This is a genomic window from Inquilinus sp. 2KB_23 (genome assembly GCF_052115705.1).
Lineage (GTDB): Bacteria > Pseudomonadota > Alphaproteobacteria > DSM-16000 > Inquilinaceae > Inquilinus > Inquilinus ginsengisoli_A.
Genome location: NZ_JBFRHF010000015.1, coordinates 1 through 188,674 on the forward strand (window position 1 = coordinate 1; position 188,674 = coordinate 188,674).

Consider the following 188,674-nt stretch of genomic DNA (forward strand, 5'->3'; position numbering starts at 1 on the left):
TCCCCGCAACCAGATACCAACAGGCCCGATGCCAACGCATCGGGCCTGTTCTCGTTCCGGGCACTGCACCGTTCCACGCTGACAGCGTCAGGCGCGGGCCAGGGACGCCTTCACCTCGCGCAGGATCTCGTCAGACAGGGCGGGGTCGTTGACCATCCGGGACATCGTCAGCGCCCCGACCATCGTGCACAGCGCGACCAAAGCGCGGCCCCTGGCAGCGTCCGGCCCAGTCTTGCCGCACTCCGCAGCGATGACGTCGACCAGCTTGCGAAAGCCGTCCGTGGCCGCGTCGCGGACGGGGTCGCTGCTGCGCGCGATCTCGCCGCCGAGCGCCGCGAACGGGCAGATCCCCGACGGGTCGTCCCGCCGGTCGGATGAGAGGTAGTCCCCCAGGATGGTTTCCAGGCCGCGCTGGTCCGGCTCCGCCCGGGCCGTGGCGATCGATGCGATCAGCCCTTCCGCCGCGGAGGCGCAGGTCTCGGCGACAAGCTCGTCCTTCGAGCCGAAATGCCGGTAAAAGCCGCCATGGGTGAGCCCGGCCGCGGCCATCAGCTCCGACAGCCCGGTCGCGCCGATGCCGTTGCGGCGGAACTCGACCGACGCGGCGTCGACGATCCGCGCCCGGGTCTCAGCGGCTTCCTTCCTGGATTTCCTCATCCCGCGTTCATGTCCTCGACGATGTCGGGCCGGCGATGCTCGCCGACGTTTAGATTGTACTTGGCATCTTAGTTGATGTCGAACGACATCCAAATCAACCGGTGTCCGGCCTCACCGCCATGGGACCGACCGCGGCCGGGGTCTCCTTCCATGACTCTTCGCCTGGCCACTTGACGCCTTGGATGGCGATCATCATCTAAGCCCGACATAGATGTCGAATGACATCTTAATACAAGACCGGCCCGGGTTTTTGAACAATGCGGGCCGAACGGACTTCCGATCGATGAACAGGCCACCGATCGCCCTTCCCGAATGGAAGGGCGGGTCTTTGGGGATCAGCGGGACCAGCACATGAACGAATTCAGCAGATTGCCGGAGGCCGAGGAGCTGGAGCAGTCCGTCGCGACGCGTCGCAAGGCTTGGCCCTGGCTGGCGGGCGTGGCCGTGATCGCGCTGGCCGGCGTGGCATGGTTCGAGCTGTCGGGCCGCGCCACCGGTCCGGTGGCCCAGGCCGCGGTCCCGCCGGCGCCGGTGACCATCAGCCGGCCGCTGGTGCGCGATGTCGACACCCGGATCGGCTTCCTCGGCCAGTTCTCGGCGGTCGATCGCGTCGAATTGCGGGCGCAGGTCGGCGGCACGCTCGCCGAGATCCATTTCCAGGACGGGCAGATCGTCCACCAGGGGGACCTGCTCTTCGTGATCGACCCGACCCCCTACGAGATCAAGCTCGCCCAGGCGACGGCCCAGCTCGAGGCGGCGCAGTCGAGCTTCGCGCTCGCCAGCAGCCAGCTGGTCCGGGCCCAGACGCTCAAGCGCAGCGATTTCGGGACCGCCGAGGCCGTCGACCAGCGCACCTCCGAGGTCGGCGCCGCCCAGGCCGCGATCGACGACGCCAAGGCGCAGATCCGCGACGCCCAGTTCGACATCGACCACAGCCGCATCGTCGCCCCGTTCAGCGGCCGCATCGGCGCGCACCAGGTCTCGGTCGGCAACCTGATCGCCGGCAGCCGTTTCGCGAGCAGCCCGACGACGGTGCTGGCGACCCTGGTCTCGCTCGACCCCATCCATCTCGACTTCGACATGAGCGAATCCGACTTCCTAACCTTCTCGCGCCAGCGCGCGGGCAACCCGGGCGGGCTGGCGGACAAGGTCGACATCAGCCTCAGCGACGAGACCCGCTTCACGAGGCAGGGCACGCTCGAATTCGTCGACAACGCGCTCGACCGCTCCAGCGGCACCATCCATGCCCGGGCGCTGGTCTCCAACCCCGACCTGTTCCTGACGCCCGGCCAGTTCGCCCGGCTGCGCCTGGCGGTCGCGCCGGCCGCGCCGACGGTGCTGGTGCCCGACGCCTCGGTCCTGCTCGACCAGTCGCAGCACATCGTGCTGACGGTCGACGCCGACGGCACCGTGGTGCCCAAGCCGGTCGAGACCGGCGACCTGCGCGGCGGGCTGCGGGTCATCCGGTCCGGGCTGGCGGCGGATGACCGGGTGATCATCGACGGCATCGTGCGGGCCGCCCCCGGCGGCAAGGTCACGCCGCAGGATGGCGCCATCGACTACAGCGCCGCCTCCGACGGCCAGAGCTAGGAGGGGAGGCCACCATGCGCCTGACCCATTTCTTCATCGACCGGCCGATCTTCGCGACCGTTCTCAGCACCTTCCTGACCCTGGTCGGGCTCGGCGCCCTCTTCATCCTGCCGATCGCGCAGTATCCGGAGATCGTGCCGCCGACCGTGCAGGTGACGACGACCTATCCGGGTGCGTCGGCCGAAACCGTGTCGCGCACTGTGGCGACGCCGCTGGAACAGCAGATCAACGGCGTCGAGAACATGCTGTATCTCAGCAGCCAGTCGACCGGCGACGGCAAGCTGACGGTCACGGTGACGTTCCAGATCGGCACCGACCTGAACGTGGCGCAGATGCTGACGCAGAACCGCGTCCAGGATGCGCTGCCGAGGCTGCCCGACGACGTCCAGCGTCTGGGCGTGCAGGTCCGCAAGGCGACGCCGAACATCCTGCTGGCCGTCCACCTCTACTCGCCGGACAGCTCGCGCGACACGCTCTACATGTCGAATTACGCGACGCTGCATGTGAAGGATGCGCTGGCCCGGCTGCCGGGCGTCGGCGACGTGCAGTTCCAGGGCGCGCGCGAATACGCCATGCGGATCTGGCTGGACCCGGACAAGGTGGCGGCCCGGAACCTCGACGCCAGCGAGGTGCTGGCCGCCTTGCGGGCGCAGAATCTCCAGGTCTCCGCCGGCATCCTGAACCAGCCCCCGGTGCCGTCGAAAGAGGCGTACCAGATCAACGTCCAGACCCTCGGCCGGCTGTCTACGCCCGACCAGTTCGCCGACATCGTGGTGAAGTCCGACGATGAGGGCCGGGTCACCCGGGTCCGCGACATCGGCCGGGTCGAAATCGGCGCCGCGGATTACGGGTCGACCAGCTACATGGACCGGGGGCCGGGCTTGCCGCTGCTGATCTTCGCGCAGCCGGGCGCGAATTCCCTGGCGGTGGAAAGCGAAGTCCTGGGCACCATGCAGACCCTGGCCAAGGACTTCCCGCCGGGCCTGGACTACAAGGTGATCTACGACCCGACCATCTTCATCGGCAAATCCGTCGACCAGGTGATCGAGACGATCTTCGAGGCGATCCTGCTCGTCGTCGTCGTCGTCTTCGTGTTCCTGCAGAGCTGGCGGGCCTCGATCATCCCGGTCATCGCCATCCCGGTGTCGCTGGTCGGGACGTTCTCGGTGCTCTACGCCCTGGGCATCTCGCTGAACAACCTGTCGCTGTTCGGTCTGGTGCTGGCCGTCGGTATCGTGGTCGATGACGCGATCGTCGTGGTCGAGAATGTCGAGCGCAACCTGCATCGCGGCATGACGCCGGCGGCGGCCGCGCACAAGACGATGGACGAGGTCGGCGGCGCGCTGATCGCCATCGCCCTGACCCTGTGCGCGGTGTTCGTGCCGTCGGCCTTCCTGTCCGGCATCACCGGCGAGTTCTTCCGCCAGTTCGCGGTCACCATCGCGGCCTCGACCGTTATCTCCTGCTTCGTGTCGCTGACCCTCAGCCCGGCCCTGTGCGCGGTGCTGTTCAAGGCGCATGACCCGCACCAGGTGGCGCGGGCCAGCCTGGGCCGCCGCCTGCTGCAGGCCGGCTTCGGCCGCTTCAACCGCGGCTTCGACCGGCTGTCCAACGGCTATGGCGGCTTGGCGCGCCGGCTGATCCGGGCGACGGCGGTGGTCCTCATCCTCTATGTCGGCCTGGTGGCTCTCACCGGCGTCCAGTTCGCCCGCACCCCGACCGGCTTCATTCCGGAGCAGGACCAGGGCTACCTCATCACCGTGGTCCAGCTGCCCCCCGGCGCTACGCTGGACCGCACCGAGGCGGTGGTGAAGGAGGCGATCGAGATCATCATGACGACGCCGGGCATCGAACATGTGGCGCCCTTCGCCGGCCTCGACGCCACCACCTTCACCGTGGCGTCCAATGCGGGGACGATCTTCTCGGGCCTGCCGTCGCTCTACAACCACCACATCGACGGCGTCACCGCGAACACGGTGCTGGCCGATCTGCGCAAGCGCCTCTCCGTGATCCAGGACGCCTATGTCCTGACCATCCCGCCACCGCCGGTGCAGGGCATCGGCAGCGCCGGCGGCTTCAAGATGATGCTGCAGGACCAGGCCGGCCTCGGCTCCGACGCGCTGGCCAAGGCGGCGCAGGCCCTGGTCGCCGCCGCCAACAAGGACCCGGCAATCGGCGGCGCCTTCACCCTGTTCAGCACCCGGTCGCCGTCGATCTACACCGACATCGACCGGGTGAAGGCCCAGAAGGTCGGGCTGACGCCGACCGACGTGTTCACGACGCTGCAGGTCTATCTCGGCTCGCAGTATGTGAACGACTTCAACTATCTCGGCCGCACCTTCCAGGTCATCGCCCAGGCCGATGGCAGCTTCCGCCAGAACGCCGGGGACATCTCGCGCCTCAAGGCCCGCAACGCCTCGGGCGAGATGGTGCCGATCGGCTCGGTGGCCCGGCTGACGGCCGAGACCGCGCCGTACCGCGTGCCGCGCTACAACCTGTTCCCGGCCGCCGAGGTCCAGGGCGTCGCCGCCCCCGGCGTCGCCACCGGCACCGCGCTGAAGCGGATGGAGGAGCTGGCGCATGAGGTCCTGCCGCACGGCATCGGCTTCGAATGGACCGAGCTGGCCTTCCAGCAGCAGCAGCAGGGCACGCCGACCCTGCTGGTGTTCGGTGCCGCCGCCCTGTTTGTGTTCCTGGTGCTGGCCGCCCAGTATGAAAGCTGGAAGCTGCCGCTGGCCGTGGTGCTGATCGTGCCGATGTGCCTGCTGGCCTCGGTCACCGGGCTGGGGCTGCGCGGCATGCCGATCGACGTGCTGGCCCAGATCGGCTTCGTGGTCCTGGTCGGGCTCGCGGCCAAGAACGCGATCCTGATCGTCGAGTTCGCCCGCCAGGCCGAGGACGAGGGCGCCACGGCGGCCGAGGCGGCGGTGCAAGCGGCGCGCACCCGGCTGCGCCCGATCCTGATGACGTCCTTCGCCTTCATCCTCGGCGTCGCACCGCTGGTGGTCGCGACCGGGGCGGGGTCGGAGATGCGCCAGTCACTGGGGACGGCGGTGTTTTCGGGCATGCTGGGGGTGACCGTGTTCGGCCTGCTGTTCACGCCGGTCTTCTACACGGTGATCCGCAAGCTCGGCAGCCGGCGGCGGGCGCCCGTCGCGGCTGTCGGGACCACCGGGGTGTCCTGACCCCGCTGGGAAAGCCCTGGAGCCGGAACGATAGAGGCCCTCGTCCCAGGACGGGGGCTTCTGTCGTTCTGGGGTGGCGAGGATTGTTGCTTGGATCGTCGCAATGCACGATCCTTCCGCTCCAGTGTTCCCATGAGCGGAAGACCGAATTGGATCGCATCGAAGCGATGAAGGTGTTCGTCGCGGCCCTGGACGAGGGCAGCTTGGCTGGTGCCGGGCGCCGGCTGGGGCGGTCGCCGGCTGCCGTGAGCCGGGCCATCGCCTTCCTGGAGCGCCATGTCGGCGCCGAGCTGCTCCACCGCACCACCCGCTCGATCCGGCTCAGCGAGGCGGGCGAGCGCTACGCTTCCGCCTGCCGGCGCGTGCTGGTCGATCTCGAAGAAGCCGACCTGTCCGTGGCGGATGAGCGGGCCGCGCCGCGCGGGACACTCACCCTGACCGCGCCGCCGATCAGCGGCGAGGAAATCCTGCGGCCGATCGTCGGCGCCTATCTCGAAGCCTATCCGGCCGTCTCGGTGAATCTCGTGCTGCTCGACCGCCACGCCAATCTGGTGGAGGAGGGGATCGACATCGCCCTGCGTGTCGCCGAACTCCCTGATTCCTCGATGGTCGCCGTGCGGGTCGGGGGCGGCGTCAAGCGGGTCGTGGTCGCGTCACCGCGGTACCTTGCATCGCACCCCCGCATCGTCGAGCCGGCGGACCTCACCCGGCACCGCATCGTCACCACCACCCATTTCGGGCAGGACACCTGGGTCTTCCCGCCGCCGGAAGGCAGCGCGATCGCCCGGGCCGTCCACTTCAAGGCCCGGCTGCTGGTCAACAGCGTTCGGGCTGCGCTCGCTTCGGCGGTGGACGGGCATGGCGTGACGCGCCTCTACACCTATCATGTGGCCGAACGCGTGCAGGACGGGTCGCTGAAGGTCGTGCTGCGCGATGCCGAACCCCAGGCCCTGCCGGTCCACCTGGTCATGCCGCATGGCCGGGTGTCGGTGCCCAAGGTGCGGGCGTTCGTTGATTTCGCGGCCCCGCGCCTGCGAGCGGAATTCGCCAGGCTCTCCGCTGAGGCCGAGGCCCTTCGCGATTAAAGCAACGGAGGCCGCCGGACCGATGGCGGCCTCCGTGCCGGGTCAGCTGCCGCCTGCGGCCAGCCGCCTGCGCTTTTCGGGCACCGGCAAGCCGCCCCAGCCCCAGTTCTCCAGCTCGACCTCCTCGATGACGACGAAGGTCGCGTCGAGCGGCTTGTTGAGCACGTCGAGCAGCAGCTGGCTGACGCCGGCGATCAGCTTCGCCTTCTCCTCGGCCGTGACGGAATCGCGGCCGGGGCCGGACCCTTCGCGCGTGACCTGTATGGTGACGATCGGCATGAAGCCCTCCTTGGGTGGCCGGCGTCCCGATCCATCGGGCGCCGGCGTTGCACGACTGCGAGAGTATCGCGGATATCGGGATGCCGATGCCGGCGATTGCCCGAGGGCTCCGGCGTGATGACGTTTGCACGCCGGACGCGGCCTCGATCAGTGGCCGGCGGCCTGGCCGCCATCGACATGGAGGATCGCGCCCGTCGCGTAGCCGGCAGATTCGAGGTAGAGCACCGCGTCGACCACGTCGCGGATCTCACCCACCCGCTTGACCGGGTTGAGGTCGGCGACGAACGCCAGGGACTCCGCGGTGTGCAGCGGGGTCTTGATGAAGCCCGGCGAGACGGCGTTCACCCGGATGCCCTTCGAGGCGTACTCGATGGCGAGCGACTTGGTGGCGGAGACGATGCCGCCCTTGGTCAGGTTGGCCAGCCCCGCGGGCACGGCGGAGAGGGGGTGGTCGACGAAGCTCGTGGTGATGCTGACGATGTGGCCGGAGCCCTGCTTCAGCATCTCCGCCGCCGCACGCTGGGTGATGTGGAAGAAGCCGGCGAGGTTGGTCGCGATCACCGCGGCGAAGTCCTCGGCCGTGTAGTCCGTGAAGGGCTTGGCGATGAAGATGCCGGCGTTGTTGACCAGCGTGTCGACCCGGCCAAAGTGTGAAATCGCTTCCTTCACGACGCGGTCGGCCGTCGCGGGGTCGCCGATGTCGCCGGCGATAGCGAGAACATCGCGGTCGCTGCCCTGCTTGATCGAGCGGGACGTCGCCACCACCCGGAAGTCGCGATCCCGGTAGGCCTTGACCAGGCCGGCGCCGATACCCTGCGACCCGCCGGTGATGATGGCCACTTTCTGCTGGTTGCTCATGATCTGCCTCGATGATGTCGTCCGGCTGGCAGGGGTGCCGCCGGCGGCCCGGATCGGGCCGGCCCCCATCATTTACGATCGTTCATTGATCGGCAGAATGACTGGCATGCGGCAGAGACTCTTCCTTTAGACGGAAGAATGGGCCCTCGCCGCGGAAAGGGCAGGCCGCGCTTCAGATGCCGCAGCGCCGATATGGAGATCGTCTCCGGTCGCGCAGGACCCAAGGTCCTATATCCACCCTTTCGAGTCGGCTGACGTATCGTGGGGGATTGGGGCGAGCCGGAACGGCAGCGCCGGACCATTGGGGTATTCGACCATGACGCGCAGGACAGTGATGATCGCCGGCGGGGCAGGGGGCATGGGCCTGGCGACCGCCCTGCGCTTCGCCGCCGACGATGCCCGCCTGGTCCTGGCCGACCTGCCCGGGCCCAGGCTGCAGGAGGCGGAGGCCCGGGTCGCCGGGACGGGCGCCGACGTCCTCGCCCTCGGACTCGACATCCGGTCCGCGTCCGCCTGCCGTGAGGCCGTGGCCGGCGCGGCGGCCTGGGGCGGAAGACTCGATGTCCTGGTCAACGCGGCCGGGGTCTGGCTCGAGGGGCCGGCCGGGACCGTCGCCGAAGACGATTGGGACCGCGTGCTCGACATCAACCTCAAGGGCGCGTTCTTCCTGATCTCGGCGGCGATCCCCCATCTCGCCGCTGCGCGCGGCGCGGTGGTCAACATCGCCTCCGACGCCGGGCTGGTGGGCAACAGCGGCGCCGCGGTCTACTGCGCCTCGAAGGGCGGGCTGGTGCTGCTCAGCAAGGCGCTCGCACTGGAACTCGCGCCGCAGGGCATCCGGGTCAACGCCGTCTGCCCCGGCGACGTGGCCACGCCGATGATCGAGCACCAGGCCAACGCCTATGGCGGCGGCGACCCGACGCCTACAAGCGCCGGCTGCTCGGGCATTACCCGCAAGGGGAATCGGCGCGCTTCATCCAGGCGGAGGAGGTCGCCGGCTTCATCCACTACCTGTGCCAGCCGGGCGCGGCGCCGATCACGGGCGCGGCATTGCCCATCGATTTCGGCGTCACCGCCGGGTACTGATCCGGCGAAGCCGGCGTCCGGGCTCAGGCCGGCGGCAGCTGCACCGTCGCGGTGCTGATGCGGGCGCGCAGGGCGGCCGGCTTGATCCGCTCGGCGCCGAGCGGGACATAGCTCGGGTTCAGGGTGCGGAAGATCGGCAGCACGGCGGCGCCGCGGGCGGCGGCGTCGCGGCCCAGCGTCCCCCGCATCAGCCGCGGCCAGCGCCGGTGCTGGGTGGTGCCGAGCGAGCGGTACAGCGGATGCACCCGCTGCACCAGCCGGTCCAGCAGCCAGTCCGGCGCGTCGCCGCCCAGCAGGATCGCCTCCGGGTCGAACATGTTCTCGACGGCGTTGAGGCCGATGCGGAACGGCTCGATCGCGGCGTCCAGCCAGGCGTCGAGGCGGGGATCATCAGGCGCGATCTCGCGCTCGAACGCCTCGATCGACTGCAGCGCCAGCCCTTGCGCCGCCAGGTGCTGGAACGCGGCGTTCAGCGACAGATAGGCCTCCAGGCAGCCGCGGTTGCCGCAGTCGCAGCGCAGCCCGCCCGGCTGCACCATCAGGTGGCCGAACTCACCGGCATTGCCGGCGGCACCGGAAAAGGCGCGGCCCTCGATCATCAGCCCGGCGCCCAGGCCGATGCCGATGAAGACGTAGACGAAGGTGGAGAGCGACCGCGCCGCGCCGTACAGCCACTCGGCGCTGGCGGCGGCGGTGGCGTCGTTCTCCAGCTGCACCGGCAGCCCGATCGCGGCCTCCAGGTCGGCGGCGATCTTCAGCCCGTCCCAGCCGGGCAGGCTGGTGGGGCCCAGCCCCTCGACCTGGAACGGCCCCGGCATCACCAGCCCGACGCCGAGCAGCTGGTCGCGGGCGATGCCGGCCTCGGCGATGATCGCGTCGACCTGCTGCTTCAGCCGCGGCACCGTCTGCTCGGGGCTCGGCATCTCCACCGGCTGCACCGCCCGCTCGCGGACCTGGCCGGAGAGGTCGGCGACCACCGTGACCAGCCGTCCGCGGTCGAGCTGCAGCCCGATGGTGAAGCCGCCCTCCGGGTTGATCGCCAGCTGGATCGACGGCTTGCCGACGCCGGCGATCTTGCGGCCTTCCGGCCGCAGCAGCCCGGCCTCGTACAGCTCGTCGGCAAGGTTGGAGACGGTCTGTTTCGACAGCCCGGTCAGCCGGGCGATGTCGGCGCGCGACAGCGGGCCGTGCAGGCGGACGGCATCGAACACGACCCAAAGATTGATCAGCTTGGCCTGCTCGATATTGGTCGCCTTCAGCATGGCCGCCCCTCTTGTTGTGGCCCGAGCCTAGCCACGGAAAATTTATAAGTCAAATTGATCGCCTAATTGACGAGGCCGATTTCGTCACGCATTGTTGGGTCCACCCGATCGGACTGGATTGCCCCTCGCCGGGGCATCGCCGAGGTCAAGAGCGGGACAAAAACGGGGAGAGCATGATGAGACGGACCCTGGCATTGGCCCTGTTGCTGGCCGCCTTCGCACCCGCCGCCGCCGGCCTGGCGGAAGAGCCGTTCTACAAGGACAAGCTGGCGCTCGACCTGTCGGCGCCGCTGCCCGGCCCGGACGGCAGCGCCCCGTCGCCGGCCAAGGATCTGAACCTGAGCGACGCCGAGATCGGCACGCTGAAGTCCGGCGGCCACAAGGCGGCGCTGCTGTGGCATGGCGGCGGCGACTGGGTGAATGCGGTGACGGCGGGCGCCAAGGCCCGCTTCGCCGAACTCGGGATCGAGGTCGTCGCCACCTCCGACGCACAATACGACCCGGCGAAGCAGGCCAACGACATCGAGACCGCGATGGCGCTGCAGCCGGACGTGATCCTGACCCTGATCCTCGACCCGGTGCAGGGGGCGGCGGCGCTGAAGCCGGCAGTGGCCAAGGGCGTCACCACCGTGCTGCTGAGCAACCCGGTGCAGGGCTTTGCCGCCGGCCGCGACTATGTCGGCATCGTCACCGACGACATCGCCGGGATGGGCGTGGCCGCGGCCGCGCTGATGAACGACGCGCTGGGCGGCAAGGGCGCCGTCGGCTTCATCTATCACGACGCCAAGTACTTCATCACCAACGGCCGCGACAACGGCTTCCGGGCGACGCTGGAGCAGAAGTATCCCGGTCTGGTGATCGTCGATGCCAAGGGCTTCACGGCCGAGCCGCAGACCTTCGACCTGGCCTCGGCGATGATCCAGCAGCATCCCGAGATCAAGGGCATCTACGTCGCCTGGGACGTGGCGGCGGAAGGCGTGGTCGAGGCGCTGCGGGCGGCAGGGCGGACCGACGTCAAGGTGGTGACCTACGACCTCGGCGCCACCAACGCGCTCGACATGGCCAAGGGCGGGTCGATGTACGGCACCGTCGCCGACCAGCCCTACGACATCGGCACGGCCATGGCGACGCTGGCCGGGTATGGCCTGCTGAAGAAGCCGGCGCCGGCCTTCAACACCGTCGGCCTCGTTCCCGTGACCAAGGCCAACCTGGCACAGGGCTGGGAAGGCTCGCTGAAGCGGCCGCTGCCGGACTCGGTCGCCAGCGCGCTCAAGTGATCGGAGGGGAGTGCATCATGCTGCGGACCCTCGTGACGAGCACCGTCCTTGCCGCCGCGCTCGCGGCGGGACCGGCCACGGCCCAGACACCGTTCTATTCCACGCCCAGCAGCTTCGACCTGGGCAAGCCCGAGACCAGCCCGAACGGCGAGCCGGCGACCCCGGCGGGCCGGATCGCGCTGACTCCGGAGGAGGTCGCCAAGATCCAGGCCGGCCACTACAGCGCGGCCCTGCTGTGGGCCGGGTCCGGCGAATGGTACACCGCCCTGTCGGCCGGGGCGGAGGACCGGCTGAAGGAACTCGGCATCTCGGTGGTGGCGCGGGCCGACGCCCAGTTCGATCCGGCCAAGCAGGCCAATGACGTCGAGACCGCGCTGGCGCTGAAGCCGAGCGCGATCCTGACCCTGATCGTCGACCCGGTGGCGGGGGCCGAGGCCTTCCGCCGGGCCAACAATGCCGGGGTCAAGCTGGTGCTGGCCGACAACGGCGCCCAGGGCTTCGTCGCCGGCAAGGATTATGTCGGCATCGTCACCGGCGACCATATCGGCATGGGCCGGGCGGCGGCCCAGCTGATGAACGATGCGCTGGGCGGCAAGGGCGCCGTCGGCTTCATCTATCACGACGCCGAATTCTTCGTGACCAACAACCGCGACGGCGCCTTCCGGGCGACGCTGGAGAAGGACTATCCCGGCCTCGTCATCGTCGACGCCAAGGGCTTCACGGCCGAGCCGCAGACCTTCGACATTGCCTCGGCGATGATCCAGCAGCACCCCGACATCAAGGGCATCTATGTCGCCTGGGACGTCGCGGCGGAAGGCGTGGTCGAGGCGCTGCGGGCGGCCGGCCGCACCGACGTCAAGGTCGTGACCCACGATCTCGGCGCCAACAACGCGCTCGACATGGCCAAATCAGGGTCGATGGCCGGCACCGTCGCCGACATGCCCTACGAGGTCGGGCAGGCGATGGCGACCCTGGCGGCCTACGGCCTGCTGGGCAAGGCGGCGCCGCCCTTCTCCACCGTCGGGCTGGTCACGGCGACCAAGGCCAACCTCGCCGCGGCGTGGGAGCAGTCGCTGCACAAGCCGCTGCCCGACAGCGTCAAGGCGGCGCTGCAGTAAACCGTTCCGCGCGCATCAGGAGCACAGGAGTTTCCATGTCCACCGCCGTCGCCAGGCTGTTCCGGGGCGGGCAGCTCAGCGCCTTCGTCGTCTATATCGGCTTTGTCGCGATCATCGGCTTCTTCGCGATCGCGCTGTCCGACCGCGGCTTCATGACGCCCGAGAACATGATGACGATCATCCGGCAGACCACGCCGGTGACGATCATGGCGGTGGGCATGACCTTCGCCCTGTGCGCTGGGCAGATCGACCTGTCGGTCGGCGCCACCGTGGCGCTGGCCGCGCTGGTCACCGCCGTGGTGATGCGCGAGGCCGGGCTGGCGCTGGCGATCCCGGCCGGCCTCCTGACCGGCGCCCTGGTCGGGCTGGTCAACGGCCTGCTGACCGTGGCGCTGCGCATCCCGGCGCTGCTGGTCACCCTCGGAACCATGGGCATCATCACCGGTCTGGCCCGGGTGCTGACCAACCTGGAATCGGTGCCGATCACCAGCGACCCCTACACCTTTGTCTTCGGCTCCGGCGACATCGGCCCGGTCTCGGTGCTGTTCGTCTGGACGGTGGCGGCGCTGGCCATCGGCCATCTCGCCCTCAACAACACCGCCTATGGCCGCCGCGTGCTGGCGACCGGCGGCGAGGTCCAGGCGGCGCGCGCAGCCGGCATCAGCACCATGCGGGTGACCATCGGCGTCTTCGTCGTCACCGGCATGGCCGCGGCCCTGGCCGGGATGCTGTATGCCGGCCGGCTGCACGGCGCCCGCTACACCCTGGGCGAGACCGACGTGCTGACCGTGATTGCCGCGGTGGTGATCGGTGGCACCAGCCTGTTCGGCGGCAAGGGCTCGGTGATCGGCGCCGTGGTCGGATCCTGGCTGCTGGGCGTGCTCAACAACGGGCTGATCCTGATGGGGTTCAGCGTGTCCGACCAGATGATCGCGCGCGGCGTGATCCTGATCCTGGCCGTCGCCATCAGCCTGCGGGAGACCCGGCAATGACCGACCCGGCAATCAACGACGATGTCCCGGTGCTCGAGGTCCAAGGCCTGTCCAAGCATTTCGGCCCGGTCGAGGCGCTGTCCGGCGTCGACCTGTCGGTCCGGCGCGGCGAGGTGCTGGCGCTGCTGGGCGACAACGGCGCCGGCAAGACCACGCTGACCCGCTGCATCAGCGGCCTGTACCGCGCCACCTCGGGCACCATCCGGGTCGATGGCAAGGAGGTGCAGATCGCCACGCCGCAGGACGCCCGCGACTGCGGCATCGAGACGGTGCACCAGGGCCTGGCCCTGGTCGGCAAGATGGATGTCGCCGCCAACCTGTTCCTGCACCGCGAGATCTTCCACCGCAACCCGCTGCTGCGGGCGCTGGGCTGGCTCGACAAGCGGGCGATGGCGGCGGAGTCGACGCGGATCCTGGAGAAGCTGAAGGTCCGCGTGCCCTCGGCCGGGGTGCCGATCGAGCGGCTGTCCGGCGGCCAGCGCCAGGCCGTCGCCATCGGCCGTGCGGTCGGCTGGGGCAAGCACATCGTGATCCTGGACGAGCCGACCGCGGCGCTGGGGGTCGAGCAGTCCAAGCATGTCAACGAGCTGATCCTGACGCTGAAATCGCAGGGCGTCGCCGTGCTGCTGATCAGCCACAACATGCAGCATGTGATCGAGACCTGCGACCGCGCCGTGGTGCTGCGCCACGGCCGCAAGGCCGGGGATGTCCGCATCCCCGACGTCACCGCCCGCGACCTCGTCGACCTCATCACCGGCGCCGTTCGCGCCGCCGCCTGACCGGGACCCCGCCGATGTTTCTCAACGCCCTGATCGCCAAGAACCGCGCCTTCGTCGAGGCCGCGGTGACGCTGCACCAGTCCGGCGCGGTGCCGGCCAATACCTACCTGCTGGACCTCGACACCATGCGCGCCAATGCGGCGGCGCTGGCGTCGACCGCCAGGGGGCTGGGCCTGACCGTCTATGCCATGACCAAGCAGTTCGGCCGCAACCCGCCGGCGCTGGACGCGATCAAGGCGGGCGGCATCGACCGCTTCGTCGCCGTCGACATGGCCTGCGCCAGGCCGATCCACCGCGCCGGCCACAAGCTCGGCCATCTCGGCCACCTGTCGCAGGTGCCGCGCGGTGAGGCGCGCGAGGGCGCTCGGATGCGGCCGGAGATCTGGACCGTGTTCAACGCCGGGAAGGCGGCGGAGGCGGCCGACGCCGCCGCGGCGATCGGGCATGTGCAGGGCCTGGTCGCCCGCATCTTCGCCCAGGGCGACCGCTTCTATGACGGCCATGAGGGCGGCTTCGCGGCCGAGGAGATCGAGCGCGTGGCCGACCTGCTGGACGAGCGGCCGGGCGGCCGCTTCGCCGGCATCACCAGCTTCCCGGCGCTGCTGTTCGACGAGGCCACCGGCGCGGTGACCCCGACCCCGAACCTGCGCACGCTGGAGGCGGTGGCGAAGCGGCTGGCGGCGACCGGCCGCAAGGACCTCGTCGTCAACACCCCCGGCACCAACTCCGCCGCGGTGATGCGGGTGCTGGCCGAGGCCGGCGCCACCCAGGTCGAACCCGGCCACGCCTTGACCGGCACCACCCCGCTGCACGCCATCCGCGACCTGCCGGAGAACCCGGCGATGCTGTATCTCAGCGAGATCTCGCACATCCACCAGGGCACGCCCTTCTGCTTCGGCGGCGGCCTCTATGTCGACCCGGTGTTCAAGGACTATCCGGTGAAGGCGCTGGTCGGCGGCGATGCCGATGCCGCGCTACGCCAGGCGGTGCCGGCGACGATCCCGGCGCCGGCGATGATCGACTACTACGGCAAGCTGCACCCGGAGACGGGCCAGAATGTGCGGGTGGGCGACACCGTGATCTACGGCTTCCGCGCCCAGGCCTTCGTCCGCCGCGCCTACATCGTGCCGGTCGAGGGCGTGCACAGCGGCAACCCTGAGGTTCGCGGCATCTGGACCCCGGACGGGCGCGAGGCGGTGTTCACGTGATGACCGACGATCTCCACGCCCGCATCCGCGCCGCGATCGACCGCGACGCTTCGGTCGGCCTGCTGCAGCGCGCCATCCGCACCCCCAGCGTCACCGGCATCGAAGCAGCCTTCGGTGCCCTGGTGGCCGATGAGCTGCGGCGCCTGGGCTGCGAGGGCGTCACGATCGAGGACTGCCTGCCCGGCCGCCCGGTGGTCTGGGGCGTGCGCAAGGGCCGGGGCACCGGCCCGCGGCTGATGGTGCTGGGCCATCTCGACACCGTGCATGTCCGCGGCTGGGAAGAGCACTGGGCAGGAGACGTCCGCCATGACCCGTTCTCCGCCGCCATCGTCGAGGACCAGATCTGGGGCCGTGGCTCGGGCGACCTCAAGGCGGGGATCTGCACCGGCCTGTCGGCGCTGGCCACGCTGGACCGCGCCGGCTGCGCCCTGGACGGCGACATCGTCTTCGTCTTCATCGCCGATGAGGAAAGCGGCGAACCCGGCACCGGCGTCTCGGCCGGGATCAAGGCGGTGGTGCCGAAGATCCAGCGCGGCGAGATCCCGAACGCCGATTTCGCGATCTATGTCGAGCCGACCAGGCTGGCCGTGTTCCCGGCCCAGATCGGCTTCTTCATCGCCGAGATCACCGTCACCGGCCGGTCCGCCTATTTCGGCATGCCGGAGAAGGGGGTGGATGCGCTGAAGGCCGGGCACGCCATCCTGTCCGCCCTGTGGCGCCATTCGGCCGAGCTGGAAACCCGCGGAACCCACGAGCTGATCGGCTGCGGCTTCCTGCTGGTCACCGGGGTCGAGGCCGGGGGCTACATCGCGGTGCCGGAACGCTGCACGATCAGCCTGATCCGCAAGCTGCGCCCGGGCGAAGACCTCGGCCAGGCCAGGGACGAGCTGGACGCCGTGATCCGCGGCGCCGTGACCGACCCTGAGGTGACGGTCGAGATCGCGTATCCCGCCGGCCGCGACCACCCGGTCGGCGGCATGCCCTTCGAGACCGATGCCACCATGGCGCCGGTCGCGCTGCTGCAGGATTCGGTGCGGGCGGCGATGCCGGGGCGTGGCGAGATCGAGGGCGCGCCGTTCTGGTCGGAAGGCTCCTTCACCGCCAACCAGCTCGGCATTCCCACGGTCTATTGCGCGCCCGGTGACATCTCGAACTGCCACACCTTCCAGGAGCGGGTGCCGGTGGCCGAATACCTCGCCGGGGTCGAGGCCTTCGCCCTGTTCATGGCCCGCTTCTGCGGCACGGCGGGATAGGCGGGCGGCGCCTCCGGGGCCGCCTGCCGCATCCTCGCGCCGGGATCAGGCGCCCCGCACCCAGACCAGCATCTCCCCGGGGTCGCGGTTGTCCCAGGCGTAGTAAGGCACGGCCCTGATCCGGACCGGCCGTTCGGCCGGCGGCGCCGTGCGATAGAGGTCGCCATCCCAATCGGCGGTGGTCTCCGCCAGGGCGTCGCCCTCCAGGGTCACCACGCCGCCCAGCAGGCCGGGCTCGTCCTGCGCCGCCAGCTCGGTGCCCTCCGGCAGCCGGATGCGGTTCAGCGGCACGGCGTTGTCGACGCCCTCCAGGCAGTAGACCAGCGGGCCGCGGCGCAGGGCGACACGGCCGGCATCCTGGCGCACCTCGGGATGGGCGTGCAGCCGTTCGACCGTCAGCTCCAGGTCCAGCCGCACCACATCGCCCGGCGACCAGCGGCGGGAGATGTGCGCATAGCCGTTGCGGGTGATGGCCGCGAGGTCCTGCGCCGTGCCGTTGACCGACAGGCTCGCCTTGCGGCACCAGCCGGGGATGCGCAGGTCCAGGGCGAAGGCGGCCGGCGCATCGGGTTCGACGGTGAGGGCGATGGCGCCGTCCCAGGGATAGCGCGTCTTCTGCACCAGCCGCACCTTGCGCTCACCGACATCGAGATCCGCGGTGCTGTCGCCGTAGAGATGGACGGCGATGCCGTCGTCCGACTGGCCGTACATGTAGCTGCCGATCGACGCGGTCAGCCGGGCGATGTTGGGCGGGCAGCAGGGGCAGCGGTGCCAGGTCCAGCGATGATGGCCGCCGCGGCTTTCCAGCGGGTTCTCGTAGAAGAAGGTCGCGCCGTCCAGCGACAGGCCGGCGGCGGCGCCGTTGTAGAGCGCCAGCTCCATCGCATCGCCATAGCGCGCGTCAGGCCCCAGGCCCAGCATCCGGCCAGCCCAAAACACCAGGCCGACCGCGGCGCAGGTCTCGGCATAGGCGCTCTCGTTCGGCAGGTCGTAATCGGCAGTAAAGCCTTCGTTGTCGGCCGAGGGGCCGAGGCCGCCGGTGACGTAGAGGCGCTTGGAGGTCAGGTCCCGCCACAGCCGCTCCAGCGCCCGCGTGAGGCTGTCGTCGCCATACTCCATCGCGACGTCGGCCATGCCGCTGTACAGGTACATCGCCCGAACCGCGTGGCCGACCACCTTGTCCTGCTCGCGCACCGGCAGGTGCGACTGGTTGTATTCGTAGGTGCCGAACACATAGTCCTTGGGGTCGCGGCCCTGTTCCCGCGCCTCGGCATCGTAGAAATGCGGCTGCCGGCCACGCTCGTCGATGAAGTACTTCGCCAAATCCATGTATTTCTGCTGGCCGGTGACGCGGGCCAGCTTGACCAGCGCCAGCTCGATCTCCTCATGGCCGCAATAGCCGCGCCTCTGGCCGGGGCCCGGGCCGAACACCGTCGCCACGTGGTCCATGTAGCGGCACATGATGTCGAGCAGCTTGCGCTTGCCGGTGGCCTGGAAATAGGCGACGGCGCCCTCGATCAGGTGCCCGGCGCAGTACAACTCGTGGCAGTCGCGCAGGTTGGTCCAGCGCTTCCCCGGCTGCATCCGCTGGTACCAGCTGCTCAGATAGCCGTCGGGCTGCTGCAGCCGGCCGAGGATGTCGATGACATCGTCGACCTTGCGCTCCAGATTCGGGTTCGGGGCGCGCTGCAGGCAGTAGCCGGCGGTCTCGATCACCTTGCCGAAATCGGAATCCCAGAACATCTGGGTGGTGACCAGCCCGCCATGGAACGGGATGCGGATTTCTGGCACCGGGCGGTCGGGGTCGATCTGCTCCAGCATCCCGGCCTCCTCGCAGCGCCGGTACAGCGTGTCCGCCGTCTTGGCGCAGACGGCGTCGATGCGGCTGCCCCAGAAGCCACGGACCTCGACCTGCGGCACGGCGGGCGGGCGGAAGCGTGCGCGGGGGGCGGCTGCGGGAAGGTCGGCGGTCATCGGGAACTCCATTGATCGATCGGTCGGTCAGGGAATACTCGCGCCTACTTCACCGCGCCGGCGGTCAGGCCGCGGATGTAGAAGCGCTGCAGGGCGAGGAACAGGAGCAGGCAGGGCACCATCATCACGGTGACGCCGGCCTGCACGGCGCCCCAGTTCACGGCGCCGAAGCGCCCGGAGCGGACCGCGGTCATCAGGATCGGCAGGGTAAACTTGTCCTGGTCGGACAGCAGGATCAGCGCCGCCAGGAACTCGTTCCAGGCGGCCAGGAAGGCGAACAGCGCCACGGTGACCACGCCGGGGAAAACCAGCGGCAGCATCACCCGGGCCAGCAGCTGCAGGCTGCCGGCACCGTCGATCCGCGCCGCCTCCTCGATCTCGCGCGGCACCGCGTCGAAGGCGTTGCGCATCATGAAGATCGAGAAGGGCAGCTGCAGCGTGACGTAGATCAGGACCAGGCCGGTCAGCGTGTTCTGCAGCCCCAGCTTGGTCAGCAGCAGGAACAGGGGCGTCAGGATCGACTGGAATGGGATCATGATGGTGGCGATGACCAGGACGAACAGCGCGTTGCGACCCGGGAAGCGGAAGCGCGAGAAGCCATAGCCGCCGAGCAGGCTGACCACGGCGGTCACGGAAGCGGTGGCGATCGCCACGGTCAGGCTGTTGCCGGCGTAGTGGCCGACACCGGCCCCGAAGGCGTCGAGGGCGGTGTAGCTGTCGGCGCTGACTCCGGTGGTCGGCCAGGGCGGCAGCGGCGGAAGGTTCGCCTCCGCCGCCGGCTTGACGCTGGACAGCGCGGTCCAGGCGATCGGCGCCAGGAACAGCAGGGCGGTCAGCAGCGCCGCGGTCTGCAGGGCGATGCCGGGCAGGAACCGGCGCTTCAAGGCCGTCGCCATCATGACTCGCCCTCCGGGTGGCGCAGCAGGCGCAGCTGGATCACGCTCAGCACCATCAGGATGGCGAGCAGCACCATCGACAGCGCCGCGCCATAGCCCAGGCGGAACGACACGAAGGACTGGTTGAAGATCCAGTAGACGGCGGTGACGGTCTGGTTGCGCGGCCCGCCGGCCAGGATGATGTAGAACTGGTCGAAGGCCAGCATCGACCCGGTGACCGACAGGATCAGGGCCAGGGCGATGGTCCGGCGCATCAGCGGCAGGGTGATCCGCCGGAACCGGGCCCAGGGGCCGGCGCCGTCGATCTTCGCCGCTTCCAGATAGTCGGCCGGGATGYCCTGCAGCCCGGTCATCAGGATCACCATGGTGAAGCCGGCCACCTTCCACACCACCATGGCGATGATCGACCAGAAGGCCGGGTCGAAGGCCGCCAGCAGGTTGACCCGCCCGGCGGTCAGCCCCAGCGCCTCGGCGGCAGGGCTGAACAGCCCGGCATCGACGTTCAGCAGCCAGGACCACAGCAGGCTGGCCGAGGCGAAGCCGACCACGACCGGCAGGAAATAGGCGGTGCGGTAGAAGCCGGCGAAAGGGCGGGGCTTCTCGACGAACAGCGCCAGCGGGAAGGCGACGGCGAAGATGGCGACGGTGACGACCACGGTGTAGAGGGCGGTGAAGCGCAGCGCGGTCCAGAACCGGGCGTCCTTGGCGATCGCCAGGTAGTTGTCGAAGCCGATGAAACGCGACACGCCCATCAGCGGCCAGTTGTGCAGCGACATCCAGGCGGTCATCGCCAGCGGCACGACGAAGAACACCGCCACCAGCGCGACCGCGGGCAGGACGAAGACCAGCCCGGCCCATTGCCGCTTCCGGGCAGGGCGGCGGCGGGCCCTGGTTCTCCGGATCACGCCGGCGGCCTGGGTGGTGGACATCACGCCGCTCCTCCGCCCGAGCCCGTCTTTTCCTTGTCTCCCCTCCCCTTGCGGGAGGGGGGTAGGGGGAGGGGTCTGCGCGCGTCCGCGCGCGAAGGGGCTGCGGATCCGTCGTGTCGGCCAGGTTGCTTCGCCACGGTCCAGGTCGGGTCGGGCCGAGACAACCCCCWCCCCCTAGCCCCCTCCCGCAAGGGGAGGGGGGACTCGTTTGGTTTGGCCGCCTCGGCAGTTCGGAAGGGGGCCATCACGCCCTCAATTTCCCGGGGCAGTGTCGATGACGCCCTGCATCGTCTCCTGGGCGTTGGCGAGCGAGCCGTCGACATCGTCGCCGAAGAACACCTCGTTCACCATCTGCACCCAGGGGCTGTTCTGGCCGTTGATGATGTCGTTGAAGACCACGGAATACGGCGTGCGGCCCTTGGCCATGGCCTCGGCGGCGATCTTGTAGCGCGGGTCGAGGTCCTTCAGCGCCGCGTCCGAGACATCGCCCCGCACCGGCAGGCTGCCGTATTTGGCCAGCAGGGTCTGGCCTTCCAGCGAATAGGAGAAGTCGAGGAAGGCCTTGATCGCGGCCAGCTTCGTGGTGCCCTTGGTCACCACGAAATTGTCGCCGCCGGCGAAGGACGACCAGCCGCCGGTCTTGCCGGGCAGGAAGGTGACGCCGTAGTCGATGTCCGGATACTGCGTGTTCAGCGCGCCGATGGCGAAGGCGCCGGACGGCGAGATGCCGATGTTGCCGCGGGCGAAGGCGGCGAAGAAGTTCGATCCCGTGTCGGTCCGCGCCCCCTCCGGCACCAGCCCCTTCTTGACCATGTCGCGGTAGAAGGCGATGGCGTCGCGCATCTGCGGCGTGTCCAGCGTCGCCTTGGCGCCGTCCTCGGTCAGGATGTCGCCGCCGCTGGCCCATACCAGGGGCGTGAAGGTGAAGATGTTGCAGCCGCCGCAATTGCCGGAGAAGTAGAAGCCCTTGGTGTCGCCGCCCAGCGCGTTGACCTTCTCCGCCGCGGCCTCGATCTCGGCCCAGGTCGTGGGGCCCTTGTCGGGATCCAGGCCCGCCGCCTTGAACAGCTTCTTGTTCCAGATCAGGACCGAGGCGTCGGCGGAATAGGGCAGGCCGTAGATCCGGCCCTTGTAGCTGCCGGTCTTCACATGCGCCGGCGACAGCTGGTCGAAATAGGGCAGGGACTTGGCGAGGTCGGTGATGTCCTCCAGCTGCCCCGCCGCGGCGAAGGAGGGGGTGTAGATCAGGTCCAGCGAGAGCGCGTCCGGCGCCGCGCCCCCGGCCGCCGCGGTGGCGTATTTCTGCACCATTTCGGCGGTCGGCACGATCTGCAGCTCGACCTTGTCCGGGTGGCTCTGGTTGAAGGCCTCGACGATGCGCGGCATGAAGTTGGAGCCGTCGGAGCGCACCCACAGGGTGAAGCTGTCCGCCGAGGCGGCGGAGGTGGTCAGGACCAGGATCGCGGCGCCTGCGGCCAGGCGCGATACCAGACGCTTCATCACGTGTCCTCCCTCTGTTGTCGGCCGGTGCGGTTCGCACTCGGCCCTCTCGTTAACTCGACCGTGTCGTTCGGTGCCGCCTCAGCCGGCGGGCGGGGCGCCGCAGGATTGCCGCACCACCAGCCGGCAGGGCAGCTTGCGGACCCCGGGTTCGATCGGCTGGCGGTCGACCAGCTGCAGCAGGGTCAGCCCGGCCTCGCGGCCCAGCGCCTTCAGGTTCATGTCGACCGTGGTCAGCGGCGGGCGGGTGGCGGCGGCGACGATCTCCCAATTGTCGAAGCCGATCACGGCGACGTCGTCCGGCACCCGCCGGCCCCGTTCGCGCAGCGCGTCGACCACGCCGCGGGCGATCTGGTCGCTGCCGCAGAACACCGCGTCCGGCGGGCTGCCGATGCCGTCGAACAGATAGCCGGTCGCCTCATGCCCCCAGGCCTCGGACCAGTGGCCGACCAGGACGCCCTGCTCCGGCTCGGCCAGCCCGGCGGCGTGCAGCGCGTCGCGGTACGCTGCGGCGCGCTGGTGCACCACGCGGAAGCTGGACGGCCCGGTGATGTGGGCGATGCGGCGCCGGCCCAGCCGGATCAGGTGCTCGACCGCCTGCCGCGCGCCGCCTTCGTCGTCGGAGACGAAGCCGATCGAGTCCGGGTCGGGCTCGCTGAAGGCGTAGATGACGGGGATGCCCAGGCCGGACAGGTCGACCGGCAGCCGGCGGTCGATCCGCTTGCCGGAGGCGATGATGCCGTCGACCCGCTTCTCCAGCATGGCGTCGACGTGGGTCTGGGCCAGCGCCGGGTCGTCCTCGATGTTGCACAGGAAGACCGAGACGCCGTTGTCGACCAGCGCGTCGGAGATGCCGGACATCACCGGCAGGGTGAAGCGGCCATAGGTGTCGTTGGTCAGCAGGCCGACGGTGAAGCTGCGCCGCCGCGACAGGCTCTGCGCCAGCCCGTTCGGCCGGAACCCCAGCGCCTTTGCGGTCTGCTGCACCCGAGCCCGGGTTTCGTCCGCCATCCGGCCCTGGTCGTTCAGCGCCTTCGACGCCGTGGCGACGCTGACGCCGGCCGCCGCCGCCACATCACGCAAGGTGACGGCTCGAGGGGGCTGGCCGGGGATGGGACGAGAGGTCTTGGAGTCCATGCCGGGTGGTTCGTTTCGGTCAGTTGAGAAATTGTTTTCTCAAGCCATTATTGCAGATTTGGCGGAAGGTATCGTGCGTAGCTGAGAAACCGTTTTCTCAGTCACGATAATCCGGCTTTTGGGCGAGCGCAAGCGTCACCGCCGGCACAGCGAGCGGCACCCCGGATTCCATCGAAGCGCTCCGCCGCGATGCGCCAAGCCGCCTCAGTCCCTGCCGGAACTAGCTGTTGACTCGGCAAATGCCATATGCGGTATATCAGGGATGACAGCGCTAACATCGCCTTTGATGACAGCGCTGTCATCGTCCAGTCCCGACAACGGGGCAGGACGCCATCAACGATGATCGCATCGCCGATGCGGTGGCAGGGAGGCAACGGGTGTGAGCAGCAGCCAAGTCGAACACGGCCGGAACGGACGTCCGGGCCCGCTGTCGGTGCTGGCCGGCCTGCGCAACGCCCGGGAGCTCAACGTCCTGCTGGCGCTGATCATCGTCGGCGCGCTGATCAGCTTCGCCACGCCGTATTTCCTGACCACCAACAACCTGATGGGCGTGTCGCGCGCCTTCTCGCTGACCGCGATCATGAGCATCGGCATGGTGATGGTGATCATCACCGGCGGCATCGACCTGTCGGTCGGCTCGGTGATGGGGCTGTCGTCCCTGGTCACCGCCCTGTGCTTCTCCGCCGGGCTGCCGATGGCGGTGGCGATCGGGGCCGGGCTGCTGGTCGGGGTCGGCTTCGGTGCAGTCAACGGCCTCTTGGTGACCGCCATCGGACTGCCGCCCTTCATCGCCACGCTGGGCACGCTCAGCATCGGCCGCGGGCTGATGTACGTGGTCACCCGCGGCGTTCCGGTGACGCCGGATGTGCCGGACGCCTTCACCCTGCTCGGGCAGGGCTATGTCGGACCGGTGCCCGTCCCGGTGGTGATCATGATCGTCATGACCGTGATCTTCACCGTGCTGATGCGCAGGACGCGCTTCGGGCGCCATGTCTACGCCACCGGCGGCAACGAGCACGCGGCGCGGCTGAGCGGGGTCAAGACCGCCCGGGTGAAGATGATCGTCTACACCCTGTCCGGCACCATCGCGGCCTTCGCCGGGGTGGTCAGCTTCTCGCGCTACCTCTCGGCGGAACCGGCCTCGGGCTTCGGCGCCGAGTTGGACGTGATCGCCGCGGCGGCGATCGGCGGCGCGTCGCTGTCCGGCGGCATCGGCAGCGTGCTGGGCGCCGTGATCGGCGCCGCGCTGACCGGCTTCATCGCCAATGGCGTGGTGCTGATGAACATAGACACCTACGCCCAGCAGGCGATCACCGGCGCGGTGATCCTGATCGCCGTCAGCATCGATGTGCTTCGCGCCCGCGGCAAGCGCGGCTGAGGCCAAGAAGAAGAGCGGAACGCTCCGTCACCCATTCACCCACGGGAGGATATCCATGAAACCCATCATCCGCATGCTCACCGCGGCGCTTCTCGCCGCACCGCTGCTCTCCGCCGGCAACGCGTCCGCCCAGGACCACAAGCTCACCATCGCGGTCATTCCGAAGGTCGCGGTGCCGTTCTTCGACGACTGCAACACCGGTGCGGCCGAAGCCGCCAAGGCGCTGGGCGTGGACTACCAGTGGGTGGTGCCGCAGAACACCCAGGGGTCGACCCAGGTCCGCATCATGGAGGACCTGATCGCCCGCCACGTCGACGGCATCGCGATTTCGGTCAACGAGCCGAAATCGGTCGAAGGCGTGATCAAGGAGGCGATGGCCGCCGGCATCAAGGTGGTGACCTTCGACAGCGACAGCGCGAAGAGCGGCCGCAGCATGTATATCGGCACGGTCAACGAGGCGGCCGGCTTCACCATGGGCCAGTCGATGGCCACCGCACTGGGCGGCAAGGGCGAGGTTGCCATCGTCACCGGCCAGCTCGGCGCCTCGAACCTGAACGAGCGCATCGCCGGGGTCGAGCGGGCGCTGGCCGCGCACCCTGATATCAAGGTCGTGGCCAAGGAAGGCACCGATGACGACCTGGCGCGGGCGGTCTCGGTCACCGAGGCGCTGTTCCGCGGGCACCCGGATCTGAAGGGCATCGTCGGGGTCAGCCAGGTCGGTGGGCCGGCCGTCGCCAAGGTGATGGACAGCCGGGAATTCGCCGACCGCAAGGGCGCGGTCAAGGTCTTCGCCTTCGACGACCTGCCGGACACGGTCAAGGGCGTGAAGGACGGGTTCATCGAGGGCATCATGGTCCAGCGCCCGGTGACCATGGGCAAGCTGGCGGTCGAGAACCTGGTCAGCCAGATCAAGGGCGGCGGGCCGGCACCGGCCGACATCGACACCGGCGTCACCGTCGTCAGCGCCGCCAACCTCGGCAGCTACACCAAGTAAGCTCATGGGCGGCGGCTTATCCGCCGCCCGCTTTCCCCCGACAGTGGCGAGGCCCCATGCCGCCGTTCCTCGAGATGCGCGGGATCACCAAATCCTTCCCCGGCGTGAAGGCGCTGGACGGCGTCGACCTCGCGCTGGCCCTGGGCGAGGTGCATGCGCTGGCGGGGGAGAACGGGGCCGGCAAGTCGACCCTGATGAAGGTCATGACCGGCGCCTACCGGGCCAATGCCGGCACGATCGCGATCGAGGGCGCGCCCGTCACCATTCGCGACCCGGAGCATGCGCGCGAGCTGGGCGTCAGCATCATCTACCAGGAACTGTCCATGGTGGAGAACCTGACGGTCGCCGAGAACATCTTCCTGGCGCGAGAACCGCGCACCCGGCTGGGCCTGATCGACACCCGGCGGATGGTCGAGGAGTCGCGGCACGTGCTGGCGCGGCTGCAGCTCGACATCGACCCGCGGGTGGTCGTCGGCAAGCTCAGCATCGGCCAGAAGCAGATGATCGAGATCGCCAAGGCGATCTCGCAGAACTCGAAGATCCTGGTGATGGACGAGCCGACGGCCTCGCTGAGCCATCGCGAGGCCGAGACCCTGATCGCGGTGATCAAGCAGCTGCGGGCCGAGAATCTCGGCATCGTCTACATCTCCCACCGGCTGGAGGAGATCTTCGAGATCGCCGACCGGGTCACGGTGCTGCGCGACGGCCGGTCGATCGCCACCCGGCCGATCGGCGAGGTGACGCGCGAATTCCTGGTCCGCACCATGGTCGACCGCGAGCTGAGCCAGCTCTACGGCGAGCACGTGTCCCATGCCGGACCGGAGGTCATCCTGTCGGTGTCGGGCCTGGGGCTGAAGCGGCCGAGCCCGCATGCGGCCAGGGTCGCCGACATCAGCTTCGACCTGCACAACGGCGAGGTGCTGGGCTTCTTCGGCCTGATCGGCGCCGGCCGCACCGAGATCATGGAGATGATCTTCGGCGAGCGCGGCCATCACGGCACCATCCGGGTCGACGGCAGGCCGGTGTCGATCCATGGCCCCAGCGACGCCATCGCCGCCGGCATCGGCTTCGTCACCGAGGACCGGAAAGGGCAGGGGCTGGTGCTGGACATGACCGTCCGCGAGAATTTCAGCCTGACCCATCTGGCCGACTATTGCAGCCTCGACTTCGTCAACCGGCGGCGCGAGGCGTCGGCCTGTTCGGATGCGGTCCGCACCTTCGGGGTGAAAACCCCATCGATCGAGCAGAAGATCGTCCATCTCAGCGGCGGCAACCAGCAGAAGGTGGTGATCGCGAAATGGGTGGCGCGCCGGCCCCGTGTCCTGATCGTCGACGAACCGACCCGCGGCATCGACATCGCCGCCAAGGCGGAGGTGCACCGCCAGCTCCAGGGCCTCGCGGCGCAGGGGCTCGGGGTCATCGCGGTGTCGTCCGACCTGGCCGAGATCCTGGCCATCAGCGACCGGGTCATCGTGGTCCGCGAGGGCCGCATCTCCGGGGAGTTGCCGCGCCGGGACGCCACCCGCGAAGCCGTCATGAACCTGGCCACCGGATAACCCCTTCCTGTCCCTTCATCACACGGAGTCATCCCGTCCCATGAGCAAGCGCATCATGTTCACTGGCGGCAGCGGCAAGGCCGGCCGTCACGTCGTCAAATACCTGGTCGACCAGGGCCACCAGGTCCTGAACCTCGACACCAAGCCGCTGGACAACCCGCAGGTCCGGACGCTGATCACCGACATCACCGACAGCGGGCAGGTGTTCAACGCCCTGTCCAGCTACATGGGCCTGCACGAATTCGACCCGTCGCTGCGGGCGCAGCCGGTCGACGCCGTGGTGCATTTCGCGGCGATCCCGCGGATCATGATCGTGCCCGACAACGAGGTGTTCCGCATCAACACCATGGGCACCTACAACGTCATCGAAGCCGCGGTGAAGCTGGGCATCCCCAAGATCGTCGTGGCGTCCAGCGAGACCACCTACGGCCTGGTCTTCGCCAACGAGCCGCGCGCGCCGCAGTATTTCCCGCTCGACGAGGACTACCCGGTCGGGCCGATGGACAGCTACGCCCTGTCGAAGATCTGCAACGAGGAGACGGCGCGCGCCTTCGCCCAGCGCAACGGCACCGACATCTACGCGCTGCGCATCGGCAACGTGATCGAGCCGCATGAATACGCGCTGTTCCCGAAATGGTTCGCCGACCCCGGCTTCCGCAAGCGCATCGCCTGGAGCTACATCGACGCCCGCGACCTCGGCCAGATCACCGACCTCGCAGTCAAGACCGACGGTCTCGGCTACCAGGTGTTCAACGCGGTGAACGACGAGACCTCGTCGGACCTGCCGACGAAGGAGCTGCTGAAGCGCTTCTATCCCGACGTGCCGGTTAAGGGCGAGCTCGGCGAGTTCGAGACGCTGCTGTCGAACAAGAAGACGCGGGAGGTGCTCGGCTTCCGCCAGGCCCATTCCTGGCGGAAATACGTGTCCAAGTGACCGGAGGCCGCCGGTTCCTCAGGAGCCGGCGGCCGCCTTGAACCAGCCGAGCCCGGCGACCGTCTCGCCGGCCGGGCGATATTCGCAGCCGACGAAGCCCTGGTAGCCCAGGCTGTCGAGCAGCGCGAACAGGCGGGCATCGTTCAGCTCGCCGGTCCCCGGTTCCTGGCGCAGCGGGACCGAGGCGACCTGGACATGGGCGGTGATCGGCATCAGCGCCTCCAGCGCCTTGGTCACATCGCCATGCAGGATCTGGCGGTGGTAGATATCGAATTGCAGCCGCAGGTTGGGCCGGTCCAGCCGGCCGATCACGCCCGCCGCCCAGTCGAAATCATTCAGGAAATAGCCCGGCATGTCGCGGCCGTTGATCGGCTCGATCACGACGCCGATGCCGAGGCCTGCGGCGAAGTCCGCCGCCTGGGCCAGCGCCGTCTCGTAGGCCGCGACCGCACGCGCATCCGCCCGCGAGGCCATGCCCGCCATCATGTGCACCTGGGGCACGCCGGTCGCCTCGATGAAGGGCCGCGCGGTTTCGAGCGAGGCGCGAAACTCGGCCGCCCGCTCCGGCAGCGAAGCGGTGCCGCGGTCGCCCCCCGCCCAGTCGCCCGGCGGCAGGTTGAACAGCGCCTGGGTCAGCCCGTGGCGGCTCAGGCGGTCGGCCAGCGCCTGCGGTGCGTGCTCATAAGGAAAGAGGTACTCGACCGCGGTGAAACCGGCATCGGCCGCCGCCGCGAAGCGGTCCAGGAACGGATGTTCGGTGAACATCATGCTGAGATTGGCGGCAAAACGCGGCATGTCAGCGCTCCGTGCTTGCGGGTTTCGGCAGCTCGACGCCGGCAATGTCCGCCAGCATCCGCGCCACCGACGAATCGTCGTCACGTCCCATCCCGGCCGCGGCGGTCATCAGATACATCTGCAGCGCGGTGGCGGCGAGCTGGGTCGGGAACTTCTCCGACCGGCCCATGTCCATGACGATGCCGAGATCCTTGGTGAAGATGTCGATGGCGCTGCGCGGGGTGTAGTCGGCGTCGAGGATATGGGGCACGCGGTTCTCGAACATCCAGGAATTGCCGGCGGCGGCGGTGATCACCTCATAGACCTTGCGCAGGTCCAGGCCCAGCCGGGCGGCGAAGGTCATGGCCTCGCAGGCGGCGGCGATATGCACCCCGGCCAGCAGCTGGTTCACCATCTTGAACGAGGCGCCGATGCCCGCCTCGTCCCCCAGCTCGTAGACGGTCGATCCCATCGCATCCAGGGCCGGGCGCGCGCCGGCGAAGGCCTCGCGCGTGCCGGAGGCCATGAAGGTCAGCTCGCCGGTCGCCGCCTTGGCCGTGCCGCCGCTGACCGGCGCATCGAGATAGTGCAGGCCCAACGCCACGGCCTGTCCGGCGAAGCGGCGTGCATTCTCCGGTGCCATGGTGGCGCAGCACAGGATGGTCCCGCCCGGCCGCATCGCTGCGGCCGCGCCGCCCTCGCCGAACAGCACCGCCTCGGATTGCGCGGCGTTGACCACGACGACGACGACGATGTCGGCGGCGTCGGCCGCGTCCTGCGCGCTGGTGGCCATCCGGCCGCCGCCTGCGCCGAAAGCCTCGACCGCCGCGCGGCTGGTGTCGAAGCCGCCGACCTGCAGCCCCGCCGCCACCATCGATTGCGCCATGCCCAGGCCCATCGAGCCGAGGCCGACGATGCCGATCCTCAGGCTGGTGTTCGTGCCCATCGCCTTCACCCCACTCTCAAACCGGCTCTTGCCCGCCGATGTTAGCGCTGTCATAGTCGAACAATCGAGACATTGACTCGGCCTGTCAATATCGTGCGGACGTCGCCTTCGAGATCATTCGGCGGCAGCAGCCGGCAGCGTAACCCCCATAGCGGGGCGCGCGGCAAGCGACCGGACAGGGGCGGGGAGCGCGAATGGGAGGAGAGGATCGTGGACGGGTGCGGAAGACGGCGCCGACGCTCGCCAACGTCGCCGCGCTGGCTGGCGTCAGCCAGATCACGGTCTCGCGGATCCTGCGCAACAAGGGCCCGATCGCCCCGGACACGCGCGCCCGCGTGATGTCGGCGGTGCAGGCCATCGGCTACGTCCCCAACCGGGTGGCGGGCAGCCTGGCTTCGGCCGGGTCCAACCTGATGGGCGTCGTCATCCCGTCGCTGTCGAACATCGTCTTCCCCGAGGTCCTGCGCGGCATCCATGAGGCGCTGGACGAGTCGGGCTTCCAGCCCGTCGTGGCCGTCACCGACTACGACATGGCGCGGGAGGAGACGCTGCTGCGCTCGCTGCTGGCGTGGAAGCCGGCGGCGATGATCATCGCCGGCTTCGACCACACCGACGAGAGCCGGCGCATGCTGGAGAACAGCGGCATCCGGGTGGCCGAGCTGATGGACATCGACGCCGAGCCGATCGACATCGCCGTCGGCCTGTCGCACCGCCGCGCCGGCCACGCCACCGGGCGGCATCTGATCGAATGCGGCTACCGCCGCTTCGGCTATGTCGGCCATGACTGGGCGGCCGACCGGCGCGCCCGGCTGCGCTATGACGGCCTGTGCCAGGCGCTGGCCGAGGCCGGCCTGTCCCTGGCGGGGGAAAGCGTCGGCGACGGCAGCAGCTCGGTCTTCGCCGGCCGCGACGGGCTTGCCCGGCTGCGGCAGTCGTCGCCCGCGGTCGATGTCGCGGTGTTCTCGAACGACGACATGGCGGTCGGCGGCGTCTTCCACTGCATGGCGGAAGGGATCGAGCCGAAGGCTGATCTCGGCCTGTTCGGCTTCAACGGGCTGGAGATCGGGCAGGCCCTGCCGGTGCCGCTGTCGACCATCCGCTCCGACCGCTACCGCATCGGGCGGCTGGCGGTGGAGCACATCCTCAATCCCGCCCGGGGCGACGCCCCCCGCATCATCGATGTCGGCTTCGAGATCGTGGCCGGCGGCACCGCATGATCCGCCCTTCCGCGACCGGCCGGATCCCACAGGAGACCGTTGAGATGTTGCTGGGCGCCGTTGCCGACGACCTGACCGGGGCCACCGATCTTGCGCTGATGATCGCGCGCCAGGGCATGAAGACGGTCCAGGTGATCGGCGTGCCGGAGCCCGGCGCCGATTTCGGGGACGCCCAGGCCGTTGTGGTCGCGCTCAAGTCGCGCACCATCCCGGCGGCGGAAGCGGTGGCGATGTCGCTGCGCTCGGCCGAGCGGCTGAAGGCGGCCGGGGCCGAACAGATCTTCTTCAAATACTGCTCCACCTTCGATTCCACCGATGCCGGCAATATCGGGCCGGTGGCTGACGCGTTGCTGGCCTTCACCGGCTCGGACCTCGCCATCGTCTGCCCGGCCTTCCCGGCGACCGGCCGCACCATCTATCGCGGCCATCTCTTCGTCGGCGACCTGCTGCTGTCCGACAGCTCGATGAAGGACCACCCGCTGACGCCGATGCGCGACGCAAGCCTGGTGCGGGTGCTGCAGCGCCAGACGCCGTCGCCGGTCGGCCTGGTCCCGTTGGAGGTGGTTGAGGCGGGGCCGGAGGCGCTGCGCGAGGCGTTCGACCGGGCGCGCCGCGCCGGCACCCGCTTCGTGGTGGTCGATGCGGTGCGCGACGCGCATCTCCGCACCATCGGCGCCGCCGCGGCCGGCATGGTGCTGGTCACCGGCGGGTCTGGGCTGGCCATGGGCCTGCCGGGGAACTTCGTCAAAACCGGCCGCCTGGTGCCGCGGACGCCGGCGGACAGGATGCGCGCGCCGCGGGGCCGCGCCGTGGTGCTGGCCGGGTCCTGCTCGGCCGCGACGCGCGGCCAGGTCCAGACCGTCATCGACCAAGGGATCCCCGCCTTCCAGCTGGACGCGCTCGCCATCGCCGAGAACCGCATCACGGCGCAGCAGGTGGCGGACTGGGCCGAAGGCCAGCCGGTCGATCGCGCGCCCCTGGTCTATTCCAGCGCCGACCCGTCGGTCGTGCGCGCTGTCCAGGACAAGCTCGGCGTCGAACGCTCCGGGGCGCTGGTCGAGGATCTGCTGGCCGATGTCGCCCGGCGCCTCGCCTCGCGTGGCTTCACCCGCTTCCTCGTGGCCGGGGGCGAGACCTCCGGCGCGGTGGTCGCGGCCCTCGGCGTCCAGGCGCTGGAGATCGGGCCCGAGATCGACCCGGGCGTACCCTGGACCCGCTCGATCGGGTCGCCCGACCTGGCGCTGGCCCTCAAATCCGGCAATTTCGGCACCCCCGATTTCTTCCTCAAGGCGTGGCGCGTGCTCGACTAGCACCCGGCCACCGAACCCGACCTCAGGAACAGAAGGCAATCCGCATGTCCGACTCTTCTCCGCAGCAGGAGCGCATCGGCTTCATCGGCCTCGGCAACATGGGCCATGGCATGGCCAAGAACATCGTCGAGAAGGGCTATCCCCTCACCGTGCTGGCGCGGCGCAAGCGCGACGTGGTCGAGGACCTCAAGGGGCGCGGGGCCGCCGAGGCCGCCACGCCGGCCGAGGTGGCGTCGCGCTCGACCATCGTCTTCCTCTGCGTCACCGGGTCGAAGGAGATCGAGGAGATCGTGCGCGGGCCGAACGGCCTGAAGGACGGGCTGGCCCGCGGCTCGGTGGTGGTGGACTGCTCCACCGCCGACCCGGTCTCCACCGTCGCGCTGGCCGCCCTGCTGGCCGAGGGCGGCATCGACTATGTCGACGCGCCGCTGGGCCGGACCCCTAAGGAGGCGTGGGAGGGCACGCTCGACACCATGGTCGGGGCCAGCGACGCCGTCTTCGCCCGGATCAAGCCGGTGCTGGAGACCTGGGCCGGCCGCGTCGTCCATATCGGCGCCACCGGCGACGGCCATCGCATGAAGCTGCTGAACAACTTCCTGTCGCTCGGCTATGCCGCGCTGTACAGCGAAGCCCTGGCGCTGTCGCGCAAGGTCGGCATCTCGCCGGAACGCTTCGACGGCGTGATCCGCGGCGGGCGGATGGATTGCGGCTTCTACCAGACCTTCATGCGCTGGACGCTGGAGGGCGACCGCAACGCCCACAAATTCTCGATTTCCAACGCCTTGAAGGACCTGAAATACCTCGAGGCCATGGCCGACGACGCCGGCATCGCCAACCCGATGGGCAATGCCGCGAAGAACCAGTTCGCGACCGCCCATGCCACCGGCAGCCCGGAGGATTATGTCCCGATGCTGGCCGACCATGTGGCCAAGGCCAACGGCGTGGAGGTCTGAGGCGGGGCAGTGACGCCCGGCCGGGTCAGTCGGTGTTGACGACGTTGAAGTCGCGCAGCTCCTGCCGGCTCAGGGCGCGGGGCGCCGAGTTCGGGATGTCGGCGAATTCGGTCAGGAAGCGCAGCGACAGGCTCATCTCGGTCAGGTAGCGGGCGATCTCCGCCGCGGTCTGCGCCGATCCCTGCTGGATCGCCTTGGTATCCTCGTCCAGCGCCTGGTCCAGCAGCAGCGCCGACAGCGTCTTCGGGTTGTCGGGATGGTCGGCATTGTACTTGGCGATGTAGGTCTCGACCCCGTCGGGGTCGAGCTGGCCCTGCGGGAACTGCATGTTGTACTCGGTCACCGTCTCCGGCGGCTTGACCAAGTGGGACCGGATCCGGTCGGCCGCGTCGCTGGAGAACATGTGGACGCCGAACTCCGCCCCGACCTCGACATAGCGGACCGTGCCGCCCATGAAGGCGAAGTTGCAGGCGCTGATGCAGTGCAGGCCGCGCGGCACCCGCGTGGTGACCTTGCGGGCGCGCAGGATACGGCCCATCTCCAGCCCCTCCTCGAGGGACCCGCCCGGCGAGTCCAGCCAGACCTCGGCGATCGGCCGCGCCTGGTCCAGCGCCATGCGGAACCGCTCGGAATCGCCGCCGGCGATCTGGCCCCAGGCCACCAGCACGTGCCGGTTGCCGGCCGCCACCAGGCTGAACTGCATGGCGTCGGGCTTCATCACCTCGTCCCAATCCATGCCCTTGGGCAGCGGCACGAACAGGTCGTCGGCGCCGGCCGGCGCCGCGGCCAGCAGCAGGACCGCGGCGAGGATGCTCCGGGCGCTCATGCCTGCGCCGCCCATTCGCCGCCGGAGCCGCGGCAGTATTTCGACTGCTGCTCGACCTCCTGGCCCTTGATGTAGGCGACCTCGCGCACCGTGCGGCATTCGCCGCCGCCGCTGCCGTTCGGCTCCACCGCCACCACGGTGGAGGACCCGCGGACGCCGGTGCTGCGGTTCTGCCAGTTGCGCGTCGTGCCGCGCCTGGCGGACGAGGTCAGCACCCGGCGGGTGGTCTGCGCCGCGCGCTGCTGGTCGGCCTGGTCGAGCTGGCGGCCGATGGCGCTGCCGACGAAATAGCCGCCGATCGCGCCCAGGCCGGCCCCGATCAGGGTGCTGGTCTGGTCATGGCCGACGGCGTTGCCCAGCAGGCCGCCGAACAGCGCCCCGCCGCCCGCCCCGAAAAGCCCCCCGGTTTGTTCGTTGGTCTGGCAGCCGGCCAGCGTAAGCGCCGTGGCCACGACCATGACCGATGCGTGGCGACCGATGCGTGACATCGTCCTTCTCCCCGTTCCTGGTCACGGCATGGCTGTCGCCGCCCGGCCCGCCGATCCGGCCGCGGCGCACCGCCCGGCGATCGGCCGCACGAATACTGGGCAGGATCTGCCGTGATGATTGCGGTGTTGCAGTAAATCCGAGGTTATCACCGTGGCGACGGCAAGTAAGATGGGCTGATGCCTTAGGCCTGGTCTTAGGACCCCAGCTAAGACTTGTGATGAGCTCGGCGATGGGGCGTAATAGCGGCATCTGGCGAATGGCCATTGGCGGCCGTGCAAACGCCAGCAGCCGGCGGGGAGGCGATGAAGCTCCTGATCGTCGATGATCATCCGGTGGTGCGCGAAGGGCTCGTCGCGCTGCTGCGCCAGGGCGACCCGGACGCGGTGGTGGTCGAGGCCCGCGACAGCACCGAAGGGCTGGCGATGGCGGAGCAGCATCGCGATCTCGACGTGGTGCTGCTCGACCTCGCCATGCCGGGCCTGGGCGGGATGCCGGCGATTGCCGAATTCGGGCGGCGGCGGCCGGAGCTGCCGGTCATCATCCTGTCCTCGTCGGAGGATCCGCAGGACGTGCGCAAGGCCCTGGCCGCCGGCGCCCTCGGCTACGTCCCCAAATCGGCCAGCCGGCAGACGCTGTTCCTCGCGGTGCAGCTGGTGCTGTCCGGCGACATCTATGTGCCGCCGCTGACCATGCTGCCGCTGGGGCCCTCGGCCGCCGGTCCCGGCGGGGACGCCGTCGCGGGGGCCCGGCTGACCCAGCGCCAGCTCGAGGTGCTGCAGCTGCTGGCGCGCGGCCTGTCGAACAAGGAGATCGGCAACGCGCTGGACCTGGCGGAGAAGACGGTCAAGGTCCACGTCACCGCCATCTTCCGCACCCTCAACGTGGTCAACCGCACCCAGGCGGCCACCGCCGCGCGGGATGCGCAGCTGATCTGACGGCGTCTACTCCTCGGCCTCGGCTGCGACGCGTGCCAGCAGGTTGGTGATCGCGGCCCGCAGCCGGCTGTTGTGGATCGGCTTGTGCAGCAGCAGGAAGCCGCTCTCCTCCGCCTCGCGCAGCCGGTCGGGCGCGGTGTCGCCGGTGATCAGCATCGCCGGAATGTCGTCGTTGTATTCCGATTGCAGGCGGCGGATCACCGCGATGCCGTTCTCGTCGCCGCGCAGCCGGTAGTCCGAGATGATCAGGTTCGGCCGGTCGGGCCAGGTCGCGATCCGCGCCAGCATCTCGTCGCCCGACCCCGCGACCAGCACGGTGTAGCCCCAGCCGGTCAGCAGGCTGCGCATCGCCTCCTGGATCGCCGCCTCGTCGTCGATCAGCAGCACCAGCCCATGGGCCGCGGTCTCGGGCAGGGCGACGGCCATCGCCTCCGGCCCGGCAGCCTCGGCGATCGGCACCGAGACGGCGAAGACCGAGCCCTTGCCCACGGTGGAGCGCAGGCTGAGCGGGGAGTCGAGCAGCGCGGTCAGCCGCTGCACGATGGCCAGGCCGAGGCCGAGGCCCTTCGACCGGTCGCGCTCGGGGTTGCCCAGCTGGTAGAATTCCTGGAACACGCGGCCGCGCTCCTCCGCCGGGATGCCCGGCCCGGTGTCCCAGACCTCGATGCTCAGCCGTGTCCCACGGCGGCAGCCGACCACGACGCGGCCGCGCTCGGTGTAGCGCACCGCATTGGAGACCAGGTTGCGCAGCACCCGCTCCAGCAGGATCGGGTCGCTGTGCACCGCCAGGCGGCACGGGTGCAGCACCAGCCGGATGCCCTTGCGCCGGGCCTCGCCCTCATGGTCGCGGCAGACGCGCTCCAGCAGCGGCTGGATGGCGAAGCCCTGGGGTGAGTACAGCACCACGCCGGCATCCAGCCGCGAGATGTCGAGCAGCGAGGTGAACAGGCTGTCCAGCGCGCTGACCGAACCGTCGATCTGGATCGCCAGGCGGCGCACCTCCTCGTCCATCGGCCGGGCCAGCAGCGCGCCGACGAACATGCTCAGCGCATGGACCGGCTGGCGCAGATCGTGGCTGGCGGAGGCGAGGAAGCGCGACTTGTCGAGGCTGGCCTGCTCCGCCCGGTCCTTCTCCAACCGCAGGTTCTCCGCCAGGTCGAGGTTCGCGAAGCGCAGCTGCAGCGCCTCCTCCAGGCTGCGGTACGAGCGCCAGCCGAGCACGGCCATGGCGACGACGTAGAGCAGGTCGAGGAAGCCCAGGGCGTGGCTGTAGAAGCCGGTGTGGAACGCGCTCCACAGGACATAGGGGACCATCGCCGGGAACAGCAGCGCGTAGAAGGCCGGGAGATAGGCGCCGAAGGCGGTGGCGGCGCCGGAGGCCACGGCCGAGGTCGCGATCATGACCCAGAGCTGCTGGTCGATGCGCTCCGGCGTGATCAGGGTGATCGAGCCGACGCCCCAGACCAGCCCTTCGACGGCGCTGGCCAGGGTGAAGGCGGCGGCCCAGAACCGCCAGCCCGGCGCGGACGGCCCGCGGCGGCGATAGACGGCGCAGAGCAGCAGATGGGCCAGGGCCGAGAGCAGCAGGACCCCCGCCCAGCCGGCCGCGATCGGCAGCGGCACCAGCTCGCCATAGACCAGCACGCCGACCAGCGCGATGCCGCCCAGCAGGGCGCCGACCACGCCGACCGGTGCCGCCTTGTACAGGGCGGCGATCTGCTCGGCGCGGAAGCGGTCGATCGACCCGCCCCGCCCCATGGTCGGCGCGTCGGCCATCACGCGCCGCGACCGTGTTCCTGAAATCCCGCGACCACCGTCAATGCCCCCCGATATCGGTGAAGGGCGAGGTCAGCTTATGTGGTAATTCCCCGCGCGGATCCAGCCTTCCGGACCAGCAGCCCTGCCTCGCCCTGTATCCCGCTTTGCTCCGGCCGGATTTGATCGACCCCGGCCGGTTCTGCGTCGAATGGGGCGCATCGTATCATACTCAGGCTTGCGGCGGCGGCAGTGACACCAGCGCGGCGGCCGGCACGATCGGCAGCACGATCCTCGAAGGATGATCGCGGTCGAGATGGATGCGGTTGGTCGCCACCCGCTTCAGTCGGCCGGTGCCTTCCGGCTCGCCGCTGTTCGGGTTGACGTCGTATTTCGGGAAGTTGCTGGACGAGATGTCGAGCCGGATGCGGTGCCCGGCCTTGAACAGATTGGCGGTGGCGAAGGGCTCGATGGTGATCGAATAGACCCGGCCCGGCTCCAGCGGCGACGGGGTCTCCCAGCTGTCGCGGTAGCGGCAGCGCAGGATGCCGTCGGTCAGGTTCAGGGCGAAGCCGCGCGGGTCGTCCGGCGTCGGCGGATGCACGTCGATCAGCTTGGCGGTGAAGTCGGTGTCCGGCGCGTCGGAGGAGACGAACAGCCGGATTTCGATCGGCCCGACCACCGCCACGTCCTCGGCCAGCGGCGCGGTCTGGAACACCACCACGTCGGGGCGGGCGGCCAGCGGCAGGCCGGGCCGCCGGCTGCCGAAGAAGCGCTCGCCCTCGGTCTGGTCGAAGCCGCCGCCCTCGAACACCGGTTGGCCCGAGGTCAGGGCGCCGCCGATGGTGGGCACCGGATTGGCCGGGTCGAACGGATAGGCGATCGACGCGTCCGCCGCCTCCGGCACCGCCGGATCCAGCCGGCCGTCTTCATGCAGGTGATAGTCGGTGAAGACGGTGCCGGGCAGCGGCCAGTCCGGCGCCGCGATCCAGCGGCCGCCATGGTCCAGCCGGCCCTCTGCGGTGCGCCGGCCGCTGCCGCCACCCATCAGGAACAGCCGCGCCGTCGGCTCCGTGTCGGCGCCGTTCTCGACACCCATCAGCCAGCGGTCGAACCAGCGCCGGCGGAACTGCAGCCAGCCCTCGGTGACGTTGGCGTCGACCGTCGCCGCCGGCCCGAATTCGGTGTCGCCCGAAAAGGTGGTGTTGCGGTTGCCGTGCAGCCACGGCCCCATGATCAGCTTCACCGGCGCGGACCGGCCGCTGAGCGCCGCATAGTTCTCCATCGTGGTGCGGACATAGGCGTCGTACCAGCTGGACATCAGCACCATTGGCACGTCGGGGAAGCGGTCGTAATGCCCTTCGGCGTAGATGCCGAGCTGCTTCCAGTAGTCGCCGAACGAGCCATGGGTCCATTGCTCGAACAGGAAGGCTTCGTATTCCGGCACGGCGCGCACCGGCGAATGGCCGGGCCGCCACGGCATGGCGGCGAACCAGGCGCGCAAATCCTCCGCCTCCAGCGCCGCCAGCACCTTGGGGTCGGCCAGCGCCGCCGGGCTCTCCTTGGCCTGGTTGAAGGCCCAGGTCGCCTGCTTCAGCTCGAAGGCGCCGCCCTGGCGGATGCCGCAGTGGTAGGAATTCGAGAAGCCGCCGGAATCCACCACCATGCAGGCTAGGCCGGGCGGGTTCAGGCAGGCCAGGGCGAACTGGGTGTGCGCGGCGTAGGACAGGCCCATGGTGCCGACCTTGCCGTTCGACCAGGGCTGCGCGGTGATCCATTCGACCGTGTCGAAACCATCGGGCCCTTCGGAGGTGTACTTTGTGAACACCCCCTCGGAGGCATGCCGGCCGCGGCAATCCTGATAGACCACGGCATAGCCGGCGGCGACGAAATGCGCGGCCACCTGCGGCCGGGTCATCGGCCCGTCCATCCCGACCCCGATCTCGGAGCGCGACAGCTCGGTCTTGCCGTAGGGCGTGCGCTCCAGGATCACCGGCAGCGGGGCGTCGATGCCGATGCGGTGGCCGGCCGGCAGGTAGACGTCGGTGGCCAGCCGCACGCCGTCGCGCAGCGTCACCATCTGGTCGCGCAGCACCACGACCGCATCATCGATGCGGTCCGGGATCTCACCCGAGCTCACTTGGCGATCCCCGCGTAGGTGGCCAGCGTCCATTCGTTCTTGTTGGCGCGGTAGCTGATGCCGTCGCGCGCCGCCCAGTGCACGGTCGGGAAATACAGCGGCACGATGCCGACATCACCGAAGCCGATCCGCGCCGCCTGCTCCAGCAGCTGGTTGCGCTTGGCCTCGTCGAACTCCGCCAACGCCTGCTTCAGCGTCGCGTCGAACTCCGGGTTCGAGTAGCGGGCGCGGTTGAAGGCGCCCATGCCGGCGTCCTTGTCATAGGTCGCCAGCACATTGGTCAGGGCGTTGGCCGAATTGCTGTTGCTGTTGCCGAAGCTGAAGATGAAGGCGCTGTACTCCTGCTTCGAGGCGGCGCCGGCATAGACGTTGTAGGGCTGGGTGACCACGCCGTTGATCTTCAGCCCGCCGCGCGCCAGCATCTGGCCGATCGCCTGGGCGATGTCGGCATCGCCGGCGAAGCGGTCGTTCGAGGAATGCACCGTCAGCCCGAAGCCGTCGCCATAGCCGGCCTCGGCCAGCAGCGCCTTGGCCCCGGCCGCGTCGAAGGCCTCCGGCTTCACATCCGTGGCATAGCCGCCCAGGCCTTCCGGCACCAGCTGGCCGGCGGCCTCGCCCGACCCGTTCAGCAGGCGCTGGATGATCAGGTCGCGGTTGATCAGCTTGGACACGGCCAGGCGCACCCGCTTGTCCTTCAGCGGGTTGGCCGCCAGGGGCTGGCCGTCCTTGTCGGTCACGAACGGGCTCTGGTCCCGCGCCGAATCCAGCGCCAGGTAGATCAGCCGGCCGGAGGTGGTGGAATAGACCTTGGCCTTGCCGCTGTCGTTAACTGTGGCGACGTCCTGCGGCGGCACCCCGTCGATCAAATCGACCGACCCGGACAGCAGCGCCGCGATCCGCGCTGCGTTGTTGGAGATGAACTTGATGGTGACGTTGTCGAAGGCCGGCTTGTCGCCCCAGTAATGCGGGTTCGGCGCCAGCACCAGCCGGTCGCCCGGCACCCATTGCTTGAACACGTAGGGGCCGGTGCCGATCGCAGCCGTGCCGGAGTTGAAGTCGTTGGTCGTCTTCCCTTCGGACGCTTTCTTCGAGACGATATAGACGAGGCCGACCTGCTCGATGAACTGCGGCGTCGGCGCCTTGGTGGTGAAGCGGATGGTCAGCGGGTCGACCGCGGTCATCCCGGCGATGCTGCCGACCGCGCCGGAGAACGGTGCCGGGCTGTTCGGCACCGACTTGGCCCGCCCCATCGAGAAGATCACATCGTCCGCCGTCAGGTCCGACCCGTCGCTGAACTTGACGCCGGGGCGCAGTTTGACCTCCCAGGTCGTCGGGTCGACCGAGGTCCAGGACAGGGCCAGCGCCGGCTGCACCTGCAGGTTCTCGTCGGTCTGCACCAGCCGGTCGAACATGTGCTGCGAGATCGACTGGTTGTTGCCGGTGCGCGAGAATTGCGGGTCGATGGCGGACGGCTCGGTCGCCGTGCCGATGGTCAGGTCGGCGGCCCAGGCGGTGCCGACGCTCATGGCGCTCAGCGCCAGGGCCAGGGCGACGCCGCCCAGGGTCTTCCGCATCATCGACATCGTGCTCTCCTCTGTTTTGTCGGTCGGGCGCATTCAGCGCCTCAGATCAGGTGGCAGGCGGCCTGGTGGCCGGGCGCGACCGGGCGCAGCGCCGGTCGCTCGCTGCGGCAGCGGTCGGTCGCCATCGGGCAGCGCGGGTGGAAATGGCAGCCGCTCGGCGGGTGCAGCGGCGACGGGATCTCGCCCTTGACCGTCTCGAACTTGCGCTTGCGGTTGCTCAACCGCGGCACTTCGTTCAGGAGCGCGACGGTGTAGGGATGCAACGGCCGGTCGAACAGCTCGGCGGTCGACGCGGTCTCGACCACCCGGCCGAGATACATGATCACCACCCGGTCGCTGATGTGCTCGACCACGCCGAGGTCGTGGCTGATGAACAGGTAGGTCAGGCCGAGATCCTGCTGCAGCTCCAGGAACAGGTTCAGGATCTGGGCCTGGATGGAGACGTCGAGCGCGGCGATGGATTCGTCGCAGACCAGGAAGTCCGGCTTCACCGCCAGGGCCCGGGCGATGCCGATACGCTGGCGCTGGCCGCCGGAGAACTGGTGCGGGAAGCGGTCGCGATAGGCCGGGTCCAGCCCGACCCGGCGCATCACCGCCTGGACATAGGCGTCGGTCTCGCGCCGCTGCACCAGCCCGTGCACCCGCGGCGCCTCGCCGATGATGTCGCGCACCCGCTTGCGCGGGTTCAGCGAGGCGAAGGGATCCTGGAAGATCATCTGCGCCTTCAGCTTGGCGTCGCGCGCGGCCTCGCCGGTCAGCCCGGCAACGTCGCGGCCGCGCCAGCGCAGGGCGCCGTCGCTCTGCGGCAGGATGCCGGCCATCATCCGGCCCAGCGTGGACTTGCCGCAGCCGGATTCGCCGACCAGCCCCAGCACCTCGCCCGGGGCGATGGCGAGGTCGACCGCGTCGACGGCATGCACCGTCCGCTCCTCGATCCGGGCGCCCAGGAAGCGCGCGGCCTTCTCGGCATAGTCCAGCCGCTTGGTGAAGCGCTTGCCCAGGCCGGCGGCCTCAATCAACGGCCCCGTGGTCGTGGAAACCGCGGTCATGCCTGCGCTCCCAGTTGCGGGTGGAAGCAGCGGAATTCGCGATCGGCCAGCCGCGTCGCCTCGGGCACCGCCAGGCAGGCCTCGCTGGCATGGCCGCAGCGCGGTCGGAAGGCGCAGCCATCGGGCAGGGACAGCGGGGAGGGCGCCATGCCGGGGATCTGGAACAGCGCCTGGCCGCGCGGCCGGTCGCCGGGCACCGACCCGATCAGGCCGATGGTGTAGGGATGCGCCGGCCGGTCGATCACCTCGTCGACCGTGCCGGTCTCGACCACCTTTCCCGCATACATGACGCAGATCCGGTCGGCCAAGGCGGCGACCACGGCCAGGTCGTGGCTGACCCAGATCAGCGCCGTGCCGGTCTCGCGGCACAGGGTCTGCACCTGGGCCAGGATCTGGGCCTGGATGGTGACATCCAGCGCCGTGGTCGGCTCGTCGGCGATGATCAGGTCGGGCTTGTGCAGCAGGGCGATGGCGATGGCCACGCGCTGGCGCATGCCGCCGGAGAACTGGTGCGGATAGGCCTTCAGCCGTTCCTCCGGCGACGGGATGCCGACCCGGCCCAGCGCGTCGCGGCAGCGCGCCACCGCCTCGGCCCGCGACACCCGCTCATGCGCCTGGATGGTCTCGACCATCTGGGTCTCGACCCGCAGCACCGGGTTCAGGGTCATCATCGGGTCCTGGAAGATCATGGCGATGCGGTTGCCGCGCAGCTGCCGCAGCCGCTCCGCCGGCAGCGTCGCCAGGTCCTCGCCCTTGAACAGGATGCGGCCGCCGACCACCCGGCCCGGCGGGTCGACCAGGCCGAGGATGGAAAAGCCGGTGATCGACTTGCCGGAGCCGGATTCGCCGACCAGCCCCAGGATCTCGCCGCGGTCGACCGTGAAGCTGACGCCGTCGACCGCGCGCACCGTGCCGGCCTTGGTGAAGAAATGCGTCTGCAGGTTCTCGACGCTCAGCGTGGGCGCGGTCATTTCTGCAGCCTTGGGTTCAGGGCCTCGCGCAGGCGGTCGCCGACGATGTTGATCGAGAAGATCAGCGCCAGCAGCAGCAGGCCGGGGAACACGCTGATCCAGTAGAGGCCGGCCAAGAGCACCTGGTAGCCGTTGGCGATCAGCAGGCCGAGCGACGGCTCGGTGATCGGCAGGCCGATGCCGAGGAAGCTCAGCGTCGCCTCGGCCGCGATCGCATGGGCGACCTGGATGGTGGCGATCACGATCACCGGCGGCAGGCAGTTCGGCAGCAGGTGGCTGAACAGGATGCGGCTGCGGCTCAGCCCCAGGCACTGCGCCGCCTCGACATACTCCTTGCCGCGCTCGACCAGCGCCGCGGCGCGCACGGCCCGGGCGAAATAGGCCCATTGCACGAAAACCAGGGCCAGGATGACCTTGCCGACGCCCTGGCCCAGCACCGCCAGCATCATCAGCGCCACCAGGATGGTCGGGAAGCCCAGCATCAAATCGACCAGCCGCATGATCAGCGTGTCGATCCTGCCGCCGAAATAGGCGGCCACCAGCCCCAGCGTGGTGCCGACGGCCAGGGCGAACAGGCCGGCCAGCACGCCGACGCTCAGGCTGGTGCGCAGCCCGTACAGCATCGCCGACAGCATGTCGCGGCCCTGGGCGTCGGTGCCCAGCCAGTAGGTCCAGCCATCCATGCTCTCGCTGCCTGGCGGCAGCCTGCCGTCCATGATGCTGAGCGAGGCGAGGTCATAGGGATCCTGCGGCGCGATCCAGGGGGCGAACAGGGCGACCAGGACCAGCGCCAGGCAGGCGATGGCGGCGAGCGTCGCGGCCTTGCTGTCCAGAATGCCGCGCGCGGCCTGGGCCAGGATGCCGTCGCCGAGCAGCGGCTTGCGGGGGATCACGGCGTCGGTCATGAGTCGGACAGCCGGACGCGGGGGTCGAGCACGGAATAGAGGATGTCGACCACCAGGTTGATGACGATGAACATCATGACCACGATCAGCAGGTAGGCGACGATCACCGGCCGATCGAGCCGCATGATGCTGTCGATGATCAGCTTGCCGACGCCGGGCCAGGCGAAGATGGTCTCGGTCACCGTGGCGAAGGCGATCAGCGACCCGAACTCCATGCCGACCACGGTGACGATCGGGATCAGGATGGTCTTCAGCACATGGACGAAGATCACCCGCCGCTCGGTCAGGCCCTTGGCCCGGGCGAATTTGACGAAGTCCAGCGGCAGGGTTTCGCGCATGCCGCTGCGGGTCAGGCGGATGATCAGCGAGACGTTGAACAGCGACAGGTTGATCGCCGGCAGGATCAGATGGGTGAAGCCGTCCCAGGTGGCGAGGCTGGTGTGCAGGCCCAGGATCTCGCCGGTGGCGCCGCGGCCGGTGGAGGGCAGCCAGCCGAGCATGACCGAGAACACCATGATCAGCATCATGCCCTGCCAGAAGCTGGGCAGGCTGAAGCCGAGGATCGATCCGGTCATCACGGTGCGGTCGAAGCCGCTGCCGGCCTTGAGGCCGGAGAGGACGCCGAGCGGGATGCCGACCACCAGCGACAGCAGCAGGGCGACGAAGGCCAGCTCCAGCGTCGCCGGCAGCCGCTCGAAGATCAGGCTGATCGAGGGCTGGTTGAAGACGAAGGACCGGCCGAGGTCGCCATGCAAGGCATTGCCCAGGAAGGTCAGGTATTGCTGCCACAGCGGCCGGTCGAGGCCCAGCGACTGCACCGCCTGGGCGATCTCGGCCTGCGACGCGTCGGCCGGCACCAGGATCTCGATCGGGTTGCCGATGGCGTAGATGCCGACGAAGACGAGCAGCGAGGTGACCAGGAGGACGAAGCTGCTCTGCACCAGGCGGCGGATGATGAAGACGGTCATGCCGGGCGTCCGGCCCCGGCGTGCGATTCCCGCATCTGCGTCCCTGTTTGCTCGCTTATGATGGGCCTAGCCGGGCGGGCCGGCGGGGCAGGGGGACACTAGGCATGCCGGGCAGGGGCTCGCAACATCATGCGGAATCCGCATTCGGCTATGCGCAATTCGCGCGGGCCGGGGACGCGTTGCGGCGCTTTGTGTCCGGGATATCGGCGCGGCCGGCATGAACGTCAAGCAGCTCGAAGCCTTCAAGGCGATCATGCGCAGCGGGTCGACCACCGCCGCGGCGTCGCGGCTGGACCTGTCGCAATCGGCGGTCAGCCGCCTGCTGACCCAGCTGGAGGCCGAGCTGGGGCTGGAGCTGTTCGCCCGCGAGAAGGGGCGCCTGATCCCGACGCCGGAGGCGATCGGCCTGCTGGATTCGGTCGAGGATGCGGTCGATCGCGTGCAGCGGGTGCAGCATGTGGCGGAGGAGCTGCGGGCCGGGAATTCCGAGCAGATCCTGCTGCGCATCGGCGTGCCGCACAGCATGTCGCAGACCATCCTGCCCCTGATCGTCGAGGAGTTCCTGCGCGACCACGGCAATGTCGCGCTGGAGATCCTGTCCGGCGCCTATCACGAGACCGAGCGCGCGGTGCTGACCCGCCAGGCCGATCTCGGCTTCGTGCGGCTGCCGACCGGCGAGGCCGGGATGGACACCGTCGCCATCGCCCGCACCACCAGCGTGTGCGTCATGCCGGCGGGACACCGGCTGGCGGAGCAGGCGGTGGTGTCGGTCGAGGATCTGGAGGGCGAGCCGCTGGTGCTGCTGGGCCGGCAGCGCCCGGCGCGGGCGGAGATGGACCAGATGTTCCGGCGCGTCCGTTTCCGGCCGCGGGTGCGGGTGGAGACGCATTCGGTCGGCTCGGCCTGTGCTTTCGCCGCGCAGGGGCTGGGGGTGACCATCGTCAACGCGCTGATGGCCAGCCATTTCCGCGAGCTGCCGATCGCCATCCGCCCGTTCCGGCCGCTTCTGTGGAACGAATTCGGCCTGGCCTTCGCCGCCGGCCAGCCCCGCTCGCGCGCCGCCGACCGCTTCGCCGAACATTTCCGCCGCCGCCTGATCGAGATGCTGCGCGGGCTGGAGAGCGAGCTGGGACCGGCCGCCGACTAGCGCCGGCCCCGTCTGCCGGTCATAGCCCGTGGGTGGCCTTCAGCAGCTCGGCCGCCCGTTCACCGATGACGACGCAAGGGGCCATGGTGTTGCCGGTGGTCACCCGCGGCATCACCGACCCGTCGGCGATGCGCAGGTTGTCGATGCCGTGGACCCGCAGCCGGCCGTCCACCACCGACATCTCGTCCAGCCCCATCCTGGCGGTGCAGGCCTGGTGGAAATAGGTGACGATGGCGTCGCGCACGAAATGCTCCAGCGCGGCGCCGCGCAGCCCGCCCGGCATGACCTCGCGCTTGACGAAGGGGCGCAGCGCTGCCGAGTTGCCGATCTCGCGGCAGAGCTCGATGCAGGTGAGCAGCGCCTTGAGGTCGGCAGGGGCGCCCAGCGTGTTGGCGTCGATCTCGAGCGGATCCATCGGGTCCGGCCCGGTCAGCCGGATCCGGCCGTGGCTGCGGGGCCGGACCAGGCCGGGACCGATCGACCAGCAGCCCGCCGGCGGGTTCAGCCTGGCGGTCTCGGCGTTGACGTAGGGAGCCTCGATCTGGAAGGGCTGCAGGTCGGGGGTGTCGAGGCTCGCGTCGCTCTTCCAGAAGAAGGTGGCCTCGACCAGGCTGTTGCGGGGCGGCAGCGGCGTCTCGTATTCCCACAGGCAGCCCGCGACCATGATGTGGTCCTGGAAGTTCCGGCCCACCCCCGGCGCGTGCTGCACCATTTCGATGCCCAGGGGGCCGAGGTCCGCCTGGTCGCCGATGCCGGACTGCATCAGCACCTTGGGCGTGTGCATCGCGCCCAGGGAAAGTACGACCTCACACGCGGCGCCGATGCGATGCACCCGGCCGTCGAAGACGAACTCCACCCCGGTCGCCCGCTTGCCGGCGAAGGTGATGCGGGTGACCAGCGCCTGGGTCAGCACCGTCAGGTTCGGCCGGTCCATCAGCGGGTGAACATAGGTGCGGAAGATCGACTGCCGCTTGCCGTCGCGGATCCGCAGATTGGCGATGGCACAGCCGCCATCGCCCTCCATCATCTCGCCGTTCTGGTCGTCGAAGGTCGGGATGCCGACCGACCGCGCGCCTTCCAGCATGGCCGGCGCGATCGGGTTGGGATCCTGCGCCGGCTCGACATGGACCAGCCCGCCGGTGCCCCGGCGCCGCGGGTCCGGCGTGCCCTGCCAGTCCTCGATCCGCCGGTAGATCGCCAGGACTGACTCGTAGCCCCAGGCGGCATCGCCGGTCTGCTGCGCGAAGTAATCCCAGTCGTTCCTATGGCCGCGCGACCAGGCCATCGCGTTGATGCTGGACCCGCCGCCCAGCACCTTGCCCATCGACAGCGGCAGGGCGCGGCCGTTCAGCCGGGGATTGGGCACGCCATGGAAGCCCCAGTCGCGCTCGGTGCCCAGATTGGTCGGCCACAGGGCCGGATTCATCACGGCCGGGACGTCGTCGGACCCGCCGGCCTCGAGCAGCAGCACGCTGACGCCGGGGGTCTCGGCCAGCCGCCGCGCCACCACCGACCCCGAGGAGCCCGAGCCGCAGACGATGAAGTCGTAGTGGGATTTGAGGTCGGCCTGCAGTTTGAGCTGGTTGGCGCGGGCGCGGTCTTCGAAAGCATCCATGGGATCGTGAGGCTCGTGTGGTTAGAGAGTGTGGGTCCAGACGCTGCTGCGGCTGGCCGCGTCGCGGTCCGCCCGGTCCGGTAGCGGCCATTGCCGCCGCAGGCCGATCGCGCACAGCCACAGGCCGGTCCGGAACAAGCCGGTGCGGGGCCGCCGCTGCGTGGTGGGCGAGGTGTTGGGGCTCATCTCCGAAATCTCCTGTGCGGATCTGTCGGGAGGGCAACCGGTGAATTCCGGCGGCCGCGGTGTTCGATGCTTCCGTTCTGGGCCGGCCGGGTTACAGCATGATGTCTGGCCCAGGGAACCGGGTTACGGCCGTAGTAGCGCAGTAGTAGCGCTGCGGCTGCTCCGGGGAGGATGTCCCAGTGGACAAATGTTGTCCGACAAGTTTATAAACTTTCCGGAAGTGACGCTGCCGGAGGTGATTCGGCAGGTTTCAATCGGTGAGACCAGGGCTCGACACCAGTCGCCCGACGGAACCGTGAGACGACGACACTGGGCGAGGGCGTGCGAAGGTCCTGAGCGCGGCCGGGCAACCGGCCGAAAGATCGTGGCAGCGAATGACTGCGCGACATCGGGGAGGGACGCATGAGCAACATCACCAGGCGTGATCTGTTGAAGATCGGCTCGACCGCCGCCGCGGCCGGCCTGCTGCCGGCCCGCGCCATCGCGGCCGCCCCGGCCTGGTCCGGCGGCGCGATCGAGCCGGGCGCCCAGATCAGGGTGCTGCGCTGGAAGCAGTTCCTGCAGTCCGAATTCGACAGCTTCGTCGCCAACACCAACAAGTTCGTCGAACAGACCGGGGTCAAGGTCCGGGTCGACGCCGAAAGCTGGGAGGACCTGCGGCCCAAGGCGGCGGTGGCGGCCAATGTCGGGGCCGGCCCCGACATCATCATGGGCACGCTCGACGACCCGTTCAAATTCGCGGACAAGCTGATCGACGTGACCGACGTTGCCGACTATCTCGGCGCGAAATACGGCGGCTGGTATCCGATCGCCCAGCGCTACGGCAAGAAGGGCGACCGCTGGATCGCGCTGCCGCAGGGCGCCACCGGCGGCGCCCTGAACTACCGCATCAGCGCGGTGCGCGCCGCCGGCTTCGAGACGTTCCCGAAGGACACCGCCGGCTTCCTGAAGCTGTGCCAGGGGCTGAAGGCGGCCGGCAAGCCGCCGGGCTTCGCCCTCGGCCACGGCACCGGCGACGCCAATGGCTGGACGCAATGGTGCCTGTGGGCCCATGGCGGCAAGGTGGTCGACGAGAACAGCAACGTCGTCCTGGATTCACCGGAGACGGTGGCGGCGCTGGAATACGCGAAGCAGCTGGCCGAGACCTTCATCGAGGGCGTGCTGTCCTGGCAGGACCCGAGCAACAACAAGGCGTTCCTGGCCGACCAGATCAGCCTGACCCTCAACGGCATCTCGATCTACACCGTGGCCAAGACCTCGAAGGACCCGGCGCTGCAGGCGATCGCCGCCGACATGGACCACGCCAACATGCCGATCGGCCCGGTCGGGCACCCGACCGAACAGCAGAACATCCTCAACACCTACGCCTACGCCTATTCGAAATATCCGAATGCGGTGAAGGAGTACCTGCGCTTCATGTGGGAGAAGGAGCAGGTCGACGCCTGGGAGACCGCATCGAACGGCTACATCGCGCCGCCCCTGCCGGCCTGGAACGACAACCCAGTGTGGACCGCCGACCCCAAGGTCACGCCGTTCCGCGACGTGCTGAAGTTCGCCCAGGACAACGGCTATGCCGGCGCGCTGGGCGCCGCCTCGGCGGCGGTGATGGGCGATTTCGTGGTGGTCGACATGTTCGCCTCGGCCTGCACCGGGGACCAGACCCCGCAGGCGGCGGCGGCGCAGGCCGCCGAGCGCGCCAAGCGCTACTACCAGGGCTGAGGGGGACGACGGCGTGGCGCCGCCGCCGGGTCCGATATCCACCGCCGCCGACACCGCCCGCGCGGCCCGCCGCCGGCCGGCGCGCGGTGGGGCGCGGCTGTTGGACAACCGCAATGTCCTCGGCCTGCTGTTCATGCTGCCGGCGGCGGCGCTGCTGGTGTTCTTCCTGGCCTATCCCCTGGGCCTGGGCCTGTGGCTCGGCCTCACCGACCAGACGATCGGCGGCACCGGACGCTTCGTCGGTCTCGCCAACTTCGTCTCGCTGGCCCATGATTCCGTGTTCCTGCTGTCGATCTTCAACACCGTGCTCTACACGGTGGTCGCCAGCGTGGTGAAGTTCGCCATCGGCCTGTACCTGGCGATCCTCTTGAACCAGCGTCTGCCGTTCAAATCGATCCTGCGGGCGGTGGTGCTGCTGCCCTTCGTGGTGCCGACCGTGCTGTCGGCCATCGCCTTCTGGTGGATCTACGATTCCCAGTTCTCGATCATCTCCTGGACCCTGATCAAGCTGGGGCTGATCGACCATTACATCGACTTCCTGGGCCAGCCCTGGAACGCCCGCTGGTCGGTGATCGCCGCCAACATCTGGCGCGGCATCCCCTTCGTGGCGATCACGCTGCTGGCGGGGCTGCAGACCATCCCGCCGTCGCTGCACGAGGCGGCGGCGCTGGACGGCGCCAGTTCCTGGCAGCGCTTTCGCTGGATCACCCTGCCGATGCTGTCGCCGATCATCGCGGTGGTGATGACCTTCTCGGTGCTGCTGACCTTCACTGACTTCCAGCTGATCTACGTCATCACCCGCGGCGGTCCGATCAACGCCACCCAACTGATGGCGACCCTGTCGTTCCAGCGCGCCATCACCGGCGGCCATCTCGGCGAGGGGGCGGCCATCGCCAACGCGATGATCCCGTTCCTGATCGCCGCCATCCTGTTCAGCTATTTCGGGCTGCAGCGCCGGCGCTGGCAGCAGGGGGGCAAGGACTGATGGCGGCGAACACCGAAGACCAGGAGGGCATGGCCTATCTCCAGACCCTGCCGCGGCGGCTGGTGACGGTCTACCTGCCGCTCTGCATCATCCTGTTCGTGCTGCTGTTTCCGTTCTACTGGATGGCGACCACCACCTTCAAACCGGATGCCGAGCTGTACGACTACCAGAAGTACAACCCGTTCTGGGTGGCCCACCCGACGCTGGAGCACATCAAGAAGCTGCTGTTCGAGACCAGCTATCCCGACTGGATGGTCAACACCATCATCGTCTCGGTCAGCTCGACCTTCCTGTCGCTGTTCTGCGCCGTGCTGGCCGCCTATGCCATCGAGCGGCTGCGCTTCACCGGGGCGGCCTATGTCGGGCTGGCGATCTTCCTGGCCTATCTGGTGCCGCCCTCGATCCTGTTCATCCCGCTGGCGGCGATGGTGTTCAACCTCGGCCTGTTCGACACGGAATGGGCGCTGATCCTGACCTACCCGACCTTCCTGATCCCGTTCTGCACCTGGATGCTGATGGGCTATTTCCGGTCGATCCCCTACGAGATCGAGGAATGCGCCCTGATCGACGGCGCCTCGCGGCTGCAGATCCTGCGGCGGATCACCCTGCCGCTGGCGGTGCCGGGGCTGATCTCGGCCGGGATCTTCGCCTTCACCCTGTCCTGGAACGAGTTCCTCTACGCCCTGACCTTCATCTCCTCATCCGAGAACAAGACCGTGCCGGTCGGGGCGATCACCGAGCTGGTGGAAGGCGACGTCTACCATTGGGGGTCGCTGATGGCGGCGGCGCTGTTCGGGTCGATCCCCGTGGTCGTGCTCTATTCCTTCTTCGTCGAATACTACGTCTCCAGCCTGACCGGCGCCGTCCGGGAATGACGCCCGCTGCACCCGGCCGCCAGCGCGCGGCCGGGCTCAGCGGAGCGCGGCTACAGCGTGCCGGGGAAGGCGCCGCCGTCGATCAGCAGGTTCTGGCCGGTGATGTAGCCGGCATGGACGCTGCACAGGAAGGCGCAGGCCGCGCCGAACTCGTCGGGCTGGCCGAAGCGGCGGGCCGGGATCCCGGCGCGGCGCCGGTCCGCCACCGCCTCGGCATCCTCGCCCGACCGCCCGGCCGCGGCGTTGATGCCGCCGCGCAGCCGGTCGGTGTCGAACGACCCGGGCAGCAGGCCGTTGATGGTGACGCCCTTGCCGGCCACCTGGCGGGCCAGGCCGGCGATGAAGCCGGTCAGGCCGGCGCGGGCGCCGTTCGACAGGCCCAGCTCCGGGATCGGCGCCTTCACCGCGCTGGAGGTGATGTTGACGATGCGGCCGAAGCCGCGCGACGCCATGCCGTCGACCACGGACCGGGTCAGGAATATCGGGGTCAGCATGTTGCCGTCCAGCGCCTTGATCCAGGCCTCGCGGTCCCACTCGCGGAAGTCGCCGGGCGGCGGGCCGCCGGCGTTGTTGACCAGGATGTCGGGATCCGGGCAGGCCGCCAGCGCCGCCTCGCGCCCCGCCTCGGTGGTGATGTCGCCGGCGACGACGGTCACCTGCACGCCGGTGGCGCGGCGGATCTCCTCGGCCGCCGCCTCCAGCGCCTCGGCGCCGCGGGCGGTGATGGTCACCGCCACGCCTTCGCGCGCCAGCGCCAGGGCGCAGCCCTTGCCCAGGCCCTTGCTCGCCGCGCACACCAGGGCCCTGCGGCCGGTCAGTCCCAGATCCATGGCCAGTCTCCTCTCGCCCGACGGGCGGCCTCGCGATGATGTCCTACGAATGCCGCAAGGTGCGACGCTGGGCGGCGGATGTCACGCCGCGCGTGCCGTCAGAGGTTGAGAAGCCCGAGCGTGAGGGCGGTGGCCACGGCCTCGGTGCGGCTGGATGCGTCCAGCTTGCGCATCGCCGAGGCGATGTATTCGTTGACGGTATGGGCCGACAGCGCGAGCTGGCGGGCGATGCCCTTACTCGATTCGCCATGGGCGATCCAGGTCAGGCAGTCCTGCTCGCGCCGGGTGAGGTCGGGCCCGGTGTAGGACGGCCCGACGGTTTCGCGCCGGGCCGCGGCGGTCGCCAGACGCCCCTCGATCTGGACCGCCCGATCGAGATGCGGAGCGATCGCCCGAAGCAGGCGCAACTCGTCATCCGAATAGCGGGGGGACCGGCGGGGGCGATAGATCGCCATGCCGACGCCCTGCGCCATGGGGTCCATGGTGTACCAGGACAGGCAGAAATGGAGATCGTTCGGGGCGTAGATGCCGTTGTAGACCTCGGTCCGCTCCAGCGCCCCCTCGGGCACCAAGGTGCCTTCGTCGACCACGGATCCGGGCGGCAGGTCACGCACCTTCGACTTGATCGGGTCGGTGCTGCGGTAGTCGGCGTCGTAGCTCCGATGAACCGCCGGATCCATGTCGGAGAGGATCGCCGTCTCCGCCGGCCTGCGGTTCCACCGCATGATGGCCGCCGTGCCGCCGACGGCCCGCTTCAGCCGTTCGAGCAGAACCGCCCAGTCCTCGTCGCCGATGGCGGCGTCGTAGGTCTGGCCGATCAGGTTGCTGAGGTCGCGGTCGTCCGGCATGTCGATGCAGGCTTGCTGTGGCCGACCCCAGAGGGGCCGCAGGGGTCAGTCTGCCATCGGAGAGATGGCAGCAGGAAGCCCCACCGATGCCGGGCGGCTCCGCGGGATGGTCAGAGGTTGAGAAGCCCGAGCGCCTGGGCGGTGGCCACGGCCTCGATACAGCTGGACGCGTCCAGCTTGCGCATCGCCGAGGCGACGTATTCGTTGACGGTGTAGACCGACAGCGCCAACTGGCGGGTGATGCCCTTGCTCGACTCGCCGTGGGCGAGCCACCGCAGCACCGCCGCCGTGCCGCGCAGATTACCAGCGGAAAGATGGCAGCAGGATGTCCGGGGCGCAGCCGACGGTGGCGAACTCCTTCGCCATCTCCGCGTCGCCGGCCCCGGCATGGATGCCGGTGCGGACCAGGGCGGCGGCGGCGCCGAAGCCGCGGGCGCCGGCGACGTCGTGCTCGACGCTGTCGCCGGCGCACAGCACGTCGGCGGGGCGGTCCACCCCGGCCGTGGCGGCGGCGTGCCGGTACATCAGCGGATGCGGCTTGCCCACCCAGGTGACGGTGCCGCCGAGGGATTCGTACATCTCGGCGATGCGGCCGGCGCCGAAGGCGGGGCCCAGCGCCGTCAGCATGATCTTGTCCGGGTTGGTGCACAGCGCCGGCACGCCGCGGGCGGCGGCTGGGGCCAGCAGCGCGCGATAGCGCTCCAATGGGACAAGATGCCCCTGGCTGCCGGCGATCACCACCAGGTCGGCGGCGTCGCCGGTCTCGGCCTCGGCGAAGCCCAGCGTCTCGGCGAAGCCGCGATCCTCGCCGCTGGAGATCACCAGGCAGCGGGCCCCGGTGTCCGGGGAGACCGGCAGCCCGCCGCCGCGCAGCAGGGCCAGGGCCACGTCGCCGGAGGTGACGAAATGGTCGTAGCTGTCGCGGGCGAAGCCCAGGGTCTCCATCCGCCGCGCGTTGTAGGCCGCGGACCGGCCGGAATTGGACAAGAGCACGACGTGCCGTCCGGCATCCTTCAGCCGCCGCAGCGCCTCGATCGCCCCGGGATAGGGGTGGCGGCCGTCATGCAGCACGCCGTACTGGTCGACGAAGAAGGTGGTGAAGCGGTCGATCAGCCCGCCGATCCCGTCCGCCCGCTCGATGGCGTCGAGGCCGGCCATCACTGTGCTCCGCCGGCCAGGGCCAGCCGGGCGGTGCCTTCGGCCGCGTCCTCCGACAGCGCCGGCAGGAACGGCACGCCCAGCTGCCGGCGGCGGATCTCGGTCCAGCCGGCATTGGCGGCGCCGCCGCCGACGCTGCGCAGCGAGGCCATGGCGGGGGCGCCCAGCTCCGCCAGCAGGCGGTAGGCGCGGGCCTCGATCGCGGCGATGCCCTCCAGCACGCCCTGGAAGAACACGGCATCGTCGGCCGGCCGCGGCTCCAGCACCGGCGGCAGGTCGGGGTCGGCCACCGGGAAGCGTTCGCCCGGCTTCGGCAGCGGGTAATAGGACAGGCCGGTCGGCCGGTCCGGCCGCAGCGCCGCGGTCAGCTCCGGCAGCCGGTCGCGCCCGAACAGCTGAGCGATCACCGCCCCGCCGCTGTTGGACGCGCCGCCGACCAGCCAGCGGTCGCCCATGCGGTGGCTGTAGACGCCATGATCCGGAGAATTGACCGATCGATCGGACAATAATTTGATCACCAGCGTCGACCCCAGCGCCGTGACCGCGTCGCCGACCGCATCCGCGCCGGTGGCGAGGAACGAGGCGCAGCCATCGGTGGTCCCGGCGCAGACCAGTGCCTCCGCAGGCAGGCCCAGGCCGATGGCGGCGTCGCCGACCCGGCCGGTCGGGGTGCCGGGCGCCACCGCCCTTGGCAGCGCGCCGGGGGCGACACCGAGGCCGAAGATCCAGTCCGGCCAGCGCCGCGCCACCGGGTCGTAACCGGTCTTCAGCGCATTGTTCTCGTCGGTGGCGTCGAAGCGGCCGGACAGCCTTCCGGCGATCCAGTCGGCCTGGTGCAGCACCCGCATTGCGCCGGGCCGGCGCAGCAGCACCAGCGCGCGGGCGAGGGCGGAGCTGCGGCCGCGGGCGGCGCTGCCGGCGGGGGCCACGGCGTCGATCGCGGCCAGCACCGCCTCGTCCGGGCAGGAATCATTGTACATCAGCGCCGGCCCGACCGGCCGTCCCGCCGCGTCGGTGACCAGCACGGTGCCGGAGGTGCCGTCGACCGCCACGGCCGCGACCGCGGACAGGTCGGCCTCGGCCGCCAGCCGGCGCAGCGCCGCCACCGTGGCCAGCCACCACAGCTCCGGGTCGCGCGGGTCCAGGCCGGGGCTGTCGGTCGACATGCTGCCGCGGCCGACGGGGCGCCCCGCGGCATCCACCGCCACCGCCCGCACGCCGGAGGTGCCGACATCGATGCCGATCGCGCGTGCCGTCTCCGCCATGGTCACGTCTCCCGCCGGCTCAACGACTGTCGATACTTCTCCGCATCCCAGTTGGTCAACTCATCGACCTGGGCGGGGGAGAAGGGAAGGGTGGGGGCATTCGCCGGCACCCGTCCGGCGACATCGGCCAGGCAGCGCGCCATCTCATCCGCCCCGCGCAGCACGCCCTGGTGCAGCAGCACGCCGCGGCCGGGCACCGCCACGATCGCCGGGGGGCGGTCGCGCCGGTCCAGCGCCGCCAGCGCGGCCGGCGTCTCGGCGACCGCGATGGCGGCGCCGAGGAAGATGACATGGTCGGGATAGAAGGCGCCGGCCGTCGCCAGGGCCAGGCTGTCCCGGTCGGTCGCGGCATCGTGCGCGACCGGGTCCTGCGGCAGGCGGTAGGCGGTGCCCTGGATGAAGCTGCTCAGCGCCGCCAGCTGCGGCGGAGGCGCGGAGCGGCGGGGCAGGGCGAGGGCGGCGCAGACCCGGTCCAGCAGCGCGCCGGCGGCGGCCACGTCGTCCGCCGCCACCACCAGCCCGTGATTGCCCAGCACCACGACATTGGTGCCGGGCCGCAGCCGCGCCGCGATGGCGTGCGACAGGGTCAGGCCCGGCTTGCAGTAGGGCACGAAGGCCCAGTCGATGCCGTCCAGTCGTTCGGCCAGCCGCAGTTCGGCGTCGGCGCGCAGGGCCAGGGCGATGGCCGACACGCAATGGACATGCAGCACCACGGCGAAGGGCAGCACGGCGTGGACGGTGGTCTCGATCGACGGTCGCAGCCCGCGCGGGTTGTGTTCCGCCAGCACGAAATCCCGCGCCGTCTCGGCGCCGGGGTCGCCGTCGCGCATCGCCTGCAGCAGCGGGTCCAGCCGCACCGGCACCAGGATGTCCTCATCCTCGGCCGCGGCCAGCCAGGTGCCGGAGGCCTTGATCCACATCACCCCGTCGCGCTTCAGCGAGGTGTTGCCGCCCGCCGCCTGCACCCGGTCCGGATCGCGGCCGAGTTTGGCGGAGAGGGTCCGCAGCGCGCGGAATTCGGGGTCGAGGGTCATGGGCGGGGGCCTGCTGGATGGGGGGAATGGCTGATCACTGCCCCACCGCCCGGGCGGCCGGGGCTGCCTCCAGCCACTCGGTGAACGCCGCGGTCTCGTCCGGCGACAGATGCAGCCCGTGTTTGGTGCGCCGCCACAGGATGTCCTCCGCCCCCTCAGCCCATTCCTGAGCCCGCAGCCAAACGGCCTCGCGCTCATACAGCGTGCCGCCGAAATGCCGGCCGAGATCAGCGACCGCGCCGGCCCCGTCCAGCAATGCATCGGCCCGGGTGCCGTACAGCCGGCCGTAATGCAGCGCCAGATCCTCCGGCAGCCACGGATGGCGCTGGCGGAACCCGGCCAGCCAACGGTCGAAATCCGGCATGTCGCCGCCGGGCAGGGCGGCCGTCGCGGTCCAGGCCGGGCCCATCGCCGGGAAGAATGGGCGCAGCCGGTCCAGCGCGTGCTCGGCCAGCTTGCGGAAGGTGGTGATCTTGCCGCCGAACACCGACAGGATCGGCGCCTGGCCGCCCTCCGCATCGACATCGAAGACATAGTCGCGGGTGACGGCCGACGGGTTGGCGGCATCGTCGTCGAACAGCGGCCGCACGCCGGCGAAGGCATGCACCACGTCGGCGGGGCCGATCTGGCGCTGGAACGCGCGGTTCACCACGCCGCAGAGATAGGCGATCTCCTGCGGGTCCACCGCCACCCGGTCGGGGTCGCCGGATTGCGGGATGTCGGTGGTGCCGATCAGCAGGTGCCCGCCTTCATAGGGGTTGATGAAGATCACCCGCTTGTCGGTGTTCTGCACGAGATAGGCCTGCGGCCCGTCATAGAATTTCGGCACCACGATGTGGCTGCCGCGCACCAGCCGGATCTTCTTGCTGGAGGTCAGCCCGGCCGTGCCGGTCAGCACCCGGTCGACCCAGGGACCGGCGGCGTTGGCCACGGCGCGGGCGGTGACCCGCCGTTCGGCGCCGTCCGCCCCGCGCAGCACGGCGTGCCACAGCCCGTCCTGCCGGCGCAGCGACACGCATTCGGTGCGGGTCAGGATCCGGGCGCCGCGCTCGGCCGCGCCCAGCGCGTTCAGCACCACCAGCCGGGCATCGTCGACCCAGCAGTCGGAATATTCGAAGCCCCTGGAGAAGCGGTCCTGCAGCGGCCGCCCCTCCGGGTCGCGGCGCAAGTTCAGGCCGCGGCTGGGCGGCAGCCGCTTGCGGCCGCCGAGATGGTCGTACAGGAACAGCCCCAGCCGCAGCAGCCAGGCGGGACGCAGGCCGCGGTCATGCGGCAGCACGAAGCGCATCGGCCAGATGATATGCGGCGCGGCGGCCAGCAGCACCTCGCGCTCGATCAGCGCCTCGCGCACCAGGCGGAACTCGTAATATTCGAGATAGCGCAAGCCGCCATGCACCAGCTTGCCGCTGCGGCTCGACGTGCCTTCGGCCAGGTCGCCCTTCTCGCACAGCAGCACCGACAGGCCGCGCCCCACCGCATCGCGGGCGATGCCGGCACCGTTGACGCCGCCGCCGACCACCAGCAGGTCGACGACGGCCCCGTTCTCCTGCTCCGCCCCAGACGCCATCGCCGCTCAGGCCGCCTGCTTCGGGCGCGGGCCGTAATCCCTAAACTTCTCGATCACCCGGTCGATTTCCTCATCCGGCAGGCACACCGGGCCACCCAGCATCAGGGCATAGACATACTGCTTGGCCAGGGTCTCGACCTCGACCGCCAGCCACATCGCCTTGCCCAGGGCCGAGCCGGTGGCGATCATGCCGTGATTGGCCAGCAGGCAGGCGGTGCGGTCCTTCAACGCGGCGATCGCATGCTCCGACAGCTCCGGCGTGCCGTAGGTGGCATAGGGTGCGCAGGGGATGGAAGGGCCGCCGGCGGCCGCGATCATGTAGTGCAGCGCCGGGATCCCGACATTGCGGATCGCCAGGATGGTCGAATACATCGGGTGGCAGTGGACGATGGCATTCACCTCCGGCTTGCTGCGGTGGATGTCGAGGTGGAAACGCCATTCCGAGGACGGGCGGTGGTCGCCATGCTTCCAGCTGCCGTCCAGCTTCATGGCGATGATGTCGTCCGGCGTCATCTCGTCATAGGGCACGCCGGTCGGGGTCACCAGGATGCCGTCGCCCCAGCGGGCGCTGATGTTGCCGGAGGTGCCCTGGTTCAGCCCGTTGGCGTTCATCTGCCGGCAGGCTTCGACAATCTGGGTGCGCAGCTTGAGTTCTTTGGACATGGATGCGGTTCCTGGAAAAAGGTCAGCAGAGGCGGAGCAGGGGTTCGCCGGCGAGATAGCGCCTGACATCCTCGGCGATCTGCCCGGCGGCATGGGTGACGGTCTTCACCGAGGCGCCGGCGATGTGCGGGGTCAGGGTGACGTTGGGCAGCTTCAAGAGCGGCCAGTCCTTCGGCGGCGGCTCGACCGCGAAGGTCTCCAGCATGGCGCCGCGCAGCTTGCCGGAGACCAGGGCGTCGTACAGGGCGTCGTAATCGACCAGCGGGCCGCGGGCGGTGTTGACGAAGATGGCGCCGTCCTTCATTGCCGCGAAGGCCTCGGCGCCGATCATGCCGGTGGTCTCGGCGGTGACACGGGGGTGCAGCGTGACCACGTCGCTTTCGGCCAGCAGGGTCTCCAGCGCCACCTGCTGCACGCCGTCGGCGCTGTCGGCGGGGTCGAGCTGGACATAGGGGTCGGTGACCAGGATGCGGCAGCCGAAGGCCTTCAAGAGGCGCACCACCTTGGTGCCGACATGGCCGTAGCCGATCACGCCGACCGTCATCTCCGACAGCTCGCGGCCGGTGATGTCGGCCCGGTACAGGTCGCCGCGCCAGTTGCCCTGCGACAGGGCGGTGTGGCCGCGGGTGATCATCCGGGTCTCGGCCAGGATGGCGCCGATGGTGAATTCGGCCACCGCACTGGCGTTGCGGCCGGGGGCGTTCACCACCTTCACGCCGCGCGCCCTGGCCGCCTTCATGTCGATGTTGACCGGCCCGCCGCGGCTGACGCCGACCAGCTTCAAGTCCGTCAACTGGTCCAGCATGCCGGCCGAGATCGGCGCCAGATGGGTGACCAGAATCTCGGCATCGCCGATGAAACCGACGATCTCGTCCGGGTCGCCCATGAACTCCTTCAGCCCATCCAGGCCGGTGCCGGCATAGCCGTGCACCATGGGCTCGTCCGGCCAGGGCTGCTCCAGCGTCCGGATGTCGAGCTCGGCCGGGATGGCCTCCAGCGCCTCCACGAACAGGCGGGGCAGCATGAAGCGGTCGCCGATCACGGCAACGCGGCGTCGGGTCATCCTTCGGTCCTCAGGTCTTCCAGGGCATGCCACACCGGGCGCAGGCTGCGATAGCTGGCGCGGTACTGGGGGAACAGGCGGTCATAGCGCGCGACCAGCGCCGGGTCGGGCGGCTCGGCCTCGGCCAGCAGCGGCGACACCCAGCGGGCGCAGGCGGCGTCGATGTCGGGCAGGATGCCCAGGGACAGCGCCGCCACCATGGCAGCCCCTGCGGCTCCGACCTCCTCGCGCTTCACCAGGCGGATCGGCGCATCGGCGGCAGCGGCGACGATGCCGCGGCAGGTGGCGCTGCGGGCGGCGCCGCCGGCCATGCGGATCTCGGCCGGGGTGCCGCCGATCGCCTCGTAGCAGTCGCGGGTGGCGAAGCCCAGGCTCTCATAGATCGCCCGCATCAGGTCGCCGACCCCGGCGGTGCCGGACAGGCCGATGATCGCGGCGCGGGCGGCGCTGTCGACGAAGGGCCCGCGCTCCCCCGCCTCGGCGATGAAGGGGTGGTACAGCAGGCGCCCCGGCGCTGCCGCCGCGGCCTTGCCGTCCAGCAGGCCGATCAGGGCCGAACGCGACGGCAGCGTTGCCCCGGCGGCCTCGGCCACCTCCTCGATCACGCCGCACAGCCAGTCGATGTTCAGCGTCGCCGCCATGTTCGAGACCATGGAGACATAGCTGCCGGGGACGATGAACGGCATGGTGTAGCCGACCTCCTCGCCCAGCGTCACCCGGTCGGCCCCGAACACCAGCCGCATATGCGCGCCGGTCGACCCCAGCACGGTGAAGCCGGCGCGGCCCTCGGGGTCGTACAGCCCGGCGCCCAGCGCGGCGCACAGCAGGTCGACCGGGCACAACACCACGGGCGTACCGGCGGGCAGGCCGGTGGCCGCCGCGGCCGCAGGGGTCAGGGCTGAATGCTCCTTCACGCCATCCACCATCGGCGGCAGCAGCCGGGCCTCGTCCTGCAGGCCGAACAGCTCCAGCACGTCGGGGTCGTAGCGCCGGGTGCGGTAGTCGCCGAAGGTGAAGGTGCCCTCGGCGATGTCGGTCGCCCGCTCGCCGGTCAGGCGGAAATACAGCCAGTCCTTGCAATGGAACGCGGTGGCAGCGCGCGCCAGCGCCTCCGGCCGGTGCCGCTTCAGCCACAGCAGCTGGCCGGTCTGGTGCGACATGTTCAGCATGGTGCCGGTGATGCGCTGCACCGCCTTGGCCGTGCCGTTGCGGTGCAGCTCCGCCACGATCGGGCCGGACCGTCCGTCATGCCACAGCATGCCGCGGCCGATCGGCTCGCCGTCGCGGTCGATCAGCCAGGTGCCGTCGCCCTGGCCGGTGACGGCGACGCCGGCGACGCGCAGGCCGCGCGCGCCCAGCTTCGCCGCCATCTCGCGCAGCACCGCTGCGGCGTCGTCCCAGGTGCGGCCGAATTCCTGCTCGCGGCCGCTGCCGTCGACCGGGATGGTCGCGTTCGGCCGCATCACATGCTCGATCTGGGTGCCATCGAGGTCGAAGGCCACCGCCTTGACCACCGAGGTCCCGGAATCGAGGCCGATCAGGACGTCCTTGGTCATCGCACCGCTCATGCCGCTGCCGCCACCGCCGGCCGGCCGCCATGGGCGATGGCCAGGCCGCTGTCGCCGTCGAACAGGTGCAGGGCGGTCTCCGGCAGGGCCAAGGCCAGTCTTGTGTCCACAGGGGCGGCCAGCGCCCGGTCGGTGACGATGGTCAGCCGCACCCCGGCCACCGCCAGGGCGATGTGGCTCTGGTCGCCCAGCCACTGGTTGGCCACGACCACGCCGTCCAGCGCGGTCTCGCCCGGCCGTGGCGCACCGAGCCGGATCTCATGGGCACGGATGCCGAGATGGACGGTGCGGCCCTCGGCCAGGTCGCGCCCGGCATGCGGCCAGGGCAGGCGGAAGCCCGGCGTGCCGTCCTCGCCCAGGACCTCGACGGCCAGGCCGCCATTCTCCCGCACCATTTTTGCCGGGAACAGGTTCATCGGCGGCTCGCCGATGAAGGAGGCGACGAAGAAGTTGGCCGGGCGCCGCTTCAGGTCGGTGGGCGAGGCGAATTGCTGCAGCCGCCCGCCCTCCATCACCGCGATCCGGTCGGCCAGCGCCAGCGCCTCGGTCTGGTCATGGGTCACGAAGACGGTCGTCATCCTGTGCTCGATCAGATAGTCCTTGATCCGCGCCCGTAGCACGGCGCGCAGCTGCGGTTCCAGCTGGGACATCGGCTCGTCCAGCAGGGACAGCTGGGCCCGCCGCACCAGGGCGCGGGCCAGGCTGACGCGCTGCTGCTGGCCGCCGGAGATCGCCTGGGGATAGCGGTCCAGGATGTCGCCGATCTCCAGCAGCGCCGCGACATGGGCCACCCGCTGCTGAACCTCGGCCTTCGGGATGCGGTCGCGCAGCAGGCTGAAGGCGATGTTGTCGCGCACCGTCAGCGGCGGGTACAGGGCATAACCCTCGAACGCCATGGCGACGTTGCGTTCGGCCGGGCGCAGCGTGTTGATGATGCGGTCGCCGATCCGGATGGTGCCCTCCGACACGCTCTCGAAGCCCGCGATCATGCGCAGGGTCGAGGTCTTGCCGCAGCCGGAGGAGCCGAGCAGCCCGACCAGCTCGCCGTCGCGCAGCGCCAGCGACACGGTGTCGACCGCACGGACCGGGTGGGACAGGCGGGGGCCGTAGATCTTGGAGACGGCGTCGAGCGTCAGGGTGGCCATCTCTGCTCCTCAGGCCGTCGCGGCCGGCAGGCGGGCGCCGGTGTCGCGGTCGAAATACAGGGCGCGGCCCAGATCCAGCCGGGCCCAGGCGCGGCGCCGGCCGCGGCCCGGGTCGTCGCCCTGGTCCTCCGGCCGGCTGGCCAGGATCTCGGTGCCGTCGGCGGCGCGCAGCAGCATCACGGTGCGGACGTTCAGGGGCGTCACCGCCTCCAGGTCGACCGGCACCGCATCCTCCGCCGGTTCGAATCGGACCTCGACATCCTCCGGCCGCAGCCCGACCAGATAGGGCTTTCCGGCGGGTGCCGCGGCCGGGGCCGGGAAGGCGGTGCCGGCGATGGTGATGCGGCCATCCCGTGCCGCCGTCTCGATCAGGTTGATCGGCGGGTCGCCGAACAGCCGGGCGATGCGGGTGTCGTCGGGCGCGCCATAGATGCCGGCGGGGGTGTCGATCTGGCGGAAGCGGCCGTCCAGCAGCACGCCGACCCGGTCGCCCAGCGCCATCGCCTCCTTGTAGTCCTGGGTGACGTAGAGGACGGTGGCGCCGACCGCGCGCAGCAGGCGCGGCAACTCCTGCCGCATCTCGTAGCGGATCTTGGCGTCGACATTGCGCAGCGGGTCGTCGAGCAGGATGACCGAGGGCGAACACACCAGGCTGCGGGCCAAGGCGGTGCGCTGCTTCTGCCCGTTCGACAGCTGCTTGGGCAGATGGTCCAGCACATGGTCGATGCGCAGCAGCTCGGCAACCTCGTGGACGCGGCGCCGGATCTCCGGCTCCGTCGTCCGCCGCGCCCGCAGCGGGCTGGCGATGTTCTCGAAGGCCGGCATGTGCGGGTACAGCGCGAAGTTCTGGAACGCCATGCCGACATCCCGCGCCTCCGGCCCCTGGCTCAGGATCGAGGTGCCGCCGATGCGGATGTCGCCCGCCTCCGGCTGCAGGATGCCGGCAATCAGCCGCAGCAGCACGGTCTTGCCGGCGCCGGACGGGCCGAACACGACGGTGAATTCGCCCTTCCCGACCGAGAGGTCGAGGCCGTCGAGGATACGGCTCTTGCCGAAGCTCTTGGCGATGCCGGCGATGTCCAGGAACGCCATATCCGTCACCCCTTCACGGCGCCGAGGCTGAGGCCCTCGACCAGATAGCGCTGGGCGTAGAGCGCCAGGGCCAGGGTCGGCAGGATCGACAGCACCAGCGCCGCGGCGATCTGGCCGTAATTGATGCCCGACGCGGTGATGAAGGCCAGCGCCCCGACCGTGACCGGCTGGATCGAGCTCGACCCCAGGATCAGCGCGAAGATGAAGTTGTTCCAGGCGAAGATGAAGGCCAGCAGGCCGGCGGCGGCGATGCCGGGCCGGGCCAGCGGCACCGCGATCTTCAGGAAGGTGCGCAGCCAGGAATGGCCGTCCAGCCGGTAGGCGTTCTCGATATCCTCGCTGATGTCCTCGAAATAGCCGCGCACGATCCACAGGATCAGCGGCAGGGTGATCAGCTGGTACACCCAGATCAGCCCGATATAGGTGTCGCTGAGGCCGAGGTCCTGGAAATACAGCTGCAGCGGCAGCAGCACCAGCAGCGGCGGTGCGAAGCGGAAGGACAGCATGGTGAAGGCCATGTTCTCGCCCAGCCGGAACTTGAACCGGGCGAAGGCATAGGCCGCCGGCACGCCGAGCAGCAGCGACAGCACGACCGAGCCGGCGCTGAGGATCAGGCTGTTCAGCAGGTTCTGCATGTAGTCGATCTTCAGCGCCCCGACATTGGTCGACAGCTCGCCGGCGACCAGCGCCGCGTAGTTCTCCAGCGTCGGGCTGAAGATGATGCTGGGCGGGCTGCGCAGGATGTCGGCATTGGTCATGAACGACATCAGCCCGACCCAGACCAGCGGGAACAGGAAGAACAGCCCCACCAGGGTCAGGAGGATGCCGCGGAGGATCCGGCCGAAACTCATCGCATCCTCCCGTCAGGCCCGGCCATGCGCGCGGGCGCGCAGCCGGAGCCATTGCTTGATGAAGACGTTGCTGAGCGCGAAGGTGATCGCCCACAGCACCATCAGGATCGCGGCCGACCGGCCGATATTGGTGAAGGTGAAGGCCTCGAGATAGGCGCGGATCTGGAACAGCATCAGCCGGTCGCCCGGGCCGCCCTGGGTCATGGCGTAGACGATGTCGAACTGCTGGATGCTGTCCAGCATGCGGAACAGGCTGGCGGTCAGGATGTAGGGCAGCAGCATCGGCAGGGTGATGCGGAAGAACACGAAGCTGCGCGGCACGCCGTCCAGCTCCGCCGCCTCGAAGGGCTGGCGCGGCAGGGCGCGCAGGCCGGCCAGCAGCAGGATGGCGATGAAGGGCGTGTAGACCCAGGTGTCGACCAGCACCACGGTGAACATCGCGCTGGCCGGGTCTGACGCCCAACGGAAATCGGTGAAGCCGAGGCTGTTCACGAAATAGCTGAGGATCCCGAAATTCGGGTTGGTCATCAGCTTCCACATCAGGCTGGCGATCGCCGGCGCCACCATCAGCGGCAGGATCAGCAGCACGCTCATCAGGTTGTTGATCAGGCTGCGCCGCACCAGCAGCAGCGCGATGCCGAGGCCCAGCAGCAGCTGCACGCCCACGGTCAGCACGGTGTAGGTCAGCGACGCCTGGATGGTGCCCCAGAACCGTCCGTCGCCGAACAGGGCGATGAAGTTGTCGAGCCAGATCATCTTGCGCCCGGCCGGGAAGGCCAGGTTGTAGCGCTGCAGCGAATAGTACACCGCAGTACCGAACGGGATCAGGATCCCGATCGTCACCAGCAGCGCCGGCAGGCTCAGCAGATAGGGCAGCAGGCCGGGGCCGGCGCGTCGGCGGGGTCGGGTCGCAGTGTCGGCGGCGATCGTGGCCACGATCGGGATCCTTTCTCGGAGCCTTCGCGGAAACCCCGCCCCCGTCCGGGGAATGCGGTCGGACGGGGGCGGGGTCTCCAGCGCGGATCCGCTGGGGGCCGGATCCGCGGGGAGGGAGGGGCGTCAGTCGGCCAGGCCGGCATCCTTCAGCTGCTGGTCGATGAACTCGGCCAGCTGGTCCAGCCCCTCATCGACCGGAATCTCCTTGGCGTACATCTTCTGCAGGCTGGCCGCCCATTCCGTGGTCAGGTTGAAGAACAGCGGCTGCGGCGTGAAGTAGATCTTCGACCCGGCGGCCGAGGCCTTGTACTGGTCGAGATAGCCGGAATAGCCCTCCAGCCGCTTGTGGAAGTCGGCATTGTCCCAGACCGACTGGCGGACGGGGTTGACCAGGTCGGCCTTGGTGGCGCCGAAGGTCGTGTGCTCGGTGCCGCTGGCCCATTGCACGAAGTACCAGCCCGCGTCGGGCGCTTGGGAGAACGCGCTCATCGCCAGCGACCAGATCCAGACATTCGGCGTCGGGGCCGCGGCGCCGGGCTTGGCGGTGAAGGGGTGGTAGGCGATGTTGCCGGCCTCCTTCGTCCCCTTGTTCTGGAAATAGCCCAGGATGTCGGCGTCGAAGATCATGGCCGAGGCGCCGGCGCCGAGGTCGTTGCCGACCTCGTACCAGGTGTAGGTGGTCCAGTTCTTCGGCCCGCCCTTCTGGATCATCTCGATCCACAGCTTGGTGAACTCCTTGGCCTCGGCGCTGTTCATCGCCGCCTTCAGCTTGCCGCCGGTGGTGTCGAAATCCTTGCCGCCATAGTTGGTCAGGCCGGAGAGGTAGCCGGGGTGGATCGTCGCCCAGCTGCGGCTGCCGCGGACGCCGACGCCATAGAAGCCCTGGTTCAGCCCGCTCAGCTTGCCGGCCTGGTCGACCATCTCCGGCAGATCCTTCGGCGGCTTCATGCCGGCGGCGTCGAAGATCCGCTTGTTGTAGGCGACGCTGTTCAGCTCGAAGCCCCAGGGCACCGCCCATTGCTTGGCGCCGTCGCCGCCCAGCGGCTGGCCCGGCACGCCCGACCAGGCGGTGGAGGCGCGCAGGCCGGGAAGCACGTCGTCCCAATTGTAGGCGGGGGCTGTCAGCTCCGGATTCTTGATGTACTGGTTCATGTCGGCCAGCCAGCCGGCCGGGCCGTACTGCCAAGTCTGGTAGGCGCCGGTCATGAACACGTCGTATTGCGGCGACTTGCTCGACAGGGTGGCGGTGACCTTGTCGAAATAGACGTCCTCCGGGAACACGTCGTAGCTGACGTCCAGCCCGGTCAGGGCCTTGAAGTTGTCGAGGTTGGCGATCATCGCATCCGTGTAGGGATGCTTGTTCAGCAGCAGGCTGATCTTCTTGCCCGAGAACTTCTTGAAGTCGGGCCCATCGGCGGCCAAGGCCCGGGTGCCGGCCTGGTTCAGCATGAAGCCGGCCGCGGTGGCGCCAAGGCCCAGCCTGGCGGCACCGGTCATCAACTCGCGCCGCGACAGGCGGCCGGCGACATGGGCGTCAAAGAGATCGGTCGTGCGTTTCATCACTGGTTCCTCCCTCGATGTTTCTGGTTGTCAGCTGGTCTCGCGTTGACCCTGCCGTTGCGGTGGCCGGGCCCCGCGGCGCGCGGCCATCGCCACCGCCGCGGATTCGTCGATGATCAGGTCGGTCACCACCCCGCTCATCAGCGCGGCGGTGATGGCGTCGGCCTTGACCGCGCCGCCGGCGATGGCGACGACTTTCCGCCCACGCAGATCGTCCAGCCCGACGCTCAAGGCGCGGTCGTTGACCTCGGAGGCGACGCGGCGGCCGTCCCCGTCCAGGAACTGCCCGGCCAGGTCGCCGACCGCGCCGGCGGCGCGGAGGTCGTCATAGTCGGCGCGGGTCAGCACCCCGGTCTGCAGCATATGGGCCTGGGACCCCAGCTCGCCGACGCCGACCAGGCACAGGGTGGATTGGTGGGCCAGGGCCAGCACCGCCTGAACGCTTTTCTGCGACAGCATCACCGCCTTGTCGCCCAGGCTGTCGGCGGCCATCGGCACCGGCATGAAATAGCCCTCGCCGCCGGTCTTGTCGGCCAGGCGCTGCACCACGTCGAACGGGTTGGCGGAGGATTTGCGGGTCAGGCTGCCCAGCAGCGAGACGAACTTCGCGTCGGGCGCCGCGATCCGGGGCAGGCGGTTGACCAGGGCGGCCAGGGTGCGGCCGTGGCTGACGCCGATGACCTTGGCGCCGGAGGTCTCGAGATAGCGGGAGAGGTAGGCGGCGCCCTCGGCCCCCAGGGCCTCGAAGGGCTGGTCGTCCACGTCGATCGCCGGGACCACGCGGCAGAAGCCCAGGCCGAAGCGGTCGATCAGCCCGTCCTCCAGCTTCAGGCATTCGGCCGGGCGGCCGGCGATGTGGACGCTGACCAGCCCCAGCTCCTCGGCCAGCGAGATCAGGCGATGGACCTTGACCCGCGACACGCCCAGCCGGTCCGCGATCTCGCCCTGCGTCAGGCGGCGGACATAGGACAGCCACGCGGCGCGCGTGGCGAGGCTGACTTGGTCGTCCATCCCGTGTCGACAGTCCTGTAATTTTTTTCAGTGACTGAACAGATTTTCAGGATGGCCCGCGCGGATGCCGTGGTCAAGGGCCTCGTGCTACGACGGCCTCCGGACCAATCATGGGGCGCGGTTCGCCACAAGCGGCCGCGAACATTCGATAGTCGAAAGATGCCGCCCGGCCCCACCGGGGCCGGGCGGTCCACTAGTGCCGGATCAGAGCACGAAATCAGCCACCGCCAGGCTGGCGACCCCTGGTACGCCGACTTCGAAATCGGCCTTTCCATCGCCATCGACGTCGCCGCTCAGCACCCCGCCGGCGAAGCGCAGCTGACCGGCGACCCCGGTGAACGCGCTGCCGCCGATGAACGAGAATGCCTGGTCACCCGCCGCCTTGGTGTCCGCATCGATGAAGTGCAGGTCGATGTGGTCCTGGCCGTGGGTGAAGTCGGTGATGACGTCCCGGCCGTTCCCGACCACGCTTTGCCTTGCCGCCTGGAAGTAGAAGATGTCGTTGCCGGCGCCGCCGGTCAGGGTGTCGGTGCCGTCGCCTCCATCCATCTGGTCGTTGCCGGCCTTGCCGTCGAGCACATCGTTCCCGGCCATGCCGACGAGGATGTTGGCGACCTCGTTGCCGGTCAGATGGTTGGCCAAGGCATTGCCGTTGACGTTGCTGCCCGACCCCTGGACGAGGGTCAGGTCCTCGACGTTGTCGCCCAGCGCGTAGCTGCGCGACGACACGACGGAGTCGGTGCCTTCGCCCGCCAGTTCCTGGATCTTATCCGCCGAATTGTCGACGTGGTAGGTGTCGTTGCCTGCCCCGCCGATCAGCGTGTCGACACCGACGCTGCCATCGAGCGTGTCGTTGCCGGCGCCGCCGATCAGGGTATTGGCCCCGCCATTGCCGGTCAGGGTGTCGTCCAGCCCCGACCCCTGGAGGTTCTCGATCGACACCAGGATGTCGCCCTGGGCGTCGCCGCCGGTGGCGCTGCCGGTGATCAGGCTGACCGTGACCGCGCCGCCGCTTCCGGCATACGAGGCCGTGTCCGCGCCGGCACCGCCGTCCAGGTGGTCCGCCCCGGCACCGCCGAGGAGGATGTCGTCGCCGGCGCGGCCCAGCAGGGTGTCGATGCCGGCGCCGCCGTCGAGCGTGTCGTTCCCGGCCACGCCGATGTTCGGCGCTGTCGGAGTGGGCGGCGTCACCGAAACGTTCAGCTCATAGGTCGCGCCGTTGGGAACGGTGTCGACCACATCGCCCAGGTCGTTGTCGTAATGCCCGACCACGATGTAGTAGGTCCCGGTCTCCGTGACCTTGGTGGTGACCAGCGAGTCCGTCCGGCGGGCGGAGCCGGGGTCGTTGCCGCCGTCGTCGTTGAGGGCGACGGTGGTGCCATCGGGCCGGATGATCCGGATGAAGCTGTCGTCCAGCAGGTCCGAGGTGTGGTCGATGTCGGCGGTGAGGACCGTTCCCGCGTTCAGGTTCACCCTGTAGAAGCCGCCCTGGCCGTTGCCGGTGGCGTTGACCGTCGAATGCGCCAGGGTGGTCGCATCCCCGATGTCGGGATCGGCCAGGAACGAGAATTTGCTGCTCAGGTCGACGGCGGTGGCTGTGGAGTTGTTCGTCGTCCCGGCCGGCAGCGTGGTGTAGCTGTTGCCCAGGCCGACGCCGGTGACCGGGAAGGGCGTGAAATCGCCATCCAGCGTATCGTTTCCGGCCCCGCCCTTCAGGGTGTCGTCGCCGCCCTGGCCGACAAGGCTGTTGTCGCCGGTATCGCCGGTCAGGGTATCGCCGAACGCGGACCCGGCAAGGCCCTCGATCGACACATAGGTCTCCGGATGCGAGCCCGGCACGGCGAGATCGACGACGACGCCGACCGCGCTGCCGTAATAGGCCGCCACGTCGATGCCGTCGCCGCCATCGAGCGTGTCCGCCCCGCCGCCCCCGGATAGCGTGTCATTGCCCGCGGCGCCCGTCAGGACGTTGACGCCGGCATTGCCGATCAGGGTGTCGGCGTATTTCGAGCCGATCACGTTCTCGATGTTCACCAGCTGGTCGAACTGGTGGGTGGTCGTGGTGTCGCCCTCGCCATCGCCGCCGCTGGCGGTGCCGAGCGCGAGGTTGACGGTCACGCCCTCCGTGCTCGGGGTCCGGGGCGGGCCGAACATCGGCTGATGCTCGTCGACCGTGTAGTCGGCCGTGTCGATGCCGTCGCCGCCGTCCAGGTAATCCGCCCCGGCGCCGCCGATCAGGCGGTCATTGCCGGCATCACCGCGCAGGACGTCGCCGTCACGGGCGCCGTCGAGGACGTCGTCGCCGTTGCCGCCGTTGAAGACGTCGCCGCCGCCCAGGCCGTCGAAATGATTGTCCGCGTCATTGCCGATGAAGCGGTCGATGCGGTCGTCCGACCCGATCAGGTTCTCGACGCTGAAGAAGGTGTCGCCGGACGCCGTTCCGCCCTGGGCGACATTGGTGACCAGGTTGACCAGCAGCTGGAACGGGCTTTCCAGGCTGAAGTCGACCGTGTCGCTGCCATCGCCGCCGCGGAAGATGTCGACGCCGGCCATGCCGCGCATGAGGTCGTCGCCGGCACCACCGTCGATCACGTCGTCGCCGGCGCCGCCATTGATGGTATCGTTGCCGTCCTCGCCGAACAGCTGGTCATTGCCGTCGTTGGTGTCGGGACCGGTGATGACCGGCAGGGTGTTGTTGCGGTCGCGGCTGTCATTGGTGTCGGCGCCGCCGATGATCAGATCGTCGCCGGCGCCGCCATGGATCTCGTCCGCGCCGTTGCCGCCGTCGATCGTGTCGTTGCCCAGGAAGCCGGCCACCTTGTCGTTGCCGTCGCCGGCGATCAGCTGGTTGGCGCCGTCATTGCCCAGGATGATGTCGTCGAAGGCGCTGCCGATGCCCTTTTCGATGTAGTACTGGGTCGCGTCCTGGTTGTGGCCGTCGAAGATGGCGACGTTGTTGCTGTGGCCGTTGACGCTGGAGAAGCGGCCTTCGCGCAGATCCAGGATCGTGCTGGTGGTCGACCCCGAGAAGTCGACCGTGTCGACGCCGCCGGTGTCATGGATCACGAAGCCGATGTCGTGGCCCGGCCCGGTCGCCGTCAGCGCATAGCCCAGCTTGGTGCTGCCGAAGCCGTAGACGTCGTTGCCGGTGTTGAGCTGGATGTCCTGGTAGGTCCGCACATTGCCCGTGACGGTCGAGAAATAGTGGCGGATGACCGCCTCGATATCCGCGACCCCGGGCGTGGTGTTCGTCCAGGCATCGGCGCCGCCGGCATCGATGCTGTCGAAATACGACATCACCGAGTATTGCTGCTGATCGTAGACCCACTTCGCATCGTTGAGGTAGGTGATCTGCGGGCCGCCGGGGCCGCCGTAATTGTAGAAGCCCGGGTGGTTCAGGCCGAATTCGTGGCCGAATTCATGAATGAAGGTGTTGAAGATATAGCCGCCGGGCTCGGTCTTGTTCGGCTCGGTGTCGTGGAACCGCTGGCCGACATTGACGAAGCGGCCCGAGGAGAAGGCGCTGCCGTCATTCGCTTCCCCGACCTCCGGGCTGACGACCTGGAGATAGTCAGTGTTCCGGTTGTAGGGCCGGTCGGACACGATGGTGAATTCGAGCGGCGTCACCGTCGACCACATCTGCAGCGCCCCGATGGCGGCCGCCATGTAGTCCGGATGATTGGCGAGCTCCGAGACGTTCACCACGATCGGGCCCTGCGCCTGTGTGGGCGTCAGCGGTCGGGTCAGGGCCCCGAGATAGGTGAGGAAGGTCTCGTAATCGGTGTCTTTGTTGTACGGATTGTCCGGCGTCTGGTCGATGTTCTGCCAGTCATTGACCGCTTGATTGAAGGTCAGTGCGAACGAATGCCCGTTGTTCGCGGCACTATCAGCCGAATGGTCCTGCTTTTGCCCCATTTGACAGAGTAGACACATTTATTTGCTCCCCCGATTTGATAGCTTCATTGGTGAGGTTCTTGCTTTCGCAAGACTGCATCCATGAGCGCGGTATTTTTTCTTATTGTCGTTGTGACGGATCGGCTGTTCGGCCAGCAGGGGCGATATGGCCCCGCAACGCCTCGTCAGCCGCAAGCGCCGACCTCCACCCATGGTTCACGTTCTGGCATGGTCCTCGGCGAATCAGCGCCGCGCCGGACGGGTCAAGCGACCCGAGGCGGTTTCGGCTGTCGGATATCCAAGGGCAGACTCTGAAGATTCTCCGTGCAACGAGAACGCCCCCTAGTCGATTCTAGCCAGTCAGCTACTGCTTTAGATCACACACAAACCGCCACGAAAAGGAAGAAGGATTCATCCTACTTTTGAGACGATCTCATGTCGCGATTTTGGGCTAATTGCTATGGATATGCCGGTGCCGGCTCGCCTGGAGTGTCGGGAGTCGGCGGCAAAGTGGTCGAAAACACTGCGCAGCCGCGGAGTCTTTGGTTTGGTCTCGGTTCGCCGCGCGACCGGTCGGCGGCGGATCGGGAAGGGCCGGATCGTCTCCCCTTGCGGCTGGACGACGTTTGCGGGCATGGAGGGGATGGGCCGGCCGGTCGCGACGATCATGCGCGGCGCGGCGGCGATGCGCGACGACGAGGGGCCGGGCGGACCGTCCGGCGCCCCGCGGCGCTCGACTGAGGACTGGTGCCGACGATGACCCTCGCCTATTGGAACGGATCCCTGCTGCCGCTGGACCAGGTCAGCGTCTCGCCGCTCGACCGCGGCTTCCTGTTCGCCGACGGCGTCTACGAGGTGGTGGCGGTCTATGACGGCCGGATCTTCGAGCTCGACGCCCATCTCGACCGGTTGGCGCGCAGCCTGGATGCGATCCGCATCGACCCCGGCCTGGACCGTGCCGCCCTGGCCGCGGTGTTCGAACGGCTGGCCGCGGAGGCGCCGCGCCCGGCTGCGACGGTCTACATCCAGGTCACCCGCGGCGCCCCGGCCCAGCGCAGCCATGCCTTTCCGGCCTCGGCGCAGGCCAGCATCCTGGCCTTCGCCAGCCCGCTGAAACGCCTCGGCCGCGACCAGCAGCAGGCCGGCTTCGCCCTGGTCTCCGCGCCGGATATCCGCTGGCTGCGCTGCGACATCAAGTCGATCGCCCTGCTGCCTTCGGTGCTGGCGGCGCAGCACGCGGCCGAGGCCGGGGCGCTGGAGACGGTGATGCTGCGCGACGGGCTGGTCACCGAATGCGCCGCCAGCAACGTCTTCGTGGTCAAGGGCGGCCGGGTGGCGACGCCCACCGCCGATCATCGCATCCTCGACGGCATCAACCGCCGCATCGCGATCCGCCTGGCCGCCGAAGCCGGGATCGCGGTCGAGCAGCGTGACGTGGCGGAGGCGGAGCTGCGCGCCGCGGACGAGATCTGGATCACCAGCACGACCAAGGAGCTGGCGCCGATCGTGCGGCTCGACGGCGCCGCGGTCGGCGACGGCCGGCCGGGGCCGGTGTGGCGCCGGCTCCGCGACGCTTTCGACCATCTGGTGGGTGGTCCGGCGGAGCTATAACCTCCAGGGATTCCCTGGCATCCCGCCCGCAACGGAAGACCCCGACATGAGCAAGATCGTCCTCTACGGCTTCGACGGCAGCACCTATGTCCGCACCGTGCGGATGCTCCTGGCCGAGAAGGCCGCGTCCTACGAGCTGGTGCCGGTGAATGTGCTCAAGGGCGAGCCGCGCGAGCCGGCGCATCTGGCCCGCCACCCCTTCGGCAAGGTGCCGGTGCTCGACCATGACGGCTTCCGCGTGCTCGAGACCAGCGCGATCGCGCCGTATCTCGACGAGGTTCTGCCCGGCCCGTCCTTCACGCCGGACAATCCGAAGGACCGCGCGCGCATGCGCATGGCGATGAGCTTCATCGACTCCTACGGGTATGGCGCGCTGATCGGGGTGGCCGGCTTCCACCTGTTTCCCGACTTCATCGGCGGCCAGAACGAGGAGGCTCGGCGACAGGCCATCGCCACCAGCCGGCGTGTCCTGGCCGAGCTGATGAAGCTGCGCGGCGGCGACGCCCACATCGCCGACGCGCGCCCCTCGTTGGCGGACCTGTATCTCGCGCCGATCTGCTTCTATGTCGGACTCACCTCCGACGCCGAGGAAGTCTTTGCGGTGGACGGCTTCGCGCCGTGGTGGGAGCGGATGCAGGCGATGCCGAGCTACCAGGCGACCGCGCCACAGCTGGGCTGACAGAGCGGCCCGCAGGGGCCGGCGTGCTTTCAACGATCTCTAAGACCAAAGGCCAATGCCGATCCTTCCCGCTTGACCCCTGGAGTCCTGGGGCGTTCAATCTCTTACCTCAAGTCGAGGCAAGGATGTCGCCAATGCGCACGGTCCTGGTCGCTGACGATCACCCGATGTTCCGGGAAGCCCTGGCGGGCACGCTCAAGTCGCTCGACGGCCAGGTCGACGTGCTCGAAAGCGGCACGTTCGGCGAGGCGGTCGAGCGCATCGCCTCGGTCATGGACATCGACCTGATCCTGCTCGACCTCAGGATGCCCGGGATGAACGGGGTCAAGGGCGTGCGCTCGCTGCGCACCCGCCGGCCGGACGTGCCGGTGGCGGTGATCTCGGCGCTGGCCGACAGCTTCGTGATGCGCGAATGCTTCGACGCCGGCGCGGTCGGCTACATCCCCAAGTCGCTGTCGCGCGACGCCATCGTCTCGGCCATCTCCACCATCCTCGACGGCGGCAGCTACACCCCCTCCGAAGGGCTGGACCTGATCGGGCCGGGCGAGCTGGAGGAGGACGAGCCGCTGGACGACGCGGTGCGCTGCCGGTTCGAGCTGCTGACCAACCAGCAGCGCAAGGTGCTGGAGCTGATGGCCGAAGGCCTGCTGAACAAGCAGATCGCCTACGCCATCGACGTGCAGATCACCACGGTCAAGGCGCATGTCTCCAGCCTGCTGCAGAAGCTCGGCGTGTCCAGCCGCACCCAGGCGGTGATCCTGTTCCAGAAGTACCGCCGCAGCCTCTGAGGCGAAGCCCTGCATCGTAGGTTGGGTTCGCGCTGGCGAACCCAACACCGGTTTCGGCTGCGGGATGTTGGGTTCACTGGCGCGAACCCAACCTACGGCCTGTTCAGTTGGTGTAGCCTCGGGCTTCCCTCAACGGCCTGAAGGCAGCGGATCGAATGGCGCCGGACTTCCTCTTCGACGGGCCGGCCGAGGCCCGCACCACCATCCTGCTGGCGCATGGCGCCGGGGCGCCGATGGACTCGGCGTCGATGGGCGCTGCCGCCGAGGCCCTGGCCGGCGCCGGGTTCCGCGTCGCGCGGTTCGAATTCGGCTACATGGCCGCGCGGCGCAGCGGCCGGCGCAAGCCGCCGCCGCGGGCCGAGACCCTGATCCCGGAATACCGCGCCGCGGTCGACGCGCTCGGCGCCGCCGGGCCGCTGGTCATCGGCGGCAAGTCGATGGGCGGGCGCGTGGCGTCGATGGCGGCGGACGAGCTGCACGTGGCCGGCCGCATCGCCGGGCTGCTGTGCCTGGGCTATCCCTTCCATCCGCCGGGAAAGCCGGCGCAGCTGCGCACGGCGCATCTCGCCGGGCTGGCGACGCCGGCCCTGATCTGCCAGGGCACCCGCGACGAGTTCGGGACGCGGGAGGAGGTGCCCGGCTACGCCCTGTCCGACCGGATCGAGATCCTCTGGCTGGAGGATGGCGACCACGACCTGAAGCCGCGCAAGCGCGTCTCTGGCCTCACCGCCGCCGACCATCTCCGCACCCTCGCCGCCGGGGTCGCCGCCTGGGTGGAGCGTATCACCGGTTGATGTGCGCCTACAGGTGCCGCACCTCGGCCGGCATCGATCCCCAGTCGTTGTTGAGGCCGTCGTAATAGGTGACCGGCGCCGCCATCAGCTCGTCGATGTCGACACCGTCGAGGCAGGCGATGTTGACGTTGAAGTACCGGCTGCCGGTCATGTTGGGCATGTCCACCCATTCGAACGGCCGCACCCCGCAATGCCGGCAGAACAGGTGGTGCGCCACATCCGAGCGGCCGCGGTAGTCGGTCATCTCGGCCTCGCCGGCCAGCAGGCGGAAGGCGTCGGGCCGGACGTTGACCGACCACAGCCGCATCTTGGTGCAGATCGTGCAGTTGCATTTGCCGGTGCCGGTGGCGATGTCCAGATCCGCCTCGAACCGCACCGCGCCGCAATGGCAGCCGCCGCTGTAGGTCTTGCGCATCGCCGTGCCTTCGCCTCGCTTCCTGCGGCCCGTCAGGAACCGTAGTCCAGCTGCGGATACCAGTCCTTGCCGCGGCCGGCCGGCGTGTAGTCCAGCACCGTCCACAGCACCGCCGGGTCGGGGGCGCCGCGCTGGTCCTGGCCGGGATCGGCGGTCGATCCGCCCATCTCGTCGGACCAGAAGTGGCGGACGATGCCGCCATGGCGGGTGAAGACGTTGATGGCCCCGGTTTCCGACCCATCGGGCATGATGCCGAAATAGTCGCGGGAATAGGCGCCGTCGAGGTCGGTGTAGAGCCGCAGGTGCTTCCAGCCGCGCTCGCGCTTCCACGCCGCCAGGCGTTCGATCGGCGAGCGGGCGACGACGGCCAGGGAGAGGTGCTGGCCGATGTCGAGGGCGTTGCCCTCCCAGGCGCTCAGCACATTGGTGCACATCGGGCAGGCGCGCTCGCGCTGCGGCCCGAACATGTAGCTGTAGATCACGAGGGTCTGCCGATCGCGGAACAACCCGGCGAGGTCGGTCGGCCCGTCCTCGCCCTGGAAGCGGTAGCCGCCGGTCACCGCGCCGCCCGGGGGCAGGGCGCGGCGCTGGGCGGCGACCCGCTCGATGTGGCGGCGCAGCTCGATCTCCTCGGCCAGCAGGGCGGTGCGGGCGGCGCGGTATTCCGCGCTTTCGTTGGGGATCCGCACCGGGCTGCCGCGGGCCAGATCGGCGGCGGGGGGCAGGGGGGTGTTCTTGGCGTCCATCGGATGGTCCTCCGTCCTGGGAAGATGCATGCGGGGATAGTCGATGCTACCCCCGCCCATTCGACAGGTCCGCCTGGAATTTTTTGTCGGAATTTTGTCGGGCCTGGCCCTCAGCGCCTCGCCGAGGCGATCAGGGCGCGCAGCCGGGCCGGCTTGATCGGCTTGGTCAGCAGGCTCACCGCCGACAGCGCGTTCACCATCGTCTGCAACTCCGGGCTGCGGTCGGCCGTGATCACGGCGGCCGGAATGTCCTCGTTCAGCGCATGGCGCAGGGCGACGATCAGCTCGGTGCCGCGCTGGCCGTGGTCGAGATGGTAGTCGGCCAGCACGATGTCCGGGCGGAAGCCGTCCACCGCGATCCGCGCCTCGGCACCCGCCCGGTCGTCCGCGGCGGCGACCTGGCAGCCCCAGCCGCGCAGCAGCCGGGTCATGCCGTCGAGGATGGCGGGGTCGTTGTCGATCACCAGCACCCGCACCCGGTCGACCGCACTGGGCACGATGGTGGTCGCCGCCGGCCGCGGTGCCATGCAGTCCAGCGCCGGGTCGGCCATCGGCACCAGGACCGAGAAGCTGGAGCCGCGCCCCACCGCCGACCGCACCCGGACCTCATAGCCGAGCAGCCGGCTGATGCGCCGGACGATCGACAGGCCCAGGCCGTAGCCCTTCTGGCCGCCATCGCCCTTCGGCCCGGACTCCAGGGTGTCGAGGCGGCGGAACTCCTCGAAGATCTCGTCCAACCGCTCCTGCGGGATGCCGACGCCGGTGTCGACCACCTGCAGCTCGACCTTGTCGCCGCGCCGCCGGGCGCCGAACAGGATCCGCCCGGCATGGGTGTAGCGCACCGCGTTGGTCAGGAAGTTCTGCAGCAGCCGACGCAGCAGCTGGGGGTCGGAGCAGACGGTGACCGAGCAGGGCAGCAGGGTGAAGGTCACACCCTTGCGCTCGGCCAGCGGCGCGATCTCGTCGTACAGCGCCTCCATCAGCGGCGGCAGCGGCACGTTCTGCAGGTTGGCGCCGACCCGCCCGGCATCGAGCTTGGAGATATCCAGCAGGATGTTGAGCAGGTCCTCGACATTCTCCAGGGCGTGGTCGATCTTGCCCAGCAGCGCCTCGCTGCCCGGCGGCAGGGTGGCGTCCTCCAGCGTCGCCACGAACAGCCGGGCGGCGTTCAGCGGCTGCAGCAGGTCGTGGCTGGCGTCGGCCAGGAACTTGGTCTTGCTGATGTTGGCCCGCTCCGCCTCGATCTTGGCGATGCGCAGCTCGCGCGCGATGCGGCGGCGCTTCTCGACCTCCAGCGACAGGGTCTCGTTCAGCCGGGACAGGGTGGCGGTACGCTCATGCACCCGCCGCTCCAGCTCCTCGTTGGCCGCTTCCAGGATGCGTTCGGCCCGGCGGCGCTCGGTGATGTCCTGGATCAGGGTGAAGAAGCCGACCACCTCGTCGCGGTGGTTGCGGTGCGGCACATAGGTGGCGAAGCCGAAGCGCGGCTCGGTCTCCGAGCCGCGCAGCGGCAGGTCGAAGGTCACGGTGCTGCCAGCCAGCGCTCGCTCGAGGAACGGGCGGCGCAGCGCGTACTCCGCCTCGCCCAGCACCGAATGCAGGGTCTGCCCCAGAATGGGGGTGCCGTTGGGGGCGTAGCCGGCGCGGTAGGCGCGGTTGACGAAGCGGTAGCGCTGGTCGCGGTCGACATAGGAGATCATGGTCGGCACCGCGTTGGCGAACAGCCGGATCCGCTGTTCGCTGTCCAGCAGCGCCTCCTCCGCCAGCTTGCGCTCGGTGATCTCGACATAGGAGGTGACGAAGCCGCCATCCGGCATCGGGTCGCCCTTGACCTCGAACCAGCGGCCGTTCAGCGCCACCTCCGCCGGTGGTCCCGATCCACGGGCCGAGCCCGGGCCGATCGGCGACGCGGTGCCCAGTGCCGGCGCGCCGCGGCTATCGTTGAACTCCTGGAACCGGCGGTACGAGCTGCCGGCCCGGCGCAGCTCCGCCGGCAGTTCCAGCAGCTCGCCATAGCGCCGGTTGGCGGTGACCAGGTGCTGGTCGCGGTCGAACACGGCGACGCCGATCGACATGCTCTCCAGCGTCGCCTGCAGATGCGCCGACCGCTCCGCCAGCGCCTTCTCGCGCTCCTGCCGCTCGGCGTCCTTGAGGTCGGTGATGTCGGTGTAGATCGAGGCGATGCCGCCTTCGGTCGACCGCCGGTCGTTGACCTGGACCCAGCGCCCGTCGGCCAGGGCGTAGACCCAGCGCTGGGCGCCGCCGCCGCGGGTCGAGGCGCGCTGCAGCCGGCGCTCCGCGATCCACCGCTCCGGCTTCAGGCCATCCGACTGGATGACCCCGGCGTCGAGGCCGAGGCGGATCAGCGCGTCCAGCGCCACGCCCGGGCGGATGGCGTCGGTCAGATGCGGCCAGAAGTCGAGGAACCGGCGGTTGAACAGGATCAGCCGGTCGTCCGGGTCGAAGATGGCGAAGCCTTCGGAGATGCTGTCGATCGCGTCCTGCAGCCGGTTCTGCGCCGTCCGGCTGGTGACGATGGCCTCGCTCAGCTCGAGGTTCGACTGCTCCACCGCCTGCAGCGCGTGCTCCAGCTCCTTGGTCCGGTCGCGGACCTTCTGGTCCAGCAGGATCGCGGTCTGGAACAGCTGGTAGGCGTTGCCCTGCATGTCCAGGCTGTGCTCTACCCGCTGCATCAGGGCGCGGTTGATCTCGGACAGCTTGGCGACGTTGCGCCTCAGGGCGGCTTCCTGGTCCCCGCTCGGTCGATCCTGCTGCGCCACATCCCGTCCCATGCTCAGCCCGGCCCGAAGGCGATCCCCGTGAAGGTCTGGCTGACATGCATCATGCCGAACTGCTCGCCATAGGTGTTGAAGCCGACGACGTTGTTCTGGGCCATGATGCGCGAGACCTCGGTCAGCATCTGGCGCTGTTCCATCTCGACGTAGCGCAGCACGCAGTCGAAGCCGATCACCGCTTCGATGCTGCCCAATTGCGCACGCAGATCGTCGAACAGGGACACCAGATTCGCGACCAGATCGCCGCTCTTTGCGACACTCAGGATGATTCCCTCGTCGATGGCGCAGAAGAAGTGCAGGCAGCCGTCGGCGTCGACCCGCTGGATGGCGCGGACATAGTGGCGGCCGCCGGCCTTGACCACCAGCGGGTGCGAGGCGAAGACCAGGGGCGTCAGGTCGGCCGGGTCCAGCCCGATCAGCCGGGCGTACTCCTCGGCTGCGGGCTCGGCGTTGATCTCCATCACCACGCGCTTCGCCGGGTCGGCCCGGGTCACCACCATCTTCTGGTCCAGCGGGTGGAAGTGCTGGCGCTCGAACACGCGGAATTCGAGGTCGGTCGACACCAGGATCAGCAGCGACGCGTTGTCCAGCACCCGGCCGTCGACGAAGATCGCGGTCTCGCGAAAGGCCAGGTTGTCGCCGGCGGAGCCGCCGACCAGCGGGATCTCGCCCAGCGCGTCGCCCAGCGCGCTGACGATGATCTCCTCATGCATCGACAGCCCGTCATTGATCAGCAGGGCGAAGGTGCGCGACGGCTCGAACCGGTGGTCGAGGGCCTGGTGCTCGGCCATCAGCGCCTTGGCCAGGGCCGCCCCATCGGCCATGTCGAAGTGCGACATCGGCTCGATCAGCCGGACCGAGGCGGCGAAGTGGTCCGCGCACAGGCTCATCCCGGTGATGGTGCCCTGGCGGTAGCCGACCGGGGTGATCTCGCCGGCGGTGGTGCAGCCCAGCACGCGGACATCCGGCACCCGGCGGGCGATCGCGGCGAGGACCGAGGGGACGTCGTAGGTCGGCGAGCAGAACAGCAGAATCATCTCCATGCGGTCCTGTGCGATGGCCGCCAGCAGCTCGTCGACGGCATCCTCCGTCGACGCCTTCATGCTCATGCCGCGCCGTAGCCCGCAGGGGCCGGCCCGGACCGGTTTATCCTTCGCTTGGTAGGCTTGGGGCATTCGCTTCCTCCCGAGAAGCTTAGCGTGGCCCTCTGGCCGGGACCACTGATCCAAGGGCCAATGATTGGGCCGGATCGCGCTTGATCCAAAGTCCTATTCCGGCGGGACTTTCTTTGTCGCTACCGTTTTCCCTCAGGTTCGGGCACCGTCCCGGCCGGGCGGCGGCACCGTGGGGTGATCCGCCCTGTTCGTGCCGGGGGACGGCAGTCGGGAGAAAAGCGATGAAGACGCGTGCCGCCGTAGCCGTCGCCGCAGGGAAGCCGCTGGAGATCATGGAGGTCGATCTCGAGGGTCCGAAGTTCGGCGAGGTGCTGGTCGAGATCAAGGCGACCGGGATCTGCCACACCGACGAGTTCACGCTGTCGGGGGCGGATCCGGAAGGGCTGTTCCCGTCGATCCTGGGGCATGAGGGTGCGGGCGTCGTGGTCGATGTCGGGATGGGCGTGACCAGCCTGCAGAAGGGCGACCATGTCATCCCGCTGTACACGCCGGAATGCCGGCAGTGCCCGTCCTGCCTGTCGCGCAAGACCAATCTGTGCACGGCGATCCGGTCGACCCAGGGCCAGGGGCTGATGCCGGACGGCACCAGCCGGTTCTCGATCGGCAAGGAGAAGATCTTCCACTACATGGGGTGTTCGACCTTCTCGAACTTCACCGTGCTGCCGGAGATCGCGCTGGCCAAGGTCAACCCGGACGCGCCCTTCGACAAGATCTGCTACATCGGCTGCGGCGTGACCACCGGCATCGGCGCGGTGATCAACACSGCSAAGGTCGARGAGGGCGCGACCGCGATCGTGTTCGGGCTCGGCGGCATCGGGCTGAACGTGATCCAGGGCCTGCGGCTGGCCGGGGCCGACATGATCATCGGCGTCGACCTSAACAACTCGAAGAAGGAATGGGGCGAGCGCTTCGGCATGACCCATTTCGTGAACCCGAGCGAGGTCGAGGGCGACCTGGTGCCGTATCTGGTGAACCTGACCAAGCGTGGGGCGGACCAGATCGGCGGCGCGGACTACACCTTCGACTGCACCGGCAACACCAAGGTGATGCGGGCGGCACTGGAAGCGTCCCACCGCGGCTGGGGCCAGAGCATCGTGATCGGCGTGGCCGGAGCGGGGCAGGAGATCTCGACGCGGCCGTTCCAGCTGGTGACCGGGCGGGTGTGGAAGGGGTCGGCCTTCGGCGGCGCCCGGGGCCGCACCGACGTGCCGAAGATCGTCGACTGGTACATGTCGGGCAAGATCGAGATCGACGCGATGATCACCCACAAGCTGCCGCTCGAACGCATCAACGAAGGCTTCGACCTGATGCATGAGGGCAAGTCGATCCGCACCGTGGTCGAGTTCTGATGACCCTGCCGAGGTGCGCTCGGTAGAAGGATCACCATGACGCCCGTGATCGGTCGCCGCGGCCTCATGATCGGGGGCGCCGCCCTGGCCGCTTCCGCGGCCGGGCTGGCCCATGCCCAGGACCTGCCACGGGTCCGGGTCGGCACGCTGCAGTTCGGCACGGTGAACTGGGAGATCGCGGTGATCCGCGACGGGCTGGACCGCGGGCACGGCTTCGTGCTCGACCCGCTGGTGCTGGCCGACCAGGACGCCACGGCGATCGCGTTCCAGGCTGGCGAGGTCGACGCCATCGTCACCGACTGGATCTGGGTGGCGCGGCAGCGCGACGCCGGGCGCGACTACACCTTCGTGCCCTGGTCGCTGACGGTCGGCGCGCTGATGGCCGACCCCAAGACCGGCATCCGCACCATCCATCATCTGCCGGGCAAGCGGCTCGGGGTCGCCGGCGGCGCCGACGACAAGAGCTGGGTGCTGATCCAGGCCTATGCCCGCAAGGCCGCCGGTATCGACCTGCCCCGCGCCGCCACCGTCAATTTCGCCGCCCCGCCGCTACTGAACCAGCTGGCGTTGCGCGGCGACCTCGATGCCGTGCTCAACTTCTGGCAGTTCAACGCCCGGCTGGCGGCGAAGGGCTTCCAGCCCGTGGTCGAGATTGCCCGCATCCTGCCGGAACTTGGCCTCGACCGCCCGCCGCCGCTGCTCGGCTGGGTGTTCCGCGACAGCTGGGCGGCGCAGAATCCCGACCTGGCGCGCGGCTTCCTCGACGCCTCCTTCGCCGCCAAGGCGGTGATGAAGACGGATGATGCGGTGTGGCAGCGGCTGCGGCCGGAGATGAAGGCCGAGGACGAGGCGGTGTTCGCCGCCCTGCGCGACGGCTACCGCGCCGGCATCCCGTCCGGCGCCGGCCCGGCGGACGAGGCCGCGGCCGGGGCCGCGCTGCGCCTGATGGCCGGGATCACCCCGGCGGCGGTCGGCGGACTGGCGGCACTGCCGGCCGGCACCTTCTGGCCGGGCTATGGTCGCTGACGCGGTGCCGGCCGCCCTGGCGACCCCCGCCGGGCGGCGCTGGCGCTGGCTGCTGTCGCTGGCGATCCTGGCCGCTCTGTGGCAGGTCGCGGCGATGCTGGCTGGCAGCCCGGCACTGCCGCCGCCCGCGGCGGTCGCCGCCGCGGCCTGGCAGCACCTGGTCGACGGCGACCTGCTGCGCGACGTCGCCATCACCCTGGCGCGAGTCGCGGTCGCCTTCGCCGCCGCCATGCTGATCGGCAGCGTCGTCGGTTTCGTCCTCGGCCGCAGCCGGGTGCTGGACGAGCTGTTCGACGGCTGGCTGGTGATCGCGCTGAACATGCCGGCGCTGGTGACCATCGTGCTCTGCTACATCTGGTTCGGGCTGAACGAGGCGGCGGCGGTGGTCGCGGTCGCGGTCAACAAGGCGCCGCTGGTGGTGGCGATCACGCGCGAAGGCGCGCGGACGCTGGACCGGTCGCTGCTGGAGATGGCGCAGCTCTTCGCCATCCCGCGCGGCCGGGTGCTGCGGCGGATCGTGCTGCCGCAGCTGGCGCCCAGCCTGATGGCGGCCGCCCGCTCCGGCCTCGCCTTGACCTGGAAGATCGTGCTTGTGGTCGAGCTGCTGGGCCGGCCGAACGGCGTCGGATTCCAGATCCGCAGCTTCTTCAACTTCTTCGACATTGCCGGGATCCTGGCCTACACGCTGGTGTTTATCGCCGTGATCCTGGCGATCGAGGCCTGCATCCTGAAGCCGCTGGACCGCGCCGCCGGCCGCTGGCGGGCGCCGTGATCGGCGTCGCGCTGCACGGCATCCGCCGGCACTTCACCACCCCGGCCCGGCGCGACGTGCTGGATGGCGTCGACCTGGCGATCGCAGGCGGGGAGTTCGTCGCCCTGGTCGGGCCTTCGGGCCGTGGCAAGACCACGCTGCTGCGCATCCTGGCCGGGCTCGACACCGGACATCAGGGCCGGATCGACTGGCCGGACGGGCCGCCGCTGCGCCGCGCCGCGGTGTTCCAGGAACCGCGGCTGGTGCCCTGGCTCAGCCTGCTCGACAACCTGCTGCTGGTCGCCGACCGCGCGGCGGAACCGCGGGCCCGGCAGCTGCTGGCGGCGGTCGAGCTGGCGGGCAGCGAGGCCGTCTATCCCGGCCAGCTCTCCGGCGGCATGCAGCGCCGCGCCGCCCTGGCCCGGGCGCTGCTGGTCGACCCCGACCTGCTGCTGCTGGACGAGCCGCTGGTGTCGCTCGACCACGCCCTGGCCGGGCGGATGCGGGCGCTGCTGGCCGACCATTGGCGCCGGCACCGGCCGACCGTGCTGCTGGTGACCCACGACCTGCGCGAGGCGGTGGTGTTGGCCGACCGGGTGGTGGTGCTGGCCGCAGGCGCCGGCCGGGTGTCGCTGCAGCGCCGGATCGAGCTGCCGCATCCGCGCGACCCGGACGATCCGCGGATCGACGCCGTCGTGACGGCCCTGCTGCACTTCGACCCTGGGCTGGCGGTGGAGGAAGACGAGGCGGCGGATCGCGCCTGACTGCACCCTGGCCGGATCTGTGATAGTGTTCCATCCTATTGAATAGGATGGAGGCTGTCGTTGCGCACCACCCAGCAGTTCAGCGTTACCTTGCCGAACGAGATGGCGGACATGGTCCGGGCCAAGGTGTCGTCGGGCGAATATGCCAGCGAGAGCGAGGTGATCCGCGACGGGCTTCGTGCGCTTCAGGCCCGTGATCAGGCCCTCGAGAAATGGCTGCGTACCGAGGTCGCGGCCGCCTATGACGAAGCCAAGGCGAATCCGTCGAGCCTTATCGACGGCGAGCAGGTTCGCGAGCGGTTGGCCCAGTTGCGTGACCGGTCGACGAAGCGCCCGTGAAACGATTCCGCGTCCTCTATTCGGCACAGGCCGTCGACCAGCTGGAGGCGCTGTATCTATACATCGCGGAAGATACAGGACCGGATCGGGCGGCCGGCTATGTCGACGCGATCGCTGACTATTGCGACGGCCTTGAGACCTTTCCCCATCGGGGACAGCGTCGCGACGGCATCCGGCCGGGTCTGCGTCTCATCGGATTCCGGCGCCGGGTGACCATCGCCTTCACGGTCGAGGACGTCAGTGTGACCATCCTCGGTGTCTTCTATGGCGGACAGGATGTCGAGGCCGCGCTGCAAGCTGAAGACCCCTGACGGTCACTTCACCGGCAGCGGGACGTTCGGCAGGGTCGGGCGGTTGCCGGCGGTCCAGTCCTGCATGCCGCCGGGGAACCAGTGGACGGCGGTGTAGCCCTCGGCCACCGCGCGCCGGGCGGCGTTCCAGGACATCCAGCAATTCGCCTCGCAATAGAACACCAGCGGCCGGGCGTGGTCGCCCAGGGTCAGCGCTGCCAGGCTGTCGCGGAAATAGGCCTCCATCTCCGCCGACAGGGCGCCGAAGCCGGTGTTGGCCAGCCACACGCTGCCGGGGATGTCACGGCGCACCGGCGGGTGCCACAGCGTCTCGGGCGGCAGCTTGTCCGGCCGTGGCGGCTGCGGCAGCACGTCGATCAGCAGCACCGGGCCGGTGCGGATCAACTGTTCCAACGCAGCGGCGTCGACCACTGTCGCGCCGTGCAGTGTCGCCGGCACCGGGGCGCGGTAGTCCTCCATGCGGTAGCCGTCCGGCTCCGCCGTCTGGCCCAGCGCCGGGCCGGCGGCCAGCGCCAGGGCGAGAACGGCGAAGCGAAGGAGGCGGGCAGGGGGGGCGGTCATGCGGGTCTCAGGGCACCGGCTGGCCGCGAGCGTCCAGCAGCGGCACGCCGTAATCCCTCAGGATCGCGTCGATTGCGGCCTTGTTCTCGCGCAGCAGCTGGTTGATCTGGTTCTTCCAGTCGTTCTCGCCCGGGCGCACGCCCATGGTGATGTAGAAGTCCAGCTTGGTGTCCTTGGGCTCGTTCACCAGCGGCGTCACCACCATGTCGTCGCCATGCTGCTTGGCGAAGTAGCCGGCAATCGGCCCCCACAGCACCGCGACGTCGATCTGCTTCGCGGCCAGGTCCTCGATCATCTGCTTGCCCGGCGCGTCGTAGCGGCTGTCGACGAACAGCGGATAGGGCCGGGCCTGCACCATCAGCCCGTTGCGCGCCGCCAGGTTGGCCGGCGGCGTGCCGGCGGTGATGCCGAGATGCAGGGTCTGCAGCCGCGGGTCGGCCAGGCCGGTCAGGTCGGCCAGACCGTCGGCCCGCCGCGTCACCAGGACATAGCCGGAGCGGTAATAGGGGTTGGTGTTCTGCACCATCTCGGCGCCGACGACGATGCCCGTCACCAGGTCGCAGCGCCGGGCCCGCAGCGTCATGCGCAGGAAGCCGGTCGAGTTCGGAAACCAGGTGTAGCGCACCGGCACGCCCAGCTTGGCGGCCAGGAGCTCGGCGATCTTGTTCTCGAAGCCTTCGCCCTTGTCGTTGGAGAAGGGCGGGTTGGCGGGGTCGGAACAGACCCGCAGCGCCGACCGGTCGATCGCCTCCGGCCGCGGCGGTTCGGCGCGCGACGGGGTGGTGGGCGCGCACAACAGCGCGGCGCCGGCCAGCAGGCCGAGCGCCGCGATGCGCCGGAGGAGGGGTGTCATGCCGGGCGCCCTAGCCGGGCGTCCCCATGCAGGCATTTTCGGCCGCGGCATAATCTGCGGACTTCTTCTCGAACTTGGCCGGCCGGCCGCGCCCGACGGCGCCGTCGGACCGGGCCTTGAGATAGGCGTAGATGTCGTTGATGTAGCACATCACGTTGGGGTCGGCCCCCAGCGACGGCATCTTCTTGTCGTTCGCCGTGTTCACCGTCTCCTTGCCGTTGACCACGGTGTCGAGGAACTGGTCGAAGCTGAGCGTCTTGAGGGAGTCGATCAGGGCCGGGGCGAAGCTGCTGCCCTCGCCGTCCGGCCCGTGGCAGACGTAGCAGATGCCATTGTAGCGGCGGAATCCGTTGTAGACCGCCCAGTCGACCGTGCCGTCCGCGGCGATCTTGTAGGGCTTCTCCTCCTCCGCTGCCGGTGCGGTCGCCGCCGGGGCGGGGGCCGCCGCCGGGGCCGCAGGCTGTGCCGCCGGCGTGGCGCTGCTGTCCTGGGCGAAGGCCGCGGCGGTGAGGCCGCCGATCGCGATCAGGCTGCCGGCCATGACGGCGGCGCAAAGCAGGAAGGGACGGAAGGGCATCCTCGATCCTCTCGGATGGTCTGGTCGGGTCGCGAAGAAAAAGAAGGCGGGCCGAAGCCCGCCTTCAGGCACAGGGAGGCTTCAGTCGGGAAGGGCGAAGACGTTCAGGGTTCCGCCCAGCTGGGTGTATTGCGACAGGGACTGGTAGGCACCGACGGCGCCCAGACCTTCCTGCGGGTTGGTCAACCCTGCCGCCATGCCGATGCCGGCCCAGCCGCCGACGCCGGAGAGCACCGCGACGTACTGCTTGCCCTTGCTGGTGAAGGTGTTGATGTTGCCGATGATCCCCGAGGGGGTCTTGAACCGGTACAGCTCCTTGCCGGTCTTGGCGTCAACCGCCTTCAGATAGCCTTCCAGCGTGCCGTAGAAGACGACGCCGCCGGCCGTGGCCAGGGCCCCGCTCCACACCGAGAACGGCTCCGGGATCGACCACTCGATCTTGCCCTTCTCGGCGTCCCAGGCGATGAAGTTGCCGAGATGGTCGCCGCCCGGGGCCGGATACATGCTCAGGGTCGCGCCGACATAGGGCTGGCCGGCGGTGTAGGCCACCTTGTACGGCTCGTAATCCATGCAGACATGGTTGGTCGGCACGTAGAACAGGCCGGTCTCCGGCGAATAGGCCGCCGGCTGCTGGTCCTTCGACCCCAGTGCCGCCGGGCAGATGCCCTGCGAGTTGGTGTCCTCGCCATTGGCCTCGGTCGAGAACTTCTTGTCGCGCACCGGCAGGCCGGTCTTGAGGTCGACCTTGCTGGCCCAGTTGACCGCCGGATCGTACTTCTCGGCCACCAGCAGCTCGCCGGTGACGCGGTCCAGCGTGTAGCCGAAGCCGTTGCGGTCGAAATGGACCAGAACCTTGCGGTCCTTCCCGTCGAACTTCTTGTCGACCAGGATCATCTCGTTGACGCCGTCATAGTCCCACTCGTCATGGGGCGTCATCTGGTAGACCCATTTCGCCATGCCGGTGTCGGCGTCGCGGGCGAAGATGGTCATCGACCATTTGTTGTCGCCGGGGCGCTGCACCGGGTTCCAGGTGCTGGGGTTGCCGGAGCCGTAGTAGATCAGGTTGGTTTCCGGATCGTAGGAGGTCCACCCCCAGGTGGTGCCGCCGCCGATCTTCCACTGGTCGCCCTGCCAGGTCGAGGTGCCGGAATCCTTGCCCACCGGCTTGCCGAGCTCGGTCGTCTTGACCGGGTCCATCAGCGTGTCGGCGTCGGGGCCCATCGACGAGGCGCGCCAGACCTGCTTGCCGGTCTTGATGTCGTAGGCCGTCAGATGGCCGCGGACGCCGAACTCGCCGCCGGAATTGCCGATCAGCACCTTGTCCTTGACCACCAGCGGCGCCGAGGTGCCGGTCTCGCCCTTAGTGGCGTCGCCGTCCTTGACGCTCCACACCACCTTGCCGGTCTTGGCGTCCAGCGCCACCACCGTGGTGTCGGCCTGATGCAGGAAGATCATGCCGTCACCATAGGCGACGCCGCGGTTGACCGTGTCGCAGCACATCACCGGGATGACGTTCGGGTCCTGCTTCGGCTCGTATTTCCAGATGATCTTGCCGTGGTTGGCGAGATCCAGGGCATAGACCGTGTTGGGGAACGGCGCGTGGATGTACATGGTGTCGCCGATCACCAGCGGCCCGCCCTCATGGCCGCGCAGCACGCCGGTGGAGAAGCTCCAGGCGACCTGCAGGTTCTTCACATTCGCGGCGGTGATCTGCTTCAGCTCGCTGTAGCGGGTGTTGGCGTAGTTGCCCGCCGGCTGGGTCCACTGGTTCGGATCCTTCTGCAGCGTCAGCAGTTCGTCATTGGCCGACGCAACCGTCGGCAGGGCTGCCAGCGCGAACACAAGCGCCAAGGCGGACCCGGAAGTGCGCAGCAATCTGGGCATTCATTATCCTCCCATTGATCGCGATGCGGGATCCGCGGCAATGCCAGCGGCATGCCTGGGATCCGCCTCGACGGTCGTTCACGTCATCGGGCCCGGTCGTCATGGCCTCGTCTCCGGGCCTGCCGATGCTTCATTTGGAATACGACCACCATCAGTTTGCGGAAATTCGTAAATTTCAGTCAATCGCCAAACGCATAAAAGGGCATTGTTCTTTGGTATGAAGCCAATATTTCGCGACTGCGAAAATGTATCTGCTCTTATACCAAAGTCGAACAATCGAGTATTGTTGGGAACTGGAGAGAAATTCCCCGGGCGGGAATCGTCGGGATAGCGCGCCGCCGCAATGGAACGGCCGTCTTGGCGGGATTGTGCGCTGCAAAATCGACCAACAGTCCTGCTCGCCGGAGGTCTTGTTGAATACTGCGACGGCAACGGACCCGCCGCCGCAATCATCCCCGCGGGGCCGCCGCCGGCGCGGCCGCGGCCCGCAGGCGCCGATAGACGAAATCGGGCGGCGCCGGGCGGTGCGCGGCAGACTCGGCGAGATCAAGCATGGCGTCGTGGAAGGGCGACAGGGCGCAGGCCGGGTCGGTCGCATCGGCCCGGCCGGTCAGCGCCATGGCCTGGCAGCGGCAGCCGCCCCAGTCGATCTCGGCCTGCGGGCAGCCGCGGCACGGCTCGGGCATCCAGGCGGTGCCGCGGAAGCGCTGGAAGGCGTCGGATGCGGCCCAGATCTCGGCCAGCGGGCGGTCGCGCACCGATTCGAAGCCGAGGCCGGGGATGGTCTCGGCGGCGTGGCAGGGCAGCACCCTGCCGGTCGGGGTGATGTTCAGGAACTGCCGGCCCCAGCCGCCCATGCAGGCCTTGGGCCGCTGCGCATAGTAGTCCGGCACGACGTAGTCGATCACCAGCCGGCCGTGCAGCCGGTCCCGCGCCGCCGCCACCACGGCGCTGGCGCGGTCCAGCTGCTCCCGGCTCGGCATCAGCGCGTCGCGGTTCTTCAGGGCCCAGCCATAGTACTGGACATGGGCGACCTCCAGCCGGGCGGCGCCGATCTCGACCGCCAGGTCGATCATGGCGTCCAGCCGGTCGAGGTTCTGCCGGTGGACCACGGCGTTCAGGGTCAGCGGCAGGCCCGCCTCCGCCACCCAGCCGGCGAAGGCCAGCTTCTTCGGCTGGGCCCCGGGATAGTGGCCGATGCGCTCGGCCGAGGCCGGGTCGGTGTCCTGGATGCTCAGCTGGGCATGGTCCAGCCCGGCCTCGACCAGGCCCATGAAGCGGTCGCGGTCGATCGCGACGCCCGAGGTGATCAGGTTGGTGTAGAGGCCGGCGTCGCGGGCGCCGCGCACCAACTCCGCCAGGTCGCGGCGGATGGTCGGCTCGCCGCCGGAGAAGTGGATCTGCAGGATGCCCAGGGCCGCCGCCTCGCGCATCACCCGCAGCCACTCCGCGGTCGACAGCTCGTCGCGCGCCTGCTCCATCTCCAGCGGGTTCGAGCAGTAGGGGCATTGCAGCGGGCAGCGATGGGTCAGCTCGAGCAGGGCCGCCAGCGGCGGTTCCGGCCGAGGGGGGATGCCGGTGGGGGCGATATGGGTCATGGCGCCATGATCCGCTTGGCCAGGAGGTCGGCGATCAGCCGGTCGACATCGGCCGCGACCTCGCCCGGCTCAGCCTCGAAGGTCTTGGCCAGGTCGGCCGTGATCTCGGCGATGGTGCTGGCGCCGTCGCAGCGCCGCACGATCTCATGGGCGATCTCGTCCAGCAGGATCACCCGCTCCGGCGCCAGCACAATCCAGCTCTGCCGCGCCTCGTCCCAGCGCATCCGGCAGCCGCGGGCCAGCCGCGGCCGGATGGCGGGGGCGGCGGGCTCGGCCGCGGCGCTCATCCCCGCCCCTCGGGCACGAAGGCGCCGGGCGGGATGTGGCCGGGCGCGACATAGGCGTGGTGCAGCGCGTCCAGCTGGGCCCACAGCACGTCGCATTTGAAGGTCAGGGCGGCCATCACGTCCTGCTGCTGGTCCGGCCGCCGCGCCTCGCGCCTGACATAGTCGAGGGCGAAATCCGAATCGCGCGGCGCCTGGGTCAGCCGCTTGTCGAAATAGGACAGGGCCTCGGGCGACACGAAGTCGTAATGGGCCAGCATGCCGGCGACGCGGTTGCCGATGATGGCCGGGGCGAACAGTTCGGTCAGCGACGAGGCGATCGCCTCCAGCAGCGTCTTTTCGCGCACGAAGCGGACATAGGCGTCCACGGCGAAGCGGGTCGCCGGCAGGATGCCGCGACCGTCGCTGACCGCGGCGCGGTCGAGGCCCAGCGCGTCGGTCAGATGCAGCCAGCGGGCGATGCCGCCGTCGCCCTCATGGTCGCCGTCATGGTCCTCGATCCGCCGGCGCCATTCCCGGCGCAGCGCCGGGTCCTCGGTGCGCGAGATCAGGGCGGCGTCCTTCAGCGGGATCCGGCTCTGGTAGTAGAACCGGTTCAGGGCCCAGGCCTGGACCTGGCCGCGGTCCAGCTTGCCGCCGTGCAGCAGGCCGTGGAACGGGTGGCGGTCGTGGTAGCGCTCGCGCCCGATCGCGCGCAGCGCCGCCTCCAGCTGGTCGGGGCTCATCGGTTCCGTCATCGCGGGCTCGGTCATCACGGAGTCCATTATCGCAGGGTCTTCATAGCGCGATCTCCATGCCATCCTCCGCCACCTCCCAGCCGGACGCGGCCAGGGCGGCGCGTTCGGGCGAGTCTTCGTCCAGCACCGGATTCGTGGTGTTGACATGGACCAGGACCTTGCGCCGCACGCCGAGATCGGCGAAAGCGGCCACGGTGCCGTCCGGCCCGTCGATGCTCATATGGCCCATGCGCTGCCCGGTCTTGGTGCCGACGCCGGTGGTGATCAGCTCGTCGTCCCGCCACAGCGTGCCGTCGAAGAACACCAGGGGCGACTGGCGCAGCCGGGCGCGCAGGGCCGGGGTCATCGCGGCGCAGCCGGGGATGTAGTGGAAGCGGGCGGGGCCGCAGGCGATCTCCAGCCCCATGGTCTCGTCCGCCGCGCCGGCCAGGTTGCTGCCGGCCTGGCCCTCCAGGTACAGCGGCACCTTGCCGGGCACCGGGAAGGCGGTGACGGTCAGGCCCAGCGCGCCGCCGGGGCCGGCGATCGGGAAGGGGTCGGCGGAGGTGACGCCGTGGCGTTCGACATGGCGCGGGTTCAGGGCGTCGAAGATCGGGTTGGCGGCCAGGGCGGCCAGCACCGGCGGGGCGGCCCACAGGGCGAAGGGCTGGGATTCGCGCATCGACAGCAGCCCGGCGACATGGTCGATCTCGCCGCTGGTCAGGATCACCGCCTCGATCGGGGAATGCCGCAGCCCGCCCCGCGGCCACAGCGCCGGGGTGTCGCCGACCTGCTGGCGGAAATCGGGCGAGGCGTTGACCAACAGCCAACGCTCGCCGTCGGCGCTGACGGCGAGGGACGCCTGGGTGCGCTTCTTGGCGCGCAGGCTGCCGGTGCGCACCCCGTGGCTGGTGGGCGCGTTGCAGTTCCATTGGGGGAAACCTCCGCCGGCGGCGGAACCGAGGACGACGATGCGCATGGTCTCAACCCCGCTTTCGGCAGCCTCGCCGGATCCGACGCACGGCGGAGGGTGGGATTAGACCTTCGCGCAGGCGTAGGCGTTGATCTCGCAGCCCACGGCGATTTCGCGGAGCTTGGGTGTCTTCCAACGCTTCATGGGGATCCTCCGTTGGTATCGTCTGCCTGGGGACAACGCCCCGACCGGGATGTTGGGTCCGGGGCGCGGCGCATCAAGGGCATCATGCGCCTTCCGCGGTTCAGGGGAATACTACTTTGGAGCCATGTCCGAGGTCTCCAGCCGCGGCGGCTCGCCCGGCCGGCAGGGCGGGATCAGCGGATGGGAGCCGAGACGGGCCAGGCGGATCGAGAGCTCCCGGATCGTCGGCGCGGTGTCGCGCAGCCAGCGGTACTGCACGTCATAGGCCTCGCGCTCGCGCTCCAGCCAGGCGGCGCAATCCGCTGCCGGCGCGCCGTGCGCCGCGGCGCGCTGCAGGAAATGGGTCAGCTCATGCACCAGGATGCTGGTGTCGGCAGCATCGCCGCCGATGCGCAGGCTGTCGTCCAGCGCGAGGGTGCCGTCGGCCTCGGCGAAGCCCAGCACGGCGCAGGGATGGGTGCAGGCCATCGCCTCCAGCGCCGCATGCGGCACCAGCGTCACCACCGGCGGGTCGGCCGGCACCTCATAGCCGGTGTAGCCGTGCACGGCGGCGAGCAGCCCGATGACCAGCGCCGCCGGGACCGCGCCGGTCATCGCGGCTTGTACTTTGGGAGCGATTGACCGGTCCGCGCCCCTTTGGTCTGCTGGCCACCCGACGCGACTTCGGAGCCTTCGCCATGAAGGGCTGCGCGGCCTTTTCGCTTCTCGCCCCGGCTGTCCTGTTCCTTGCCGTGCCCGATCCGGCGCGGGCCAATGACTACCCGACGCCGGTGGTGGCCGACTATGTGATCGGCTGCATGGCCAGCAACGGCGAGACCCAGGACATGCTGCAGCGCTGCTCCTGCAGCATCGACGCGGTATCCTCGATCCTGCCGTACCGCGACTACGAGAAGGCCGAGACCGTGCTGCGCATGCAGTTCGCGACCGGCGACCAGGCCGGCATCTTCCGCGAGATGACGTCGCTGAAGGCCATGGTCGACACCCTGCGGCTGGCGCAGATCGAAGCCGACTTCAGGTGTTTCTGAGCAACCCATCCCGGCTCACATCGTCGCAGGCACCGACCAGGCGCCGCTGAACACCAGCCCGTCCGAATCCTTGGCGGTCGCGGTCAGCCGCCCCGCCGCCGGCGGGGTGAAGCTGAACTCGATCATCGGGTTCTCGCTCAGCGAGATGTTGCCCTCGACCTGCAGCAGCTCGGTGTCGCCGTAGCGCACATCGATGGTCTCGATGAACTTCGCCGGCACATAGGTGCGCTTGATCTGGTCCATCTGCATGCCCGAGTAGTTCGGGTGGCGGATCAGCAGCTCGACCCGGCTCGGCGCGCCGATCTGCGCCGCGTCCAGGTTCTTCGTCCGCATCTCGCCGAGATGGGCCTCGGCCTCGTCGGGCGACTTGGTGGCGGGGGCGGAACAGCCGCCGGCCGCCTTGACGAAGGCGGCGGCGATGAACAGCCCGCCATCGGCGGTTTCGGCCACGGCGTGGATGTTGGTGTATTCGTTCACCCGCACCCGGGTGCCGATGGTCGGGTCGGCCAGCCCGTCCTTGAGGTGGAACACGGCGGCGACCGGGGCCGGGTTCTTGTCGACCACCAGGGTGATCGCGGTGACCTTCCCGGCCGGCATGTGCGCGGGGTCGAAGCGGATGGTCACCGGCACGATCGCGGCGTCATAGGCGCGGGAAGGGGCCTCGACCGCCATGAAGGCCGAGCCGTCGGCGATCGCCTTGTCGCCGAAGATCGCGGTCTTCAGGTCGGGCCAGGGGTCGTCCCCATCGGATTGAACGGGGGCCGCCCGGGCGGCCCCCGTGCCCAGCGTGCCCAGCGTGGCCAGCGCGATCAGGGCCAGGGCCGCGGCGTGCTTCAGCATGGTCTCCTCCCCTATTCCCATTCCAGTTCGGTGTAGGCGGTGGCGACGTTGCGGTCGTTGTAGTCGTCGAACAGCAGCCAGCGGCGGCGTTCGGAGCGGCCGACCGTCGCGACCGCCTGGTCGAGGCTGCGCCCGGCGGCCAGCGCCGCCCGGGTCTCGCTCAGGATCACGCCAAGATAGCGCTCCTCGTCGTCCAGCGCACCCGGCCAATCGGCGGCCACCGGGCCGTGGCCGGGCACCACCTGCCGGATCCCGGCCTCGCGGCGCAGCCCGGCGATGGCGTCCAGCCAGCCGTGCAGCGATCCGTCGATCGCCGGGACCCGCTGCAGGAACACCAGGTCGCCGGCGAACAGCGTGCCGGTGGTGGTGTCCAGGACGGTCAGGTCGGCATCGGTGTGCGCCGGCGGCCAGGCCCTCAGCGCCAGGGGGCGGCCGCCGAGGTCGAGCGTCAGCCGGTCGCGCACCAGCAGCGTCGGCGGCACGATGGCGGTGCCGGCGGCGGCGTTGCCCAGGGCGTCCTCCAGGCCCTGCATGTAGCTGTCGGCCCGGGCGCCCAGGCCACGCGGCAGGTTGGCATGGCCGATAATGGTGGTGCCCGGCCCGGCGAAGGCGGCGTTGCCCAGCACATGGTCGGGGTGGAAATGGGTGTCGATGACGTGGCGGACCGGCAGGTCGGTCTGGCGCCGCACCGCCGCCAGCAGGCGCCGGCCCTCGGCCAGGCTGCCGCCGGTGTCGATCACCGCCACCGCCTCGGCCCCGACGACGAAGCCGAGATTGGCGATGCCGCCGAGGTTGCCGGCCGTCGCCTCCTCATGCGCGCCATGGAACACGAAGATGCCGGGCGCGACCTCGGCGACCGGCAGCGGCGGATCCTCCGCCGGCCCCGCCGCGGCGGCCAGCAGGCCCAGCGCCAGGGCACGGCCGATGGCCTGCCGGCGGCTCAACGCCTCCGGCCAATCCGGTTCTGGCCCACGCCGAGACAACGGCAACCGAATTCTCCCGCAAATCCCGGATCATCAGGCCGCGCTTTTATCCCGGCGCTGAATTGGACTTTGGTCTCAGTTCCATCTTCTCGCCTTGTCGGCGTCGGGGGTGGTTCATACAGTCTGGGCCAATCCCGCCGCCGAGCGGGCAGGTGCGGCAAGGGCCTTCGGCCCCGCCGATGCCGAAGCGGAACGCCGGCGCGGCCGGCCCAGGAGGAAGGATGTCCGAGATGCGAGGATTCGCGCTCGTGGTCGCGGCCGCTGCCGCATTCGCCCTGCCGGCCCATGCCCAGGACGCAGGGGATGCGGCCAAGGGCAAGCAGATCTTCACCCGCTGCCAGGCCTGCCATTCGCTCGACGCCGGCACCAACAAGCTCGGCCCGTCGCTGCACGGGCTGGTCGGCCGCCCCTCCGGCTCGATCGAGGGCTTCAACTATTCCGACGCGATGAAGAACGCGCACCTGACCTGGGACCAGGCGACGCTGGACAAGTACCTGTCCGGCCCCAAAGCGCTGGTCCCCGGCACCAAGATGGTGTTCCCCGGCCTGCCGAAGGAAGAGGACCGGCTCAACGTCATCGCCTATCTGAAGGAGGCTGGCGGCACGCCATGATCCGCGGCCTGCTCCCGGCGCTCGGCCTCGCCGCGGCGCTGCTGGCCCAGCCGGCGGCGGCGCAGCAGCAGGCGGCGCCGAAGCTGTCGGTGACCATCGGCTATCTCGGCGAGGCCATCCCGGAGCCCGAGCCGCTGTCGCTGGTCGAGCCGGTGGCGAAGGACAAGGGCGTGGCCGGCGCCCGCCTGGCCATCGTCGACGACCAGACCACCGGCCGCTTCCTCGGCCATGACTACGCGCTGGACGAGACCATCATCCCGGCCGGCGGCGACCTCGCCGGCGCCGCGTCGGCCATGGCCGGCAAGGGCGTCCGGCTTGTGATCGCCGACCTGCCGGCCGACCGGCTGCTGCAGCTGGCCGACCAGCCCGAGCTGAAGGACGCGGTGATCTTCAACGCCCGGGCCGAGGACGACCGGCTGCGCATCGCCGATTGCCGCGCCAACCTGTTCCACACCATGCCCAGCCGGGCGATGAAGGCCGACGCGCTGGCCCAGTACCTGGCGTTCAAGCGCTGGACCCGCTGGGTGCTGGTCTCAGGCACCCAGGACGGCGACAAGGCCTTCGCCGACGCCATCCGCCGCTCGGCCAAGCGCTACGGCGCCCAGATCGTCGAGGAGCGCAGCTACGAGTTCCAGGCGGGGTCGCGCCGCTCCGACACCGGCGAGCAGCAGGTGCAGCGGCAGATGACCCAGCTGACCCAGCGCCTGCCCGACTACGACGTGCTGGTCGTGGCGGACGAGAGCGAGGTGTTCGGCGAATACCTGCCGTACCGCACCTGGGATGCGCGGCCGGTCGTCGGCACCCAGGGTCTGGTGCCGACCGCCTGGCACCGCAGCCAGGAGCAATGGGGCGGCACCCAGCTGCAGCGCCGCTTCCAGAAGGCCGCCGGCCGCTGGATGCTGGAGCGCGACTACGCCGCCTGGGTGGCGGTGCGCACGGTGGGCGAGGCGGTGACCCGCACCGGCACCGCCGACCCGGCCGCGATCCGCGCCTATCTCGTCTCCGACGACTTCCAGCTCGGCGCCTTCAAGGGCGTCCCCCTGACCTTCCGCCGCTGGGACCAGCAGCTGCGCCAGCCGATTGTGCTGGCGTCGCCGCTGATGCTGGTCTCGGTCTCGCCGCAGGACGGGTTCCTGCACCAGCGCACGCCGCTCGACACGCTCGGCTACGACGAGCCGGAATCGGCGTGCCGGCTGAACCCCGATCCCTAGGAGGCTGCATGAACAGGCTCGCGCTCTTGGCAGTGGCCGTGGTGCCGGTGCTGGCCTTCGGGCCAGCCCAGGCCTTCACCGCCTATGTCTCGAACGAGAAGGGCAACACCGTCAGCGTGGTCGATCTCGACCAGATGAAGGTGACGGGGACGATCCCGGTCGGCGAACGGCCGCGCGGCATCACCATCAGCAAGGACGGCACCCGCCTCTACGTCTGCACCAGCGACAGCGACCATGTCGAAGTGATCGACACCGCGACCCAGAAGGTGATCGACACGCTGCCCAGCGGCGCGGATCCAGAGCTGTTCGTGCTGTCGCCGGACGACAAGCGGCTCTACGTCGCCAATGAAGACGACAGCATGGTCACCGTGCTCGACCTCGCCAACAAGGTGGTCGAGTCCGAGGTGCCGGTGGGGGTGGAGCCGGAAGGCATGGGCGTCAGCCCGGACGGCAAGATTCTGGTCAGCACCTCCGAGACCACCAACATGGCGCATTTCATCGACACCACGACGCTGCAGCTGACCGACAACGTGCTGGTCGACAGCCGGCCGCGCTTCGCCGAGTTCACCCCCGACGGCAAGCAGGTCTGGGTGTCGTCCGAGATCGGCGGCACGGTCAGCGTGATCGACACCGCCACCCGCAAGGTGGTGAAGAAGATCGGCTTCGCGGTGCAGGGCGTGCGCAAGGAAACGGTGCAGGCAGTCGGCGTCGCCATCACCCGGGACGGCAAGACCGCCTTCGTCGCCCTCGGCCCGGCCAACCGGGTGGCGGTGGTGGACACCGCGACCTACGAGGTGACGGACTACCTGCTGGTCGGCCAGCGGGTCTGGCACCTCGACTTCACGCCGGACGGGAAATACGTGGTGTCGGTCAACGGCGCCTCGAACGACATCTCGGTGATCGACGTGGCCGACCGCAAGGTGGTGAAGTCGATCACGGTCGGCGAACTGCCCTGGGGCGTGGCGATTCATTGATGAACGGCTCGATGCCTTCCGCCCATCCTTCGATCCTCCCCCTCCCCCTGCGGGAGGGGGTAGGGGGAGGGGGTGTTGCCGCAGGAGCCGGCGTCGGGTTCTGGATGCTGAATCGTTCGATCGCTTTTGCTTCGGCAGCAAGGCATTCTTCGATCGACAACCCCCTCCCCCTACCCCCTCCCGCAAGGGGAGGGGGAGGTCTGTTTTTTCAGGGCCGGATCCTCGATCATGCCCACAGCTGAAACCGACGCCCTCACCGTCGCCGGGCTGTCGCATCGGATCGGTGGGCGCGAGATCCTGTCCGAGATCGAGATCGCCGTGCCGGCGGGGCGGTTCACCGTGCTGCTGGGCCAGAACGGCGCCGGCAAGACCACGCTGTTCTCGCTGGTCACCCGGCTGTACGGCGCCCAGTCCGGCGCCATCCGGGTGTTCGGCCGCGACCTCGGCGCCGAACCCGGCCGGGCGCTGGCGCTGATGGGCGTGGTGTTCCAGCAGCGGGCGCTCGACCCCGACCTGTCCGCCCGGCAGAACCTGCGCTACCACGCGGCGCTGCACGGCATGCCGGGCCGCGTCGCTCGGCAGCGCATCGCGGCCGAGTTGGATCGCGTCGGGCTGGCCAAGGAGGCCGACCGCAAGATCCGCAGCTTTTCCGGCGGCGAGATGCGGCGGATCGAGATCGCCCGCGCTTTGCTGCACGAGCCGCGGCTGCTGCTGTGCGACGAGGCCACGGTCGGGCTCGACATCCGCAGCCGCGCCGCGATCCTGGCCGATGTCCGCGGCCTGGTGCGCGACCGCGGCCTGACCGTGCTGTGGGCCACCCATCTGATCGACGAGGTCGAGGCCGGCGACCCCACCATCATCCTGCATCGCGGCCGCATCCTGCGGCAGGGCCCGGCCGCCGCCATCATCTCCGACCTCGGCGCCGACGGCCTGCAGGGCGCCTTCCGCCAGCTGACGGAGGCGGCATGAGCGCGGCCCCGGACTCCCTCGGCACCGTCAGCCTGGGCGGCGCCTGGCGCTGCCTGCTGGGCATCCTGTGGCGCGAGGCGCTGCGCTTCGTGCACCAGCGCACCCGCTTCATCTCGGCGCTGGTGCGACCGCTGGTCTGGCTGTTCATCTTCGCCGCCGGCTTCCGCTCGGTGCTCGGCGTGTCGATCATCCCGCCCTACGAGACCTACATCCTCTATGACGAGTACATCGTCCCTGGGCTGATCGCGATGATCCAGCTGTTCAACGGGATGCAGAGCTCGCTGTCCATGGTCTACGACCGCGAGATGGGCAGCATGCGGGTGCTGCTGACCAGCCCGATGCCGCGCTGGTACCTGCTGACCGCGCGGCTGCTGGCCGGCACGCTGCTGTCGCTGCCGCAGGTCTATGTCTTCCTGCTGATCGCCCGGTTCTGGGGCATCGAGCCGCCGCCGCTCGGCTACGTCACCGTGCTGCCCGCCCTGGTGCTGTCCGGGCTGATGCTGGGCGCGCTCGGCCTGCTGCTGTCCTCGGCCATCCGCCAGCTCGAGAACTTCGCCGGGGTGATGAACTTCGTGATCTTCCCGATGTTCTTCGCCTCCTCGGCCCTCTACCCCTTGTGGAAGGTGGAGGAGGCGAGCCCGCTGCTGCGCGACGTCTGCGGCTTCAACCCCTTCACCTATGCCGTGGAGCTGGTCCGCTTCATGCTCTACGGCCAGCTCGACACCCAGTCGCTGCTGCTCGTGCTCGGCTTCGCCGTGGTCTTCCTCGGCGGGGCGATCCTGGCCTATGACCCGGCGCGCGGCCTGATCGCCCGCGTCCGCGGCCCGGGCGGCGGCGGATAAGGAGGCCCATGATGACCGGTCGGCTTCTCCCCCTGTTCCTGCTGCTGGTGCCCTTGGCGGCCTTGCCCGCTTGGGCCCAGGATGCGGCTGCGACCCCGCCGAAGGACGCCCCGCCGAAGGATGACTGGCCCTGCGTCCAGGTGCTGCAGCCCGAGCTGTCGATCGGCGCGATGTGGCCGGGCGACGATCCCACCGCCAGCGGCCCGGCCTGGCGCGACGACGCGGTGATCGCCGCGCTGGTCGACCGGGTGGCGCCGCGCCGGGTCGCAGTCGACGAGGCCACGGCCGAGATCCACCGCTTCGCCGCCGGCTTCGAGGGCGACCGCAAGGCGGCGCTGACCGAGCTGTTCGCCGGGGTGTTCGAGACCATCAACACCGAGCGCGGCACCATCATCCGCGGCATCCGCCGCTTCAACAGCCGGCAGGAGGCGCTGGCCCAGCGGATCGAGGCCAGCACCCAGGCGCTGGACGGCGTCGACCCGGCCTCGACCGACATGGCGGTGGCGAAGCAGCGGCAGGAGCTGGAGTTCCAGCTGTCGTGGGACCAGCGGGTGTTCGACGATCGCGAGCGGCTGCTGCCGGCGATCTGCGACCAGCCCTTCGTGCTGGAGCGCCGCCTGTTCGCCCTGTCGCGCACGATCCAGGAAGAGATCGGGAAGTAGGGCGGCTCTGTCGGGTTCGCGAGAGCGAGCCCGGCCTTCCTCATGCCCCCGTCGACCATCGTCCCAGAGCTTCGACCGTCACCACGCTCTCGCCGGCGCCCGCGCCGCCGAGATGAAGATAGGGCGTGCCCGGCTCGCCCAGGTCGGACAGCACCGCCAGGGCGTGGCGCAGATCGTCGTCGCGGGTGTAGAGGCTCGGCGTGGCCAGCACCGGCAGCCCGGCCCGGCGCGCCGACAGGACGCCGGCACGGGAATCCTCGATCGCAATGCAGCCGGATGAGGGCAGGCCGAGCGCTTCCAGCACCGCGCGATAGACATCCGGGGCCGGCTTCTTGCGCGGCACGGCGTCGCCGGCCACCATCACCTCGAACAGCGACATTCCGTCCGGACCCAGCGTTGTCGCCAGCAGCGCCATCACATTCGCCGGCGTGGTCGTGGTGGCGATGGCCAGGCGCACACCCTGCCGGCGTGCCTCGGACAGCAGGCGGATGACGCCGGGGCGCAGCCTGACGCCGCCGGTGGACACCAACGCCGTATAACACTCGGTCTTGGCGCGGTGCAGAGCCGCGACATCGCAGGGCGGCGGGGCCGCCAGGCGGGAGAGGTAGTGGCCGATCCGCTCCTTGCCGCCGGTGACGACCAGCAGCTCGCGATAGAGATCGCGATCCCAGTGCCAGTCCAGGCCGGCGCCCTGGAAGGCGGTGTTGAACGCCCCCCGGTGGGCATCTTCGGTCTCGGCCAGCGTGCCGTCGACATCGAACAGGATCGCCTGCAGCCGCATCGCTATCCGGCCTCGGCCAGGCCGAGCATTCCCGGCAGCGCGGTATAGTCGGCGAGGATTCCGTCGGGCTCCAGCATGGCGACGTCGCCGTATCCGAACGGCACCGCCAGCACCCGCACACCGGCGGCCCGCGCGGTGGCGATGTCGACATGGTGGTCGCCGAGATAGACCGTGTCCTCGGGCGTGGCGCCCAGATCCGCGATGCAGGCCAGCAGCGGCGCCGGGTCCGGCTTCATGCCGTGGCCGCTGTCGCCGCCGACCACGGCCCCGACATGCGGCGCGAAGCCCAGCGGCCGCAGCACCGCCCGCGCGGTCCAGGCCGCCTTGTTGGTGCAGATGCCGACCGGGATCCCGGCGGCGGCCAGCGCCGCCACCGCCTCGACCGCGCCGGGATAGGCCGTGCTGCGCACCGCCGGCGCCGCGGCGTAGCGGTCGAGGAAGCGCCGCGTCATCCACGCCGCCTCGGTCGAATCGCAGCGCCGCAGCCGCAGCGCCCCGCGCAGCAGCCCGGGCGCGCCATGGCCCATCAGGCCGCGCACCTCGGCCTCGGACAGCGGGTGGATGCCTGCCTCGCGCAGCACCGTGGCCAGGGCGGCGGCGACATCCGCGACGCTGTCGACCAGGGTGCCGTCCAGGTCGAACACGACGGCGCGAGCCCCGGCGTTCATGCCGCCGCGGGCCGGCTGGCCCCTCCCGCGGCGCCGCGGCGGATGGCGGCGATATTGGCCTCATAGGCACCGCCGCGGAACACGGCGGATCCCGCGACCAGCGTGTCGGCGCCGGCGCGGGCCGCGGCCACCGCCGTCTCCGGCGTGATGCCGCCATCGACCTCCAGCCGGATCGGCCGGTCGCCGATCAGGGCGCGGACCCGGCGGATCTTCTCGGCCATGGCGGGGATGAAGGCCTGGCCGCCGAAGCCAGGATTGACCGTCATCACCAGGATCAGGTCGACCCGGTCCAGCACATGGGCCAGCGCGTCCTCATGGGTCGCCGGGCACAGCGCCACGCCGGCCTGCTTGCCGAGCGCCCGGATGTGCTGCAGCGACCGGTCGAGATGCGGCCCGGCCTCGGCATGCACGGTGATGACGTCGGCGCCGGCGGCGGCGAAGGCGTCGAGATAGGGGTCGGCCGGCGCGATCATCAGATGCACGTCGAAGACGCGGTCGCTGTGCCGCCGCAGCGCCTTCACCACATCGGGGCCGATGGTCAGGTTGGGCACGAAATGCCCGTCCATCACGTCGATGTGGATCCAGTCGGCGCCGGCCTCGACGATGGCGCGGACCTCCTCGCCCAGCCGGGCGAAATCGGCGGACAGGATCGACGGGGCGATCACCAGGGGGGCAGTCACAGCTTGGCCTCCACGCCGAGTGGCTCGGCGGCGAACACCCGGCTGGCGCGGATGTCGGCCTCGGCCAGGGTGACGAAATCCTCGACCGTCAGTGCCGCGTTCCGGTCGCGCACCAGCCGGTTGGCCTGGCGCAGCCGGGCGCGGTCCAGCGCGTTGCGGATCGACCGTCCGTTGGCGAAATGGGGCAGGCGGATGCGGCGGGCGACATAGTCGCGGAAGGCGGCCTGGGCGTCGGCGCTGAAGCGGTAGTTCTGGCGTTCCAGCATGGCCTCGCCGATCACGATCAGCTCGGCCTCGCTGAAGTCGGGGAATTCGACGTGATGGGCGATGCGCGAGCGGAAGCCGGGGTTGCTGGTGAAGAATGTCTCCATCCGGTCGCCATAGCCGGCGACGATCACCACCAGATCCTCGCGCTGGTTCTCCATCACCTGCAGCAGGATCTCGATCGCCTCCTGGCCGTAGTCGCGCTCGTTCTCCGGCCGGTAGAGGTAGTAGGCCTCGTCGATGAACAGCACCCCGCCCATCGCCCGCTTCAGGATCTCCTTGGTCTTCGGCGCGGTGTGGCCGATGTACTGGCCGACCAGGTCGTCGCGGGTGACCGAGACCAGGTGGCCGCGGCGGACATAGCCGAGGCGGTGCAGGATGTCGGCCATCCGGAGCGCCACGGTGGTCTTGCCGGTGCCGGGGTTGCCGGTGAAGCTCATATGCAGGGTCGGCGCCTCGGCGGCGAGGCCCAGGCGGCGGCGGACCTTCTCCACCAGCAGCAGCGCCGCGATCTCGCGGATCCGGGTCTTCACCGGCACCAGCCCGACCAGCTCGCGGTCCAGCCGCTCCAGCACCTCGTCGATCTGGGTCTCGGCGAACTCCCGGGCGAGGTCGATGCGGGTCTCGGGCGGCGGGGCGGCGAGGACGGCGTCGGTCATGGCGGGGGTCTCTCTCTTCCCATATTCCCCCTCCCCCTGCGGGAGGGGGTAGGGGGAGGGGGCTCGTGCCGTTTGAGCGGAATGAGAATTGACCGATCGATCGGTCAGGGATTGGCGGGGGAGGGCGCGTGTGATCGACAGCCCCCTCCCCCTAACCCCCTCCCGCGAGGGGAGGGGGGACAAGGAAAGCTAAGGCTGAGCCGGCACCAGCCGGGTCGTGTACCGCACCGTCCTTCCCTCCACCTCCTGGCGCTCCAGGGCGAAGCTGGGCTCCACCTCCGGGCGGTTGACCAGGAAGGAAATCCGCACCGATTCCCAGCCGGGGCTGGCGTCGAAGCCGGAGATGCGGATGTAGCGGCCGCCATGCGCCTTCCGGCACGAGGCCAGCTCATGCATCACCGCGGCGGCGTCGCGGATGTCGAACATCGGCAGGTCCCACATCTCCCAATAGGTGTTGCGGGGATGGGGGTCGTCGGTGAACTCGATGTTCACCGCCCAGCCGCGGTCGATGCAGTACTGCACCTGGGCGGAAATCTGCCGGTCGGTCAGGTCGGGCAGGAAGGAGAAGCACCCTTGGGTGTTGCGCATGGCGGTGTCCTCAGCTGGCGGTGACGGCGGGCACGAAGTCCGGCGTGTCGGTCGAGGCGTAGTCGAAGGTGACGTCCTTCCACACGTCCAGCGCCTGGCGCAGCGGCTGGCAGTGGCGGGCGGCGTCGACCAGGATCTGCGGCCCCTCGACCCTTGTGTCGCGGCCCTCGTTGCGGGCCAGGATCATGGCTTCCAGCGCGACGCGGTTGGCGATGGCGCCGGCCTGGATGCCCATGGGGTGGCCGATGGTGCCGCCGCCGAACTGCAGCACCGTGTCCTCGCCGAGATAGTCCAAGAGCTGGTGCATCTGGCCGGCATGGATGCCGCCGGACGCCACCGGCATCACCTTGCGCAAGCTGGCCCAGTCCTGGTCGAAGAACACGCCGTTCTCCAGCCGCGCCGGCACGTGGTCCTCGCGCAGGATGTCGTAATAGCCGCGGGTGGTGGCCGGGTCGCCCTCCAGCTTGCCGACCACGGTGCCGGCATGGATGTGGTCGACCCCGGCCAGCCGCATCCATTTGGCGATGACGCGGAACGACACGCCATGCGTCTTCTGCCGGGTGTAGGTGCCGTGGCCGGCGCGGTGCAGGTGCAGGATCATGTCGTTGCGCCGCGCCCATTTCGACATCGACTGGATCGCGGTGTAGCCGATCACCAGGTCGATCATGACGATGACGCTGCCGACCGACTTGGCGAACTCCGCCCGCTCGTACATGTCCTCCATGGTCCCGGCGGTGACGTTGAGATAGGTGCCCTTGACCTCGCCGGTCACCGCCTGGGCCCGGTTCACCGCCTCCATGCAGTACAGGAACCGGTCGCGCCAGTGCATGAAGGGCTGCGAGTTGATGTTCTCGTCGTCCTTGGTGAAGTCGAGCCCGCCCTTCAGCGCCTCGTACACCACCCGGCCGTAGTTGCGCCCCGAAAGGCCCAGCTTCGGCTTCACCGTGGCGCCGAGCAGGGGGCGGCCGAACTTGTCCAGCCGCTCGCGCTCGACCACGATGCCGGTCGGCGGCCCGTCGAAGGTCTTCACATAGGCGACCGGCAGCCGCATGTCCTCCAGCCGCAGCGCCTTCAGCGGCTTGAAGCCGAAGACGTTGCCGATGATCGAGGCGGTCAGGTTGGCGATCGACCCCGGCTCGAACAGATCGAGGTCATAGGCGATGTAGGCGAAGAACTGGCCCGGCTGGTTCGGCACCGGGTCGACCCGGTAGGCCTTGGCCCGGTACTTCTCGCAGGCGGTCAGCCGGTCGGTCCACACCACGGTCCAGGTCGCGGTCGAGCTTTCGCCCGCCACCGCCGCCGCGGCCTCGATCGGGTCGACCCCGTCCTGCGGCGTGATCCGGAACAGGGCCAGGATGTCGGTGTCCTTGGGCACGTAGTCGGGTTCCCAATAGCCCATCTTGCGGTATTGCAGCACCCCGGCCTTGTAGCGCTCCTTGCCGGTGACGGTGCCGGCCTTGGTGTCGAGGGCCTGGGGCTCGAGAAGGGTGAGATCGGTGCTCATGGTGGTCTCCTTTCAGGCCGCCGCGCCGACGGCGATGCGTGGGTCCAGGGCGCCGGACCGGTAGCGCTTCGCCATCTCCGCCAGGGGCAGGGGGGTGATCTTCGCGGCCTGTCCGGCCGTGCCGAACTGCTCGAACCGCTCGCGGCACAGCGCCTCCAGCGCCGCCATCGAGGGCTGCAGGAACTTGCGCGGGTCGAACTCCGCCGGCTTCTCCACCGCGACGCGGCGGATCTCGGCCGCCATCGCCAGCCGGCAGTCGGTGTCGATGTTGACCTTGCGCACGCCGTGCTTGATGCCGCGCTGGATCTCCTCCACCGGCACGCCCCAGGTGCGGGGCATCTCGCCGCCGAAGCGGTTGAACTGCTCCTGCAGCGCCTCGGGGACGGAGGAGGAGCCGTGCATCACCAGGTGGATCTCCGGCAGCCGCTGGTGGATCGCCTGGACCACATGCATCGCCAGGATCTCGCCATCCGGCCGGCGCGAGAACTTGTAGGCGCCGTGCGAGGTGCCCATGGCGATCGCCAGCGCGTCGACCCGGGTCTCGCGGACGAAGGCCACCGCCTGGTCCGGGTCGGTCAGCAGCTGGTCGTGGCCCAGCGCGCCCTCGGCGCCGTGCCCGTCCTCGGCTTCGCCCTGGCCGGTCTCCAGGCTGCCGAGCACCCCGAGCTCGCCCTCCACCGACACGCCGACGGCATGGGCGGTGGCGGCGACCCGGCGGGTGATCTCGACATTGTAGTCGTAGCTGGCGGGAGTCTTGGCGTCGGCCTCCAGCGACCCGTCCATCATCACGCTGGTGAAGCCGTGCTGGATGGCGGACAGGCAGGTGCCGTCGTCGTTGCCGTGGTCCTGGTGCAGGCAGATCGGGATGGCGGGATGGGTCGCCTCCGCCGCCTCCACCATCTTCGCCAGCATCAGGTCGCCGGCATAGGACCGGGCGCCGCGGCTGGCCTGCAGGATCACCGGCGCGTCGACCGCCCGGGCCGCCGCCATGATCGCCAGGATCTGCTCCATGTTGTTGATGTTGAAGGCGGGCACGCCGTAGCCGTGCTCCGCGGCGTGGTCGAGCAGCTGGCGCAGGGTGATGCGGGACATCGGGGGCTCCTTCTGTCGGTGAGCAGAACTCAGTCCCCCCTCCCCCCGCGGGAGGGGGTAGGGGGAGGGGGTTGTCGATCGAAGGGCGCGGAGCATGACTGGGACCCGTTCCGGTCCTTGCTGCCCGAACCCCCTCCCCCTGGCCCCCTCCCGCAAGGGGAGGGGGGACTAGAAAAGGGCCTCACACCGCGTGCACCCCTTGCGCCGCCTTGACCATGTGGAAGGCGACCAGGAGCTGGGTGAGGGCGAGGGGGTGGCTGATGGCGCGGCCGGCGGCGCCGTCGTAGCGGCCGATGGCCTCGCGCAGGTGGCCGGCCTCGGGGATGTGGTCCCACAGGTACTCCTCCACCCGGTCGGCCCGGCGGTCGGAGATCGAGCCGCGGATCTCCAAGACGTCGACCGGCTTGCCCTCGTCGCGGGTCAGCTCGAAGCCGACGCTGCCGTCGCCCACCGCCTCGATCAGCCGCGAGAAGTTCGGGTGCGGCAGGGTGGGGCGCAGGATGTGGGCGACGTCCAGCCGGTGGTCGGTGTCGGGGTGGCCGGCGGCATTGGCCCCGGGCGGGCGCTGGAAGCGGATGACGATGTCGGCGAACAGCCGCTGCGGCCGGATGAAGGTGGGGCTGTCGAACTCCCGCTTCTTCAGCGATTCCAGCACCTGCTCGGCGGTGTAGCCGCGCTTGGTGGTGTCGCGGTGCACCTTCCAGCGCACCCGCAGCTCCTCCTCCGGGTCGAGGTAGATCTTGACGTCGTAGCAGTCGCGCATCGCCCGGGTGGCGTAGCCGAGCAGCCCCTCGGCCACCACGAACTCCTTCGGCTCGATGTAGTCCGGCCGGTCCAGCGTGCCCTGGTCGTGGTTGTAGACCGGCTTCAGGATCGGCTGGCCCGAGCGCAGCAGCTGCAAATGCTGCTCCAGGATGTCGACATAGTTGCCGGCGGGGTCGAGCGCCGAGACGCCGTTGGCCGCCCGTTCGCGCCGGTCGTAGCGGTGATAGTCGTCGGTGCAGATCAGGGTGCAGCGCTGCGGCCCCAGGATCTCGGCGATGCCGCGCGACAGCGTGGTCTTGCCGGCGGCGCTGTCCCCGACGATGCCGAGGATGATCGGCCGATCGAAGGCTGGTTTCGACATGGGTGTCTCCCTTCCCGGGGGTCTCAGGTGGTCGAGCCTCGGGCGCGGCTCAGGAGGGCGTGGCGGCTGCGGTGGTGACGGATGGCGGGGCCGGAGAGGCCTGTTTCGTCGGCACTCCCCCTCCCCTTGCGGGWGGGGGTAGGGGGWGGGGGGCAGCCCGCACCGCCGTCTCCGGTGATCGTGGCGATCGGCTGTGCCGCGCGGGGACCCGCGCAGACCCCTCCCCCAGCCCCCTCCCGCAAGGGGAGGGGGAGGACGAATTTTCGCGCCCCCATCACCGCACCCCCGCCGTCTCGACCCAGCTGGTCAGCACCTGGCGGCGGCGGTCGGGCGCCGACAGCAGCAGCGACTGGGTGCGGGTGTGGCCGCCGTCGCGCGACACGCCGTCGAACAGCAGGCCGGTGGTGATGCCGGTGGCGCTGAACCAGACGCGGTCGGACCGCACCAGCTCCTCCACCCCCCACCAGCGCGCGGTGTCCATGCCGGCGCGGGCCACGGCCTGGCGCTCATGCTCCAGCTGCGGGTCGATGCGGCCCAGGAACTCGCCGCCCAGGGCGCGGATGGCGCAGGCCGCCAGGATGCCCTCGGGGGTGCCGCCGGTGCCCATCAGGGCGTCGACCGCCCCGCCCGGCATGGCGGCGACGATGGCCCCGGCGACGTCGCCGGCGGGGTACAGGGCGACGCGGGCGCCGGCGGCGTGGATCTCCTCCACCAGCCGGCGGTGGCGCGGCTTCTCCAGCACATAGATCGACAGCTCGGCGACCGGCTTGCCCAGCGCCTCGGCCAGCACCCGCAGCTTGTCGCGGGTGGGGGCCAGCGGGTCGATGCGGCCGCGCACCGCCGGGGGGCCGGCGAACTTCTCCATGTAGAAGGCGGGGCCGGGGTCGAACATGGCGCCCTGCGGCGTCATCGCCACCGCGGCCAGGGCGTTGGTCTGGCCGTTGGCCAGGTGGCTGGTGCCGTCCACGGGATCGACGGCGATGTCGACGGCCAGGGGCGCGGCGGCGCCCTTGATCGGGGCCCGGCCCAGGCGCTCGCCCTTGTACAGCTGCGGCGCCTCGTCCTTCTCGCCCTCGCCGATGACGATGCGGCCGTCGATGTGGAGATGGTTCAGCACGGTGCGCATGGCGTCGACCGCGGCGGCGTCGCCCTCGTCCTTGCGGCCGCGGCCGATCCAGTCGAAGGCGGCGCGGGCGGCCGCTTCGGTGACGCGGCGCAGGGCGTAGAGGAATCCGTCCTCGGCGATGGCGGCACTGGTCATGCGCATCTCCACCCGTTCCCCGGGGTCCGGCCGCCAGGCCGGCCCGTGGGATCTTTCAGGGGAGTCTCGCGCTCCCCGTCAGCTCACGATCGCGGACGGGGAGGGTGGACGGAACGCCCGCCCGGGTGGGCCGGCGCGATCTTTGGGGTGGGGTGGGGGCTACCCGGATGGGTGGGGTGGCTCGCCAACACGTCTCATAAAATTCTTAAGGGAATATTCGTTTGCCAATGCGGACAGGTTCGTTGGCGAGGTTGATGTGTGTTGCGGGATTAACGCTTGCCGGACCTTTCTTGCTATGATGGTGAAAGAGTTTTGTCGATATGGGTCGCGCCAATGGTTTCGAACAGGCGGCATCCCGCCTCAATTCCTGAGAATGCCGAGGATCGCTTTGTGGCGATGTGTTCTCAAGTGGGAGCGGTCGCCAGCCGGCCTCATCGAGACAGACATGGCTGGGATTATCTTGTCGAGTTTGATACATCGCGCAAAGATTTCCCGGCTGATCTTGAGCCGCCTAGCCAAAAATGCTTTGTTCAGATAAAATCTAGTACAAGATACAATAAAGATGTTATAATTAAGCTGTCGAACGGTATAAAATTTGCCAATAGTTCTCTTCCATGTTTTATTGTTCTCATAATGTTTGGATCGCGAAGGCGGAATCCAAAAATTTTCGTGCGGCATTTTTGGGAAGATGAAATAAATAAATGTCTGCTTTCCGCAAGGCGCGCACATGTGGATGGTAAAAAGGTAAATCGGTGTAGATTCTTCGTCAAATTTGAGGAAGAAGATCGTGTAGATGAAAATCTGCTGGAGTATATGAAATCGATATGTACTAAATTTAGTGAAGGATATGAACAGAGAAAAAGAGATATTGTAAAGTTATCTGGTTATGAAGATATTTATGCTACGGCCAGTTTGATTTTCTCTAGAGAGGTTAAGGCGGAGCAATTCATCGATCTCCAATTAGGGCTGGTTGATCGTCTTCCAGTGGAGAACTTGGATTTCAAGGATCATAGGTTTGGGCTTCCTGTATCTCTACCTCATCCGAGTGGTAAAGGATTTCTAGAAGTTTTTCCGAAGCCAACGAAAGAATGCATTGTAAAAATAATTCGCGGCAACAGTCTCGATGAAGTCAATATTTCTGGTGGAATGTTTTTCCCTGGTATTCCAAACCTCGACCCTGATCTAAGAAAATTCAGAGTGAAATCTGGGTTCTTGGATTTGGTTGTTAATCCGAAAGGAAATATTAGTGCTTCATGGGAAACTTCATCGGACGAATATCGAAATTTGACGGATCTGCTAAATATATCGTCGTTTCAAAGTTGGATTAGGGAATCAGGCGTAAGTATCCAAATAATGATCGATGGAGTTCCGATTTTTAAAGAACCGCCTGACTTGAAGATCGATGAAGACAATTTTTTATGGGGTAATATTTATAGATTTATTTCAGAATGTGTCTCGAATTTTCGAAATAGATCGGATGCATTGGAATTGAAATTCAGAATCGACGACATTATCGAAATTATAGATGATATTTTTATATTCAATGAATATATATCTAGAAATCCTCTTCCAATGAAGGGAAATGCGAAAAATAAACTTGAGGAAATCCAACCATCTTGTTTGATAGAGCCCTGTTGGATCGAAATTTGTGGCACGTTATTTGTTTATTTTGTCAAAAGATCCGTAGAAAATATATCATTCGTCGATGATGAATTTGAAATTTTTCTCAAAAATCCTGAAACAATGAGAGCAGAATGCGTGAAAGGAAAAGTCGACGACAATATCGAATACATCAATGATATTACAAAAGAGCTAAGGAATCTATATATCAGCGATCCTGGGGTGCTATTTAGGCTTCTCTGATAGATAAGAAAATTACAGTGCTGGAAATTTTATAAATCCGCTCTTGAAGTTTGGCTTTGCTGCTGCTTTACACATGCTGCCCGAGGGTAGGCGCCATATTTTATCCACGAGCCTTTCACTACCTTTCATAAGACGGCACATCGACCTCCCCGAGGTCGATCGCGCGAAAACCCTGGCGAGCGCTCCAGTCGGAATAGCCGCCCAGGCGCTCGACCAGGGCGGGTTCGGCGTGCTGCATGGGCCGTATACTGCCCCGGCTGAGGCGGACAAGGACGGGGCCATGATCGACAGGCCAAATTCTCATGCGTTGCGTATTTGGGCAAGCCACCATCTCGGATACTTATGGTCGAGAGAAATTGGGTAATTGGTGGTGTCTAGAGAAGTGAGGCCATATCAGTTTCGACGCCTTGCTGAGCGTCCTCCAATTTGGGCGAGGAATACTCCAGGGCGGCTGCCGAACTTCCGCTTTGAAACGAGGTGGCGAGCAAGCCTATGGATGAAATATCGGATGGAATTTGGGTATTTTGAGCGCGATCCCACATATACATGTAGATTCGTTCGTGCTGTTCCAAGCCTGAGATCCAGTCCCGCGGTTCATTCCAAATTGACCCCTCAAATAACATATCTGTTTTCTTTCCCTGGCCGTAGCGCTGGCTTAATTGTGTAGCCACACGATCTATCAGCTCCTTAGTTGCATTCCCGAAAACATCATTCTCTATGTCCGCCGATATACCCTTTAGCCAAACCACGCCATGTGCTTCCGATGCCTGAACTATGTATTGCGAGAATAAAGGGTGCGGTGTTGGCGGTATGATTAAATATTTTCCAAACCCCAACTCGCTTGTGATCTTCAGGCTATTAATCGGGGAATATATCGGTATGCCAAATGGAGCGGTCATTGATCATATCCTCTAAATTAATGAAAATGCGATCGCATTGATGATAGCCGAGATCATGCCAGGGCGAAACGAGTCTCACCAGTGTGAATAACGCCACCGCCGCCCCCTCACTCCCCCCTCTCATACGCCGGCACATCGACCTCCCCGAGGTCGATCGGGCGAAAGCCCTGGCGGGCGGTCCAGGCGGAGTGGCCGCCCAGGCGCTCGACCAAAGCGGCGGGTTCGGCGCGCTGCAGGTTCACCAGGCCGATCGCCTGCGCCGTCGCCTTGAGGTACAGCACCGGCGTCGGGCCGATATGGCCCGAGCCGGGGTCCAGCAGGTCGGCCTGCATCACCACCTCGGCCTCGTCGACCGGCAGGGCCTGCAGCAGCTCCAGCGCCACCCGCACCGCGGCCGAGCAGATGGCGTCGCGGTGCAGCTCCAGCAGCCGGGCGTTCGACAGCGGCTTGACCGAGGCCTTGCCCGATTGCAGCAGCGTCACCGACCGGTCCGGCATGTCCTCGAGGTCGAGGCCGTCGATCATGGCGACGATCCGGCCGCCCGCGACGAACACCACATCCATGCCCTCCACCGCGAAGGGCAGGTCGCCCAGCCGGCTGAAGCGGCCCAGCGCGTCCACCACCGTCTCCGGGTCGCGGTCGACCAGGCGCTGGGCGTGGTCGATCTCGGCGGTGCGGGACTCGGCGGCCGCGACCTGCGCCTGGAACGCCGCCTCGTCGCGAACCCGCGCCGCCGCCACCGCCGCGTCCAGCGCCGCCCGCCGCCGGGTGGCGCCGCCGAAGGTCCGGGCGAACCAGCCGGGACGGTAGCCCTCCAGCTCGCGCCGCGCCGCCTCCTCCTGCGCCGTGCCCCGCACCGGCGCGGCCGGCCGGGGGCTGGCGGCGAGCGACGCCCAGTCGCGGCGCTGCCATTCGATGCGGTGGGCGCCGGTCAGGGAGTCGATCAGCCGGTCGTATTCGCCGGCGGCCTCGGCCGCGGCCTCCAGCGCCGCCTGCTTCTGCGCCGCCTTGTCATAGGCCAGGCGCCGGCGCTCCGCGCGCTGGTTCTCGCGCCGCACCGCCCGCACGCTGCGGACCACGCCGCGGCCCACCTGCCGAAAGCTCACCATTCCCCCATCCCCACCGCCGCACGGCCGGATCCCGATGGGACCCGGTCCGGTGCCGGGCGATGATAGCCGCGGCGGTGCCGGGCTGAACAGCACCCGCCGGGTGTGAGGGCGGGTGTGGGGGGGCGGGCGCCGGGCGCTCAGCCCTTCAGCGCGGTCACCAGCCCGTCGATGCGGCGGTCGTAGGCGGATTTCGGGCAGGCCTACGCCAGCAGCAGCACGTCATGCGGCGTCCACCACGCCTTGTGGGTCAGCAGCGGGCTCAGCACGTGCTGCTTCGTCGCCATGCCGGCGCGGATGATGCGGGCGGCGATGGTGGCGCAGTTCTTGCGCATCAGCCGGTAATGCGCGTCCGGCTTGTCGCGGATGGCGTTCCACGCCGCCTGCATCTTGAGGATGTCCAGCCCGCCCATCGGCACCATGTGGTCCGGCAGGCGGAACACGCCCTCCTTGCCCGATTCCGCGGCGCAATCCTCGACGAAGCAGGTGAATTCGGCGGTCAGCATGCGGCCGGGGGCCAGGTGCTCGATGCGCGCGCCCTGCTGCCCGGTGCGGGTGTCCTCGCCCGGGAACAGGCTGGCGTAGCTGCGGGTGTCGGTCTCGGGGAAATCGCCCTGCGGCTCCTGGATGAACACCGAGGCGTGGCCGTAGCCGCGGCCGGCGGCGGGCAGCCAGATGCAGGCCACGGGGTAGGCCAGGCCCTCGGTCGCCCGCATTACCCCGGCCTGGTCGGTCTCCTGCCCGACATGGCCCTTGCCGCCGAACTTCGCCTGCAAGGTCCCATAGGCCGGGATCGCCCGGCTCCACTGCACCATTCCCTCAACCCCCTTCGTGGCCGGCGCCCTTGCTGTGGCAGGGCAGGCCGGATGGGAACATCCAGAGTCGACGGTCTAGGGGGATGCCGCTACCGGACGGTTTCGGTCTCGCTGGAATTCGTTGCAAATGTAGCGGACTGGCCCGGCCTCTCAGTCCACCCGGCGCTGCAGCAGCAGGGCGACGGCCTGGGCCCGGTTGGCGGCGCCCAGCTTCTCGTACAGGTTGCGCAGGTGGAACTTCACCGTGTTCGGCGACAGGCCGAAGCGGCGGGCCAGGCCCTCGTTGCTCAGGCCCTCGGCCAGCCCCTCCAGCAGCTCGCGCTCGCGCGCCGTGAGGCCGGCCCGCGGGTCGGCGGCGGCCGGGCGCGGGTCGAGGAACGGGAACATCATCCGGCCGCGCGCCACCTCGGCCACCAGGTCCAGCAGGCGCTCCGGCGGCTCCGACTTCGACAGGAAGCCGGCGGCGCCGAGCCGCATGGCGGTGCGCGCCGCCTCCAGATCCGCGCCGGTGTAGACCACGATGCGGGGCAGGGGGCGGGGGGCGGCCTCGCGTGATCGCAACGCCTCCAGCACGGCGCGGCCGTCGCCATTGGCCATCACCCAGCCGATGATGCCGACATCGAAGTCGAAGCGGGAGACGGCGTCGAGGAAGCGCTCGCCGTCGCTGGCCGAGACCGTCAGCTCGAACCGCCGGTCCTCGCCGAACAGCGACTGCAGGCCGCGCAGCACCAGCGGGTTCTTGTCCGCCAGGCCCAGCCGGATGGGGACGGCGGTGGTGGTCAGGTCGGGCAGGGGCTCCGTGGTCATGCGTTCCGTGGGGCGGCCGGCTGGGGCTCAATCCGCGATGCTAGCGCGTCCCGGCCCCCGCTGTCCGTCGTCCTTCCGACCAAGACGGACGACAAAGCGGCGCAGGGGCGGAGGCGGGCGCAGGCTGCCGGACACGGGGTAAGGGGCCTGCCTTTACCACCCCCCACCCGTCATTGCGAGGAGGCGAAGCCGACGAAGCAATCCATCGCACCGTACGGGCTGACCGATGGATTGCTTCGCTGCGCTCGCAATGACGGGGAAGGGAGGCGGCGGGGCGCCCCGCCCTACTTCACCACGAACGTCCCGCTCATGCCGGGGGAGTCGGTCTCGGGGGCGTGGAAGGTGAAGGTGCCGGCGCGGATCGGCACGAAGGAGATCACCGCCTTGCCGGCGTCGTCGAACTCGATCGAATCCAGCCCCAGCGGCCGGACCTCGACCTTGTTGATCACCACCTCGTTGATCCAGATGTTGCGGAAGAACTCAGGTGCTGCGATGCCCAGCTCGGCGGTGCCGTCGGCCTCGATGGTCCAGCGGTAGTATTTGCCGGCCTCCAGCTCGTAGGGCTTGGTCGGGAAGGCCAGGCCGGAGGACAGCTTCAGCGGCTCGAGGTTGGTGCCGCGCGTGGTCAGCCCGGCCTGGGCCATCGCCGGGCCGGCCAGCAGGGCAGGGGCGGCGAACAGGGCCAAGGCGGCGAGCGCGCCGCAGGTCTTCGATGCACGCATTCCGGACTCCTCCTGGCGCCGGCCGGGGCGGCGGCGCCGTGGCGCCAGGGGGCCGCCCGAGCCGGTCTGTTGTGGTTTTCGGTCCGGATTATGACGGCCGGCACAGCGGCGGTCGACGCCGGAAGCCCCGCCCGCCGTCGTCCTTTGGTCCAAGGAAAGGCCGCGATCCCTCGGCTTCGCTAGGCGACCACGACCTCGACCCCGGCGGCGGCCAGGGCGGCGGCCAGGGCCGCGTCCGGCGCGACATCGACCACGATGCGGTCGATCTCGGCCATCCCGCACACCTGGAACAGGGCGGTGCGGTTCAGCTTCGACCCGTCGGCGATGACCGTGACGTGCTGGGCCTGCGCCACCATCGCCCGCGCGATCTCGGCCTCCTCGATCTGGAAGTCGTAGGCGCCGGCGGCGACCAGCCCGCCCACGGTCAGCACCGCATGGCTGGCGTTGAACGCGGCGATCTGGGCCACCGCCAGCGCGCCGACCGTCTCGCCGACCTCCGCGCGATAGGCGCCGCCGATCACGAAGACGCGGTTGTCGCCCGGCCCCTGGCCGATGGCCTGCGCCACCCCCAGGCTGTTGGTGATCACGGTCAGGCCGCTGCGCCGGGCTAGCGCCTCCGCGAACGCCAGCGTGGTGGTGCCGGCATCGACCAGCAGCGAATCCCCGGGGTTGAACAGCGCCGCCGCGGCCCGGCCGACCGCCCGCTTCTCCGCCGGCGCCTGGGTCAGGCGGGTGGCGAAGGGGCCTTCGCCGCCCGGCTCATGCAGCAGGGCGCCGCCATGGAACTTGCGGATCTCGCCGCGGCCGGCGAGGTCGTTGAGGTCGCGGCGGATGGTCTCGCGCGAGGCGGCGAACAGCTCGGCCAGCGCCTCGACGGTGATGCGCTCGCGGTCGCGCAGGACCTCGACGATCTTGTCTTGCCGCTGCTTCGGTTTCATCGCGTCGCAATCCGCCCTCGGGATAGCCGAACAGTCACCCGATCAACCATCCGGTCAGAAATCCCCTTATAGACGGGATCGCGGGCGGCGCCAATTTGGCGGGGCCGGGGGTCAGGGGGCGCTCCGCCATCCCAGGCAGCGCTCCTGCGCCCGGGCGAAGCTGGCGCGCCAGGCCTCGGCGCGGGCGTCGCGCGGGGTGTGCAGCACGCCCGCATCGGCCGGCCCCGGCAACTCGGCCCCCAGCGCGCGGGCGGCCAGCGCCGCGGCCCCGAAGGCGGTGCGCTCGGCGAAGCCGCGGACCCGGATCGCCATGCCGGAGCAATCGGCCAGGAACTGGGCGAAATAGGGGCTGCGCGACACCCCGCCATCGATCGAGATCTCGGCCGCCAGCGGGGCGTGGGCGGTGATCGCCGCCAGGATGTCGGCGGTCAGGAAGGCGATGCCCTCCAGCAGGGCCTGGCGGATGTCGGTGCGGGTCATGTCGGGCTGCAGCCCCAGGATCAGCGGGCTGGCGCTGCGGTCCCAATGCGGGCAGCCGAGGCCGGAGAAGGCGGGCACGAACACCAGGCCGCGCTCGACCGCCGGCGGCGACGCGAAGTGCGTGAAGTCGGCCATGTCGTCGGCCATCCCCGCCCGCACCGCCCATTCGATCGCCGAGCCGGCATCCTGGACGCCGCCGTCGATGGCGTAGACCGGCCCGTCGCCGAGGTCCCAGGCCACGGTCGGCACCAGCCCGGCGGCCAGCGCCGCGAGCGGCGGCGTCGCGCCGGTCACCGCCAGGGCGAAGGCCCCGGTGCCGAAGGTGATCTTGGCCTCGCCGGGGTGGCGGCAGCCATGGCCGTACAGCGCGGCCTGCTGGTCGACGATCGCAGCGGCGACCGGGGTGCCGCCGATCTGCCCGAAGCCGGCGGTGTTCGCCAGGATCTCGGGCAGGCACTCGATCGGCACGCCGAACATCCGGCACAGCTCTGGGTCCCATTCGCCGGTCGCGATGTTCATCAGCCCGGTGCGCGAGGCGGTGGCCCGGTCGGTGGCGAAGGCGCCGGCCAGCCGGTCGAGGAAATAGGCGTCGGTGGTGCCCAGCCGCAGCCGCCCGGCCTTGAGCGCCGCGGCGGCGGCGGGCACCGACCGGATGATCCAGGCCAGCTTGGCGGCGGAGAAATAGGGGTCGAGCGGCAGGCCGGAGCGGGCGGCGACCGCGTCGGCCACGCCGTCCCGCGCCATGTCGGCCAGGGCCGGGCCGGTGCGGGTGTCCTGCCACACGATGACCGGCGACAGCGCCTCGCCGCTGGCGGCGTCCCAGGCCAGGCAGCTCTCGCCCTGGTTGGCCAGCCCGATGGCGTCGACCGGGCCGGCGGCGGCCAGGGCCAGGCGGATGTTGGCCAGCAGCTCGCCGGCCTCCTGCTCGACCCGGCCGGGCTGGGGGTAGGTGACGGCGTGGCGCAGGTTGTGGACCACCTCGGCCCGCCCCGCGGTGTCGGCGACGAGGACGCGGGTGGAGGTGGTGCCCTGGTCGATGGCGGCGATGCGCATGGTCTGGCGCTCAGGCTTGGTGAACGAGGATACGGAGGCGCTTCGCCGGCGCGGGCAGGGCCTTCAGCGGCACCAGGATGCGCCGTTCCGGCCCGCTGGACAGCCGCCGCGACCACACAGGCCGCCCGTCGGCTTCGACCCGCAGCTCGCCCCGCACCGGGCGGTCGAGCCGCAGCTGGATCGCCTCGAAGGCGCGGCCGGCGGCGGCGATGCGCTGGGGCATCAGCAGGCGGATGCCGTCCCCGGCCTCGATCCGGATCCCCGCCGCGGCCGAGGCGGCATCGCCGGCGAGGTCGGCGGCGACCGAGCGCGCCACCGCCCGGCCCTCGGTCCAGCACCAGCCGGCGGTCTCGACCCCGCGCAGCAGGTTCCCCGCGGCATACACCCCGGCCAGGCTGGTCCGCCCCGCGGTGTCGACCGCCGGCCCGCCGGTGGCGGGGTCGATCTCCAGGCCGGATGTCCGGGCGATCCCGGCCTCCGGCGTGAACCGTCCGGTGAACAGCACCCCGTCGCAAGGGATGTCGCGGGTCTCGCCATCCTGCAGCCGCAGGGTCACGGCCTCGACGATGCGGCCGCCGCGGATGTCGGCGATCTCCGCCCCGTGATGCACCGGCACGCGCAGGGCGTAGGGCAGCCAGCGGAACGGCGCCCGCGCCACCGACCGGGGGCCGGACTCCACGATCGCCGCGGGCCGGGCGCCGGCGCCCAGGCAGGTCAGCACCGCCGACATCGACACCAGCTCGGTGCCGATAATGACCGGCCGGCGGAAGGGCACGGACCGGCGCAGGAACACCTGGTCCTGCAGCGCGCCGGTGTTGAGGATGCCGAGCGGCCGGTCGCCGGACACCAGCCGCGCGGCCCGCGTCGCCTCCCGGATCCCGGTCGCCAGGATCACGCGCCGGGGCGCCAGGGTCGCCGGGCCGTCCGGCGTCGCCACGGTCACCACCGGCCCGGCTGCGATCGCGACCACCGAATGGCGCAGCCGCAGCTCGACCCCGGCGGCCAGCGCCGTCTCGGCCAACCGGTCGGCATAGCGGCGGCCGGACAGGATGCGGCCGAATTCGCGCATGCCGAACGGGGAGTGCCCGCAATGCCGCGGGATGCCGCCGGCGACGCCCTGGCGCTCGACCACCACCACCCGGGCGATCCCGGCCTGGCGCAGGGCGATGGCCGCCGCCAGGCCGGCCGGGCCGGCGCCGACGACCAGGACGTCGATGCCGGTCACAGCGGATGCCCCGGCAGCGGGTGAGGCAGGCGCCCGGCGGTGATCTCGACCAGCCGCCCGAGGCAGTTGAAGCCCTGGCAGCGGCCCATGCCGCAGCGGGTGCGGCGCTTGAGCCCGCCGAAGTCGCCCGGCGGCATCGGCCCGCCCAGCGCCGCCTCGATCTCCCGCCTCGTCACCATCTCGCAATGGCAGACGATCTCGTCATAGCCCGGGCGCTGCCAGTCGCGCGGCAAATGGTCGGCGAGGTTGGGCATCCACGGCACGGCGGGTGCGGTCGTCGCGGCAGGCCCGTCGGCGACCAGCGCCTCGACATGCTGGGCGATGCCGAGCGCCGCGGTCATGCCGGTGGAGCGGATGCCGCCGACCGTGATCCAACGCCGCGCCGTGTCCTGGTGGATGCGGTAGTGCTTCTCCTCGGTCGCCGGCCGCAGCCCGGCATAGGCGGCGGTGACCGGCATGCCGGCCAGCGCCGGCACGATCTCGGCGGCGCGGGCAACCAGGGCGTGCAGCTCGGGCTCGGTGACCGTGGCGCGGGTGCGGTCCGCCTGCTCCTCGGCGGTCGGGCCGACCAGGACGTTGCCGAAGATGGTGCGGCACAGCACGACGCCCTTCGAGCGCTCGGTCGGCACCGGCAGGATGATCGCGGTCAGCAGCGCCGACGCCGCCTTGTCGAACACCGCGAACTGCCCCTTGCGCGGCCGGATCTCGAAGCTGGCACGGCCCAGCAGGCGCTGGTCGACCACATCGCCGAACAGCCCGGCGCAGTTGACCACGGCGGCCGCCTGGAACCGCCCTTGGGCGGTGTCGAGCGTCCAGCCCTCGCCGTCGAAGGCGCCGGCGGTGACCTCGGCGTCGAACACCATCCGGCCGCCCTGGGCCACGACCTGGGTCGCATAGGCCAGGAACGGCGACCATGGGTCGATGACATGCTCGCGCGGCACATGCAGGCCGGCCCGGGCGCGGGTCGAAAGCTGGGGTTCGAGGCGCCGGATCTCCGCGGCCGGCAGAATGCGGACGTCGTCGACGCCATTGGCACGGGCCTGCCGCTCCAGCGCCCCCAGCCGCGCCTCCTCCTCCTCGGACCAGGCCGCCACGATGGCGCCGGTCTCGAGCAGCGGCAGGTTCATCTCCGCGCGCAGGGCGAGGTATTCAGCATGGCCGCGCTGGATGCATTCGAGCTCCAGGCTGCCCTCCGGCGCGTCGAAGCCGGTGTGGAGGATGGCGCTGTTCGCCTTGCTGGCGCCCGACAGGATGTCGGCGCCCTTCTCCAGGACCAGGACGCGCGCGCCCCGCAGCGCGAAGCGCCGTGCCACCGCGCATCCCACCACCCCGGCGCCGATGACGGCGACATCATACCGATCCATGGGCCCGCCTCGTGGACGCCGGGCCGCCTGGCCGGCGAGTCCGCTTACCGCAGGTGCAGGCTGCCCGTGTCAGACCATGCAGTCAATCACGATGACCGTATGGTCAATTCACCCCGCCCGCACGAAGCAGGCGGCCTCGGTGCCGCCTTCGGCCGGCCGCAGCACCGGGCGGGCGTCGGCGCAGCCTTCGACCCGGATCGGGCAGCGGCTGACGAAGGGGCAGCCGGCCGGCGTCGCCAGCGGGCTGGGCAGGTCGCCGGACAGGATGATCTTGCGGCGCAGCCGCTGCGCCTTGGGGTCGGGCAGCGGGATCGCCGACAGCAGGGCCTCCGTGTAGGGGTGGCGCGGCGCCGCGAACACGGCGTCGGTGTCGCCCTGCTCGACGATGGTGCCGAGATACATCACCGCCACCCGGTCGGCGATGTGACGCACCACCGACAGGTCGTGACTGATGAAGAGGTAGGCGAGGCCCAACTGGTCCTGCAGCCGCACCAGCAGGTTCAGGATCTGCGATCGGATCGAGACGTCCAGCGCCGACACGGGCTCGTCGCAGATCAGCAGCTTCGGCGACAGCGCCAGGGCCCGGGCGATCACCACCCGCTGGCGCTGCCCGCCCGAGAGCTCGTTGGGATAGCGCCCGGCATGGGAGGCGGGCAGGCCGACGAGGTCGAGCAGCTCGGCCACCCGCCGGCGCTGTTCGGCGCCTGATGTGCCGCGGATCGCCAGCGGCTCGGCGATGCTGGGGCCGATCTTCATCTTCGGGTTCAGCGCGGCGCTGGGATCCTGGAACACGATCTGGGCGGCGCCGGCGACCGCCCGGCGCTCGGCCGGCCCGGCGCGGCTGATGTCCCGCCCCTCGAAGGTCACGGTCCCCCGCGTCGCACGCTCCAGCCCCAGGATGGCGTAGGCGGTGGTCGACTTGCCGCAGCCGCTTTCGCCGACCAGGGCGAGGGTCTCGCCGGCGGCGAGGTCGAGCGCGACGCCGTCCACCGCCTTGACCACGGTGCCCTTGGCCACACCGCGGCCGCGCACCGGGAAATGCACCGCGAGGTCGCGGACGGAGAGCAGCGGCGCGACGGTCATGCCAGCCCTCCGACGCGGTCGCTGTGCCAGCAGGCGGTGCGATGGCCGGCATCGCCCACCACCGACCGCAGCGGCGGGGCCTCGGCGCAGCGGTCGTCGGCCAGCGGGCAGCGGGTGCGGAAGCGGCAGCCTTCCGGCAAACTCGCCGCGTCCGGCACCGCGCCGGCGATGGTCTTCAGCTCGGCCCGGCGCGGCCCGTCCAGCCGCGGCACGGTGGCCAGCAGCAACCGGGTGTAGGGGTGGGCGGGGGCGTCGAAGATCGCGTCGACCGGGCCGCTCTCGACCACGGTGCCGCCATACATCACCGCCACCCGGTCGGCCATCTCGGCCACCACGCCCATGTCGTGGGTGATCAGCAAGACGGCGCTGCCGGCCTCGGCCCGCAGGGTCTTCAGCAGGTCCAGGATCTGGGCCTGGATGGTGACGTCCAGGGCGGTGGTCGGCTCGTCGGCGATCAGGATCTCCGGCCGGCAGATCAGGGCGGAGGCGATCATCGCCCGCTGGCACATGCCGCCCGACAGCTCGAACGGGAACTGCCCGGCCCGGCGCTCCGGATCGGCGATTCCGACCCGGGCGAGCATGGCGACGGCCTCGGCCCGGGCTGAGGCGGCGGTCGCGCCGCGATGCAGCCGCAGGCTTTCCGCCACCTGGTCGCCGATCCGGACCAGGGGGTTGAGCGACGCCACCGGCTCCTGGAAGATCACCGAGACGCGGTTGCCGCGCAGGTCGCGCAGCGACGCCTCGTCCAGCGCCAGAAGATCGGTGCCGTCGAATGCGATGCTGCCGGACGCGACGTGCGCCGCGGCGGGCAGCAGGCGCAGGATCGACAGCGCCGTCAGGCTCTTGCCGCAGCCGCTTTCGCCGACCAGCGCCAGCACCTCGCCGCGCCGGATCGACAGCGTGACGCCATCGACCACCGACCGGCCGCCGATGGCGACCCGGAGGTTATCGATGGCCAGCAGCGGCGGGGCTTCGGCGTCAGCCGGCATAAGCGGGGTCCCCGACCGCGACGGCCGACCACGGGCTGGTCGGATGCGCCATGCCGATATGCTCGCCGCTTGCGGGGTCGCGCCGCACCGCCGACGGGATCGCGAAATTCACGGGGTACAGCGTGTCCTCGACGATGGTGACCGGGAAGTCGCGGGCGACCGCGGCGGCGACGTCGGGTGCTGCCGCCGCATTCACCTTGATCGTCGGGGTGCTGGCGTCCAGCCGCGGCGCGTGGAAGGCCTGCTCCAGGGTCATGCCGCAATCGACGAGGTAGGAGACCAGCTGCAGCAGCGCCGGGAAGATCGACCGGCCGCCGGCGGCGCCGATCGCCAGCAGCGGCCGGCCGTCGCGGCCCAGGATCAGCGGGCACATATTCGCCAACGGCCGGGCCGCCGGCGCCATCGAGTTCGGCTGGCCGGGCCGCGGATCGAACCACATCATGCCGTTGTTCATCAGGAAGCCGGCGCGCGGCAGCACCACCTTGGACCCGAAGCGGGACAGGATGGTGTTGGTCAGCGACACCATCGTGCCCGCGGCATCGACCACGCTGACATGGCTGGTGCAGCCGGGATCGGCACCGAGGCCGGTATGGCCCTCTCGGGCCAACCCGGCATGGCCCATCCCAGTCAGCCGCCGGCGGTAGGCCTCGCGGGCGGCGCGGGCGTAGGCCAGCGCGCCCCGCGCATCCGGCCCGTCGCCCCAGGCGGTCCGCGGCGACAGCAGCTCCAGCGCCTCCAGCAGGCTGGGGCCGCCGCTCAGCCCCGGCATCGCCGCCACCTCCCAGTCGCGATAGCGGCCGCGCAGCGGTTCGCACCAGCGCGGCTGGTAGCCGGCCAGGTCCGCCGCGGTGATGCGGGATCCCGCCTCGGCCAGGTCGGCGGCGATCAGCCGGGCGGTCTCGCCCTCGTAGAAGTCGCGCGCCCCGGCCTCGGCCAGCCGCCGCAGCAGCCGGGCCTTGGCCGGCATCGGCCGGTGCCCGCCCTCCGCCGCCTTCGGCGCCTGGCCGCGGTCGAGCAGCAGGGCGCTGCTCGCCTCGAACCGGGCCAGGGTGTGGGCCTCGATCGAGATGCAGAAGGCGGCGTACCAGTCGACCTCCAGCCCCCGCTCGGCATGGGCGATGGCGGGCGCCAGCGCCTCGGCCCAGCCGATGCTGCCGAATCGCTCCAGCGCCGCCGCCAGGCCGGCGACCGCGCCGGGCACGCAGATCGACGACGGGCCGATCAGGTTGCGGTCCTCGACCACCGACGGCCAGTCGAACCAGTTGCCGGTGTCGGCGCCGGCCAGGGGATAGTCGGCCGGGTCCAGCGCCGCCGGCGCCCGGACGTTGAAGTCCAGCGCCGACACCGCGCCGGTCGCGCCGTCGGCATGCAGCAGGAAGCCGCCGCCGCCGATGCCGGACAGCCAGGGCTCGACCACGCTCAGCACCAGCGCCGTCACCGCCGCCGCGTCCATGGCGTTGCCGCCGCGGGCCAGCATGGCAGCGCCGGCCTCGGCGGCGTAGCGGTGCTGGGCCGCGACCAGGCCGTGCCGGCTGCGGATCTCGGTCTTGCCGGACCCCACGGTCACTTGGGCCGTCCGAACCGGCGCGGCTCCACCGGCCCGGGAATGTCAGACGCGGCCTGGAACCGCCCGGCATTGGTCGAGCGGACATGGTGCGCCGCGACCTGCCCGACCGTCGCGACCCACACGGTCGGTTCGGCGGTGATCCGCTCCAGCAGCCGCTCCAGCAGCCGCAGCCGCTGGGCACGGCCGGAGATCCAGTCATGGACGGTCAGCATGAACAGCCCGCCCAGCCGGTGCAGCCCGTCCCATTCGTCCAGCCAGCCCTCCAGGATTGGCCCCGGCGCGGCGGGGGGCCACTGGTCGGTGCCGCCGCCGGTGAACTTGAAGAACACCGCGTCGTCGATCGCCCATTGCACCGGCACCTCGACCACGCCGTCGATCTCATAGGGATGGTCGGCACCCATCAGCGAGCTGTCGTAGAAGCCGTGGCGGCGGATCTCCGCCAGCATGTGCGGCGTCATCTCCCAGGCCGGTGAGCGGAAGCCCTTGGGCACCGCCCCGGTCTGGCGCCGGAACACCTCGATCGAGGCCTCAAGCGCGCCGGTGAATTCGGCGTCGCTGCTCTGGGCCACGATCTCGTGGAAATAGCCGTGCAGGCCGATCTCGTGGCCCTGCTCCAGGAAGGCGGGCAGCAGCTCGGGGTTGGCCTCGGCCACCGCGCCGGGCACGAAGAAGCTGCCCTTGACCCCGAAGCGGTCGAGCAGGTCGAGCAGCCGCCAGATCCCCAGCCGCGGCCCGAAGCGGCGCTGCTCCAGCTGGCCGAGCGACCGCGTCGCCTCCGGCGCCCGCTGCGACCACAGATACGGGGAATCGGCGTCGACATCGACGGTGAAGCAGAAGGCGCTGTCGCGGCCTTCCGGCCAGTGGTAGCGCGGCCAGGGCTGGACCATGGGGCGTCTCCTAGAGCGGGGTCTTCTTGGCTTGGTAGACGGCGGACGACCCGATCGAATTGCCGCCATCCACCGTCAGGGTCGACCCGGTCATGTAGGCGGCGGCCTCGCTGGCCAGGAACAGCACGGCGTTGCCGACATCCGCCGCTGAGGACGGCCGGCCCAGCGGGATCGACCCGGTGGTCGCCGCCACATGTTCCTCGGTCAGCAGGCTGACCCGGCTGCCGGCGATGAAGCCGGGCTCGATCGCGTTGACCCGGATGCCGAACTCCGCCAGTTCCAGCGCGAAGCCCTTGGTCAGCCGGTCCAGCGCGGTCTTCGACACGCAGTAGGGCACCACGGTCTTGCGCATCTTGCGCGACGCGCCAGAGGAGATGTTGATGACGCTGCCCGGGACCTTGGCGGCGATCATCTGCTTGGCCAGCACGCGGGTCAGCAGGAAGGGCGCGCGGACATTGACGTCGAAGATCCGGTCCCATTCCTCGACACCGATGTCGAGCAGGAAGCCGCTGGGATAGACCCCGGCATTGTTGACCAGGATGTCGGCGCTGCCCCAGCGCAGGGCGATCTCCGCGGCCAGCCCGTCGATCGCGGTCTCGTCGCGGAGGTCCGCGGCGTAGGAGAAGCGGTCGCCGGTCAGGTTCATGGCCAGGCGGTCGAGATCGGCCTCCGAGGTGTCGGTCAGGCACAGGCTGGCGCCGGCCTCGGCGAAGGCCGCGGCGATCCAGCTGCCGACCACGCCGCAGGCGCCGGTCACCACCACGCGCTTGCCGTTCAGATCGTTCGGGATGTTCATGTCCACCTCTCGGCTTGGGGGCTTCATCGGCTTTGGGGATCCAGCCGGTCGCGCAGCGCGTCGCCGATCAAATTGGCGGCGAGGACCAGCAGGAACAGGCACAGCCCGGGGAAGGTCGCGATCCACCAGGCGGTGGCGACGTAGTTGCGGCCGGTCGAGAGCATAGCACCCCAGCTCGGCGTCGGCGGCTGCACCCCGAGGCCGAGGAAGGACAGCCCGGCCTCGAACAGCACCATCAGGCCGAACTCCAGGGTCGCGACCACCAGCACGGCGCCCAGGATGTTGGGCAGGATGTGGCGGAACAAGACGCGCAGCGGCCCGGCGCCCATGAAGGCCGACAGCCGGACATAGGGGCGGCCGGCCACCGTCAGGGTCTGGGCATAGGCGACACGGGCATAGCGCGGCCAGCGCGTCAGGGCTAGCACCAGGATGACGTTCAGCAGGCCGGGCCCGACCACCGCGACGGTGATGATCGCCAAGAGGATCGCGGGCACCGACAGGAACACGTCGACCACACGCATCACCGCGATCTCGGTGACCCCACGGAGATAGCCGGCCAGCATGCCCAGCACGGTGCCGACGATGCCGGACAGCACGACGGAGATCACCGCGACCAGCAGCGAGATCCGGGCGCCCCACACCAGCCGGCTCAGCAGGTCGCGGCCGAGCTCGTCGCTGCCCAGGAGGTAGTGCACGTTGCGGGCGACGGTGCCGGGCGGCTTCAGCCGGCCCAGCAGGTTCTGGGCGTTGGGGTCGTAGGGCGCCACCAGCGGCGCCAGCACCGCAGCCAGGGCGAACAGCGCCAGGATGGCGATGAACGGGGCGGCACGGCGCAGCGGGCTGCGGGCCGCGACGGGAGCGGGGGTGGCTGCCACGCTCATCGTGCCGCGCCCCCCAGCCGGATGCGGGGATCGACCGCGCTGTACAGCAGGTCGGTCAGCAGGTTCAGCGCGATGGTGACGAAGGACCCCAGCAGCACCACCCCCTGCACGATCGGGAAGTCGCGGGCCAGGATCGACTGGACGGTCAGCTGGCCCAGGCCCGGCCAGGCGAACACCGTCTCGACGATCACGGCGCCGGCCAGCAGGTTCGAGATCTCCAGCCCCGCCACCGTGATCACCGGGATCGAGGCGTTGCGGGCGAGGTGGCGCAGCAGCAGGCGCCCGGTGCCGGCGCCGCGGGCGCGGGCGGTGCGGACATAGTCCTTCGACAGCTCCTCCAGCAGCGCCGTGCGGGTCACCCGGGCGAAGGTCGCCATGCTGAGCAGCCCGAGCGCCACCGACGGCATCACCAGATGGTCGATCCCGCCGGTGGATGAGGGCGGCAGCCAGCCCAGCGTGACCGCGAAGACCAGGATCATCAGGATCCCGCTCCAGAAGGTCGGCATGCTCTGCGCCGCCAGCACCAGCCCGGCCAGCAGGCGGGCGGCCCAGCGGTCGCGCCACAGCGCCAGCGCCACCCCGATGGGGACGCCGATGCCGCAGGCGACCAGCAGCGCGCCCGCCGCCAGCGCCAGCGTGTAGGGCAGGCGCGAGGCGATGATGACGGTCACCGGCACGTTCTGCACCACCGACCGGCCCAGGTCGAATTGCGCGATCTCAGCCAGGAAGGACAGGTACTGCACCCCGAGCGGGCGGTCGAAGCCCAGGGCATGGCGCAGCGCCTCGATATCCGCCTGGGTCGCGGTATCCGGCACCAGCAGGAAGGTCGGGTCCCCGGTCAGCCGCTGCAGGAAGAAGATCAGCGTGGCGACGCCGAAGATCGTCAGCAGCGCCTGGCCCAGGCGGCGGAGCAGGAAGGCGGTCATGCCACTCCCTAGTCTGTCCAGGCCATGCGGTTCAGGAACAGGCTCTCATTCGGCGTCGGGGTCCATTGCAGCGGCTTGGCCGCGCCGTAGATCGCGACGGTCTGGAACAGCGGCACCACCGGCAGCTCGGTGGCGATGAAGGTGCTGATCTTGCGGTAGTCGATCAGCCGGCGGTCGGTGTCCAGGGTCGACCGGGCGTCGTCCAGCCAGGTGTCCAGGTCCTTGTTCTCGACGATGGTCCAGGGGTTGCCGGAATGGAACAGCTGGTACAGCGCGCCGTCCGCGTCCTGGCAGGCGCAGGAGGAGCGGCTGACGGCCAGGGCCGGCCCGCCTGCCGCGCCCTGCTGGATCAGCTTGAGGAAGGTCGGGGTGTCGACCAGCTTGATGCTGGCGTCGAAGCCCACATCGGCCAGCTCCTGCTGGATGGCCTGGACCACGCGCTGGTCGAAGAAGGTGCCGGTGGCGATCTCGACCTTCGGCGACCCGCCGGCCTCCGCCACCAGCGCCTTGGCCCTGTCAGGGTCGTAGGGCAGGCCGGGAATGTTGCCGAACCAGCCGAAATGGGCCGGCGTCACCATCTGCCCGATCGGCTTGTCCAGGCCGCCCAGGATGCCCTGGGTGATGCCCTCCTTGTCGATGGCATAGGCCACGGCCTGGCGCAGCCGCGCATCGTCGAAGGGCGGCCTGGTCGGGTTCAGCCGCAGATACGCCAACCGTTCGGTCAGGGAATACAGCCGCTTGCCCCGGCCCGAGGCCTCGAGCTGGCCGGCCAGGTCGGAATCCAGCGACACCACCAGGTCGGCGGTCCCGGCCTGGACGTCGGCCAGCCGGGTGGCGGCGTCGGGCACGGCGCGGAACACCGCGGTTGCGAACGGCCCCTTCTGGCCCCAATAGGCGTCGTTGCGCGCCAGGGTCACGGCCACGCCGCGCTGCCACTCCACGAACTTGTAGGGCCCGCTGCCGACCGGATGCAGGTTGAAGGCGTCGTTGCCCACCGCCTTGACCGCGTGCTCCGGCACGATCGACAGCTTGACCAGCTGGGCCAGCAAAGCGGGGTAGGGGCCGGCCAGAGTCAGCACCACGCTGTGCGGCCCGGTCGCCTCGGCCTTGACGATCTTGTCGAACTGGCCGCGCTGCGGGCTGGCGAAGGCCGGATCGATGATCCGGCCGACGCTGAAGGCGACATCCCCGGGCGTCAGCTTGCTGCCGTCATGGAAGGTGACGTCGTCGCGGATCTGGAATTCGACCTGGGTGTCGGACAGGGTTTTCCAGGCGGTGGCGATCTGCGGCACGATCGCCCCCTGGTCGTCGCGGGTGACCAGGTTGTCGAAGATGTTGCGATAGACGTAGTAGCTGTCCGGGTTCCACTGAAGCTGCGGATCCAGGGTCGAGGGTTCGTTGACCAGGTCGACCACGAAGCGGTCCTTGGCCGCCATCGCCCCGGCCGGCGCCAACGCGGCGGCGGCCAGGGCGAAGGCGGCGCCCAGCAGGCGGGCCTTGAACGAGCGCGTCATCGTCATTCCGCCCAGGACATGCGGTTCAGGAACAGGCTCTCATTCGGCGTCGGCTGCCAGTTCAGCGGCTTGGCCGCGCCGTAGATGATGGCGGATTGGTACAGCGGCAGCACCGGCACCTCGGTCGCGACGATCTTGTTGACCTGGCCGTAGCGGTCGAGGCGGGTGGCGTCGTCCAGGGTCGAGCGCGCCTCGACCAGCAGCTTGTCGACCTCGGCGTTGCGGAAGCTCGACCAGCCGCTGCTGCTGTGCAGCAGCGGGAACAGCACGCCGTCGGCGTCCTGGCAGGCGCAGGACCAGCGGCCGAAGCTCAGGTTCGGGCCTTCCTCCGAATTGCCCTGCGACCGCTTGAGATAGGTCGCCATGTCGCTCATCGAGATCTTCACGTCGAAGCCGGCATCGGCCAGCTGCTGCTGCAGCGCCTGGACGATGCGCTGGTCGAACACCGGCGCCGTCGCCAGCTCGACCTCGGCCTTCGCCGCCGGTCCGGCCTCGGTGACCAGGGCCTTGGCCTTCTCCGGATCGTAGGCGTAGCCGTCGACGCCGTTGGTCCAGCCGAAATGCGCCGGGGTCAGCAGCTCGGCCACCGGCTTGTCGTAGCCGCCGAGGATGCCCTCGGTCAGCCCCTGCTTGTCGATGGCATAGGCCACCGCCTGGCGCAGCTTCGGGTTGTCGAAGGGCGGCTTCAGCGTGTTCAGCCGGAAATAGGCGACGCGCTCGGTCAGGACGACCAGCGGCTTGGCCTTGTCCGACCCGGTCAGCTGCGCCGCGAGGTCGCTGTCCAGGGTGACGGCCAGGTCGGCGGTGCCGGCCTGCAGGTCGGCCAGGCGGGTGGCGGCGTCGGGCACGGCGCGGAACACCGCGGTCGGGAACGGGCCCTTCTTGCCCCAATAGGCGTCGTTGCGCGCCAGGGTCACGGCCACGCCGCGCTGCCAGCCCTCGACCTTGTAGGGGCCGCTGCCGACCGGGGCCAGGTTGAACGCCTCGTTGCCGACCGCCTCGACCACATGCTTCGGCACGATCGACAGCTTCACCAGCTGGGCCAGCAAGGCGGGGTAGGGGCCGTCGGTCTTCAGCCGGACCGTGGTCGGGCCGGTGGCCTCGGCGCCGGTGATCTTGTTGAACTGGCCCAGCTGCGGGCTGGCCAGCTTCGGGTCGGTGATGCGGCGGACGCTGTAGGCGACGTCCTCGGCGGTCAGCTTCTGCCCGTCATGGAAGGTGATGTCGTCGCGGATCTGGAATTCGATCTCGGTGTCCGAGACGTATTTCCACGACGTCGCCACCTCGGGCGCGATCTTGCCCGCGTCGTCGCGGGTGACCAGGTTGTCGAAGACGTTGCGGTAGACGTAGTAGCTGTCCGGGTTCCATTGCAGCTGCGGGTCCAGCGACGACGGCTCGTTGACCAGGTCGACGACGAAGCGGTCCTTGTCCGCCCAGGCCGGCGCCGCCGCCAGCATCATGGCGCCGAGCGCGATCCCGACGGTTGCGCCGAGCCATCCGTTTGCCATCCGTGTCATGCCCTGTCCCCCTGTTGTGGTGGCCGCTGCGGATGGGCCTGCGGCGCCATCGCATCCGGTCCGGTTTGTCGTGTCCGGCCGTCCGCCCTGGTCCCGGCCCAGTCGAGGGCCGAGGGCAGGGTCAGCAGGCCATCGGTCGCGAAGTCCTGGAAGGCGGTGATGGCGGCGTCGATCGCCCGCCGCGCCGCCTCGGTGTCGCCCGCGGTGAGGGCGGCGATCAGCGTCTCCCGCCCGATCGGCCGGTGGTGGCGCCCGGCGAGGTCGAAGAAGGCGACGATCCGGTCCGCCTGGTTCCAGGCCTCCACCAGCCAGCGGCCGACCAGCCCGCCGGCGCGGGCGGCGAGATGGTCCAGGATCTGCCGGTCGGTGCTGCGGGCCGTGACCGCGGCCTGGCGATCGTCGCGGCCCTGCAGGGCGGAGGTCATTCGCGTCAGCGCGGTCAGCCGCGCGGCTTCCTCCGGCGACAGCCGAAGGACGGCAAGGCCGGGCTCGATCGCCCGGCGGGCCTGGATGACGTTGCCGATCAGGGCGCCGGTCACCGGCGCCACCCGCCAGCCGCGGCGCGGTTCGGCGGTGACCAGCCCTTCGCCGGCCAGGGTGGTCAGGGCGGCGCGGATGGCGGCGCGGCCCAGGCCGAACCGGCCGGCGATCTCGGGTTCCGAACACTGGTCGCCCGGCTGCAGCTCGCAGTCGATCAAGGCGCGGCGCAGCCGCTTCACGGCGAAGGCAGCCTTCGGCTCCGCTCCCGGCGGGGTCAGGGCGAAGGGCGAGGAATAGTCGTACATAAATTGGATCGTGTCATTGTACGTGACATCTCACAAGCGGAAATCTGATATTTCACTAAATGAAAATGGATTAAAAGTGGGCCGGCCTCAGTGGATCCAACCGTCAGCGGCCAAGTTCCCTCTTCCGTCATTGCCGGGCTTGACCCGGCAATCCAGAGGATGTCGACAGTCTCTGGATGCCCGGATCAAGTCCGGGCATGACAGGGTGGGAATGCGCAGGACCCGTGGCTCACCCCCGGGGAACGCGGCCTGTCGACGTTGCGATCAAATCATCCGTCAGGAGTCCGAAGCCGATGCTGCAGCCGCCGCCCGCCGAGCCGGGCATGCGCGAGGATGAGGTCGACACGCCGGCCCTGATCCTCGACCTCGATGCCTTCGAGGCCAATCTCGACCACATGGCCGGGCTGGCGGCGGCGGCGGGCGTGCGGCTGAGGCCGCATGCCAAGACGCACAAATCGCCGGTCATCGCCCATCTGCAGCTGGCCCGCGGCGCGGTCGGCCAATGCGTCCAGAAGGTCGCCGAGGCCGAGATCCTGGCCTGGGGCGGCGTGCCCGACATCCTGGTCAGCAACGAGGTGGTCAGCCCGCGCAAGCTGGCGCGCCTGGCCGCGCTGTCACGGCTGGCGCAGGTCGCGGTCTGCGCCGACCATCCCGACGGGGTGGCGGCGATCGAGGCGGCGGCGGAGGCCGCGGGGATCAGGCTGACCGTGCTGGTCGAGATCGATGTCGGCACCGGCCGCTGCGGTGTGGCGCCGGGGCCGGAGGCGGTGGCGCTGGCCGAGCGCATCGCCGCCAGCCGGCACCTGATCTTCGGCGGGCTGCAAGCCTATCACGGCCGGGCCCAGCACCAGCGTTCGGCCGGGGAGCGGGCCGCCAGCATCGCCGCCGCCACCGAGGCGGCGGGGCGGGTGGTGCAGGCGCTGCGCGGGCGCGGGCTGGACTGCCCGATCGTCAGCGGCGCCGGCACCGGCACCTTCGCGCTCGAAGCGGCGAGCGGCGTGTTCAACGAGCTGCAGGCCGGCTCCTACATCTTCATGGATGCGGATTACGGCCGGAACGATCCACCGCCGGCGTTTCGGCAATCCTTGTTCGTGCTGGCGACGGTGATGAGCGCGCGCGCCGGCGCCGCCGTGGTCGATGCCGGGCACAAGGCCGTCGCGGTCGACAGCGGCATGCCCCTGGTCTGGGGCCGGGACGGCATCCGTTATGAGGGCGCCTCCGACGAACACGGCCGCCTGGCGGTCGCACCGGAAGCCGGGGCGCTCAAGCTCGACGAGCGGATCCGGCTGGTGCCGGGCCATTGCGACCCGACCGTCGACCGCTACGACTGGTATGTCGGCGTCAGGGCCGGCCGGGTCGAATGCCTGTGGCCGGTCGCGGCGCGGGGCGCCATGGCCTGATCGCGGTTACCGGGAGCTCCCGGCTCAGGGCACGCGGCCGGCGACGATCACGCCGATGAGCATGGCGTAGAAGCCGCCCGCCTCCGAGTGGGCCTGCGCCTGCTCCCACCAGGTCCGTGCCCCGTCCGCGGAGACCCAGCCTTCCGCGACAGCACCCTGCAGGCTCGCCGAAAGGCCCAGGATGCTGTCCGCCAGCGCGAGGTCGCGGACACCCTGGGCGACCGGCTCGACCGAGATGTCCCGGCAGCCCGCGGTTACGAACAGGTGCGGCAGCTCCCGGCCGATGCCGCCATGGGCGGTGCGGACATCGACCCGGTGGCGACGCAACGCGCGCTGGATCTCATTGTCGCCGCCCGTCGCCAGCACCATGGTTTCCCAGTCCGGCTCGAACGCGCAGACGCGGCCACCCGGCCGCACCACGCGGACGAGTTCGCGCACGACCAGCGCGGGATCGGGCACGTGCTGCAGCATCCGCTCGACCCGCGCGGCGTCGAATTCGCCGTCGCGGTACGGCAGGGCCTGCGCGTCGGCGACCTCGAAGCGGATCGGCAGACCCAGCGACTGGGTCCGGGCCTGGGCCTGCAGGATCATCTCGCCGCTCAGGTCGGTGGCGACCACGCGGCCGGTCGGTCCCACCAGCGCCGCCAGGCGTTCGGCCTCGAGGCCATTGCCGCAGCCCACCTCCAGCACCGATGCCCCTGGCACCAGGCCCAGCCGGCTGGTGGCCCGTGCCCGGACCTCGTCGATCACATTCGCGACCAGGTCCAGATAGCGCCCGGCGGTTGCCGGATCGCTGTCCACATTGCGCCAGTCCAGGCGGCTTTCGTCCGGCTCGTACCCGTCCATATCGGCTCCTGCGTCGGGCTTCTCAAGAGATCCCGAAGCCTAGGGCGCAGGGGGAAACGTGCCAATTCCTGGAGGGTTACGGCCGCAACGCAGGCCGGGGAAACGCCGCGGCCTAGCGCCGCGGATCCAGCAGGTCGCGCAGCCCGTCGCCGAACAGGTTGAAGCCCAGCACCGAGAAGGTGATGGCCAGGCCGGGGAACAGCGACAGCCAGATGTTCACGCCCAGGAAGTTGCGCCCGTCGCTCATCATCGCGCCCCATTCCGGGGTCGGCGGCTGGGCGCCGAGGCCGAGGAAGGACAGGCTGGCGGCGGTCAGCACCACGCTGCCGGCGGTCAGCGTCGCCTGGACGATGATCGGCCCCAGCGCGTTGCGCAGGATGTGCTGGAACAGGATGCGCCACAGCCCGGCACCCAGGGCCCGCGCCGCCTCGGTGTACTCCACCTGCTTCAGCGACAGCGCCAGGTTGCGCGCCAGCCGGCCATAGACCGGGATCGAGAAGATGGCGATGCCGATCATCAGGTTGACCAGGCTGGTGCCCAGGATGCTGACGATCAGGATCGACAGCACGATGCCGGGGAAGGCGAACAGGATGTCCATGAACCAGATGATGATCTGGTCCACTTTCCCGCCGGAATAGCCGGCGAGCAGGCCGAGCGGGATGCCGACCACCAGGGCGATGCCGACCCCCAGCACGATCTCCAGCAGCGACAGCCGGGCGCCGTAGATGATGCGCGAGAACAGGTCGCGGCCGTATTGGTCGGTGCCGAACAGGTGCTCGGCGGATGGCGGCCGCAGCGCGGTGGCCAGCGACTGCTGCACCGGGTCGTGGGTGGCCAGCAGCGGCGCCAGGATGCCGGCCAGCACCAGCAGCAGCACCATGGCGCCGCCGATGGTCAGGTTCTTGTGCCGGCGCAGGATGCGGCCCAGGCGCTTGGCCCGGGACGGGCCGGCCGGAAGGTCGTCGCTGTCGGCGATCGTGATCAAAGGCCTGCCCTAGTCGAAACGGATGCGGGGGTTGATGGCGGCGATCACCAGATCGGCCAGGAAGTTGACCAGCACCACCGACACCACGGTCAGCAGGGTCACGCCCTGGATGATGGGGTAGTCGCGGTAGCGCACGGCGTCGACCAGCAGCCGGCCGATCCCCGGCCAGTTGAACACCGATTCCGTGACCACGGCGCCGCCCAAGAGGCCGCCGAAGTTCAGCCCGATGATGGTGACGATCGGGATCAGCGCGTTGCGCAGCGCGTGCTTGCGGTAGATCACCGAACTGCCCAGCCCCTTGGCCCGGGCGGTGCGGATGTAGTCCTGGCCGATGACCTCCAGCATGCTCGACCGCGTCATCCGCGCGATCAGCGCGGCCGGCAGCAGGCCGAGGGCGAGGGCGGGCATGACGTAGTTCGGCCAGCCGCCGGCGCCCAGCAGCGGCAGCCATTTCAGCTGCACCGCGAACAGGTTCATCATCATCAGCGCCAGCCAGAAATTGGCCACCGAGGCGCCGCCGATCGCGGCGATCATCACCATGTGGTCGGGCCAGGCGCTGCGGTAGATCGCGGCGAACATGCCGGCGGCGACGCCGATCAGGATGGCGAAGCTGTAGCTGACCACCGCCAGCGAGACGGTGTAGGGGAAGCGTTCGCCGATCTCGTCGATGACCGGTTTCTTCGACTTGATCGACTCGCCGAAATCGCCCCGTGCGGCGTTGCTCAGGAACAGGCCGTACTGGATGAGGAAGGGCTGGTCGAGGCCGAGGCGGGTGCGCATGCCGTCGACCGCGTCCTGGGTCGCCTGCGGCCCGGCCATGATCCGCGCCGGGTCGCCCGGCAGCATCCGCACCGCGCCGAAGATCAGGAACGACACGCCGAGCAGGATCAGCGGCAGCGCGACCAGCTTGCGGGTCAGGTAGGCCTTCATGCCGGGATGGTTCCGAGTGTTGTACGCAACCTCTCCCGCTTGGCGGGATCTTCCGGGAACTCCACCGCTCGCTCGGGCCTGAATTTTCCATCCTCCCCCTCCCCCCGCGGGAGGGGGCAGGGGGAGGGGGTGTCGATCGAAGAGAGCCGGCCCGCAGCCATCCAGGATTGCCGCCGGTTGCGGCGGTTCTTCGGCGTAGGAGCCAACGGCAGCAGACCCCTCCCCCTACCCCCTCCCGCAAGGGGAGGGGGAGGATAAGAGGGGGACCCCGCTACGCTGATGTCGGTCGCTGCGAGCATCAAGCCTTGGTCGCGCGTTCCGGGATGATCTCGCCGCCGGGCTGCAGCCAGGCGCCCTTGACGTCGGCCCGCGCCGCGGCGAGGTCGTTCGGGTAGTACAGCAGCACATGCGCCGCATCCTGGACGATGATGCGCTGGGCCTTGGCGTAGAGCGTCTTGCGCTCGGCGCTGTCGGTCGACGACCCGGCCTTGTCCAGGATCCCGTCCAGCTCGGCATTGCTGTAGAAGCCGAGATTGGCGCTCTTCGGCGACCAGCTGTCGGTGTAGTACAGCGGCTTCAGCTGCAGATCGGCGTCGAAGGTGCCGGTGGACCAGGAGGCGATGACGCTGTGCACGCCCTGGGCCGCCTTCTCCTCCGGCGTGCCGAAGGCGGCGGCGGTCCACACCCCGCTCTCCATGCGCTGGATGTTCAGGGTGATGCCGGCCGCAGCCCACATGCCCTGCAGGATCTCGGCGATCGGCGCCTCCGGCTCCTGCACCGCGACATTGATGGTGATGCCGTCGGCATGGCCGGCCTCGGCCAGCAGCGCCTTGGCCTTGGTGACGTCCAGCCCGTAGCCCTCGACCGTGGGGTCGTAGCCGAACACCGCGGGCGACAGCGGCGAGGTCGCCGGCAGGCCGAAGCCGTAGAGCAGGTTGCTGACCAGCCCGGCCCGGTCGGTGGCGAGGTTCAGCGCCTGGCGGACGCGGACATCGTCCAGCGGCGCCAGCTTGCAGTTCAGTGCCACCCAGAACACCGCGGTCGGGTTGCCCTCGATCAGCGTCAGCTCCGGGTTCGCCTTGATCGGCGCGGCGAAGACCGGCGGCAGCGGCACCACCACATCGGCGTCGCCGGTCTGCACCGCCATGTTCATGACGGCCGCTTCCTGGGTCCAGATCCACTTCAGGGTCTTGGTCGGGGCCTTGTCGCCCCAGTAGTCGGCATTCGCCTCCGACAGCACGTATTCGCCCGACTTGTACTCGGCCAGCTTGTACGGGCCGGTGCCGACGGCGGCGCGGCCCAGCGTGCCGGCCTTGTCGGCCTTCGGGCTGACGATCGAGGCCGAGGCGACGGCCATCAGCTTGAGGAAGGCGGGGTAGGGGCGCTTCAGGGTGAATCGGATGGTGTTCGCATCCGCCGCCTTGACCTCGGCCAGGATGGCGCGGAACCGCCCGCTGGCGGCCAGGCCGCGCTTCTCGTCCATGTGCCTGGCGAAGCTGGCGATCACGGCGTCGGCGCTGCAGGGCTCGCCGTCATGGAACTTGACGCCCGGACGCAGGGTGAAGGTCCAGACCGTGCCGGTGGCGTCCGTCTCCCATTTGGTGGCCAGGACGGGCACGATCTCCATCTTCTCGTTGTAGCCGGTCAGGCCCTCATACATCGGCTCGAGGATCGCCGAGGTGTAGGTGGCGGTCTGGTCCGCCGGGTCCATGCTGCGCGGCGCCTCGCTCTGCATGATCACGATCTGCGAGGCATCGGCCGCGAAGGCACCACGGCCCTTCAGCAGCGCCGCCAGCCCCACCGCCCCGCCCAGGGCCAGCGCGCCGCGCCGGTCGATCAGAATGGTCATGTCATCCCCCATTTGTTCGAATCGATCCGGCAACCTATTCGTTCAAGATGCCCGGCGATTTTGTTTGGAACGTGAAGCCTGTGGCTTGATTAAATTCAATTCGTGAACTAACTGTCAAGCAGGACGTCGGGGCCGGCCGGGGATTTCGGCGGCGCCGGCGGCCCTTCATCGGTCCTGAGGCGCATGGCCAACCCGTCGAAACGCTCCCTGCTCGAAGCCGTCACCGACCACGGGCCGCTGAGCCGGTCCGAGCTGTCGGCGCTGACCGGGCTGAGCAAGGCGGCGATCACCGGGCTGAGCCGCGAGCTGATCCAGGATGGGGCGCTGGCGGAAAGCGATGTCGCCGCCGCACCCGCCCGCCAGGGCCGGCCGTCGATCCTGCTGACCCTGAACCCGAGCTACGGCTACTTCATCGGCGCCTCGATCGTGGAGGAGCCGGTGACGCTGGTGCTGACCGACCTGCAGGGCGCGGTGCTGGGCCAGCGCAGCGCGCCATGGTCGAACGACCCGCGAGAGATCGCCGAGACCATCCGCCAGGCCGTGCCGCACCTGCTGGGCGGGGCCGGCATCCCGGCCGACCGGCTGCGCGGCATCGGCGTCGCCCTGTCCGGCCTGGTCAACAACGACCAGGACCGCTGCCTGCATTCGGCCAATCTCGGCTGGCTCGACCTGCCGGTCGCGGCGGTGATCGCCGGGGCCACCGGCGTGCCGGTGTTCCTGGAGAACGACGCCAACGCCGTCGCCACCGGCGAGCGGCTGTACGGGCTGGCGCGCGACTTCCGCACCTTCACCACCGTGACCTTCGGCGACAGCATCGGCTGCGCCCATTATGTCGACGGGGCGCTGTATCGCGGCCATGGCGGCGGCGCCGGCGAGATCGCCCATTGCACGATCGAGCCGGGCGGGCTGCCCTGCCGCTGCGGCAAGCGCGGCTGCCTCGACACCATCGCCCCGCGCCAGGCGATCCTGGCCCAGGCGCGCGAACGGGGATTGGCGGCGACGACCACGGCGGGGATCGAGGCGCTGGCGGCGCAGGGCAACACCGACGCGATCCAGATCCTGCACCGCGCCGGCGGGGCGCTGGGGCTGGCCATCGCCCATGTCATCCAGATCAACAACCCGGAATTCGTGCTGGTGGTCGATGTCGACGGCGCGCTGGGCCCGCTGTTCCGCACCGTCACCCAGCAGGCGATCGAGGCCAATGTCCTGCCGCGACTCGCCGCCTCGACCCAGATCCGTTTCCACCAGGCGACCCGCGACCTGTGGGCCCGCGGCGCCGCCAGCATCGCCGCCCACAAATTCCTGACCCGCGTCGAAGAAGGCTGAGGAATGGCTTCCCCCCGCATTGCCGTCGGCGGCATCCACACCGAATGCAGCACCTACAGCCCGGTCCTGGCGACCACGGCGGATTTCCGGGTGCTGCGCGGCGACGCGCTGACCGCCGACCCGTCCTTCGCCCTGCTGCGCGACTACGACGCCACCTTCCTGCCGACCCTGCACGCCCGCGCCATCCCCGGCGGCCCGGTCGCCCGCGCCACCTATGACGCGTTCAAGGCCGAGTTCCTGGACCGGCTGACGGCGCTGGGCCCGATCGACGGCCTCTACCTCGCCATGCACGGCGCCATGAATGTCGAGGGCATGGACGATGCCGAGGGCGACTGGATCACCGCCGCCCGCGCCCTGGTGGGGCCGGACTGCCCGATCTCGGCCAGCTACGACCTGCACGGCAATGTCAGCCAGCGCATCATCGACGCGCTCGACATGTTCTCGACCTACCGCACCGCGCCGCATATCGATGTCGAGGAGACCAAGCGCCGGGCCTGCACCATGCTGCTGCAGCGCCTGACCGGGGGCGTGAAGCCGCTGCTGCTGTGGGTGCCGGTGCCGGTGCTGTGGCCGGGCGAACGCACCAGCACGGTGGACGAGCCGGCGAAGTCGCTCTACGCGCAGCTGCCGGCGGTCGACGCGGTCGACGGCATCCTCGATGCCTCGATGATGGTCGGCTATGTCTGGGCCGACGAGCCGCGGTCGACCGCCGCCATCATCCTTACCGGCACCGATCCGGCGGCGATGGAGCGCGAGGCGGTGCGGCTGGCCCAGGCCTATTGGGATGCGCGCGACGATTTCGTCTTCGGCAGCCGCACCGGCACCGTCGATGAGTGCGTCGGCTGGGCCGTCGCCTCCGGGACCCATCCGGTGATCCTGGCCGATTCCGGCGACAACCCGACCGGCGGCGGCGTCGGCGACCGGGCCGACCTGCTGCGGGCGCTGCTGGCCCGCGACGCGCCGGACGTGCTGATCGCCGGCATCGCCGACGCGCCGGGGACCGAGGCCTGCTACCGCGCCGGGGTTGGCGCCCGGCTGCGGCTCAGCATCGGCGCGACGCTCGACACCCAGGGCAGCGCCCCGGTCGAGGCCGAGGTGGAGGTGGTGCATCTGCACGCCACCGGCGATGCGACCGACCGCCAGGCCGTGATCCGCATCGGCGGCATCCGGGTGGTGCTGACCGCGCGGCGCCGGCCGTTCCACACCATCGCCGACTTCACCAGTCTGGGGCTGCACCCGGCCGAGGTCGCGATCCTGGTGGTCAAGTCCGGCTATCTCTCGCCGGAGCTGGCGCCGCTGGCGGCCCCCAACCTGATGGCGCTGTCATCAGGCGTGGTCGACCAGGATGTCGAGCACCTGGCCCGCCACCGCACCCGCCGCCCGACCTTCCCCTTCGACCGCGGCTTCGACTGGCGGCCCCAGCCCGTCTGGTCGGCGCGGTCGCTGAAAGCGCTCGGCCGATGATGGCTTTGCCGATGGCACGGCTGATGCCGGCCCGCTCCGATTGCCTCTCCCGCCTGGCGGGAGAGGCCGGAAATCCCTTGGGATTTCCGGGTGAGGGCGGGCACCGGCCTCGACAAAATCCCCTCACCCGGAGCCGCTTCGCGTCTCCGACCTCTCCCGCAAGCGGGAGAGGCAACGCAAACACAAGCCTCCTCCCGCAGCGAAAGACCCGGCCATGACCACCCCCGTGATCGAGATCTGCGTCGAAGGCCTGGACGGGTTCCTGGCGGCCCAGGAGGGCGGCGCCGACCGCGTCGAGCTTTGCGCCAGCCTGATCGAGGGCGGCCTGACGCCCAGCATCGGCACCATCCTGGAGGTGCAGGCCCGGGCCCGCATCCCGTTCCACGTCATCATCCGGCCGCGCGGCGGCGACTTCCTGTACAGCGAGACCGAATTCGCCAGCATGCTGGCCGATGTGAAAGCGCTGCGGGAGCTCGGCGTGCCCGGCATCGTCATCGGCTGCCTGACCCCCGACGGCCGGATCGACGAGGACCGCACGGCGCAGCTGGTGCGCGAGGCGCGGCCGATGAGCGTCACCGTCCACCGCGCCTTCGACATGACCAACGACCCCGAGGAGGCGCTGGAGGCGCTGATCCGCTGCGGCGTCGACCGGGTGCTGACCAGCGGCCAGCGCCCGACCGCGACGGCCGGGGTGGAGATCCTGAAGCGCGCCGTCGACCAGGCCCGGGGCCGCATCGTGATCATGGGCTGCGGCGACCTGGACGAGACGACCATCGCCGATGTCCGCCGCCGCACCGGGCTGAAGGAGCTGCATTTCGCGGCGTTGCGGACCGAGCCGAGCGGCATGGTCTACCGCAACCCGGAGATCGGCATGGGCGGCACCGAGCTGGAGCGGGAATACACCAACACGGTGACCGATCCGGACCGGGTGCGCGCCACCATCCGCGCGGCGCGCGGCGCCTGATGGCCGAGGCCGCTGAGCCGCGGGCCCGGCGGGCCTTCGCCGACACCCTGCTGGCGGTGACGGACCTCAAGACCTATTTCGACACCGATGACGGCACCATCCGCTCGGTCGACGGCGTCACCTTCCACATCGGCCGCGGCGAGACCCTGGCGCTGGTCGGCGAATCCGGGTCGGGCAAGAGCGTCACCAGCCTGTCGCTGATGCGGCTGATCGCCAGCCCGCCCGGCCGCATCGCCGGCGGCGAGATGCTGTTCACCGGCCGCGATGGCCGGCAGCGCGACCTGGCCCGGCTGTCGGAGGCCGAGATGCGCGGCATCCGCGGCAACGACATCGCCATGGTGTTCCAGGAGCCGATGACGTCGCTGAACCCGGTCTATCCCGTCGGCGACCAGATCGCCGAGGCGGTGCGGCTGCACCAGGGGCTGGGCCGGCGCGCGGCGATGGATGCGGCGGCGCAGATGCTGGAGCTGGTCGGCATTCCGGCGGCGCGGCGACGGCTGAAGGACTATCCGCACCAGATGTCGGGCGGCATGCGCCAGCGGGTGATGATCGCCATGGCGCTGTCCTGCAACCCGGCGCTGCTGATCGCCGACGAGCCGACCACGGCGCTGGACGTCACCATCCAGGCCCAGATCCTCGACCTGATGCGCCGGCTGCAGGCCGAGATCGGCATGAGCATCCTGTTCATCACCCACAATCTCGGCGTGGTGGCCGAGATGGCCGACCGGGTCGCGGTGATGTATGGCGGACGGGTGGTGGAGGAGGGCGACGTGGTCGAGATCTTCAAGTCGCCGCGCCACCCCTACACCATCGGCCTCTTGAACAGCGTGCCGCGCACCGACTATGCCGCGGCCGACCGCGGCGAGGCCCGGCGGCTGGAGGCGATTCCCGGCAACGTGCCCAGCCCGCGGCGGCTGCCGCCCGGCTGTGCCTTCGCGCCGCGCTGCCGCCATGCGGTCGACGCCTGCGCCGCCGCCGTGCCTGATCTGGCCGACACCGGCGGCGGGCACATGTCCCGCTGCATCCGCTGGAGCGAATTCGCATGACCGCCGCGGCCATGGACCGGACTGGTCCCGTCGACCGGGTCAGCACCATCGGCCTGCCGGCGCCGGGGGAGGCGCTGCTGGAGGTCGAGGGGCTGCGCACCTGGTTCCCGGTCGGCGGCGGCCTGTTCGGGAAGAAGGGCCAGCATGTCCGCGCGGTCGAGGATGTCAGCCTGACCCTGCGCCGCGGCGAGGTGGTCGGGCTGGTCGGCGAATCCGGCTCGGGCAAGACCACGGTCGGCCGGTCGATCCTGCGCCTGACCGAACCGACGGCCGGCGCGGTGCGCTTCGCCGGCACCGACATCCTGGGGCTGTCGAAACCGGCCTTCCAGGCCTATCGGCGCGAGATGCAGATCGTCTTCCAGGATCCCTATGCCAGCCTGAATCCGCGGATGACCGTGGCGGAGATCGTGGGCGAGGCGCTGACCATCCATGGCCTGTCGCGCGGCCGGCAGCGGCCGGACCGGATCGCCGCCCTGCTGCGCCGGGTGGGGCTGACGCCGGAGGCGATGACCCGCTACCCCCATGAATTCTCGGGCGGCCAGCGCCAGCGCATCGGCATCGCCCGGGCCCTGGCGGTCGAACCCAGCTTCATCGTGGCGGACGAGCCGGTCTCGGCCCTCGACGTCTCGATCCAGGCCCAGGTGGTCAACCTGATCCAGGACTTGCAGCGCGACCTCGGCCTGACCGTGCTGTTCATCGCCCATGACCTGTCGGTGGTGGAATATCTCTGCGACCGGGTCATCGTGATGTATCTCGGCCGGATCATGGAGACGGCGCCCAGCCGCACGCTCTACACCGCGCCGCGCCACCCCTACACCCGGGCGCTGCTCTCGGCCGCGCCGGTGCCGGACCCGACCATCCGGCGCGAGCGGATCCTGCTGCAGGGCGACATCCCCAGCCCGATCAACCCGCCCTCCGGCTGCGTCTTCCGCACCCGCTGCCCGCATGCGCTGCCGGACTGCGCCACCGCGGTGCCGGCGCTGCGCGAGGTCGCCCCGGGGCACGCCAAGGCGTGCATCCGGGACGACCTCTGATCGCGGCGCGGTCTGCCGTCCGGCCGCGCGCACGGGGAGGAAGGCCGCAATCCCCCTCCCCAAAACTTCGGATCTGACCTCAGACCCGGGCGCCGAACAGGACGTCGGCGCGCACGCCCGACTGGTCGATCTCCAGCGGCGGCACCGGCAGGTCCCGCTCCGGGTTCAGCGCCACATCCTCGGGATAGCCGTCGGCCCGCAGGCGGATCTGCACCCCACCCGTCGCCGGCGCGGCGTCGATGGTGAAGATCACCGGCTGGGGCCCGTCCGCCGGGGTCAGCGCGATGGCGTGCAGCGCACCGGTGATCTCGCCGGCGAACAGCATCAGGCTGGCGCCGTCGTCGCTGCGGTAGTCGAGATTGACCATGGCGCTGCCGGCGATCCGCACCTGCCGGGCCGCGATCACCAGCGTCGCGCCCCGCAGCTTCCAGTTGAAGCGCTCGGGGATGTCGAGGATGTCGGCCTGGACGACCACCATCGGGGGATCGAGCTCGGCATCCGCCAGCTTGCGCTGGACGTCGCCGAGGTCGAGCTGCTCCGCCTGGAACGTCGCCCGCAGCGCGGTGATCCGGTCGCCGGTGGCGGTGGGGACGCTGCTCTGCCGGTCGAACGACGCGAACAGGGCCGAGCCGTCGATGATCTCTGCCGAAGCGCCCACGGTGCTGCCCATGAAACCTCCTTTGCCGGCTTGCCGCCGGATCTGTGCCGCCGGCGTCCGACGCCGCTGGCGTCGAAGGTCGACCGGGGTGTGCGGATCGGATGGGCGGCGGGGGCCGCCCCTTGGTCTCGTGGCCGGGCGGCCACGACAAGCATTCAGGCATCTGTCCGCCCGGCGGCGGTGGTCGAACGGGCGGTCTGGGGATATCGGATCCGAAGACCACCGCCGCCGATCGTGACATCACCGAAGCGAATGTTTATTTCCGGGAAGACCCGCTTCGATTGTCTTGCGGATGTTTATAGAACCAAGAATGCGCAGGCTTATGACTGGCCTGTGAACGCCGGTTCGCAAGTCGATGATTTCCTGATGTCGCGGCGTTACGCGTGGCGGCGGCGTAGCAGCACGGCCGAGGTCTGCTGCTGCACGCCGATGGTCAGCAGCACCAGGTTGTCCTGGTCGATCTCGCCATAGCGCGCGGCCAGCGTGACCGGGACCGAGGCCAGGGTCATGTTGGCGTAGTCGGCCAGCGTCGTCAGGTACTGGGCGGGCCGGATCGCCGCCGCCCACGCATCGCTCAGCACGGTGGTGGCCTGGTGCGAGATCAGCGTGATCCGGTCGGGCGACACCCGGTTGCGGCGCAGCAGCCGGTCGACGGTGCGCGGCGGCACGGTCATGCCGAATTCGTGGAAGGACTTCGCCGCCGCGGCGCCGAAATGCATCAGCGGCGCGGTGTACAGCCGCGGCGAATGCGGCGGTGTTGGATCGACCTCGCCGGCCTCGCCGGCCTCGCCGGCGTCGCGGGGCGCCACGTGGATGGCGCCGTAGAAGCTGGTGTCGGTGTCGGTGACGACATCGACCAGGGCGAAGCGGTCCTGGTCGTCGGTCACGGCGATCACCGCGGCGCCGGCGCCGTCGGCGGAGCCGATGCAGGGTGCCTCGCGATAGCTGACATGGCGGCTCCAGTTGCAGCCGCAGACCACCAGGGCGTTGCGCAGGCCGCGGCCGGTGCGGATCAGCGCCTCCGACAGCACCAGCCCGTCATTGAAGGTGGTGAATTCGGTGCCGATCGGCAGGGCCTGGCAGCGCGCCGGCAGGCCCAGGTCGCGGTGCAGCTGCACCAAGGTGTTGGGGGTGACGTAGTCGGAGACCGAGCCGCCGCCGATCAGCAGGTCGACGTCGCGGGCCTCCAGCCCGGCATCCGCCAGGGCGCGCTGCGCCGCGGCGGTCATCAGGCCGGCCAGGGTCTCGTCAGGCGCCAGCACGCGCCGCCGCTCGATGCCCTGGAACAGATCGGAATGGCTGGTGCTGTGGGTCCGGATCCAGTCGAAGACCGGGTCGTCATTGGTCCGGATCTGGTCCGGCACCGCGAAGCCGACGCCGGTGATGCGGGCCGCCTTGTCAGCCATTCAGGGTTCCTTGCAGGGGGTCATTGAGAGTGGAGGTCAGCCGGCCTGCGGCGGCGTCACGTAGTAGGGCGGGACTTCCGACCGGTCGATGTCCAGCACGATCACCTGCGGCCGCCGGCGCGTCTCGGCCTGTTCGATGGCATCCAGCAGTGCTGTGCGCAGCCCGGCCGGGTCGTTCACCCGTCGGGTGTCGGCGCCCAGCCCGGTGGCGAAGTCCACCAGGTCGGGGTTGCCCAGCTTGTAGTAGTCGGTCCAGGACGGCACCGGCGGGGCCGGGAAGAAATGCTCGTTGCCCTGGCTGACCATGGCCAGGTCGTTGTTCTCCAGCACGATCCAGATGGCGCCGATGTTGTACTGGGCGGCGGTCGAGACCTCGGCGCCATGCATCAGGAAGGCGCCGTCGCCGGTGATCGACAGGCAGGTCCGGTCCGGGGCGCCGAACTTGCCGCCGATCACGGAGCAGACGCCGAAGCCCAGCGGCCCGGTGTCGAGCGACAGGTGGATCTGGGTCGGCGGGTCGATCGCCAGGTCGTTCAGCGACCAGCCGACGCAGTTGGCGCAGTCGATGAAGATGTGGCTGCCGGGCGGCACCACCTCGTTGATCACCCGCATCGCCGATTGCGGCAGGATCGGCACGGCGTCGGAGATGCGCTTCTCCGGATCGTACCAGGGGGCGTGGGTGTCGCGGATCCAGCGGACATAGGCGCGGCGGTCGGCCACCGCAGAGGCGTCCGGCTCGACCAGCGCGCCCATGGCGCAGAGGTCGTCGATGAACTGGCCGAGTTCGCAGACGACGCCCAGCTGGATCGGATAGGTCCGGCCGATCACCGACTGGTCGGCATCGACCTGGATCAGCGGACCCTGCGGCAGCAGGGCCGGGCTCCAGTTGCTGGTCGCCAGGTTGCCCAGCATCGATCCCATCACCATCAGCGCGTCATAGGCCGGGCCGCCGCCGGCGGCGCCGACATACAGGCTGGGCCAGATGCAGCCGGCCAGGCCGAAATTGCGCAGGGCCAGGTCGTGTGTCTCCGGGAACAGCCCCTTGCCGTCGGGCGAGGTCATCACCGGGATGCCGAAGCGTTCGACGAAGGCGATGAAGCGGTTGAGACGATCGCCCTGCAGGGCGAAGCGGTTGCCATTGCCGACCATGATCAGCGGCCGCTTCGCCGCCAGCAGCAGCTCGAGCGCCTGCCGGGTGCGCTGCGGGTCGCTGGCCGTCGGCACCGTGCGGTAGTTCTCCCAGCTGGTCGGGAACGCGACGGGCACGGTCGGGGCCAGGTCCGAGACGTCGACCGGCACGCTGACATGGGTGGCGCGGAACGGGATCGACAGCGCGTCGCGCAGCGCCTGGGTGAACAGCGTGCCGAAGGCGTTCGCGTTCGGGATCATGGTGCTGTATTCGACGGCGTTCTGGTACACGCCGTTGACGTCCAGCGTGCCGTCGACGCCCTGCTGCAGATAGCCCTTGCCGAAATAGCTTTCGGCGACCTCGCCGGTGATGGTGAGGACCGCCGAATGGTCCGCCTGCGCGTTCATGGCGCCGGTCAGGGCGTTCAGGGCGCCGGGGCCGGTGGTGACCAGGACGACGCCCAGCCCCCCGGTCACCCGGTGCAGCCCGTCGGCCATATAGGCGGCGCCGGTCTCGTGCTTGCAGATGACGTAGGTGAACTCGTCCTCGCGCAGCCGCAGCTCGTTCAGCAGGTACATGATGCCGCCGCCCGGGATGCCGAAGATGTGCTTGACGTCCTCGAGCTTGAGATAATCGAGCAGCAGCTGCGACACGGTCCGGCCGGTCACGGAGCGGTAGTAGCTGGTGATGGGCAGCGACATGGGACGGTCTTTCCGGAAGGGGCGGCGGGGCGGGTCCGATCAGGCCGCAGAGGCCAGGCCGATGTCCAGTGCGGCCAAGCCGAAATGCCCGGTCAGCATCATTTCGGCGGTCTGCAGCGCGCCTTCGACCCAGCCCTGGTAGGTCGAGTAGGATTCGCCGCAGACATAAACCTCGTCCTGCGCCACCGGCTTGACGATCCTGGGCATCACCGCCTTGGTGTCGACGCCGATGTTCCAGGAATGCCAGCCGCCGCCATAGGGGTCGTCGCCCCAGTCGCGGAAGGCCGCGGCATAGGGCGGCGGCGCGTCCGGCAGCCCGTGCACCTCGCCCAGCTGACGGTGCGCCTCGGCCACCATCMGCGCGCTGATCCGGTAGGGGTCGCCCAGGCGGGGGGTGTCCGCCGCGACGAAGGGGTTGGGCTGGGTCTCGAAGGGCGGGCCGCTGCTGCGCACCCCCTCCCAATAGTCGACCGACACGCCGTCGGTGTAGGCCGCGACCAGCAGCGAGTTGGTGTTGTTCGGGTCGCCGCCCGGCTGCTCGCCCTCGGTCTCGAAGTAGTAGACCTGGCGCAGCGGCAGGTCGGTGACCGAATCGCCCGAGGTCAGGCCCAGCATGTGCCACCAGGGCTGCGGGTAGGCCAGGGCGAACTTGTACAGGGCGTGGCCGGTGACGGTGGACAGCAGCTCCGATACGCCCGGCTTGGTGAAGAACTCGGTCGGGCCGGCCCGGTTCAGTGGATGCTCGGCGATGCGGTTCAGCGACCGCTGCGGCATCGCCAGGATCAGGCGGCGGGCCAGCACCACATGGTCATGCGCGATGCCGTGGTCGTGGAAGGTCAGGGCGTACAGGCCGTCGCGCCGCCGGGTGAAGGCGATCAGCTCCTGCCGCAGATGGACCTCGCCGCCGGCCGCGACGAAATCGTCGCGCAGCCGCCAGGGCAGCGCCTCATAGCCCTCGGGCAGGCTGTAGTACTGGGTGGCGTCCGGGTCGGTCGACCAGTCCTCCATGTACCAGGGAATGGCCTCGGCCGCGTTCCAGTTGGTCAGCACGGTGTTGAAGCCGCCGCCGTCCAAAGCGAGGTTGTAGGCCTCGACGCTCAGCAGGTTCAGCAGCACCTGCCAGAAGCCGTGCTGGCGCAGCGGGAAGCCGTTCAGCGTGGCGACGGCGCAGGCGGCGCGCAGCTGCTCGTTGGTCATCGCGGTGGCGCCGGGGATGATGGTCTCGATCGCCTGCACCACCAGCTGCGACGGCGACTTGCCGCGCTCCTGCTCGGTCAGCCAGTACGGCACCAGGCTGGGGTCGGAATACTGGCCGACCTGGAAGCGGTGGGCACGGAGGTAGGCCAGGTTGTGGCTGCCGCCCATCGGGAACGGGATCGGCGCGAAGCCCAGCTGGTGGATCAGGGCCCAGATGATCGACTGGGACTTCATGATCCGCATGCCGCCCAGCTCGACCGGCACATGCGGCATGCCGGGCAGGCGGATGGTGTCGAGCCGGCCGCCGATGCGGTCGCTCATCTCGAACAGGTGGATGCCGCTGGCGGGGATCTTGGAATCCGGCGCCGTGGCCAGCCGCCAGCCGCTGTACACGCCGCCCATGCCGCCGCCGATGATGGCGCAGTCGATCACGCCGTCAGGTCCCGTGCCCATGATCCTCACCCCTTCTGGACGTATGGTCTGCCCGGACGCCGCGAACGGCATGTCACAGGCTCACGATCTGGTCGACCGCCTCGAGCGAGGCGATCAGCGCGCCCTGGATCCACGCCTGGTCGAGCGAGCAGTGCTCGCCGGCGAAGAACATCCGGCCCTCGGGCCTCTTGCCGTCGAGGAAGATGGCGCCGAGCTGGTTCGGCTGCAGGAAGGCGAAGGCGCCCGCCGACCATTTGTGCGACTGCCAGCAGATCGACGCGGAGTCGACGACGATGTTGTCGTCCATGATCTCCGGGTGGTAGCGGGCGATGCCGCGGCGGACCGCTGCCACCTGGGCGTCCGGCTCCATCAGCCCCAGCCGCAGCGCGTCGTCGCCCCAGCAATAGGCGCCCAGCAGCGCGCCGGGCAGGCTGGCATCGGCGTTGGGGGCGGGCCCCGTCCGTTCGGAATGCGCCGGGCCGGTGTGCGGGTTGGACCAGCCGTTCGCCGGCACCGGGCCGCGCTCGACCTGCAGATGGTCCATCGGATAGTAGGTCTGGCGCTGGATCCCGTCGGAGATCGAGGCGCCGCCATAGATGCCGTAGCGCGACTGCCAGAACCGCTCGCGGCAGTCGAGGATGACCTTGGTCGAGGCGGCGTAGGACATCTCGCTGATCGACTGCAGCTTGCGGTAGCTGAAGCCTTCGAGGTCCAGGCGCCGCATGATGCCGAAGGGCAGGGTGCACATCACATAGTCGGCGGTCAGCATCTGCGGCCCCTCGGGGCCGACATAGCCGATCTCGACGCTGGTCTCGGACGCCAGGCGCAGCCGGGTCACCTCATGCTGCAGCCGGACGGTGCCGGGACGTAGCATCCCAGCCAGCGTCTCCGGCATCTGGCTCATGCCGCCATGCAGCGTGGTCAGGTTGTTGCCGGTGCCGACGATGGTGTCGCGGATGAACATGGTCACCGCCTTGTCCAGCCACACGATCAGGCTGGTGTAGGCCCCGACCAGCTGCTTGACCTGCTGCGGCAGCACGGTGTCGAGGAAGGCGCCCAGCGACAGGCTGTCGAGGTAGCGCAGCCGGTCGGTGGTCAGCTCGCCCTTGAACAGGCTGTCCTGCTCGAATGGGGTCAGGGGCGCGATGGCGTTGGCCAGCACCCAGCCGAAGATCGCGCCGCCCGGGTCCTGCGGATAGGCGTCGGCCGGCGTCGGCGGCGTTTCCGGCAGGCCGTAGCGGGGATAGACCCGGCTGCGGCTGTCGCTCAGCCGGCAGACCACCTGGTGGATGTCGAGGAAGTTCTGGTCGACGCTGTTGACGAACGGGATCAGCCGGCCCGCCAGGCCGGCCTGGTCGATGTAGTAGTGGGTGTAGTCATGCGCGCCGGGGACCCGCATCGCCCCCAGCTCGTTGTAGCTGCCGTCCTTGAAGTGGTGGGTCAGGATGCGGCCGCCGACCCGCTCGCTGCCCTCCAGGACGGTGACGCTGTGGCCGAGCTGCTGCAGCTCGTAGGCCGCGACCAGGCCGGTGATCCCGGCGCCCAGGATCACGACATGCTTCTGGCCGTGCCCGGCATTGTTTCGCCGGATCCGTTGCAGCATCTCCCCGATCGGGACATGCGGGTAGGTCGGGGCATTCTGCTGCTCGGACATACTTGCCTCCTTGCCTGACTCGGGTCTGACAAGATCCGTTCGGGGATTTATGCTCAATTTTCGCTAAATACTTATGAATCCTAACCCGCCCGATGGTGCGATTCCTGTCGATCCGTCACCAGCGGCTGTCGAATTCTGTCGACTCGTGTAGCATGGTGGTCTTCGCGTGATGTGAACAAGACTTGAATGGCCGTTCGCATGGTGGCCGCGGGATGCGGCGCCGGGTAAGGATGGCCGATGGACGGGCAGGGCTGATGACCAACACGGTGGCGGGTCCGGTTTCGGGGCCCGGGACGCGGCGCGACCGTCTGGTCGTGGTGGAGGACGATCCGGTCACCCGCTCGATGATCGCCCGCTATTTCGCCGAGCAGGGGTTCGAGGTCGAGGAGGCGGCGACGGGGGCGGAGTGCCGGCGGGCGCTGAAGCAACGGCCAGCCGACCTGATCTTCATCGACATCCAGCTGCCGGATGGCGACGGCTTCGACCTGGCCCGCGAGATCCGCGCGGCCAGCGCGGTCGGCATCATCTTCGTCACCCAGAAGGACAGCGAGGTCGACCGCATCCTGGGGCTGGAGCTGGCGGGCGACGACTACGTCACCAAGCCGGTGAAGCTGCGCGAGCTGCTGGCCCGCGCCCGGTCGCTGCTGCGCCGGCGCGAGCTGGAGCGCGACTCGGCGCGCGGCCGCACCGTGATCACCTTCGATTCCTGGCTGCTCGACCAGACCCGGCGCGAGCTGACCACGCGGGACGGCGTGCCGGTGCGGGTGACGCGCGGCGAATTCGACCTGCTGGCGGCGCTGGTCCAGGCCAATGGCCGGCCGCTCAGCCGCGACTACCTGATCGAGGTGGTCAGCAACCGCGACACCGAGGTCGGCGACCGCACCGTGGACGCGCTGGTGGCGCGGCTCCGGCGCAAGCTGCAGCCGCCGGAGGGCGGGCCGCCGGTCATCGTCACCGTGACCGGGGTCGGCTACAAGCTGGGGGTCCGCACCGACGCGAGAGGTTGAGCCGCCCGCATCTGCGCAAACAGCGCCTGCAGCGAGGCGCGGCGCAGCGGCAGCAGGCCTGCCGCCATCTCCACCAGCGCGTCGACCGGCGCGTCCTCCCCGGCGCGGGCCTCGATCGTCGAGGCGCCGCGGGCCAGCTGCACCAGCCCGATGGCGCCGGCCGAGCTGCTCATCCGATGGGCCAGCCGGGCCAGCGCCGGGCGGTCGCCGGAGGCCGCCGCGGCCTCGATCGCCTGGATCATCGGCCGCGAGATGCGGTGGAACATCAGCGCCAGCCGGGCCAGCTCGGCCACGCCGAGGATCTCGTAGCGCTCTGCAAAGAAGTCGTCATCGACCAACGTTGTCGCATCCGTCGGCGCCGCCGGCGGGTCGGCCGGTCGGTCGGCGTCGGACACGGCGGCCAGCATCCGGCGCAGGGCGTCGAGCTGCAGCGGCTTGCCCAGGATGCGCTCGATCCCGGCCAGGGCGCAGCGCTGCCGGCTGCCGTCGGTCAGGTCGGCGGTCAGGGCCAGGATCTGGACATGCGACCGCTCGCCCGGCAGGGCCCGGATGCGCCGCGTCGCCTCCAGCCCGTCCATGCCGGGCATGTGCAAATCCATCATCACCACGTCGAAGCCGACCGTCGCCGCCGCCTCGATGCCGGCCTGGCCGCTGTCGGCCAGGGTCACACGATGGCCCAGCCGGCCCAGCAGCCCGGCGGCCACGGCGCGGTTGATCGGATCGTCGTCGACCACCAGCACCGACAGGGCGGGGCCGGCAGCGACCGGGGCAGGGGCCTCCGGCACCGCGGTGCCCGGCGCCACCGGCACGGTCAGGCGGAAGGTGCTGCCGGCGCCGGTGTCGCTCTCCAGCGTCAGGGTGCCGCCCAAGAGGCCGGCGATCCGCCGGCAGATCGCCAGGCCCAGGCCGGTGCCGCCATAGTGCCGGGCGATCGAGGTGTCGGCCTGGATGAAGTCGCCGAACACCCGCTCATGCATCTCCAGGGCGATGCCGATGCCGGTGTCCTGCACCGCCAGGCGCAGGATCTGCCCCGGCTTCGCGGCCGCCGGTTCGAGCGCGACGGAAACGGCGATGCGGCCCTGCGAGGTGAACTTGACGGCGTTGCCGAGCAGGTTGAGCAGCACCCGGCCGAGGCGACGCGGGTCGCTGTAGAGGATAGTGTCCGGCGGCGCGTCGATCGCCAGCGCCAGCACCAGCCCCTTGGCCGCGGCCTGGGGGCGGATCAGCTCGACCGTGTCGCCGACCAGGCGGTGCAGGTCGAAGTCGCGCAGGTCCAGCGCCTCCTGGTCGTTCTCCAGCCGGGCGTAGTCGAGGATGCCGTCGATCAGCTCCAGCAGCGACCGGCCGGATTCCTCGGCGATCTCGAGATAGCGCCGCTGCTCTCCCTCCAGCCGGTCGCGGTCGAGGATCTGCAGCATGCCCAGGACGCCGTTCATCGGGGTCCGGATCTCGTGGCTGACCACGGCCAGGAAGCGGGATTTGGCCTGGTTGGCGGTCTCGGCCGCGCGCTTGGCCCGCCGCGCCTCGCGCTCCTTGGCCACGGCGCGGTTGCGGGCCTCGGCCAGCTCCGTGGTGCGTTCGGCCACCTTCTGCTCGAGTCCTTCATTGGCGCGCAGCAGGTCGGTCCGGGCGGTGTCCAGCGCGGCGAACAGCCGGGCATTGGCCAGCGCGATCGCCGCCTGGGCCGCCAGGACGTGCACGATCTCCAGCCGGCGCGGGCTGAACACCCCGGCGGCCAGGTTGTTCTCGAGATAGACCAGCCCGTCGACCTGGCCGCGTTCGTCGAGCGGGGCGCACAGGACTGAGACGACGCGCTGGCTGCGGATGTAAGGATCCGTGGAGAATTCAGGCGAATGCTGGGCGTTGTCCAGCACCAGGGCCTCGCGAGTCCGCAGCACATAGGACAGGATCGACTGCGGCACCGCCCGGCTGTGCTCCAGCCGCGACGAGTCCTGGCCGAAGCTGGTGGCGATGTCGCCATGGCGGCCGATCGCCTCGACATGCAGCCCGTCCTCGCGCCGCAGCACCAGCACGCCATAGGCGGCGCCGGCGCTCTCCTGGATCGCCGCCAGCACCATGTGCAGCAGGCGCTGCAGGTCGATCTCGCGTGAGATCGAACGGGCGGCCCGCAGCGCCGCGCGGAAGTCCAGGCTCTCCTCGGTCGACACGCTGGTGGAATCGATCTGGGACGAGCGGCCGCGCAGGGCGCGCACGGCCAGGCGCGGGAACTCCGCCTCGATCGCCGTGCGCTTCGCCGCGGCGCCCCAATAGCCGTACAGGGTCGCGGCCTCGCGCAGATGGGCGGTGGCGGCGACCTCGTTGCCGAGGCCCAGGCAGAAGCGGCCGGCGCATTCATTGGCCAGCGCGGTGTAGTGCACGAACTTGCCGGCCTCGGCGCCGCGGATGGCGTCGCCATACAGGTGCAGCGCGTCGGCGGCCCGGCCCTCGACCCGCGCCAGCTCGGCCTCGACCAGGCTGTGCATGTGGCCGAAATTGTGGGGGTTCAGCACGCTCCAGCCCTGCAGCCGGGCCCGGGCGGCGGCGAAGTCCGACCCCTGCGTTGCCCCGACGGCCAGGGTGGCGAGCAGCAGGAAGGTGGTGCCTTCGGCCTCGATGAAGTTGTTGGCGACGGCGGGCAGGGCCTGCGGCAGGGCCTCGGCATAGGTCCGGGCCGGGCCGAGGTCGCGGAACAGCACCGCCAGCTGCAGCTTGCGCACCAGATAGTAGGCCCGCTCGGGGACATCCAGCGTCGCCACATGGGCCAGCTCCTCCGCCACCGACAGCGCCCGCTCATGCGACAGCGAGGTCGGCGCGGCGGTTTGGCCCATCAGGGCCTCGGCGAATTCGACCTGGATGCGGCAGTGGTTGGCGGCCGTCCGGTTGTGCCGGCCGATCAGGCGCAGATGGTCGGTGCCGATGCGGGCCACCTCGGCCAGGGCCCCGCCGTCGCACAGCAGATGGATGGCATAGGTGGCGGCGTGGTAGGAGCCGAACTGCATGTCGCCCATCTCGAAGCCGGCGCGGATGCCGTCGAGATTGAGCTGCAGCGCGTTGCCCAGCGGGTGCAGCCAGTGCTGCAGGAAGTAGGTGTAGACGAAGGTCACGCTGGCGGTCAGCGGGTGGCCCAGCCGCTCGTCCAGGGTGATGGCGACCTGGGCGAAGCTGTCGGCCAGGGCGGTGTCGCCGGTCAGCCCGCGCAGGGTCAGCGCCAGGGTGATGACGATGCCGGGGGCCAGGCTGTCATGGCCGTGCCGCAGCATCAGGTTGGCGTTGCGCAGCGCCATCAGCGCGAACAGCTCAGGCTGCAGCGAGTCATGGGCGTCCGGCGCCAGGCGGAACAGCAGCTGCATCGCCCCGGCCAGCCGGCCGTCGGTCAGTCGCGGCAGGTCCAGCAGGGCCTCGGCGGGCCGCCCGGCCATCAGCGCCTGGAAGGCCTCGAACTCCGCGCCCACCGCCGCCCGCTGCGCCTCCTGGGTCGCGGGCAGGTCGATGTCGGCCAGGCGCAGCGCGGTCAGCCCGGCACTGATCGCCTGGGCGTACAGCGCCCGCGCATCCAGGGAGAGCACCTTCAGCAGGTGCAGGCGCAGGCGCCGCTCGTCGTCCCGCAGCCGGCCGAGCAGGTCGTCGAACGCCGCCTCGAAGCCGGCATGGTCCTGGGTCAGCACCCGGCATTCGGCCAGCAGCAGCGCGGCCTCGGCGATTTCGTCGGGACCGGTGTCCCACAGCGCCGGATCGATCAGGCGCATGCCGGTCTCGGCATAGTCGCGCGCCGGGCCCAGCGCGGCGGCGGCCCGGGCCCGGCGGGCGGCGAGCAGGTTGATCGCGGCGCAGCGGGCGCGGAATTCCGGGTCGTCGCCCGGGTCGCCGGCGCCGTTGAGGTGCAGGGCGATGGTGAAGGCCGCCGCCGGCAGGTCTTCCGGCCGAGTGGTGTCCAGCAGGTGCAGGCCGATGCGGCGGTGGATGGCGCAGCGATCGGTGGCCAGCTGGTGGGCGGCCTCGCGGATCCGGTCATGGGCGAAGCCGTACTCGCCGTCGCGGACCACCAGCATGCCGTCCGAGACTGCCGCGTCCAGGGCGCGGCGCAGCGCGGAATCCTCCAGCTCCAGGACCCGGCCCAGCACCGCGGTGTCGATCTGCATGCCCAGGCAGGCGGCGGCCGTGATCGGCCGCTGCACCGCGGGCGGCAAGTGGCCGATCCGCCCGGCCAGGAAGCCGACCACGTTGTCCGTTGCCTCGACCTGGGCGATGCGGTCGAGGTTCCAGCCGCCGGCGGCGCCGATCGCGCCGGTGTCCCACAGATGCTTCAGCAGCTGGCGCACGAACAGCGGGTTGCCCAGCGTCTTGGCGTGGATCAGCGCGGCAGCGGCCGCCGCCTGGCCCGGCGTGGCGCCGGCGACGCCGGCGAGCATGGCCCCGATGTCGCCCGGCTCCAGCGCCGCCAGCGCGATGTCGCGCCGGTCGGCGATGTGCTCGGCCAGGATCGCCAGGATGTCCGGCAGGGCGGCGCCGTCGTCGGCCGCCTCGTCGCGGCAGGTGGCGATCAGCAGCAGCCCGCCCGAAGCGGCGGCGCTGCAGATCGGGGCCAGCAGCTCGCCGCTGGCCTGGTCGGCCCATTGCAGGTCGTCCAGCACCAGCACCAGCGGATGCTCCGGCGCGGCGAAGACGGCGACGAAGTCATGCACCAGCTGGCCGAGCCGGTGCCGGGCCTCGACCGGGGCCAGCGACGGCAGCGCGGGCTGCGGCCCGATCAGCTGCCCCAGCACCGGAACCAGCGCGACCAGGGCGCCGGCATTGCGGCCCAGGGCGGCCGCCAGGGCCTCCCGCCACGCCGCCACCCGCTCATCCGGCTCGGTCAGCACGCCGCGGATCAGGGCGTCGAAGCCGCGCGCCAGGCCGAGATAGGGCATGTCGCGCTGCTGCTGCTCGAACTTGCCGACGGCGAAGCGGCCGCCGGCCTCCGCGACCGCATCGCGGATGCCGTGGGCCAGGGCGGATTTGCCGATGCCGGCGGCGCCGCCGATGCGCACGAACACCGTGTGCCCGGCCGCCGCCGTCCCCACCGCGTCGCGCAGCGCCGCCAGGGGGGCGGCGCGGCCATGCAGCGTCGGGTCGGACTCGAAGGGCACGGCGCCGCCGCCGGCCTTGAGCGCGAAGGGCGCGATCCGGCCGGTCGCCGCCAGCGCGGCGCGGCAGCGCTCCAGGTCCGCGGCCAGGTCGGCGGCGCTGCGGTAACGCTCCTCCGCCTGCTTCATCAGCAGGGTCTGCACGATCTCGGACAGGATGGCGGGGACCTCGGGCGCAATCGCCTGCAGCGGCGCGGGCCGCTTCGCCAGATGGGCGTGAAGCAGCTCGATCTCCTCGGCCCCTTCGAAGGGCGGCCGGCCGGTGAACAGCTGGTACAGCACGGCGCCGAGGGAATAGAGGTCGGCGCGGTGGTCGACCGGGCGGTTCATCCGGCCGGTGCGCTCGGGCGCGACGGCGCTGAGGTCGACCACCGCCGGCATGGCGTCCGCCGCGATGGTGGCGCCGGGGGGCAGCGCGACGGCGCCGCCGAAATCGATGATATTGACCCGCCGGTCGGCCGGGTTGACCACGATGTTGTCGGCCGAGATGTCGCCGTGCAGGGCGCCGGCCGCATGGACATGGGCCAGGCCGCGCGCCGCGGCCGTGGCCGCCTCCAGCCGGTCGGCCAGGGCCGGCCGGTGCTCCTGGACCCACTCGGCCAGGGTGATGCCGCCGATGTCCTGGAGCATCAGGGCGGGCCCGTCCGGCGAGGTCGGCAGCAGCGCGACGGCCTTGACCACGTCGTCGCTGGCGAAGCGCGAGATCAGGCCGTGCTCGTGGCGCAGCCGGTCGATCAGGCTGACGGTCGCCTCGGCGCCGCCGGCCTTCAGGATGACGCGCCGGCCGGTGCGGTCGAGGGTGGCGGCGAACACCGTGGTGCCGGCGGTGCGGCGGATGTCCTCGCCCCTGGTGTAGCGGTGCTCTTCGTCCGACACGTCCGGCCCTCCCGCGCAGGCCCCCGCCCGCCGTCCAGGATCAGTCTATATCGGTTTTCAATGCGATGTTCGCGCCCAGGTTGCGCAGGCCGCGCCCCGCTTCCCGTCGCGGCGGGGAAGCCGGGCGCGATTCTTCTGCATCAGCCCTCGCCCTGGCTCCAGGGGCCGTGGTGCTGGCCCTCGGCGTCGATCCGGCCGAAGCCGTGGGCGCCGAAGAAGTCGCGCTGGCCCTGGGTCAGGTCGGCGGTCGAGCGCGGCTGGCGCAGCGCCAGCCAGCGCGAGGTCGCGGCCGACAGGGCCGGCACCGCATGGCCGTGGCGGAAGGCCTCGGCCACCACCTCCGGCAGCGCCCCGGCGGCGGCCTCGAACAGCGGCGTCAGGCCCGGCGCCAGCACCAGCGACTCGATGTCCGGCGTCTGGTCGTACGCCGAGGCGATGCGGTCCAGCAGGGTCGAGCGGATGATGCAGCCGGCGCGCCAGATCCGGGCGACCTCGGCCAGCGGCAGCTTCCAGCCGTATTCGCGCGAGGCCGCCGACATGATGGCGAAGCCCTCGGTGTAGGCCAGGATCTTGCCGGCCAGCAGCGCCTGCTCCAGCAGCTCGATCGCCGCCTCGCGGTTGCCGGCCAGCGTCAGCGGCTGGGCCGCGCCCGGGAAGCGCTCGGACAGGGTCTTGCGCAGGGCGCGCTCGGCCGAGACGCCGCGCGCCTCCACCGCCGCGGTGATCGAGGAGGCGGGGGCGCCCAGCGCCAGCGCCTCGATCGCCGACCAGCGGCCGGTGCCCTTCTGGCCGGCGCTGTCGACGATGACGTCGACCAGCGGCTTGCCGGTCTTGGGGTCCACCGTCTTCAGCACCGTGGCGGTGATGTCGACGAGGTAGGAGGACAGCGGGCCCTTGGACCAGCGCTCGAACACGTCGCCGATCTCGGCCGGGGTCAGCCCCAGGCCGCGGCGCAGCAGGCCGTAGATCTCGCCGATCATCTGCATGTCGGCATATTCGATGCCGTTGTGGATGGTCTTGACGAAGTGGCCGGCGCCGTCGGTGCCCAGTAGGGCGCAGCACGGCGTGTCCTGGAACTTGGCCGCGATCGCCTCGAAGATCGGCTTGACCCGGGCGTACACCTCGGGCTTGCCGCCGACCATGATCGACGGGCCGTGGCGCGCCCCTTCCTCGCCGCCGGACACGCCGACGCCGAGATAGGCCAGCCCGACTTCGGCCAGGGCATGCTCGCGCCGCACCGTGTCGTGGAAATTGGCGTTGCCGGCGTCGATCAGGGCGTCGCCCTTGTCCATCAGCGGCTGCAGCCGGGCGGCGGTCTCGTCGACGGCGTCGCCGGCCTGCACCATCAGCAACAGGGCGCGCGGCTTCTTCACCGCGGCCACCAGATCCTCTGGCGTGTGGCAGGCCACCAGGTTCTTGGCCAGCGGGCCGGCCAGCGCGATGGCCTCGTCGATGCGCTCGACGCTGCGGTTGTACAGCGCGACCCGGAAGCCCTTCTCCGCCATGTTGAAGGCGAGGTTCCGGCCCATCACGCCCAAGCCGACGACTGCGATATCCGCGTCGCTCATATCCATGCCTCTTTCTGTCCGCTGATGATCAGACGGCCCAACGATCGGAGGCTATCGATAGTAAACCGTTGGTTACTTGTCCATGGCGGTGGTGGGGCCGTAAGGGTCAGAGCAGGTGTCGCGTCAGGGCTTCGACCACCACAGCGCGAGCCTCGCGCGCCCGGCCCAGCAGCCGGGTCTGGGCGATGAAGCCGTGCGGCACGTCGGGATAGACCTTGAGGTCGTGCGGCACGCCGGCCCGGGTCAGCCGGTCGTCGAGGTTGCGGGTGTCGTCGAGCAGCGGGTCGAGGCCGGCGGCAAGCAGCAGCAGCGGCGGCAGGCCTTCGAGATCCGCCGTCAGCGGCGCGGCCACGGCGCTGGTGCGCAGCGCCGGGTCGGGCAGGTACTGGTCCCAGAACCAGTCCAGCTTCGCGGTCGACAGGCCATAGCTGCCGTCGCCGAAGGCATGGTGCGACGGGCTGTCATGGTCGGCGGACAGCATGCCGTAGACGATCGCGCCGAAGCGCAGGGGCGGATCGCCGGCATCGCGCAGCTGCAGCAGCGTGGTCAGGGCCAGGTTGCCGCCGGCGGAATCGCCGCCGATGCCGATCCGGCCGGCATCGATGCCCAGCGCCGCCGCGTTGTCCCGCAGCCAGCCGATGGCGCCGACCGCTTGGTCGCGCGCCGTCGGGAACTTGTGTTCGGGCGCCAGGGCATACTCCAGCCCCACCACCACGACCCCGGCGTCGCGCGCGACCTCGCGCTTCCAACGGTCCAGCGAGTCGATGTCGCCGATCGCGAAGCCGCCGCCATGGGCGTGCAGATAGGCGGGCAGCGGGCCGGTGGCGCCGTCGGGGTAGTACAGCCGGACCCGCAGCGGCGGCGACAGATGCGCCAGCACATGCTCCTCGATCCGGGCCAAGGGTGGCGGGTCCTGGTTGAGAAAGGCCTGGTAGGTGCGGGCGTGGCCGCGCGCCACCAGGGTCGGGGTCGCCAGCACGTCGGCCTGGACGATGCCGCTGTCGCGCAGCAGCGCCTGGACGGCGAGGAATTCGGGGTTCAGCTCGGGGCGGACGAGGGAATCCGGCATGGCGCGTCCTTGACGGTCAACGGGCGTCGCGGGTGGTGCCGCGTGCGGCAGCCCAGAAGCGGTCCAGCAGGAGCAGCGGCAGCGGCTCGGCGAAGGGCAATGGCCGGACCCGGCCGGGCGGCCGGGGTTCGCCATCGGTGTCATCGACCGGCTGCGCGCTTTCCAGCGCGTGGATCAGCCATCCGATCGTATCCATCCCGTGACTCCCGATGCAAGGTGCCGGGGGGTCGCCCCTCAGAACGTCTCCAGCCAGGGCCGCAGCTCGACCTCCCAGGTCCAGGCGCTGCGCGGCTGCTGCAGCACGGCGAGGTAGCTCTGCGCGATCGCGTCGGGGTCCAGCGTGCTGTCGGGCCGGTCCGGCGATCCCTGATGCGCGGCGTCGCGGATCTGGCCATCGATCACGAAATGGGCGACATGGATGCCCTGCGGTGCCAGCTCGCGCGCCATGCTCTGGGCCAGGCCGCGCAGGGCGAACTTGCCCATGGCGAAGGGGCCGGAGCGGGCATAGCCCTTGACGCTGGCCGAGGCGCCGGTGAACAGGATGGCGCCGCGGCCGTGCGGCAGCATCCGCCGCGCCGCCTGCTGCCCGACCAGGAAGCCGCCGAACGCCGTCACCGCCAGCACTCGCTCGACCCCGGCGGGGTCGAGGTCGACCAGCGGGCCGCGCAGCCGGCCGCTGGCGTTGTAGATCACCACGTCGGGGTCGCCGAACCGGGCCTGCACCGCGTCGAACAGCCCGGCCACCGCACCGGCATCGGCGGTGTCGGCGGCGAAGGCGACGGCGCCGGTCTCCTCGACCAGCGGCTGCAGCTTGGCGGTGTCGCGGGCGGCCAGGGCGACCTGCAGCCCCTGCTTCGCCAGCAGCCGGGCCAGCGACGCGCTCAGGCCGCTGCCGGCACCGACGATCAGGGCGGTCTTGTGGGTCTCGAGGGTCATGGCTGTCTGTCCGAAATATCGAAGGCAGGGCGCGAAGGTAGCATCCGGCAGGTCAGCCGGCCGGTTGAATCGCACCATAGGCGCCGCGCCAGTACAGCAGGGCGTCATCGGCCGGCACCCCGTGCAGGGCGCGCACCCGGCCGATCAGGATGGCGTGGGAGTGGCGGTCGATCCGCTCCTCCAGCTCGCAGTCGAAGGCGACCAGGGCGTCGGCCAGGATCGGCGCGCCGGTGGCGAGGTCCAGCCACTCGGCCCCGGCGAAGCGCTCGGCCCCCTTCTCGCCGTTGCGGCCGGAGAAGCGGTCGGCGATCGCCTGCTGCGAGGCCGCCAGCACGTTGACGCCGAAATGCCCGTGCCGGACCAGCAGCGGCCAGGCCGAGGCGGAGCGGTTGACGCACAGCAGCAGGGTCGGCGGGTCGACCGACAGCGACACCATCGAGGTGGCGGTCAGGCCGTTGCGCTCCGCCCCCCGCCCGACGGTGACGATGCTGACCGCCCCGGCCAGGTGGCGCATGGCGCCGCGGAAGGCGTCGGAGGCGACCGGCGGCGGCTCGAGGCTGGTGCTGGCCAGGGCCATCAGGGTGTCGAGGCTCATTTCGCGGCCGTGGCGTTGGTGCCGAAGCTGCGGTCGAACGCGGCGGAGACGTCGAGCGCAGCGGGCAGCACGTGGTGGCGGGTGAACAGATCGGCCTCGCCCTGGGTCTCGGCGACGACCGCGTCGTCGATCGCGATCGGCGTCTCCTGCTTGGTGCGCAGCGAGCGCAGGGCGATGTCTTCGGGAATGCGGGTCAGGGCGGAGATCTGGGCCGCGATCGGCTCGGGGTGCTGCAGCGCCCACAGCTTCGCCCGCTCGACCCGGCGGTGGAAGTCCAGCACCGCGTCGCGCTTGCCGGCGATGGCGTCGTCATGCGCCAGCTCGAAGGTCTTGCTGGGGTAGACCCCGGCGGCGTCGGCGACCACCCGGGCCCCGTCGCCGACCACGGCCATCGAGACATAGGGCTCCCAGATCACCCAGGCATCGACCGAGCCGGCGGCGAAGGCCGATTTGGCGTCGGTCGGGCCGAGGAACACCAGGGTGACATCGTCCGGCGTCAGTCCGGCATGCTCCAGCAGGCCCAGCGCCTCGAAATGGCCGTTGCCGCCGCGGTTGACGGCGATGCGCTTGCCCCTCAGGTCGGCAAAGCTCTGCGCCGGCGAATCCTTCGGCACCAGCACGGCGTTGGCGCCCGGCTGCGACCGGGTGGCGCCGATCACCTTGACCGGGGCGCCGGCGGCATAGACGAAGAGATAGGGGATGTCGCCGGTGAAGCCGACATCCAGCGCCCCGGCGTTCAGCGCCTCCAAGAGCGGCGCGGCGGCCGGGAACTGCGACCATTCGATGGTGTAGGGCACGTCGTCCAGGGCGTGCGCAGCCTCCAGCAGCGAGCGCACGCCGGCCACCTGGTCGCCGACGCGCAGCACGGTCTCGGCGCGGGCCGCGGGCAAAGCGGCGACGGCCAAAGCGAGGCCGAGGAAGAGGCGCCGGACCATTCGGGGACCGATCATTTCTTGCCGAGCTCCGCCAGCACCGGATCGTTGAACGACCGGTCAAGGATTGCGCCGGCATCCAGCTTGGTCTGGATCAGCCCGGCGCGGAGATAGAGGTCGATGGTGCGCTGCTCGTCGCTCACCACCGCGTCGTCGATCGCCGCGGGACGGATGTCGCGGCGGGCGAAGTATTGCAGCGCCACATTCTCCGGCAGGCCGACCAGCTTGCTCCAGCTCGCGGCATAGGCGGGGTAGTTGCTGGTGCCCCAGTTGCGGGCCTTGGCCAGCCGGCCGACGAAATCCTGCAGCGCCTCGCGCTTGCCGTCGATCGCATCGTCGCGGGCGACGAAGAAGCTCAGGCCCGGGGTGATGCCGTTGCCGTTGACCACCCGGCGGGCGCCCTCCAGCAGCTCCAGCTGCGAGGTGTAGGGCTCCCAGGTCGACCAGGCGTCGATGGCGCCGCTGGACAGGGCGGCCTTGGCCTCGGCCGGCAGCAGGAACACGATGTTGACCGCGTCGGGCTTCAGCCCGGCATTCTCCAGCGCCGCCAGGATCAGCTGGTGGCCGATCGAGCCGCGGCCGGTGCCGATGTTCTTGCCGACCAGGTCCTGCAGGCTCTTCACCGGCGAATCCCCCGGCACCACGATGGCGAGGCCGTCCTGCTTCGACCGGATCGCGGCGATCGCCTTGACCGGAACCCCGGCCGCGGCGGCGAAGGTGAAGGGGGCGTCGCCGACGCTGCCGGCGTCGATGGCATCGGCGTTCAGCGCCTCCAGCAGGGGCGCCGCGGCCGGAAACTCGCTCCATTCGATGCGGTAGGGCAGGTCGGCCAGGGCGCCCGCCGCCTCCAGCACCGCCCGGGCATCGCCCTTCTGGTCGCCGATCCGCAGCACGGTCTCGGCCTGGGCCGCACCGGTCATCGCCAAGGCGACCGCGAGGCCGGCCAGGATGCGCTTCATCGTAAGTTCTCCAAACGGGCCGGGCTTGCCCTTTTTGATGTCATTGCCCGGCTTGACCGGGCAATCCAGGGGCCATCGAGAGCCGCTCTGGCCGCCCCTGGATGCCACGGTCGAGCCGTGGCATGACAATGAGGAACGGTTGCGTTTACTCCGCCGCGTTGGCGCTGGCCTGCACCCGGTCGGCGACCAGCTTGCGGGTCAGCGGGATCAGCTCGCGGCCATAGTCGATGGCGTCCTCCAGCGGGTCGAAGCCGCGGATCAGGAAGGTGGTGACGCCGAGGTCGTAATAGTCCAGCAGCGCGTCGGCCACCTGCTCCGGCGTGCCGACCAGGGCGGTCGAATTGCCCTTGGCGCCGGTCAGCGCGGCGATGCCGGTCCACAGCCGCTTGTCCAGCCGGGGGCCCTGGGCGGCGGCGGCCAGCAGGCGCTGCGACCCGGAATTGGCCGGCTCGACGGTGCGCTTGTAGCCGGTCTTGTCCTGCACCGCGCGCGCCTGCTCCAGGATCGCGTCGGCGCGGGCCCAGGCCTTTTCCTCGGTGTCGGCCAGGATCGGCCGCAGCGACAGGCTGAAGCGCAGCTGGCGGCCGTGCTTCGCCGCGGAGGCCCGCACCCGGCCGGTCAGCTCGCGCACCTGGGCGTGGGTCTCGCCCCACAGCGCATAGATGTCGGCGTGCTTGCCGGCGACCGCGATCGCCGCGTCCGAGGCGCCGCCGAAATAGATCGGGATGTGCGGGCCGCGCACCGATTTGACGGCGGAAAAGCCGCGCTCGAACCGGTAGTTCGCGCCCTGGTGGTCGAACGGCGCGTCGCTGGTCCAGATCTTGCGCAGGATGTCGAGATACTCGTCGGTGCGGGCGTAGCGCTCATCCTTGGTCAGGAAGTCGCCATCCTGGCGCAGCTCGGCGTCGTCGCCGCCGGTGATGATGTGCACGGCGACGCGGCCGCCGGTCAGCTGGTCCAGCGTCGCGAATTGTCGCGCCGCCAGGGTCGGGGCGGTGAAACCCGGCCGGTGGGCGATCATCAGCCCCAGCCGTTCGGTCACCGAGGCGGCATGGCCGGCGATCAGGATGCTTTCCGGCGAGGTCGAGTGGAAGGCGACCAGGGCGCGGTCGAAGCCGGCGGCGTCATGCGCCCGCGCCACGGTCTCGATGTAGTTGACGTCGACCACCGGGCCGGTCGCCGGCCGGGTCTCGGAGAAGTCGCGGGTGCCGATGAAACCGATGAATTCGACGCTCATGGCGGGATCCTCGAAAGCTGTCAGAGACCCAGGGCGAGGCGGCCGGCGGCAAGCCGAACCGAATCGTCCTGGGGCGTGTGGATGCGGGCGCACAGCACGTCGCGGTAATGGCGCTCCAGCGGGTTGGCGCGGGACAGGCCGGGGTTGCCGGTCAGCTTCACCGCGATCTCGACCGCGGCGATGGCGTTGCCGGTGACGGTCAGCTTGATCAGCCCGCTCTCGCTCGGCGAGGGCGGCCTTCCGTCATCGACGTCGCGGGCGGCGCTGGCGATCAGCCGGGCGTTCACCGCCAGCAGCGCCTCGATCTCGCCGACCGCATCCTGCATCCGGGGCAGGGTGGCCAGGGCGGCGCCGAGATTGGCCGGCACCCGGCTCTTGAGGAAGCCGATGAACCAGTCGCGCGCCGACCGGGCGACGCCGTCGTAGAGGGCGCCGATCAGCAGCGCGCTCCAGGCCGACTTGCCCGGCTCCGGCACGCGCCAGGCCTGGGGCGGGCGCAGGTCGACGGCGTGGTCCAGCGGCACCAGCACGTCGTCCAGGATCACGTCATGGCTGTTGGTGGCGCGCATGCCGAGCTGGTCCCAGCTCTCGACCACCTTGATGCCCGGCGCATCGGCCGGAACCAGGATGGTGCCGACCCGCGGCTCGGCCTCGTCGGTGGTGGCCCACACCGCCAGCCAGGACAGGATCGGGATGCCGGTGGAGAAGATCTTGTGGCCGGAAACGCGCCAGCCCTCCGGCGTGCGCCGGGCGATGGTCGCCGGCAGCCCGCCGCGGGCGGGGGATCCCAGCTCCGGCTCGACCCGCAGGGCGTTGATCACCGAGACGCCGGCGGCGGCCTCGCGGCCCAGCTTTTCCGCCAGATGCGCCGGCCAGCCGCGCTCCTCGATCGAGGCGTGCTGCAGGTACTGCATCGACAGCACCAGCGCCGTCGACGGTTCGCCCCGGGCGATGCCGCCGACCGCCAGCGTGGCGTCCTGCAGCCCGCCGCCCTGGCCGCCGAAGCGGCGCGGCGTGATCAGGGACAACAGGCCGGCCTCGGCCAGCCGATCGAAATTGGCGAAGGGGAACGCGCCGCTGCGGTCATGCTCCGCCGCGGTCACGGCGAACTCCGCGGCCAGGGTGGCGACGGTCTCGGCGAGGCTCGGCGGCGCGTCGATGCTGCGCAGCGGCGGGTCCGGTCGGGCCATCGCCTAGGCGCCGGCCGGCGAGGGAACGGCGACGCCGGCCGAGGCCGCACGGCCGGCGGGCGGGCGGGCCGGGGCCTGGGCGGTGAAGTCGCCCTCGAACTCGTCGACCCCGAGATCGGCCAGCAGCTTGGCCCGCAGCCGGATGAAGCCAGGGTCGCCATGGCGCCGCGGCCGATCCAGCGTGATCGGAATGTCGGTGGCGATGCGGCCATCGGCCAGCACCAGCACCCGGTCGGCCAGCAGCAGCGCCTCGTCGACGTCGTGGGTGACCAGCAGCACGGCAGGACGGTGGGTCTGCCACAGCGACCCGACCAGCCCCTGCATCTTCAGCCGGGTCAGGGCGTCGAGCGAGGCGAAGGGTTCGTCCAGCAGCAGCAGGCGCGGCTCGCGCACCAGCGCCCGGGCCAAGGCGGTGCGCTGGGCCTCGCCGCCCGACAGGGTCAGCGGCCAGGCGTCGACGCGGTGCGACAGCCCGACCTCCTGCAGCGCGGCGACGGCGCGGTCATGCGCGTCCCTGCCGCCGAGGCCCAGCGCGACGTTGCGCCAGACGCTCTTCCACGGCAGCAGCCGCGGCTCCTGGAACACCACGGTGCGCTCGGACGGCACGGTGACGGTGCCGGCCGGGGCCGGGTCGAGGCCGGCCAGGGTGCGCAGCAGCGTCGACTTGCCGGAGCCGCTGCGGCCCAAAAGGGCGACGAAGGCGCCGTCGGCAATGTCGAGGTCCAGCCCGTCGAGGATGTTGGGGCCGCCGAAGGACCGGGTCAGGCCGCGGATGCGGACGACATCAGGCCGCGTGGCCTCGATCGGTTCGGCGGTGGGGCGATGAAGGGCGGCGGAGAGGGGCACAGGGCTCACTCCTTCACGAAGCTGGGGCGCCAGCGCAGGACGCTGCGCTCGATGATGCGGACCAGCTGGTCGGCGCCGAGGCCGAGCAGCGCGTAGACGATCAGCCCGACGAAGATGATGTCGGTGCGCAGGAAGTCGCGCGCGGTCATCACGAGGTAGCCGATGCCGCTGGAGGCGTTGATCTGCTCGCCGATCACCAGGCTCAGCCAGGCGGTGCCGAGCGAATAGCGGAAGCCGACCAGGGCCGAGGGCAGGGCGCCCGGCAGGATCACCTGGCGCACCAGCTCGCGCTGCGACAGGCCGAACACGCTGGCCGCCTCGACCAGCTTGGCGTCGACGCTGCGGATGCCGGCGAACAGGGTCAGGTAGATCGGGAAGGCCGAACCCAGCGCCACCAGGGCGATCTTGGGGGTCTCGCCGATGCCGAACCACAGGATGAACAGCGGCACCAGCGCCAGGAAGGGCAGGGTGCGCAGCATCTGCATGGTGGCGTCGACCAGGTCCTCGCCGCGGCGCGACAGCCCGGCGATCAGGGCCAGCACGGTGCCGGTCGAGACGCCGATCACCAGCCCGGCGGTGACCCGGCCGAGCGAGACCAGCAGGTGCTGCAGCAATTCGCCGGAGGCGAGCAGCGACCAGAAGGTGACGATGATGGTGGCCGGCGAGGCGATCGAGCGCGCCGGGATGAAGCCGACGGAGGAGCCGGCCTGCCACAGCAGGATGATCACCAGCGGCGGGATGAAGCGGCGGAAGCGGTCGATCCGGCCCGTGACCGCACCGGAAGCCTGGGACAGGGAGAGGGTGGCCAAGGCGGTGTCCTGTTGCCACGACATGGGGGAATGACGGGCGACCCGTCGCTGCGTCTGTCCATATTGTCGGATGGCGTGTTGAAGTCAATGTGATTTTGGTTACAATAACATATTATTTATGTATTATATAAGCTGTTGATATCGCGAATGGCAGGCCGCGATAGTGGGGCGTGTCGCGAGCCGGAAGCGCCTGCTGCATGGCAGTGGTGCGACCTATTCAACACAAAATTGTGGTCTTGAGTGTAGTTTTCCCGTGCGGGAAACGGCCTTTCGGCCAGCCTCCCCGTGCCCTATCCCTATCCGATCCCTGGGCCGATTCCCGGGAGCGACCCGCCGGAGCCGACATGACCAGTCCGAATGGCCGCGTGGCCGAGCATGAGATCGACGCGCTGTTCCTGCGGCGCTGGTCGCCGCGGGCCTTCACGCCCGAGGCGATCCCGGAGGCGGAGCTGCTGCGCTTCTTCGAGGCGGCGCGCTGGGCGCCCTCGGCCTTCAACTCGCAGCCCTGGCACTTCATCTACGCCCGCCGCGACACCGAGCGCTGGCCGGTCTTCCTCGACATCCTCAGCGAATGGAACCGCAGCTGGGCCCACCAGGCCGCGGCGCTGATCGTGGTGACCTCGAAGGCCAGCTTCGACCAGCCGGGCAAGGGCGAGACCCAGCTGCCGACCCATTCCTTCGACGCCGGCGCGGCTTGGTCGAACTTCGCGCTGCAGGCATTGCTGTCCGGCTGGCACACCCATGGCATGGCGGGTTTCGACGGCGCCAAGGCCCGCGACCTGCTGGGCGTTCCGGCGAATTACGGGGTCGATGCGGTGATCGCGATCGGCCGGATCGGCGACAAGGCGACCCTGCCGGAGAAGCTGCAGGCGCGCGAGGTGCCCAGCGGCCGCAACCCCCTGGCCAGCATCGTCTCCGAAGGCGCTTTCCGCGGCGATTGACCGAACGACCGGTCAGCGTTTGGCCGTGGCGGAACTCACTCTTTTTGTCATTGCCCGGCTTGACCGGGCAATCCAGGGGCCATCGAGAGTGGCTCTTGCCGCCCTGGATGCCACGGTCAAGCCGCGGCATGACAAATTGGAGGAAAGTACATTTAACCTACTAATAGTGTTATTAATTTCTATTTGACTGTTTATGACTGATATATTCTCCTGTCCACATCGCCCTGCTTGCGGCCACCGGCCCGGCAGGCCTCCACCTCTCTCCTCGAAGGCTCGCCATGCCGCCCTTCGCCCCCGCTGTCCCCGTATCCCGCCGCTCACTCCTGGCCGGCGGGGCCGGCCTGCTCGCGCTGGCCGCGATCCCCGGCCTGTCCCGGGCCGCCGCGCCGGTCGATTTCGCCGGGGTCACGGTGCGGGCGGCGAAGTACAAGGGGCGTGAGGACAACCTGCTGCGCGCCGCCGGTCAGCTCGACACGCCCTATGCCGTGACCTTCGGCGAATTCGCCTCGGGCAATGTCATCGTCGAGGCAATGAACGCCGGCGCGGTCGATGTCGGGTCGATGAGCGAGATCCCGCCGGTCTTCGCCGCGGTCGCCGGCGCCCGGATCAAGGCGGTCGCGATCATCGCCGACGACGTCAACAACCAGGTCGTGCTGGTGCCGAAGGACAGCCCGATCCGCACCCCGGCCGACCTCGCCGGCAAGCGCGTCGGCTATGTCCGCGCCACCACCACCCAGTACTATCTGGCGCGGATCCTGAAGGCGGCCGGCCTGTCCTTCGGCGACATCACCGGCGTGCCGCTGACCCCGGCCGACGGCCGCGCCGCCTTCGACCAGGGCGCGATCGACGCCTGGGCGATCTACGGCTATTCCGTGCCGATCACCATCGCCGCCTCGGGCGCGCGGGTGCTGGTCACCGCCAACGGCTATCTCTCCGGCAACTACATCTACGCGGCGCGGGAAGAGGCGCTGGCCGACCCGGCGCTGTCGGCCGCGATCGGCGACTACCTCCTGCGGATGAAGCGGGCCTGGGCCTGGCAGCAGGCGCATCTCGAGGATTGGGCGACGATCTTCAGCGGCGCCATCGGCGTGCCGCGCGACATCGTGCTGAGCCAGCTGCGCAACGCCAGCCAGCCCAACGACCTGCGGCCGGTGACCGACGACGCCGTCGCCTCGGTCCAGGCGGTCGCCGACACCTTCATCGAGCTCGGGCTGATCCCCGGCCCGGTCGATGTCGCGCCGCTGTTCGACCGCCGCTTCAACGCGCTCCTGGCGAAAAGCGCATGATCGCCCGGGTGCCGCGCATCGTTTCGCACCTGCCGGATGCGGTGACCGGTCGGGTCGCCAGCCATGCCTCGCGGCCGCAGCTGCTGCGGTCGGCCTCCGACGCGCCGCCCTGGGACGTGCCCGACGGGGCCGAGGTGCTGCTGACCCGGCCCTCCGCCGGCTGGTTCAAGGCGCCCGCCGCGCCGCCGCGCGGCTGGCCCTTCGGGCTGCGCTGGATCGAGGTCACCTCGACCGGAGTCGACTGGTTCCCGTCCTGGCTGTTCGACGGCCCGTCGGTCACCTGCGGCCGCGGCATCAACGCCGTGCCGATTGCCGAATACGTCCTGGCCGCCGTGCTGCTGCACGAGAAGCGGCTGGACGAGCTGCGGGTCTATGGCCCCGCGGATTGGCGCCAGGCGCCGCTCGGCGGGCTGGAGGGCAAGACGCTCGGGCTGGTCGGCTTCGGCTCGATCGGCCGGGCGGTGGCGCGCCGCGCCCAGGCCTTCGGCCTGCGGGTCACGGCGCTGCGCCGCGGCGGGGCCGACACCGGCGATCCCTCGGTGGTCTCGGCCTGGAGCCTGCAGGACCTCGTCGCCGAAGCCGACCATCTGGTGCTGGCGGTGCCGCTGACGCCGGAGACGGCGAAGCTGATCGACCGGGACATCCTGTCCCGGGTCAAGCCGGGGCAGCATCTCGTCAACATCGCCCGCGGCGGGCTGATCGACCAGGAGGCGCTGGTCGCGGCCCTGGATGACGGCCGGCTGGCGGCCGCCACGCTCGACGTCACCGACCCGGAGCCGCTGCCGGACGGCCATCCCCTCTACACCCATCCGCGGGTGCGACTGACCCCGCATGTGTCCTGGAGCGCACCGGACGGCGATGAGCGGCTGGCGCGCAAGGTGCTCGACAATCTCGACCGCTATGTCGCCGGGGCGCCGCTCGCCGACCTGGTCGACCCCGCCCGCGGCTATTGAAGGATTTCCCCCATGAGCTCAGCCACCGTCGCCGCCCGTGCCCGCGACTTCTTCGTCCTGCCGCGCCATGACTCGGTGGCGGCGGAGCGGCTGCACCGCAAGCAGCGCCTCGCCGCCGCCTTCCGCATCTTCTCGCGGCGCGGCTTCGACCAGGGCCTGGCCGGCCACATCACCGCCCGCGACCCGGAATGGACCGACCATTTCTGGGTCAACCCGCTGGGCAAGCATTTCGGCCAGATCCGCGTCTCCGACCTGCAGTTGGTCAACGAGCATGGCGAGATCGTCGAGGGCGACCAGCCGATCAACGAGGCCGCCTTCGTCATCCACGCCGCCATCCACAAGGCGCGGCCGGATGTGATCGCCGCCGCCCACACCCATTCGACCTACGGCAAGGCGTGGTCGACCCTGGGCCGGACGCTGGACCCGATCACCCAGGATTCCTGCAGCTTCTACGGCGACCACGGCCTCTACGGCGAATTCCACGGCGTGGTGCTGGAGGCGGAGGAGGGCGAGCGCATCGTCCGGGCGCTGGGGGCCAGGAAGGCGCTGATCCTGCAGAATCACGGCTTCCTCACCGCCGGCCCGTCGGTCGAGGCGGCGGCGTGGTGGTACCTGGCGATGGACAACGCCGCCCAGACCCAGCTGCTGGCCGAGGCCGCGGGCAAGCCGATCGTGCTCGACCACGAGACCGCGAAGTTCACCTATGACCGGGTTGGCGGCCCGACCGGCGGCGCCCTCAGCTTCAAGCCGCTGTGGGACTGGATCGTCGCGGCCGAGCCCGACCTGCTGGACTGACCGGCCGGCCTCTTTCGCGTTGCGTTCAATTTAAACTGTCATGCCCGGACTTGATCCGGGCATCCAGAGACTGTCGACATCTTCTGGATTGCCGGGTCAAGCCCGGCAATGACAGTAAAAAATCGAGTTCAATATTCCAGGTCTCCAGCTCCCGTCGGGGGGACGGGGGAGGGGGAAGGCCCGGCCGGGACCGACGTCGCGGCTGGGCCTTCCGATTTGCGGCCGGTCAGGCGTGCTGGTCGATGCCGGCGGCCTCGGCGGCCAGGCCGGCGGACAGCAGCCGGGCCTCGGCCCCGGCCGGGGCGCTGAGCAGCAGGCTGGTCGGCAGGCCGCGCCCGTCCCGGCCGGTCGGCAGCGCCAGGCCGCACAGGTCGAGGGTGTTGCCGATCATGGTGTTGCGCAGGGTGCGGACGTTGGTGCGATGGAACAGGTCGACGTCGGCCTCCAGCGCCGCGATCTCCGGCGCGGCATGGGGCACCGTCGGCATCGCCAGCAGCGCGCCGTCCAGCTCGGCCACCATCGCCGGCTTCAGTCGCTGCCGCATCTCCTGGATCGCCAGCAGGTCATAGGCCGACATCCGCTTGCCGCCCAGGATGCGCGAGACCACGCGGTTGTCGACCCGCTCGGCGTCCGGCCCCTCGATCAGGTCGCGGTGCAGGACGTAGGCCTCCGCTGCGGTCAGGGCGCCCCGGGCGGCGCCGACCGCCATGACCTCGTCCAGGATGGCGATCCGCCGCCGCTCGATCCGCGCGCCGCCTGCGGCCAGGGTCGCCAGCGCCCGCTCGAAATTGGCGATGACGCCGTCCTCGGCCTGGTCGAACACCACATTCTCCGGTACCACGATGCGCAGCCCAGCCAGGTCGCCGCGGCGGATGTCGGTGGCGACGGCGCGGCGCAGCGCTGCGTCCAGCAGGATGCAGTCCTCCACCGTCCGCGCCAGCGGCCCGACTGTGTCCAGGGTGCGGGACAGCGGGAACACACCGGTCTTGTCGATCCGGCCTTCCGAGGTCTTCAGCCCGACCAAGCCGTTGAAGGCGGCGGGGATGCGGACCGACCCGCCGGTGTCGGTGCCGATGGCGCAGGGCGCCAGGCCGCGCGCCACCGCGACGGCGGAGCCGGAGGACGACCCGCCGGGCGCCCGCGGCGTCACCGCGTCGAACGGGTTGGCCGGGGTGCCGTAATGCGGGTTCAGCCCCAGGCCGGAATAGGCGAATTCGCTCAGATTGGTCTTGCCCAGGCTGACCATGCCGGCCTGGGCCAGGCTGTGGGCGATCGGTGCGTCGGCCTTGGCCGGGGGCGCGTTGCGCAGCACCTCGGCGCCGGCGGTGGTGGTGGTGCCGGCCAGGTCGACCAGGTCCTTCCAGGCGATCGGCACGCCGTCCAGCGGCCCCAGCGGCCGGCCGGCGCGATAGCGCCGGGCGCTCGCCGCAGCCTCTGCCCGGGCGCGGTCCGCGGTCAGGGAGATGAAGACCGCCTGGTCGGGGCAGCTGCGGATGCGGTCGAGGAAGAATTCGGTGACGGCGACGGGGTCGGTCTCGCCGGCCAGGTACAGCCGGCCGATGGCGGCGGCGGAGAGGGCGGAGAGGCGGTCGGTGTCCATGCGCGTCGACTTTCCCAGGCGGCCGGATGCAAAGCGTGCACTCGACCAGCCGCCGGCCGGTTTGTCGATATAGGTTTTGCGCAAGCCGGACGTTTCCGTGGATAGGCCTCTAACCCATCTGTCATTGCCTGGCTTGACCGGGCAATCCAGGGGCCATCAAGCACCGCTCTGGCCGCCCCTGGATGCCACGGTCAAGCCGTGGCATGACAGGTGACGGAGGCGGCATCGCTCTGGAATTCTCCAGCCGGTTGCCGCTCTCTTGAGTGCAGCCGTGCCCGTCTAAGGCCGCTGTTCCAGCCCGCACCATTCGGCGACGAACAGGGCCAGCACCTCGGCCACCTGCATCATGCTGTCGATCGACACCCATTCGTCGATGCCGTGATAGCCGCCGCCGACGGCGCCGTAGCAGGTCGCCGGGATGCCGCCATAGATCTCGAAGAAGCGGGCGTCGGTGGTGGCGGTCGACGCCATGGTCGCGATCGGCGCGCCGGCGATCCGCTGATGCGCCGCCGACAGGGTGGTCATCAGCGGCGTGTCGGTCGCCATCACGCAGCCCTCGGCCTGGAAGCCGCGGTACTCGACCGCCACGGTGGCGCCCTTCAGCTCGCGACGCTCACGCACGGCCTGGTCGATCCGGCCCTCCAGCGCCGCCTTGACCGCCGACAGGGTCATGCCGGGATAGAAGCCGACGCGGATGTCGACCGCGGCGGTGCAGGGCACGCTGGAGGCCCAGTCGCCGCCCTCGATCCGGCCGAGGTTGAAGTTCACGGGGTGGACATGGTCGCGGTACAGCGCGTGGCGATGCGCCGGCTCGTTCCACTCCGCCTCCAGCCCGCGCAGCGCGTCGAACAGGGCGTAGGCCGCCTCGATCGCGTTGATGCCGGCGGAGGTGTCCAGCACATGCGCCGGCTTGCCGGTGATCCGCACTGTCAGCCACATCACGCCGAGCTGCCCGACCAGCAGGCTCTGGTCGAACGGCTCCGGGATCACCGCGGCATCGGCCTTGTAGCCGCGGGCCAGGCAGGAAAGGGCGCCGTTGCCGGTGCACTCCTCCTCGATCACCGATTGCAGGAACACCGGCGCCGCCGGCTGCAGCCCCAGCGCCCGCAGCGCATGGATCGCGGCGCAGTAGGCGGCGATGCCGGACTTCATGTCGCCGGCGCCGCGGCCATAGACCCGGCCGTCGCGGATCGTCGGCTGGAAGGGCGGGGTGGTCCACAGGCTCTCCGGCCCGGTCGGCACCACGTCGATATGGCCGTTCAGGATCAGCGACCGGCCCTTGATCTCGCGCGGCGTGTGGAGGCCGACGACATTCTCGCGCCCGGCATAGGAGTCGAGCATGGTGGGCGAGAAGCCGGGCAGGGTGCGGATCTCCTCCAGGTCCGGCTCGAACCGGTCGATCGCCAGGTCCAGCGACCGGAACTCCGCCTCGATCCGGTCCTGGGCGCCCTTCTCCTGCCCCAGCAGGCTGGGCTCGGCGACGATGTCGCTGAGGAAGGCGATGGTCTCCTCGCGCCGGTCGGCCACCGCGGCGCGGATCTCGCCCAGCAGCGTCTCATCGATGGTCATTGCGCGTCCTCCGCCGCCGTCGCCAAAGCCCCGAACGCCTGGCCGTCGACCAGGAACATCCGCTCCGTGTCCTGCCACCGCAACCCCTGTGCGGCGTAGAATCGCTGGGCGCCGTCATTGTCGGCCTCGACCGACAGCCGCAGATGGGTGGCGCCCCGCACCCGGCCTGCCGCCGCCGCCGCGGCCAGCAGCCGCCGGCCCAGGCCGGTGCCGCGCTCCGACGGCGCGACGTAGAGGTCCTGGACATAGACCCCGGGCTCGCCGCGGAAGGTCGAGAAATGGGCGAACCACAGGCAGGTGCCGACCGGCGCCCCGTCGCGCTCGGCCATCAGGGCATGGAAGGCCGGGGCGGGGCCGAAGCCGTGGCGGCGCAGGCTGTCCGGGGTGCTGCGGATCTTGTCGGCGAAGCCCAGGCCGCGGGCGAGGTCCAGCAGCATGGCGTGGATCGCCTCGGCGTCATCAGGGACGGCGGGGCGGATGACAGCGGAAGCCGTCATGCCGCGACCGGCAGGTTCAGCTCGGCCGCCAGGGCGTCGAGCGTGTCGGTCAGGATGGCCATGATCTCGTCGATCTGCGCCGGGGTGACGATCATCGGCGGGCAGACCAGGACATGATCGCCCTCGGTGCCGCCGCGGGTGCGCCGGGAATAGATGATCAGGCCGCGCTCATAGGCCAGCTCGACCACCCGGTCATAGGCGTTCAGTCCCTTCGGCAGCACCTGCATGCTGTCGCGGTCGGCCACCAGCTCCGCCGCCAGCAGCAGACCCTTGCCGCGGACGTCGCCGATGAAGGGATAGCGGTCCATCAGCCCGGTCAGCCGCGCCTTCAGCAGGTCGCCCATCCGCGCCGCGTTGCCGACCAGGTCCAGCCGCTCGATCTCGCCCAGCACGGCCAGGCCGGCGGCGCAGGCCAGCGGGTTGCCGGCATAGGTGTAGCCGTGCTGGAAGCCGCCGGCCTCAAGCACCGGCTGCACCATGCGGTCCGGCGCGACCATGGCGCCGAGCGGGACATAGCCGGAGCCGAAGCCCTTGGACAGGGCGATCAGGTCCGGCCGGGCCGGCCAGTGCTCGGCGGCCAGGAACTTGCCGGTGCGGCCGGCGCCGCTCATCACCTCGTCATAGATCAGGATCACGCCGTGGCGGTCGCAGATCTCGCGCACCCGGCCGTAATAGCTGTCCGGCGCCACCAGCGCCCCGGTCGAGGCGCCGCCCACCGGCTCCATGATGAAGGCCAGCACGCTGTCCGGCCCCTGGCGCTGGATCTCGGCCTCCAGCATGTCGGCATAGCGCAGGCCGCGCTGCTCCATGGTCAGGTCGTCGCGGTCGAGATAGGCGGTCGGCGCCGGGATCTTCGGCATCTCCTGCATCATCGCCGTGAACGGGGCCGACAGGGCGGTGTAGCCGGTCACGGCCAGCGCCCCCAGCGTGCTGCCGTGATAGGCGGGGAAGCGCGAGATCACCTTGGTGCGGCTGGCCTGGCCGGTGGCGACGGCGTATTGCCGGGCCATCTTCAGGCAGGATTCCACCGCCTCCGACCCGCCCGACACGAAGAACACCTTGTCCATGCCCGGCCAAGTGTATTCGACCGTCTTAGCCGCCAGCGCCTCCGACGCCTCGTTCTCGAAATGCAGGCGGTAGGCGAAGGTGGCCTTCTCCATCTGCCGGCGCATCGCCTCCAGCACCACCGGGTTGCCGTGGCCGATGTTCACGACCATGGCGCCGCTGGACCCGTCGATGAAGCGGCGGCCGTCCTGCGCCCAGATGTAGATGCCCTCGGCCCGGTCGACCAGCGGCCGGCGCTGGCGGGTCTGGTAGAACAGGTGGGACGGGGCGCCGTTCGACCCCAGCCCCCGGTGCTCGCTGGTCATGACTTCGACTCTCATCCCCTGTGCCGGCCGAGGGTGTCAGGGATTCGGATGCGGGTCGAGCCGCCGCCTGACCGCCCTGCGCCGAAGCCGCTTTACAGCCGGCCGGCCGGATGGGACAGAAGCAGGATCCGACGCCGCCGATGGATGCGACGATGACCCGCCCGGCCCGTGACTTCGGCCTCGTCTGCGGCACGCTGCCGACCGGGGAATTGAACGCCATCACCGACGTGCCCGGGCTGCGGGTCGGCCACCTCACCCTGCACACCGGCGCGGTGCTGACCGGGGTCACCGCCATCCTGCCGCATACGGGTAACCTGTACCGAGCCAAGCCCCGCGCGGCGGTCGAGATCATCAACGGCTTCGGCAAGAGCACCGGCCTGATGCAGGTGGCGGAGCTGGGGACGGTCGAGACCCCGATCCTCTTGACCAACACCTTCGCCGTCGGCACCTGCGCCAATGCGCTGGTCCGCGCCGCGATCGCGGCCAATCCCGACATCGGGCGCGAGACCGCGACCGTGAATCCAGTCGTGCTGGAATGCAATGACGGCTTCCTGTCCGACATCCAGGCGATGGCGGTGACCGAGACCGATGCGCTGGAGGCGATCGACGCCGCCAGCGACGGCCGGGTGGGCCAGGGGTCGGTCGGCGCCGGCACCGGGATGAGCAGCTTCGGCTTCAAGGGCGGCATCGGCACCTCGTCGCGCCGGATCAAGCTGGACCGCACCCATTTCCATCTCGGCGTGCTGGTGTTGGCCAATTTCGGCCGGGCCGGCGATTTGGTCCTGCCCGATGGCCGCCGGCCGACGCCGCCGACCGAGCCGACCGCGGAAAAGGGCTCGGTCATCGTGATCCTCGCGACCGACGTGCCGCTGGAACACCGGCAGCTGCAGCGCGTCACCCGGCGCTGCGGCGCCGGCCTGGCCCGGCTGGGCGCCTATTGGGGCCATGGCAGCGGCGACATCGCGCTGGGGATCTCCACCGCCGACCCGGTGGATCACGACCAGAAGCAGGACCTCGTCGGCATCCGGGTGCTGAACGAGGCCCGGATCGACCGGCTGTTCCAGGCCGCGGCCGAGGCGACGCAGGAGGCGGTGCTGAACGCGCTGTGCGCCGCCGGCGCCACCATCGGCCGAAGCGGACACTCCCGGCCCTCGCTGGCGGATTGGCTGATACAGGAAGGCGCATAATGAAGATCTACATCTCGTCCGACATCGAAGGCGTGGCCGGCGTGGTCTCGCCGCTGCAGGGCCAGCCCGGCAATGCCGAATACGAACGCGCCCGCCGGCTGATGACCGAGGAGGTCAACGCCGCGATCGAAGGCGCGCTGGAGGGCGGGGCGACCGAGATCCTGGTCAACGACGCCCATGGCCCGATGACCAACCTGCTGCCGGACCTGCTGCACCCGGCGGCGGAGCTGATCCAGGGCAAGCCCAAGCCGCTGAACATGTTCTGCGGGCTCGATGCCGGCCACGCCGCGGTGTTCTGCCTGGGATACCACGCCCGGGCGTCGGAGGAGGGGGTGCTGGCCCACACCACCAACGGCTTCGCCTTCCGCGCGGTGCGGCTGAACGGCCGGCCGCTGGGCGAGGCCGGGATCTACGGCGCCCATGCCGGCAGCCTGGGTGTGCCGGTGGCGCTGGTCTCCGGCGACGACCGCTGCGTGGCCGAGCTGCGGGATCATTTCCCCCAGGCGGAGTTCGTCCAGGTCAAGCAGGCCCTGGGCAACCGCGCCGCCCGGTCGCTGCCGGTCGCCGCCGCCCGTGCCGCCCTGCGGGAGGGCGCGGCCCGCGCCGTGCGCCGCGCCGGCGCCATTTCGCCCTTCCGCATCGACGGCCCCTACACGCTGGAGCTGGAGATGGGCGGCCCGGCCCTGGCCGATCTCGCCGCCACCCTGCCGCCGGCCGACCGCCGCGACGGGGTCACGGTGGCGTTCCCCGCCGCCAGCGTCGCCGACGCCATCCGCTGGATGAATGCGGTCTCCGCGATGACTGCTTTCTTGCGCTGAACCCGAGGCTTTCATGAGCAACCCAACCCGCGCCGTGCTGGCGATCCATGGCGGCGCCGGCACCATCCTGAAGGCGTCGATGACGCCGGAGCGGCAGGATGCCTACCACCAGGGGCTGCGCACCGCCCTCGCAGCCGGCCATGACGTGCTGGCCGCCGGCGGTTCGGCGCTGGACGCCGTCACCGCCGCGGTGATGGCGCTGGAGGACGACCCGCTGTTCAACGCCGGGCGCGGCGCCGTGTTCACCAGCGCCGGCGAGAACGAGATGGATGCGGCGGTGATGGACGGGCGCGACCGCCGGGCCGGCGCGGTCGCCGGCATCTGCGGCCCGCGCCACCCGATCCTGGCCGCCCGCGCGGTGATGGAGCGGACCGAGCATGTGCTGATGGCCGGGGAGGGGGCGCGCCGCTTCTGCCGCGACGCCGGGCTGGAGCACAAGGACCCGTCCTGGTTCCGCACCGACGCCCGGTGGGACGCCCTGCAAAAGGAGCTGGAGCGCCGCCGGCTGGCGCTGCCGGACGATGGCGACCAGGCCCGCAAGCACGGCACGGTCGGCGCCGTGGCCTGCGACGCCGCCGGCAACCTGGCCGCCGCCACCTCGACCGGCGGCATGACCGGCAAGACCCCCGGCCGCATCGGCGACAGCCCGGGGATCGGCGCCGGCACCTGGGCCGACAACGCCACCTGCGCCGTCTCCGGCACCGGCCATGGCGAGTTCTTCATCCGCTACGCCGCCGGGCACGAGATCGATGCCCGCATGCGCTGGGCCGGTCAGGACCTGGCACAGGCGGCGGACGGGGTGGTGCTCGACCTGCTCGGCCCGATCGGCGGCTCCGGCGGGCTGATCGCGGTCGATGCCCAGGGCAACGTCGCGCTGCCGTTCAACTGCGAAGGCATGTATCGCGGCGTGGTCGGCGCCGACGGCCGGCTGAGGACGGCGATCCATCGGGAAGAGTTCCGGGTGGGGTAGGGCGGGTATCGCGGTGCCACCAATTGGGTCCCCCCTCCCCTCGCGGGAGGGGGGCAGGGGGAGGGGGTTTTCGAGGCAACGCGCCGATGATCGATCAACACGTCCAGTTCTTGCGACGCAACCAGACCGATGCTGAGCAACTGCTGTGGCACCAGTTGCGGGACAAGCGCGTCGGCGGCGTTCGCTTCCGACGCCAATACCGGCTCGGCCGTTACATCGTCGATTTTATCTGACTTTCGGCACGGTTGGTGATTGAGGTCGACGGGCCGTCACACGAGCTGACCGTCGATGCCGATGCGCGGAGAACGTGTTGGCTGTAAGGTCAGGGTTTCCGCGTCATGCGCTTCTCCAACGACCAGGTCATGCGTGAGCTGACAGGCGTCGTGCAGGCGATCGCGGAGGTGTTGGGAGGACGAGGTGTTGAACCATAGGGCGTTCGGCTCTGGCATCGACAACCCCCTCCCCCTACCCCCCTCCCGCAAGGGGAGGGGGGACAAGAAGTGATGAGTTCCGAACGGCCCCCGGCCGCATCACCTGCCCGGTCATCGTCCCCTCCACCGCCGCGACATAGGCCTGCGCCACCGTGGCCGCCGGTGTGCCGTCGGCGCCGTCCAGGCCCATCGCCAGCAGCGTCTCGCGCACCCAGCCGGGGCTCACGCAATTGACCCGCAGGCCGCGCGGCAGGTCGACCGCGGCGGCCCGGACGAAGGCTTCGATCCCGGCATTCACCAGCGCCCCGAAGGCGGCGTCCGGGGTCGGGCGGGCGAAGGCGCCGCTGGTCAGGGTCACCGAGCCGCCGTCGCGCAGATGGTGCAGCGCCCGGCGCAGCAGCGCCACCTGGCCCAGCAGCTTGCCCTGCAGCCCCTGGGTGAACGCGGCATCCGAAGCCGAGACCAGCGAGGCCATCGGGGCGCTGGCGGCGCAGCACGCCACCGCGTCGATCTCGCCGACGGATTGCAGCAGCGCAGTGATCGAGTCCGGATCCTCGATGTCCACCGCCGGGGTTCCGCGGTGCGATGCCCGCACCATCTCGTGCCGGGTCTCCAGGGCGGCGGCGACCGCCGAGCCGATGGTGCCGGTGGCGCCGATGACGATGACCCTCATGCGGCAACTCCGGTCTTCAGGGTGAAGGTCTCGGGGTCGTAATCGTCGATGCTGGGAAATTGCAGCGGCGTGGTCGTCGCCAGGGCCAGCAGGCGCTGCCGGTACTGCTCGAGATAGGCCTGCCGGGCCTCGTCGCCGACCCGCGCCGGCTGCCAGGCGATCACCGGCGGCAGCACGTCGAAGCCGGTGAAGCGCAGCATGCCGTGCTGGATCGGGTACAGCAGCCGGTCGATGTCGCCGTTCAGCCCGTCCGGCCCGTACATCGTCGCCGGGCCGCCGACGGTCAGGGACAGCATCGCCCGCCGCCCGGCGAAGCGGCCGCGGTCGTACCAGGCCCCGCCGCCATAGACCGCGCCCATGGCGAAGACCCGGTCGACCCAGCCCTTCAGCATCGCCGGCAGCGAGAACCACCACAGCGGGAACTGGAAGATCAGCGCGTCGCACCACAGCAGCTTGTCCAACTCGGCCCGCACATCGGCGGCGAAGCCGTCCTGCGCGCTGGCATGGGCCTCCTCCTGCTGCTGCCGGAAGACCCCGGGGTCCAGCACGGTGGTGAAGTTCGCCCGGTCGGAGCGCGGATTCCAGCCCAGGGCATAGAGGTCGGAGACCACCAGCTCGTGCCCCGCCTCGGCCAGGCAGCGCCGGGCGGTGTCCGTCAACGCACCGTTGAAGCTGCGCGGCTCGGGATGGGCATGGACGATGAAGATCTTCATGGGCGCCTCCGGTCCGGGCACGCATCGCCCGCAGGACCAATCTGGCGCCGGCTTGCCATGAGGAGAATGGTGTATAATCTTCAATGGTCTTGAAGCTGGTGATAGAGAATGCGCGGCAGCGACTATGCGGAACTGAAGGCCTTCGCCGCGGTGGCGGAGGCGGGAAGCTTCTCCCGCGCCGCCGGGCATCTCGGCGTGTCGCCCTCCGCCCTCAGCCAGACCCTGCGCGGGCTGGAGGAGCGGCTGGGCGTCCGGCTGCTCAACCGCACCACCCGCAGCGTCACCGCGACCGAGGCGGGCGAGCGGCTGTTCGCCCGGATCAAGCCGCTGTTCGGCGAATTCGACGCGGCGGTGGAGGAGGTCAACCGGTTCCGCGACACCCCGGCCGGCCGGCTGCGGATCAACGTGCCGCGCGTCGCCGCCGCCCAGTTCATCGCGCCGATGCTGGGCGCCTTCCACCGCCTCCACCCCGGCATCACGCTGGAGGTGGTGGTCGACGACACCATCGCCGACATCGTCGCCGGCCGCTTCGATGCCGGCATCCGGCTGGGCGAGACGCTGGAGCGCGACATGGTGGCGGTGCCGCTGACCGGCGCGCTGGAGCTGATGGCGGTGGCGACGCCGGGCTACCTGGCCGAGCATGGCGAGCCGGAGACGCCGGCGGACCTGCACCGGCACCGCTGCATCCGCTTCCGCTGGCCGGGCGGCGGCGACCTCTATCGCTGGGAGTTCGAGCGTGAGGGCCGAGAGTTCGCGGTGGCGGTGGACGGGCCGCTGGTGGTCAACGACACCGAGCTGATGCTGCAGGCGGCGCTGGATGGCGTCGGCATCGCCTATCTGCTCGACCGCCAGGCCGGGCCCGATGTCGCGGCCGGGCGCTTGCTGCGGGTGCTGCACGACTGGTCGCCGCGCTTCCCGGGCTTCTACCTCTACCACCCCGGCCGGCGGCAGATGCCCCCGGCGCTGCGCGCCTTCATCGACGCGCTGCGCGGCCCGGGATAGGACCGCCAGCCTGCACGCCACAATTGCGAAGAACTATCGGATAATCGCCAAATTCAATCTAGGCGGCGATCTTGCGAATCCCGTATCAAGGCGGGGTTTTGGACCGGGTTCGAGTCCCACGCATTTTTGGGAGCATTGCATGGCGGACGTGGACGGCACCGACGGGAAGGACTTCTTTCACGCCGCGGGAGATGGGATGACCGCCCCGTCTGGGTACAACGACTTCACCTATGGTCCGGGCGACAATGTCTTCGCCTTCGCCGGAAACGACATCGTCATCGGCACCGGCAACAACAATATCTATGTCGGCTATGACGGCTACGACCTCCTGGATTATTCCGGCTTCGGCCAGGGCCTGATCTTCTTGAACGACAACGTGGGCGGCTACAGCAGCATCCTGCGGCAGTCCGACGGTGTTCGCATCGCTTTCTATTGGACCCAGCCCGCCTCCAGCTTCGAAGAGATTCACGGAACGGCCTTCGACGACACCATCCATTCGATGGGCGATGCCGTGTCGCTGCAGGGCGGCGGCGGCAACGACACCATCATCGCCGGCGCCAATGCCGAGACGCTGGACGGCGGCGCCGGTACCGACACGGTGAGCTATGTCGATTCCCTGGTGGGGGTGACCGTCGACCTGCGCCTGGGCGGGGCGCAGATCTCGGCCGGCGACGCCAATGGCGACACCCTGACCGGGATCGAGAACCTGACCGGGTCGGCCCTGGCCGACTCGCTCCATGGCAACAGCGGCGACAATGTCCTGACCGGGCTGGCCGGGGCCGACGCGCTGGTCGGCGATGCCGGCATCGACACCGCGGATTACTCCGGGTCCTTGGCCGGGGTGACGGTCGATTTGGTGCTCGGCACCGGCCATGGCGGCGACGCCGAGGGCGACACGCTGGCGACGATCGAAAACCTCACCGGTTCGGCCTTCGCCGACCACCTCTACGGTGACGCCGACGCCAATGTGCTGGCCGGCGGTGCCGGGGACGACACTCTCCATGGCGGTGCGGGTGCCGATGTCCTCGATGGCGGCGATGGCTCGGACTTCGCCAACTACCAGGGCTCGGCCGCGGCGGTCACGCTCGACCTGCTGGCCGGCACGGTCTCGGGCGGCGACGCCCAGGGCGACGTGCTGACCAGCATCGAGAACCTCTACGGCTCCAGCTTCGACGACCAGCTGAGCGGCGACAACGGCCGCAACGTCATCGGCGGCGAGAACGGCAACGACACGATCATCGGCCATGGCGGCGACGATGCCCTGAACGGCGAGAACGGCAACGACAGCCTCGACGGCGGCGACGGCAATGACCGTCTGGTCGGGGGCGCCGGCATCGACACCATCCATGGCGGCACCGGCGCGGACTCGATCGATGCCGGCGCCGACAACGACATCGTCTTCGGCGATGCCGGCAATGACGGCCTCTATGGCGGGGCCGGCGACGACCAGATCGACGGCGGCGACGGCAACGACGTGCTCGAAGGCGCGGCCGGGGCGGATGCCCTGACCGGCGGCGCGGGGATCGACACAGCCAGCTACGCCAGCTCGGCGGCCGGGGTGACGGTCAGCCTGGCGACCGGCACCGGCCTGGGCGGCGACGCCCAGGGCGACACCCTGGCCGGGATCGAGAACCTGGCCGGCTCGGCCCAGGCCGATCACCTGACCGGCGACGACATTGCCAACACCCTGACGGGCGGGGCCGGCGACGACGTGCTCGCCGGGGGCGGCGGGGCCGACACGCTGAAGGGCGGCGCCGGCAACGACAGCTTCGTCTACACCGCGCTGTCCGACAGCACGGTGGCGTCGGCGGGCAAGGATGTGATCCTCGACTTCTCGACGGGCGACCATATCGACCTGTCGGGGATCGACGCGGACGGCAACGGCGGCAACGGCGACACCGCCTTCGCCTTCGGCACCGGGGCCTTCACCGGCCAGGCCGGGGAGCTGCGGATCGTGACGGCCGGGGCGGTCCAGGTGGTCTATGCCGACACCAATGGCGACCGCATCGCCGATTTCGCCATCAATGTCCTCTCCGACCACCCCCTCGCGGCGGCGGATTTCCTGCTGTAGCGCCGCGACGGCACCGGCCCGGACGCCGCGGGGCGCCCGGGCCGTTTTCATGACGGCAACCCGCCACCGCCATCTGGACCCATCGATAGGGGGCATCTGGCACCATCCGGAGGCCATCTGGCACCATCGATTCACCCCATCTGGACCTAACGGGCTATGTGGGATTCCTGCTAAATACCCGCCATTCCGATTCAGCCCGGCCGGCCGACCCCAAGATCGACCGCCATCGCCTGGTAAGGCGCTCAGCAGGAGGCTCAGATGACCCAGACCCTCAACGGCACCGCCGGCAACGACGTCCTCACCGGGACCGATCCGGGCAATCCGGCCAATCCCGACGGTATCGACTTCATCAATGGCGGTGACGGCAACGACACCCTAACCGGCCTGGGCGGCAACGACACGATCTCGGGCGGCCTGGGCCAGGACATCCTGGATGGCGGCGCGGGCTTCGACACGCTCACCTTCGCCAACGCCACCGCCGGGGTGTGGGTGAACATCAACGGCGCCGCCTTCGGCGGCGAAGCCGTGGGCGACACCATGACCGGCTTCGAGGCCATCATCGGGTCCGCCTTCAACGACATCCTGGGGGGCGACGGCGGGAACAACACCCTCAGCGGCGGCGCCGGCACCGACATCATCTCGATCAGCGGCGGCACCGATTTTCTGGACGGCGGCGCCGGCGGGGACTTCCTCGACTGCCGCACCTCCGGCTCGGGCGTGATCATCAACGTGGCCACCGGCATCGGCGGCGGCGGGGCCGCGGGCACCACCTTCGCCAATTTCGAAAGCATCATCGCCACCAATTTCAACGACACCCTGACCGCCGCCGTGGGCGGCTCCACCCTGGGCGGGTTGGGCGGCGACGACACGATCAACGGCGGCGATGGGAACGACGTCCTGCTCGGTGACGACTTCCTCAACGTCATCGGCACCAGCGGCAACGACACGATCCACGCCGGCGCCGGCAACGACTTCCTCCAGGGCGGGGCGCTGGGCGACCTCCTGGACGGGGGCACCGGCAGCGACACCGCGTCCTACGAGAACTCCAACGCCGCGGTCATCGTAAATCTGGACAACGGCGTCGCGTCCGGCGGCCATGCTGACGGCGACACGCTGATCAGCATCGAGAACGTGCTCGGCTCGACCTTCGACGATTTCTTCGGCGCCAGCGCCGCGGTCAACTTCTTCGACGGCCGCGCCGGCATCGACGCGGTGACCTATGGCGGGTCCACCGCCGCGGTCACGGTCAACCTGAACGGCGGCGTCGGCGTCGGGGGCTGGGCCGACGGCGACACCTTCGCCAACATGGAGAACGTGATCGGCTCGAACTTCGACGACACCCTGTACGGCAACGGCGTCAACAACATCCTCGACGGCGGCAACGGCAACGACGTGCTCGAAGGCCTGGTCGGCGCCGACACCCTGCAGGGCGGCAACGGCAGCGACACGGCGGCCTATGTCTTCTCCGCCGCCGGGGTCAACGTCAACCTGACCACCGGCGTCGGCCTGGGCGGCGATGCCGGGGGCGATACCTATAGCAGCATCGAGAATGTCACCGGCTCGGCCTTCGCCGACGCCATCAACGGCGACGCCGGGGCCAACACCCTCAACGGCGGCGCCGGCGACGACGTGCTGCAGGGTCGCGGCGGCGCGGACGCGCTGCAGGGCGGCGGCGGTATCGACACGGCGACCTATGGCAATTCGGCGGCCGGGGTGGCGGTCAACCTGGCGCTCGGCACCGGGCTGGGTGGCGATGCCCAGGGCGACACGCTGACCGGCATCGAGAACGTCATCGGCACGGCCTTCAACGACACCCTGGACGGTGACGCCGGCGCCAATACGCTCACAGGGGGCGACGGCGACGACATCATCCGCTCCTATGCGGGGAACGACGTCGTCAGCGGCGGCAACGGCAACGACCTGATCAACGCCGGCGCCGGCGCCGACGCCATCGACGGCGGGGCGGGCGTCGACACGCTCTTCTACGACAGCTCGACCGTCGGGGTGGCCGCCAACCTGGCCAGCGGCACCGGCGGGGGCGGCGACGCCCAGGGCGACACGCTGACCGGGATCGAGAACCTCGTCGGCTCGGGCTTCAACGACACCCTGACCGGCGACGGCGGCGCCAATACACTGGCCGGCGGCAATGGTGACGACGCGCTCCATGGCGGGGCCGGCGCCGATGCCCTCGCCGGCGGCAACGGGGTGGATGGCGTCGACTACACCGGCTCGGCGGCGGTCACGGTCAATTTGGCGACCGGCACCGGCACGGGCGGCGACGCCCAGGGCGACACGCTGTCCGGCATCGAGAATGTCTTCGGCACAACCTTCGCCGACACCCTCACCGGCGATGCCGGGGCCAACACCCTCGGCGCCGGGGACGGCGACGACCTGCTGATCGGTGGCGGCGGTGCCGACCAGCTGCGGGGCGGCAACGGCATCGACACGGCGAGCTATTTGGGTTCCGCGGCGGCCGTCCAGGTCGATCTCTCGGCCGGGACCGGCACGGGCGGCGACGCCCAGGGCGACACCCTGACGGCGATCGAGAACCTGATCGGCTCGACCTTCAACGACACCCTGATCGGCAATGCCGGGGCCAACGACCTGCGCGGCGATGTCGGCGACGACACGATCCGCGGCGGGGCCGGGGCGGACCGGGTCGGCGGCGGCGCCGGGATCGATACGGCGGATTACAGCACCTCGTCGGCCGGGGTGGTGATCGACCTCGGGCTCGGCACCGGCACGGGCGGCGACGCCCAGGGCGACACGCTGTTCTCGATCGAGAACGTCACCGGCTCGGCCTCGGCCGACAAGCTGTTCGGCGATGGCTTCGCCAATGCGCTGGCCGGCGGCGGCGGCGACGACACTCTTCGTGGCGGGGCCGGCGCCGATGTCCTCGACGGCGGTGCCGGGTCGGACTTCGCCAACTACCAGGGCTCGGCTTCGGCCGTGACCGTCGACCTGCTCGCCCACACCGCCTCCGGCGGCGACGCGCAGGGCGACGTGCTGACCAACATCGAGAACCTCTATGGCTCCAGCAACGACGATCACCTCAGCGGCGACAACGGCCGCAACGTGATCGGCGGCGAGAACGGTAACGACACCCTCGTCGGCAATGGCGGCGACGACGCCATGAATGGCGAGAACGGCAACGACAATCTCGATGGCGGCGACGGCAATGACCGCCTCGTCGGCGGCGCCGGGATCGACACCATCCATGGCGGCACCGGCGCGGACTCGGTCGATGGCGGCAGCGAGAACGACATCATCTTCGGCGATGCCGGCAATGACGGGCTCTATGGCGGCACCGGCAATGACCAGATCGATGGCGGCGACGGCAACGATGTGCTCGAAGGCGCGGCCGGCGCGGATGCCCTGACCGGCGGCGCGGGGATCGACACCGCCAGCTACGCCAGCTCGGCGGCCGGGGTGACGATCAGCCTGGCCGGCGGCGCCGGCGTGGGCGGCGACGCCCAGGGCGACACCCTGGCCGGGATCGAGAGCCTCGCCGGGTCGGCCCATAACGACGTGCTGACCGGCGACGAGACTGCCAACACCCTGTCGGGCGGGGCCGGCGACGATGTSCTGACGGGGGGCATCGGCGCCGACCTGCTGCAGGGCGGGGCCGGCAATGACAGCTTCGTCTACACCGCCATCGCCGACAGCACCGTGGCGTCGGCGGGCAAGGACACCATCTACGACTTCACCACCGGCGACCATATCGACCTCTCGGCGATCGACGCCGACGGCAATTCGGCCAATGGCGACACCGCCTTCAGC

Annotated in this window: 168 protein-coding genes and 1 pseudogene; 59 read left to right on the forward strand and 110 right to left on the reverse strand. The window is 69.9% G+C overall.

Features of this window, described 5'->3' with window-relative positions:
- Positions 1 to 87: 87 nt before the first annotated feature.
- Positions 88 to 657 carry a TetR/AcrR family transcriptional regulator gene (locus AB4112_RS19445; RefSeq protein ID WP_441722255.1) on the reverse strand — a complete coding sequence of 190 codons (570 nt, stop codon included), beginning with the start codon at positions 655 to 657 and terminating at the stop codon, positions 88 to 90.
- A 351-nt stretch (positions 658 to 1,008) separates the two neighbouring features.
- On the opposite strand from AB4112_RS19445, the gene AB4112_RS19450 reads away from it, so the two are divergent.
- The 3 genes from AB4112_RS19450 to AB4112_RS19460 all read left to right on the forward strand — a co-directional run bounded on the left by AB4112_RS19450 (position 1,009) and on the right by AB4112_RS19460 (position 6,517).
- The gene (locus AB4112_RS19450; RefSeq protein ID WP_309801962.1) at positions 1,009 to 2,247 is read left to right on the forward strand and encodes an efflux RND transporter periplasmic adaptor subunit; all 1,239 of its coding nucleotides are present in this window, start codon (positions 1,009 to 1,011) and stop codon (positions 2,245 to 2,247) included.
- A 14-nt stretch (positions 2,248 to 2,261) separates the two neighbouring features.
- Positions 2,262 to 5,432 carry an efflux RND transporter permease subunit gene (locus tag AB4112_RS19455; protein ID WP_441722258.1) on the forward strand — a complete coding sequence of 1,057 codons (3,171 nt, stop codon included), beginning with the start codon at positions 2,262 to 2,264 and terminating at the stop codon, positions 5,430 to 5,432.
- Positions 5,433 to 5,581: 149 nt separating this feature from the next.
- Complete coding sequence (locus tag AB4112_RS19460; protein WP_441722261.1) at positions 5,582 to 6,517, forward strand: LysR family transcriptional regulator; 936 nt, start codon at positions 5,582 to 5,584, stop codon at positions 6,515 to 6,517.
- Positions 6,518 to 6,559: 42 nt separating this feature from the next.
- On the opposite strand, the gene AB4112_RS19465 is transcribed toward AB4112_RS19460, so the two are convergent.
- Together AB4112_RS19465 and AB4112_RS19470 are read right to left on the reverse strand one after the other, a co-directional pair.
- On the reverse strand, positions 6,560 to 6,796 hold the full coding sequence (locus AB4112_RS19465) for a tautomerase family protein (RefSeq protein WP_441722263.1): 237 nt from the start codon (positions 6,794 to 6,796) through the stop codon (positions 6,560 to 6,562).
- Between the two features lie 147 nt (positions 6,797 to 6,943).
- Positions 6,944 to 7,654, reverse strand: coding sequence for an SDR family NAD(P)-dependent oxidoreductase (locus AB4112_RS19470; protein ID WP_441722266.1), 711 nt, complete (start codon positions 7,652 to 7,654; stop codon positions 6,944 to 6,946).
- A 316-nt stretch (positions 7,655 to 7,970) separates the two neighbouring features.
- On the opposite strand from AB4112_RS19470, the gene AB4112_RS19475 reads away from it, so the two are divergent.
- On the forward strand, positions 7,971 to 8,798 hold the full coding sequence (locus tag AB4112_RS19475) for an SDR family NAD(P)-dependent oxidoreductase (protein WP_441722269.1): 828 nt from the start codon (positions 7,971 to 7,973) through the stop codon (positions 8,796 to 8,798).
- Here the strand turns inward: AB4112_RS19475 and AB4112_RS19480 are convergent.
- On the reverse strand, positions 8,764 to 10,002 hold the full coding sequence (locus tag AB4112_RS19480) for an ROK family transcriptional regulator (protein ID WP_441722272.1): 1,239 nt from the start codon (positions 10,000 to 10,002) through the stop codon (positions 8,764 to 8,766). The two genes, AB4112_RS19475 and AB4112_RS19480, sit on opposite strands and share 35 nt — an antisense overlap.
- Before the next feature lie 176 nt (positions 10,003 to 10,178).
- Here AB4112_RS19480 and AB4112_RS19485 point away from each other — a divergent pair, with 176 nt between their 5' ends.
- From AB4112_RS19485 to AB4112_RS19510, 6 genes are read left to right on the forward strand one after another with little or no spacing between them, the layout of a single operon-like run.
- Complete coding sequence (locus AB4112_RS19485) at positions 10,179 to 11,279, forward strand: substrate-binding domain-containing protein (RefSeq protein WP_441722275.1); 1,101 nt, start codon at positions 10,179 to 10,181, stop codon at positions 11,277 to 11,279.
- A 17-nt stretch (positions 11,280 to 11,296) separates the two neighbouring features.
- Positions 11,297 to 12,397, forward strand: coding sequence for a substrate-binding domain-containing protein (locus AB4112_RS19490; RefSeq protein WP_441722277.1), 1,101 nt, complete (start codon positions 11,297 to 11,299; stop codon positions 12,395 to 12,397).
- Between the two features lie 35 nt (positions 12,398 to 12,432).
- Positions 12,433 to 13,389, forward strand: a complete 957-nt coding sequence (locus AB4112_RS19495) for an ABC transporter permease (protein ID WP_441722279.1) — start codon at positions 12,433 to 12,435, stop codon at positions 13,387 to 13,389.
- Positions 13,386 to 14,168 carry an ATP-binding cassette domain-containing protein gene (locus AB4112_RS19500; RefSeq protein ID WP_441722281.1) on the forward strand — a complete coding sequence of 261 codons (783 nt, stop codon included), beginning with the start codon at positions 13,386 to 13,388 and terminating at the stop codon, positions 14,166 to 14,168. The genes AB4112_RS19495 and AB4112_RS19500 overlap by 4 nt, the downstream gene beginning before the upstream one ends.
- A 14-nt stretch (positions 14,169 to 14,182) precedes the next feature.
- Positions 14,183 to 15,376 (forward strand): alanine racemase, encoded by a 1,194-nt coding sequence (locus AB4112_RS19505; RefSeq protein ID WP_309801945.1) that lies wholly within the window; start codon positions 14,183 to 14,185, stop codon positions 15,374 to 15,376.
- Positions 15,376 to 16,629, forward strand: a complete 1,254-nt coding sequence (locus tag AB4112_RS19510) for a M20 family metallopeptidase (RefSeq protein WP_309801944.1) — start codon at positions 15,376 to 15,378, stop codon at positions 16,627 to 16,629. The genes AB4112_RS19505 and AB4112_RS19510 overlap by 1 nt, the downstream gene beginning before the upstream one ends.
- 45 nt (positions 16,630 to 16,674) lie before the next feature.
- On the opposite strand, the gene AB4112_RS19515 is transcribed toward AB4112_RS19510, so the two are convergent.
- From AB4112_RS19515 to AB4112_RS19535, 5 genes are all read right to left on the reverse strand, one after another.
- Entirely contained in the window at positions 16,675 to 18,603 is a 1,929-nt protein-coding gene (locus tag AB4112_RS19515) for a glycoside hydrolase family 127 protein (RefSeq protein ID WP_309801943.1), read from the reverse strand.
- A gap of 44 nt (positions 18,604 to 18,647) precedes the next feature.
- Complete coding sequence (locus tag AB4112_RS19520) at positions 18,648 to 19,502, reverse strand: carbohydrate ABC transporter permease (RefSeq protein WP_309801942.1); 855 nt, start codon at positions 19,500 to 19,502, stop codon at positions 18,648 to 18,650.
- The gene (locus AB4112_RS19525; protein ID WP_441722284.1) at positions 19,499 to 20,428 is read right to left on the reverse strand and encodes a carbohydrate ABC transporter permease; all 930 of its coding nucleotides are present in this window, start codon (positions 20,426 to 20,428) and stop codon (positions 19,499 to 19,501) included. Before AB4112_RS19525 ends, AB4112_RS19520 begins: the two co-directional genes overlap by 4 nt.
- Positions 20,429 to 20,680: 252 nt before the next feature.
- A complete protein-coding gene (locus AB4112_RS19530; RefSeq protein WP_441722286.1) occupies positions 20,681 to 21,928 on the reverse strand; it encodes an ABC transporter substrate-binding protein in 1,248 nt (415 codons plus the stop codon).
- Positions 21,929 to 22,009: 81 nt separating this feature from the next.
- Positions 22,010 to 23,002 carry a LacI family DNA-binding transcriptional regulator gene (locus tag AB4112_RS19535; RefSeq protein WP_441722608.1) on the reverse strand — a complete coding sequence of 331 codons (993 nt, stop codon included), beginning with the start codon at positions 23,000 to 23,002 and terminating at the stop codon, positions 22,010 to 22,012.
- Between the two features lie 442 nt (positions 23,003 to 23,444).
- Here AB4112_RS19535 and AB4112_RS19540 point away from each other — a divergent pair, with 442 nt between their 5' ends.
- Genes AB4112_RS19540 through AB4112_RS19555 form a run of 4 tightly spaced genes read left to right on the forward strand, consistent with a single transcriptional unit; the run spans position 23,445 to position 27,927 of the window.
- Positions 23,445 to 24,443 carry an ABC transporter permease gene (locus AB4112_RS19540; protein ID WP_309801935.1) on the forward strand — a complete coding sequence of 333 codons (999 nt, stop codon included), beginning with the start codon at positions 23,445 to 23,447 and terminating at the stop codon, positions 24,441 to 24,443.
- A gap of 55 nt (positions 24,444 to 24,498) precedes the next feature.
- Positions 24,499 to 25,437 (forward strand): sugar-binding protein, encoded by a 939-nt coding sequence (locus tag AB4112_RS19545; RefSeq protein ID WP_441722288.1) that lies wholly within the window; start codon positions 24,499 to 24,501, stop codon positions 25,435 to 25,437.
- 56 nt (positions 25,438 to 25,493) lie between these two features.
- Positions 25,494 to 26,993, forward strand: a complete 1,500-nt coding sequence (locus AB4112_RS19550; protein WP_441722291.1) for a sugar ABC transporter ATP-binding protein — start codon at positions 25,494 to 25,496, stop codon at positions 26,991 to 26,993.
- A gap of 40 nt (positions 26,994 to 27,033) precedes the next feature.
- The gene (locus AB4112_RS19555; RefSeq protein WP_441722293.1) at positions 27,034 to 27,927 is read left to right on the forward strand and encodes an NAD-dependent epimerase/dehydratase family protein; all 894 of its coding nucleotides are present in this window, start codon (positions 27,034 to 27,036) and stop codon (positions 27,925 to 27,927) included.
- Between the two features lie 18 nt (positions 27,928 to 27,945).
- Here AB4112_RS19555 and otnI read toward each other — a convergent pair whose 3' ends face one another.
- The gene (gene otnI / locus AB4112_RS19560; protein WP_441722295.1) at positions 27,946 to 28,722 is read right to left on the reverse strand and encodes a 2-oxo-tetronate isomerase; all 777 of its coding nucleotides are present in this window, start codon (positions 28,720 to 28,722) and stop codon (positions 27,946 to 27,948) included.
- A 1-nt stretch (position 28,723) separates the two neighbouring features.
- Positions 28,724 to 29,647: an L-threonate dehydrogenase gene (gene ltnD, locus AB4112_RS19565; RefSeq protein ID WP_441722297.1), complete on the reverse strand. Its 924-nt coding sequence runs from the start codon at positions 29,645 to 29,647 to the stop codon at positions 28,724 to 28,726.
- Positions 29,648 to 29,865: 218 nt separating this feature from the next.
- On the opposite strand from ltnD, the gene AB4112_RS19570 reads away from it, so the two are divergent.
- The 3 genes from AB4112_RS19570 to AB4112_RS19580 are packed head-to-tail and all read left to right on the forward strand — an operon-like array spanning position 29,866 to position 33,127.
- Entirely contained in the window at positions 29,866 to 30,864 is a 999-nt protein-coding gene (locus AB4112_RS19570; protein ID WP_441722300.1) for a LacI family DNA-binding transcriptional regulator, read from the forward strand.
- Positions 30,865 to 30,908: 44 nt separating this feature from the next.
- The gene (gene otnK / locus AB4112_RS19575) at positions 30,909 to 32,174 is read left to right on the forward strand and encodes a 3-oxo-tetronate kinase (RefSeq protein ID WP_441722303.1); all 1,266 of its coding nucleotides are present in this window, start codon (positions 30,909 to 30,911) and stop codon (positions 32,172 to 32,174) included.
- Positions 32,175 to 32,218: 44 nt separating this feature from the next.
- Positions 32,219 to 33,127 carry an NAD(P)-dependent oxidoreductase gene (locus tag AB4112_RS19580; protein WP_441722306.1) on the forward strand — a complete coding sequence of 303 codons (909 nt, stop codon included), beginning with the start codon at positions 32,219 to 32,221 and terminating at the stop codon, positions 33,125 to 33,127.
- A 25-nt stretch (positions 33,128 to 33,152) separates the two neighbouring features.
- Here AB4112_RS19580 and AB4112_RS19585 read toward each other — a convergent pair whose 3' ends face one another.
- Positions 33,153 to 33,953, reverse strand: coding sequence for a hypothetical protein (locus tag AB4112_RS19585; RefSeq protein ID WP_441722308.1), 801 nt, complete (start codon positions 33,951 to 33,953; stop codon positions 33,153 to 33,155).
- A complete protein-coding gene (locus AB4112_RS19590) occupies positions 33,950 to 34,441 on the reverse strand; it encodes a glycine zipper domain-containing protein (RefSeq protein ID WP_441722311.1) in 492 nt (163 codons plus the stop codon). Before AB4112_RS19590 ends, AB4112_RS19585 begins: the two co-directional genes overlap by 4 nt.
- 303 nt (positions 34,442 to 34,744) lie before the next feature.
- On the opposite strand from AB4112_RS19590, the gene AB4112_RS19595 reads away from it, so the two are divergent.
- Positions 34,745 to 35,377 (forward strand): response regulator transcription factor, encoded by a 633-nt coding sequence (locus tag AB4112_RS19595; protein ID WP_309801908.1) that lies wholly within the window; start codon positions 34,745 to 34,747, stop codon positions 35,375 to 35,377.
- A 6-nt stretch (positions 35,378 to 35,383) separates the two neighbouring features.
- Here AB4112_RS19595 and AB4112_RS19600 read toward each other — a convergent pair whose 3' ends face one another.
- The 7 genes from AB4112_RS19600 to AB4112_RS19630 form a co-directional block, all read right to left on the reverse strand.
- On the reverse strand, positions 35,384 to 37,153 hold the full coding sequence (locus tag AB4112_RS19600) for an ATP-binding response regulator (protein WP_441722315.1): 1,770 nt from the start codon (positions 37,151 to 37,153) through the stop codon (positions 35,384 to 35,386).
- A 211-nt stretch (positions 37,154 to 37,364) separates the two neighbouring features.
- Complete coding sequence (locus tag AB4112_RS19605) at positions 37,365 to 39,272, reverse strand: CocE/NonD family hydrolase (protein ID WP_441722318.1); 1,908 nt, start codon at positions 39,270 to 39,272, stop codon at positions 37,365 to 37,367.
- Complete coding sequence (locus tag AB4112_RS19610; RefSeq protein WP_309801904.1) at positions 39,269 to 40,855, reverse strand: ABC transporter substrate-binding protein; 1,587 nt, start codon at positions 40,853 to 40,855, stop codon at positions 39,269 to 39,271. Before AB4112_RS19610 ends, AB4112_RS19605 begins: the two co-directional genes overlap by 4 nt.
- A gap of 41 nt (positions 40,856 to 40,896) precedes the next feature.
- Complete coding sequence (locus AB4112_RS19615) at positions 40,897 to 41,904, reverse strand: ABC transporter ATP-binding protein (protein ID WP_309801902.1); 1,008 nt, start codon at positions 41,902 to 41,904, stop codon at positions 40,897 to 40,899.
- A complete protein-coding gene (locus tag AB4112_RS19620) occupies positions 41,901 to 42,875 on the reverse strand; it encodes an ABC transporter ATP-binding protein (protein ID WP_309801901.1) in 975 nt (324 codons plus the stop codon). Before AB4112_RS19620 ends, AB4112_RS19615 begins: the two co-directional genes overlap by 4 nt.
- A complete protein-coding gene (locus AB4112_RS19625; RefSeq protein WP_309801899.1) occupies positions 42,872 to 43,780 on the reverse strand; it encodes an ABC transporter permease in 909 nt (302 codons plus the stop codon). The genes AB4112_RS19620 and AB4112_RS19625 overlap by 4 nt, the downstream gene beginning before the upstream one ends.
- Positions 43,777 to 44,748: an ABC transporter permease gene (locus AB4112_RS19630; RefSeq protein ID WP_309801897.1), complete on the reverse strand. Its 972-nt coding sequence runs from the start codon at positions 44,746 to 44,748 to the stop codon at positions 43,777 to 43,779. Before AB4112_RS19630 ends, AB4112_RS19625 begins: the two co-directional genes overlap by 4 nt.
- A 217-nt stretch (positions 44,749 to 44,965) precedes the next feature.
- Here AB4112_RS19630 and AB4112_RS19635 point away from each other — a divergent pair, with 217 nt between their 5' ends.
- Entirely contained in the window at positions 44,966 to 45,895 is a 930-nt protein-coding gene (locus AB4112_RS19635) for a LysR family transcriptional regulator (RefSeq protein WP_309801894.1), read from the forward strand.
- Positions 45,896 to 45,914: 19 nt separating this feature from the next.
- Here the strand turns inward: AB4112_RS19635 and AB4112_RS19640 are convergent, their stop codons facing one another.
- Both AB4112_RS19640 and AB4112_RS19645 read right to left on the reverse strand, forming a co-directional pair.
- Entirely contained in the window at positions 45,915 to 47,510 is a 1,596-nt protein-coding gene (locus AB4112_RS19640; protein ID WP_441722324.1) for a GMC family oxidoreductase, read from the reverse strand.
- Positions 47,511 to 47,531: 21 nt separating this feature from the next.
- Positions 47,532 to 47,696 carry a hypothetical protein gene (locus AB4112_RS19645; protein WP_441722326.1) on the reverse strand — a complete coding sequence of 55 codons (165 nt, stop codon included), beginning with the start codon at positions 47,694 to 47,696 and terminating at the stop codon, positions 47,532 to 47,534.
- Between the two features lie 402 nt (positions 47,697 to 48,098).
- Here AB4112_RS19645 and AB4112_RS19650 point away from each other — a divergent pair, with 402 nt between their 5' ends.
- Genes AB4112_RS19650 through AB4112_RS19660 form a run of 3 tightly spaced genes read left to right on the forward strand, consistent with a single transcriptional unit; the run spans position 48,099 to position 51,275 of the window.
- On the forward strand, positions 48,099 to 49,415 hold the full coding sequence (locus AB4112_RS19650; RefSeq protein WP_309801889.1) for an ABC transporter substrate-binding protein: 1,317 nt from the start codon (positions 48,099 to 48,101) through the stop codon (positions 49,413 to 49,415).
- A gap of 13 nt (positions 49,416 to 49,428) precedes the next feature.
- Positions 49,429 to 50,400 (forward strand): carbohydrate ABC transporter permease, encoded by a 972-nt coding sequence (locus tag AB4112_RS19655; protein WP_309801887.1) that lies wholly within the window; start codon positions 49,429 to 49,431, stop codon positions 50,398 to 50,400.
- On the forward strand, positions 50,400 to 51,275 hold the full coding sequence (locus AB4112_RS19660; protein ID WP_309801885.1) for a carbohydrate ABC transporter permease: 876 nt from the start codon (positions 50,400 to 50,402) through the stop codon (positions 51,273 to 51,275). Before AB4112_RS19655 ends, AB4112_RS19660 begins: the two co-directional genes overlap by 1 nt.
- Positions 51,276 to 51,325: 50 nt before the next feature.
- Here AB4112_RS19660 and AB4112_RS19665 read toward each other — a convergent pair whose 3' ends face one another.
- The 17 genes from AB4112_RS19665 to AB4112_RS19745 all read right to left on the reverse strand — a co-directional run bounded on the left by AB4112_RS19665 (position 51,326) and on the right by AB4112_RS19745 (position 71,781).
- Positions 51,326 to 52,105: an SDR family oxidoreductase gene (locus AB4112_RS19665; protein ID WP_309801883.1), complete on the reverse strand. Its 780-nt coding sequence runs from the start codon at positions 52,103 to 52,105 to the stop codon at positions 51,326 to 51,328.
- A 98-nt stretch (positions 52,106 to 52,203) separates the two neighbouring features.
- Complete coding sequence (locus AB4112_RS19670) at positions 52,204 to 52,953, reverse strand: response regulator transcription factor (RefSeq protein ID WP_441722329.1); 750 nt, start codon at positions 52,951 to 52,953, stop codon at positions 52,204 to 52,206.
- 110 nt (positions 52,954 to 53,063) lie between these two features.
- Positions 53,064 to 53,234 (reverse strand): LuxR C-terminal-related transcriptional regulator, encoded by a 171-nt coding sequence (locus AB4112_RS19675; protein ID WP_441722331.1) that lies wholly within the window; start codon positions 53,232 to 53,234, stop codon positions 53,064 to 53,066.
- A gap of 19 nt (positions 53,235 to 53,253) precedes the next feature.
- Positions 53,254 to 54,111 carry a TIGR01459 family HAD-type hydrolase gene (locus AB4112_RS19680; protein WP_441722333.1) on the reverse strand — a complete coding sequence of 286 codons (858 nt, stop codon included), beginning with the start codon at positions 54,109 to 54,111 and terminating at the stop codon, positions 53,254 to 53,256.
- On the reverse strand, positions 54,111 to 55,376 hold the full coding sequence (locus AB4112_RS19685; protein ID WP_441722335.1) for an FGGY-family carbohydrate kinase: 1,266 nt from the start codon (positions 55,374 to 55,376) through the stop codon (positions 54,111 to 54,113). Before AB4112_RS19685 ends, AB4112_RS19680 begins: the two co-directional genes overlap by 1 nt.
- Before the next feature lie 2 nt (positions 55,377 to 55,378).
- Positions 55,379 to 56,410 (reverse strand): class II aldolase/adducin family protein, encoded by a 1,032-nt coding sequence (locus tag AB4112_RS19690; protein ID WP_441722337.1) that lies wholly within the window; start codon positions 56,408 to 56,410, stop codon positions 55,379 to 55,381.
- A 34-nt stretch (positions 56,411 to 56,444) separates the two neighbouring features.
- Entirely contained in the window at positions 56,445 to 57,977 is a 1,533-nt protein-coding gene (locus tag AB4112_RS19695) for a glycerol-3-phosphate dehydrogenase (RefSeq protein WP_441722339.1), read from the reverse strand.
- A 6-nt stretch (positions 57,978 to 57,983) separates the two neighbouring features.
- The gene (locus tag AB4112_RS19700) at positions 57,984 to 58,640 is read right to left on the reverse strand and encodes a class II aldolase/adducin family protein (RefSeq protein ID WP_309801873.1); all 657 of its coding nucleotides are present in this window, start codon (positions 58,638 to 58,640) and stop codon (positions 57,984 to 57,986) included.
- 22 nt (positions 58,641 to 58,662) lie between these two features.
- A complete protein-coding gene (locus tag AB4112_RS19705; protein WP_309801869.1) occupies positions 58,663 to 59,703 on the reverse strand; it encodes a 2-hydroxyacid dehydrogenase in 1,041 nt (346 codons plus the stop codon).
- A complete protein-coding gene (locus AB4112_RS19710) occupies positions 59,700 to 61,259 on the reverse strand; it encodes an FGGY-family carbohydrate kinase (RefSeq protein ID WP_309801868.1) in 1,560 nt (519 codons plus the stop codon). The genes AB4112_RS19705 and AB4112_RS19710 overlap by 4 nt, the downstream gene beginning before the upstream one ends.
- A gap of 8 nt (positions 61,260 to 61,267) precedes the next feature.
- Positions 61,268 to 62,416 (reverse strand): ABC transporter ATP-binding protein, encoded by a 1,149-nt coding sequence (locus tag AB4112_RS19715; protein WP_309801866.1) that lies wholly within the window; start codon positions 62,414 to 62,416, stop codon positions 61,268 to 61,270.
- A 9-nt stretch (positions 62,417 to 62,425) separates the two neighbouring features.
- Entirely contained in the window at positions 62,426 to 63,508 is a 1,083-nt protein-coding gene (locus tag AB4112_RS19720) for an ABC transporter ATP-binding protein (RefSeq protein ID WP_309801865.1), read from the reverse strand.
- Between the two features lie 5 nt (positions 63,509 to 63,513).
- Complete coding sequence (locus AB4112_RS19725) at positions 63,514 to 64,359, reverse strand: carbohydrate ABC transporter permease (RefSeq protein ID WP_309801864.1); 846 nt, start codon at positions 64,357 to 64,359, stop codon at positions 63,514 to 63,516.
- Between the two features lie 12 nt (positions 64,360 to 64,371).
- Positions 64,372 to 65,295: a carbohydrate ABC transporter permease gene (locus AB4112_RS19730; protein WP_309801862.1), complete on the reverse strand. Its 924-nt coding sequence runs from the start codon at positions 65,293 to 65,295 to the stop codon at positions 64,372 to 64,374.
- A 123-nt stretch (positions 65,296 to 65,418) separates the two neighbouring features.
- On the reverse strand, positions 65,419 to 66,855 hold the full coding sequence (locus tag AB4112_RS19735) for an extracellular solute-binding protein (RefSeq protein ID WP_441722345.1): 1,437 nt from the start codon (positions 66,853 to 66,855) through the stop codon (positions 65,419 to 65,421).
- A gap of 30 nt (positions 66,856 to 66,885) precedes the next feature.
- Positions 66,886 to 67,866: a sugar-binding transcriptional regulator gene (locus AB4112_RS19740; protein ID WP_309801859.1), complete on the reverse strand. Its 981-nt coding sequence runs from the start codon at positions 67,864 to 67,866 to the stop codon at positions 66,886 to 66,888.
- 204 nt (positions 67,867 to 68,070) lie between these two features.
- Positions 68,071 to 71,781: a M10 family metallopeptidase C-terminal domain-containing protein gene (locus AB4112_RS19745; RefSeq protein ID WP_441722348.1), complete on the reverse strand. Its 3,711-nt coding sequence runs from the start codon at positions 71,779 to 71,781 to the stop codon at positions 68,071 to 68,073.
- 439 nt (positions 71,782 to 72,220) lie between these two features.
- Here AB4112_RS19745 and AB4112_RS19750 point away from each other — a divergent pair, with 439 nt between their 5' ends.
- The 5 genes from AB4112_RS19750 (at position 72,221) to AB4112_RS19770 (ending at position 75,632) form a co-directional block, all read left to right on the forward strand.
- Positions 72,221 to 72,520 (forward strand): hypothetical protein, encoded by a 300-nt coding sequence (locus tag AB4112_RS19750; protein WP_441722351.1) that lies wholly within the window; start codon positions 72,221 to 72,223, stop codon positions 72,518 to 72,520.
- The gene (locus AB4112_RS19755) at positions 72,517 to 73,371 is read left to right on the forward strand and encodes a D-amino acid aminotransferase (RefSeq protein WP_441722354.1); all 855 of its coding nucleotides are present in this window, start codon (positions 72,517 to 72,519) and stop codon (positions 73,369 to 73,371) included. The genes AB4112_RS19750 and AB4112_RS19755 overlap by 4 nt, the downstream gene beginning before the upstream one ends.
- Before the next feature lie 46 nt (positions 73,372 to 73,417).
- A complete protein-coding gene (locus AB4112_RS19760) occupies positions 73,418 to 74,050 on the forward strand; it encodes a glutathione S-transferase family protein (protein ID WP_441722356.1) in 633 nt (210 codons plus the stop codon).
- A gap of 134 nt (positions 74,051 to 74,184) precedes the next feature.
- Positions 74,185 to 74,838, forward strand: a complete 654-nt coding sequence (locus AB4112_RS19765; protein WP_441722359.1) for a response regulator transcription factor — start codon at positions 74,185 to 74,187, stop codon at positions 74,836 to 74,838.
- A gap of 155 nt (positions 74,839 to 74,993) precedes the next feature.
- Positions 74,994 to 75,632, forward strand: coding sequence for an alpha/beta hydrolase family protein (locus AB4112_RS19770; RefSeq protein ID WP_441722362.1), 639 nt, complete (start codon positions 74,994 to 74,996; stop codon positions 75,630 to 75,632).
- A gap of 7 nt (positions 75,633 to 75,639) precedes the next feature.
- Here the strand turns inward: AB4112_RS19770 and AB4112_RS19775 are convergent, their stop codons facing one another.
- The 4 genes from AB4112_RS19775 to nosP all read right to left on the reverse strand — a co-directional run bounded on the left by AB4112_RS19775 (position 75,640) and on the right by nosP (position 80,691).
- The gene (locus tag AB4112_RS19775; protein ID WP_441722365.1) at positions 75,640 to 76,047 is read right to left on the reverse strand and encodes a GFA family protein; all 408 of its coding nucleotides are present in this window, start codon (positions 76,045 to 76,047) and stop codon (positions 75,640 to 75,642) included.
- A 32-nt stretch (positions 76,048 to 76,079) separates the two neighbouring features.
- On the reverse strand, positions 76,080 to 76,793 hold the full coding sequence (locus tag AB4112_RS19780; RefSeq protein WP_441722368.1) for a DUF899 family protein: 714 nt from the start codon (positions 76,791 to 76,793) through the stop codon (positions 76,080 to 76,082).
- 110 nt (positions 76,794 to 76,903) lie between these two features.
- A complete protein-coding gene (locus AB4112_RS19785; RefSeq protein ID WP_441722370.1) occupies positions 76,904 to 79,585 on the reverse strand; it encodes a NahK/ErcS family hybrid sensor histidine kinase/response regulator in 2,682 nt (893 codons plus the stop codon).
- A gap of 2 nt (positions 79,586 to 79,587) precedes the next feature.
- A complete protein-coding gene (nosP, locus tag AB4112_RS19790; RefSeq protein WP_441722373.1) occupies positions 79,588 to 80,691 on the reverse strand; it encodes a nitric oxide-sensing protein NosP in 1,104 nt (367 codons plus the stop codon).
- Positions 80,692 to 80,984: 293 nt separating this feature from the next.
- On the opposite strand from nosP, the gene AB4112_RS19795 reads away from it, so the two are divergent.
- Genes AB4112_RS19795 through AB4112_RS19820 form a run of 6 tightly spaced genes read left to right on the forward strand, consistent with a single transcriptional unit; the run spans position 80,985 to position 85,303 of the window.
- Positions 80,985 to 82,112, forward strand: coding sequence for an S-(hydroxymethyl)glutathione dehydrogenase/class III alcohol dehydrogenase (locus tag AB4112_RS19795; protein ID WP_441722376.1), 1,128 nt, complete (start codon positions 80,985 to 80,987; stop codon positions 82,110 to 82,112).
- 36 nt (positions 82,113 to 82,148) lie between these two features.
- Entirely contained in the window at positions 82,149 to 83,138 is a 990-nt protein-coding gene (locus AB4112_RS19800; protein ID WP_441722379.1) for an ABC transporter substrate-binding protein, read from the forward strand.
- Positions 83,128 to 83,910 carry an ABC transporter permease gene (locus tag AB4112_RS19805; RefSeq protein WP_441722382.1) on the forward strand — a complete coding sequence of 261 codons (783 nt, stop codon included), beginning with the start codon at positions 83,128 to 83,130 and terminating at the stop codon, positions 83,908 to 83,910. Before AB4112_RS19800 ends, AB4112_RS19805 begins: the two co-directional genes overlap by 11 nt.
- Complete coding sequence (locus AB4112_RS19810) at positions 83,907 to 84,653, forward strand: ATP-binding cassette domain-containing protein (protein WP_441722385.1); 747 nt, start codon at positions 83,907 to 83,909, stop codon at positions 84,651 to 84,653. The genes AB4112_RS19805 and AB4112_RS19810 overlap by 4 nt, the downstream gene beginning before the upstream one ends.
- A gap of 60 nt (positions 84,654 to 84,713) precedes the next feature.
- Positions 84,714 to 84,992: a type II toxin-antitoxin system ParD family antitoxin gene (locus tag AB4112_RS19815; protein ID WP_309793169.1), complete on the forward strand. Its 279-nt coding sequence runs from the start codon at positions 84,714 to 84,716 to the stop codon at positions 84,990 to 84,992.
- Entirely contained in the window at positions 84,989 to 85,303 is a 315-nt protein-coding gene (locus tag AB4112_RS19820; RefSeq protein WP_309793170.1) for a type II toxin-antitoxin system RelE/ParE family toxin, read from the forward strand. The genes AB4112_RS19815 and AB4112_RS19820 overlap by 4 nt, the downstream gene beginning before the upstream one ends.
- A 3-nt stretch (positions 85,304 to 85,306) precedes the next feature.
- Here AB4112_RS19820 and AB4112_RS19825 read toward each other — a convergent pair whose 3' ends face one another.
- The 10 genes from AB4112_RS19825 to AB4112_RS19870 form a co-directional block, all read right to left on the reverse strand.
- Complete coding sequence (locus AB4112_RS19825) at positions 85,307 to 85,864, reverse strand: PQQ-dependent catabolism-associated CXXCW motif protein (protein WP_441722389.1); 558 nt, start codon at positions 85,862 to 85,864, stop codon at positions 85,307 to 85,309.
- 7 nt (positions 85,865 to 85,871) lie between these two features.
- Positions 85,872 to 86,717 (reverse strand): substrate-binding domain-containing protein, encoded by an 846-nt coding sequence (locus tag AB4112_RS19830; RefSeq protein ID WP_441722392.1) that lies wholly within the window; start codon positions 86,715 to 86,717, stop codon positions 85,872 to 85,874.
- A gap of 10 nt (positions 86,718 to 86,727) precedes the next feature.
- Positions 86,728 to 87,294: a c-type cytochrome, methanol metabolism-related gene (locus AB4112_RS19835; protein ID WP_441722395.1), complete on the reverse strand. Its 567-nt coding sequence runs from the start codon at positions 87,292 to 87,294 to the stop codon at positions 86,728 to 86,730.
- Between the two features lie 81 nt (positions 87,295 to 87,375).
- Positions 87,376 to 89,178, reverse strand: a complete 1,803-nt coding sequence (locus tag AB4112_RS19840) for a methanol/ethanol family PQQ-dependent dehydrogenase (protein WP_441722398.1) — start codon at positions 89,176 to 89,178, stop codon at positions 87,376 to 87,378.
- Positions 89,179 to 89,627: 449 nt separating this feature from the next.
- Complete coding sequence (gene pqqE / locus AB4112_RS19845) at positions 89,628 to 90,776, reverse strand: pyrroloquinoline quinone biosynthesis protein PqqE (protein WP_309793176.1); 1,149 nt, start codon at positions 90,774 to 90,776, stop codon at positions 89,628 to 89,630.
- Positions 90,773 to 91,063, reverse strand: coding sequence for a pyrroloquinoline quinone biosynthesis peptide chaperone PqqD (gene pqqD / locus AB4112_RS19850; RefSeq protein WP_309793178.1), 291 nt, complete (start codon positions 91,061 to 91,063; stop codon positions 90,773 to 90,775). Before pqqD ends, pqqE begins: the two co-directional genes overlap by 4 nt.
- Positions 91,060 to 91,812: a pyrroloquinoline-quinone synthase PqqC gene (gene pqqC / locus AB4112_RS19855; protein ID WP_441722401.1), complete on the reverse strand. Its 753-nt coding sequence runs from the start codon at positions 91,810 to 91,812 to the stop codon at positions 91,060 to 91,062. Before pqqC ends, pqqD begins: the two co-directional genes overlap by 4 nt.
- A gap of 25 nt (positions 91,813 to 91,837) precedes the next feature.
- Positions 91,838 to 92,755, reverse strand: a complete 918-nt coding sequence (gene pqqB, locus AB4112_RS19860; RefSeq protein ID WP_441722404.1) for a pyrroloquinoline quinone biosynthesis protein PqqB — start codon at positions 92,753 to 92,755, stop codon at positions 91,838 to 91,840.
- A 57-nt stretch (positions 92,756 to 92,812) separates the two neighbouring features.
- Positions 92,813 to 92,893 carry a pyrroloquinoline quinone precursor peptide PqqA gene (pqqA, locus tag AB4112_RS19865; RefSeq protein WP_374710610.1) on the reverse strand — a complete coding sequence of 27 codons (81 nt, stop codon included), beginning with the start codon at positions 92,891 to 92,893 and terminating at the stop codon, positions 92,813 to 92,815.
- Positions 92,894 to 93,004: 111 nt separating this feature from the next.
- On the reverse strand, positions 93,005 to 93,487 hold the full coding sequence (locus AB4112_RS19870; protein ID WP_309793180.1) for a hypothetical protein: 483 nt from the start codon (positions 93,485 to 93,487) through the stop codon (positions 93,005 to 93,007).
- 83 nt (positions 93,488 to 93,570) lie between these two features.
- On the opposite strand from AB4112_RS19870, the gene AB4112_RS19875 reads away from it, so the two are divergent.
- The gene (locus tag AB4112_RS19875; RefSeq protein WP_309793181.1) at positions 93,571 to 93,918 is read left to right on the forward strand and encodes a hypothetical protein; all 348 of its coding nucleotides are present in this window, start codon (positions 93,571 to 93,573) and stop codon (positions 93,916 to 93,918) included.
- 15 nt (positions 93,919 to 93,933) lie between these two features.
- Here the strand turns inward: AB4112_RS19875 and AB4112_RS19880 are convergent, their stop codons facing one another.
- Together AB4112_RS19880 and AB4112_RS19885 are read right to left on the reverse strand one after the other, a co-directional pair.
- A complete protein-coding gene (locus AB4112_RS19880) occupies positions 93,934 to 94,758 on the reverse strand; it encodes a quinoprotein dehydrogenase-associated SoxYZ-like carrier (protein ID WP_441722409.1) in 825 nt (274 codons plus the stop codon).
- Positions 94,759 to 94,769: 11 nt separating this feature from the next.
- Positions 94,770 to 95,702: a quinoprotein relay system zinc metallohydrolase 2 gene (locus AB4112_RS19885; RefSeq protein ID WP_441722412.1), complete on the reverse strand. Its 933-nt coding sequence runs from the start codon at positions 95,700 to 95,702 to the stop codon at positions 94,770 to 94,772.
- A gap of 269 nt (positions 95,703 to 95,971) precedes the next feature.
- Here AB4112_RS19885 and AB4112_RS19890 point away from each other — a divergent pair, with 269 nt between their 5' ends.
- The 6 genes from AB4112_RS19890 (at position 95,972) to AB4112_RS19915 (ending at position 101,010) form a co-directional block, all read left to right on the forward strand.
- Positions 95,972 to 96,352 (forward strand): c-type cytochrome, encoded by a 381-nt coding sequence (locus AB4112_RS19890; RefSeq protein WP_441722415.1) that lies wholly within the window; start codon positions 95,972 to 95,974, stop codon positions 96,350 to 96,352.
- Positions 96,349 to 97,563 carry an ABC transporter substrate-binding protein gene (locus tag AB4112_RS19895; RefSeq protein ID WP_441722418.1) on the forward strand — a complete coding sequence of 405 codons (1,215 nt, stop codon included), beginning with the start codon at positions 96,349 to 96,351 and terminating at the stop codon, positions 97,561 to 97,563. The genes AB4112_RS19890 and AB4112_RS19895 overlap by 4 nt, the downstream gene beginning before the upstream one ends.
- A gap of 8 nt (positions 97,564 to 97,571) precedes the next feature.
- Positions 97,572 to 98,537 carry a PQQ-dependent catabolism-associated beta-propeller protein gene (locus AB4112_RS19900; protein ID WP_309793190.1) on the forward strand — a complete coding sequence of 322 codons (966 nt, stop codon included), beginning with the start codon at positions 97,572 to 97,574 and terminating at the stop codon, positions 98,535 to 98,537.
- 228 nt (positions 98,538 to 98,765) lie between these two features.
- Positions 98,766 to 99,506, forward strand: coding sequence for an ABC transporter ATP-binding protein (locus tag AB4112_RS19905; RefSeq protein WP_309793191.1), 741 nt, complete (start codon positions 98,766 to 98,768; stop codon positions 99,504 to 99,506).
- Positions 99,503 to 100,348 (forward strand): ABC transporter permease, encoded by an 846-nt coding sequence (locus tag AB4112_RS19910; RefSeq protein ID WP_441722423.1) that lies wholly within the window; start codon positions 99,503 to 99,505, stop codon positions 100,346 to 100,348. The genes AB4112_RS19905 and AB4112_RS19910 overlap by 4 nt, the downstream gene beginning before the upstream one ends.
- Positions 100,349 to 100,359: 11 nt before the next feature.
- Positions 100,360 to 101,010 carry a hypothetical protein gene (locus tag AB4112_RS19915; protein ID WP_441722426.1) on the forward strand — a complete coding sequence of 217 codons (651 nt, stop codon included), beginning with the start codon at positions 100,360 to 100,362 and terminating at the stop codon, positions 101,008 to 101,010.
- Between the two features lie 40 nt (positions 101,011 to 101,050).
- Here the strand turns inward: AB4112_RS19915 and AB4112_RS19920 are convergent, their stop codons facing one another.
- From AB4112_RS19920 to glpX, 9 genes are all read right to left on the reverse strand, one after another.
- Positions 101,051 to 101,791: an HAD family hydrolase gene (locus AB4112_RS19920; RefSeq protein WP_441722428.1), complete on the reverse strand. Its 741-nt coding sequence runs from the start codon at positions 101,789 to 101,791 to the stop codon at positions 101,051 to 101,053.
- A gap of 2 nt (positions 101,792 to 101,793) precedes the next feature.
- On the reverse strand, positions 101,794 to 102,459 hold the full coding sequence (locus AB4112_RS19925) for an HAD-IA family hydrolase (protein WP_441722431.1): 666 nt from the start codon (positions 102,457 to 102,459) through the stop codon (positions 101,794 to 101,796).
- Positions 102,456 to 103,139 (reverse strand): ribulose-phosphate 3-epimerase, encoded by a 684-nt coding sequence (rpe, locus tag AB4112_RS19930; protein WP_441722434.1) that lies wholly within the window; start codon positions 103,137 to 103,139, stop codon positions 102,456 to 102,458. The genes AB4112_RS19925 and rpe overlap by 4 nt, the downstream gene beginning before the upstream one ends.
- Entirely contained in the window at positions 103,136 to 104,062 is a 927-nt protein-coding gene (gene cbbX, locus AB4112_RS19935; RefSeq protein ID WP_441722437.1) for a CbbX protein, read from the reverse strand. Before cbbX ends, rpe begins: the two co-directional genes overlap by 4 nt.
- A gap of 189 nt (positions 104,063 to 104,251) precedes the next feature.
- Positions 104,252 to 104,650 (reverse strand): ribulose bisphosphate carboxylase small subunit, encoded by a 399-nt coding sequence (locus tag AB4112_RS19940; protein WP_441722440.1) that lies wholly within the window; start codon positions 104,648 to 104,650, stop codon positions 104,252 to 104,254.
- Between the two features lie 10 nt (positions 104,651 to 104,660).
- The gene (locus AB4112_RS19945) at positions 104,661 to 106,154 is read right to left on the reverse strand and encodes a form I ribulose bisphosphate carboxylase large subunit (RefSeq protein WP_309793201.1); all 1,494 of its coding nucleotides are present in this window, start codon (positions 106,152 to 106,154) and stop codon (positions 104,661 to 104,663) included.
- A 12-nt stretch (positions 106,155 to 106,166) separates the two neighbouring features.
- The gene (gene fba, locus AB4112_RS19950; protein WP_441722444.1) at positions 106,167 to 107,246 is read right to left on the reverse strand and encodes a class II fructose-bisphosphate aldolase; all 1,080 of its coding nucleotides are present in this window, start codon (positions 107,244 to 107,246) and stop codon (positions 106,167 to 106,169) included.
- Between the two features lie 181 nt (positions 107,247 to 107,427).
- Positions 107,428 to 108,372: a phosphoribulokinase gene (locus tag AB4112_RS19955; protein ID WP_441722447.1), complete on the reverse strand. Its 945-nt coding sequence runs from the start codon at positions 108,370 to 108,372 to the stop codon at positions 107,428 to 107,430.
- Positions 108,373 to 108,646: 274 nt separating this feature from the next.
- On the reverse strand, positions 108,647 to 109,633 hold the full coding sequence (gene glpX / locus AB4112_RS19960; protein ID WP_441722450.1) for a class II fructose-bisphosphatase: 987 nt from the start codon (positions 109,631 to 109,633) through the stop codon (positions 108,647 to 108,649).
- A 276-nt stretch (positions 109,634 to 109,909) separates the two neighbouring features.
- Here glpX and AB4112_RS19965 point away from each other — a divergent pair, with 276 nt between their 5' ends.
- Complete coding sequence (locus tag AB4112_RS19965) at positions 109,910 to 111,496, forward strand: hypothetical protein (RefSeq protein ID WP_441722453.1); 1,587 nt, start codon at positions 109,910 to 109,912, stop codon at positions 111,494 to 111,496.
- Positions 111,497 to 111,870: 374 nt separating this feature from the next.
- On the opposite strand, the gene AB4112_RS19970 is transcribed toward AB4112_RS19965, so the two are convergent.
- The 19 genes from AB4112_RS19970 to AB4112_RS20060 form a co-directional block, all read right to left on the reverse strand.
- On the reverse strand, positions 111,871 to 112,395 hold the full coding sequence (locus tag AB4112_RS19970) for a hypothetical protein (RefSeq protein WP_441722456.1): 525 nt from the start codon (positions 112,393 to 112,395) through the stop codon (positions 111,871 to 111,873).
- 107 nt (positions 112,396 to 112,502) lie between these two features.
- On the reverse strand, positions 112,503 to 113,504 hold the full coding sequence (locus AB4112_RS19975; RefSeq protein ID WP_441722459.1) for a hypothetical protein: 1,002 nt from the start codon (positions 113,502 to 113,504) through the stop codon (positions 112,503 to 112,505).
- A 200-nt stretch (positions 113,505 to 113,704) separates the two neighbouring features.
- Positions 113,705 to 114,316 carry a hypothetical protein gene (locus AB4112_RS19980; protein ID WP_441722462.1) on the reverse strand — a complete coding sequence of 204 codons (612 nt, stop codon included), beginning with the start codon at positions 114,314 to 114,316 and terminating at the stop codon, positions 113,705 to 113,707.
- Between the two features lie 150 nt (positions 114,317 to 114,466).
- Positions 114,467 to 115,123, reverse strand: a complete 657-nt coding sequence (locus tag AB4112_RS19985; RefSeq protein WP_441722465.1) for a LuxR C-terminal-related transcriptional regulator — start codon at positions 115,121 to 115,123, stop codon at positions 114,467 to 114,469.
- A 284-nt stretch (positions 115,124 to 115,407) separates the two neighbouring features.
- Complete coding sequence (locus tag AB4112_RS19990) at positions 115,408 to 115,845, reverse strand: hypothetical protein (RefSeq protein WP_309793211.1); 438 nt, start codon at positions 115,843 to 115,845, stop codon at positions 115,408 to 115,410.
- Positions 115,846 to 116,024: 179 nt separating this feature from the next.
- Positions 116,025 to 116,783, reverse strand: a complete 759-nt coding sequence (locus AB4112_RS19995; protein ID WP_441722467.1) for a DeoR/GlpR family DNA-binding transcription regulator — start codon at positions 116,781 to 116,783, stop codon at positions 116,025 to 116,027.
- A 111-nt stretch (positions 116,784 to 116,894) separates the two neighbouring features.
- Positions 116,895 to 118,316, reverse strand: a complete 1,422-nt coding sequence (locus AB4112_RS20000) for an FGGY family carbohydrate kinase (RefSeq protein ID WP_441722470.1) — start codon at positions 118,314 to 118,316, stop codon at positions 116,895 to 116,897.
- A gap of 10 nt (positions 118,317 to 118,326) precedes the next feature.
- On the reverse strand, positions 118,327 to 119,541 hold the full coding sequence (locus AB4112_RS20005; RefSeq protein WP_441722473.1) for an NAD(P)/FAD-dependent oxidoreductase: 1,215 nt from the start codon (positions 119,539 to 119,541) through the stop codon (positions 118,327 to 118,329).
- A complete protein-coding gene (locus AB4112_RS20010) occupies positions 119,538 to 120,905 on the reverse strand; it encodes an NAD(P)/FAD-dependent oxidoreductase (RefSeq protein ID WP_441722476.1) in 1,368 nt (455 codons plus the stop codon). Before AB4112_RS20010 ends, AB4112_RS20005 begins: the two co-directional genes overlap by 4 nt.
- A 108-nt stretch (positions 120,906 to 121,013) precedes the next feature.
- The gene (locus tag AB4112_RS20015) at positions 121,014 to 121,988 is read right to left on the reverse strand and encodes an ABC transporter ATP-binding protein (protein WP_441722478.1); all 975 of its coding nucleotides are present in this window, start codon (positions 121,986 to 121,988) and stop codon (positions 121,014 to 121,016) included.
- Positions 121,985 to 122,977: an ABC transporter ATP-binding protein gene (locus tag AB4112_RS20020; protein WP_441722481.1), complete on the reverse strand. Its 993-nt coding sequence runs from the start codon at positions 122,975 to 122,977 to the stop codon at positions 121,985 to 121,987. Before AB4112_RS20020 ends, AB4112_RS20015 begins: the two co-directional genes overlap by 4 nt.
- Positions 122,967 to 124,544 (reverse strand): gamma-glutamyltransferase, encoded by a 1,578-nt coding sequence (locus AB4112_RS20025; protein WP_441722484.1) that lies wholly within the window; start codon positions 124,542 to 124,544, stop codon positions 122,967 to 122,969. Before AB4112_RS20025 ends, AB4112_RS20020 begins: the two co-directional genes overlap by 11 nt.
- Positions 124,541 to 125,431 carry a polysaccharide deacetylase family protein gene (locus tag AB4112_RS20030; RefSeq protein WP_441722487.1) on the reverse strand — a complete coding sequence of 297 codons (891 nt, stop codon included), beginning with the start codon at positions 125,429 to 125,431 and terminating at the stop codon, positions 124,541 to 124,543. Before AB4112_RS20030 ends, AB4112_RS20025 begins: the two co-directional genes overlap by 4 nt.
- Positions 125,432 to 125,441: 10 nt before the next feature.
- Complete coding sequence (locus AB4112_RS20035; protein ID WP_441722490.1) at positions 125,442 to 126,227, reverse strand: SDR family NAD(P)-dependent oxidoreductase; 786 nt, start codon at positions 126,225 to 126,227, stop codon at positions 125,442 to 125,444.
- Positions 126,228 to 126,250: 23 nt separating this feature from the next.
- A complete protein-coding gene (locus AB4112_RS20040) occupies positions 126,251 to 127,108 on the reverse strand; it encodes an ABC transporter permease (protein ID WP_441722493.1) in 858 nt (285 codons plus the stop codon).
- Positions 127,105 to 128,034: an ABC transporter permease gene (locus AB4112_RS20045; protein WP_441722496.1), complete on the reverse strand. Its 930-nt coding sequence runs from the start codon at positions 128,032 to 128,034 to the stop codon at positions 127,105 to 127,107. Before AB4112_RS20045 ends, AB4112_RS20040 begins: the two co-directional genes overlap by 4 nt.
- Positions 128,035 to 128,042: 8 nt before the next feature.
- A complete protein-coding gene (locus AB4112_RS20050) occupies positions 128,043 to 129,548 on the reverse strand; it encodes an ABC transporter substrate-binding protein (RefSeq protein ID WP_441722499.1) in 1,506 nt (501 codons plus the stop codon).
- A gap of 2 nt (positions 129,549 to 129,550) precedes the next feature.
- Positions 129,551 to 131,065: an ABC transporter substrate-binding protein gene (locus tag AB4112_RS20055; RefSeq protein ID WP_441722502.1), complete on the reverse strand. Its 1,515-nt coding sequence runs from the start codon at positions 131,063 to 131,065 to the stop codon at positions 129,551 to 129,553.
- Positions 131,062 to 131,850: a GntR family transcriptional regulator gene (locus AB4112_RS20060; RefSeq protein WP_441722505.1), complete on the reverse strand. Its 789-nt coding sequence runs from the start codon at positions 131,848 to 131,850 to the stop codon at positions 131,062 to 131,064. The genes AB4112_RS20055 and AB4112_RS20060 overlap by 4 nt, the downstream gene beginning before the upstream one ends.
- A gap of 293 nt (positions 131,851 to 132,143) precedes the next feature.
- On the opposite strand from AB4112_RS20060, the gene AB4112_RS20065 reads away from it, so the two are divergent.
- Complete coding sequence (locus AB4112_RS20065) at positions 132,144 to 133,250, forward strand: DSD1 family PLP-dependent enzyme (RefSeq protein WP_441722508.1); 1,107 nt, start codon at positions 132,144 to 132,146, stop codon at positions 133,248 to 133,250.
- A gap of 24 nt (positions 133,251 to 133,274) precedes the next feature.
- Here AB4112_RS20065 and AB4112_RS20070 read toward each other — a convergent pair whose 3' ends face one another.
- The 4 genes from AB4112_RS20070 to AB4112_RS20085 all read right to left on the reverse strand — a co-directional run bounded on the left by AB4112_RS20070 (position 133,275) and on the right by AB4112_RS20085 (position 137,860).
- Positions 133,275 to 134,096: a methyltransferase domain-containing protein gene (locus AB4112_RS20070; protein ID WP_441722511.1), complete on the reverse strand. Its 822-nt coding sequence runs from the start codon at positions 134,094 to 134,096 to the stop codon at positions 133,275 to 133,277.
- 112 nt (positions 134,097 to 134,208) lie between these two features.
- A complete protein-coding gene (locus AB4112_RS20075; RefSeq protein WP_441722514.1) occupies positions 134,209 to 135,081 on the reverse strand; it encodes an ABC transporter permease in 873 nt (290 codons plus the stop codon).
- Between the two features lie 9 nt (positions 135,082 to 135,090).
- Positions 135,091 to 136,011, reverse strand: coding sequence for an ABC transporter permease (locus AB4112_RS20080; RefSeq protein ID WP_309793233.1), 921 nt, complete (start codon positions 136,009 to 136,011; stop codon positions 135,091 to 135,093).
- 298 nt (positions 136,012 to 136,309) lie between these two features.
- Positions 136,310 to 137,860, reverse strand: coding sequence for an ABC transporter substrate-binding protein (locus tag AB4112_RS20085; RefSeq protein WP_441722517.1), 1,551 nt, complete (start codon positions 137,858 to 137,860; stop codon positions 136,310 to 136,312).
- Between the two features lie 183 nt (positions 137,861 to 138,043).
- Here AB4112_RS20085 and AB4112_RS20090 point away from each other — a divergent pair, with 183 nt between their 5' ends.
- From AB4112_RS20090 to AB4112_RS20110, 5 genes are all read left to right on the forward strand, one after another.
- Positions 138,044 to 139,186 carry an ROK family protein gene (locus tag AB4112_RS20090; protein ID WP_441722520.1) on the forward strand — a complete coding sequence of 381 codons (1,143 nt, stop codon included), beginning with the start codon at positions 138,044 to 138,046 and terminating at the stop codon, positions 139,184 to 139,186.
- 3 nt (positions 139,187 to 139,189) lie between these two features.
- A complete protein-coding gene (locus tag AB4112_RS20095) occupies positions 139,190 to 140,650 on the forward strand; it encodes a M81 family metallopeptidase (protein WP_441722522.1) in 1,461 nt (486 codons plus the stop codon).
- Between the two features lie 214 nt (positions 140,651 to 140,864).
- Positions 140,865 to 141,614, forward strand: a complete 750-nt coding sequence (locus tag AB4112_RS20100; protein WP_309793239.1) for a copper homeostasis protein CutC — start codon at positions 140,865 to 140,867, stop codon at positions 141,612 to 141,614.
- Positions 141,614 to 142,660 carry an ABC transporter ATP-binding protein gene (locus AB4112_RS20105; protein ID WP_309793241.1) on the forward strand — a complete coding sequence of 349 codons (1,047 nt, stop codon included), beginning with the start codon at positions 141,614 to 141,616 and terminating at the stop codon, positions 142,658 to 142,660. Before AB4112_RS20100 ends, AB4112_RS20105 begins: the two co-directional genes overlap by 1 nt.
- Positions 142,657 to 143,694: an ABC transporter ATP-binding protein gene (locus AB4112_RS20110; RefSeq protein ID WP_309793242.1), complete on the forward strand. Its 1,038-nt coding sequence runs from the start codon at positions 142,657 to 142,659 to the stop codon at positions 143,692 to 143,694. Before AB4112_RS20105 ends, AB4112_RS20110 begins: the two co-directional genes overlap by 4 nt.
- Positions 143,695 to 143,773: 79 nt before the next feature.
- On the opposite strand, the gene AB4112_RS20115 is transcribed toward AB4112_RS20110, so the two are convergent.
- The 5 genes from AB4112_RS20115 to AB4112_RS20135 form a co-directional block, all read right to left on the reverse strand.
- Entirely contained in the window at positions 143,774 to 144,364 is a 591-nt protein-coding gene (locus tag AB4112_RS20115; RefSeq protein ID WP_309793243.1) for a hypothetical protein, read from the reverse strand.
- Between the two features lie 365 nt (positions 144,365 to 144,729).
- Positions 144,730 to 145,758 (reverse strand): 3-oxoacyl-ACP synthase III family protein, encoded by a 1,029-nt coding sequence (locus AB4112_RS20120; RefSeq protein WP_309793244.1) that lies wholly within the window; start codon positions 145,756 to 145,758, stop codon positions 144,730 to 144,732.
- Positions 145,759 to 145,794: 36 nt separating this feature from the next.
- Positions 145,795 to 147,588 carry a thiamine pyrophosphate-binding protein gene (locus AB4112_RS20125; RefSeq protein ID WP_309793245.1) on the reverse strand — a complete coding sequence of 598 codons (1,794 nt, stop codon included), beginning with the start codon at positions 147,586 to 147,588 and terminating at the stop codon, positions 145,795 to 145,797.
- Between the two features lie 39 nt (positions 147,589 to 147,627).
- Entirely contained in the window at positions 147,628 to 149,238 is a 1,611-nt protein-coding gene (locus AB4112_RS20130; RefSeq protein ID WP_441722529.1) for a flavin monoamine oxidase family protein, read from the reverse strand.
- Positions 149,239 to 149,290: 52 nt separating this feature from the next.
- A complete protein-coding gene (locus tag AB4112_RS20135; RefSeq protein WP_441722532.1) occupies positions 149,291 to 150,871 on the reverse strand; it encodes a flavin monoamine oxidase family protein in 1,581 nt (526 codons plus the stop codon).
- Between the two features lie 254 nt (positions 150,872 to 151,125).
- Between AB4112_RS20135 and AB4112_RS20140 the strand changes: the two genes are divergently transcribed.
- Positions 151,126 to 151,878 carry a response regulator gene (locus AB4112_RS20140; protein WP_441722535.1) on the forward strand — a complete coding sequence of 251 codons (753 nt, stop codon included), beginning with the start codon at positions 151,126 to 151,128 and terminating at the stop codon, positions 151,876 to 151,878.
- On the opposite strand, the gene AB4112_RS20145 is transcribed toward AB4112_RS20140, so the two are convergent.
- From AB4112_RS20145 to AB4112_RS20200, 12 genes are all read right to left on the reverse strand, one after another.
- On the reverse strand, positions 151,842 to 157,877 hold the full coding sequence (locus AB4112_RS20145; protein WP_441722538.1) for an AAA family ATPase: 6,036 nt from the start codon (positions 157,875 to 157,877) through the stop codon (positions 151,842 to 151,844). The two genes, AB4112_RS20140 and AB4112_RS20145, sit on opposite strands and share 37 nt — an antisense overlap.
- Before the next feature lie 140 nt (positions 157,878 to 158,017).
- A complete protein-coding gene (gene gndA, locus AB4112_RS20150) occupies positions 158,018 to 159,445 on the reverse strand; it encodes an NADP-dependent phosphogluconate dehydrogenase (RefSeq protein ID WP_441722541.1) in 1,428 nt (475 codons plus the stop codon).
- A 106-nt stretch (positions 159,446 to 159,551) separates the two neighbouring features.
- Positions 159,552 to 160,514, reverse strand: coding sequence for an alpha/beta hydrolase (locus AB4112_RS20155; protein ID WP_441722544.1), 963 nt, complete (start codon positions 160,512 to 160,514; stop codon positions 159,552 to 159,554).
- A gap of 16 nt (positions 160,515 to 160,530) precedes the next feature.
- Positions 160,531 to 160,710 carry a hypothetical protein gene (locus AB4112_RS20160; protein ID WP_309793254.1) on the reverse strand — a complete coding sequence of 60 codons (180 nt, stop codon included), beginning with the start codon at positions 160,708 to 160,710 and terminating at the stop codon, positions 160,531 to 160,533.
- A gap of 38 nt (positions 160,711 to 160,748) precedes the next feature.
- Positions 160,749 to 161,450, reverse strand: coding sequence for an SDR family NAD(P)-dependent oxidoreductase (locus AB4112_RS20165; RefSeq protein WP_441722547.1), 702 nt, complete (start codon positions 161,448 to 161,450; stop codon positions 160,749 to 160,751).
- Positions 161,451 to 161,502: 52 nt separating this feature from the next.
- Positions 161,503 to 162,045 (reverse strand): flavin reductase family protein, encoded by a 543-nt coding sequence (locus AB4112_RS20170; protein ID WP_441722550.1) that lies wholly within the window; start codon positions 162,043 to 162,045, stop codon positions 161,503 to 161,505.
- Positions 162,042 to 162,980 (reverse strand): ABC transporter substrate-binding protein, encoded by a 939-nt coding sequence (locus AB4112_RS20175; RefSeq protein ID WP_441722553.1) that lies wholly within the window; start codon positions 162,978 to 162,980, stop codon positions 162,042 to 162,044. The genes AB4112_RS20170 and AB4112_RS20175 overlap by 4 nt, the downstream gene beginning before the upstream one ends.
- Positions 162,981 to 162,991: 11 nt before the next feature.
- A complete protein-coding gene (locus tag AB4112_RS20180) occupies positions 162,992 to 163,936 on the reverse strand; it encodes an ABC transporter substrate-binding protein (protein WP_441722556.1) in 945 nt (314 codons plus the stop codon).
- Between the two features lie 145 nt (positions 163,937 to 164,081).
- Positions 164,082 to 165,173 (reverse strand): LLM class flavin-dependent oxidoreductase, encoded by a 1,092-nt coding sequence (locus tag AB4112_RS20185; RefSeq protein ID WP_441722558.1) that lies wholly within the window; start codon positions 165,171 to 165,173, stop codon positions 164,082 to 164,084.
- A gap of 20 nt (positions 165,174 to 165,193) precedes the next feature.
- Positions 165,194 to 166,363, reverse strand: coding sequence for an acyl-CoA dehydrogenase family protein (locus AB4112_RS20190; protein ID WP_441722561.1), 1,170 nt, complete (start codon positions 166,361 to 166,363; stop codon positions 165,194 to 165,196).
- Between the two features lie 3 nt (positions 166,364 to 166,366).
- Positions 166,367 to 167,209: an ABC transporter ATP-binding protein gene (locus tag AB4112_RS20195; RefSeq protein ID WP_441722564.1), complete on the reverse strand. Its 843-nt coding sequence runs from the start codon at positions 167,207 to 167,209 to the stop codon at positions 166,367 to 166,369.
- 5 nt (positions 167,210 to 167,214) lie between these two features.
- Positions 167,215 to 168,018, reverse strand: a complete 804-nt coding sequence (locus AB4112_RS20200) for an ABC transporter permease subunit (RefSeq protein ID WP_441722567.1) — start codon at positions 168,016 to 168,018, stop codon at positions 167,215 to 167,217.
- A 344-nt stretch (positions 168,019 to 168,362) separates the two neighbouring features.
- Between AB4112_RS20200 and AB4112_RS20205 the strand changes: the two genes are divergently transcribed.
- The 4 genes from AB4112_RS20205 to AB4112_RS20220 all read left to right on the forward strand — a co-directional run bounded on the left by AB4112_RS20205 (position 168,363) and on the right by AB4112_RS20220 (position 171,993).
- Positions 168,363 to 168,959: a nitroreductase family protein gene (locus AB4112_RS20205; RefSeq protein WP_309793266.1), complete on the forward strand. Its 597-nt coding sequence runs from the start codon at positions 168,363 to 168,365 to the stop codon at positions 168,957 to 168,959.
- A 278-nt stretch (positions 168,960 to 169,237) separates the two neighbouring features.
- Positions 169,238 to 170,245, forward strand: coding sequence for an ABC transporter substrate-binding protein (locus AB4112_RS20210; protein ID WP_309793268.1), 1,008 nt, complete (start codon positions 169,238 to 169,240; stop codon positions 170,243 to 170,245).
- Positions 170,242 to 171,198, forward strand: a complete 957-nt coding sequence (locus AB4112_RS20215) for a D-isomer specific 2-hydroxyacid dehydrogenase family protein (protein ID WP_309793270.1) — start codon at positions 170,242 to 170,244, stop codon at positions 171,196 to 171,198. The genes AB4112_RS20210 and AB4112_RS20215 overlap by 4 nt, the downstream gene beginning before the upstream one ends.
- 12 nt (positions 171,199 to 171,210) lie before the next feature.
- Positions 171,211 to 171,993, forward strand: coding sequence for a class II aldolase/adducin family protein (locus tag AB4112_RS20220; RefSeq protein ID WP_309793271.1), 783 nt, complete (start codon positions 171,211 to 171,213; stop codon positions 171,991 to 171,993).
- A 226-nt stretch (positions 171,994 to 172,219) separates the two neighbouring features.
- On the opposite strand, the gene AB4112_RS20225 is transcribed toward AB4112_RS20220, so the two are convergent.
- From AB4112_RS20225 to AB4112_RS20240, 4 genes are all read right to left on the reverse strand, one after another.
- The gene (locus AB4112_RS20225; protein WP_441722572.1) at positions 172,220 to 173,593 is read right to left on the reverse strand and encodes an amidase; all 1,374 of its coding nucleotides are present in this window, start codon (positions 173,591 to 173,593) and stop codon (positions 172,220 to 172,222) included.
- Positions 173,594 to 173,872: 279 nt separating this feature from the next.
- Positions 173,873 to 175,162 (reverse strand): M20 family metallopeptidase, encoded by a 1,290-nt coding sequence (locus tag AB4112_RS20230; protein ID WP_441722575.1) that lies wholly within the window; start codon positions 175,160 to 175,162, stop codon positions 173,873 to 173,875.
- A complete protein-coding gene (locus tag AB4112_RS20235) occupies positions 175,159 to 175,659 on the reverse strand; it encodes a GNAT family N-acetyltransferase (protein WP_441722578.1) in 501 nt (166 codons plus the stop codon). The genes AB4112_RS20230 and AB4112_RS20235 overlap by 4 nt, the downstream gene beginning before the upstream one ends.
- Positions 175,656 to 177,029, reverse strand: coding sequence for an aminotransferase family protein (locus AB4112_RS20240; protein ID WP_441722581.1), 1,374 nt, complete (start codon positions 177,027 to 177,029; stop codon positions 175,656 to 175,658). Before AB4112_RS20240 ends, AB4112_RS20235 begins: the two co-directional genes overlap by 4 nt.
- A gap of 152 nt (positions 177,030 to 177,181) precedes the next feature.
- Here AB4112_RS20240 and AB4112_RS20245 point away from each other — a divergent pair, with 152 nt between their 5' ends.
- From AB4112_RS20245 to AB4112_RS20260, 4 genes and pseudogenes are all read left to right on the forward strand, one after another.
- Complete coding sequence (locus tag AB4112_RS20245; RefSeq protein ID WP_441722584.1) at positions 177,182 to 178,216, forward strand: DmpA family aminopeptidase; 1,035 nt, start codon at positions 177,182 to 177,184, stop codon at positions 178,214 to 178,216.
- Positions 178,216 to 179,034 carry a M55 family metallopeptidase gene (locus AB4112_RS20250; RefSeq protein WP_441722587.1) on the forward strand — a complete coding sequence of 273 codons (819 nt, stop codon included), beginning with the start codon at positions 178,216 to 178,218 and terminating at the stop codon, positions 179,032 to 179,034. Before AB4112_RS20245 ends, AB4112_RS20250 begins: the two co-directional genes overlap by 1 nt.
- Positions 179,035 to 179,047: 13 nt before the next feature.
- Entirely contained in the window at positions 179,048 to 180,004 is a 957-nt protein-coding gene (locus AB4112_RS20255; protein ID WP_441722590.1) for an isoaspartyl peptidase/L-asparaginase family protein, read from the forward strand.
- 86 nt (positions 180,005 to 180,090) lie between these two features.
- Positions 180,091 to 180,435: pseudogene (locus AB4112_RS20260) on the forward strand (endonuclease domain-containing protein).
- Positions 180,436 to 180,469: 34 nt separating this feature from the next.
- Here the strand turns inward: AB4112_RS20260 and AB4112_RS20265 are convergent.
- The gene (locus AB4112_RS20265) at positions 180,470 to 181,108 is read right to left on the reverse strand and encodes a short chain dehydrogenase (protein ID WP_441722593.1); all 639 of its coding nucleotides are present in this window, start codon (positions 181,106 to 181,108) and stop codon (positions 180,470 to 180,472) included.
- Positions 181,105 to 181,821 (reverse strand): NAD(P)H-dependent oxidoreductase, encoded by a 717-nt coding sequence (locus AB4112_RS20270; protein ID WP_441722596.1) that lies wholly within the window; start codon positions 181,819 to 181,821, stop codon positions 181,105 to 181,107. Before AB4112_RS20270 ends, AB4112_RS20265 begins: the two co-directional genes overlap by 4 nt.
- A gap of 108 nt (positions 181,822 to 181,929) precedes the next feature.
- Between AB4112_RS20270 and AB4112_RS20275 the strand changes: the two genes are divergently transcribed.
- The 3 genes from AB4112_RS20275 to AB4112_RS20285 form a co-directional block, all read left to right on the forward strand.
- Positions 181,930 to 182,823, forward strand: a complete 894-nt coding sequence (locus AB4112_RS20275; RefSeq protein ID WP_441722599.1) for a LysR family transcriptional regulator — start codon at positions 181,930 to 181,932, stop codon at positions 182,821 to 182,823.
- A 196-nt stretch (positions 182,824 to 183,019) separates the two neighbouring features.
- Positions 183,020 to 184,894, forward strand: a complete 1,875-nt coding sequence (locus AB4112_RS20280; protein ID WP_441722602.1) for a calcium-binding protein — start codon at positions 183,020 to 183,022, stop codon at positions 184,892 to 184,894.
- A gap of 258 nt (positions 184,895 to 185,152) precedes the next feature.
- Positions 185,153 to 188,674 (forward strand): beta strand repeat-containing protein (locus AB4112_RS20285; RefSeq protein WP_441722605.1); only part of this gene is annotated, 3,522 nt, incomplete at its 3' end.

Coding starts and splice junctions, on each gene's coding strand:
- AB4112_RS19445 (WP_441722255.1), bottom strand. CDS start 657: ATGAGGAAATCCAGGAAGGAAGCCGCTGAGACCCGGGCGCGGATCGTC.
- AB4112_RS19450 (WP_309801962.1), top strand. CDS start 1,009: ATGAACGAATTCAGCAGATTGCCGGAGGCCGAGGAGCTGGAGCAGTCC.
- AB4112_RS19455 (WP_441722258.1), top strand. CDS start 2,262: ATGCGCCTGACCCATTTCTTCATCGACCGGCCGATCTTCGCGACCGTT.
- AB4112_RS19465 (WP_441722263.1), bottom strand. CDS start 6,796: ATGCCGATCGTCACCATACAGGTCACGCGCGAAGGGTCCGGCCCCGGC.
- AB4112_RS19470 (WP_441722266.1), bottom strand. CDS start 7,654: ATGAGCAACCAGCAGAAAGTGGCCATCATCACCGGCGGGTCGCAGGGT.
- AB4112_RS19475 (WP_441722269.1), top strand. CDS start 7,971: ATGACGCGCAGGACAGTGATGATCGCCGGCGGGGCAGGGGGCATGGGC.
- AB4112_RS19480 (WP_441722272.1), bottom strand. CDS start 10,002: ATGCTGAAGGCGACCAATATCGAGCAGGCCAAGCTGATCAATCTTTGG.
- AB4112_RS19485 (WP_441722275.1), top strand. CDS start 10,179: ATGAGACGGACCCTGGCATTGGCCCTGTTGCTGGCCGCCTTCGCACCC.
- AB4112_RS19490 (WP_441722277.1), top strand. CDS start 11,297: ATGCTGCGGACCCTCGTGACGAGCACCGTCCTTGCCGCCGCGCTCGCG.
- AB4112_RS19495 (WP_441722279.1), top strand. CDS start 12,433: ATGTCCACCGCCGTCGCCAGGCTGTTCCGGGGCGGGCAGCTCAGCGCC.
- AB4112_RS19500 (WP_441722281.1), top strand. CDS start 13,386: ATGACCGACCCGGCAATCAACGACGATGTCCCGGTGCTCGAGGTCCAA.
- AB4112_RS19505 (WP_309801945.1), top strand. CDS start 14,183: ATGTTTCTCAACGCCCTGATCGCCAAGAACCGCGCCTTCGTCGAGGCC.
- AB4112_RS19510 (WP_309801944.1), top strand. CDS start 15,376: ATGACCGACGATCTCCACGCCCGCATCCGCGCCGCGATCGACCGCGAC.
- AB4112_RS19515 (WP_309801943.1), bottom strand. CDS start 18,603: ATGACCGCCGACCTTCCCGCAGCCGCCCCCCGCGCACGCTTCCGCCCG.
- AB4112_RS19520 (WP_309801942.1), bottom strand. CDS start 19,502: ATGATGGCGACGGCCTTGAAGCGCCGGTTCCTGCCCGGCATCGCCCTG.
- AB4112_RS19530 (WP_441722286.1), bottom strand. CDS start 21,928: ATGAAGCGTCTGGTATCGCGCCTGGCCGCAGGCGCCGCGATCCTGGTC.
- AB4112_RS19545 (WP_441722288.1), top strand. CDS start 24,499: ATGAAACCCATCATCCGCATGCTCACCGCGGCGCTTCTCGCCGCACCG.
- AB4112_RS19550 (WP_441722291.1), top strand. CDS start 25,494: ATGCCGCCGTTCCTCGAGATGCGCGGGATCACCAAATCCTTCCCCGGC.
- AB4112_RS19555 (WP_441722293.1), top strand. CDS start 27,034: ATGAGCAAGCGCATCATGTTCACTGGCGGCAGCGGCAAGGCCGGCCGT.
- otnI (WP_441722295.1), bottom strand. CDS start 28,722: ATGCCGCGTTTTGCCGCCAATCTCAGCATGATGTTCACCGAACATCCG.
- ltnD (WP_441722297.1), bottom strand. CDS start 29,647: ATGGGCACGAACACCAGCCTGAGGATCGGCATCGTCGGCCTCGGCTCG.
- otnK (WP_441722303.1), top strand. CDS start 30,909: ATGTTGCTGGGCGCCGTTGCCGACGACCTGACCGGGGCCACCGATCTT.
- AB4112_RS19580 (WP_441722306.1), top strand. CDS start 32,219: ATGTCCGACTCTTCTCCGCAGCAGGAGCGCATCGGCTTCATCGGCCTC.
- AB4112_RS19585 (WP_441722308.1), bottom strand. CDS start 33,953: ATGAGCGCCCGGAGCATCCTCGCCGCGGTCCTGCTGCTGGCCGCGGCG.
- AB4112_RS19590 (WP_441722311.1), bottom strand. CDS start 34,441: ATGTCACGCATCGGTCGCCACGCATCGGTCATGGTCGTGGCCACGGCG.
- AB4112_RS19595 (WP_309801908.1), top strand. CDS start 34,745: ATGAAGCTCCTGATCGTCGATGATCATCCGGTGGTGCGCGAAGGGCTC.
- AB4112_RS19600 (WP_441722315.1), bottom strand. CDS start 37,153: ATGGCCGACGCGCCGACCATGGGGCGGGGCGGGTCGATCGACCGCTTC.
- AB4112_RS19610 (WP_309801904.1), bottom strand. CDS start 40,855: ATGTCGATGATGCGGAAGACCCTGGGCGGCGTCGCCCTGGCCCTGGCG.
- AB4112_RS19615 (WP_309801902.1), bottom strand. CDS start 41,904: ATGACCGCGGTTTCCACGACCACGGGGCCGTTGATTGAGGCCGCCGGC.
- AB4112_RS19620 (WP_309801901.1), bottom strand. CDS start 42,875: ATGACCGCGCCCACGCTGAGCGTCGAGAACCTGCAGACGCATTTCTTC.
- AB4112_RS19625 (WP_309801899.1), bottom strand. CDS start 43,780: ATGACCGACGCCGTGATCCCCCGCAAGCCGCTGCTCGGCGACGGCATC.
- AB4112_RS19630 (WP_309801897.1), bottom strand. CDS start 44,748: ATGACCGTCTTCATCATCCGCCGCCTGGTGCAGAGCAGCTTCGTCCTC.
- AB4112_RS19635 (WP_309801894.1), top strand. CDS start 44,966: ATGAACGTCAAGCAGCTCGAAGCCTTCAAGGCGATCATGCGCAGCGGG.
- AB4112_RS19640 (WP_441722324.1), bottom strand. CDS start 47,510: ATGGATGCTTTCGAAGACCGCGCCCGCGCCAACCAGCTCAAACTGCAG.
- AB4112_RS19645 (WP_441722326.1), bottom strand. CDS start 47,696: ATGAGCCCCAACACCTCGCCCACCACGCAGCGGCGGCCCCGCACCGGC.
- AB4112_RS19650 (WP_309801889.1), top strand. CDS start 48,099: ATGAGCAACATCACCAGGCGTGATCTGTTGAAGATCGGCTCGACCGCC.
- AB4112_RS19660 (WP_309801885.1), top strand. CDS start 50,400: ATGGCGGCGAACACCGAAGACCAGGAGGGCATGGCCTATCTCCAGACC.
- AB4112_RS19665 (WP_309801883.1), bottom strand. CDS start 52,105: ATGGATCTGGGACTGACCGGCCGCAGGGCCCTGGTGTGCGCGGCGAGC.
- AB4112_RS19670 (WP_441722329.1), bottom strand. CDS start 52,953: ATGCCGGACGACCGCGACCTCAGCAACCTGATCGGCCAGACCTACGAC.
- AB4112_RS19680 (WP_441722333.1), bottom strand. CDS start 54,111: ATGGCCGGCCTCGACGCCATCGAGCGGGCGGACGGGATCGGCGGGCTG.
- AB4112_RS19685 (WP_441722335.1), bottom strand. CDS start 55,376: ATGGCGGAGACGGCACGCGCGATCGGCATCGATGTCGGCACCTCCGGC.
- AB4112_RS19690 (WP_441722337.1), bottom strand. CDS start 56,410: ATGACCCTCGACCCCGAATTCCGCGCGCTGCGGACCCTCTCCGCCAAA.
- AB4112_RS19695 (WP_441722339.1), bottom strand. CDS start 57,977: ATGGCGTCTGGGGCGGAGCAGGAGAACGGGGCCGTCGTCGACCTGCTG.
- AB4112_RS19700 (WP_309801873.1), bottom strand. CDS start 58,640: ATGTCCAAAGAACTCAAGCTGCGCACCCAGATTGTCGAAGCCTGCCGG.
- AB4112_RS19705 (WP_309801869.1), bottom strand. CDS start 59,703: ATGACCCGACGCCGCGTTGCCGTGATCGGCGACCGCTTCATGCTGCCC.
- AB4112_RS19710 (WP_309801868.1), bottom strand. CDS start 61,259: ATGACCAAGGACGTCCTGATCGGCCTCGATTCCGGGACCTCGGTGGTC.
- AB4112_RS19715 (WP_309801866.1), bottom strand. CDS start 62,416: ATGGCCACCCTGACGCTCGACGCCGTCTCCAAGATCTACGGCCCCCGC.
- AB4112_RS19720 (WP_309801865.1), bottom strand. CDS start 63,508: ATGGCGTTCCTGGACATCGCCGGCATCGCCAAGAGCTTCGGCAAGAGC.
- AB4112_RS19725 (WP_309801864.1), bottom strand. CDS start 64,359: ATGAGTTTCGGCCGGATCCTCCGCGGCATCCTCCTGACCCTGGTGGGG.
- AB4112_RS19735 (WP_441722345.1), bottom strand. CDS start 66,855: ATGAAACGCACGACCGATCTCTTTGACGCCCATGTCGCCGGCCGCCTG.
- AB4112_RS19740 (WP_309801859.1), bottom strand. CDS start 67,866: ATGGACGACCAAGTCAGCCTCGCCACGCGCGCCGCGTGGCTGTCCTAT.
- AB4112_RS19745 (WP_441722348.1), bottom strand. CDS start 71,781: ATGGGGCAAAAGCAGGACCATTCGGCTGATAGTGCCGCGAACAACGGG.
- AB4112_RS19750 (WP_441722351.1), top strand. CDS start 72,221: ATGGATATGCCGGTGCCGGCTCGCCTGGAGTGTCGGGAGTCGGCGGCA.
- AB4112_RS19755 (WP_441722354.1), top strand. CDS start 72,517: ATGACCCTCGCCTATTGGAACGGATCCCTGCTGCCGCTGGACCAGGTC.
- AB4112_RS19760 (WP_441722356.1), top strand. CDS start 73,418: ATGAGCAAGATCGTCCTCTACGGCTTCGACGGCAGCACCTATGTCCGC.
- AB4112_RS19765 (WP_441722359.1), top strand. CDS start 74,185: ATGCGCACGGTCCTGGTCGCTGACGATCACCCGATGTTCCGGGAAGCC.
- AB4112_RS19770 (WP_441722362.1), top strand. CDS start 74,994: ATGGCGCCGGACTTCCTCTTCGACGGGCCGGCCGAGGCCCGCACCACC.
- AB4112_RS19775 (WP_441722365.1), bottom strand. CDS start 76,047: ATGCGCAAGACCTACAGCGGCGGCTGCCATTGCGGCGCGGTGCGGTTC.
- AB4112_RS19780 (WP_441722368.1), bottom strand. CDS start 76,793: ATGGACGCCAAGAACACCCCCCTGCCCCCCGCCGCCGATCTGGCCCGC.
- AB4112_RS19785 (WP_441722370.1), bottom strand. CDS start 79,585: ATGGGACGGGATGTGGCGCAGCAGGATCGACCGAGCGGGGACCAGGAA.
- nosP (WP_441722373.1), bottom strand. CDS start 80,691: ATGAAGGCGTCGACGGAGGATGCCGTCGACGAGCTGCTGGCGGCCATC.
- AB4112_RS19800 (WP_441722379.1), top strand. CDS start 82,149: ATGACGCCCGTGATCGGTCGCCGCGGCCTCATGATCGGGGGCGCCGCC.
- AB4112_RS19805 (WP_441722382.1), top strand. CDS start 83,128: ATGGTCGCTGACGCGGTGCCGGCCGCCCTGGCGACCCCCGCCGGGCGG.
- AB4112_RS19825 (WP_441722389.1), bottom strand. CDS start 85,864: ATGACCGCCCCCCCTGCCCGCCTCCTTCGCTTCGCCGTTCTCGCCCTG.
- AB4112_RS19830 (WP_441722392.1), bottom strand. CDS start 86,717: ATGACACCCCTCCTCCGGCGCATCGCGGCGCTCGGCCTGCTGGCCGGC.
- AB4112_RS19835 (WP_441722395.1), bottom strand. CDS start 87,294: ATGCCCTTCCGTCCCTTCCTGCTTTGCGCCGCCGTCATGGCCGGCAGC.
- AB4112_RS19840 (WP_441722398.1), bottom strand. CDS start 89,178: ATGCCCAGATTGCTGCGCACTTCCGGGTCCGCCTTGGCGCTTGTGTTC.
- pqqE (WP_309793176.1), bottom strand. CDS start 90,776: ATGACCCATATCGCCCCCACCGGCATCCCCCCTCGGCCGGAACCGCCG.
- pqqD (WP_309793178.1), bottom strand. CDS start 91,063: ATGAGCGCCGCGGCCGAGCCCGCCGCCCCCGCCATCCGGCCGCGGCTG.
- pqqC (WP_441722401.1), bottom strand. CDS start 91,812: ATGACCGAGCCCGCGATGACGGAACCGATGAGCCCCGACCAGCTGGAG.
- pqqB (WP_441722404.1), bottom strand. CDS start 92,755: ATGCGCATCGTCGTCCTCGGTTCCGCCGCCGGCGGAGGTTTCCCCCAA.
- pqqA (WP_374710610.1), bottom strand. CDS start 92,893: ATGAAGCGTTGGAAGACACCCAAGCTCCGCGAAATCGCCGTGGGCTGC.
- AB4112_RS19870 (WP_309793180.1), bottom strand. CDS start 93,487: ATGACCGGCGCGGTCCCGGCGGCGCTGGTCATCGGGCTGCTCGCCGCC.
- AB4112_RS19875 (WP_309793181.1), top strand. CDS start 93,571: ATGAAGGGCTGCGCGGCCTTTTCGCTTCTCGCCCCGGCTGTCCTGTTC.
- AB4112_RS19880 (WP_441722409.1), bottom strand. CDS start 94,758: ATGCTGAAGCACGCCGCGGCCCTGGCCCTGATCGCGCTGGCCACGCTG.
- AB4112_RS19890 (WP_441722415.1), top strand. CDS start 95,972: ATGCGAGGATTCGCGCTCGTGGTCGCGGCCGCTGCCGCATTCGCCCTG.
- AB4112_RS19895 (WP_441722418.1), top strand. CDS start 96,349: ATGATCCGCGGCCTGCTCCCGGCGCTCGGCCTCGCCGCGGCGCTGCTG.
- AB4112_RS19900 (WP_309793190.1), top strand. CDS start 97,572: ATGAACAGGCTCGCGCTCTTGGCAGTGGCCGTGGTGCCGGTGCTGGCC.
- AB4112_RS19905 (WP_309793191.1), top strand. CDS start 98,766: ATGCCCACAGCTGAAACCGACGCCCTCACCGTCGCCGGGCTGTCGCAT.
- AB4112_RS19910 (WP_441722423.1), top strand. CDS start 99,503: ATGAGCGCGGCCCCGGACTCCCTCGGCACCGTCAGCCTGGGCGGCGCC.
- AB4112_RS19915 (WP_441722426.1), top strand. CDS start 100,360: ATGACCGGTCGGCTTCTCCCCCTGTTCCTGCTGCTGGTGCCCTTGGCG.
- AB4112_RS19920 (WP_441722428.1), bottom strand. CDS start 101,791: ATGCGGCTGCAGGCGATCCTGTTCGATGTCGACGGCACGCTGGCCGAG.
- AB4112_RS19925 (WP_441722431.1), bottom strand. CDS start 102,459: ATGAACGCCGGGGCTCGCGCCGTCGTGTTCGACCTGGACGGCACCCTG.
- cbbX (WP_441722437.1), bottom strand. CDS start 104,062: ATGACCGACGCCGTCCTCGCCGCCCCGCCGCCCGAGACCCGCATCGAC.
- AB4112_RS19940 (WP_441722440.1), bottom strand. CDS start 104,650: ATGCGCAACACCCAAGGGTGCTTCTCCTTCCTGCCCGACCTGACCGAC.
- AB4112_RS19945 (WP_309793201.1), bottom strand. CDS start 106,154: ATGAGCACCGATCTCACCCTTCTCGAGCCCCAGGCCCTCGACACCAAG.
- fba (WP_441722444.1), bottom strand. CDS start 107,246: ATGTCCCGCATCACCCTGCGCCAGCTGCTCGACCACGCCGCGGAGCAC.
- AB4112_RS19955 (WP_441722447.1), bottom strand. CDS start 108,372: ATGTCGAAACCAGCCTTCGATCGGCCGATCATCCTCGGCATCGTCGGG.
- glpX (WP_441722450.1), bottom strand. CDS start 109,633: ATGACCAGTGCCGCCATCGCCGAGGACGGATTCCTCTACGCCCTGCGC.
- AB4112_RS19970 (WP_441722456.1), bottom strand. CDS start 112,395: ATGACCGCTCCATTTGGCATACCGATATATTCCCCGATTAATAGCCTG.
- AB4112_RS19975 (WP_441722459.1), bottom strand. CDS start 113,504: ATGGTGAGCTTTCGGCAGGTGGGCCGCGGCGTGGTCCGCAGCGTGCGG.
- AB4112_RS19980 (WP_441722462.1), bottom strand. CDS start 114,316: ATGGTGCAGTGGAGCCGGGCGATCCCGGCCTATGGGACCTTGCAGGCG.
- AB4112_RS19985 (WP_441722465.1), bottom strand. CDS start 115,123: ATGACCACGGAGCCCCTGCCCGACCTGACCACCACCGCCGTCCCCATC.
- AB4112_RS19990 (WP_309793211.1), bottom strand. CDS start 115,845: ATGCGTGCATCGAAGACCTGCGGCGCGCTCGCCGCCTTGGCCCTGTTC.
- AB4112_RS19995 (WP_441722467.1), bottom strand. CDS start 116,783: ATGAAACCGAAGCAGCGGCAAGACAAGATCGTCGAGGTCCTGCGCGAC.
- AB4112_RS20000 (WP_441722470.1), bottom strand. CDS start 118,316: ATGCGCATCGCCGCCATCGACCAGGGCACCACCTCCACCCGCGTCCTC.
- AB4112_RS20010 (WP_441722476.1), bottom strand. CDS start 120,905: ATGGATCGGTATGATGTCGCCGTCATCGGCGCCGGGGTGGTGGGATGC.
- AB4112_RS20015 (WP_441722478.1), bottom strand. CDS start 121,988: ATGACCGTCGCGCCGCTGCTCTCCGTCCGCGACCTCGCGGTGCATTTC.
- AB4112_RS20020 (WP_441722481.1), bottom strand. CDS start 122,977: ATGCCGGCTGACGCCGAAGCCCCGCCGCTGCTGGCCATCGATAACCTC.
- AB4112_RS20030 (WP_441722487.1), bottom strand. CDS start 125,431: ATGGTCCAGCCCTGGCCGCGCTACCACTGGCCGGAAGGCCGCGACAGC.
- AB4112_RS20035 (WP_441722490.1), bottom strand. CDS start 126,227: ATGAACATCCCGAACGATCTGAACGGCAAGCGCGTGGTGGTGACCGGC.
- AB4112_RS20040 (WP_441722493.1), bottom strand. CDS start 127,108: ATGAGCGTGGCAGCCACCCCCGCTCCCGTCGCGGCCCGCAGCCCGCTG.
- AB4112_RS20045 (WP_441722496.1), bottom strand. CDS start 128,034: ATGACCGCCTTCCTGCTCCGCCGCCTGGGCCAGGCGCTGCTGACGATC.
- AB4112_RS20050 (WP_441722499.1), bottom strand. CDS start 129,548: ATGACGCGCTCGTTCAAGGCCCGCCTGCTGGGCGCCGCCTTCGCCCTG.
- AB4112_RS20055 (WP_441722502.1), bottom strand. CDS start 131,065: ATGACACGGATGGCAAACGGATGGCTCGGCGCAACCGTCGGGATCGCG.
- AB4112_RS20060 (WP_441722505.1), bottom strand. CDS start 131,850: ATGTACGACTATTCCTCGCCCTTCGCCCTGACCCCGCCGGGAGCGGAG.
- AB4112_RS20065 (WP_441722508.1), top strand. CDS start 132,144: ATGCTGCAGCCGCCGCCCGCCGAGCCGGGCATGCGCGAGGATGAGGTC.
- AB4112_RS20070 (WP_441722511.1), bottom strand. CDS start 134,096: ATGGACGGGTACGAGCCGGACGAAAGCCGCCTGGACTGGCGCAATGTG.
- AB4112_RS20080 (WP_309793233.1), bottom strand. CDS start 136,011: ATGAAGGCCTACCTGACCCGCAAGCTGGTCGCGCTGCCGCTGATCCTG.
- AB4112_RS20085 (WP_441722517.1), bottom strand. CDS start 137,860: ATGACCATTCTGATCGACCGGCGCGGCGCGCTGGCCCTGGGCGGGGCG.
- AB4112_RS20090 (WP_441722520.1), top strand. CDS start 138,044: ATGGCCAACCCGTCGAAACGCTCCCTGCTCGAAGCCGTCACCGACCAC.
- AB4112_RS20095 (WP_441722522.1), top strand. CDS start 139,190: ATGGCTTCCCCCCGCATTGCCGTCGGCGGCATCCACACCGAATGCAGC.
- AB4112_RS20100 (WP_309793239.1), top strand. CDS start 140,865: ATGACCACCCCCGTGATCGAGATCTGCGTCGAAGGCCTGGACGGGTTC.
- AB4112_RS20105 (WP_309793241.1), top strand. CDS start 141,614: ATGGCCGAGGCCGCTGAGCCGCGGGCCCGGCGGGCCTTCGCCGACACC.
- AB4112_RS20110 (WP_309793242.1), top strand. CDS start 142,657: ATGACCGCCGCGGCCATGGACCGGACTGGTCCCGTCGACCGGGTCAGC.
- AB4112_RS20115 (WP_309793243.1), bottom strand. CDS start 144,364: ATGGGCAGCACCGTGGGCGCTTCGGCAGAGATCATCGACGGCTCGGCC.
- AB4112_RS20120 (WP_309793244.1), bottom strand. CDS start 145,758: ATGGCTGACAAGGCGGCCCGCATCACCGGCGTCGGCTTCGCGGTGCCG.
- AB4112_RS20125 (WP_309793245.1), bottom strand. CDS start 147,588: ATGTCGCTGCCCATCACCAGCTACTACCGCTCCGTGACCGGCCGGACC.
- AB4112_RS20135 (WP_441722532.1), bottom strand. CDS start 150,871: ATGTCCGAGCAGCAGAATGCCCCGACCTACCCGCATGTCCCGATCGGG.
- AB4112_RS20140 (WP_441722535.1), top strand. CDS start 151,126: ATGACCAACACGGTGGCGGGTCCGGTTTCGGGGCCCGGGACGCGGCGC.
- gndA (WP_441722541.1), bottom strand. CDS start 159,445: ATGAGCGACGCGGATATCGCAGTCGTCGGCTTGGGCGTGATGGGCCGG.
- AB4112_RS20155 (WP_441722544.1), bottom strand. CDS start 160,514: ATGCCGGATTCCCTCGTCCGCCCCGAGCTGAACCCCGAATTCCTCGCC.
- AB4112_RS20160 (WP_309793254.1), bottom strand. CDS start 160,710: ATGGATACGATCGGATGGCTGATCCACGCGCTGGAAAGCGCGCAGCCG.
- AB4112_RS20165 (WP_441722547.1), bottom strand. CDS start 161,450: ATGACCCTCGAGACCCACAAGACCGCCCTGATCGTCGGTGCCGGCAGC.
- AB4112_RS20170 (WP_441722550.1), bottom strand. CDS start 162,045: ATGAGCCTCGACACCCTGATGGCCCTGGCCAGCACCAGCCTCGAGCCG.
- AB4112_RS20175 (WP_441722553.1), bottom strand. CDS start 162,980: ATGGTCCGGCGCCTCTTCCTCGGCCTCGCTTTGGCCGTCGCCGCTTTG.
- AB4112_RS20180 (WP_441722556.1), bottom strand. CDS start 163,936: ATGAAGCGCATCCTGGCCGGCCTCGCGGTCGCCTTGGCGATGACCGGT.
- AB4112_RS20185 (WP_441722558.1), bottom strand. CDS start 165,173: ATGAGCGTCGAATTCATCGGTTTCATCGGCACCCGCGACTTCTCCGAG.
- AB4112_RS20190 (WP_441722561.1), bottom strand. CDS start 166,363: ATGGCCCGACCGGACCCGCCGCTGCGCAGCATCGACGCGCCGCCGAGC.
- AB4112_RS20205 (WP_309793266.1), top strand. CDS start 168,363: ATGACCAGTCCGAATGGCCGCGTGGCCGAGCATGAGATCGACGCGCTG.
- AB4112_RS20210 (WP_309793268.1), top strand. CDS start 169,238: ATGCCGCCCTTCGCCCCCGCTGTCCCCGTATCCCGCCGCTCACTCCTG.
- AB4112_RS20215 (WP_309793270.1), top strand. CDS start 170,242: ATGATCGCCCGGGTGCCGCGCATCGTTTCGCACCTGCCGGATGCGGTG.
- AB4112_RS20220 (WP_309793271.1), top strand. CDS start 171,211: ATGAGCTCAGCCACCGTCGCCGCCCGTGCCCGCGACTTCTTCGTCCTG.
- AB4112_RS20225 (WP_441722572.1), bottom strand. CDS start 173,593: ATGGACACCGACCGCCTCTCCGCCCTCTCCGCCGCCGCCATCGGCCGG.
- AB4112_RS20230 (WP_441722575.1), bottom strand. CDS start 175,162: ATGACCATCGATGAGACGCTGCTGGGCGAGATCCGCGCCGCGGTGGCC.
- AB4112_RS20235 (WP_441722578.1), bottom strand. CDS start 175,659: ATGACGGCTTCCGCTGTCATCCGCCCCGCCGTCCCTGATGACGCCGAG.
- AB4112_RS20240 (WP_441722581.1), bottom strand. CDS start 177,029: ATGACCAGCGAGCACCGGGGGCTGGGGTCGAACGGCGCCCCGTCCCAC.
- AB4112_RS20245 (WP_441722584.1), top strand. CDS start 177,182: ATGACCCGCCCGGCCCGTGACTTCGGCCTCGTCTGCGGCACGCTGCCG.
- AB4112_RS20250 (WP_441722587.1), top strand. CDS start 178,216: ATGAAGATCTACATCTCGTCCGACATCGAAGGCGTGGCCGGCGTGGTC.
- AB4112_RS20255 (WP_441722590.1), top strand. CDS start 179,048: ATGAGCAACCCAACCCGCGCCGTGCTGGCGATCCATGGCGGCGCCGGC.
- AB4112_RS20265 (WP_441722593.1), bottom strand. CDS start 181,108: ATGAGGGTCATCGTCATCGGCGCCACCGGCACCATCGGCTCGGCGGTC.
- AB4112_RS20270 (WP_441722596.1), bottom strand. CDS start 181,821: ATGAAGATCTTCATCGTCCATGCCCATCCCGAGCCGCGCAGCTTCAAC.
- AB4112_RS20275 (WP_441722599.1), top strand. CDS start 181,930: ATGCGCGGCAGCGACTATGCGGAACTGAAGGCCTTCGCCGCGGTGGCG.
- AB4112_RS20280 (WP_441722602.1), top strand. CDS start 183,020: ATGACCGCCCCGTCTGGGTACAACGACTTCACCTATGGTCCGGGCGAC.